192 protein-coding genes, 5 tRNA genes, 4 pseudogenes and 2 CRISPR repeat arrays (1 of these 203 only partly in view) are annotated in these 210,302 nt (G+C 49.2%); of the genes and pseudogenes, 132 read left to right on the forward strand and 69 right to left on the reverse strand.

From position 1 onward, the window contains the following. From actS to BEB42_RS06325, 17 genes and pseudogenes are all read left to right on the forward strand, one after another. A protein-coding gene (gene actS, locus BEB42_RS06250) for an amidase activator ActS (protein ID WP_001352963.1) crosses the window boundary here: on the forward strand, positions 1–590 show its 3' portion. 166 nt of this gene lie to the left of the window's left edge; the window shows 590 of its 756 coding nt (coding positions 167–756); the start codon falls outside the window, past its left edge; its stop codon occupies positions 588–590. A gap of 78 nt (positions 591–668) precedes the next feature. Next, a tRNA-Gly gene (locus BEB42_RS06255) sits at positions 669–742 on the forward strand. Between the two features lie 233 nt (positions 743–975). Further along, positions 976–2,586 carry a glycoside hydrolase family 15 protein gene (locus BEB42_RS06260; RefSeq protein WP_123058297.1) on the forward strand — a complete coding sequence of 537 codons (1,611 nt, stop codon included), beginning with the start codon at positions 976–978 and terminating at the stop codon, positions 2,584–2,586. Between the two features lie 65 nt (positions 2,587–2,651). Beyond that, positions 2,652–2,831 carry a GhoT/OrtT family toxin gene (locus tag BEB42_RS06265; RefSeq protein ID WP_001352966.1) on the forward strand — a complete coding sequence of 60 codons (180 nt, stop codon included), beginning with the start codon at positions 2,652–2,654 and terminating at the stop codon, positions 2,829–2,831. Positions 2,832–3,176: 345 nt separating this feature from the next. After that, on the forward strand, positions 3,177–3,926 hold the full coding sequence (gene eivF, locus BEB42_RS06270; protein WP_000568778.1) for a type III secretion system transcriptional regulator EivF: 750 nt from the start codon (positions 3,177–3,179) through the stop codon (positions 3,924–3,926). Beyond that, entirely contained in the window at positions 3,923–5,626 is a 1,704-nt protein-coding gene (gene sctC, locus BEB42_RS06275) for a type III secretion system outer membrane ring subunit SctC (RefSeq protein ID WP_000694676.1), read from the forward strand. Before eivF ends, sctC begins: the two co-directional genes overlap by 4 nt. 4 nt (positions 5,627–5,630) lie before the next feature. After that, complete coding sequence (locus BEB42_RS06280; RefSeq protein WP_105267231.1) at positions 5,631–6,776, forward strand: YopN/LcrE/InvE/MxiC type III secretion system gatekeeper; 1,146 nt, start codon at positions 5,631–5,633, stop codon at positions 6,774–6,776. Continuing rightward, the gene (locus BEB42_RS06285) at positions 6,769–8,829 is read left to right on the forward strand and encodes an EscV/YscV/HrcV family type III secretion system export apparatus protein (protein WP_000482504.1); all 2,061 of its coding nucleotides are present in this window, start codon (positions 6,769–6,771) and stop codon (positions 8,827–8,829) included. The genes BEB42_RS06280 and BEB42_RS06285 overlap by 8 nt, the downstream gene beginning before the upstream one ends. A gap of 31 nt (positions 8,830–8,860) precedes the next feature. Continuing rightward, the gene (gene sctN / locus BEB42_RS06290; RefSeq protein WP_000734306.1) at positions 8,861–10,153 is read left to right on the forward strand and encodes a type III secretion system ATPase SctN; all 1,293 of its coding nucleotides are present in this window, start codon (positions 8,861–8,863) and stop codon (positions 10,151–10,153) included. Then, positions 10,143–10,601 (forward strand): type III secretion protein, encoded by a 459-nt coding sequence (locus BEB42_RS06295; RefSeq protein WP_001354951.1) that lies wholly within the window; start codon positions 10,143–10,145, stop codon positions 10,599–10,601. The genes sctN and BEB42_RS06295 overlap by 11 nt, the downstream gene beginning before the upstream one ends. Next, a pseudogene (locus BEB42_RS26665) lies at positions 10,579–10,809 on the forward strand (type III secretion system needle length determinant, SpaN/EivJ family); the annotation flags it as partial. The gene BEB42_RS06295 and the pseudogene BEB42_RS26665, both read left to right, overlap by 23 nt. A gap of 297 nt (positions 10,810–11,106) precedes the next feature. After that, a complete protein-coding gene (locus BEB42_RS26670) occupies positions 11,107–11,454 on the forward strand; it encodes a SpaN/EivJ family type III secretion system needle length determinant (protein ID WP_236930386.1) in 348 nt (115 codons plus the stop codon). After that, positions 11,414–12,401, forward strand: a pseudogene (locus tag BEB42_RS06305) (YscQ/HrcQ family type III secretion apparatus protein). Before BEB42_RS26670 ends, BEB42_RS06305 begins: the two are co-directional and overlap by 41 nt. Further along, on the forward strand, positions 12,391–13,056 hold the full coding sequence (locus tag BEB42_RS06310) for an EscR/YscR/HrcR family type III secretion system export apparatus protein (protein ID WP_105267233.1): 666 nt from the start codon (positions 12,391–12,393) through the stop codon (positions 13,054–13,056). Before BEB42_RS06305 ends, BEB42_RS06310 begins: the two are co-directional and overlap by 11 nt. Positions 13,057–13,065: 9 nt before the next feature. Next, the gene (locus BEB42_RS06315; protein WP_000341004.1) at positions 13,066–13,326 is read left to right on the forward strand and encodes an EscS/YscS/HrcS family type III secretion system export apparatus protein; all 261 of its coding nucleotides are present in this window, start codon (positions 13,066–13,068) and stop codon (positions 13,324–13,326) included. Between the two features lies 1 nt (position 13,327). After that, positions 13,328–14,095 carry a type III secretion system export apparatus subunit SctT gene (gene sctT, locus BEB42_RS06320; protein ID WP_000503296.1) on the forward strand — a complete coding sequence of 256 codons (768 nt, stop codon included), beginning with the start codon at positions 13,328–13,330 and terminating at the stop codon, positions 14,093–14,095. Positions 14,096–14,103: 8 nt separating this feature from the next. Beyond that, on the forward strand, positions 14,104–15,216 hold the full coding sequence (locus BEB42_RS06325) for an EscU/YscU/HrcU family type III secretion system export apparatus switch protein (protein WP_105267234.1): 1,113 nt from the start codon (positions 14,104–14,106) through the stop codon (positions 15,214–15,216). A 69-nt stretch (positions 15,217–15,285) separates the two neighbouring features. Here BEB42_RS06325 and BEB42_RS06330 read toward each other — a convergent pair whose 3' ends face one another. Next, on the reverse strand, positions 15,286–15,579 hold the full coding sequence (locus BEB42_RS06330; protein ID WP_097336265.1) for an invasion protein: 294 nt from the start codon (positions 15,577–15,579) through the stop codon (positions 15,286–15,288). A 1-nt stretch (position 15,580) separates the two neighbouring features. After that, complete coding sequence (locus BEB42_RS06335; protein WP_001195865.1) at positions 15,581–16,081, reverse strand: helix-turn-helix transcriptional regulator; 501 nt, start codon at positions 16,079–16,081, stop codon at positions 15,581–15,583. 258 nt (positions 16,082–16,339) lie between these two features. Here BEB42_RS06335 and BEB42_RS06340 point away from each other — a divergent pair, with 258 nt between their 5' ends. The 7 genes from BEB42_RS06340 to BEB42_RS06375 all read left to right on the forward strand — a co-directional run bounded on the left by BEB42_RS06340 (position 16,340) and on the right by BEB42_RS06375 (position 20,958). Continuing rightward, positions 16,340–17,521, forward strand: a complete 1,182-nt coding sequence (locus BEB42_RS06340) for a PrgH/EprH family type III secretion apparatus protein (RefSeq protein ID WP_123058301.1) — start codon at positions 16,340–16,342, stop codon at positions 17,519–17,521. A gap of 13 nt (positions 17,522–17,534) precedes the next feature. Then, the gene (locus tag BEB42_RS06345) at positions 17,535–17,774 is read left to right on the forward strand and encodes a type III secretion system needle complex protein (RefSeq protein ID WP_000796272.1); all 240 of its coding nucleotides are present in this window, start codon (positions 17,535–17,537) and stop codon (positions 17,772–17,774) included. 19 nt (positions 17,775–17,793) lie between these two features. Continuing rightward, positions 17,794–18,126, forward strand: coding sequence for a type III secretion system inner rod subunit SctI (sctI, locus tag BEB42_RS06350; protein WP_000116717.1), 333 nt, complete (start codon positions 17,794–17,796; stop codon positions 18,124–18,126). Beyond that, entirely contained in the window at positions 18,123–18,857 is a 735-nt protein-coding gene (locus BEB42_RS06355) for an EscJ/YscJ/HrcJ family type III secretion inner membrane ring protein (protein ID WP_000875228.1), read from the forward strand. Before sctI ends, BEB42_RS06355 begins: the two co-directional genes overlap by 4 nt. 15 nt (positions 18,858–18,872) lie before the next feature. Further along, positions 18,873–19,454, forward strand: a complete 582-nt coding sequence (locus BEB42_RS06360) for a type III secretion apparatus protein OrgA/MxiK (protein ID WP_001389479.1) — start codon at positions 18,873–18,875, stop codon at positions 19,452–19,454. After that, positions 19,396–20,103, forward strand: coding sequence for a hypothetical protein (locus tag BEB42_RS26195; protein ID WP_123058298.1), 708 nt, complete (start codon positions 19,396–19,398; stop codon positions 20,101–20,103). Before BEB42_RS06360 ends, BEB42_RS26195 begins: the two co-directional genes overlap by 59 nt. Positions 20,104–20,325: 222 nt before the next feature. Continuing rightward, the gene (locus tag BEB42_RS06375; protein WP_000516283.1) at positions 20,326–20,958 is read left to right on the forward strand and encodes a LuxR C-terminal-related transcriptional regulator; all 633 of its coding nucleotides are present in this window, start codon (positions 20,326–20,328) and stop codon (positions 20,956–20,958) included. A gap of 17 nt (positions 20,959–20,975) precedes the next feature. Here BEB42_RS06375 and BEB42_RS06380 read toward each other — a convergent pair whose 3' ends face one another. The 5 genes from BEB42_RS06380 to BEB42_RS06400 form a co-directional block, all read right to left on the reverse strand. Beyond that, entirely contained in the window at positions 20,976–21,479 is a 504-nt protein-coding gene (locus BEB42_RS06380; RefSeq protein WP_001239196.1) for a lytic transglycosylase domain-containing protein, read from the reverse strand. Between the two features lie 83 nt (positions 21,480–21,562). Then, positions 21,563–21,781 (reverse strand): hypothetical protein, encoded by a 219-nt coding sequence (locus BEB42_RS06385; protein ID WP_105267236.1) that lies wholly within the window; start codon positions 21,779–21,781, stop codon positions 21,563–21,565. 166 nt (positions 21,782–21,947) lie between these two features. Further along, positions 21,948–23,324, reverse strand: a complete 1,377-nt coding sequence (gene ygeH / locus BEB42_RS06390) for a HilA family transcriptional regulator YgeH (RefSeq protein ID WP_105267237.1) — start codon at positions 23,322–23,324, stop codon at positions 21,948–21,950. A 334-nt stretch (positions 23,325–23,658) separates the two neighbouring features. Beyond that, positions 23,659–24,150 (reverse strand): tetratricopeptide repeat protein, encoded by a 492-nt coding sequence (locus tag BEB42_RS06395; protein ID WP_000102383.1) that lies wholly within the window; start codon positions 24,148–24,150, stop codon positions 23,659–23,661. A 226-nt stretch (positions 24,151–24,376) separates the two neighbouring features. Continuing rightward, a complete protein-coding gene (locus BEB42_RS06400) occupies positions 24,377–24,868 on the reverse strand; it encodes a hypothetical protein (RefSeq protein WP_039020558.1) in 492 nt (163 codons plus the stop codon). Positions 24,869–25,298: 430 nt separating this feature from the next. On the opposite strand from BEB42_RS06400, the gene yqeK reads away from it, so the two are divergent. After that, on the forward strand, positions 25,299–25,724 hold the full coding sequence (gene yqeK / locus BEB42_RS06410) for a protein YqeK (RefSeq protein ID WP_000350603.1): 426 nt from the start codon (positions 25,299–25,301) through the stop codon (positions 25,722–25,724). Positions 25,725–25,872: 148 nt separating this feature from the next. Here the strand turns inward: yqeK and yqeJ are convergent, their stop codons facing one another. From yqeJ to BEB42_RS06435, 4 genes are all read right to left on the reverse strand, one after another. Then, on the reverse strand, positions 25,873–26,355 hold the full coding sequence (gene yqeJ / locus BEB42_RS06420) for a protein YqeJ (RefSeq protein WP_074497062.1): 483 nt from the start codon (positions 26,353–26,355) through the stop codon (positions 25,873–25,875). Next, a complete protein-coding gene (locus tag BEB42_RS06425; RefSeq protein WP_001352973.1) occupies positions 26,348–27,157 on the reverse strand; it encodes a winged helix-turn-helix domain-containing protein in 810 nt (269 codons plus the stop codon). The genes yqeJ and BEB42_RS06425 overlap by 8 nt, the downstream gene beginning before the upstream one ends. Positions 27,158–27,490: 333 nt before the next feature. Then, complete coding sequence (locus BEB42_RS06430; protein WP_001305805.1) at positions 27,491–28,123, reverse strand: helix-turn-helix transcriptional regulator; 633 nt, start codon at positions 28,121–28,123, stop codon at positions 27,491–27,493. A 459-nt stretch (positions 28,124–28,582) separates the two neighbouring features. Further along, positions 28,583–29,812: an amino acid permease gene (locus tag BEB42_RS06435; RefSeq protein WP_000065947.1), complete on the reverse strand. Its 1,230-nt coding sequence runs from the start codon at positions 29,810–29,812 to the stop codon at positions 28,583–28,585. Positions 29,813–30,066: 254 nt separating this feature from the next. Here BEB42_RS06435 and BEB42_RS06440 point away from each other — a divergent pair, with 254 nt between their 5' ends. The 5 genes from BEB42_RS06440 to ygeA all read left to right on the forward strand — a co-directional run bounded on the left by BEB42_RS06440 (position 30,067) and on the right by ygeA (position 35,716). Then, the gene (locus BEB42_RS06440) at positions 30,067–31,248 is read left to right on the forward strand and encodes an acetyl-CoA C-acetyltransferase (protein WP_000656039.1); all 1,182 of its coding nucleotides are present in this window, start codon (positions 30,067–30,069) and stop codon (positions 31,246–31,248) included. 286 nt (positions 31,249–31,534) lie between these two features. Beyond that, complete coding sequence (gene kduI, locus BEB42_RS06445; protein ID WP_000383251.1) at positions 31,535–32,371, forward strand: 5-dehydro-4-deoxy-D-glucuronate isomerase; 837 nt, start codon at positions 31,535–31,537, stop codon at positions 32,369–32,371. A gap of 29 nt (positions 32,372–32,400) precedes the next feature. Further along, positions 32,401–33,162, forward strand: coding sequence for a 2-dehydro-3-deoxy-D-gluconate 5-dehydrogenase KduD (kduD, locus tag BEB42_RS06450; RefSeq protein ID WP_000603526.1), 762 nt, complete (start codon positions 32,401–32,403; stop codon positions 33,160–33,162). A gap of 314 nt (positions 33,163–33,476) precedes the next feature. Next, positions 33,477–34,895 (forward strand): arabinose-proton symporter AraE, encoded by a 1,419-nt coding sequence (gene araE / locus BEB42_RS06455; protein WP_000256438.1) that lies wholly within the window; start codon positions 33,477–33,479, stop codon positions 34,893–34,895. A 128-nt stretch (positions 34,896–35,023) separates the two neighbouring features. Beyond that, positions 35,024–35,716, forward strand: a complete 693-nt coding sequence (gene ygeA / locus BEB42_RS06460; protein WP_105267239.1) for an amino acid racemase — start codon at positions 35,024–35,026, stop codon at positions 35,714–35,716. On the opposite strand, the gene lysR is transcribed toward ygeA, so the two are convergent. Continuing rightward, complete coding sequence (gene lysR, locus BEB42_RS06465; RefSeq protein WP_039020555.1) at positions 35,703–36,638, reverse strand: DNA-binding transcriptional regulator LysR; 936 nt, start codon at positions 36,636–36,638, stop codon at positions 35,703–35,705. The genes ygeA and lysR overlap by 14 nt on opposite strands. Before the next feature lie 121 nt (positions 36,639–36,759). Between lysR and lysA the strand changes: the two genes are divergently transcribed. Beyond that, positions 36,760–38,022, forward strand: a complete 1,263-nt coding sequence (gene lysA / locus BEB42_RS06470) for a diaminopimelate decarboxylase (protein ID WP_105267240.1) — start codon at positions 36,760–36,762, stop codon at positions 38,020–38,022. Positions 38,023–38,028: 6 nt separating this feature from the next. On the opposite strand, the gene galR is transcribed toward lysA, so the two are convergent. Then, a complete protein-coding gene (gene galR / locus BEB42_RS06475; protein WP_000201042.1) occupies positions 38,029–39,060 on the reverse strand; it encodes an HTH-type transcriptional regulator GalR in 1,032 nt (343 codons plus the stop codon). Between the two features lie 585 nt (positions 39,061–39,645). Between galR and aas the strand changes: the two genes are divergently transcribed. Then, positions 39,646–41,805 carry a bifunctional acyl-ACP--phospholipid O-acyltransferase/long-chain-fatty-acid--ACP ligase gene (gene aas, locus BEB42_RS06480; protein WP_000899019.1) on the forward strand — a complete coding sequence of 720 codons (2,160 nt, stop codon included), beginning with the start codon at positions 39,646–39,648 and terminating at the stop codon, positions 41,803–41,805. Beyond that, a complete protein-coding gene (lplT, locus tag BEB42_RS06485) occupies positions 41,798–42,991 on the forward strand; it encodes a lysophospholipid transporter LplT (RefSeq protein WP_000004605.1) in 1,194 nt (397 codons plus the stop codon). The genes aas and lplT overlap by 8 nt, the downstream gene beginning before the upstream one ends. Positions 42,992–43,029: 38 nt before the next feature. On the opposite strand, the gene BEB42_RS06490 is transcribed toward lplT, so the two are convergent. The 5 genes from BEB42_RS06490 to mutH all read right to left on the reverse strand — a co-directional run bounded on the left by BEB42_RS06490 (position 43,030) and on the right by mutH (position 47,818). Beyond that, entirely contained in the window at positions 43,030–44,685 is a 1,656-nt protein-coding gene (locus BEB42_RS06490; RefSeq protein ID WP_105267241.1) for a DUF4139 domain-containing protein, read from the reverse strand. A gap of 157 nt (positions 44,686–44,842) precedes the next feature. Next, complete coding sequence (locus BEB42_RS06495) at positions 44,843–45,883, reverse strand: NADP(H)-dependent aldo-keto reductase (protein ID WP_001199299.1); 1,041 nt, start codon at positions 45,881–45,883, stop codon at positions 44,843–44,845. A 107-nt stretch (positions 45,884–45,990) separates the two neighbouring features. Continuing rightward, a complete protein-coding gene (ygdR, locus tag BEB42_RS06500) occupies positions 45,991–46,209 on the reverse strand; it encodes a lipoprotein YgdR (RefSeq protein ID WP_000758655.1) in 219 nt (72 codons plus the stop codon). Between the two features lie 137 nt (positions 46,210–46,346). Next, a complete protein-coding gene (locus tag BEB42_RS06505; RefSeq protein WP_000895624.1) occupies positions 46,347–47,060 on the reverse strand; it encodes a TerC family protein in 714 nt (237 codons plus the stop codon). Positions 47,061–47,128: 68 nt separating this feature from the next. Beyond that, the gene (gene mutH, locus BEB42_RS06510; protein WP_000082180.1) at positions 47,129–47,818 is read right to left on the reverse strand and encodes a DNA mismatch repair endonuclease MutH; all 690 of its coding nucleotides are present in this window, start codon (positions 47,816–47,818) and stop codon (positions 47,129–47,131) included. A 185-nt stretch (positions 47,819–48,003) separates the two neighbouring features. Between mutH and ygdT the strand changes: the two genes are divergently transcribed. From ygdT to recD, 13 genes are all read left to right on the forward strand, one after another. Next, a complete protein-coding gene (gene ygdT, locus BEB42_RS26995) occupies positions 48,004–48,150 on the forward strand; it encodes a protein YgdT (RefSeq protein ID WP_269218580.1) in 147 nt (48 codons plus the stop codon). Positions 48,151–48,502: 352 nt separating this feature from the next. Next, on the forward strand, positions 48,503–49,033 hold the full coding sequence (gene rppH, locus BEB42_RS06515) for an RNA pyrophosphohydrolase (RefSeq protein WP_000564484.1): 531 nt from the start codon (positions 48,503–48,505) through the stop codon (positions 49,031–49,033). 12 nt (positions 49,034–49,045) lie between these two features. After that, positions 49,046–51,292, forward strand: a complete 2,247-nt coding sequence (ptsP, locus tag BEB42_RS06520) for a phosphoenolpyruvate--protein phosphotransferase (RefSeq protein WP_000957918.1) — start codon at positions 49,046–49,048, stop codon at positions 51,290–51,292. A gap of 150 nt (positions 51,293–51,442) precedes the next feature. Beyond that, positions 51,443–52,318, forward strand: a complete 876-nt coding sequence (gene lgt / locus BEB42_RS06525) for a prolipoprotein diacylglyceryl transferase (protein WP_000204658.1) — start codon at positions 51,443–51,445, stop codon at positions 52,316–52,318. 6 nt (positions 52,319–52,324) lie between these two features. Continuing rightward, entirely contained in the window at positions 52,325–53,119 is a 795-nt protein-coding gene (gene thyA / locus BEB42_RS06530) for a thymidylate synthase (protein WP_000816235.1), read from the forward strand. Positions 53,120–53,303: 184 nt separating this feature from the next. Beyond that, a complete protein-coding gene (locus BEB42_RS06535) occupies positions 53,304–53,774 on the forward strand; it encodes a prepilin peptidase-dependent protein (protein WP_000857045.1) in 471 nt (156 codons plus the stop codon). After that, a complete protein-coding gene (locus tag BEB42_RS06540) occupies positions 53,765–54,328 on the forward strand; it encodes a prepilin peptidase-dependent protein (RefSeq protein ID WP_001144288.1) in 564 nt (187 codons plus the stop codon). Before BEB42_RS06535 ends, BEB42_RS06540 begins: the two co-directional genes overlap by 10 nt. After that, the gene (locus tag BEB42_RS06545) at positions 54,325–54,732 is read left to right on the forward strand and encodes a DUF2509 family protein (protein ID WP_001078401.1); all 408 of its coding nucleotides are present in this window, start codon (positions 54,325–54,327) and stop codon (positions 54,730–54,732) included. Before BEB42_RS06540 ends, BEB42_RS06545 begins: the two co-directional genes overlap by 4 nt. Beyond that, positions 54,717–55,040: a prepilin-type N-terminal cleavage/methylation domain-containing protein gene (locus tag BEB42_RS06550; RefSeq protein WP_001276462.1), complete on the forward strand. Its 324-nt coding sequence runs from the start codon at positions 54,717–54,719 to the stop codon at positions 55,038–55,040. The genes BEB42_RS06545 and BEB42_RS06550 overlap by 16 nt, the downstream gene beginning before the upstream one ends. Before the next feature lie 12 nt (positions 55,041–55,052). Continuing rightward, positions 55,053–58,421: an exodeoxyribonuclease V subunit gamma gene (gene recC, locus BEB42_RS06555; RefSeq protein WP_000946956.1), complete on the forward strand. Its 3,369-nt coding sequence runs from the start codon at positions 55,053–55,055 to the stop codon at positions 58,419–58,421. Positions 58,422–58,596: 175 nt separating this feature from the next. Next, positions 58,597–61,485 carry a pitrilysin gene (gene ptrA / locus BEB42_RS06560; RefSeq protein WP_001138181.1) on the forward strand — a complete coding sequence of 963 codons (2,889 nt, stop codon included), beginning with the start codon at positions 58,597–58,599 and terminating at the stop codon, positions 61,483–61,485. Continuing rightward, positions 61,478–65,020: an exodeoxyribonuclease V subunit beta gene (gene recB, locus BEB42_RS06565; RefSeq protein ID WP_074500930.1), complete on the forward strand. Its 3,543-nt coding sequence runs from the start codon at positions 61,478–61,480 to the stop codon at positions 65,018–65,020. Before ptrA ends, recB begins: the two co-directional genes overlap by 8 nt. Next, positions 65,020–66,846 carry an exodeoxyribonuclease V subunit alpha gene (recD, locus tag BEB42_RS06570; protein ID WP_000775992.1) on the forward strand — a complete coding sequence of 609 codons (1,827 nt, stop codon included), beginning with the start codon at positions 65,020–65,022 and terminating at the stop codon, positions 66,844–66,846. The genes recB and recD overlap by 1 nt, the downstream gene beginning before the upstream one ends. 237 nt (positions 66,847–67,083) lie before the next feature. Here the strand turns inward: recD and argA are convergent, their stop codons facing one another. Then, positions 67,084–68,415: an amino-acid N-acetyltransferase gene (gene argA / locus BEB42_RS06575; RefSeq protein WP_000237940.1), complete on the reverse strand. Its 1,332-nt coding sequence runs from the start codon at positions 68,413–68,415 to the stop codon at positions 67,084–67,086. A gap of 230 nt (positions 68,416–68,645) precedes the next feature. On the opposite strand from argA, the gene amiC reads away from it, so the two are divergent. The 6 genes from amiC (at position 68,646) to BEB42_RS06605 (ending at position 75,385) form a co-directional block, all read left to right on the forward strand. Beyond that, the gene (amiC, locus tag BEB42_RS06580; protein ID WP_000016907.1) at positions 68,646–69,899 is read left to right on the forward strand and encodes an N-acetylmuramoyl-L-alanine amidase AmiC; all 1,254 of its coding nucleotides are present in this window, start codon (positions 68,646–68,648) and stop codon (positions 69,897–69,899) included. 257 nt (positions 69,900–70,156) lie between these two features. Then, entirely contained in the window at positions 70,157–70,981 is an 825-nt protein-coding gene (locus BEB42_RS06585; RefSeq protein WP_001352978.1) for a PRD domain-containing protein, read from the forward strand. Between the two features lie 31 nt (positions 70,982–71,012). Next, on the forward strand, positions 71,013–72,593 hold the full coding sequence (locus BEB42_RS06590) for a PTS transporter subunit EIIC (protein WP_000810571.1): 1,581 nt from the start codon (positions 71,013–71,015) through the stop codon (positions 72,591–72,593). Further along, the gene (locus BEB42_RS06595; protein WP_105267242.1) at positions 72,593–73,768 is read left to right on the forward strand and encodes a MalY/PatB family protein; all 1,176 of its coding nucleotides are present in this window, start codon (positions 72,593–72,595) and stop codon (positions 73,766–73,768) included. Before BEB42_RS06590 ends, BEB42_RS06595 begins: the two co-directional genes overlap by 1 nt. Positions 73,769–73,770: 2 nt before the next feature. Continuing rightward, complete coding sequence (locus BEB42_RS06600; RefSeq protein WP_001089172.1) at positions 73,771–74,367, forward strand: KpsF/GutQ family sugar-phosphate isomerase; 597 nt, start codon at positions 73,771–73,773, stop codon at positions 74,365–74,367. 70 nt (positions 74,368–74,437) lie between these two features. Continuing rightward, positions 74,438–75,385, forward strand: a complete 948-nt coding sequence (locus tag BEB42_RS06605) for a phosphoglycerate dehydrogenase (RefSeq protein WP_001318019.1) — start codon at positions 74,438–74,440, stop codon at positions 75,383–75,385. Between the two features lie 78 nt (positions 75,386–75,463). On the opposite strand, the gene BEB42_RS06610 is transcribed toward BEB42_RS06605, so the two are convergent. Next, positions 75,464–75,540: transfer RNA gene (locus BEB42_RS06610), tRNA-Met, on the reverse strand. A gap of 208 nt (positions 75,541–75,748) precedes the next feature. Here BEB42_RS06610 and mltA point away from each other — a divergent pair. Both mltA and tcdA read left to right on the forward strand, forming a co-directional pair. Beyond that, the gene (gene mltA, locus BEB42_RS06620) at positions 75,749–76,846 is read left to right on the forward strand and encodes a murein transglycosylase A (protein WP_000678652.1); all 1,098 of its coding nucleotides are present in this window, start codon (positions 75,749–75,751) and stop codon (positions 76,844–76,846) included. Positions 76,847–76,922: 76 nt separating this feature from the next. Beyond that, a complete protein-coding gene (tcdA, locus tag BEB42_RS06625; RefSeq protein ID WP_000117731.1) occupies positions 76,923–77,729 on the forward strand; it encodes a tRNA cyclic N6-threonylcarbamoyladenosine(37) synthase TcdA in 807 nt (268 codons plus the stop codon). Between the two features lie 50 nt (positions 77,730–77,779). Here tcdA and csdE read toward each other — a convergent pair whose 3' ends face one another. Together csdE and csdA are read right to left on the reverse strand one after the other, a co-directional pair. Continuing rightward, complete coding sequence (csdE, locus tag BEB42_RS06630) at positions 77,780–78,223, reverse strand: cysteine desulfurase sulfur acceptor subunit CsdE (protein WP_000184281.1); 444 nt, start codon at positions 78,221–78,223, stop codon at positions 77,780–77,782. Further along, positions 78,223–79,428: a cysteine desulfurase CsdA gene (csdA, locus tag BEB42_RS06635; RefSeq protein ID WP_001352983.1), complete on the reverse strand. Its 1,206-nt coding sequence runs from the start codon at positions 79,426–79,428 to the stop codon at positions 78,223–78,225. The genes csdE and csdA overlap by 1 nt, the downstream gene beginning before the upstream one ends. A 191-nt stretch (positions 79,429–79,619) precedes the next feature. Between csdA and BEB42_RS06640 the strand changes: the two genes are divergently transcribed. The 4 genes from BEB42_RS06640 to rlmM all read left to right on the forward strand — a co-directional run bounded on the left by BEB42_RS06640 (position 79,620) and on the right by rlmM (position 82,622). Continuing rightward, positions 79,620–79,847: a YgdI/YgdR family lipoprotein gene (locus BEB42_RS06640; RefSeq protein ID WP_000750398.1), complete on the forward strand. Its 228-nt coding sequence runs from the start codon at positions 79,620–79,622 to the stop codon at positions 79,845–79,847. A 350-nt stretch (positions 79,848–80,197) separates the two neighbouring features. Then, entirely contained in the window at positions 80,198–81,115 is a 918-nt protein-coding gene (gcvA, locus tag BEB42_RS06645) for a glycine cleavage system transcriptional regulator GcvA (RefSeq protein WP_000044394.1), read from the forward strand. Positions 81,116–81,133: 18 nt separating this feature from the next. Then, positions 81,134–81,529, forward strand: a complete 396-nt coding sequence (locus BEB42_RS06650; protein WP_000203905.1) for a DUF423 domain-containing protein — start codon at positions 81,134–81,136, stop codon at positions 81,527–81,529. Then, entirely contained in the window at positions 81,522–82,622 is a 1,101-nt protein-coding gene (gene rlmM, locus BEB42_RS06655) for a 23S rRNA (cytidine(2498)-2'-O)-methyltransferase RlmM (protein ID WP_001045520.1), read from the forward strand. The genes BEB42_RS06650 and rlmM overlap by 8 nt, the downstream gene beginning before the upstream one ends. Before the next feature lie 43 nt (positions 82,623–82,665). Here the strand turns inward: rlmM and fucR are convergent, their stop codons facing one another. From fucR to fucP, 5 genes are all read right to left on the reverse strand, one after another. Next, positions 82,666–83,397, reverse strand: a complete 732-nt coding sequence (gene fucR / locus BEB42_RS06660; protein WP_010378533.1) for an L-fucose operon activator — start codon at positions 83,395–83,397, stop codon at positions 82,666–82,668. 57 nt (positions 83,398–83,454) lie between these two features. Continuing rightward, positions 83,455–83,877: an L-fucose mutarotase gene (gene fucU, locus BEB42_RS06665; RefSeq protein WP_000920840.1), complete on the reverse strand. Its 423-nt coding sequence runs from the start codon at positions 83,875–83,877 to the stop codon at positions 83,455–83,457. A 1-nt stretch (position 83,878) separates the two neighbouring features. Further along, complete coding sequence (gene fucK, locus BEB42_RS06670) at positions 83,879–85,297, reverse strand: L-fuculokinase (protein ID WP_000808405.1); 1,419 nt, start codon at positions 85,295–85,297, stop codon at positions 83,879–83,881. Positions 85,298–85,405: 108 nt separating this feature from the next. Then, entirely contained in the window at positions 85,406–87,181 is a 1,776-nt protein-coding gene (fucI, locus tag BEB42_RS06675; RefSeq protein ID WP_105267243.1) for an L-fucose isomerase, read from the reverse strand. Between the two features lie 32 nt (positions 87,182–87,213). Continuing rightward, a complete protein-coding gene (gene fucP, locus BEB42_RS06680) occupies positions 87,214–88,530 on the reverse strand; it encodes an L-fucose:H+ symporter permease (RefSeq protein WP_000528603.1) in 1,317 nt (438 codons plus the stop codon). A 546-nt stretch (positions 88,531–89,076) separates the two neighbouring features. On the opposite strand from fucP, the gene fucA reads away from it, so the two are divergent. After that, positions 89,077–89,724 (forward strand): L-fuculose-phosphate aldolase, encoded by a 648-nt coding sequence (gene fucA, locus BEB42_RS06685; protein ID WP_000440775.1) that lies wholly within the window; start codon positions 89,077–89,079, stop codon positions 89,722–89,724. Positions 89,725–89,751: 27 nt separating this feature from the next. After that, complete coding sequence (fucO, locus tag BEB42_RS06690; RefSeq protein WP_105267244.1) at positions 89,752–90,900, forward strand: lactaldehyde reductase; 1,149 nt, start codon at positions 89,752–89,754, stop codon at positions 90,898–90,900. Positions 90,901–90,954: 54 nt separating this feature from the next. On the opposite strand, the gene xni is transcribed toward fucO, so the two are convergent. The 5 genes from xni to queF all read right to left on the reverse strand — a co-directional run bounded on the left by xni (position 90,955) and on the right by queF (position 97,417). Continuing rightward, entirely contained in the window at positions 90,955–91,710 is a 756-nt protein-coding gene (xni, locus tag BEB42_RS06695) for a flap endonuclease Xni (protein ID WP_001352986.1), read from the reverse strand. Positions 91,711–91,821: 111 nt separating this feature from the next. Beyond that, complete coding sequence (sdaB, locus tag BEB42_RS06700; RefSeq protein ID WP_000626397.1) at positions 91,822–93,189, reverse strand: L-serine ammonia-lyase II; 1,368 nt, start codon at positions 93,187–93,189, stop codon at positions 91,822–91,824. Positions 93,190–93,246: 57 nt separating this feature from the next. Further along, entirely contained in the window at positions 93,247–94,536 is a 1,290-nt protein-coding gene (gene sdaC, locus BEB42_RS06705; protein WP_000450486.1) for an HAAAP family serine/threonine permease SdaC, read from the reverse strand. Between the two features lie 556 nt (positions 94,537–95,092). Next, positions 95,093–96,457 carry a nucleotide 5'-monophosphate nucleosidase PpnN gene (ppnN, locus tag BEB42_RS06710; protein ID WP_000627995.1) on the reverse strand — a complete coding sequence of 455 codons (1,365 nt, stop codon included), beginning with the start codon at positions 96,455–96,457 and terminating at the stop codon, positions 95,093–95,095. Between the two features lie 111 nt (positions 96,458–96,568). After that, complete coding sequence (queF, locus tag BEB42_RS06715; RefSeq protein ID WP_000100412.1) at positions 96,569–97,417, reverse strand: NADPH-dependent 7-cyano-7-deazaguanine reductase QueF; 849 nt, start codon at positions 97,415–97,417, stop codon at positions 96,569–96,571. Between the two features lie 67 nt (positions 97,418–97,484). On the opposite strand from queF, the gene syd reads away from it, so the two are divergent. The 7 genes from syd to gudD all read left to right on the forward strand — a co-directional run bounded on the left by syd (position 97,485) and on the right by gudD (position 104,720). Then, complete coding sequence (gene syd, locus BEB42_RS06720) at positions 97,485–98,030, forward strand: SecY-interacting protein (RefSeq protein ID WP_000342437.1); 546 nt, start codon at positions 97,485–97,487, stop codon at positions 98,028–98,030. A gap of 621 nt (positions 98,031–98,651) precedes the next feature. Next, positions 98,652–98,981, forward strand: coding sequence for a YqcC family protein (locus BEB42_RS06725; RefSeq protein ID WP_000206991.1), 330 nt, complete (start codon positions 98,652–98,654; stop codon positions 98,979–98,981). Then, a complete protein-coding gene (truC, locus tag BEB42_RS06730) occupies positions 98,981–99,763 on the forward strand; it encodes a tRNA pseudouridine(65) synthase TruC (RefSeq protein ID WP_000889771.1) in 783 nt (260 codons plus the stop codon). The genes BEB42_RS06725 and truC overlap by 1 nt, the downstream gene beginning before the upstream one ends. Before the next feature lie 17 nt (positions 99,764–99,780). Continuing rightward, positions 99,781–100,230 (forward strand): flavodoxin, encoded by a 450-nt coding sequence (locus BEB42_RS06735; protein WP_000807744.1) that lies wholly within the window; start codon positions 99,781–99,783, stop codon positions 100,228–100,230. A gap of 434 nt (positions 100,231–100,664) precedes the next feature. Further along, the gene (gene gudP / locus BEB42_RS06740) at positions 100,665–102,017 is read left to right on the forward strand and encodes a galactarate/glucarate/glycerate transporter GudP (RefSeq protein WP_000097082.1); all 1,353 of its coding nucleotides are present in this window, start codon (positions 100,665–100,667) and stop codon (positions 102,015–102,017) included. A gap of 1 nt (position 102,018) precedes the next feature. After that, positions 102,019–103,359, forward strand: coding sequence for an enolase C-terminal domain-like protein (locus tag BEB42_RS06745; protein WP_000235392.1), 1,341 nt, complete (start codon positions 102,019–102,021; stop codon positions 103,357–103,359). 20 nt (positions 103,360–103,379) lie between these two features. Then, positions 103,380–104,720 (forward strand): glucarate dehydratase, encoded by a 1,341-nt coding sequence (gene gudD, locus BEB42_RS06750; RefSeq protein ID WP_000009766.1) that lies wholly within the window; start codon positions 103,380–103,382, stop codon positions 104,718–104,720. Between the two features lie 231 nt (positions 104,721–104,951). Here the strand turns inward: gudD and barA are convergent, their stop codons facing one another. Continuing rightward, positions 104,952–107,708: a two-component sensor histidine kinase BarA gene (gene barA / locus BEB42_RS06755; protein ID WP_000186438.1), complete on the reverse strand. Its 2,757-nt coding sequence runs from the start codon at positions 107,706–107,708 to the stop codon at positions 104,952–104,954. Between the two features lie 56 nt (positions 107,709–107,764). Here barA and rlmD point away from each other — a divergent pair, with 56 nt between their 5' ends. The 5 genes from rlmD (at position 107,765) to eno (ending at position 115,485) form a co-directional block, all read left to right on the forward strand. Beyond that, complete coding sequence (gene rlmD, locus BEB42_RS06760; protein ID WP_000046781.1) at positions 107,765–109,066, forward strand: 23S rRNA (uracil(1939)-C(5))-methyltransferase RlmD; 1,302 nt, start codon at positions 107,765–107,767, stop codon at positions 109,064–109,066. 47 nt (positions 109,067–109,113) lie between these two features. After that, on the forward strand, positions 109,114–111,348 hold the full coding sequence (gene relA, locus BEB42_RS06765; RefSeq protein WP_000226809.1) for a GTP diphosphokinase: 2,235 nt from the start codon (positions 109,114–109,116) through the stop codon (positions 111,346–111,348). Between the two features lie 94 nt (positions 111,349–111,442). Continuing rightward, a complete protein-coding gene (gene mazG, locus BEB42_RS06770) occupies positions 111,443–112,234 on the forward strand; it encodes a nucleoside triphosphate pyrophosphohydrolase (RefSeq protein WP_001071669.1) in 792 nt (263 codons plus the stop codon). A 227-nt stretch (positions 112,235–112,461) separates the two neighbouring features. Continuing rightward, a complete protein-coding gene (pyrG, locus tag BEB42_RS06775) occupies positions 112,462–114,099 on the forward strand; it encodes a glutamine hydrolyzing CTP synthase (RefSeq protein ID WP_000210878.1) in 1,638 nt (545 codons plus the stop codon). Positions 114,100–114,186: 87 nt separating this feature from the next. After that, entirely contained in the window at positions 114,187–115,485 is a 1,299-nt protein-coding gene (gene eno / locus BEB42_RS06780; RefSeq protein ID WP_000036723.1) for a phosphopyruvate hydratase, read from the forward strand. Positions 115,486–115,544: 59 nt separating this feature from the next. Here the strand turns inward: eno and BEB42_RS06785 are convergent, their stop codons facing one another. From BEB42_RS06785 to BEB42_RS06800, 4 genes and pseudogenes are all read right to left on the reverse strand, one after another. Then, positions 115,545–116,447 (reverse strand): TPM domain-containing protein, encoded by a 903-nt coding sequence (locus BEB42_RS06785; RefSeq protein WP_123058299.1) that lies wholly within the window; start codon positions 116,445–116,447, stop codon positions 115,545–115,547. Continuing rightward, complete coding sequence (locus tag BEB42_RS06790; RefSeq protein ID WP_001217973.1) at positions 116,444–117,592, reverse strand: TPM domain-containing protein; 1,149 nt, start codon at positions 117,590–117,592, stop codon at positions 116,444–116,446. The genes BEB42_RS06785 and BEB42_RS06790 overlap by 4 nt, the downstream gene beginning before the upstream one ends. A 251-nt stretch (positions 117,593–117,843) precedes the next feature. Then, positions 117,844–118,515, reverse strand: a pseudogene (locus BEB42_RS06795) (TPM domain-containing protein); the annotation flags it as partial. Between the two features lie 13 nt (positions 118,516–118,528). Further along, on the reverse strand, positions 118,529–119,131 hold the full coding sequence (locus BEB42_RS06800) for a LemA family protein (RefSeq protein WP_000944222.1): 603 nt from the start codon (positions 119,129–119,131) through the stop codon (positions 118,529–118,531). Between the two features lie 172 nt (positions 119,132–119,303). On the opposite strand from BEB42_RS06800, the gene queE reads away from it, so the two are divergent. Further along, positions 119,304–119,975, forward strand: coding sequence for a 7-carboxy-7-deazaguanine synthase QueE (gene queE, locus BEB42_RS06805; protein WP_001199973.1), 672 nt, complete (start codon positions 119,304–119,306; stop codon positions 119,973–119,975). Positions 119,976–120,313: 338 nt separating this feature from the next. Further along, positions 120,314–121,135: direct repeats of the CRISPR family, unit length 29 nt; unit sequence GAGTTCCCCGCGCCAGCGGGGATAAACCG. 589 nt (positions 121,136–121,724) lie between these two features. On the opposite strand, the gene BEB42_RS06810 is transcribed toward queE, so the two are convergent. Beyond that, complete coding sequence (locus BEB42_RS06810) at positions 121,725–123,203, reverse strand: FGGY-family carbohydrate kinase (RefSeq protein WP_000039727.1); 1,479 nt, start codon at positions 123,201–123,203, stop codon at positions 121,725–121,727. 26 nt (positions 123,204–123,229) lie between these two features. Continuing rightward, positions 123,230–124,507, reverse strand: a complete 1,278-nt coding sequence (locus BEB42_RS06815) for an MFS transporter (protein WP_105267246.1) — start codon at positions 124,505–124,507, stop codon at positions 123,230–123,232. Positions 124,508–124,825: 318 nt separating this feature from the next. On the opposite strand from BEB42_RS06815, the gene BEB42_RS06820 reads away from it, so the two are divergent. The 5 genes from BEB42_RS06820 (at position 124,826) to BEB42_RS06840 (ending at position 130,180) form a co-directional block, all read left to right on the forward strand. After that, positions 124,826–125,611, forward strand: a complete 786-nt coding sequence (locus tag BEB42_RS06820; protein WP_000021336.1) for an SDR family oxidoreductase — start codon at positions 124,826–124,828, stop codon at positions 125,609–125,611. 69 nt (positions 125,612–125,680) lie between these two features. After that, positions 125,681–127,135: an FAD-binding oxidoreductase gene (locus BEB42_RS06825; protein WP_000059298.1), complete on the forward strand. Its 1,455-nt coding sequence runs from the start codon at positions 125,681–125,683 to the stop codon at positions 127,133–127,135. A 21-nt stretch (positions 127,136–127,156) separates the two neighbouring features. Further along, the gene (locus BEB42_RS06830) at positions 127,157–128,566 is read left to right on the forward strand and encodes an MFS transporter (protein ID WP_000147690.1); all 1,410 of its coding nucleotides are present in this window, start codon (positions 127,157–127,159) and stop codon (positions 128,564–128,566) included. Next, positions 128,544–129,323 carry an electron transfer flavoprotein subunit beta/FixA family protein gene (locus BEB42_RS06835; RefSeq protein WP_001023527.1) on the forward strand — a complete coding sequence of 260 codons (780 nt, stop codon included), beginning with the start codon at positions 128,544–128,546 and terminating at the stop codon, positions 129,321–129,323. The genes BEB42_RS06830 and BEB42_RS06835 overlap by 23 nt, the downstream gene beginning before the upstream one ends. Beyond that, complete coding sequence (locus BEB42_RS06840; protein WP_001352990.1) at positions 129,320–130,180, forward strand: electron transfer flavoprotein subunit alpha/FixB family protein; 861 nt, start codon at positions 129,320–129,322, stop codon at positions 130,178–130,180. The genes BEB42_RS06835 and BEB42_RS06840 overlap by 4 nt, the downstream gene beginning before the upstream one ends. 145 nt (positions 130,181–130,325) lie before the next feature. Here the strand turns inward: BEB42_RS06840 and BEB42_RS06845 are convergent, their stop codons facing one another. The 4 genes from BEB42_RS06845 to queD all read right to left on the reverse strand — a co-directional run bounded on the left by BEB42_RS06845 (position 130,326) and on the right by queD (position 132,880). Next, positions 130,326–130,901, reverse strand: coding sequence for a glycerol-3-phosphate responsive antiterminator (locus BEB42_RS06845; protein WP_001130254.1), 576 nt, complete (start codon positions 130,899–130,901; stop codon positions 130,326–130,328). A 16-nt stretch (positions 130,902–130,917) separates the two neighbouring features. Then, the gene (locus BEB42_RS06850; RefSeq protein ID WP_000109506.1) at positions 130,918–131,178 is read right to left on the reverse strand and encodes a ferredoxin family protein; all 261 of its coding nucleotides are present in this window, start codon (positions 131,176–131,178) and stop codon (positions 130,918–130,920) included. Further along, positions 131,169–132,440, reverse strand: a complete 1,272-nt coding sequence (locus BEB42_RS06855; protein ID WP_001352991.1) for an FAD-dependent oxidoreductase — start codon at positions 132,438–132,440, stop codon at positions 131,169–131,171. The genes BEB42_RS06850 and BEB42_RS06855 overlap by 10 nt, the downstream gene beginning before the upstream one ends. Before the next feature lie 77 nt (positions 132,441–132,517). Beyond that, entirely contained in the window at positions 132,518–132,880 is a 363-nt protein-coding gene (queD, locus tag BEB42_RS06860) for a 6-carboxytetrahydropterin synthase QueD (protein WP_000108294.1), read from the reverse strand. Positions 132,881–133,198: 318 nt separating this feature from the next. Between queD and cysJ the strand changes: the two genes are divergently transcribed. The 12 genes and pseudogenes from cysJ to cas2e all read left to right on the forward strand — a co-directional run bounded on the left by cysJ (position 133,199) and on the right by cas2e (position 146,691). Beyond that, positions 133,199–134,998, forward strand: a complete 1,800-nt coding sequence (gene cysJ, locus BEB42_RS06865) for an NADPH-dependent assimilatory sulfite reductase flavoprotein subunit (RefSeq protein ID WP_000211944.1) — start codon at positions 133,199–133,201, stop codon at positions 134,996–134,998. Then, entirely contained in the window at positions 134,998–136,710 is a 1,713-nt protein-coding gene (gene cysI / locus BEB42_RS06870) for an assimilatory sulfite reductase (NADPH) hemoprotein subunit (RefSeq protein WP_001003079.1), read from the forward strand. Before cysJ ends, cysI begins: the two co-directional genes overlap by 1 nt. 73 nt (positions 136,711–136,783) lie before the next feature. After that, a complete protein-coding gene (cysH, locus tag BEB42_RS06875) occupies positions 136,784–137,518 on the forward strand; it encodes a phosphoadenosine phosphosulfate reductase (protein ID WP_000039856.1) in 735 nt (244 codons plus the stop codon). Positions 137,519–137,781: 263 nt separating this feature from the next. Next, entirely contained in the window at positions 137,782–137,934 is a 153-nt protein-coding gene (locus tag BEB42_RS06885) for a Hok/Gef family protein (RefSeq protein WP_000956458.1), read from the forward strand. Between the two features lie 194 nt (positions 137,935–138,128). After that, positions 138,129–140,829: pseudogene (gene cas3, locus BEB42_RS06890) on the forward strand (CRISPR-associated helicase Cas3'). Between the two features lie 97 nt (positions 140,830–140,926). Next, entirely contained in the window at positions 140,927–142,489 is a 1,563-nt protein-coding gene (gene casA, locus BEB42_RS06895) for a type I-E CRISPR-associated protein Cse1/CasA (RefSeq protein ID WP_001084116.1), read from the forward strand. Next, the gene (casB, locus tag BEB42_RS06900; RefSeq protein WP_000029337.1) at positions 142,486–143,022 is read left to right on the forward strand and encodes a type I-E CRISPR-associated protein Cse2/CasB; all 537 of its coding nucleotides are present in this window, start codon (positions 142,486–142,488) and stop codon (positions 143,020–143,022) included. The genes casA and casB overlap by 4 nt, the downstream gene beginning before the upstream one ends. Positions 143,023–143,036: 14 nt before the next feature. After that, a complete protein-coding gene (cas7e, locus tag BEB42_RS06905; protein WP_000206455.1) occupies positions 143,037–144,092 on the forward strand; it encodes a type I-E CRISPR-associated protein Cas7/Cse4/CasC in 1,056 nt (351 codons plus the stop codon). Between the two features lie 79 nt (positions 144,093–144,171). Next, a complete protein-coding gene (gene cas5e / locus BEB42_RS06910) occupies positions 144,172–144,849 on the forward strand; it encodes a type I-E CRISPR-associated protein Cas5/CasD (RefSeq protein ID WP_105267248.1) in 678 nt (225 codons plus the stop codon). Continuing rightward, positions 144,831–145,481: a type I-E CRISPR-associated protein Cas6/Cse3/CasE gene (gene cas6e / locus BEB42_RS06915; protein ID WP_000281451.1), complete on the forward strand. Its 651-nt coding sequence runs from the start codon at positions 144,831–144,833 to the stop codon at positions 145,479–145,481. The genes cas5e and cas6e overlap by 19 nt, the downstream gene beginning before the upstream one ends. Then, positions 145,478–146,401, forward strand: coding sequence for a type I-E CRISPR-associated endonuclease Cas1e (gene cas1e, locus BEB42_RS06920; RefSeq protein ID WP_000144840.1), 924 nt, complete (start codon positions 145,478–145,480; stop codon positions 146,399–146,401). Before cas6e ends, cas1e begins: the two co-directional genes overlap by 4 nt. After that, complete coding sequence (gene cas2e / locus BEB42_RS06925; RefSeq protein WP_000063169.1) at positions 146,398–146,691, forward strand: type I-E CRISPR-associated endoribonuclease Cas2e; 294 nt, start codon at positions 146,398–146,400, stop codon at positions 146,689–146,691. Before cas1e ends, cas2e begins: the two co-directional genes overlap by 4 nt. Positions 146,692–146,787: 96 nt before the next feature. Next, positions 146,788–147,059: direct repeats of the CRISPR family, unit length 28 nt; unit sequence GTGTTCCCCGCGCCAGCGGGGATAAACC. Between the two features lie 83 nt (positions 147,060–147,142). Here cas2e and iap read toward each other — a convergent pair. Further along, positions 147,143–148,180: an alkaline phosphatase isozyme conversion aminopeptidase gene (gene iap, locus BEB42_RS06930; RefSeq protein ID WP_000490407.1), complete on the reverse strand. Its 1,038-nt coding sequence runs from the start codon at positions 148,178–148,180 to the stop codon at positions 147,143–147,145. Positions 148,181–148,432: 252 nt separating this feature from the next. Here iap and cysD point away from each other — a divergent pair, with 252 nt between their 5' ends. From cysD to rpoS, 12 genes are all read left to right on the forward strand, one after another. Continuing rightward, positions 148,433–149,341, forward strand: a complete 909-nt coding sequence (gene cysD / locus BEB42_RS06935; protein WP_000372392.1) for a sulfate adenylyltransferase subunit CysD — start codon at positions 148,433–148,435, stop codon at positions 149,339–149,341. Position 149,342: 1 nt separating this feature from the next. Beyond that, positions 149,343–150,770, forward strand: coding sequence for a sulfate adenylyltransferase subunit CysN (gene cysN, locus BEB42_RS06940; protein ID WP_001090339.1), 1,428 nt, complete (start codon positions 149,343–149,345; stop codon positions 150,768–150,770). Further along, positions 150,770–151,375: an adenylyl-sulfate kinase gene (gene cysC, locus BEB42_RS06945; protein WP_001173655.1), complete on the forward strand. Its 606-nt coding sequence runs from the start codon at positions 150,770–150,772 to the stop codon at positions 151,373–151,375. The genes cysN and cysC overlap by 1 nt, the downstream gene beginning before the upstream one ends. Positions 151,376–151,424: 49 nt before the next feature. Further along, on the forward strand, positions 151,425–151,748 hold the full coding sequence (locus BEB42_RS06950) for a DUF3561 family protein (protein WP_001246111.1): 324 nt from the start codon (positions 151,425–151,427) through the stop codon (positions 151,746–151,748). A 193-nt stretch (positions 151,749–151,941) separates the two neighbouring features. Then, entirely contained in the window at positions 151,942–152,253 is a 312-nt protein-coding gene (gene ftsB, locus BEB42_RS06955) for a cell division protein FtsB (RefSeq protein WP_000517477.1), read from the forward strand. A gap of 18 nt (positions 152,254–152,271) precedes the next feature. Next, complete coding sequence (ispD, locus tag BEB42_RS06960) at positions 152,272–152,982, forward strand: 2-C-methyl-D-erythritol 4-phosphate cytidylyltransferase (RefSeq protein ID WP_000246131.1); 711 nt, start codon at positions 152,272–152,274, stop codon at positions 152,980–152,982. Next, the gene (gene ispF, locus BEB42_RS06965; RefSeq protein ID WP_001219242.1) at positions 152,982–153,461 is read left to right on the forward strand and encodes a 2-C-methyl-D-erythritol 2,4-cyclodiphosphate synthase; all 480 of its coding nucleotides are present in this window, start codon (positions 152,982–152,984) and stop codon (positions 153,459–153,461) included. The genes ispD and ispF overlap by 1 nt, the downstream gene beginning before the upstream one ends. Continuing rightward, positions 153,458–154,507: a tRNA pseudouridine(13) synthase TruD gene (gene truD, locus BEB42_RS06970; protein ID WP_000568910.1), complete on the forward strand. Its 1,050-nt coding sequence runs from the start codon at positions 153,458–153,460 to the stop codon at positions 154,505–154,507. The genes ispF and truD overlap by 4 nt, the downstream gene beginning before the upstream one ends. After that, positions 154,488–155,249 (forward strand): 5'/3'-nucleotidase SurE, encoded by a 762-nt coding sequence (surE, locus tag BEB42_RS06975; protein ID WP_001295182.1) that lies wholly within the window; start codon positions 154,488–154,490, stop codon positions 155,247–155,249. The genes truD and surE overlap by 20 nt, the downstream gene beginning before the upstream one ends. Continuing rightward, positions 155,243–155,869, forward strand: a complete 627-nt coding sequence (gene pcm, locus BEB42_RS06980; RefSeq protein ID WP_000254708.1) for a protein-L-isoaspartate O-methyltransferase — start codon at positions 155,243–155,245, stop codon at positions 155,867–155,869. Before surE ends, pcm begins: the two co-directional genes overlap by 7 nt. A 184-nt stretch (positions 155,870–156,053) precedes the next feature. Continuing rightward, positions 156,054–157,148, forward strand: a complete 1,095-nt coding sequence (nlpD, locus tag BEB42_RS06985) for a murein hydrolase activator NlpD (RefSeq protein WP_306299019.1) — start codon at positions 156,054–156,056, stop codon at positions 157,146–157,148. A 62-nt stretch (positions 157,149–157,210) separates the two neighbouring features. After that, on the forward strand, positions 157,211–158,203 hold the full coding sequence (gene rpoS / locus BEB42_RS06990) for an RNA polymerase sigma factor RpoS (protein WP_000081550.1): 993 nt from the start codon (positions 157,211–157,213) through the stop codon (positions 158,201–158,203). Between the two features lie 120 nt (positions 158,204–158,323). Here rpoS and BEB42_RS06995 read toward each other — a convergent pair whose 3' ends face one another. After that, positions 158,324–158,731, reverse strand: coding sequence for a MarR family winged helix-turn-helix transcriptional regulator (locus tag BEB42_RS06995; RefSeq protein ID WP_001208080.1), 408 nt, complete (start codon positions 158,729–158,731; stop codon positions 158,324–158,326). Between the two features lie 146 nt (positions 158,732–158,877). Here BEB42_RS06995 and BEB42_RS07000 point away from each other — a divergent pair, with 146 nt between their 5' ends. The 3 genes from BEB42_RS07000 to BEB42_RS07010 are packed head-to-tail and all read left to right on the forward strand — an operon-like array spanning position 158,878 to position 161,145. Then, positions 158,878–159,471 (forward strand): non-oxidative hydroxyarylic acid decarboxylases subunit B, encoded by a 594-nt coding sequence (locus BEB42_RS07000; RefSeq protein ID WP_000767723.1) that lies wholly within the window; start codon positions 158,878–158,880, stop codon positions 159,469–159,471. Next, positions 159,471–160,898, forward strand: coding sequence for a non-oxidative hydroxyarylic acid decarboxylases subunit C (locus tag BEB42_RS07005; RefSeq protein ID WP_039021012.1), 1,428 nt, complete (start codon positions 159,471–159,473; stop codon positions 160,896–160,898). Before BEB42_RS07000 ends, BEB42_RS07005 begins: the two co-directional genes overlap by 1 nt. Positions 160,899–160,908: 10 nt before the next feature. Further along, complete coding sequence (locus tag BEB42_RS07010; protein ID WP_000562989.1) at positions 160,909–161,145, forward strand: non-oxidative hydroxyarylic acid decarboxylases subunit D; 237 nt, start codon at positions 160,909–160,911, stop codon at positions 161,143–161,145. A gap of 38 nt (positions 161,146–161,183) precedes the next feature. Here the strand turns inward: BEB42_RS07010 and BEB42_RS07015 are convergent, their stop codons facing one another. The 5 genes from BEB42_RS07015 to ltnD form a co-directional block, all read right to left on the reverse strand. Further along, a complete protein-coding gene (locus BEB42_RS07015) occupies positions 161,184–162,548 on the reverse strand; it encodes a GntP family transporter (protein WP_000104457.1) in 1,365 nt (454 codons plus the stop codon). Between the two features lie 88 nt (positions 162,549–162,636). Beyond that, positions 162,637–163,413, reverse strand: a complete 777-nt coding sequence (locus BEB42_RS07020) for an HPr family phosphocarrier protein (RefSeq protein WP_105267249.1) — start codon at positions 163,411–163,413, stop codon at positions 162,637–162,639. A 4-nt stretch (positions 163,414–163,417) separates the two neighbouring features. After that, positions 163,418–164,056 (reverse strand): 3-oxo-tetronate 4-phosphate decarboxylase, encoded by a 639-nt coding sequence (gene otnC, locus BEB42_RS07025; RefSeq protein ID WP_088542239.1) that lies wholly within the window; start codon positions 164,054–164,056, stop codon positions 163,418–163,420. Beyond that, entirely contained in the window at positions 164,053–165,315 is a 1,263-nt protein-coding gene (otnK, locus tag BEB42_RS07030) for a 3-oxo-tetronate kinase (RefSeq protein WP_105267250.1), read from the reverse strand. Before otnK ends, otnC begins: the two co-directional genes overlap by 4 nt. After that, entirely contained in the window at positions 165,312–166,220 is a 909-nt protein-coding gene (gene ltnD / locus BEB42_RS07035; protein WP_000847985.1) for an L-threonate dehydrogenase, read from the reverse strand. The genes otnK and ltnD overlap by 4 nt, the downstream gene beginning before the upstream one ends. Positions 166,221–166,415: 195 nt before the next feature. On the opposite strand from ltnD, the gene ygbI reads away from it, so the two are divergent. Then, on the forward strand, positions 166,416–167,183 hold the full coding sequence (gene ygbI, locus BEB42_RS07040; RefSeq protein ID WP_001295181.1) for a DNA-binding transcriptional repressor YgbI: 768 nt from the start codon (positions 166,416–166,418) through the stop codon (positions 167,181–167,183). Positions 167,184–167,233: 50 nt separating this feature from the next. Here the strand turns inward: ygbI and pphB are convergent, their stop codons facing one another. After that, the gene (gene pphB / locus BEB42_RS07045) at positions 167,234–167,890 is read right to left on the reverse strand and encodes a protein-serine/threonine phosphatase (protein WP_046081189.1); all 657 of its coding nucleotides are present in this window, start codon (positions 167,888–167,890) and stop codon (positions 167,234–167,236) included. A 105-nt stretch (positions 167,891–167,995) separates the two neighbouring features. After that, positions 167,996–170,557, reverse strand: coding sequence for a DNA mismatch repair protein MutS (gene mutS, locus BEB42_RS07050; RefSeq protein WP_105267251.1), 2,562 nt, complete (start codon positions 170,555–170,557; stop codon positions 167,996–167,998). 75 nt (positions 170,558–170,632) lie between these two features. Between mutS and BEB42_RS07055 the strand changes: the two genes are divergently transcribed. Continuing rightward, positions 170,633–170,812, forward strand: a complete 180-nt coding sequence (locus BEB42_RS07055) for a hypothetical protein (RefSeq protein WP_000611935.1) — start codon at positions 170,633–170,635, stop codon at positions 170,810–170,812. A 31-nt stretch (positions 170,813–170,843) separates the two neighbouring features. Further along, positions 170,844–171,197 (forward strand): nitrous oxide-stimulated promoter family protein, encoded by a 354-nt coding sequence (locus BEB42_RS07060; RefSeq protein WP_000015510.1) that lies wholly within the window; start codon positions 170,844–170,846, stop codon positions 171,195–171,197. A 38-nt stretch (positions 171,198–171,235) separates the two neighbouring features. Here the strand turns inward: BEB42_RS07060 and flhA are convergent, their stop codons facing one another. The 6 genes from flhA to hypA all read right to left on the reverse strand — a co-directional run bounded on the left by flhA (position 171,236) and on the right by hypA (position 177,005). Continuing rightward, positions 171,236–173,314: a formate hydrogenlyase transcriptional activator FlhA gene (gene flhA, locus BEB42_RS07065; RefSeq protein WP_032184993.1), complete on the reverse strand. Its 2,079-nt coding sequence runs from the start codon at positions 173,312–173,314 to the stop codon at positions 171,236–171,238. 73 nt (positions 173,315–173,387) lie between these two features. After that, on the reverse strand, positions 173,388–174,398 hold the full coding sequence (gene hypE, locus BEB42_RS07070) for a hydrogenase maturation carbamoyl dehydratase HypE (protein ID WP_105267252.1): 1,011 nt from the start codon (positions 174,396–174,398) through the stop codon (positions 173,388–173,390). Next, on the reverse strand, positions 174,395–175,516 hold the full coding sequence (gene hypD, locus BEB42_RS07075; RefSeq protein WP_001212982.1) for a hydrogenase formation protein HypD: 1,122 nt from the start codon (positions 175,514–175,516) through the stop codon (positions 174,395–174,397). The genes hypE and hypD overlap by 4 nt, the downstream gene beginning before the upstream one ends. Next, a complete protein-coding gene (gene hypC / locus BEB42_RS07080; RefSeq protein ID WP_000334881.1) occupies positions 175,516–175,788 on the reverse strand; it encodes a hydrogenase 3 maturation protein HypC in 273 nt (90 codons plus the stop codon). The genes hypD and hypC overlap by 1 nt, the downstream gene beginning before the upstream one ends. Continuing rightward, positions 175,779–176,651, reverse strand: a complete 873-nt coding sequence (hypB, locus tag BEB42_RS07085; protein ID WP_000337678.1) for a hydrogenase nickel incorporation protein HypB — start codon at positions 176,649–176,651, stop codon at positions 175,779–175,781. Before hypB ends, hypC begins: the two co-directional genes overlap by 10 nt. Positions 176,652–176,654: 3 nt before the next feature. After that, complete coding sequence (hypA, locus tag BEB42_RS07090) at positions 176,655–177,005, reverse strand: hydrogenase maturation nickel metallochaperone HypA (RefSeq protein WP_001299100.1); 351 nt, start codon at positions 177,003–177,005, stop codon at positions 176,655–176,657. A gap of 211 nt (positions 177,006–177,216) precedes the next feature. Between hypA and hycA the strand changes: the two genes are divergently transcribed. The 11 genes from hycA to BEB42_RS07145 all read left to right on the forward strand — a co-directional run bounded on the left by hycA (position 177,217) and on the right by BEB42_RS07145 (position 185,974). Then, the gene (hycA, locus tag BEB42_RS07095; RefSeq protein WP_000158081.1) at positions 177,217–177,678 is read left to right on the forward strand and encodes a formate hydrogenlyase regulator HycA; all 462 of its coding nucleotides are present in this window, start codon (positions 177,217–177,219) and stop codon (positions 177,676–177,678) included. 124 nt (positions 177,679–177,802) lie between these two features. Beyond that, entirely contained in the window at positions 177,803–178,414 is a 612-nt protein-coding gene (gene hycB, locus BEB42_RS07100) for a formate hydrogenlyase subunit HycB (protein WP_001079186.1), read from the forward strand. Then, complete coding sequence (hycC, locus tag BEB42_RS07105) at positions 178,411–180,237, forward strand: formate hydrogenlyase subunit 3 (RefSeq protein WP_001274427.1); 1,827 nt, start codon at positions 178,411–178,413, stop codon at positions 180,235–180,237. The genes hycB and hycC overlap by 4 nt, the downstream gene beginning before the upstream one ends. 2 nt (positions 180,238–180,239) lie before the next feature. Then, positions 180,240–181,163: a formate hydrogenlyase subunit HycD gene (gene hycD, locus BEB42_RS07110; protein ID WP_000115224.1), complete on the forward strand. Its 924-nt coding sequence runs from the start codon at positions 180,240–180,242 to the stop codon at positions 181,161–181,163. Between the two features lie 17 nt (positions 181,164–181,180). After that, complete coding sequence (gene hycE, locus BEB42_RS07115; RefSeq protein ID WP_001288122.1) at positions 181,181–182,890, forward strand: formate hydrogenlyase subunit HycE; 1,710 nt, start codon at positions 181,181–181,183, stop codon at positions 182,888–182,890. Between the two features lie 9 nt (positions 182,891–182,899). After that, positions 182,900–183,442 (forward strand): formate hydrogenlyase subunit HycF, encoded by a 543-nt coding sequence (gene hycF / locus BEB42_RS07120; protein ID WP_000493784.1) that lies wholly within the window; start codon positions 182,900–182,902, stop codon positions 183,440–183,442. Further along, the gene (hycG, locus tag BEB42_RS07125) at positions 183,442–184,209 is read left to right on the forward strand and encodes a formate hydrogenlyase subunit HycG (RefSeq protein ID WP_000067390.1); all 768 of its coding nucleotides are present in this window, start codon (positions 183,442–183,444) and stop codon (positions 184,207–184,209) included. Before hycF ends, hycG begins: the two co-directional genes overlap by 1 nt. Beyond that, positions 184,206–184,616: a formate hydrogenlyase assembly protein HycH gene (gene hycH, locus BEB42_RS07130; protein WP_001291923.1), complete on the forward strand. Its 411-nt coding sequence runs from the start codon at positions 184,206–184,208 to the stop codon at positions 184,614–184,616. The genes hycG and hycH overlap by 4 nt, the downstream gene beginning before the upstream one ends. Next, positions 184,609–185,079, forward strand: coding sequence for a hydrogenase maturation peptidase HycI (gene hycI / locus BEB42_RS07135; protein ID WP_000132961.1), 471 nt, complete (start codon positions 184,609–184,611; stop codon positions 185,077–185,079). The genes hycH and hycI overlap by 8 nt, the downstream gene beginning before the upstream one ends. Before the next feature lie 167 nt (positions 185,080–185,246). Continuing rightward, positions 185,247–185,558, forward strand: a complete 312-nt coding sequence (locus BEB42_RS07140) for a type II toxin-antitoxin system HigB family toxin (RefSeq protein WP_000547556.1) — start codon at positions 185,247–185,249, stop codon at positions 185,556–185,558. Next, the gene (locus BEB42_RS07145) at positions 185,555–185,974 is read left to right on the forward strand and encodes a helix-turn-helix domain-containing protein (protein ID WP_000126291.1); all 420 of its coding nucleotides are present in this window, start codon (positions 185,555–185,557) and stop codon (positions 185,972–185,974) included. Before BEB42_RS07140 ends, BEB42_RS07145 begins: the two co-directional genes overlap by 4 nt. A gap of 114 nt (positions 185,975–186,088) precedes the next feature. On the opposite strand, the gene ascB is transcribed toward BEB42_RS07145, so the two are convergent. Together ascB and ascF are read right to left on the reverse strand one after the other, a co-directional pair. Continuing rightward, complete coding sequence (ascB, locus tag BEB42_RS07150) at positions 186,089–187,513, reverse strand: 6-phospho-beta-glucosidase AscB (RefSeq protein ID WP_000110367.1); 1,425 nt, start codon at positions 187,511–187,513, stop codon at positions 186,089–186,091. A gap of 8 nt (positions 187,514–187,521) precedes the next feature. Further along, on the reverse strand, positions 187,522–188,979 hold the full coding sequence (gene ascF, locus BEB42_RS07155; RefSeq protein ID WP_001107901.1) for a PTS cellobiose/arbutin/salicin transporter subunit IIBC: 1,458 nt from the start codon (positions 188,977–188,979) through the stop codon (positions 187,522–187,524). A 259-nt stretch (positions 188,980–189,238) separates the two neighbouring features. On the opposite strand from ascF, the gene ascG reads away from it, so the two are divergent. The 3 genes from ascG (at position 189,239) to hypF (ending at position 193,330) form a co-directional block, all read left to right on the forward strand. Beyond that, complete coding sequence (gene ascG / locus BEB42_RS07160) at positions 189,239–190,249, forward strand: DNA-binding transcriptional regulator AscG (protein ID WP_032269258.1); 1,011 nt, start codon at positions 189,239–189,241, stop codon at positions 190,247–190,249. 148 nt (positions 190,250–190,397) lie between these two features. Further along, entirely contained in the window at positions 190,398–190,925 is a 528-nt protein-coding gene (gene hydN / locus BEB42_RS07165; protein ID WP_105267253.1) for an electron transport protein HydN, read from the forward strand. A gap of 152 nt (positions 190,926–191,077) precedes the next feature. Beyond that, the gene (gene hypF / locus BEB42_RS07170) at positions 191,078–193,330 is read left to right on the forward strand and encodes a carbamoyltransferase HypF (protein WP_001352998.1); all 2,253 of its coding nucleotides are present in this window, start codon (positions 191,078–191,080) and stop codon (positions 193,328–193,330) included. A 127-nt stretch (positions 193,331–193,457) separates the two neighbouring features. Here hypF and norW read toward each other — a convergent pair whose 3' ends face one another. Both norW and norV read right to left on the reverse strand, forming a co-directional pair. Beyond that, on the reverse strand, positions 193,458–194,591 hold the full coding sequence (norW, locus tag BEB42_RS07180; protein ID WP_000064763.1) for an NADH:flavorubredoxin reductase NorW: 1,134 nt from the start codon (positions 194,589–194,591) through the stop codon (positions 193,458–193,460). Continuing rightward, positions 194,588–196,027 carry an anaerobic nitric oxide reductase flavorubredoxin gene (gene norV / locus BEB42_RS07185; RefSeq protein WP_000029632.1) on the reverse strand — a complete coding sequence of 480 codons (1,440 nt, stop codon included), beginning with the start codon at positions 196,025–196,027 and terminating at the stop codon, positions 194,588–194,590. The genes norW and norV overlap by 4 nt, the downstream gene beginning before the upstream one ends. Before the next feature lie 186 nt (positions 196,028–196,213). Here norV and norR point away from each other — a divergent pair, with 186 nt between their 5' ends. Continuing rightward, positions 196,214–197,728: a nitric oxide reductase transcriptional regulator NorR gene (gene norR, locus BEB42_RS07190; RefSeq protein ID WP_000010713.1), complete on the forward strand. Its 1,515-nt coding sequence runs from the start codon at positions 196,214–196,216 to the stop codon at positions 197,726–197,728. Here the strand turns inward: norR and gutQ are convergent. The 7 genes from gutQ to srlA form a co-directional block, all read right to left on the reverse strand. Beyond that, positions 197,725–198,690: an arabinose-5-phosphate isomerase GutQ gene (gene gutQ / locus BEB42_RS07195; protein ID WP_001287422.1), complete on the reverse strand. Its 966-nt coding sequence runs from the start codon at positions 198,688–198,690 to the stop codon at positions 197,725–197,727. The two genes, norR and gutQ, sit on opposite strands and share 4 nt — an antisense overlap. Beyond that, a complete protein-coding gene (gene srlR / locus BEB42_RS07200) occupies positions 198,683–199,456 on the reverse strand; it encodes a glucitol operon DNA-binding transcriptional repressor SrlR (protein ID WP_000804546.1) in 774 nt (257 codons plus the stop codon). The genes gutQ and srlR overlap by 8 nt, the downstream gene beginning before the upstream one ends. 66 nt (positions 199,457–199,522) lie before the next feature. Further along, the gene (gene gutM / locus BEB42_RS07205; protein WP_000252897.1) at positions 199,523–199,882 is read right to left on the reverse strand and encodes a transcriptional regulator GutM; all 360 of its coding nucleotides are present in this window, start codon (positions 199,880–199,882) and stop codon (positions 199,523–199,525) included. 105 nt (positions 199,883–199,987) lie between these two features. Next, positions 199,988–200,767, reverse strand: coding sequence for a sorbitol-6-phosphate dehydrogenase (gene srlD / locus BEB42_RS07210; protein ID WP_001077342.1), 780 nt, complete (start codon positions 200,765–200,767; stop codon positions 199,988–199,990). A gap of 3 nt (positions 200,768–200,770) precedes the next feature. Further along, positions 200,771–201,142 carry a PTS glucitol/sorbitol transporter subunit IIA gene (gene srlB / locus BEB42_RS07215; RefSeq protein WP_000216201.1) on the reverse strand — a complete coding sequence of 124 codons (372 nt, stop codon included), beginning with the start codon at positions 201,140–201,142 and terminating at the stop codon, positions 200,771–200,773. 10 nt (positions 201,143–201,152) lie between these two features. Further along, positions 201,153–202,112, reverse strand: a complete 960-nt coding sequence (gene srlE / locus BEB42_RS07220; protein WP_000196932.1) for a PTS glucitol/sorbitol transporter subunit IIB — start codon at positions 202,110–202,112, stop codon at positions 201,153–201,155. Then, on the reverse strand, positions 202,109–202,672 hold the full coding sequence (gene srlA / locus BEB42_RS07225) for a PTS glucitol/sorbitol transporter subunit IIC (protein WP_000573321.1): 564 nt from the start codon (positions 202,670–202,672) through the stop codon (positions 202,109–202,111). Before srlA ends, srlE begins: the two co-directional genes overlap by 4 nt. A 255-nt stretch (positions 202,673–202,927) precedes the next feature. Here srlA and mltB point away from each other — a divergent pair, with 255 nt between their 5' ends. The 9 genes from mltB to BEB42_RS07270 all read left to right on the forward strand — a co-directional run bounded on the left by mltB (position 202,928) and on the right by BEB42_RS07270 (position 210,300). Then, positions 202,928–204,013, forward strand: coding sequence for a lytic murein transglycosylase B (gene mltB / locus BEB42_RS07230; RefSeq protein WP_001352999.1), 1,086 nt, complete (start codon positions 202,928–202,930; stop codon positions 204,011–204,013). A gap of 144 nt (positions 204,014–204,157) precedes the next feature. Further along, complete coding sequence (gene pncC, locus BEB42_RS07235) at positions 204,158–204,655, forward strand: nicotinamide-nucleotide amidase (protein WP_000132231.1); 498 nt, start codon at positions 204,158–204,160, stop codon at positions 204,653–204,655. Positions 204,656–204,734: 79 nt separating this feature from the next. After that, complete coding sequence (recA, locus tag BEB42_RS07240; protein ID WP_000963143.1) at positions 204,735–205,796, forward strand: recombinase RecA; 1,062 nt, start codon at positions 204,735–204,737, stop codon at positions 205,794–205,796. Positions 205,797–205,863: 67 nt separating this feature from the next. Further along, entirely contained in the window at positions 205,864–206,364 is a 501-nt protein-coding gene (gene recX / locus BEB42_RS07245; protein ID WP_000140506.1) for a recombination regulator RecX, read from the forward strand. A 127-nt stretch (positions 206,365–206,491) separates the two neighbouring features. Continuing rightward, the gene (alaS, locus tag BEB42_RS07250) at positions 206,492–209,122 is read left to right on the forward strand and encodes an alanine--tRNA ligase (protein WP_000047201.1); all 2,631 of its coding nucleotides are present in this window, start codon (positions 206,492–206,494) and stop codon (positions 209,120–209,122) included. A 234-nt stretch (positions 209,123–209,356) separates the two neighbouring features. Then, on the forward strand, positions 209,357–209,542 hold the full coding sequence (csrA, locus tag BEB42_RS07255) for a carbon storage regulator CsrA (RefSeq protein ID WP_000906486.1): 186 nt from the start codon (positions 209,357–209,359) through the stop codon (positions 209,540–209,542). 314 nt (positions 209,543–209,856) lie between these two features. Further along, positions 209,857–209,949 (forward strand) — tRNA-Ser (locus tag BEB42_RS07260). 3 nt (positions 209,950–209,952) lie between these two features. Then, positions 209,953–210,029: transfer RNA gene (locus BEB42_RS07265), tRNA-Arg, on the forward strand. A 197-nt stretch (positions 210,030–210,226) separates the two neighbouring features. Further along, a tRNA-Arg gene (locus BEB42_RS07270) sits at positions 210,227–210,300 on the forward strand. Positions 210,301–210,302: the final 2 nt, after the last annotated feature.

The following is a 210,302-nucleotide window of genomic DNA, read 5'->3' on the forward strand; positions in this document are numbered from 1 at the left end:
CCACGGGAACCAGCGTAAAAGAACTTGCGCGACTGAACGGCATTTCACCCCCTTACACCATTGAAGTTGGTCAGAAACTAAAACTGGGTGGGGCGAAAAATAGCAGTAGTACACGTAAAGCAACCGCCAAATCAACGACCAAAACCGCATCGGTTACACCGTCATCAGCGGTACCGAAATCTTCCTGGCCGCCAGTAGGGCAACGTTGTTGGTTATGGCCAACGACAGGGAAAGTTATCATGCCGTATTCGACAGCTGATGGCGGCAATAAAGGGATTGATATCTCTGCTCCACGGGGTACACCTATTTACGCCGCGGGTGCAGGAAAGGTGGTGTATGTGGGCAACCAGCTGCGTGGCTACGGTAATCTCATCATGATTAAACACAGTGAAGATTACATTACGGCTTACGCCCATAATGACACGATGCTGGTAAATAATGGGCAAAGCGTGAAGGCTGGGCAAAAAATCGCCACTATGGGGAGCACTGATGCGGCATCTGTTCGCTTGCATTTCCAGATTCGTTACCGTGCTACGGCAATTGATCCGCTGCGTTACTTGCCGCCTCAGGGCAGCAAGCCAAAATGCTGATGGCGAATTAATCAGCAGTCAGCAGCGCGGCACTTGCTAAGGAGAGCGTAAGGTTTATAATGCCTTACGCATCTCGAAGCGGGCGTAGTTCAATGGTAGAACGAGAGCTTCCCAAGCTCTATACGAGGGTTCGATTCCCTTCGCCCGCTCCAATTTATCTTCACCTCATCAATCTGCCATTTTTGCTGTATCTGATTTTCTATATTATCTTAATTCAATTGCTTCAGACTTTTCGCAATCGCTGTAACACTTCCCCATTTTTTTGTAAATAAAAAGCGTTTACGCAATGCAATCCTTTTGTAACAACCCAGGTAAAATACCTTATTTTCAAGTTGTTAAATAAGTGGTTATCTACGCTTTTAACAAACGATAGATGGAATATTTTATGAAAGGGAAATCTGCATTAACTCTTCTGCTCGCTGGTATATTTTCGTGCGGCACATGCCAGGCGACAGGGGCAGAAGTGACGAGTGAATCTGTATTTAACATTCTTAATTCCACGGGGGCAGCAACAGATAAAAGTTATTTATCGTTAAATCCAGATAAGTATCCTAAATATCGTCTTCTGATTCACTCAGCCAAATTACAAAATGAAATAAAGAGCCACTATACCAAAGACGAAATTCAAGGATTGCTAACATTAACAGAAAACACACGAAAGTTAACGTTGACGGAGAAACCCTGGGGAACGTTTATTCTTGCTTCTACTTTCGAAGATGACAAAACAGCGGCAGAAACCCACTATGATGCTGTCTGGCTGAGGGATAGTTTATGGGGCTATATGGCATTAGTATCAGATCAGGGAAATAGTGTAGCCGCAAAAAAGGTTCTGCTCACTCTGTGGGATTATATGTCTACGCCCGACCAGATTAAGCGGATGCAGGACGTCATTAGCAACCCAAAACGACTGGATGGTATTCCTGGGCAAATGAATGCTGTGCATATCCGATTTGACAGCAACTCCCCCGTGATGGCAGATGTGCAGGAAGAAGGCAAGCCGCAGCTGTGGAACCATAAACAAAATGATGCGTTAGGTCTTTATCTTGATCTCCTTATACAAGCAATCGACACTGGTACTATTAACGCTGAAGATTGGCAAAAAGGTGACCGATTAAAATCGGTTGCGCTGCTGATTGCTTATCTGGATAAAGCCAATTTCTATGTTATGGAAGATTCCGGAGCGTGGGAGGAAGATGCCCGATTAAACACATCTTCCGTTGCACTGGTGACCTCTGGACTGGAACGTTTGTCAAACCTACTCTCGAAGAAAGACTCTGTTTTTATCTCTGATTTACTACGCGAAGCTAAAGCCAATGAACTGGATGAACCACTTTCAACAACGAGGTTGAACCACCTCATAGATAAAGGTTATGAAAGAATAACGCTACAGCTTGATTTAGGGGGAGAATCTCCTGGTTATCTGGAAAAAGATAAACATTACAGAGAAGCTGATGCGGCCTTACTTAATGTTATTTATCCTGCAAATCTTTCAAAGATAAATACCAGAAGAAAAGAGCAAGTTTTAAAAATAGTTAAAAAACTAGCAGGTCCGTATGGTATAAAAAGATACGAGAAGGATAATTATCAGTCGGCAAATTTTTGGTTCAATGATATTAAAACTGATACTGATGAAAATTCACATGCGAAAAGAGAAAAGAGCTTCATTCCATCAACAGAAGCAGAATGTTTTTTTGACTCATGGTATGCAAAATCAGCAGCAATTGTTTATAAAGAATCAAGAAAAGAAGAATATTTGAATGACTCAGTGCAATTTATGAATAGATCATTGGCCCAAATAACAGGCGAGAATATGATTGGTGCAAATGGCAGGAGCGTACCTGAAATGGCACTTCCCGAAAGCTATAACTATATCCACAAGTCAGGAACTTTGCATGAAGCGCCAAGCCCTATCATTCCTCTAAACTGGTCGAAAGCCTCAATGACTCTTATGTTGAAAGAAATGTCCAACCTTATCAATGATGAGGGAATTAAATAGTTTTCATAATGAGGCGGTCCTGGATTAAAAGGACCGCTCAAAGAGAAATCGTAAGGGAGGTAAAAGTGATCAATAAATTACTGTTAGCTTACCTGATAGGTCTGGTTGTGACATCGACCTTAATATTTATCTTCTCGGAAGAAAAAGTAACATATCGGTTGTTTGCTGCAGTAATTACAGGGTTGACCTGGCCGCTTAGCCTCATTCCATCCATCATAAGTATCATAATTCGTAAATCCGACTAACAAGAAAATTATATGAACGATTAAGAAAAATAGAATCGAAAAAGAGAATAAAATATATGCGGGGAGTAACAAAACACTCGCAGTGCGTTAATGTGTAACTAACAAATATGATTTTTATTGAAAATAGTCACCAAACAAGTGTTATAAGAAATACGGGGTATGTTTAAGTAAAACATATCAACAGTTGCAATTCTGTATATGGACAGGATGACTTACTACTGTAAGTGGCTGATAGCTATTCGCTCATAACAAAATCATTATTTTATAAATAGGAATCATCACTTTTTAATCATGTTTTTATTGCAAGTTTATGGAGAATGAGAATATGGAATAAGGAGATGAAACATGATTGAAGAAGGGCTGTTACTTCCAATGAATGTTTTGCTTCAAGGACAGAAGTTAACCCTACTGGACCCTGAAATGTGGTTCTTACGGGGAAATGAAAACAAGGATGTAACCCTTGTTATTACGATTGGTAATAACCATCAAAAATTAATGGTAGTGGAAGACATATTACTGCTCATTGACCGAAGCCAAATTGAGGTAACTGCAGGGAAAGTAATTTATCATCCACTTCGCATTGATATCCTGAGTAAATTATTAGCTTTTATAGATGAATCAACGGGGAGTGTGGAAAGGGAACACCATGACTTGTTTGCTGATGCCTTGCCCTTTGCATCAGAAGTTGTGCTATTCAGTAAAGTTGCAAGTGAAGCCTGGTTTTTAGCCACTTATCTGAGCAGCGATAATATTAATGAAATTCTGTTTCAGCATCTAAGAAAAACAGAATGCTATAAACTGGTTCGCTATTTATTATCGCAATCGCTCATACAGACTTCACTCTATGATCTTGGTGAGCTTTACGGCGTATCGTATTCACATTTTCGCCGTTTATGTAGTTATGCATTGGGTGGTAAAGTTAAAACGGAATTATGTGGCTGGAGAGTTGCCAGAGCCGTGTTGGAAATCATTGAAGGAAACAGTGATATGACAACTATTGCGCATAAATATGGCTACTCATCCTCATCACACTTTTCAGCCGAAGTAAAAAGCCGATTAGGAAAAACACCGAGAGAACTATGTAAAAAGTTATGAAAATAAAATTACGTATTACTATTATATTAATTTCAGCCTTATGCATTTTTAATGGATTATTGACTCCTGGTGCATATGCCGCAGCAGCGAATGGATACGTAGCAAATAAAGAAAATCTACGTAGTTTTTTTGAAACGGTTTCATCATATGCGGGTAAGCCTACAATAGTAAGTAAGCTTGCCATGAAGAAACAGATCAGCGGAAATTTTGATTTAACCGAACCCTATGCCTTGATTGAACGCCTGTCGGCGCAGATGGGACTTATTTGGTACGATGATGGCAAAGCTATTTATATCTATGACTCATCAGAGATGCGTAATGCGCTGATTAATCTGAGAAAGGTATCGACGAATGAGTTTAATAATTTTTTAAAAAAATCGGGTCTGTATAACTCTCGTTATGAAATTAAAGGGGGCGGCAATGGTACTTTCTATGTATCGGGGCCACCGGTTTATGTTGACCTGGTCGTTAATGCTGCAAAATTAATGGAGCAAAACAGTGATGGCATTGAGATCGGACGCAATAAAGTAGGTATTATTCACCTGGTCAACACATTCGTTAATGACCGGACTTATGAATTACGTGGCGAAAAGATAGTTATTCCTGGCATGGCAAAAGTACTATCGACGTTGTTAAATAATAACATTAAGCAAAGCACTGGGGTTAACGTACTTTCTGAAATTTCAAGTCGTCAACAACTAAAAAACGTATCACGTATGCCTCCTTTTCCTGGTGCTGAAGAAGATGATGACCTACAAGTAGAGAAAATAATATCGACAGCTGGAGCGCCAGAGACTGACGATATACAAATTATTGCATATCCAGATACCAACAGTTTACTTGTTAAAGGAACAGTATCTCAGGTTGATTTTATCGAGAAGTTAGTAGCTACGCTCGATATTCCAAAGCGACATATTGAATTATCTTTATGGATAATAGATATTGATAAGACTGATCTAGAACAGTTAGGAGCTGACTGGTCGGGCACGATAAAAATTGGATCCAGCCTAAGTGCATCATTTAATAATTCAGGTTCAATTAGTACCCTGGATGGGACACAGTTTATTGCAACAATACAGGCACTTGCACAAAAAAGAAGAGCCGCCGTTGTTGCTCGTCCTGTCGTTTTAACACAGGAGAATATTCCTGCTATATTTGATAATAACCGTACTTTCTATACTAAATTAGTCGGCGAGCGTACTGCGGAGTTGGATGAAGTAACCTATGGTACGATGATTAGCGTGCTACCACGATTTGCTTCGCGAAATCAAATTGAATTACTCTTGAATATTGAAGATGGCAATGAAATCAATTCCGACAAGACCAATGTTGATGATCTGCCTCAGGTTGGTAGAACGCTTATAAGTACTATTGCGCGCGTGCCTCAAGGGAAAAGTCTTTTGATTGGTGGATATACACGAGATACGAATACCTATGAAAGTCGCAAGATACCAATATTAGGCAGTATTCCATTTATTGGTAAATTATTTGGATATGAAGGAACAAATGCGAATAACATCGTTCGTGTCTTTCTTATTGAGCCAAGAGAGATCGATGAGCGCATGATGAATAATGCGAATGAGGCTGCGGTTGACGCCAGAGCAATAACACAGCAAATGGCAAAAAATAAAGAAATCAACGATGAATTACTGCAGAAATGGATAAAAACTTACCTGAATCGTGAAGTCGTCGGAGGATAGTGAAATGGCGATTCATGTAGAGCATGTCGGTGTATTAGAAAGAGCCAGAGAAGTTTCTCGCTTAGAGGACATTATCACAGAAGATAATGAAGATATTGAAGCTGAAATGCCTAAAATGGGAGATGATCCCGCCGGTAAAGAAGCTCGATTCTTACAAGCTACTGACGAGATGTCAGCAGCGTTAACGCAGTTTATGAAGAAAAAAATCTACGAAGAACAACTGGCTAACTTTCTGGACGGAGAAGAATATGTCCTGGAAGATCAGCCAATAGAAAAAACCGATAAAGTCATGGAGGCGCTTAAGGCAGCAACTACCCATGACTATGAAGTGTATAGCTTTGCTAAAAAATTATTTCCAGATGAAAGCGATCTGGTGGTTGTATTACGTGCAATTTTACGTAAAAAACAAATATCTGAAAATGTTCGGCTAAACGCTGAAGCATTATTTAGAAAAGTTAATCAAGAGACTACTAAAAAATTCATTAATAGTGGCATTAACTCGGCATTAAAAGCAAAGTTATTTGGCCAGGCGTTGTCATTAAATCCAAAATTACTAAGGGCAAGTTATCGACAATTTTTAATGGCAGAAGACGATGCTGTAGATACTTATGTAGAATGGATTGGTAGTTATGGCTATCAAAATAGAATGCTAGTGACAAAATTTATCAAAGAGACGCTTTTCTCAGATATAAATGCACTTGATGCGAGTTGTTCATCATTGGAATTTGGTATGTTTCTCAATAAGTTGTCACAACTATTGTCTCTTCAGTCGGCAGAGGCTTTATTTCTGAAAACTTTAATGAATAACCCAATAATTAAAAAATTTATTAGCGCAGAAGATTACTGGATATTTTTTCTGATATCGTTAATAAAATTTCCTGAGACTGCAGAGGAACTCCTGAAAAATGCACTGGTAACCCTACCCGCAGATGCTAATTATAAAGACAAAACGTTACTCCTGAAGGCGATTTACAGCGGATGTAAAAATCTTCCATTTTCACTTTTTATTAATAATGAACAATTATTAGAGATTAGGGAGTGTTGTAAACAGGCAATAAAAGTAACATTTGCAGTAGAGCTCTTTGATACACAAAACAGTAATAAAAAACAAAATAAAAAACCATGGAAGAAGGTAATGTTCAATGTTTAACAAAGTTTTGATAGGGTTAAGGAGTCATCCAGAATTAATAATTCTTGGATTAATGGTGATGATTATCGCCATGCTCATAATTCCATTGCCCACTTACTTAATCGATTTTTTGATTGGGCTGAACTTAACATTGGCAATACTTGTGTTTTTAGGATCATTCTATGTTGATAGGATCTTAAGTTTTTCTTCATTCCCATCAATTCTCCTCATCACAACGTTATTTCGTTTGGCGCTGGCGATCAGTACCAGTCGACTTATACTTCTTGAGGCGGACGCCGGAGAAATTATAACGAGTTTTGGTGAATTCGTTATTGGAGATAGCCTGGTAGTTGGTTTCGTTATTTTCTCCATTGTTACTATTGTTCAGTTTATCGTGATTACTAAAGGTTCGGAACGTGTGGCTGAAGTTGCTGCCCGCTTTTCGCTTGACGGTATGCCAGGTAAACAAATGAGTATTGACGCCGATCTACGCGCCGGGATCATTGATGCAGATTTAGCAAAAGAACGTCGTAGCGTATTAGAGCGAGAGAGTCAGCTGTATGGTTCCTTTGATGGTGCGATGAAATTTATCAAAGGTGATGCTATTGCAAACATCATTATTATCTTTGTTAATATTATCGGTGGGCTATCAGTAGGAGTAGGCCAAAATGGAATGGATTTCTCGACAGCGTTGACCGTCTACACAATTCTTACCGTCGGTGATGGTCTTGTTTCTCAAATTCCAGCTTTATTAATTGCTATTAGCGCAGGGTTTATCGTAACGCGCGTGAATGGCGATAGTGATAATATGGGGCAAAATATAATGTCCCAGTTATTAAGTAATTCTTTTGTCATTATTGTGACATGTGTCCTCGCGCTAAGTATTGGGTTGCTTCCAGGTTTTCCCCTTCTTGTGTTTTTATGTTTGGCAGTAATCTTAGGAATTTATTTTTACTTTAAATTCAAAAAGAAAGGGGTTGAAGAAACGGTTGTTGAGGGAGATATCACCGTTGGGTTGGAACCCTATAATCAGGATGATGATATTTCATTAGGTATTATTAATAAACTTGATCAGGTTATTACCGAAACGGTACCCTTGGTTTTGATTATGAATAGTGTACAGGCTAAAAAATACACTGAAATCAATCTTGCTGATAGGATTCGTAGTCAGTTTTTTATTGAGTATGGTATCCGTATTCCCGGTATTGTCATTCGTGAGGGGGAAGGCCTTAATGATGAAGATGTCATATTAATGCTAAATGAAGTCAGAGCCTCGCAATTTAAAATTTATCATGATCTTGTCTTGTTGGTTGAATATTCAGATGAGGTGGTTTCGACTTTGATCAAGAAACCTGTCATCGTAAATAGTAATGGTGAACAATATTATTGGGTTACAAAAAGTGATGCCCAAAAATTAACAAAAATTGGCTGTTATACACGCACGGCCATGGATGAAATGTACAATCATTTATCTGTATGTCTGGCTCATAATATTAATGAGTATTTTGGTATACAAGAAACCAAATATATTCTTGATCAATTAGAGATGAAGTATCCTGATCTATTAAAAGAAATATTAAGATATATAACCGTGCAGCGCATTTCAGAGGTAATTCAGCGTCTGATCCAGGAGCGAATTTCAGTGCGCAATATGCGTTTAGTTATGGAGGCTTTAGCATTATGGAGCCCACGAGAGAAAGATATAATTACACTCGTTGAGCATGTACGAGGTGCATTAGGTCGCTACATTTGCCATAAGTTTTCATATTCTGGAGAAATTAAAGCAATTGTGATTTCGCCTGAAATAGAGGACAGAATCAGAGATGGTGTCAGGCCTACCGCTGGCGGTACTTTTCTTAATCTCGATGCATCCGAAGCTGAGATGATTCTGGATAATTTTAAACTGGCACTTTCTGGAATCAATATTCCTATTAAAGACATTATTTTACTGGGATCTGTGGATATTCGTCGTTTTATCAAAAAACTTATTGAATCTAGTTATCGAGACCTCGAAGTACTTTCGTACGGGGAACTAACGGAAAATGTTCCCGTTAATATTCTGAAAACTATTTAGGATAATGTCTTGCGATATGGAGCATGCTGGTATGAAAAAATTAAAACTATTAAATAAATACAGCTACTTACATAGCATAAACGGCTCGCTGATTGAAGCAGAGCTTGACGACGTTTCAGTGGGCGAAGTATGCGAAATTTATGCGAGCTGGCAAGCAATTGAACGTATAGCCAGGGCTCAGGTCGTTGGCTTTCGCAATGGAAAGACATTATTAAACCTTATAGGCAGCTCTGTGGGGCTTACACGTACTGCAGTATTGAAACCAACGGGAGAGCAGTTAACCATACAGATCAGTGATGCCTTTCTTGGTTCAGTTTTGAATGCTTCTGGTCAAATTATGGAAAGGTTTGTCCCGGTCACTCCAGGGGATAGGGGAAATTTACGCCTGATTGATGAACTGCCACCGTCGTATCAGGAACGTCGAGTTATTAATACACCACTAGAGACACGGATAAGAGTCATTGATGGCGTACTGACATGTGGCATTGGTCAACGTGTTGGGATTTTCGCATCGGCTGGCTGTGGCAAAACGGTTTTAATGCATATGCTTGTAAACAACACTGAAGCTGATGTGTTTGTTATTGGCTTGATTGGCGAACGTGGAAGGGAAGTTACGGAATGCGCGGAATCGCTGAAAAAATCAGTAAATGCAGCAAAATGTGTTTTGGTTTATGCCACCTCTGATTTTTCGTCAGTAGATCGGTGTAATGCCGCCCTGATGGCGACAACCGTGGCAGAATATTTTAGAGATCGAGGAAAGAGAGTTGTACTTTTTATCGACTCAATGACGCGCTATGCACGAGCACTACGCGATATGAAGCTGGCAGCGGGTGAACCACCTGCCAGACGTGGTTATCCTGCTTCTGTTTTTGACAGCTTACCTCGCTTACTGGAGAGACCGGGACCAACACTAAAAGGAAGTATTACTGCCTTTTATACCGTATTACTGGAGGGGGAGGATGAATCAGACCCACTGGGGGATGAAATTCGCTCAATCCTTGATGGCCATATCTATCTAAGTCGCAAACTCGCTGGGCAAGGTCATTATCCGGCAATAGATGTTCTAAAAAGTGTGAGTCGAGTATTTGGTCAGGTCACTGATGAAAAACACAGAGATAATGCTGCACGGGTAAGGAAGATCCTCACAACTTTGGAAGATCTACAGGTGTTTATTGATTTAGGGGAATATCGCGCTGGGCAAAATGCTGAAAATGATTTTGCTATGAATGCCCGGCCTAAACTCACAAATTGGTTAAAACAGTCAGTTAATGAAAAAATGCCAATGAGTGAAACGCTAAAAGAGCTTGAACGAATTGTTAAGTAAAGTTAATCGACTTATCAGAAGAACAGCGCAGAGCCTGGCTGCATGTGAAGCATCATTACAAAAGTTAAATGCAGAAAAAGAAAAGTTAGTCGAAAAGGAACGCCTGTATGATATGCAACTTAAAAACCTACAGTCACTGTTAGATATGAAGGAGTTACTCGGCGAAGTAGTATTTCGCCAGGATATATTTTACTCGTTACGTAAAGTTGCAGTCATTCAGCAGCAGATCGCTGAGATAAATCTTGAAAAGCAAAAAATAGCAGAGCGGCGAAAAATACTTAACAAGGAAATAGTTCAACAGCAAGCACAAAGAAAACACTGGTGGCTAAAAGGAGAAAAGTACGATCTACTAAAGAAGCGCATCAAAAAACAACTTTTAAATCAGATGCTTTATCAAGACGAGCTTGAACAGGAGGAGAAATATAATGGACGAAGTCAAGAAAATTGAACATTATAAAAATTTAAACACAGACACATCCGAGAATTCTGCTGCGTATTTAGACAGTTTCTTAAAGAAAAACAAAAAAAATAAAGAAATGAGTGAGATTGTTGCTGGATCCATTCTCCAGTTATTACGTCAGGCTCAGGATAGCCAATTCCCTACGTTTGGGAAAAAGAATGGGCAAATGAAGTCTATTGATAACAAATCGTCTCTCCAGGTTGACAGGAATTCATCTTTTTCTTTGCAAACCAATGGAATAGAGCAACTTTCTACAAAGAAAGTCCTCAATATGACTTCACGAGATCAGGGTGTTAATTCTGAACTATCTGATAAAACGATACAATTTAAGGGGGGGATCCATAATGGTATCCATACAGAAAACATCACGGTTAAAAACCACAGTAATAATAAAGAGCGTGAAAAAAAATATCGCGATGGAGACAAAAAAAATGGAGAGCAGGCCCATTTATTAGATATTACTAACGAAAGAAGGTTCGCTGATAACAAAACCATGTTTACTCAACATATCGAAAAGCAAAGGAATGTTCATACGCTCAATCAGAATGATATAAATAATTCTGTTAATAGTGCCAATGTACCCGAAAATGAATTGACATATCAGTTTCAGCGTTGGGGACAGAATCATACAGTTCGGATTCTGGAAAGTAGTGAAGGGATACGACTAAAACCATCAGACACGATTGTCTCCGACAGACTCCATGAAGCCCAACACAATAATGTTACAGCACAACGTTGGGTATTGACTGAGCAAGATGAACGACAAGGGCAACGACATCAGCCTCATGATGAGCAAGAAAATGAAGGTAAATTCGAAAACGATCAGAAGGACGAAAGTTAATGTTCGGTCTGAGAAAAGTAAATGGAAACACTCATTCCTTTGAAACCACTTTTCAAAACTGGAAAGAAAATGGTGAAGATGTTGCGTTATTAATGCCCGAATTTAGCGCCAAATGGCTACCGATAGCAGAAGAGAGCGGCAGCTGGTCTGGATGGGTATTACTTCGAGAAATATTTCCCTTAATTTCTGCCGAGCTCGCTGGGATGGCTTTAATGCCAGAAACGGAAAGGTTAATAGTGGAATGGCTCAGTTTATCTAGTACCCCGTTAAATCTAAAGTATCCTGAACTAAAATATAATCGTTTATGTGTAGGTAAAGTATTTGATGGAGTATTGAGTCCAGCTCAACCACTAATAAGAATATGGACAGGGGAATTAAATGTTTGGTTAGATAAAGTCACGGTCTGCCAATACGAAAACGCTCCAACGCTAGACAAAAAAACATTATATTGGCCCATTCATTTTGTAATTGGATTTAGTAAAACATGTTATAGAACCATTGTTGATATTGAAGTTGGTGATGTTTTATTAATTTCAGATAATTTTGCTTATGCGGTTATTTATAATACAAAGATTTGTGATCTGATTTATCCAGAGGAGTTAAAAATGGCTGATCATTTTGAGTACGAGGAAGATTTTGAAACAGATGACTTTGATATCAAAAAAAGCGAAATCGAGATTAATGATGAAAATGACTATCAGCAGATTAATAGTTTTGAAGACTTGCCTGTAAAAATTGAGTTTGTTCTTGGAAAGAAAATAATGAATCTATATGAAATAGACGATCTTTGTGCAAAAAGAATTATATCTTTGCTTCCTGAAGCTGAGAAAAATATAGAGATACGTGTAAATGGCGCGCTAACTGGCTATGGCGAACTTGTTGAAGTGGATGATAAATTGGGCGTAGAAATTCATTCTTGGTTATCAGGGAATAATAATGTCAAATAGCATTTCGCTGATAGCGATATTATCATTATTTACACTATTACCGTTTATAATAGCATCCGGGACATGTTTTATTAAATTCTCGATTGTTTTTGTTATTGTCCGAAACGCACTGGGACTTCAGCAAGTGCCATCAAATATGACACTTAATGGGGTAGCTTTGCTATTGTCAATGTTTGTAATGATGCCGGTTGGGAAGGAAATATATAATAACAGTCAGAATGAGAATCTTTCATTCAATAATATAGCGTCGGTTGTTAATTTTGTTGAGACAGGCATGAGTGGTTATAAATCATATTTGATAAAATATTCTGAGCCGGAGTTGGTTAGCTTTTTTGAAAAGATTCAGAAGGTGAATAGTTCTGAAGACAATGAAGAGATAATCGATGATGAGAATATTTCAATTTTCTCGTTACTCCCGGCATATGCGTTGAGTGAGATAAAAAGTGCATTTATTATAGGTTTCTATATCTATTTACCCTTTGTTGTAGTTGATCTGGTTATATCCAGCGTTCTGTTAACGTTAGGTATGATGATGATGAGTCCGGTAACCATATCTACACCGATAAAATTAATTCTGTTTGTCGCGATGGACGGTTGGACAATGTTATCGAAAGGACTCATTTTACAATATTTTGACCTATCCATTAATCCCTGAGGAAAAAATATGGACGACATTGTTTTTGCGGGGAATAGGGCGCTGTATCTGATTTTAGTTATGTCTGCAGGACCTATTGCAGTTGCGACATTTGTTGGTTTATTGGTAGGGCTTTTTCAAACGGTAACACAGTTGCAAGAACAGACGTTGCCATTTGGCGTCAAATTATTGTGCGTAAGTATTTGCTTTTTTTTAATGAGCGGATGGTATGGTGAAAAATTATATTCGTTTGGTATCGAAATGCTTAATTTAGCATTCGCGAGAGGATAGCATGGGGGAGGCGATACTCTATCAGTTGCATAGTCTGCTGGCTGCTACAGCGCTCGGTTTTTGCCGATTGGCACCAACTTTCTATTTGTTACCATTTTTCGCCAGTGGGAATATACCAACAGTAGTCCGCCATCCAATAATAATAGTGGTATCATGTGCATTAGTTCAGCATTACCACTATGAATTATCTACCCTAAATGAAATAGATATCGCTTTGTTTGCTGCCAGAGAAATTATCATAGGGTTGTTTATTGCTTGCTTATTAGCATCCCCATTTTGGATTTTCCTTGCTATAGGCAGCTTTATCGATAACCAACGTGGTGCAACGTTAAGTAGTACTTTGGATCCGGCTACAGGTGTCGATACATCGGAATTAGCAAGATTATTTAACCTTTTCTCTGCAGCAGTTTATCTTACTAACGGTGGATTGAACTTTATTCTGGAGACTCTATGGCAAAGTTATAACTTATGGCCTTCAGGAAATTTTAATTTTCCTAAATTAGAGCCTTTATTCTCATATATTAATAATATAATGACTCATACTATCGTTTACGCAAGCCCCGTGATTGCGGTTATGCTGGGCGGTGAAGCTGTCCTGGGATTGCTGGCACGCTATGCTTCACAACTAAATGCTTTTGCCATCTCACTGACTGTCAAAAGTGCGCTGGCATTTTTAATATTAATTATTTATTTTGGCCCAATACTGGCTGAACGAGTTATGCCGTTATCCTTTTTTCCAGAACAATTGCAATTATACATTGATAAATAGAGTGTTTCATGGCAAATAAAACTGAAAAGCCAACACAAAAGAAACTCCAGGATGCTTCTAAAAAGGGGCAAATTCTAAAAAGTAGAGACTTAACAGTCTCTGTAATAATGCTTGTGGGCACTTTATATCTCGGATATGTATTTGATGTGCATCATATTATGTCGATTCTTGAATACATCCTTGATCATAACGCTAAACCGGATACTTGGGACTATTTTAAAGCTATGGGGATAGGTTGGTTGAAAACGATCATTCCTTTTTTGCTGGTTTGCATGTTTACAACAATACTTGTCTCATGGTTTCAAAGTAAAATGCAATTAGCAACTGAAGCTATTAAGTTTAAGTTTGATTCATTAAATCCAGTAAATGGCTTAAAACGTATATTTGGCTTAAAAACCGTAAAAGAATTTGTCAAAGCAATACTTTATATTATTTTTTTTGCATTGGCGATCAAAGTATTTTGGAGTAACCATAAATCACTGCTTTTTAAAACTCTTGATGGAGATATCATATCTTTATTATCAGATTGGGGAGAGATGCTATTCCTTCTCATACTATATTGTCTCGGCAGTATGATAATTGTTCTAATATTTGATTTTATCGCTGAGTATTTTTTATTTATGAAAGATATGAAAATGGATAAACAAGAAGTTAAAAGAGAATACAAGGAACAAGAAGGAAATCCAGAAATTAAGTCTAAACGCAGAGAACGCCATCAAGAAATTCTGTCAGAGCAATTGAAATCTGATGTCAGTAATAGCCGTCTGATGATTGCTAACCCTACGCACATTGCCATAGGGATATACTTTAAGCCACATCTGTCACCTATACCATTGATTTCTGTAAGAGAAACTAATGAGGTTGCATTAGCCGTAAGGAAATATGCAAAAGAAATCGGAATACCAATTATTACAGATAAAAAATTAGCACGAAAAATTTATGCTACCCATCGTCGCTACGATTATGTTAGCTTCGAAAATATAGATGAGATCTTGCGTCTTCTGCTGTGGCTTGAAGATGTGGAGAATGCTGGACAACCTATTCCAGATGAACTGCTCCCCTCAGAAGATAAATTCAAAGAAGGTGAAGACACAAAAAGTGAGAATAAAGACAATAATTAAAAAAATTAAACATCTATCATCGTCGGAAATTTATAAGAATCTACACGCAAAAAGCGTGTAGATTCTTATTTAATGTGTTAAACGATCTTGCGAAATGACAAGCAATTGATACATACTCATCTCTTTATAAGCTGGAACAGTCGTAACCTGTGCAAATTCGCGATATAGTTTCTGCTCTAGTTCTGCTGATGATATATATTCCGGGTGTTCGCTAAAGAACTGTCTTGCATCTACTATCGCTTGAGATTCGCCACTTCTTTTATTCTGAGTATCCTTTAATGAATTTTCTATGGTGCATGCAGAGAGCAACGATATCAGTGCGACAGTTATTATGATTTTACTATTATATCTTACTAATGACATATCAACTTTCTCTTATGCAAGATTGGAGTTTAAAATAATGTTTATCCCATTCACAGAGTGCTATAAACAACTCAACAGTACCTTTTATGTTAAGTTTATTTAGGGCTCTTATTTTGTGATATGATACTGTTTTATAATCAATTCCTTTGATAATGGCTATTTGTTTTAACGAATAAGAAACACATAACCGCAGGATATCTATCTCATCATGGGTAAGTGGTTCTTGAGTGGAATACACATTTTGTGTATGAAGATTCGAAACCAGGAAATGCGTTAAATCAGATAATGTAATATTCTTATTGATCCTGATGAAATTGTTGCTCAAAAGGGTGTTTACAGGTTCTGTATTTGGTTTGAGATTTCGATGTTGGTGCTCATCAATAACAACGAACGAATGTCCAAGATCAACCAACGCAACCAAATCGCTGTAATATTCCTTTTGGGATGCTAATAATGCATTAGTGCCTACAGTGAAGTAGACATCACTGGAAAAGACTTGCATATGCCAACCTGCACTCTAAAATCATTTAGGGTAAATATTACGTGTAAAATTTAAAATAATGGTAATTGTTATATTTGCATATCAATGAGGGAATAGGGTGAATACCTTAAATTGCAAATAAAGTTATGTATGTAGGCATTTAAAATGGTTCTCGAAAATTATAATCTTTTTATTGTGTGTCATCATAATTTGGTCATGAAATTTCCGTCTTGTTACACTACTCTAAACTAGAGCTTATGGAATTAGCGGGTGGTATTCATGGGAAATAATGATAAATTCTTATCACAAGACTTATTGGAATCTTATGCCATTCGTTTATTGAGCGGACCATTGAATGGATGCGAGTATGAAATACTTAATGGGCGTGTACTCGTTATCGTTGGTAATGATGTTTCGTTAGGAAGAAGTGATTCTTTTTCTGAGTTACCAGAGAATACGATAGTCATTCCTTATGGAGAGCTTACAGGCAGTTTTGAGGTAATAATCACTACCGACCCTGATCTGGTTGTAACAATCAGAGAATTAACAGCACAAGAACCTGAAGATAGAACGTTAACATTGAATCAGCAAATAGAAGTTTTAGGCCTCAAATTTGCTGTAAAAGGAAAAAATGAAGTTTGGCAGTATTCAATACCAGGTATTGTTGAAAATAACATTACTTCAACAAGACAACATTTCTTAAGTAGTACGCTGTTTAAATATGTAACGCTATTTTTTCTTTTTGCTATCATTTTTATAGCTTTTTATATTGTTAATGCCAGTAATGATCCGCAGCTGAGACATATCGATAAAATTCTTGTAAACAAAAATAGAAATTATGAAATTTTATATGGTAGGGATCATGTCATCTATATCAATACCAATAGTTTGGATGAAGCTGTCTGGGTCAAACAAGCACTGGAAAAAAATCAACCAGGAAAGCCAGTACGGGTGATAAATCCTGATGATGAATCGATACGAATTTTTTCATGGCTTGCTGATAATTTCCCAGATCTACAATATTTTAAACTACAGCTATTAGATGCCAGTAATTCAAGACTGACAGTGAGTAAGCAACGGAATGCTATCACACAGCAACTAATCGATAATCTTATTAAAGGATTACTGCAAACTATGCCATATGCCAGCAATATAAGTATTGCGGTATTAGATGATAATGTATTGGAAAGTCAGGCAATTGAAACATTGTCGGCAATAGGTCTTTCTTATGAAAAATATAAAACAGCTAACAATGTATATTTCAATATCATTGGTACGTTAAGCGACAGTGAATTAAATAAAATTAATAATTATGTTGACGAATATTATAAACAATGGGGTAAACAATATGTAAGATTTAATGTGAATTTGAAAAATCAGGACACAAATAATAGTTCATTTAGCTACGGAGATAACCGATTCGAGAAGTCTCAAGGTAGCAAGTGGACATTTCAGGAATAATTGAGGAGGACTTATGGCAGATTGGAATGGTTATATTATGGATATCAGCAAACAATTTGATCAGGGCGTTGATGATCTTAACCAACAAGTTGAAAAGGCGTTGGAGGATTTAGCAACCAATCCTTCCGACCCGAAATTCCTTGCCGAATATCAGAGTGCATTAGCTGAGTATACATTATATCGAAATGCGCAATCTAACGTTGTAAAAGCGTATAAAGATCTTGATTCGGCAATCATACAAAACTTCCGCTAAACTGGATAAGGATTTTATTATGTCAGTAAGCAATATGCCACCTATTGATAGAGCTGAGCAATCAACTGCTCATGAAATACAGCAAGCGAAAGTTATTGATTTAAATGACCGGGTTCTCAATCTTGATAACCCGGATGATAAAATGATCTCCGCTTTTGCTAACTATGCGGTACAAACTGAAAATTGGCAGCAAAATGCGTTACAAGCATTAAGGTCTGATAAGAAGGGGTTAACTCCTGAAAAATTATTAGTCTTGCAGGATCATGTGCTTAATTATAATGTCGAGGTTTCATTGGTGGGAACATTAGCAAGAAAAATTGTCGCTGCAGTTGAGACGTTGACTCGCTCATGAAATATATATCATTATTCTTGTTTATCCTGCTGTTGTGCGGTTGCAAGCAGCAGGAATTACTGAACCATCTTGATCAACAGCAAGCTAATGATGTCCTTGCTGTTTTACAAAGACATAATATTAATGCTGAGAAGAAGGATCAAGGCAAAACTGGATTTTCAATCTATGTAGAACCAACGGATTTTGCTTCTGCGGTGGATTGGCTAAAAATCTACAATCTCCCGGGTAAGCCTGATATTCAAATATCGCAGATGTTCCCTGCAGATGCACTCGTTTCCTCTCCACGAGCGGAAAAAGCAAGATTGTATTCTGCTATTGAACAGCGTTTAGAGCAATCTCTCAAAATTATGGATGGCATTGTTTCTTCAAGAGTACATGTTAGTTACGATGTTGATACAGGTGATAGTGGCAAAACTGCTTTACCAATTCATATTTCTGTACTTGCTGTATATGAAAAAGATATCAATCCAGAAATAAAAATAAATGACATTAAGAGATTTATTGTTAATAGCTTTGCAAGCGTACAATATGAGAATATTTCAGTCGTATTGTCAAAACGAAGAGATATTATTGAACAAGCACCAACATATGAAATTAACGAACCTGTTTTTGCTTATGATAAGACTATGCCGGTTTCTATCTTACTTGCATTAATGTCCATTGCGACTTGCTGGCTGTTATGGAAGTACAGGGCTATTCTAACTAATTTAATCAGGTTAAAAAATAAGTAGACATATGAGAACGTTATGAATCTTGCCCTAAGAAAGATTATATATGATCCAATTAGTTATATTCATCCTCAACGAGTAAGTTTGAATAATGCACGTATTAGCAATCCGGTACTTAGATCTATTACCAATGAAATGATACTCCTACAGTACAATCTTTCAGTTGAGCATTTCAGTCTGAATAGTTCACTTATTTACTACATAAACAATTGGAAATTATTTCCATTGATCTGTTTACTCAGTGGTTGTCACTTTTATCGAGAAAGGTTTGCAGAACGGGGATTTTTTTACAAGGTTCCTGATGTGCTAAGGAATTATTTATCAGCGATACCGGTGGAAATAAATGAAAAGGCACGATATAAACCTGGCATCGTTAACTATCAGAATATCATCACATGTGGTTTTTCAACGTTGTTGCCCTATGTAAGGCAACAACCGTTGGCAATGCAGCAACGATTTAATTTATTATTTCCTGATTTTGTTGACCACATACAATTGCCGTTACCACTTGCGTCTACTCTTTTGGAGAGAATTACATTTTATGCGAAAAAAAATAGAGATGAGCTTGATAAACTCTCCTGCAAATGGTGTTGTGATTAAAAGAATAATTTCTGATGGATTGAAAGAAATAGTCTCTCTAAAAGAACAGATCCTTCTTGAAACCACCGCAAAAATTCAGAGTATTGAGGAAAAGAGAGAAGAAAAAGTTATTCAAGGTTATTATGATGGCTATGCGAAAGGCATTATTGATGTGATGGATAATTTTATACCCTTGATAAGTTTGCTGAGCTCAGAATTAGAAAAAAACAGAATAAACATGATAAACGATCTGAAGAGCATATTGTTAAAATCTTCAGAGGAAGTTGAAGTTTTTATCAAACTTTTTGAAAGTTGGGTAACAAAATTACCGTCAATATCAGGCCCTTTAAATCTCTATATACCTACCAGTTTCAAAGATAAGTCTATTGAAGTAGAGTCATATTTTGTCGACAAGTCAATATGGAATGTCCATATTTCATATCATGATGACAAACGTTTTATTTTTTTTACAGATCAATTTATTGCTGAATTTAGTCCGCAGGAATTTGTGGATAATTGTGAGCAATATTTAATTAGCAATCACTGTTTTTCCCCTGATAAGGTTAATGAAATCTGTGAACATGCCAGACATTATTTAGTTGAAAGAATGTGTGAAATAGATTCTTTGGCTATGAATAACTCTGATTTGACGAACCCAGAGGACTTATAGATCACTGTCTCCGGTTTAATGACTTGAATATAATCTAATTCTAATATTTTAAACGCCTAATGATTTTTCAACACTGGTCTTATTTTGCTTACACAAAAATTTTATTTTTAATTATATTTCATTATTATTTCATCAATGTATTCTTTGGATTTTGCTTATAATAATAATGGAAGGGATGATTATAAATGAATGCGTTATAGCATTTACACTCAGGATGAATATATGGGAAAGATTAAAATTGTAGTTTCAGATCAGCAGCCGTTTATGATTGATGGGATAATTGGATTTCTCGGACATTATCCCGATTTATATGAGGTTGTTGGGGGCTATAAAGATCTGAAGAAAGCTATAGCGGAGTGTAACAAATCTGCAGCCCAAATATTTATTTTAGGAGAATTTGCAGGTGGAATGATGGGGTCCGAACTCATAAAATGGGTTAAATCGCATAAAATAGATGCTCATATTATTACATTTGTAGCAAAAATGCCGTATATTGATTCAATAAAATTGCTTGAAGCCGGTGCGAAAGGATGCGTATGGAAAACCAGTCACCCGGCGAAACTAAATCGCGCTATTGATTCGATTAGTAATGGTTACACTTATTTTGATAGTGTACATATGGATTGTGAAAAAATATCTTCAAGATATTCCTCTGATAATCAACTTACAAATCGTGAGTCTGAAATACTACAACTCATAGCTGATGGAAAAACAAACAAAGAAATCGCTAATTTCTTGCAGTTAAGCAGGAAAACAGTCGAAACTCATAGACTCAATATCATGAAGAAATTAGATGTTCACAGTGGTATCGAGTTGATCAAAACAGCTTTACGTATGGGTGTTTGCACTATATAAAAAAAGAGGCTTTAGGCTCATTTTGCTAAAGCCTTACGCTTGTCTATTTCATTAAGTCTGGTATATACAACATATATTTTTTTTGCATATTGCAGCCTCTTTTTTTGGTTTTCCATTGCAAAACCCGCGTTATAAGTCCCCAGACATTGCCACGTTACCCCACAACGTGAAAAATGATTATATAAAATCTCGGTCCCTATTTTAATGTTCAGACAGGGGTTATCTAACAAATCTCGTTCATCTTTTATTATTCCACGTTTTTTTAACATGGGAATGTGCATCTGGTTTATCTGCATTAAACCATAATCAAAACTCTTTATATTGTTTTTTTTATCCCTGTTCTTGCCGATGCTATCATTTTTTAGATTACTTTCAACAAGAGCGATAGCTTTGATCAAATTTGGTTCGATTCTGAAAATTGATCCTGCTTCATTAAAGCAAGCGCTACTGGCGAAAGACATTTTTGTAATTAATATAGAAAATATGAAGATGGATAAGATTTTAACTTTGGGTAAGCGCATATATTTTTATGTGTAGGATTGAAGGAAAGGAACGAGATACTAATATAATCAGTATCTCGTTAAACATTTAAGTGGTCAATTGTCTACCATTCCAGTTCATAGTAAGGAGAGATAGGATTATCTTTCGAATACATATCATTTTGAAAAGATGCCATCCATGTTGAAACTATAAATGCTTGTATTTGATCTGTATCAGTAGCACTGGTGGTGATGTGTTTATCTAATGAAACTACGTCATCACCCGTTGCAGTTGCTATATTTAAACTTTGAGAAAAATTATTCATATTGATTGGATTAGTCATAAAGTTCCCTTTTTATTTGTCCAGGCCAATAGCCTATACACAATACTTTTTAATCTAGAGTATTTGATATATATTGCAATAAGGTAAATATCTTAGATATTTTCATCTCTGTTGTTTAAATAACTAGTTGCATACATCTAAACAATAAAATTGCGACAATAAAGATTTATCGCATACAAATTCTCGTCAGTTGCTTTAGTTTCAAAATGTTGTCAATTATAACTCGATGGCTTTCACTCGAAGTTTCTTTATAGTAGAGTTTCATGTTGCTTTTGAGCGGGTTAGGCACATACATATCTACACACTCTTTTATCACAACTGCTTTTCGTCTTCTGGGTTCGAGTTGTAGTGATTTGTCTATACAAATCCTTGCCTCTTCAATTCTTTCATTATGAAAGTTGACAAGTGCTCTATAGTAGTAGAGAGAGGCTATATCAGTTGTGTGTATCTTAGCCTGTTCAAATAAGATATGAGATACTTTTGCTTGTCCAGACAGGCCAGTTATCAGTCCCATAATAGCTAAAATTTTTCCATCGACATTGGTTATTTCTGATACATAATGTAAAAGCTCTAATGCTTTTTGAGCAGCAAGTTCAAGTTCATATTTTCCATGAAGTGCCAAAGACATATGGCATTCCGCTAGCAGACAATAACATTCTGTTTTTAGCGTCTGTATATCACTTTTATTTTGCAATCCATCAAATATAGTCATAGCCCTGTAAATGCTTTCAGGAGTAAACTCGTAAAGTTCTTTCTTACCAGCCAACAGTTCATCTGATAAATAATGATTCTTGTAACCTTGATCCGGTTTAGCTAATCTTTCAGAACGCTCTGGATTATGTACTGTTTGAAGGATATTATCTATAATAAATTGTGATGTGTTATGTAGTTCATCAACAGGAAGATGATTACTGGCGATGAGGAAAAGATTTTTAGCGTCGATCAGTTCAATGTATAAAGTTTTCACCGCGTTATTCTGGTTTATTCTTCCTGTAACGAAATAATCTGGCTTGAATCTTCTCAAAAATGAATTTTGCGATATGTGATCATTACAAAAATTTGTCGCAGCCATCGGATAGGTATAAAGGCCCTCGATTTTTTTATTTGAAATGTTTTGCACTAATTCCTGATTAAGTATTAATGGAACCAGGGTATTCAATGAAGTGGTGAAAGGAAATATAGCTATGGAATAGTCTGAAGTGTTATCTTCATTTATTCTAGTTTTGAAAACCTGTCCACTGAAACGATAACCTTTCCGGTAGATTGTTTCTATGCAACGATCATAGCCAATTTTTTCAAAAATGCAGCGCAAAGAATAGATACATCTTGTCAGGGACTCGTCACTTACAATAATATTTTTCCATACTGATTCGATGATCATATCTTTCAGGACAACATGACCAGCGGATTCAAGTAATACGATCAATACTCCTAACTCTTTCGGTGGAATATAAATTTGCTCATTTCCTTGAGTAAGAATTCCATCTTCCGTGAGCGTTAATCCCTCAAGAAAATGATATGAGAATTTATTTTCTAAGTCCATTAGTTAACCTCTATGAAAAAATTGGTTTCTTGCATCCTGCATAAGCAATAGAAATAGTGGCTATTCATATTTATGTGTCATTAATGCTATAGGAGTTTACATTCGACATATCTATGGTTGTGTTCACTAATTTATCTTAGGAATTCAGTGATGTAATCTGAAATAGCCTTATTCAATTTTGATAAAATAGATTGTTCTCTAACGCGTTGAAAAATAATAATTTATAGTGTGTTCTTAATTGTTTTAAGATGTTGATTTAAGAAAACATAAGAGAAGCTGGTCATAGTGGTTAACTGCACTATAACCAGCAATTTTAACCAAAAGATTGTAATGCTTAGCCATTATCTTCTGAATTATCAGTTAAGAGTTCAATATATGCCTGCGCTTTGCTCTTAACACTTTCATCCTCACAATTGTTAATAATATGATAGAAACATTGCATTGCGTTATCGATATTTTTAGCCCCAATTTGACATTGACCCATACGATAAATAACTGAATAGTCATCATACGGGGAGTAATTGTAACTTAGTTTGTAAAGGTCATATGCTTGTTGATATTTCTTTTTTGACTGGCATACTGATGCAAAACCTTTTAGATATTCATGATTTTCGAACGCATAAATGCACAGAAATTTATAATAAATTTCTGCGTCCGTTATATTACCTTTTTCATGGTAGTCGAATGCATATGCATATATTCTATCAAGGATATCAGGAGTCAATCCATGTAGTAATGCCAGATTTTCTCCTTGTGATAATGCGTGTTTTAGTTGACTTGCCCATTCATCACTGTTATTGAATATTTCAAGTGTATCTGTGCTCATAATATTCCTCTGTGATGTGTTTCGTGATGCTAAATTATTATTGATTGACTCATTAATTTTTATGTATTTATCTTTTTTGAATTATGAGTTTTAAGCTTGCATTGCTTATGGGTATATTGGTTCATTATTAGTAAAAATACTGACCACTATAAACCAATAATGTCATTAGTTGTTGTGCTAATATTCACCTTATTAGTTATCTTATTTACGATATTTCATAAATGCCTTAATATGCATGACCTTGATTCATATTATCAATTTCCATTTTTTCGATGAAAATTAAAAAGGGGATTTTTGCGAAGGGTAGTAAGTCGTCTGGTTTTTTTTCTTTATTATGTCTGATGACGAGGGGGGATAGTACGTCGGTGCATATAGTAGAGAATTTATTCAGGTCTAAATTATTCTCTATTTTGGCCAATTTTATGAGTTCATTTGTAGCCATACTCATTAAATCATCTGTTATCGGAAATTTATATATGCTCATAGCAGATAATATTGCTTGCTGAATTATTTCTTCAGAAATATCCGCTATCTTTATTGACAAATCATGTGTTAGATATTTTCCTCCAAGAGATTCTTGTTCAATATAATTTAAACCAGACCTCATCGTAATTTTAACTGGATTCACGAATTTCTCTTCATTTTTCTTATTTTTGTTCTCCTGATCAGGAACTAATGGTTGCAGTGGTAGGCTATTATTAATATTTCGTGGCTTCATTTTACATTTCTCTCATTTGATTAGAGCAAAATCCGAATTCGCAGCTTCTGATAATGTCAAATATCACCTTTTCTAATGCTTTATTCTATCAAAAATCGCTCATTTTTACTTTTTTTACCATAATGTTACTTAGTAGCATCGGCAATTTACATAACTTACATGTTGTTTTTTATATCCTGAAAAAACAGATAGATAGTGTGCACACTCGAAATGATATTGGTAACATAAATAGCTTTATTCGTGACAAACATCTCAAAAGATTTCCTTTTATTATTTTTGAAATTCATTTGATCAAGGTTATCACCTTATGGAGACGTTACGTAGAATGACTATATTTGTTATCGGCACATTAGGGGTATTAAATTTAGTATTGATGGAAGGTGATTATTGAAAAGTAACATCGAGTCACGGTAAAAATGTGAGGTATATAATGGACATTGAGTTTTCGCAGATTCATGAAATGGTCTATATGCATGATATTGTAAATTCGGACTCGAAAAAGAAACCAAGGATTCCGTTAAAAAAATTCCTTAATGCTGAGAAGGTTCTCACGCAAACAACATCATGGGCACTAAATTCAAGATATGTGAATGTTAATTCTGTCAGTAAAGTCAACGTAAAGAGTAAAGTTAAAAACAGTTATATCTCACGATCTGTCAATGATGAGTTTAGTTTAACAGATGATGAAATCAATTCTTTTAAAGAAACGTTAGTCCTTTCCTCTATTGATTCACTAAGTAAACTGGTTCTTAATAATCCTCTTTCTGTATTGTTTACATCGACTGTACGAAGGAATAATAATAGAGCTAAGATGAATGTTGAGTTCGACTCATGGATTTGCACCAGATGTTGTTGATACATGATATTTTACATTGCAAGGTGATGTCTAAAATGAAAGATATTGATCAAAACTTTGATGCTTTATACTGGCATATACTACAAGCATATTTAATTTTATTGTTTTATGATTAACGAGGTTCCATCTTTTTGTTATCTATTTAAGTTTACCTTGCACAATGCATGATTGCTCTGTTACCAATACTCAAAATAAAAGCATGCTTACCTTGCTTTATTATATTATAGCTTACACTTTTTTCTGGAAAGACATAAAAATCAGGAATAAGTTCTGCAAGTCTATCATCATCGACTTGATCCATGATCTCAAATTTATTAACTTTCTTTGATGTTAAATGGGCTGTGTCATAGTTTTCAATCCATGTGTATTCAATATTTCGCCGTATTGATTTACTTTCTCTGTTACCTTGTTGCCAGGTTCCGCTCAACGCAACAGTTCCTGTTTTATTTTTTTGGTTATACATAAAGTCGATGGTAAGATTTGCTCGCCCCTTGTCATTAAAAATTACCCAATTTGCAGTGCATGTTTCATTATATGTCATTTTTTCTGCAGTATAAGAGTAAACAATGAAGAGAATAAACCCACTGATGAAAACTAAAATAAATAATAAGTTTTTTTTATAATCAATCACGATTAACCTCACGGTAAGACAGGGTTAAACAGCCTGCCACTTCATGTTGGTTATAGTTTTTATTGCATGCCATAACAATCATCCTTGGTGAAGATTTTGCAAGAGGGAAGTATAACCACGGATATTTTTTACAGTTAATCCCCGAATCCAGTATCCGTGTCTTATATTTATCGAACTCTTTCAACCCATCAATTGTATCTTCTGTCACATTAAAATGGCAGCCATTAATTTCCGCAACAGTCTTGTAATCCTTGAAGAATGGCTTCGGTTGATTATTATTCCATAGCCAATGTGCAGAATATACGCCTATAGCAAATATGCTCAACATAATTAGATAACTTTTTATATGTTTGAGGATTTTGTTATTGAAATTGTTTGCGCTACCAATGCTCTCTTTGTACTCCGCATTACCTTTTACGGCAGGTGGGGTATTGTGTGTATGTGCGTCTGTTGAAGAGTTTATTGCATGATTTTGTATGTTAATGTCATTATGAATCTTGAATCCTCTTCTCGGCACGGTTGCAATAAGCGAGTGGGTGGTATCACCAACAGCGCGAAATCCGCGTCTGATAATGGATATGTTCTGATATAACGTGTTAGTTGGCACACGCATACCTTCTTCTTCCCAGACTCTGGTGAAAAAATCTTGTTGTGCAACCACATCAGGAAAAGCTTCAAGTAGAAGTGATAAACAACGACTGGCTGGCGTTGTCAGAACGACGTTAAGATCGGCGTTATGTACCGATATTAATTTTCGGTGCTCAGGCCAGAACTCGATATTATCGTTAATAATCCAGTACATACGTCAATAGACACTAAATCAATCGAAATGGAAATCACATAGTTTGCTAAGTATATTGGTATTTACGGCATAAATATATATTAATTTTATATTTATCATAATGATTGAAATGAGGCTTTAATGTCGCAACGTAAAACTTTACGTAAATTAACATGATTAACATTTACGCCACTATTGTTTGTAAATTCATATTTCGTAATGCTTCTGAATTTTTCGTGTGATGGTTTTAAATACCATGTTGTTTACTATTGGGGTTACTGCTTATTTATAAAATACGGGCATTTCAATAGATGCCCGTATAAGCAGAGTATGATTCTGGCAGATTGTTGAGTATCAATGTTGGACCGAATGTGAACGAATAAATAACTCGTTTATTTTACCACCCATTCTCTTTTCGATTCGTTGCTTGTACGCGTAGATGCTACGGATATCCATATCCAGAACTTCAGCAATCTGATATGGATTATAACCAGAAACCATATACCCCATTATGGTGAATTCCATCTGAGTTAATGTGTTGCCTCTGGTAAATGATAAATAACGACCAATAAATAGTTGTCTGATCTTTTCATTGGCAACATCAAGACCATCATCATTATATATGACAGCAGATATTGCAGAGTTGTGTTTTCGCCAGTAGTTAGCTAACGATTGCATATTGCGGTCGCTGACTAAAACAATCCCCATGTCAGTACTTGCAAGATAGTCAATCCAGTCTTTTTCAAGGAATAGACGTAAAAAACTTACTGAAAAATCGACAAAAATATATCCGCTTAATCTCGCATTGTGGTTTTTTGTTAAGATACCTTCCACCACACCACGATTAAAATATGAACTTTCTTCGGGCCACATACAAAAACACGAGTTTGCGCAATACTGCAAACGCGGTGACTCTTCTGGCATTATTTGGCAATGCATTGAGCAACTATTGCATGTAAGACTTTTATAACGACTACAAAGCCCCATGTTAAGAACCTCCCTATCCGTATATAATTGCATAATTTCATTGGTTATTGATGATGTCAATACACCATGATTTTGTAATTTTGCTGGGAAAAATTGCGATTAATCTGTATTTGCTATAATTCTGAGTAAGGCATTTAAAAATGCATTTCTCGTTATCAAATATGATTATGTTTCACTGATTTAATCTTGCATGGTTGAGAACGGTTCAGATAACTATCTCATGGTATAAGAATATCTATATCGCAAATTGTTTTTGAATGACCAGAAGATATCTTGCGAATCTAAGTTATGCATCTTAAATAGTCTTATTTAAGATGTTCAGATCTCTTTGTGTGTTTAACTAACTGATAATACTAGGATATGACGAGAGAAGTGATAGAGCGGAATAATAACAAATGAACATTATGAAAACTGGAATGGTTCAAAATTGTAGCAATTTTGAACCATTCACAACGGATATTAGCTAAAGAACATTACCGATACGCACAGGATACCCACGATCAGCGTAATCAGATTTCCGATGGAACGCCAGGGTTTAAGCGCCGGGATGAGATATGTTGACAGCGTAGGCATGATGAAAAGTATCATGGCAATGAGCGGGCCGCTGATCGCGTAAATCATCGAAATCGCGTTCGGGTTAATGCAACAAACAAAGAAGGTAATGAGCGATACCAACATAATTGATAGTGCGCGGTTAAATGCACGACTTTTCTTTACACCAACCTGCTGTAGTGTTGTTTTGACGACCTCCGTGGCACCTTCAATAACGCCAAAGTACGTACCCAGGAATGATTTCGACATCGCAACTACTGCGACAATAATCCCGGAAATTGACAACCATGCTGGGGCGTTCGGCAGCATAGAAAGCGCCGATAAAATGGTAACCCCTTCTTCTTTAGCCGCTTCAATATACGAAGGTGGAATAGAAAGCAGGCAGCTAAAGACAAAGAACAGTACACTTATGCAGATGATGAGATAAGCGACTTTCATAATTTTTTTGCATTTATCCATAGCGTGTTCGCCATATTTTTCACGTCTGTCTATGGCAAACGTAGAAATAATGGGCGTATGGCTAAAGGCGAAAACCATCACGGGAATCGATATCCATATCTGGTGAAGGGTATTCTGATTGAACTCTACCTGGGTAGTTAATAGATCAGGTTGCCAACTACCGACCAGGTAAATAGATAGAAATAGGAAATAGGCAATCAATGGGAATACCAAAAATCCCATTACCCGAATAGTGGCATGGCGTCCCATCAGAAAAATGAGATTCAGGATTAATACAACACCCAGACTCACCAACATACGGATGCGAAGATCAATAACCATATGCTTTGCCAGCTGTTCCGTAAGTGAGTTGGTAATTGCCACGGCATATATCAACACGACGACAAAAAAGGCGATGAAGTACAGCGTGGTAATCAGATTACCAATCTTCTTGCCATAGTAGTGTGTTACCGCGCCCGTTATCCCTTCACCTGCTGATGTTTTTGATGAGAGGATGAATTGGCATAAGGCTTTATGTGGCCAATATGTTAAAGGCCAGGCGACCAGAGCAGTAATAAACAGGACCACAGCCCCTGCCGAACCTAACTGAATAGGAAGGAAGAGCGTGCCTGCACCAACGGCTGTGCCGTAGAGCGCGAAACTCCACAGAGTTTCTTCTTTTGACCAAATATTAGACATTATCTGAACGTATCATCTACAAATTAAACAAAATGGAGGGCAATTTACCATAAACCAGGTTAAGTATGGGAGATTAACGCCCTTTCTACCTCTCTATTGGTGGGTTAGTGGTTGCAAACCTTACGTGCCAGTTATGTCTCTGAGTGCTGGTCAGGCGTATTTCCTTTGTGATAAAAATCACTTTTTTTAAACAATTAAGATAACTGTAATTAACAATCATTTACTATTGCACTGTTAATTGGTGCGAGGTTGTGATGAAAGACGTTGTGATTGTCGGGGCGTTACGGACACCTATCGGCTGTTTTCGTGGTGCGTTAGCGGGTCATTCCGCCGTGGAACTTGGCAGCCTGGTCGTGAAAGCGTTAATAGAACGTACCGGTGTTTCTGCATATGCGGTGGATGAAGTGATTCTTGGTCAGGTGTTGACTGCAGGGGCAGGGCAAAATCCGGCAAGGCAATCGGCTATTAAAGGTGGTCTTCCTAACAGCGTTTCTGCAATCACTATTAATGACGTTTGCGGTTCCGGGCTTAAAGCACTGCATCTGGCTACTCAGGCGATCCAGTGTGGCGAGGCGGATATTGTCATCGCCGGTGGCCAGGAAAACATGAGCCGCGCACCACACGTTCTTACAGATAGCCGCACCGGTGCACAGCTTGGCAATAGCCAGTTGGTTGATAGTCTGGTGCATGACGGCTTGTGGGATGCCTTCAATGATTATCATATTGGTGTCACCGCCGAAAATCTGGCTCGCGAATATGGCATCAGCCGTCAGTTGCAGGATGCTTACGCACTTAGCTCGCAACAAAAAGCGCGAGCGGCGATTGACGCCGGACGATTTAAAGATGAAATCGTCCCGGTAATGACCCAAAGTAACGGTCAGGCGTTGGTTGTTGATACCGATGAACAGCCACGCACTGACGCCAGTGCAGAAGGCTTGGCCCGTTTAAATCCTTCATTTGATAGTCTCGGTTCTGTGACAGCGGGTAATGCATCATCCATAAACGATGGCGCAGCTGCGGTAATGATGATGAGCGAAGCCAAAGCGCGAGCGTTGAATTTACCCGTGCTTGCCCGCATTCGCGCATTTGCCAGCGTTGGTGTAGATCCGGCATTAATGGGAATTGCGCCGGTGTATGCGACACGCCGTTGCCTGGAACGTGTCGGCTGGCAGTTGGCTGATGTCGATCTTATTGAGGCTAATGAAGCGTTTGCTGCTCAGGCGCTTTCGGTTGGCAAGATGCTTGAATGGGATGAGCGTCGGGTCAATGTTAATGGTGGCGCGATCGCGCTCGGTCACCCAATAGGCGCGTCCGGTTGCCGAATCCTGGTTTCTCTGGTTCATGAAATGGTGAAACGTAATGCCCGCAAAGGACTGGCTACGCTTTGTATCGGCGGGGGCCAGGGCGTGGCATTGACCATTGAACGTGACGAATAGCTCTGCATTTCCTCCTTACCGATAAATATCAGCCGTCATTAATCTGTTGAATAATGGTGGCTGGCGAGTCGACATACATTTTCAGGGCTCCCTGATTTTTCCATTCTCATGACATATTCGTGATCGACACTGCACTTTTTTCAGTCCTTACCTTAAAAATGAAACATTGTTTTATTTTTAATTGAAAACCCTATCCTGTGGGCATATCATCTCCTTATAGAGAAAACGAAACAGCGTTTCACTATCGTTTTCTATTTTCACGCTTCACTGATTATCGGAGGTTGATGTGGACGTAAGACAGAGCATCCACAGTGCGCATGCAAAAACGCTGGATACCCAGGGGTTGCGCAATGAATTTTTGGTTGAAAAGGTATTTGTCGCCGATGAGTACACCATGGTTTACAGCCACATTGACCGTATTATTGTTGGCGGCATTATGCCGGTAACTAAAACGGTTTCCGTTGGCGGGGAAGTTGGTAAACAACTCGGGGTAAGCTATTTCCTGGAACGTCGCGAGCTAGGTGTTATCAATATTGGCGGTGCCGGTACGATTACCGTCGATGGTCAATGCTATGAAATCGGTCACCGCGAAGCCCTGTATGTTGGTAAAGGCGCAAAAGAAGTTGTCTTTGCCAGTATTGATACCGCTACTCCGGCGAAGTTTTATTACAATTGCGCACCTGCGCATACGACGTATCCCACCAAAAAAGTCACACCGGACGAAGTATCTCCAGTCACGTTAGGCGATAACCTCACCAGCAACCGTCGCACGATTAACAAATATTTTGTCCCGGATGTGCTGGAAACCTGCCAATTGAGTATGGGGCTGACGGAGCTGGCTCCGGGTAACTTGTGGAACACCATGCCGTGTCACACCCACGAGCGCCGGATGGAAGTTTATTTCTATTTCAATATGGATGATGACGCCTGCGTTTTCCACATGATGGGGCAGCCGCAAGAAACGCGTCATATTGTGATGCATAACGAGCAGGCGGTGATCTCCCCGAGCTGGTCGATCCATTCCGGTGTCGGAACCAAAGCTTATACCTTTATCTGGGGCATGGTCGGTGAAAACCAGGTCTTTGATGATATGGACCATGTGGCCGTTAAAGATTTGCGCTAGTTGTGGGCATAAACGAATAAGGTATTGTTATGATTTTAAGTGCATTTTCTCTCGAAGGTAAAGTTGCGGTCGTCACTGGTTGTGATACTGGACTGGGTCAGGGGATGGCGTTGGGGCTGGCGCAAGCGGGCTGTGACATTGTTGGCATTAACATCGTTGAACCGACTGAAACCATCAAGCAGGTCACGGCGCTGGGGCGTCGTTTTTTAAGCCTGACCGCCGATCTGCGAAAGATTGATGGTATTCCTGGACTGCTGGATCGCGCGGTAGCTGAGTTTGGTCATATTGATATCCTGGTGAATAACGCCGGATTGATTCGGCGCGAAGATGCTCTCGAGTTCAGCGAAAAAGACTGGGACGATGTCATGAACCTGAATATCAAGAGCGTATTCTTCATGTCTCAGGCAGCGGCGAAACACTTTATCGCACAAGGCAATGGCGGCAAGATTATCAATATCGCGTCAATGCTCTCCTTCCAGGGAGGGATCCGTGTGCCTTCTTATACCGCATCAAAAAGCGGTGTGATGGGCGTGACGCGATTGATGGCGAATGAATGGGCTAAACACAACATTAATGTTAATGCGATAGCTCCGGGTTACATGGCGACCAACAATACTCAACAACTACGGGCAGATGAACAACGTAGCGCGGAAATTCTCGACCGCATTCCAGCTGGCCGTTGGGGACTGCCGAGTGACCTGATGGGGCCGGTAGTGTTTCTTGCCTCCAGTGCTTCAGATTATGTGAATGGTTATACCATTGCCGTGGATGGCGGTTGGCTGGCTCGTTAATCCATTCTTCTTACTTTTATGACCCTGCCGCATGGCAGGTTTTTTTATACCTGTAGATCATCATAATCCATATCATGGTTATGAAATAATCCATATCAATTATCAATTAGTGAACTTTATGAATTTTATCTGCTTTAAAATTAGTTGGTTAATAATAATCTCAATAATTCAACTTAATTTGAAAATTGGAATATCCATCACATAACGACATGTCGCAGCAATTTAATCCATATTTATGCTATTTCCGACCTGACACCTGTGTGAATTGTTCACGTATTTTTTCACTATGTCTTACTCTCTGCTGGCAGGAAAAAATGGTTACTATCAATACGGAATCTGCTTTAACGCCACGTTCTTTGCGGGATACGCGGCGTATGAATATGTTTGTTTCGGTAGCTGCTGCGGTCGCAGGATTGTTATTTGGTCTTGATATCGGCGTAATCGCCGGAGCCTTGCCGTTCATTACCGATCACTTTGTGCTGACCAGCCGTTTGCAGGAATGGGTGGTCAGTAGCATGATGCTCGGCGCAGCAATTGGTGCGCTGTTTAATGGGTGGCTGTCGTTCCGCCTGGGGCGTAAATACAGCCTGATGGCGGGGGCTATCCTTTTTGTGCTCGGTTCGATAGGGTCCGCTTTTGCGACCAGCGTAGAGATGTTAATCGCCGCTCGTGTGGTGCTGGGCATTGCTGTCGGGATCGCGTCTTACACCGCTCCTCTGTATCTTTCTGAAATGGCAAGTGAAAACGTTCGCGGTAAGATGATCAGTATGTACCAGTTGATGGTCACACTCGGCATCGTGCTGGCGTTTTTATCCGATACAGCGTTCAGTTATAGCGGTAACTGGCGCGCAATGTTGGGGGTTCTTGCTTTACCAGCAGTCCTGCTGATTATTCTGGTGGTCTTCCTGCCAAATAGCCCGCGCTGGCTGGCGGAAAAGGGGCGTCATATTGAGGCGGAAGAAGTGTTGCGTATGCTGCGCGATACGTCGGAAAAAGCGCGAGAAGAACTCAACGAAATTCGTGAAAGCCTGAAGTTAAAACAGGGCGGTTGGGCACTGTTTAAGATCAACCGTAACGTCCGTCGTGCTGTGTTTCTCGGTATGTTGTTGCAGGCGATGCAGCAGTTTACCGGTATGAACATCATCATGTACTACGCGCCGCGTATCTTCAAAATGGCGGGCTTTACGACCACAGAACAACAGATGATTGCGACTCTGGTCGTAGGGCTGACCTTTATGTTCGCCACCTTCATTGCGGTCTTTACGGTAGATAAAGCAGGGCGTAAACCGGCTCTGAAAATTGGTTTCAGCGTGATGGCGTTAGGCACTCTGGTGCTGGGCTATTGCCTGATGCAGTTTGATAACGGTACGGCTTCCAGTGGCTTGTCCTGGCTCTCTGTTGGCATGACGATGATGTGTATTGCCGGTTATGCGATGAGCGCCGCGCCAGTGGTGTGGATCTTGTGCTCTGAAATTCAGCCGCTGAAATGCCGCGATTTTGGCATCACCTGCTCAACGACGACAAACTGGGTGTCGAATATGATTATCGGCGCGACCTTCCTGACACTGCTTGATAGCATTGGCGCTGCCGGTACGTTCTGGCTCTACACTGCGCTGAACATTGCGTTTGTGGGCATCACTTTCTGGCTCATTCCGGAAACCAAAAATGTCACGCTGGAACATATCGAACGCAAACTGATGGCAGGCGAAAAGTTGAGAAATATCGGCGTCTGATTTCACGGGCCGGATGTGCTGTACATCCGGCCCTTTTTTCGTTAATAGAGATTGGGCACCTGGCCGTTGAGGCGTTTGTCTCGTTCCTTATTCAGCCTTGTTGCGGTAACACACATCAGGAGAGAGGAATGAAAACAATTGGCTTGCTGGGAGGAATGAGTTGGGAATCCACTATTCCTTATTATCGTCTGATTAATGAAGGTATTAAACAGCGGCTTGGTGGGCTTCACTCTGCGCAAGTGCTGCTACATAGCGTCGATTTTCATGAAATAGAAGAGTGCCAGCGTCGCGGCGAGTGGGACAAAACCGGGGATATTCTGGCTGAGGCGGCGCTTGGCTTACAGCGGGCGGGCGCAGAAGGCATTGTGTTATGTACCAATACGATGCACAAAGTGGCGGATGCCATTGAGTCTCGTTGCTCTCTGCCTTTCTTACATATAGCGGATGCCACTGGACGTGCAATTATCCGGGCTGGGATGACTCGTGTGGCGCTGCTGGGTACGCGTTACACCATGGAACAGGATTTTTATCGCGGGCGGCTGACGGAACAATTTTCCATCAACTGTCTCATTCCTGAAGCGGATGAACGGACGAAAATTAATCAGATTATTTTTGAAGAACTGTGTCTGGGGCAATTTACCGAAGCGTCACGCACTTATTATGCGCAAGTGATTGCTCGCCTTGCAGAACAGGGCGCACAGGGTGTCATTTTTGGCTGTACGGAAATTGGTTTACTGGTGCCAGACGAGCGCAGTGTTCTGCCTGTGTTTGATACCGCGGCGATCCATGCCGAGGATGCTGTCGCTTTTATGCTGTCGTAGCTGACGACAAAATAGCGTCAAGAGAAGTGACCAGTTTCGGTAATCCCGCTTGTAAATGCTCACTAAACGCCTGAACCAGCGCTGATGACGGGCGGTGCAGGGGGCGGATCAGGCTGACGGTGAACGGAACCGCAATACTGAACCGCCGCACTACTAAACCGCTTGCCGCATAATCCAGTGCGGTGAGCGGGTTAACCACCGAAACACCTACCCCCGCCCGTACCATTGCGCAGACTGACGCGGCGCTGTGGGTTTCTACGATCATGCGTCGTTTAACCTGATTCTCAGTAAACAATTGATCCAGCAACTGGCGATAGCTGTCAGTACGGGAAAGGCTGATGTAGTTCTCACCCTGAAAATCATCCGGCGTTAATACCTTTTTTACCGCCAGCGGATGGCCCGGAGGTAACACACACACTTCATCTAAAGAGAGTAATTCGGTACGTTCTGTTCCCGCAGGCGTATGGAGCGTTTCAGTGAGTCCTAAATCATGACGCTGGGCCGAGAGCCACTCTTCAAGTAGCGGTGATTCCTGGGGCACGATGTTTAAGCTGACATCGGGATAACGTGCCAGAAAGGGTTGCAGGAGCTGCGGTAAAAAAGATTGCGAAAAGACCGGCAGGCAGGCAATAGACAGTTCTCCCTGGCGAAACTCGCGCAGACTTTCTGCGGCACTGACAATGCGATCCAGTCCGTACCAGGATCGTTGCACTTCTTCAAACAGACGCAGTCCTTGCACGGTAGGATGTAATCGTCCACGTATGCGCTCAAACAATTTCAGCCCGATCACCTTCTCAAAGCGCGCCAGTTCGCGGCTGACGGTTGGCTGTGAGGTGTGTAGCAGGTGTGCCGCCTCAGTCAGGCTTCCGGCGGTCATTACCGCATGAAAAATTTCAATATGACGTAAGTTAACGGCGGCCATGAGCGCTCTCTCGCAATCCGGTAATCCATATCATTTTTGCATAGACTCGACATAAATCGATATTTTTTATTCTTTTTATGATGTGGCGTAATCATAAAAAAGCACTTATCTGGAGTTTGTTATGCCACATTCACTGTTCAGCACCGATACCGACCTCACCGCCGAAAATCTGCTGCGTTTGCCCGCAGAATTTGGCTGCCCGGTGTGGGTCTACGATGCGCAAATTATTCGTCGGCAGATTGCAGCGCTGAAACAGTTTGATGTGGTGCGCTTTGCACAGAAAGCCTGTTCCAATATTCATATTTTGCGCTTAATGCGTGAGCAGGGCGTAAAAGTGGATTCCGTCTCGTTAGGCGAAATAGAGCGTGCACTGGCGGCGGGATACAATCCGCAAACGCATCCCGATGACATTGTTTTTACGGCAGATGTTATCGATCAGGCGACGATTGAATGCGTCAGTGAATTGCAAATTCCGGTGAATGCGGGTTCTGTTGATATGCTCGACCAACTGGGTCAGGTTTCGCCAGGGCATCGGGTATGGCTGCGCGTTAATCCGGGGTTTGGTCACGGACATAGCCAAAAAACCAATACCGGTGGCGAAAACAGCAAGCACGGTATCTGGTACACCGATCTGCCCGCCGCACTGGACGTGATACAACGTCATCATCTACAGCTGGTCGGCATTCACATGCACATTGGTTCTGGCGTTGATTATGCCCATCTGGAACAGGTATGTGGTGCTATGGTGCGTCAGGTCCTCGAATTCGGTCAGGATTTACAGGCTATTTCTGCGGGCGGTGGGCTTTCTATTCCTTATCAACAGGGTGAAGAGGCGGTTGATACCGAACATTATTATGGTCTGTGGAATGCCGCGCGTGAGCAAATCGCCCGCCATTTGGGCCATCCTGTGAAACTGGAAATTGAACCGGGTCGCTTTCTGGTAGCGCAGGCAGGCGTATTAATTACTCAAGTGCGGAGCGTCAAACAAATGGGTAGCCGCCACTTTGTGCTGGTTGATGCCGGGTTCAACGATCTGATGCGCCCGGCAATGTACGGTAGTTACCACCATATCAGTGCCCTGGCATCTGATGGTCGTTCTCTGGAACACGCACCAACGGTGGAAACCGTCGTCGCCGGACCGTTATGTGAATCGGGCGATGTCTTTACCCAGCAGGAAGGGGGAAATGTCGAAACCCGCGCCTTGCCGGAAGTGAAGGCAGGTGATTATCTGGTACTGCATGATACAGGGGCATATGGCGCATCAATGTCATCCAACTACAATAGCCGTCCGCTGTTACCAGAAGTTCTGTTTGATAATGGTCAGGCGCGGTTGATTCGCCGTCGCCAGACCATTGAAGAATTACTGGCGCTGGAATTGCTTTAACTGCGGTTAGTCGCTGGTTGCATGATGACTTGCCTCCAGCGACGGAGTTGACACTGAATGGCGACGTACCAGCGTCGGACTAAAGACATTAGTGATTTCCGGGAGAGGGCGATTATCAGCCAGCGCCAAAGCCAGTTCGGCAGCCTGGGTCGCCATCGTCACGATTGGGTAACGCACGGTGGTCAGACGCGGGCGCACATAGCGTGACACCAGCACATCATCAAAGCCAATTAACGAAATCTCACCCGGTACTTCAATACCATTATCATTGAGAACGCCCATCGCACCCGCTGCCATTGAATCGTTATAACAGGCTACCGCAGTGAAATTCCTTCCGCGTCCCAAAAGCTCGGTCATTGCCTGTTCGCCGCCGCTTTCGTCCGGTTCGCCAAATGTCACCAGCCGATCATTGGCCGGAATACCACTTTCAGCGAGGGCATCGTAATAACCCTGCAGACGATCTTCGGCGTCAGAAATAGAGTGGTTAGAGCACAAATAACCAATGCGGGTATGACCTTGCTGAATTAAATGACGCGTTGCCAGCCAGGCACCGTAACGATCGTCCAGAGCAATACAACGGTTTTCAAAGCCAGGCAGGATACGGTTGATCAGCACCATACCGGGCATTTGTTTCATTAATGAGGCTAAATCGGCATCCGGGATCATTTTGGCATGGACAACCAGCGCAGCACAGCGGTGGCGGATCAGTTGCTCAATGGCCTGACGCTCTTTTTGCTCGTTGTGGTAACCGTTGCCAATCAATAAAAAATTACCAGTGTGATAAGCCACCTGTTCGACCGCTTTCACCATTGCACCGAAAAACGGATCGGAAACATCACCAACGACCAGACCGATCGTTTCAGTGGTCTGCTGCGCCAGCGCACGGGCGTTGGCGTTCGGGTGATAGCTAAGAGACTCCATTGCACTATGCACAGCCAGTCGGGAAGCTTCGCTGGCTTTGGGTGAATTATTAATGACGCGGGAAACGGTGGCGACTGAAACGCCTGCCAGTCGGGCTACATCCTTTATGGTCGCCATGAAAATACCTTAGTGGGTAAACGCTTACATTCTGTCAGTGTTACGGAAAATACCTGTTGGTTCAAGTGGCGACGTGTTTTCATCGTGGGAATGTGAGCCAAACGCAAATAAATAAGACAAAAAAAGAGATTGCAAACCTTTGGTTACACTTTGCGAAACGCTGTTGCGATTGACCGCTGGTTGCGTTTGGCTTCAGGTTGCTAAAGTAGTGGTCCCAGAGGTATTGATAGGTGAAGTCAACTTCGGGTTGAGCACATGAATTACACCAGCCTGCGCAGATGCGCAGGTTTTTTTTTGCCGGTCATCAATCTGTAACAGTAACCGACAATTTACACACCTCGTTGCATTTCCCTTCATTCCTTTGCGTTTTCTCGCTGGCGAAGAGTCGTTGTGCAGACCACAATCAAGATCCCAGAGGTATTGATTGGTGAGATTATTCGGTACGCTCTTCGTACCCTGTCTCTTGCACCAACCTGCGCGGATGCGCAGGTTTTTTTTCGCACCTAATTTACTGTCGCTCGCGTTCTTTATCTCGTGTAATCTCCCTCCATTCGCTTTTACTGAATTTGAGCAAAGGGAGTTGGAATGCTTTTTAGCTTTTTTCGAAATTTGTGCCGTGTTTTGTATCGCGTTCGCGTTACGGGTGACACCAAGGCACTGAAGGGCGAGCGCGTTCTAATTACGCCTAATCACGTTTCTTTTATTGATGGCATACTGCTGGCATTGTTTTTACCCGTACGTCCGGTATTTGCCGTTTACACCTCAATAAGCCAACAGTGGTATATGCGTTGGCTGAAATCATTTATCGACTTTGTTCCTCTCGACCCGACGCAACCTATGGCGATTAAACATCTGGTACGTCTGGTGGAACAGGGCCGACCAGTGGTGATTTTCCCTGAAGGACGCATCACCACCACTGGCTCGCTGATGAAAATCTACGATGGCGCGGGATTTGTCGCGGCGAAGTCTGGTGCAACGGTTATTCCTGTGCGTATTGAAGGGGCGGAACTTACGCACTTCAGCCGCCTGAAAGGTCTGGTTAAACGTCGCTTGTTTCCGCAAATTACTCTGCATATTTTGCCACCAACGCAGGTGGAGATGCCGGATGCGCCGCGTGCCCGTGACCGTCGCAAAATCGCTGGCGAAATGCTGCATCAAATAATGATGGAAGCGCGTATGGCGGTGCGCCCGCGTGAAACGCTGTACGAATCTTTACTGAGCGCAATGTACCGCTTCGGAGCCGGGAAGAAATGTGTCGAAGACGTTAACTTTACCCCGGACTCCTATCGCAAATTGCTTACGAAAACGCTGTTTGTTGGACGCATCCTTGAAAAATACAGTGTTGAAGGCGAACGCATCGGCTTAATGCTGCCCAATGCAGGCATCAGTGCGGCAGTGATTTTTGGGGCCATCGCCCGTCGCCGCATTCCCGCAATGATGAACTACACCGCCGGGGTAAAAGGGTTGACCAGTGCTATTACGGCGGCTGAAATCAAAACCATCTTCACTTCCCGTCAGTTTCTCGATAAAGGCAAACTCTGGCATCTGCCAGAGCAACTTACTCAGGTGCGCTGGGTCTATCTGGAAGATTTAAAAGCGGACGTCACCACTGCTGACAAAATATGGATCTTTGCCCATCTGTTGATGCCGCGTCTGGCCCAGGTAAAACAACAGCCGGAAGAAGAGGCGCTTATCCTCTTTACCTCCGGTTCTGAAGGCCATCCGAAAGGCGTCGTCCATAGCCATAAAAGCATTCTGGCGAACGTCGAGCAAATTAAAACGATTGCCGACTTCACCACCAACGATCGCTTTATGTCGGCGTTACCGCTGTTTCACTCCTTTGGGCTGACGGTAGGCCTGTTTACGCCACTGCTCACAGGTGCAGAAGTGTTCCTTTATCCAAGCCCGCTGCATTACCGCATTGTGCCGGAGTTGGTGTATGACCGCAGTTGCACCGTGTTGTTCGGTACCTCGACTTTCCTCGGTCACTACGCGCGCTTTGCCAACCCGTATGACTTCTATCGTCTACGCTATGTGGTGGCAGGCGCAGAAAAACTACAAGAAAGTACTAAACAGCTTTGGCAGGATAAATTTGGCCTGCGCATCCTTGAAGGCTACGGTGTGACCGAATGCGCGCCTGTCGTTTCTATCAACGTACCGATGGCGGCGAAACCCGGTACGGTAGGGCGTATTCTACCAGGAATGGATGCGCGCCTGTTGTCGGTTCCTGGTATCGAAGAGGGCGGACGCCTGCAACTGAAAGGGCCGAACATAATGAACGGCTATCTGCGGGTGGAGAAGCCTGGTGTACTGGAAGTGCCCACCGCCGAGAATGTTCGCGGCGAAATGGAGCGCGGCTGGTATGACACTGGCGATATCGTGCGTTTTGACGAGCAGGGCTTTGTGCAGATTCAGGGCCGCGCAAAACGCTTTGCCAAAATTGCAGGCGAAATGGTGTCGCTGGAAATGGTGGAACAACTGGCACTTGGTGTTTCGCCAGATAAAGTCCATGCCACTGCGATTAAGAGCGATGCCAGCAAAGGCGAGGCACTGGTGCTTTTCACCACAGATAACGAACTGACGCGCGATAAGTTACAACAGTATGCCCGCGAGCACGGCGTGCCGGAGCTTGCTGTACCGCGCGATATTCGCTATCTGAAACAGATGCCATTACTTGGCAGCGGCAAACCTGACTTTGTCACGTTGAAAAGCTGGGTAGACGAAGCGGAACAACACGATGAGTGAGTCAGTGCACACTAACACTTCGTTGTGGTCGAAGGGGATGAAAGCGGTTATCGTGGCGCAGTTTCTCTCTGCGTTTGGCGATAACGCGCTGCTGTTTGCCACTCTGGCGTTACTGAAAGCGCAGTTCTATCCGGAGTGGAGCCAGCCCATTCTGCAAATGGTGTTTGTAGGTGCTTACATTCTTTTTGCGCCGTTTGTCGGGCAGGTGGCAGATAGCTTCGCCAAAGGTCGGGTGATGATGTTTGCCAACGGCCTGAAGCTGCTGGGCGCAGCCAGTATCTGCTTTGGCATCAATCCGTTTCTCGGCTATACGCTGGTGGGTGTTGGTGCGGCAGCCTATTCCCCGGCGAAATACGGTATTCTCGGCGAATTAACCACGGGTAGTAAGTTAGTAAAAGCTAACGGTTTAATGGAAGCCTCTACCATTGCGGCGATTTTGCTCGGTTCCGTAGCTGGTGGTGTTCTGGCTGACTGGCATGTCCTGATCGCCCTGGCCGCATGCGCACTGGCCTACGGTGGCGCGGTCGTTGCCAATATCTACATTCCCAAACTGGCGGCGGCGCGTCCGGGGCAGTCCTGGAATCTCATCAGCATGACCCGCAGTTTCCTGAATGCCTGCACCTCGCTATGGCGCAATGGTGAAACGCGTTTTTCGCTGGTGGGCACCAGTTTATTCTGGGGAGCGGGTGTCACGCTGCGTTTCCTGTTGGTGCTGTGGGTACCGGTGGCGCTGGGTATTACCGATAACGCTACGCCGACCTATCTCAACGCGATGGTAGCGATTGGTATCGTGGTTGGTGCAGGTACGGCAGCGAAGTTAGTTACGCTGGAAACCGTGTCACGCTGTATGCCAGCCGGGATTTTGATTGGCGTGGTGGTACTGATTTTCTCCCTGCAACACGAGCTGCTGCCAGCCTATGCTTTGTTGATGCTGATTGGCGTGCTGGGAGGCTTTTTTGTCGTTCCGCTCAATGCGTTGCTACAGGAGCGGGGTAAAAAAAGCGTCGGGGCGGGGAATGCAATTGCAGTACAAAACCTTGGCGAAAACAGCGCCATGTTGTTGATGCTGGGCATTTACTCGCTGGCGGTAATGGTAGGCATCCCGGTCGTGCCCATTGGCATTGGCTTCGGTGCGCTATTTGCGCTGGCAATAACGGCGCTGTGGATCTGGCAGCGCCGTCATTAAGCTTTCACCAGATGGCATATTCAGCCATCTGGTGAAGATCACATTCCCGAAGGGTGCATACCTTTCGGATACTTCACGCTGTATGAGAATGGCAGACTCACGTTCTCTTTGCCTGACAGTTTCAGCGTCCAGGACAGTTCACCCGTTTTCGCATCAAACTGTGCCTGGCCATATTGCATTTTTTCCACCGTAATATCACTGTTAGCACTGACTGGGATCTGGTCGAGTAGAGTGATATCCACCGCTTCGCCGTAGCTGTTCTTTACATTGAGGGTGTAACTGAAGTTGCGTACCGCGCTGTCGTTAAAGATAGATAACGCATTCTCTTTTTTGAGTACGGCTTTACGCTGAATAATCAGCTTAGGATCGCGGTTAAGCTGAATATCCAGCGACTTACCATCTTCTGGCGGCTGCAAATAGCCCACGCCGGTACGGTTGTTACCAAAGAAGATCTGACTTTCGCCGGGGATTAAATTTAACTGTTCCCACTCTTTAATTTGCACCTGGAGATACGCGTCATTACTGATCTTCGGAATAGCAAAGAAGCGATATTTACCGCTGACCGACTCTTCCTTAATGACCACCGTGCGCGCGGTATTATCGCTGTCGATTTGCCACGGCAGCGAAAGCGCATAGCGGACATTTTGCGCAGTGAAACTTTCTGGTCGCGCCGAAGCTGGCACTGCCTGTTCGGCATACTTGCGCCCGGCTTGTCGCTCCCTTGTTTTTTGCATCTCTGCCTTCAGGGTTTTCTGCAATTCTGAGGCATCCTGGTTAGACGAATATTCCGAACGCTGTTCCATCACGGGTGATGCTGAAAGCGAGCCGCTTACACCACCATACTCCGGAACATCCACATACAGGGTTTCCAGGTGTGGCAACGTAAGATGAGTATCAGGTTCACTGGTCGAGAGCACGAGATTAACGCCTTTCCAGGGCAACCCCGTATACTGGCGAATATTAGCCTTGTAAACCAGACGCAGCGGCTGGTTTATGGCAGTGGCGTGAATATCATAGATCGGCGTCCAGGTAGCATCAGGGGTCATATAACGTACCACCGCTTTCGCTGTGACGGCTTTTGGGGCATAGACCTTAGCGATAATAACCTGCGGATCATTGGCTGCCACCGAATCGCCGTTACTCATGCTCTCGCGTTGCTCCAGCTTTTCAATTTCAAGCTGGTTATCAGCAAGTTTCTGCGTCAACTCATTGTCGACTTGTAATAACTCACCATTTTTCTCTTTCACCATTTGCAGATACTTGCCAACTTCGGCGGCACTTTTATTTGTTAATGTGCTATTTGCCTCTAATACCTTAATTTGAGCCGCGATATTGTTTTTCTCGGCGGTCAGTTTTGCCTGTTCCACCTTTGCTGCTTTTAACTGTTGCTGAATATCTGACGGCAGCGCATTCGGCTGTATTTCCGTTAGCGCGATACGTGAGGAAAGCACCGTCACTCCGTTATCGATAGAAATGGCGATGCTGTCGTCGGTTACTGAATTGGCGATATTAGTAAAGATAATTTCGCTTTCACCTGCCGGTAAGTTGAGTATCTCTTCACCTTGCAGGCTGGCACCATGCAGATAAACAGTGACGTCTTTGAGTGTTAGCGGTTGAGTTAACTGCGCCCCCCAGGCGGAGGACAGGCACCCGGTAAGCAATATGGCGAGGGGAATAGGTTTGAAAATCAACATGGTTATCCTTAACAATGGGCACAGACATTGAAACGCGCGCTGGCGTTGACCAAAAGAGACTATTGCGCTTTGTCAGGAAAGATGTGGCGAAAAGTAGTGAATATATTCTGAAAAGTGGGGAAAAGAGACGCCTGGTGCAAAACACCAGGCGAAAGGATCACGGTGCCGGATAAGTATAAACCTGATGCACCGCTTCAATTTCAGCTAATACGTCTTCGCTTAACTCCAGATGCAAACTTTCGACGTTAGTTTTCAGCTGCTCCATCGTGGTTGCACCCAGCAGAGTGCTGGCAACAAACGGTTGACGGCGTACAAAAGCGAGCGCCATCTGAGCAGGATCCAGGCCATGACGTCTGGCGATATCGACATACGCCGCGACGGCTTTTTGCGTTTGCTCACCGCTATAGCGAGTGAAGCGGCTAAAGAGCGTATTACGTGCGCCAGCAGGTTTTGCACCGTTGAGGTATTTCCCGGTCAGCGTGCCGAAACCCAGACACGAATAGGCCAGCAGCTCGACCCCTTCATACTGGCTGACTTCTGCCAGACCCACTTCAAAACTGCGGTTTAACAGACTGTAGGGGTTCTGAATGGTGACAATACGCGGCAGATCGTGTTTGTCCGCCAGATGCAGGTAACGCATTACGCCAAATGCAGTTTCATTCGATACGCCGATATAACGAATTTTCCCCGCGCGTTGGTACTCTGCCAGTGCGTCCAGCGTATCCAGCAGCGAAACCGCAGGGGCAGAATCTGTCCAGCTATAACCGAGTTTGCCGAAGCAGTTGGTTGGGCGCTGCGGCCAGTGCACCTGATAAAGATCGAGGTAATCAGTCTGCAGGCGCTTGAGGCTGTCATGCAGAGCTTCGCGGATATTCTTCCGATCCAGCGCCTGATCCGGGCGGATGCCCTTGTCATTATTGCGCGACGGTCCGCTCACTTTGGAAGCGATAATTAACTTTTCGCGGCTGCCATGTTTTGCCAGCCAGTTACCGACGTAGGTTTCGGTTAACCCTTGCGTTTCAGGGCGCGGCGGCACTGGGTACATTTCGGCAACGTCGATAAGGTTAATGCCCTGAGCGACGGCATAGTCGAGTTGTGCGTGGGCGTCGGCTTCGCTGTTCTGTTCACCAAACGTCATCGTGCCAAGCCCCAGCGTGCTGACTTCCAGCGAACTGTGGGGTATACGGTGATATTGCATAGCCGTTTCCTTTTTATAATCACGACATAAGGAATATAAAAATGGCAGAGGGAAGGGAAAAGGGAAAGCGAAAAATCTTAAGGCCAGCCGGATGCTGACCTTATTTTTTAACGTTCAATAATTTGCGAAACATCATCACGGTTAATTTGCATCGCGTTACCTTGCTGATCGTGATAACTCACCAGCCCGGTATCATCATCAATTTCAGGTTTTCCATCGGTCAAAATCATACGGCCATCTTTGGTCGCCATGACGTAATCACTGGAACACCCGGAAACAGCAAACGCCAGTCCGACTGCAGAAATTATTACTGCCCATTTTTTCATCCGGTTATCCTCATTTGGCCCACCTATGATAATAGTCTTTTTATAAACCGACGTTATATATCTTGAAAGCAGGAAAATCTTAAACTGTGAGGGTAACAGGAGTGAGTACGCTCTCCTGCAGGAGAGCGTACGGAGTATCAGAGCGGATTCTTTTTGTTGCGAATCAGGTTGAGGCTTTCAACCGCAATAGAGAAGAACATCGCGAAGTAGATGTAACCTTTCGGTACGTGGATGTCGAAACTTTCCAGAATCAGGGTAAAGCCCACCAGAATCAGGAAAGAGAGCGCCAGCATTTTTACCGAAGGATGGCGTTCGACAAAATCACCAATCGAGCGCGCGGCAAACATCATCACGCCTACGGCAATCACCACGGCTGCCATCATAATAAACAGGTGATCTGACAGACCCACAGCGGTAATCACCGAGTCGAGGCTGAAGATAATATCCAGCAGCATAATTTGCACGATAGCGCCGAGGAATGATGAAACGCGTGTTTTCAGCCCTTCTTCTTCACCTTCGATGGATTCGTGGATTTCCTTGCTGGCTTTCCAGATAAGGAACAAGCCACCCAGAAGCAGAATCAAATCACGGGCGGAAATTTCCTGGCTGAATATTGTAAAAAGCGGATTTGTCAGGCGCGTAACCCAGGCGATTGATGCCAGCAGCGCCAGACGCATAACCATGGCTCCCGCCAACCCCAGACGCCGCGCATGAGCACGTTGTGCTGTGGGGAGCTTTGCCACCACCAGAGAAAGAAAAATAATATTGTCGATCCCAAGAACGATCTCCAGCAGCGTCAGCGTACCGAGCGCAAGCCAGGCGTTAGGATCGGTTATCCATGCAAATAACATCTAAAAAGCCCTGCCAAAAAAATGAAGCGGTAATTATATGCCCGGAAAGCGGCAGGTCAAAGCGATGGCTACTGGATCAGAAAATGACGGGCCAGCAGCGCACTGGTGAAATTCTTCTTCAAATAAAAGCCACGCGGCAGCGTCAAAATCCGTTCGCCCCGGGCACCAATGGCTTCGGTAAGCGCTTTCGCATTCGCTGCTTTCGGGCGTATCTGTAAATACTCCCCGTGACGAGCGGTGATCCGCTCAACCTGACCGAGAACAATCATATCCATTAATTCTTCCCAGTCTTCGCGCAGTTGCCGGTCTTCCTCTTCATTCGGGCTCCATAGCAATGGTGATCCTACGCGACGCTGCGCCAGCGGGATGCTACGTTCGCCTTCAACCGGTATCCACAGCACGCGTTTGAGCTTGTGGCGCACGTGGCTGGTTTCCCAGGTCACTCCACTATTGCCCGTTAATGGGGCAACACAAACGAATGTTGTTTCCAGCGGACGCCCAAGACTATCCACAGGAATAGTTTTAAGTTCCACACCCAGAGCAGCAAAATCTTGTTCTGGTTTACTCCCTGCACTGGCACCTAGCCAGATCTCCAGCAACACGCCGATCCAGCCCTTATCGCGTTTTAAATTCTCCGGCGTCACCAGCCCAGCAAGTGCCGCCAGTTCACCCAGTGTATAACCGGAAAGTTGCTGTGCTTGCGCTAACAACTGTGCTTCTGTTTCGGGAGGAGAAAGCAGTGGGCGAGGTTGGGACATGTCATGATACCTTGGTTAAAAAACAAACAGCTGTTCTTTGCCGAATATTCGCAGTGTAACTTTTTCCACATGCGTTATTCAATTCTATGATTTATATTGCTTTTTAGATTGTCGGTAATCGAGTTGCGCAACACTGCAACGGGTTTTCCAAATCTGGTCACTGAAAATAAACAGGATCTTACACCATGTTATCCACAGAAAGCTGGGATAACTGTGAAAAACCTCCACTACTGTTTCCATTTACAGCCTTGACGTGCGACGAAACTCCAGTTTTTAGTGGTTCAGTGCTTAACTTAGTGGCACATTCTGTGGATAAATACGGCGTTGGTTGATCTTTCGCCAACCTGTAAATGAGAGGTGTGACCTGGGTCACGAATTACTCCTTTTTATTACTTAAATTACATGTAATGCATTGACTAATAATGATTATTTTAAAATGTCGATATCAGGCTTATTCAGAATGCTCCGGGTTTTCCCGTAGTAATTCCGTAGTTCTTCACAACTCTATCCACAGAAAAGGTGAATAAAAACGGCTATCCACCCCTTCCTCTGTTTATAACTCTGCACATAACTGTGAGTTATTCAATTGTTATTAGTGTGTAATGCCCTGCAGAGAGTGGTTTACCGTCTTCATGGAGTATGAAACAATCATTCGTATATAAAGCTTTATTTTGAGGTAGTCCGGTGATTGATGACGATGGCTACCGCCCAAACGTAGGTATCGTGATTTGTAATCGCCAGGGGCAGGTAATGTGGGCCCGGCGATTTGGTCAGCACTCCTGGCAATTTCCGCAAGGCGGAATTAACCCAGGAGAATCCGCAGAACAGGCGATGTACCGTGAATTGTTTGAAGAAGTAGGATTAAGCCGCAAAGACGTTCGAATCCTTGCTTCAACGCGTAACTGGTTGCGCTACAAATTACCGAAACGTTTGGTGCGTTGGGACACGAAGCCGGTTTGTATCGGCCAAAAACAAAAATGGTTTCTCTTGCAGCTGGTGAGCGGCGATGCAGAAATCAATATGCTAACCAGCAGTACACCAGAGTTTGATGGCTGGAGATGGGTAAGTTACTGGTATCCGGTCAGACAGGTGGTGTCATTTAAACGTGATGTCTACCGTAGGGTAATGAAAGAGTTCGCGAGTGTTGTGATGGCGCTGCAGGATAATACGCCAAAACCACAAAACGCATCTGCTTATCGACGTAAAAGAGGTTAAGTCACGCCAATTATGCTCACTCGCCTGCGCGAAATAGTCGAAAAGGTAGCCAGCGCACCACGCCTGAATGAGGCGTTAAATATTCTGGTTACCGACATCTGTCTTGCGATGGATACCGAGGTCTGTTCGGTCTACCTGGCCGATCATGACCGACGTTGTTACTACCTGATGGCGACCCGGGGGCTGAAAAAACCACGCGGTCGCACTGTAACGCTTGCGTTTGATGAAGGGATCGTCGGCCTGGTTGGCAGGCTGGCGGAACCGATAAACCTTGCAGATGCGCAAAAGCACCCCAGCTTCAAATACATCCCCTCCGTAAAAGAAGAACGTTTCCGCGCGTTTTTAGGCGTACCAATTATTCAACGTCGCCAGTTGCTTGGTGTACTGGTGGTACAGCAACGAGAGTTGCGCCAGTATGACGAAAGTGAAGAATCCTTCCTGGTGACGCTTGCCACCCAGATGGCAGCGATTCTTTCTCAGTCGCAGTTGACTGCCTTGTTTGGGCAATATCGCCAGACGCGAATCCGTGCATTACCGGCAGCGCCTGGTGTGGCGATTGCCGAAGGCTGGCAGGATGCCACGTTACCTTTAATGGAACAGGTGTATCAGGCATCAACGCTGGATCCGGCTCTGGAACGCGAACGACTGACCGGGGCGCTGGAAGAAGCGGCAAACGAGTTTCGCCGCTACAGCAAACGCTTTGCCGCCGGTGCACAAAAAGAAACGGCGGCTATTTTCGATCTTTACTCGCACCTGCTTTCGGACACCCGGCTGCGTCGCGAATTGTTTGCCGAGGTTGATAAAGGCTCGGTGGCAGAGTGGGCGGTAAAAACGGTCATTGAAAAATTTGCCGAACAGTTTGCCGCGCTAAGCGATAACTATCTCAAAGAGCGGGCTGGCGATTTACGTGCGCTGGGTCAGCGATTGCTGTTTCATCTTGATGACGCTAATCAAGGGCCGAACGCCTGGCCGGAACGTTTCATTCTGGTGGCAGATGAACTGTCAGCGACAACGCTTGCTGAGCTGCCCCAGGATCGCTTAGTCGGTGTTGTCGTGCGAGATGGCGCAGCCAACTCCCATGCTGCGATCATGGTACGTGCGCTGGGGATCCCTACCGTAATGGGCGCGGATATTCAGCCTTCGGTGCTGCATCGTCGGACGTTGATCGTCGATGGTTATCGCGGTGAATTGCTGGTCGATCCGGAGCCGGTACTGCTGCAAGAATATCAGCGGCTAATTAGTGAAGAGATTGAGCTTAGCCGTCTGGCGGAAGATGACGTCAATTTACCCGCCCAGTTAAAAAGCGGCGAGCGCATTAAAGTCATGCTCAATGCCGGTTTAAGCCCGGAACATGAACAAAAACTGGGCAGCCGTATTGATGGCATAGGACTTTATCGCACTGAAATCCCATTCATGTTGCAAAGTGGTTTTCCGTCGGAAGAAGAACAGGTGGCGCAGTATCAGGGGATGCTGCAAATGTTCAATGATAAACCCGTCACCTTGCGTACGCTGGATGTCGGAGCAGATAAGCAGCTGCCTTACATGCCGATCAGCGAAGAGAATCCATGCCTGGGTTGGCGTGGGATTCGCATTACGCTCGATCAGCCGGAGATCTTCTTGATTCAGGTGCGGGCGATGCTGCGTGCTAATGCCGCTACGGGCAACCTGAATATTCTGTTGCCGATGGTCACCAGCCTCGATGAAGTTGACGAAGCACGCCGCCTGATTGAACGTGCCGGACGTGAAGTCGAGGAGATGATCGGTTACGAAATTCCCAAACCACGTATCGGCATCATGCTTGAAGTGCCGTCAATGGTATTTATGCTGCCGCATCTGGCAAAGCGGGTCGATTTTATCTCTGTTGGCACCAACGATCTGACTCAATACATCCTGGCCGTTGATCGCAACAATACCCGGGTGGCGAACATTTATGACAGTCTTCATCCTGCAATGTTACGAGCTCTGGCGATGATCGCTCGGGAAGCGGAAATACATGGTATCGATCTCCGTTTGTGCGGTGAAATGGCGGGCGATCCCATGTGCGTGGCAATCCTTATTGGGCTTGGGTATCGCCATCTGTCTATGAACGGACGTTCTGTAGCGCGCGTAAAATACCTGCTGCGGCGCATTGATTATGCCGAAGCAGAAAACCTTGCGCAGCGCAGTCTGGAAGCGCAACTGGCGACCGAAGTTCGCCATCAGGTTGCGGCCTTTATGGAGCGTCGCGGGATGGGCGGGTTGATTCGCGGAGGGTTGTAGCGCGGATCATATACATATCTTTTAACGGTATCCGGCAACTAGCCAGGTCCCCTTGTGCTATTATTCGCACCTTTGGAGCGCCTGAAACCTGCGGCGCGCATTTCAATCGCTGTTCTCTTTCAGCGAAATAACAAGAACTTGTGGTGACAGATGACCAGTAGCTATCTGCATTTTCCGGAGTTTGATCCGGTCATTTTCTCAATAGGACCCGTAGCGCTTCACTGGTACGGCCTGATGTATCTGGTGGGTTTCATTTTTGCAATGTGGCTGGCAACACGTCGGGCGAATCGTCCGGGCAGCGGCTGGACCAAAAATGAAGTTGAAAACTTACTCTATGCGGGCTTCCTCGGCGTCTTCCTCGGTGGACGTATTGGTTATGTTCTGTTCTACAACTTCCCGCAGTTTATGGCCGATCCGCTGTATCTTTTCCGTGTCTGGGACGGCGGCATGTCCTTCCACGGCGGCCTGATTGGCGTTATCGTGGTGATGATTATCTTCGCCCGCCGTACTAAACGTTCCTTCTTCCAGGTTTCTGATTTTATCGCACCACTCATTCCGTTTGGTCTTGGTGCCGGGCGTCTGGGCAACTTTATTAACGGTGAATTGTGGGGCCGCGTTGACCCGAACTTCCCGTTTGCCATGCTGTTCCCCGGCTCCCGTACAGAAGATATTTTGCTGCTGCAAACCAACCCGCAGTGGCAATCCATTTTCGACACTTACGGTGTGCTGCCGCGCCACCCATCACAGCTTTACGAGCTGCTGCTGGAAGGTGTGGTGCTGTTTATTATCCTCAACCTGTATATTCGTAAACCGCGCCCAATGGGAGCTGTCTCAGGTTTGTTCCTGATTGGTTACGGCGCGTTTCGCATCATTGTTGAGTTTTTCCGCCAGCCCGACGCGCAGTTTACTGGTGCCTGGGTGCAGTACATCAGCATGGGGCAAATTCTTTCCATCCCGATGATTGTCGCGGGTGTGATCATGATGGTCTGGGCATATCGTCGCAGCCCACAGCAACACGTTTCCTGAGGAACCATGAAACAGTATTTAGAACTGATGCAAAAAGTGCTCGACGAAGGCACACAGAAAAACGACCGTACCGGAACCGGAACGCTTTCCATTTTTGGTCATCAGATGCGTTTTAACCTGCAGGATGGATTCCCGCTGGTGACAACCAAACGTTGCCACCTGCGTTCCATCATCCACGAACTGCTGTGGTTCTTGCAGGGCGACACTAACATTGCTTATCTACACGAAAACAATGTCACCATCTGGGACGAATGGGCCGATGAAAATGGCGACCTCGGTCCGGTGTATGGTAAACAGTGGCGTGCCTGGCCAACGCCAGATGGTCGTCATATTGACCAGATCACTACGGTACTGAACCAGCTGAAAAACGACCCGGATTCCCGCCGCATTATTGTTTCAGCGTGGAACGTTGGTGAACTGGATAAAATGGCGCTGGCACCGTGCCATGCATTCTTCCAGTTCTATGTGGCAGACGGCAAACTCTCTTGCCAGCTTTATCAGCGCTCCTGTGACGTCTTCCTCGGCCTGCCATTTAACATTGCCAGCTATGCGTTACTGGTACATATGATGGCGCAGCAGTGCGATCTGGAAGTGGGTGATTTTGTCTGGACCGGTGGCGACACGCACCTGTACAGCAATCATATGGATCAAACCAATTTGCAATTAAGCCGTGAACCGCGCCCGCTGCCGAAGCTGATTATCAAACGTAAACCTGAATCCATCTTCGACTACCGTTTCGAAGACTTTGAGATTGAAGGCTACGATCCGCATCCGGGCATTAAAGCGCCGGTGGCTATCTAATTACGAAACATCCTGCCAGAGCCGACGCCAGTGTGCGTCGGTTTTTTTTACCCTCCGTTAAATTCTTCGCGACGCCTTCCCGAAATTTTGCAACCTCCTGCAACGGCGTAAATAGTCCGGAAGATGCGCCGAAGAAATAGAAACTGGCCCTCGTCTTTTTTTCTCCTCGCTCCATACTGCCGGCATGAAAACACAACGTGGTTATACGCTGATTGAAACGCTGGTCGCGATGCTGATTCTGGTCATGCTAAGCGCAAGTGGACTCTATGGCTGGCAATACTGGCAGCAGTCGCAACGGCTATGGCAAACCGCCAGCCAGGCGCGGGACTATTTGCTCTATTTACGTGAAGATGCCAACTGGCATAACCGCGACCACAGTATCAGCGTTATCAGGGAGGGGGCGTTATGGTGCCTTGTGAGTTCCGCGGCTGGGGCCAATACCTGTCATGGCAGTTCACCATTGGTCTTTGTGCCACGCTGGCCCGAAGTCGAAATGAGCGACCTGACACCTTCGCTTGCTTTCTTTGGCCTGCGCAATACCGCATGGGCCGGGCATATTCGCTTTAAAAACTCAACGGGCGAGTGGTGGCTGGTGGTTTCGCCGTGGGGAAGACTCCGGCTTTGTCAGCAAGGAGAAACAGAAGGATGCCTGTAAAAGAGCTAGGTTTTTCTCTGCTGGAAGTGTTGATTGCTATGGCGATCAGTAGCGTATTGTTGCTGGGGGCAGCACGCTTTCTGCCTGCGTTACAGCGTGAAAGTTTAACGAGCACCCGTAAGCTGGCGCTGGAAGATGAAATCTGGCTGCGGGTATTTACCGTCGCGAAGCATCTCCAGAGGGCGGGTTATTGTCATGGCAGCTGTACCGGCGAAGGGCTGGAAATTGTCGGACAGGGGGACTGTATCATTGTGCAGTGGGATGCGAACAGTAACGGTATCTGGGATCGCGAACCGGTAAAAGAGTCCGACCAGATTGGATTTCGTCTGAAGGAGCATGTGCTGGAAACGCTTCGCGGTGCGACATCCTGTGAAGGTAAGGGCTGGGATAAAGTCACTAATCCGGATGTCATCATTATCGACACTTTTCAGGTCACCCGACAGGATGTCAGCGGTTTCTCGCCGGTGTTGACGGTTAATATGCATGCTGCCAGCAAGGCTGATCCACAAACTGTGGTGGATGCCAGCTATAGCGTGACAGGATTCAACCTGTGAACCGCGAAAAGGGTGTTTCGTCACTGGCTCTGGTCCTTATGCTGCTGGTTTTGGGTAGCTTGCTATTGCAAGGAATGAGTCAGCAGGATCGCAGTTTTGCCTCTCGCGTGAGCATGGAAAGTCAGTCATTGCGCCGCCAGGCCATCGTTCAGTCGACGCTGGAGTGGGGAAAAATGCACGCCTGGCAGACGCAGCCCGCAGTTCAGTGCTTACTGTACGCTGCCACCGGTGCCCGGGTTTGTCTGCGTTTATTGGCAGATAATGAAGCCTTATTGATTGCCGGTTATGAAGGCGTTTCGTTGTGGCGAACAGGCGAAGTCATCGATGGAAACATTGTTTTTTCGCCACGCGGCTGGAGCGATTTTTGTCCGCTGAAAGAGAGGGCGTTATGTCAGCTTCCCTGAAGAATCAACAAGGCTTTAGCCTGCCGGAGGTGATGTTGGCGATGGTGCTGATGGTGATGATTGTCACTGCGTTATCGGGTTTCCAGCGAACATTAATGAACAGTCTTGCCAGTAGAAACCAGTACCAACAGCTCTGGCGGCATGGCTGGCAGCAAACGCAACTGCGCGCGAATTCGCCACCTGCCCACTGGCAGGTCAACCGAATGCAGACATCGCAGGCGGGATGTGTCAGCATCAGCGTTACGCTAGTTTCACCCGGGGGCAGAGAAGGCGAGATGACCCGCCTGCATTGCCCGAATCGTCAGTAGTCAGGAGCCGCTATGTTAAGGGTCTACCATTCCAATCGTCTGGACGTGCTGGAAGAGTTGATGGAGTTTATCGTCGAACGCGAACGGCTGGACGATCCTTTCGAACCAGAAATGATTCTGGTGCAAAGTACCGGTATGGCGCAGTGGCTGCAAATGACCCTGTCACAAAAGTTTGGTATTGCGGCAAACATTGATTTTCCGCTGCCAGCGAGCTTTATCTGGGATATGTTCGTCCGGGTGTTACCGGAGATCCCCAAAGAGAGCGCCTTTAACAAACAGAGCATGAGCTGGAAACTGATGACTCTGCTGCCGCAACTGTTGGAGCGCGAAGACTTTACCCTGTTGCGGCATTATCTGACTGACGATAGCGACAAGCGAAAACTGTTCCAGCTTTCCTCTAAAGCGGCGGACCTGTTTGACCAGTATCTGGTCTATCGCCCGGACTGGCTGGCACAGTGGGAAGCCGGGAATCTGGTAGAAGGACTTGGAGAGGCGCAGGCCTGGCAAGCGCCGTTGTGGAAGGCGCTGGTGGAATATACCCATGAACTCGGGCAACCGCGCTGGCACCGCGCCAATCTCTATCAGCGCTTTATCGAAACGCTGGAGTCCGCGACGACCTGCCCGCCGGGGTTACCTTCGCGCGTCTTTATATGCGGTATTTCCGCGTTACCGCCTGTTTATCTCCAGGCGCTACAGGCGCTGGGTAAACATATTGAAATCCATCTCCTGTTTACCAACCCTTGCCGTTATTACTGGGGCGACATTAAAGATCCTGCTTATCTGGCGAAACTACTGACTCGTCAGCGCCGACACAGTTTTGAAGATCGCGAATTACCGCTATTTCGCGATAGCGAAAATGCCGGACAGCTCTTTAACAGCGATGGTGAACAGGATGTCGGCAACCCGCTGTTGGCCTCATGGGGCAAGTTGGGGCGCGACTACATTTATCTCCTTTCTGACCTGGAGGGCAGCCAGGAGCTGGACGCCTTTGTCGATGTCACGCCAGATAACCTGCTGCATAACATTCAGTCTGACATTCTGGAACTGGAGAACCGCGCCGTTGCGGGTGTGAATATCGAAGAGTTTTCCCGTAGCGATAACAAACGCCCTCTTGATCCACTGGATAACAGTATCACCTTCCACGTTTGCCATAGCCCGCAGCGCGAAGTTGAAGTTTTACACGATCGCCTGCTGGCGATGCTGGAGGAAGACCCGACACTGACTCCGCGCGACATCATCGTGATGGTGGCTGATATCGACAGCTACAGTCCGTTTATTCAGGCAGTGTTTGGTAGCGCACCTGCGGATCGTTACCTGCCATACGCCATTTCCGATCGTCGGGCGCGGCAGTCACATCCGGTACTGGAAGCGTTTATCAGCCTGTTATCACTGCCTGACAGCCGATTTGTGTCGGAAGACGTGCTGGCATTACTGGATGTGCCGGTGCTGGCGGCGCGGTTTGACATCACCGAAGAAGGGCTGCGTTATTTACGTCAGTGGGTCAACGAGTCCGGCATTCGTTGGGGGATAGATGACGATAACGTTCGCGAGCTGGAACTTCCCGCCACCGGTCAACACACCTGGCGGTTTGGCCTGACGCGCATGTTGCTGGGCTACGCGATGGAAAGCGCGCAGGGCGAGTGGCAATCGGTTCTGCCTTATGATGAATCGAGCGGCTTAATTGCAGAACTGGTGGGGCATCTGGCTTCACTGCTAATGCAGCTAAACATCTGGCGTCGCGGGCTGGCGCAGGAGCGTCCGCTGGAAGAGTGGTTGCCGGTTTGTCGCGATATGCTCAACGCCTTCTTCCTGCCGGATGCGGAAACCGAAGCGGCGATGACGCTGATCGAACAACAATGGCAGGCGATTATCGCCGAAGGTTTAGGTGCGCAGTATGGCGACGCGGTGCCGTTGTCACTATTGCGTGATGAACTGGCACAACGTCTGGATCAGGAACGTATCAGCCAGCGTTTTCTCGCCGGACCGGTTAACATTTGTACTCTGATGCCAATGCGTTCCATCCCATTCAAAGTGGTTTGCCTGCTGGGAATGAACGACGGCGTTTACCCACGCCAGCTTGCGCCATTGGGCTTTGACCTGATGAGTCAGAAACCGAAGCGTGGCGACCGTAGCCGTCGCGATGATGACCGCTATCTGTTCCTGGAAGCGTTAATTTCCGCGCAGCAAAAACTCTATATCAGCTATATCGGGCGTTCCATTCAGGATAACAGTGAACGTTTCCCGTCGGTGCTGGTGCAGGAACTGATCGACTACATCGGGCAAAGCCATTATCTACCGGGCGATGAAGCGCTCAATTGTGATGAAAGCGAGGCGAGGGTAAAAGCGCATCTTACTTGCCTCCATACCCGGATGCCGTTTGATCCACAAAACTATCAGCCAGGTGAACGACAAAGCTATGCACGTGAGTGGTTACCTGCGGCAAGCCAGGCTGGTAAGGCACATTCTGAATTTGTTCAGCCGCTGCCGTTTACCTTACCGGAAACCGTGCCGCTGGAAACGCTACAACGATTCTGGGCACATCCGGTGCGGGCATTTTTCCAGATGCGTTTGCAGGTGAACTTCCGTACCGAAGACAGCGAAATCCCCGACACCGAGCCATTTATTCTGGAAGGGCTTAGCCGTTATCAAATCAATCAGCAGTTATTGAATGCACTGGTTGAGCAGGATGATGCCGAACGCTTGTTCCGTCGCTTCCGGGCGGCAGGGGATTTACCGTATGGCGCTTTTGGTGAAATTTTCTGGGAAACACAGTGCCAGGAGATGCAGCAGCTTGCCGACAGAGTCATTGCCTGTCGCCAACCGGGGCAAAGTATGGAAATTGATCTCGCCTGCAACGGTGTGCAAATAACGGGTTGGTTGCCGCAGGTGCAGCCGGATGGCCTGTTACGCTGGCGTCCCTCTTTATTAAGTGTGGCGCAGGGAATGCAACTTTGGCTGGAACACCTTGTCTACTGTGCCAGCGGTGGTAATGGTGAAAGTCGCCTTTTTCTACGCAAAGACGGCGAGTGGCGTTTTCCGCCGCTTGCAGCCGAACAGGCTTTACATTACCTCTCAGAACTGATTGAGGGGTATCGTGAAGGGATGTCCACGCCGCTGCTGGTGTTACCTGAAAGTGGCGGCGCGTGGCTAAAAACCTGTTATGACGCGCAAAACGATGCCATGCTGGATGACGATTCCACGTTGCAGAAAGCCCGTACGAAATTCCTTCAGGCTTACGAAGGCAACATGATGGTGCGTGGAGAAGGTGATGATATCTGGTATCAACGGCTCTGGCGGCAATTAACACCAGAGACAATGGAAGCCATCGTTGAACAGTCGCAACGTTTCCTGTTACCGCTGTTTCGCTTTAATCAGTCATGAGTGCTGTATAAAAATTGCGCAATTCATCTGCTTACTTTATGATGCGCACCAGTCACGGACTGATGGTTATATAGACATAGGCTGACTCGTGCAGCACAAGATTAAATTCTGCCGGATAATTTTCGTTAACGTATTGAATCTGGTTAGAAAATAAAGTTGATAATGAGGTCCGTGAATGCCCCGCAGCACCTGGTTCAAAGCATTATTGTTGTTTGTTGCCCTTTGGGCACCCTTAAGTCAGGCAGAAACGGGATGGCAGCCGATTCAGGAAACCATCCGTAAAAGTGATAAAGATAACCGCCAGTATCAGGCTATACGTCTGGATAACGGTATGGTGGTTTTGCTGGTTTCTGACCCGCAGGCGGTTAAATCGCTCTCGGCGCTGGTGGTGCCCGTTGGGTCGCTGGAAGATCCCGAGGCGTACCAGGGGCTGGCACATTACCTTGAACATATGAGTCTGATGGGTTCGAAAAAGTACCCGCAGGCTGACAGTCTGGCTGAATACCTCAAAATGCACGGCGGCAGCCACAATGCCAGCACGGCACCGTATCGCACGGCTTTCTATCTGGAAGTTGAGAACGACGCCTTACCCGGTGCGGTAGACCGCCTGGCCGATGCTATTGCTGAACCCTTGCTCGAGAAGAAATACGCCGAACGTGAGCGTAATGCGGTGAACGCTGAATTAACCATGGCGCGTACGCGTGATGGGATGCGCATGGCACAGGTCAGCGCAGAAACCATTAACCCGGCACACCCAGGTTCAAAGTTTTCTGGTGGTAACCTCGAAACTTTAAGCGATAAACCCGGCAATCCGGTACAGCAGGCGCTGAAAGATTTCCACGAGAAATATTACTCTGCCAATCTGATGAAGGCGGTTATATACAGCAATAAACCGTTGTCGGAGTTGGCAAAAATGGCGGCGGACACTTTTGGTCGCGTGCCGAACAAAGAGAGCAAAAAACCGGAAATCACCGTGCCGGTAGTCACCGACGCGCAAAAGGGCATTATCATTCATTACGTCCCGGCGCTGCCGCGTAAAGTTCTGCGCGTTGAGTTTCGCATCGATAACAATTCAGCGAAGTTCCGTAGTAAAACGGATGAATTGATTACCTATCTGATTGGTAATCGCAGCCCAGGTACACTTTCTGACTGGCTGCAAAAGCAGGGATTAGTTGAGGGCATTAGCGCCAATTCCGATCCTATCGTCAACGGCAACAGCGGCGTATTAGCGATCTCTGCGTCTTTAACCGATAAAGGTCTGGCGAATCGCGATCAGGTTGTGGCGGCCATTTTTAGCTACCTCAATCTGTTACGCGAAAAAGGGATTGATAAACAATACTTCGATGAACTGGCGAATGTGCTGGATATCGACTTTCGTTATCCGTCAATCACCCGTGATATGGATTACGTCGAATGGCTGGCAGATACCATGATTCGCGTTCCTGTTGAGCATACGCTGGATGCAGTCAATATTGCCGATCGGTACGATGCTAAAGCAGTAAAAGAACGCCTGGCGATGATGACGCCGCAGAATGCGCGTATCTGGTATATCAGCCCGAAAGAGCCGCACAACAAAACGGCTTACTTTGTCGATGCGCCGTATCAGGTAGATAAAATTAGCGCACAAACTTTCGCCGACTGGCAGAAAAAAGCCGCCGACATTGTGCTCTCTTTACCAGAGCTTAACCCTTATATTCCTGACGATTTCTCGCTGATTAAGTCAGAGAAGAAATACGACCATCCAGAGCTGATTGTTGATGAGTCGAATCTGCGCGTGGTGTATGCGCCAAGCCGTTATTTTGCCAGCGAACCCAAAGCTGATGTTAGCCTGATTTTGCGTAACCCGAAAGCCATGGACAGCGCCCGCAATCAGGTGATGTTTGCGCTCAATGATTATCTTGCCGGACTGGCGCTTGATCAGTTAAGCAACCAGGCGTCGGTTGGTGGCATAAGTTTTTCCACCAATGCTAACAACGGCCTTATGGTTAATGCCAATGGTTACACCCAGCGCCTGCCGCAGCTGTTCCAGGCTCTGCTGGAGGGCTACTTTAGCTATACCGCTACGGAAGATCAGCTTGAGCAGGCGAAGTCCTGGTATAACCAGATGATGGATTCCGCAGAAAAGGGCAAAGCGTTCGAGCAGGCGATTATGCCCGCGCAGATGCTCTCGCAAGTGCCGTACTTCTCGCGAGATGAACGGCGCAAAATTTTGTCTTCAATCACTTTGAAAGAGGTGCTGGCCTATCGCGACGCCTTAAAATCAGGGGCTCGACCAGAGTTTATGGTTATTGGCAACATGACCGAAGCCCAGGCAACAACGCTGGCACGCGATGTGCAAAAACAGTTGGGCGCTGATGGTTCGGAGTGGTGTCGTAACAAAGATGTCGTGGTCGATAAAAAACAATCCGTCATCTTTGAAAAAGCCGGTAACAGCACCGACTCCGCACTGGCAGCGGTATTTGTACCGACTGGCTACGATGAATACACCAGCTCAGCCTATAGCTCTCTGCTGGGGCAGATCGTACAGCCGTGGTTCTACAATCAGTTGCGTACCGAAGAACAGTTGGGCTATGCCGTGTTTGCGTTTCCAATGAGCGTGGGACGTCAGTGGGGCATGGGCTTCCTGTTGCAAAGCAATGATAAACAGCCTTCATTCTTGTGGGAGCGTTACAAGGCGTTTTTCCCAACCGCAGAGGCAAAATTGCGGACGATGAAGCCAGAAGAGTTTGCGCAAATCCAGCAGGCGGTAATAACCCAGATGCTGCAGGCACCGCAAACGCTCGGCGAAGAAGCATCGAAGTTAAGTAAAGATTTCGATCGCGGCAATATGCGCTTCGATTCGCGTGATAAAATCGTGGCCCAGATAAAACTGCTGACGCCGCAAAAACTTGCTGATTTCTTCCATCAGGCGGTGGTCGAGCCGCAAGGCATGGCTATTCTGTCGCAGATTTCCGGCAGCCAGAACGGGAAAGCCGAATATGTGCATCCTGAAGGCTGGAAAGTGTGGGAGAACGTCAGCGCGTTGCAGCAAACAATGCCCCTGATGAGTGAAAAGAATGAGTGATGTCGCCGAGACACTAGATCCTTTGCGCTTGCCCTTACAGGGCGAGCGCCTGATTGAAGCCTCTGCCGGCACAGGCAAAACCTTTACGATTGCGGCGCTCTATTTGCGCCTGTTACTTGGACTAGGCGGTTCTGCCGCCTTTCCCCGCCCGCTGACCGTTGAAGAACTGCTGGTGGTGACCTTTACCGAGGCTGCCACGGCAGAATTGCGCGGTCGTATCCGTAGCAATATCCACGAGTTGCGCATCGCCTGTCTGCGTGAAACCACCGACAATCCACTGTACGAACGCCTGCTGGAAGAGATCGACGATAAAGCGCAAGCCGCGCAGTGGTTGTTGTTAGCCGAACGGCAGATGGATGAAGCGGCAGTCTTTACTATTCACGGTTTTTGCCAGCGCATGCTCAACTTGAATGCCTTTGAATCCGGCATGCTGTTTGAGCAGCAGCTGATTGAAGATGAGTCTCTGCTACGCTACCAGGCCTGCGCCGATTTCTGGCGTCGCCACTGCTACCCGCTGCCGCGTGAAATTGCCCAGGTGGTCTTTGAAACCTGGAAAGGACCGCAGGCGTTGCTGCGCGATATTAATCATTATCTGCAAGGCGAAGCACCGGTTATCAAAGCACCGCCGCCCGATGATGAAACGCTGGCTTCCCGCCACGCGCAAATTGTGGCGCGTATTGATACGGTAAAACAGCAGTGGCGCGACGCAGTGGGTGAACTGGATGCGCTGATCGAATCTTCTGGTATTGATCGACGCAAGTTTAACCGTAGCAATCAGGCTAAATGGATCGAGAAGATCAGTGCCTGGGCAGAAGAAGAGACCAACAGTTATCAGTTACCGGAGTCGCTGGAAAAATTCTCTCAGCGTTTCTTAGAAGATCGCACGAAAGCCGGGGGGGAAACCCCGCGACATCCACTGTTTGAGGCGATCGATCAACTGCTTGCAGAACCATTGTCGATCCGTGATCTGGTGATCACCCGCGCATTGGCAGAGATCCGCGAAACAGTAGCGCGTGAAAAACGCCGCCGTGGCGAATTGGGTTTTGATGACATGTTAAGTCGGCTTGATTCCGCGCTGCGTAGCGAAAGCGGCGAGGTGTTGGCAGCGGCGATCCGTACGCGATTCCCGGTGGCAATGATTGATGAATTTCAGGATACCGACCCCCAGCAGTACCGAATTTTTCGCCGTATCTGGCACCATCAGCCGGAAACCGCTTTGTTGCTGATTGGCGACCCGAAACAGGCCATATATGCATTCCGGGGTGCGGATATCTTCACTTATATGAAGGCGCGTAGCGAAGTTCACGCCCACTACACCTTAGATACCAACTGGCGCTCCGCACCAGGAATGGTGAACAGCGTGAATAAGCTTTTCAGTCAGACTGATGACGCGTTCATGTTTCGCGAAATACCGTTTATTCCAGTGAAATCAGCCGGGAAAAATCAGGCGTTACGTTTTGTGTTTAAAGGTGAAACGCAGCCTGCGATGAAAATGTGGCTGATGGAAGGCGAAAGCTGCGGCGTTGGCGATTATCAAAGTACCATGGCGCAGGTATGTGCTGCGCAAATCCGCGACTGGTTACAAGCCGGGCAGCGCGGGGAAGCGTTGCTGATGAACGGCGATGATGCGCGACCGGTACGTGCCTCGGACATCAGTGTGCTGGTGCGCAGCCGCCAGGAAGCCGCCCAAGTGCGCGATGCCTTAACGCTGCTGGAAATCCCTTCCGTTTACCTTTCGAACCGCGACAGTGTTTTTGAAACACTGGAAGCACAGGAGATGCTTTGGCTGTTGCAGGCGGTGATGACACCAGAACGTGAGAACACCCTGCGCAGTGCGCTGGCAACGTCAATGATGGGGCTGAATGCGCTGGATATTGAAACGCTGAATAATGACGAACATGCGTGGGATGCGGTAGTCGAAGAGTTCGATGGTTATCGGCAAATCTGGCGCAAACGTGGCGTTATGCCGATGCTGCGGGCGCTGATGTCGGCGCGTAACATTGCAGAAAACTTGCTGGCAACAGCAGGCGGTGAGCGGCGTCTTACCGATATCTTGCATATCAGCGAATTGCTACAAGAAGCCGGAACGCAGCTGGAAAGTGAACATGCGCTGGTACGCTGGTTATCGCAACATATCCTCGAGCCAGACAGTAATGCCTCCAGCCAACAAATGCGTCTCGAAAGTGATAAACATCTGGTGCAGATTGTCACGATCCACAAATCGAAAGGGCTGGAATATCCATTGGTCTGGCTGCCGTTTATCACCAATTTCCGCGTCCAGGATCAGGCGTTTTATCACGATCGCCACTCGTTTGAGGCCGTTCTGGATCTTAACGCTGCACCAGAAAGTGTCGACCTCGCGGAGGCCGAACGTCTGGCGGAAGATCTGCGTTTGCTTTACGTGGCGCTGACGCGTTCGGTTTGGCATTGCAGTCTCGGCGTTGCACCGCTGGTGCGCCGTCGTGGCGATAAAAAAGGTGACACCGACGTCCACCAAAGTGCGCTCGGGCGTTTGCTGCAAAAAGGGGAACCGCAAGATGCGGCAGGGCTTCGCACCTGTATTGAAGCGTTATGCGATGATGATATTGCCTGGCAAACGGCACAAACGGGTGATAACCAGCCCTGGCAGGTTAATGATGCTTTAACTGCAGAACTGAATGCGAGGACGCTACAACGATTGCCCGGCGATAACTGGCGTGTCACCAGCTACTCCGGTTTGCAGCAGCGTGGTCACGGTATCGCTCAGGATCTGATGCCACGGCTGGATGTTGATGCCGCAGGCGTGGTCAGCACTGTAGAAGAACCGACGTTAACACCGCATCAGTTCCCGCGTGGTGCGTCACTAGGGACATTCTTGCACAGTTTGTTTGAAGACCTCGATTTTACCCAGCCGGTTGACCCGAACTGGGTACAGGAAAAACTGGAACTGGGCGGCTTTGAAGTGCAGTGGGAACCAGTGTTGACCGAGTGGATCACGGCTGTCCTCCAGGCACCTCTCAATGAAACGGGTGTTAGCCTGAATCAGCTTCCCGACCGCGATAAACAGGTGGAGATGGAGTTTTACCTGCCGATTAGTGAACCGCTCATCGCCAGCCAGCTTGATGCTCTAATTCGCCAGTTTGATCCGCTATCCGCTGGCTGCCCGCCGCTGGAGTTCATGCAGGTACGCGGCATGTTAAAAGGCTTTATCGACCTGGTATTCCGCCACGAAGGGCGTTATTACCTGCTCGACTATAAATCCAACTGGCTGGGTGAAGACAGTTCGGCTTATACCCAACAGGCTATGGCAGCGGCGATGCAGGCACACCGCTATGATCTGCAATATCAGCTTTATACCCTGGCGCTGCATCGTTATCTGCGCCATCGCATTGCTGATTACGACTATGATCGTCACTTTGGCGGCGTTATCTATCTTTTCCTGCGTGGCGTTGATAAAGAACATCCGCAACAAGGGATTTACACAACCCGACCCAACGCCGGGTTGATTGACCTGATGGATGAGATGTTTGCCGGTATGACCCTGGAGGAGGCGTAATGAAATTGCAAAAGCAATTACTGGAAGCTGTGGAGCACAAACAGCTACGCCCGCTGGATGTGCAATTTGCCCTGACCGTGGCGGGAGATGAACATCCTGCCGTCACCCTCGCGGCAGCCCTGTTAAGCCACGACGCCGGGGAAGGGCATGTCTGTTTACCGCTCTCACGACTGGAAAATAACGAGGAGTCACATCCGCTGTTAGCAACCTGCGTCAGCGAAATCGGTGAGTTACAAAATTGGGAAGAATGCTTGCTGGCTTCACAAGCGGTCAGCCGGGGAGATGAACCAACGCCGATGATCCTCTGTGGTGATCGTCTTTATTTGAATCGCATGTGGTGTAACGAGCGCACAGTGGCACGCTTTTTCAACGAAGTGAATCATGCTATTGAGGTTGATGAAGCTCTACTGGCGCAAACCCTGGACAAACTTTTTCCAGTAAGCGATGAAATTAACTGGCAAAAAGTGGCGGCGGCAGTGGCGCTGACGCGGCGGATCTCGGTGATTTCCGGCGGCCCTGGCACCGGTAAAACGACCACCGTAGCGAAGTTGCTGGCAGCGTTAATTCAAATGGCAGACGGCGAACGCTGCCGTATCCGTCTGGCTGCACCAACGGGTAAAGCTGCCGCGCGCTTAACCGAATCTCTCGGCAAGGCTTTGCGCCAGTTACCGCTGACCGATGAACAAAAGAAACGCATTCCGGAAGATGCCAGCACTTTGCACCGATTGCTGGGTGCGCAGCCGGGTAGCCAGCGTTTACGTCATCATGCCGGTAACCCGCTGCATCTTGATGTGCTGGTGGTAGATGAAGCGTCAATGATCGATCTGCCTATGATGTCGAGACTGATCGACGCCTTGCCCGATCATGCGCGAGTGATCTTTCTCGGCGATCGTGATCAACTGGCCTCGGTTGAGGCTGGGGCTGTGCTGGGCGATATCTGCGCTTATGCCAATGCCGGCTTTACCGCCGAGCGTGCCGGGCAGCTAAGCCGCCTGACGGGAACTCACGTTCCGTCAGGAACTGGCACAGAAGCGGCATCTTTGCGCGACAGTCTCTGCCTGCTGCAAAAAAGCTATCGTTTCGGCAGCGATTCTGGCATTGGTCAGTTAGCTGCGGCGATCAACCGTGGTGATAAAACGGCAGTGAAAACCGTTTTTCAGCAGGATTTTACTGATATCGAAAAACGGCTCTTACAGAGCGGCGAAGACTATATTGCGATGCTTGAGGAGGCTCTTGCGGGTTACGGGCGTTATCTGGATCTGCTGCAAGCGCGTGCCGAGCCGGATTTAATCATTCAGGCGTTCAATGAATACCAGCTTTTGTGCGCCCTGCGGGAAGGGCCGTTTGGTGTGGCTGGATTGAATGAGCGAATTGAGCAGTTTATGCAACAGAAGCGCAAAATTCATCGTCATCCGCACTCACGCTGGTACGAAGGCCGACCGGTAATGATTGCCCGTAATGACAGCGCGCTTGGGTTGTTTAATGGCGATATCGGTATTGCGCTGGATCGCGGGCAGGGGACGCGCGTCTGGTTTGCGATGCCGGATGGCAATATTAAGTCTGTGCAACCGAGCCGCCTGCCAGAACACGAAACCACGTGGGCGATGACGGTACATAAATCGCAGGGATCGGAGTTTGACCATGCGGCGTTGATTTTACCGAGCCAACGCACGCCAGTTGTAACGCGAGAGCTGGTTTACACTGCGGTGACCCGCGCGCGTCGCCGTCTGTCGTTGTATGCCGATGAGCGCATATTAAGTGCGGCAATCGCCACTCGTACTGAGCGGCGCAGTGGTCTGGCGGCGTTGTTTAGTTCGCGGGAATAAACGTGATTGCCTGATGCGACGCATGCGCGTCCTGTCATGCCTCCGGGCATTGCGCATATGCGCATCTGGCGATTTCCGTCGCTTACCCTAAATCCGCCATCAACACCTTTGATTTGATGTAGGTCGGATAAGGCGTTCACGCCGCATCCGACGATGAGCGTCAATACCTGATGCGATGCTAGCGTGTTTATCATGCCTCCAGGCATTGCGCATGTCGCATCTGGCGATTTCCACCACTTACCCCAAATCCGCCATCAACACTTTGGATTTACGCTGGTAGTTGTACAACTGCTTTTTGCTCTCGGGCAGTAAATCAATATCCACCGGGGTAAATCCACGTTCCTGGAACCAGTGAATACTGCGCGTGGTCAGTACAAACAATTTGCTTAATCCGCTTTGCTTCGCCTGAGCGGCAATGCGCTCCAGCAAAACCTCGCCCCTTGATGAGCTGCGGTAATCCGGGTGAACGGCCACACAGGCCATTTCCCCAATCTTCTCTTCCGGGAACGGATAGAGTGCTGCGCAGGCAATAGTCGTGTTATCGCGCTGAATAATGGTGAATTTGTCGATTTCCATCTCCAGTTGCTCGCGAGAACGGCGTACCAGAATACCTTGCTGCTCCAGTGGGCGAATCAACTCCAGAATGCCGCCAATATCGTTGATTGTTGCGCGACGAATTTGCTCGGCGCTTTCCATCACAATCTGCGTACCGATACCGTCACGTGAGAACAACTCTTGCAACAGCGCGCCATCTTCCTGGTAACTAATTAAATGACAGCGACGTACGCCGCTGCGGCAGGCTTTCACCGCACCACGCAAAAAGCGCACCGTACCGGAGTTGTAATCGCCTTTCTCTTCCTGAGCTTCTACCCGTGCTTGTGCTTCGTTAGGGAAAAGCTCGGAGACAATATCGCCGTCGTCATTAGTGACGCCCTGTGAAGAGCAAAAACCAATCATCTTTTCAGCTTTCAGTTTGATGGCCAGTTGAGTGGCGATCTCTTCCGAGGTCAGATTAAAGCTCTCGCCAGTGACTGAAACCGCGACCGGCCCCAGCAGCACTATCGCACCGCTGTCCAGTTGACGATGAATCGCATCTTCGTCAATCCGCCGGATACGCCCGCTATGGCAGTAATCCACACCGTCATCCACGCCCAGCGGCTGGGCAATAATAAAATTGCCACTGACGACGTTGATATGCGCGCCCTGCAGCGGCGTGTTATTGAGACTCATCGACAGGCGAGCAGTAATGTCCAGTTGCAATGTTCCCGCAGCCTGCTTCACCAGTTCTAGTGTTTTGGCGTCGGTCACGCGTATATTTTTGTGATATAGCGGTTCGTGGTGATGCGCTGCCAGATTCGCATCGATCTGCGGGCGCGCTCCATAGACCACGACCAGACGGATGCCGAGGCTGTGCAGCAACCCGATATCATTAACGATACTGGAGAAATTCTCATGCTCAATGGCTTCACCGCCGAGCATGATGACAAACGTTTTTCCCCGGTGGGTATTGATATAAGGAACCGAATGGCGGAATCCCTCGACCAACTCGGTTTTACGTTCCTTCACCACGGCACACCTCTTTGCATGATTATTCGTAATTATTGTATTTTTATTCTGTTTTTTCACTGGGTGCAAGTGCAAATTTTACGCATGAGCAACTTTTTTATCAGTAATGCCGTGAATATAAAAAGAATGTTTACCGTTTATTAGATGACAGATTATGCGTCTTTCGCTAAAGTTTCCGGTCAAATTAGTCGTTTATTTGTTACACAGCTTAGATTTTTTTGCTCGGGAGATGCATGTCGGGATCCAACACAGCAATCAGCCGTCGTCGTTTACTGCAAGGCGCGGGTGCCATGTGGCTATTGAGCGTAAGTCAGGTCAGTCTGGCTGCGGTCAGCCAGGTCGTGGCGGTGCGCGTCTGGCCTGCGTCCAGCTACACCCGTGTGACGGTAGAATCTAATCGTCAGCTGAAATATAAGCAGTTCGCGTTGAGTAACCCTGAACGCGTGGTGGTGGATATCGAAGATGTAAACCTGAACTCAGTGCTCAAGGGGATGGCGGCACAAATTCGTGCTGATGACCCGTTCATCAAGTCGGCGCGCGTCGGGCAGTTTGACCCGCAAACCGTGCGGATGGTTTTTGAGTTAAAGCAAAACGTAAAACCGCAGCTGTTTGCCCTTGCTCCGGTCGCCGGGTTTAAAGAGCGTCTGGTGATGGATCTCTATCCTGCCAATGCTCAGGACATGCAGGACCCGCTGCTGGCGCTGCTGGAGGATTACAATAAAGGCGATCTCGAAAAGCAGGTGCCGCCTGCGCAGAGTGGCCCGCAGCCAGGCAAAGCAGGGCGCGATCGTCCGATTGTCATTATGCTTGACCCTGGCCATGGCGGCGAAGACTCCGGTGCGGTGGGGAAATACAAAACGCGTGAAAAAGACGTGGTATTGCAAATTGCCCGCCGTTTGCGCTCTCTGATTGAGAAAGAGGGCAATATGAAAGTTTACATGACCCGTAATGAAGACATCTTCATTCCGTTGCAAGTGCGCGTAGCAAAAGCACAGAAACAGCGTGCTGACTTGTTTGTCTCTATTCATGCCGATGCCTTTACCAGTCGCCAGCCGAGCGGTTCCTCTGTGTTTGCGCTCTCTACCAAAGGTGCAACCAGTACCGCGGCAAAATATCTGGCGCAAACTCAGAACGCCTCGGACTTGATTGGTGGCGTGAGTAAGAGCGGCGACCGTTATGTCGACCATACTATGTTCGATATGGTGCAGTCGCTGACCATTGCCGACAGTCTGAAGTTTGGTAAAGCTGTGTTGAATAAGCTCGGTAAAATCAACAAGCTGCATAAAAATCAGGTTGAACAAGCCGGGTTTGCCGTGCTGAAAGCGCCTGATATACCCTCCATTTTGGTCGAAACGGCGTTTATCAGTAACGTTGAGGAAGAACGTAAACTGAAAACGGCAACCTTCCAGCAGGAGGTTGCGGAATCAATCCTCGCAGGGATAAAAGCGTATTTTGCCGATGGGGCGACGCTGGCGAGAAGGGGATAATGTTTTTATTTATTCAATGAATTTATATTTCGTTGAATAGATAATATTTACCTGAATATTAGACGTTGGTTTTGTGACTGATGTCGAATATTTGAATGTCGGCTTGAAAAATAAGCCGACCATCTCTTTAATTAAGCACAATTCCGTGTAATGTATATGCATTAGTTAATCATCTTGTAACTGTTAAATCAGGCAAGGCAATGTTTGAAGTAATTATTACTTCTGACGTGCCTTGCCTTTTTTTTTGGAGCTATGGAATGATCATCGAAAAAGTCATGAACAATAATTGTGTACAGGCATCGATGAATGGACAGGAGGTTATCATTTCTGGGCCTGGCGTCGGTTACAACAAAAAATATGGAATGTCGGTCCCTGAGCATCCGGCTAACCGGATTTTTTATGTCAGAAATGAACAAAAAAATAAACTCTACAAATTGATTGAGCATGTGGATATTGAGTATGTTTTTGTTGCCGAAAAAATAGTGCAATATGCGGAGAACAATCTCGAAAAAAATCTCAATCCATCGCTACTATTGATTCTTGCTGATCACATTTCGAATGCAATATCCCGAGTCGCTTCAGGCATACAAATTAATAATGTTTTCCTTGATGAAATCAAAGCGTTGTACAAAGCAGAGTATGCGATAAGTCGCGATGCATTAACTATCATTAATGAGCAATTCAGCGTTCAACTTCCTGATGATGAGATTGGTTTTATAGCATTGCATATCTTAAATAATTATGAAAATTCAGTTGATTATGAATCAGTACGGATTATTGAGTTGTCGCAAATAATCACGGGGCTTATTGAAGTTGTTTATAACAGAAAGGTGGACAGAAGTTCATTTAATTATTCCAGGTTCATGATACACCTTAAATATTTTTCAAATCGCGTATTATGCAATGAAAAAATAAAACAGAAAGATATTGGTGATCTCTATGAACAGTTTCTTGAGAAAGACATTCTGTTACAGCGCGCAATTCATGAAATTGAAAGGTATTTGTACGCCACTTTTAAATATGAATTGATTTTGGAAGAAAAACTATATCTCTCTATTCGCACCAAAGTATTAATGGACTAATTATATATAACATTTATATGAGATAACCCGCATGAAACAAAAGAAAGCCTGGAGTTTTTTTCAGAGCCTGGGAAAGGCATTTATGTATCCCATCGCTCTGCTAAGTGTATGTGGCATGATGTTAGGGCTAGGAAGTGGTTTAGCCAGCGATGATATGGCAAAATTAATTCCACTACTGGCTATTCCCGTAATTAAAACCATTCTTGATTTTATTGTTAGCCTTGGTTTGTTTGCCTTTGTCAATTTACCTGTATTGTTTGCGATAGCTATACCTCTGGGGTTATTAAAAGAGAAAGAGGATAAAGCCTATGGCGCTTTTTCTGGCTTAATTGGTTTCATGGCGATGCATCTGGGAACGAACTTTTATCTTAAACAACATGACTTATTGGTCGCTGCTGATCAAATGTCGACACATGGGCAAACCATTATTCTGGGAATCCAGTCCTACAATACCAGTGTGTTGGGTGGGATTATAGCAGGATTATTAGTCGCCAGTATGTATAAAAAGATCGTTAACTTACGTATTCCTGAATCATTAGGATTTTATAGTGGCCCACGCCTGGTGCCTATTATTACACTGATTGTGATGAGCGGATTTGGTCTGATCATCCCTTTTATCTGGCCGCCATTTTTCAATCTTTTCATGCTCATTGGCCACTGGATTTCAACTTCCGGTCCTGTTGGCTATTTTTTCTATGCAGTCGCCGAACGCGTGACGATACCTTTTGGTTTAAATCACCTGGTGACGTCAGTTTTCCGCTTTACCCCCATCGGCGGATCGGCAGTGATCGGCGGCGAAGAGTATTATGGCACCCTGAACATGTTTATGGCGTACGTCAAAGAGAATGCGGTCATTCCGCTGGATTTGGCGGGGAAAATGGAACAGGGCAAACTGATGATTCAGTATGGTCTGGCTGGTGCCGCGCTGGCGATGTATCGCACTGCTCATGCTCAAAACAGAAAAGCTATCAAAGCATTGCTTATTTCCGGGGTGCTTACAGTCATTATTGGTGGCGTCAGCGAACCGATTGAATTTCTGTTCTTATTTGTCAGTCCACTGCTGTTTGTCTTCCATGCCTTTATGAATGGATTCGCCAACATGGTCTTGCCATATATGGGCGTGAAGATGGGATTTACTGGCGATCTGATTCAATTTATTAGCTTTGGCGTATTGCGTGGCACAAGAACAGGTTGGCCAATAGCGGTGTGTGTCGAAGTGGCCTATTTCTTTATTTATTACTTTGTGTTCCGTTGGACTATTCTCAAATTTAACCTGATGACGGTAGGCCGTGAAGAGTCTAGTCCTGTCACGCTGAACGCTCATGAGGATACGGCTATAGCGGATATCCCAACGCTTGATAAATCAGAGCTGCAAGCAGCGGAGCAGATGGTTAAGGCACTTGGTGGTAAAGAGAATATTAAATCCCTGGATAATTGCGTAACTCGTTTACGTTTAACAATCGCAGATATGGGATTGATTGACGAGGCAGCAATAAAAAGAGCTGGCGGAATTGCGGTTGTTAAACTTGATCAAAATACCCTACAAGTCATTATCGGTACTAAAGTCATCGCCTTGCGTCGGGATATGGATAACTACATGGGGATATGCTGATGGATGTTTTTAATACTCCTATTTCCCGCAAAGGAACATATTGTACCCAATGGGACTTTTGCGAGGACAGATTTGGTGTAAAAGATGTATTACCATTCTCTATTTCAGATATGGATCTTCCGATACCGGAAGCTATCATCAGGGCATTAAAAAAACGTCTGGAACACCCGATTTTAGGGTACAGCCGTTGGCAGCATGATGACTATCTGAATGCGATAGCCAATTGGTATCATCAACAATATAAAACTGAAATCAAACCAGAATGGATCACCTATAGCCCAAGCGTGATGTACTCCATTGCTAAAGCAATAGAGTTATTGACATCGCATGGTGATAATATTCTCGTTTTTACACCTATCTATAATGCATTTTTTGATATAATTAAACATAGCGAGAGAAATATTCTGACAGCCTCTTTGATTATAAAAAATGAGGGGGGCTACGCTATCAATTGGCAAGATTTTGATCTTAAGATTCAAAGCGCAAAGATAGTGTTATTATGTAATCCTCATAACCCGACAGGAACCGTCTGGTCGGAAGAAGATCTGCATAAAATCGCTGCAAGCTGTGCAAGACATAATGTCTGGTTATGTTCAGATGAAATTCACAGTGATTTTGTTTTTAATCGTAGCTTTACATCTGCGCTTAAAATAAAAAAAGAAAAAGTAGTGGTGTTTAATTCGATATCGAAGACATTTAATGTTCCTGCGCTAACAGGATCGTATATGATTTCAACTGACGATAATTTTAATCATAAGTTCAGGACGATATCAAGATATCGCGATTTTGTAAACTCCCCATCCGTACTGAATATAATTGCAACTATTATTGCCTATAACGAATGTGAGGGATGGTTAAAGTCATTAAAGGCACATATTGCCTCTAACATTCAATTCACCCAGCAGTATCTGAACGAAAATACTCCAGAATTGATCGTAAGGCCTGCTGATGGTTGCTATTTTTCGTGGATAGATTGCTCTGCTATTGGTTATCCCTTTGATGAATTCTACAGTCGATTAATTCATGAAGGCAAAGTGGGCATTATGGCGGGGAATGTCTATGGAACGGAGGGGGAGGGCTACCTTCGTCTGAACCTGGCCTGCGGTCGAGAAAAATTATATATGGGGCTTACGCGTCTTGCGAGTGTAATTAAAAATATTAATCAAGGAAAATAAAAATGAACAGCACGGATCTTATCCATCTCATTAAACATTTTATGCGTAACGAACATAAAGCAGTTGAAGAAGTTATTGATTCCCCCCTTTCGGAGGTCGCAAATTTAATTAAAGTATTACAGTCTTGTCAGGGGAAAGTTGTTTTTATTGGTGTCGGTAAGTCCGGTATTATTGCCCGAAAACTCGCCGCAACATTTGCCAGCACTGGAACTCCCTCGTTTTTTGTTCACGGTACTGAAGCCGTACACGGCGATCTTGGGATGGTGGCGAAAGATGATGTTGTTATTCTTATTTCAAACAGTGGTGAGACGACAGAAATCCTGGCAACACTACCTAGTCTGAAAAAAATGGGTAATTATTTGATCTCCTTTACCCGCAGTCATCGCTCATCGCTTGCGATAAGTTGTGATTTATCCGTTGAAATTCCCGTAAAAAGTGAGGCGGATAATTTAGGTTTAGCGCCGTCATGCTCATCAACAGTCGTTCTGGTTGTTGGTGATGCGGTGGCGCTTGCGCTCTCCGAATTGAAAAAGTTTACTCGTGCTGATTTCGGCTTATATCATCCAGGAGGTGCGCTCGGTATTAAAGCAAACTCATAATTTTAGAATATAAAACAGTAACCGGTCACGCCATCTTTTGGGGTGGCGTTCATTGATGTGAGTGTCAGCTATGAAAAACGTTCTGGTCACCGTTCCCAGCTTTTCAGCGCGTTGTGTTTCTGCCAGCAAGCTGCTAAGAGAAAATCATTTTAACCTTATTATCAAGAATAATGTGGAGCATCTGGTTAAATCAGAATCCACAGTATTACGAGAATCTATTTGCGCAGTCATTGCCGGAAAAGATTGTTATCAAGCGGATACGTTATCGCGACTACCAGGAGTGAAAATAATATCGAGATTCGGGACAGGGATTGATAATATTGATCTTCATACGGCTCGACAATCAGGTATTGTGGTCAATAATGCTGTTGGGATTAATTCAAATGCAGTCGCGGAATTTATCATTGGTCTTATTTTTGCGAGCATGAGAAATATCCCCGGTAGCTATCATGCGATGCAAAATGGTTATTGGGGCGAGTCGCATGGCTGCGAGTTACAAGGTAAACGTATTGGCCTGCTTGGCTACGGCAATATTGGCAAAACACTGGCGAAAAGGTTATCTGGTTTTGATGTTGAGCTTTTAGCTTTTGATAAACAACCCGATTTCCAGGCCGCAGGCAAAGATGGAGTTCAGTTCGTATCAATTGAAGATATCTTTATGCAGTCTCATGTCATCATCGTTCTTTTGCCATTTTCTCCGGAGCTGGAGAACTTCATTAGTCATAAATATTTGTCGATGATGCGCAATGGTGCTCTTATCATCAACGCCGCAAGGGGAAAGTTGCTGGATGAGGGTGCTTTACTTCAGGTAATTGAAGAACGAAATGTTTTTGCAGCACTGGATGTGTTTAGCTCTGAACCGCTAGCGCAATTTAGCCCATTGCTACATGCCAGGAATATCATTACAACGCCGCATATTGCGGCCGCCACCGTTGAGTCATACCAGCAAACCGGGATATACGTTGCCAGGTCGATAATAGATTTCTTTGCAGGAAGGGAGATAAAAAACGTGCTGTGAGTTCAGCTAAGGAAGATTTCAGGTACAAAAAAACCGCAATTTGTGAAACACATTGCGGTTTATCAGCATCATAAGTGTTGGTTGCGGGGGCCGGATTTGAACCGACGACCTTCGGGTTATGAGCCCGACGAGCTACCAGGCTGCTCCACCCCGCGTCCGTGGATGCGCACTATACTCCGCTCGCGTTTTCATGCAACCTTTTTTTTACCCAGATCACGGATTTGGTATGATTTTGAGCAAAAACAAATCACTAAAGCCTGTTTTTTGTGCAAAATTTGCGTCAGGGAGAGGCTGCTCATTTCATTAAACGCGGCGGTTTGTTATCTTCATTGCGCCTTATTTTTTAAACTGAAGAAGAGAACAATGAAAGGACGTTGGGTAAAGTACCTTCTTATGGGCACGGTTGTGGCAATGCTTGCCGCCTGCTCTTCCAAACCAACCGATCGCGGACAGCAATATAAAGACGGGAAATTTACCCAGCCTTTCTCTCTGGTAAACCAGCCAGATGCCGTTGGCGCGCCAATTAACGCCGGTGATTTTGCCGAGCAAATTAACCATATCCGTACTTCGTCACCGCGTCTGTATGGCAACCAGAGTAATGTTTATAATGCGGTGCAGGAGTGGCTACGCGCAGGCGGTGATACCCGCAATATGCGTCAGTTCGGCATTGATGCCTGGCAGATGGAAGGTGCCGACAACTATGGTAACGTGCAGTTTACAGGCTATTACACGCCGGTAATTCAGGCACGCCATACCCGCCAGGGCGAGTTCCAGTATCCGATTTACCGTATGCCACCAAAACGTGGTCGTCTGCCGTCTCGTGCGGAGATCTACGCGGGAGCATTGAGCGATAAATACATCCTCGCTTACAGCAACTCTCTGATGGATAACTTCATTATGGATGTGCAGGGTAGCGGGTATATCGATTTTGGTGATGGCAGTCCGCTTAACTTCTTCAGCTATGCCGGAAAGAATGGTCATGCCTATCGCAGTATTGGTAAGGTGCTGATTGACCGTGGCGAAGTGAAAAAAGAAGATATGTCGATGCAGGCGATTCGTCACTGGGGTGAAACACACAGTGAAGCCGAGGTTCGCGAGCTGCTGGAACAGAACCCGTCTTTCGTCTTCTTTAAACCGCAATCTTTTGCTCCGGTGAAAGGGGCAAGTGCGGTGCCGCTGGTTGGTCGCGCTTCAGTTGCGTCCGATCGTTCCATTATCCCGCCTGGTACAACCTTACTGGCAGAAGTGCCGCTGCTGGATAATAACGGCAAATTTAACGGTCAGTACGAACTGCGGCTGATGGTGGCGCTGGATGTCGGTGGTGCAATCAAAGGCCAACACTTCGATATTTATCAAGGTATCGGGCCGGAAGCCGGACACCGCGCAGGTTGGTACAACCACTATGGACGTGTTTGGGTGCTGAAAACCGCCCCGGGCGCAGGTAACGTCTTTAGCGGCTGATGTGTTATTCTGTATACCGTTTTGACGGATACGACAGGGTGAGGGATAACCTCGCCCTTTTTAATTCTGAGGTGCTATGTCTGTGGTAATTAGTGATGCATGGCGTCAGCGTTTTGGTGGCACTGCGCGTCTGTATGGTGAAAAAGCGTTGCAACTGTTTGCTGATGCGCATATTTGTGTGGTCGGTATCGGTGGCGTCGGTTCCTGGGCGGCGGAAGCGCTGGCGCGTACGGGGATTGGCGCAATCACACTTATCGATATGGATGATGTGTGCGTCACTAATACCAATCGGCAAATTCACGCGCTGCGAGATAACGTCGGGCTGGCCAAAGCGGAAGTCATGGCCGAACGTATTCGCCAGATTAACCCGGAGTGCCGTGTAACGGTGGTGGATGACTTCGTGACGGTGGATAACGTAGCGCAATATATGAGTGCCGGTTATTCGTACGTGATTGATGCCATTGATAGTGTGCGACCCAAAGCGGCGCTGATTGCTTATTGTCGGCGCAATAAAATCCCTCTGGTCACGACTGGTGGTGCTGGTGGGCAGATTGATCCGACGCAGATTCAGGTTACCGATCTGGCGAAAACAATTCAGGACCCTTTGGCGGCGAAGTTGCGCGAGCGCCTGAAAAGCGATTTTGGCGTAGTGAAAAACAGCAAAGGTAAGCTCGGCGTGGATTGCGTGTTCTCTACCGAAGCGCTGGTGTACCCGCAGTCAGACGGTACGGTGTGCGCGATGAAAGCCACGGCAGAAGGGCCGAAGCGGATGGATTGTGCATCTGGATTTGGTGCGGCGACGATGGTGACTGCCACCTTTGGTTTTGTTGCGGTTTCTCATGCGTTGAAGAAGATGATGGCGAAAGCGGCGCGTCAGGGTTAAACAATCAGGTCGGATGCGACGCAAACGTCCTTTCCGACCTGGTTCTGTGCTTAAACCTGCTTCGCCGCAGCGATAATCGCCTCGCTTAACGCATTCAACCCCTGACTGCGAGAGGCGCTAAGTTGCGCACGCAATCCCAGCTCATCAAACAATGCCAGCGGCGACTGTGCTTGCAATTCGGCGGCGGTTTTGCCCTCAACGGCGGTCAGCAGCACGGCCAGCAGGCCGCGCACAATACGCCCTTCGCTATCACCAAAGAAATGCATCCTGCCGTTTTCTGCGACGGTATATCCAAGCCAGACGCGGTTTTCACACCCGGCAATCTCTTTGGCCTGTGCTTTTAATTCGTCTGGCAAAGCAGGAAGCTGTTTCCCCAACATAATCAGCTGGCGATATTTGTCTTCCCATTGCGTCAGTGGCGCGAAAGTATCGCGTAACGTCTCTATGGTAACGGTTGTGCCGAACGGATGTCCGGCGAATTGCGGGTTTGTCATTAATCCACCAATAATTCCAGCGCACGGTCAACGGCATTCACCAGCGCATCCACATCACTCTTTGTATTATATGGCGCAAACGAGGCGCGCAGTGTGCCGGTTACGCCTAATTCTGCCAGTAGCGGCTGAGCGCAATGCTGCCCGGCCCGCAGGGCAATGCCGTACTCCGCCAGCAGCGTCACCATATCGCTGTGATGAACGCCAGCAAAATCAAAGGCTAGCAGGCTGGAATCCTGGCTGCGGAATGAACGAAAGCCTGGACGTTTTGCCAGCGCCTCTTCTGCAATCGTCGCCAGGCTGCGACTCCAGCTTTCTGCCTGGTTGATATCGTAATCTGCCAGCCATTCCAGCGCCGCGCTTAACCCAATTACGCCAGCCACATTTGGCGTTCCGGCTTCCAGTTTCCACGGCGCAGATTGAGTGATGAAGCCGTCAAAACTCACTTCGTGAACCATTTTGCCGCCGCCCAGCCAGGGCGACATTGCTTCCAGCAGTTCTGGTTTGCCGTAAAGTACGCCTATCCCTGTCGGGCCATACAGTTTGTGACCAGAGAAAGCGTAAAAATCAATATCCAGTTGCTGAACATCCGCGGGGAAATGCACCGCCCCCTGAGCACCATCAACCATCACCACCATCCCGGCTGAATGAGCAAAGGTAATCGCTCGTGCCAGATCCGGGCAACCGCCAGTGACGTTAGACATCTGGCCCAACGCCAGAATCCGACTATGGGGAGTAATCAGTTCAGGCAACAAATCGACATCCGGCAACCGCTGCGCATTAAGCGGCAATTTCACCACTTTGGCTCCGGTTTGTTGGGCGACCATCAGCCAGGGGACGAGGTTGGCGTGATGCTCTGCCACACTGACAATAATTTCATCGCCCGGTTGCAGACGCGGACGGGCATAGCATTGCGCCACCATGTTGATGGATTCAGTGGTGCCGCGCGTCCAGACGATAGTTTTGTCATCTGGTGCATTCAGTAATAGCGCCACTTTTTCCCGTGCAGCTTCGTAACGCGCGGTCAGGCGTTGGGCCTCGGCAAACTGGCTACGATGGACGTTTCCGGCGCTCAGGCTGTAAAACTGTCGGGTTGCTTCAACCACGGCTTCAGGTTTAAGCGCGGTCGCGGCACTGTCGAGATAGACGCCCGCATCCTGTAGCGCGGGAAACTGGGCGCGAAACTGCGCGGGATTAAAAACGTTCATGGTACTCCTCGGCTTGATGCACCGATCGTGACGCAAAATTCACTTTGATACAAGGAGAGTGCTAACCATCAGAATTATCTGGATATCCTGGCGAAGCCGCGTAAGTAACATATGCTAAATAGTGTTAGGCGTTAATTTTAGCCTGTTAATCAATACTATTAAGATTTATTAATCGCTTTAAGGAGAAGATGATGAAAAAGACTGCCGCAATTATTTCTGCCTGTATGCTGACTTTTGCCCTGAGCGCCTGTTCCGGTTCGAACTATGTGATGCACACCAATGACGGACGTACCATCGTCTCTGACGGCAAACCACAGACTGATAACGATACCGGTATGATTTCGTATAAAGACGCTAATGGCAACAAACAGCAGATCAACCGTACCGACGTGAAAGAGATGGTCGAACTGGATCAATAATTCGCGTTCGAAAGGTAAAAAAAAGCACCGCAATAAGGCGGTGCTACATTAATCACTATGGACAGACAGGGTAAATGTACAGGAAGTGAAAAAAGGTAGCTTTGCTACCATGGTCTGAATCGCAGACCAATTGCAAACACAACAACACAACATCACAACCGTAAGCCAAAAGTTCACCAGAACACGCATTCCGATAAAACTTTTCGTTCCGGCTCAGGAAGTGCCGCCACTATAGGTATTTGCTGGTAGAAGCTCAACGGACAATTTATAATGGCTCAGATTAAAAAAACTAATAGGTTACACAGTGTGATCTAATTGTTAAATTCATTTAACATCAAAGTTTAAAAGCCATGTCTAAACGATTACCACCGCTAAATGCCTTACGAGTTTTTGATGCCGCAGCACGCCATTTAAGTTTCACTCGCGCAGCAGAAGAGCTTTTTGTGACCCAGGCCGCAGTAAGTCATCAAATCAAGTCTCTTGAGGATTTTCTGGGGCTAAAACTGTTCCGCCGCCGTAATCGTTCACTCCTGCTGACCGAGGAAGGGCAAAGCTATTTCCTCGATATCAAAGAGATATTTTCGCAATTAACCGAAGCGACACGTAAACTCCAGGCCCGTAGCGCCAAGGGGGCGTTGACGGTCAGTTTACTCCCCAGTTTCGCCATTCATTGGTTGGTTCCACGACTTTCCAGCTTTAATTCAGCTTATCCGGGAATTGACGTTCGCATCCAGGCGGTTGATCGTCAGGAAGATAAGTTGGCGGATGATGTTGACGTGGCGATATTCTATGGTCGGGGCAACTGGCCGGGGCTACGGGTGGAAAAACTTTACGCCGAATATTTATTGCCGGTGTGTTCGCCGCTACTGCTGACAGGCGATAAACCCTTGAAGACCCCTGAAGACTTGGCTAAACATACGTTATTACATGATGCGTCTCGCCGTGACTGGCAGACATATACCCGACAGTTGGGGTTAAATCATATCAACGTTCAGCAAGGACCAATATTTAGTCATAGCGCCATGGTGCTGCAAGCGGCTATCCACGGGCAGGGAGTGGCGCTGGCAAATAACGTGATGGCGCAATCTGAAATCGAGGCCGGACGTCTTGTTTGCCCGTTTAATGATGTTCTGGTCAGTAAAAATGCTTTTTATCTGGTTTGTCATGACAGTCAGGCAGAACTGGGTAAAATAGCCGCCTTTCGTCAATGGATCCTGGCGAAAGCCGCTGCTGAACAAGAAAAATTCCGCTTTCGTTATGAACAATAATTTACGTAGGGTACGACCATGACCAGCCGTTTTATGCTGATTTTCGCCGCCATTAGCGGCTTCATTTTTGTGGCGCTGGGCGCTTTTGGCGCGCATGTGTTAAGTAAAACCATGGGGGCCGTTGAGATGGGCTGGATCCAGACCGGCCTCGAATACCAGGCGTTCCATACGCTGGCGATCTTAGGTCTGGCGGTGGCAATGCAGCGTCGCATCAGTATCTGGTTTTACTGGAGTAGCGTTTTCCTTGCGTTAGGCACGGTGCTGTTCAGCGGCAGCCTTTATTGCCTGGCGCTGTCCCATCTGCGTTTGTGGGCATTTGTCACACCGGTTGGCGGCGTGAGCTTCCTCGCGGGCTGGGCGTTAATGTTAGTTGGTGCTATCCGTTTAAAGCGCAAGGGCGTAAGTCATGAATAAGGTTGTATTGCTGTGCCGTCCGGGCTTTGAAAAAGAGTGCGCCGCAGAAATTACCGATAAAGCCGGCCAGCGGGAAATTTTCGGTTTTGCCCGCGTGAAAGAGAATGCGGGTTATGTCATTTATGAATGTTATCAACCTGATGATGGCGATAAGTTAATCCGTGAGCTGCCGTTCAGTTCATTAATTTTTGCCCGCCAGTGGTTTGTGGTCGGGGAACTCCTGCAGCATTTGCCGCCAGAAGATCGTATTACCCCCATTGTCGGCATGTTACAGGGCGTAGTAGAGAAGGGCGGTGAACTGCGTGTTGAAGTTGCCGATACCAACGAAAGCAAAGAGTTGCTGAAATTCTGCCGTAAATTCACCGTGCCGCTACGCGCTGCCTTGCGCGATGCCGGGGTGCTGGCGAACTATGAAACGCCGAAGCGTCCGGTTGTGCATGTATTCTTTATTGCACCAGGTTGCTGCTATACCGGTTACTCATACAGCAACAATAATTCGCCGTTCTATATGGGCATTCCGCGCCTGAAATTTCCGGCAGATGCGCCGAGTCGTTCCACGCTCAAACTGGAAGAGGCATTTCATGTGTTTATTCCGGCGGATGAGTGGGATGAACGTCTGGCGAACGGGATGTGGGCGGTGGATTTAGGTGCTTGCCCAGGCGGCTGGACCTACCAACTGGTGAAGCGCAACATGTGGGTATATTCCGTTGATAACGGCCCGATGGCACAAAGCCTGATGGATACCGGGCAGGTGACGTGGCTGCGGGAAGACGGTTTCAAATTCCGTCCGACACGCAGCAATATCTCCTGGATGGTATGCGATATGGTTGAAAAACCGGCGAAAGTTGCGGCATTGATGGCGCAGTGGCTGGTTAATGGCTGGTGCCGTGAAACCATTTTCAACCTCAAACTGCCGATGAAAAAACGCTACGAAGAAGTGTCACATAATCTGGCGTATATTCAGGCACAGCTTGATGAACATGGCATAAATGCTCAGATTCAGGCGCGACAGTTGTATCACGATCGTGAAGAAGTGACGGTGCATGTCCGCCGCATCTGGGCTGCGGTGGGAGGCCGTCGCGACGAGCGATAACTAACAAGGCCGGGGCGTCGTCTCCGGCCTGCTACCCTTTCCGTCAGGCTGTTACCAAAGAAGCCGCAACCTGGCGCTCATCAGAAATAATGTGCGTGACCTCATCCAGATGCCCGATGCGGGCTTCCCCTGAACGATTAAATTTACTTTTATCAATCAATAACAACGATTGCGCGGCACGTTTTAATAGCATCGATTTGTAATCAGCGTTGATGGCATTGGAGTCCCACAGTGCACCGCTGCTATCGATCCCTTCACAAGAAAAAATAAACAGATCGATTTCCAGCGATTTAAGTTGGGAAATCAGCGAGGGATTGACGTAACAGCCATATTTGCGCTCAAGTGTGCCGCCGGAACTGATCAGTTGAATGCGTTCACGTTTACCGAGTTCATGGCAAATCGGATGGCTATTGGTGAAGACCTGAATGTCGATGTCAGGCAACTGGCGTGCCAGATACCAGCAGGTTGAACTGGCGTCTAAGGCTATCACCATCCCTTCTTCAATCCACGCGAGCGCCTCGCGCGCGATATCTGCTTTATGCGCATAATGGCTTTTCAGCCGGATGTGAAAGGGATCGCCACTGTCTTGATTTTGACGGTGGATATATTTAGCGCGCCCATGATTGCGCAGAATTTTACCCTGCGTCTGTAATTCATTGAGATCGCGACGAATGGTTTCTTTACTGACCTTTAGCTGTTCAGAGAGAGCTTCCGTGGTCAGGCTGGTATGGTTCAGCAGCAGGTCGACTATCGCTTGCTGGCGTGCCGCTTTCATATTTTTCACCCCATCATTCGATAACCGCCCGCGTCATGCGGGCGTACCGGTATGAGATTACGGTGTTACCCCTTTTTTTAAAAGAATATTCCCGTACTTCGCTCGTTCGCCTGTGATAACGATCGCAAAGGCTTTTTGCGCCCGCTCATAAAACGCAAAACGATTGATGCGGATGATGTCAGGACAGGGGGCTTGTAGTGAAAGCGCATTACGATAACGTCGTTCTACTTCAGGATCGAGAGTGTCACCTTCTACCGCCGCCATCATCACCAGCGGCGGTGCATAACTGTCCAGTTCAAATAACGGGATTATCGCCTGGAGCAAGTCGCTCACCAACAGGCCATCAGCGCGGATCACCTGCGGTCCCATCGAATGGGCGGGAAAGTGAGCATCGGAAAAAATAATTTCATCTCCATGTCCCATCTCTGCCAGCACTTTCAATAGTTCGGGAGAAATTAACGGCGAAATTGTTTTCAGCATTTCACACTTCCTCTATAAATTCAGGTTCAGTTTGTGGGTAGAAATAACGGTACTGATAATGAATCTGCGCGCGAGCTTCTTCCGGGCTGTTAAATTCCCCTACGCCATACCAACCGAACAGCGCAGCTCCTGCGACGGTCGTTTCGGCGTCGTCGAGAACTTTTACCGGAATATCAAGCATATTGGCTTTAATCTGATTCCACAATGTGTTGCGACTTCCTCCACCGACTAACAATAATTCAGAGGCTTTAAAGTGCCCGATTTTTTCCAGCATCTGTAGATTGCGCTGTAATTGCGCGGTTAACCCTTCCAGCGCCGCGCGATAGAAATGCCCCCGCGTGGTATTGAGCGTCACTCCTTGCCAGCCAGCGTTCTGACACGACAATAAATCACACTGCATTTTCACGCCATCCGCGCCAGGCGCGATCAGACGAGCCTCTTCAATCAACATTTGCCAGGGAGTTTCAGCCGTCCAGAACAGCTTTCTCACCCATTCCAGCACGCCGGATGCCAGCCATTGCATACCTGGGTTATACAACCCTGCCTGACTATCCAGTTCGCAGGTCGAACCGGCGTACTGACTTAACAGCGAAGTATCAACCTGGGCGCTACGGACCATTAAAATTTCCCAGGTACCGGAAGAGAGCACGGGTTCATTTTGTTCGGCACCAGCACCAAAAAGGGCGAACTGGGTATCGTGACCTGCAGAAATTACCGGTATGCCAACGGGTAAGCCGAGCATTGCTGCGGCGCTGTTCTGTAGCGTACCAATCTGTTCACCCGCTTCCACCAGACGAGGGAAGAGTCGGCGTGGAATACCGGTGGCTTGTAAAATTTGCGGACTGAAATCGCGTTGCTGGATATCCAGCATCTGGCTGGTTCCGGCCATCGTGATATCAGTAGTGAATTCGCCGGTTAAACGGTGGTTAATCAGCGACGAAATAAAGAGCCAGGCGTGCGCGCGTTCCAGCAGTTGTGGATGATTTTCTTTCAACCACACCAATTTATATAACGTATTGAAACTAAAGGCTCCGACGCCAGAAATAGCCTGCAACTGCTGTGCGGAGATCAACCGTTCAATATTGTCCATTACCGCTGCTGTTCGCGGACATTTCCAGCTAATGATCGGATAGAGCAGATTGCCTTGCTTATCTACCAGAGCGCCATCCACACCAAAGGTGGTGGCGGTGATACCGCGGATGTGGCATTCAGTCAGTTCACTATTGATTTGCCGACAGCAATCAGCAAAGCGTTGCAAAATGGCGTCTAAAGACCACTGGTGCCAGGTGTTGTTTTCCACCGCGATATCGCTGGCATTAGGCGTTGAGGCGCGGGCAACAATTTTTCCCTGCCGATTAACTGCGATGGCCCTGACATTGGTCGCGCCACAGTCGAGTACCAGGATAACTTCTTGTTTCATAATCGCTCCTGCAATATAGCCGGATAACATTGCTTATCCGGCTAACCACTCTTGCTTGTTCAGGCCCGGAAGCCGGAGCGACCGGGCATCACATCAGGGAGTAATGTATTAACGCTTGTACAACGGGCCGTAGTTCTGGCAAGCGCGGTAATCCTGGCCTTCAATATCCATGCCGTGCGCGGCCCAGGCAGAAGGACGATACACTTTGGTCTCTTCAACGTTATGCATACATACCGGGATACGCAGCATGGAGGCGAGAGTGATAAAGTCAGCGCCAACGTGGCCGATGGTCAGAACCCCGTGGTTAGCGCCCCAGTTCGCCATTACCGAGTACACATCCGTAAACGGCCCTTTACCGGTGAGGCGCGGTGCAAACCAGGTGGTTGGCCAGGTTGAGTTGGTGCGTTTGTTGAGGATGTCATGCACATCCTTCGGTAACTCAACGCTCCAGCCTTCCGCGATTTGCAGTACCGGGCCCAGGCCTTTGATGATGTTGACACGGGTCATGGTGAACGGGACACCGCCTTCAGTAAGGAAGCGGGAAGAGTAACCACCGCCACGGAAATATTCGTGGATAGCCGGGCACCATTCGGTCGCGGCGAGGCAAGCGTCAGCCTCTTGCTGAGAGATTTCCCAGTGCGGCTTCATCGTCGGTTTACCTTCGCTGTCGCGTTGTTTACAGGATCCGTCCAGCGCAGCAGAACCGGAGTTGATCAAGTGGATGATGCCGTGTTCTGCCAGTCCGTCCAGTTTATGCCCCGTTACACGCTCAATTGCTTCTGGTGACCAGTAGGTACGGACATCGGCAAATACCTGAGCGGTACCGGTGAGCTGGTGGCCCATTAGCATTGCCACGCCGTTAAGACTGTCGTTTTCGGTCGCCACGACTAAGGGTTCACGCACGCCATTCCAGTCAAATGAACTGTTAAGGATCGCTTCAGCGGTATCGCCGTTGGGATATTGATCGGTCCAGTGACGTTGCCCCTGGAAGCCCGCAGCGATGGCGTTGTAGCCAAGTGATTCTTCCACGCGACCAATATCGGCCAGTTTGCTGTTGCCTTGCATCATGTCGCGGATACACATCGCCATCAGTAAACTTTCGCGCAGAACTGCGCGGCTTTGCTCGGCATTGCGTTGATACTGTTTGTTATTTTCATCTTCGCCATAGCGGAAGTTTTTATCAGCCCAGGCCAGCGCCATTTCCAGTTCTGCTTCGTCGTAAATCTTCTGATCAATACGGCGACGCAGTTCGGTCATATCCACCGCCTGGACTTTCATTCCCAGCCAGGATTCAAAGAAGTTGTGGTCAACGATGGAACCGGCGATCCCCATCGAAACGCCGCCCAGCGACAGATAGCTTTTACCTTTCATACTGGCGACTGCCAAACCGGCGCGGGCAAAGCGCAGCAGTTTTTCTTCAACGTCGGCAGGAATCGATGTGTCATCGGCATCCTGAACGTCATGACCGTAAATGGAGAACGCCGGGATGCCTTTCTGGCTGTGAGCTGCCAGAGCCGCTGCCAGGTAAACAGCGCCGGGACGTTCAGTGCCGTTAAAGCCCCAAATGGCTTTCGGGCGGGTTGGATCCATGTCGATGGTTTCACTGCCATAGCACCAGCAAGGGGTTACCGTAATGGTGAGGCCTACATTCTGACTGCTGAATTTTTCTTCGCAAGCAGCGGCTTCAGCCATACCCGCGATACAGGTATCGGAAATGACACACTCGACGGCAGCTCCGCAAGCATGGCGCAGTTTCTCGGTCAGCAGAGCGGCCGTGGCTTTCGCCATATTCATTGTTTGTTCTTCAAGCGACTCACGAACACCCATGCGACGACCGTCAATAACCGGGCGGATACCAATTTTCGGTAAGCTGATTTTTTTCATTACAGATTCCTCACTTTATTCGGAAAATATGTTCAGTTAGTTGCCGTTTGAGAACGGAAACGGGCAAAGATAAAGATGACCGCGAAGCAGAGTGCGGGGATCAGTTCGGCTGTAGGGATGTTGCCCGCCGCGTCACTGACAAACCCCATGACCGGAGTGACAATACCGCCGCCAATAATGGTCATAACGATGAAGGACGAGCCGTATTTGGTGTCCTGGCCGAGATTCTTTATGCCCAGCGAGAAGATTGTTGGGTACTGAATCGACATAAAGGCGCTGCATAAAGTCAGGGCTATTAAACCCACATGACCGCCAGCGAAGGCTGAGATCAGGCACAGTGCCATAGCGATTAATGCGTAGGCTGCCAGGACTTTGTGTGGTGCGAAGCGACTGATGAGCCAGGTGCCGGTGAAACGACCAATAAAGAAGCACACCATGGTTCCGGTTAAATAGTTAGCGGCAAAGCCTGCGGTCATACCTGGAATTTCTTCTACAGCGTAGCGAATCAAATAGCTCCAGCAGGCCGTTTGTGCGCCGACATAGCAGAATTGCGCTAATACCGCCCAGCGCCAGTGACGAATACGCGCCAGACGAGAAAGCGATGCGGAGAACGATCCTTGTTTGGCGTCACTGTGATTATCACTCTGCAATGCCGGGAATTTCGTCAGCATGATCAGCAGGGCGACCAGTAACACGATAGCCACGATGATCATATAAGGTGTCTGTACCGATAATACCAGGCTGTGTTTATACGCACTCAATTGCTCTGGAGACATTTTATCGAGAACGTCTTGCGATTGATGTGGCACGTTAGACAAAATAAGACTTTGCCCAAAGACAACCGCGATAATTGCGCCAAACGAGTTAAATGTTTGCGCAAGATTTAAGCGGAAGTGACCACTGCTTTCCGGCCCTAATACCGTAACAAAAGGGTTTGCGGCAGTTTCCAGACAACCTAATCCGGCTGCAATAATAAATAGGCCAACTAAAAATAAGGTGTAGTTCATTATTTCTGCAGCGGGCCAGAATAATGCAGCGCCCAAGGCATATAAAAATAATCCGGTAATAATCCCTGCTTTATAACTGAGTTTTTTCATCAATATCCCGGCAGGGATTGGGATAATGAAATAACCAAAGTAAAAGGCCGATTGGATCAGACCTGCCTGAAAGTTTGTCAGCGTAAAAGCCTGCTGAAATTGAGGCAATAAAATGTCGTTAAGGTTATTGGCTACCGCCCAAAGAAAAAACAGTGAGCACAGCAGCGCGAATGGAATAATGTAACTTCTGCTTTGCCCTGCATCTTTATCTACCGCACGGTAACTCTGCGTTTGTATTGATGTGTTTCCCATAGCATCCTCTTAGGTTCAGAAGCTTAAGCACGTAATCGGTTATGTTTTCAAAAGTGCAAAACCAGCGAGTTCGGGCTTCATATCAGTGAATATTTGCCTGTCTGAAATGAACTCATGGATTCATTTTCAAATAAAAAACGCTCTGTAATATGACGGCGGTCACACTTATTAGCTGGAAGGTGACTTTATGTGACTACCATCACTTTAATAATCGAAATTTCATGCCCGTTTCAGAAAATAAATCATAAAAAACACAAACCCGATGACCGTATTAATTGTTTGTGCCGAAAACGGGCATTTCTGGCGAGGGGGAATGGAAAAATGACCGTTTTAATAAATATTTTTAAGAGCGGTCATTTTTAACGGGGTTATGAAAAGAGAACTTGCAGTTATTTACTGTGATTAGTTGAACCAGGTCACAAAATATAAGCTTGTGAATTTCTTTCTGGTTAATCAGGAAGAAGATGGTGGGTAATTAAACGGCTAATTCAATAGTGTGAAAGGAACAACATTATTGCCCTGTTTTGAATCAGAGAGAGGTAGCTAATGGAACGAAATAAACTTGCTCGTCAGATTATTGACACTTGCCTGGAAATGACCCGCCTGGGACTGAACCAGGGGACAGCGGGTAACGTCAGTGTACGTTATCAGGATGGGATGCTGATTACGCCTACAGGCATTCCGTATGAAAAACTGACGGAGTCGCATATTGTCTTTATTGATGGCAACGGTAAACATGAGGAAGGAAAGCTTCCCTCAAGCGAATGGCGTTTCCATATGGCGGCCTATCAAAGCAGACCGGATGCCAACGCGGTTGTTCACAATCATGCCGTTCATTGCACGGCAGTTTCCATTCTTAACCGACCGATCCCCGCTATTCACTACATGATTGCGGCGGCTGGCGGTAATTCTATTCCTTGCGCGCCTTATGCGACCTTTGGAACACGCGAACTTTCTGAACATGTTGCGCTGGCTCTCAAAAATCGTAAGGCAACTTTGTTACAACATCATGGGCTTATCGCTTGTGAGGTGAATCTGGAGAAAGCGTTATGGCTGGCGCATGAGGTTGAAGTGCTGGCGCAACTTTACCTGACGACCCTGGCGATTACGGACCCGGTGCCAGTGCTGAGCGATGAAGAGATTGCCGTAGTGCTGGAGAAATTCAAAACCTACGGGTTACGGATTGAAGAGTAATTTCGTAAAGCAAAAAGGAGCAGGATGATGGCTAACAGAATGATTCTGAACGAAACGGCATGGTTTGGTCGGGGAGCTGTTGGGGCCTTAACTGATGAGGTGAAACGCCGTGGTTATCAGAAGGCACTGATCGTCACCGATAAAACGCTGGTGCAATGCGGCGTGGTGGCGAAAGTGACCGATAAGATGGATGCTGCAGGGCTGGCATGGGCGATTTACGATGGTGTAGTGCCCAACCCGACAATTACTGTCGTCAAAGAAGGGCTTGGTGTATTCCAGAATAGCGGCGCGGATTACCTGATCGCTATTGGTGGTGGTTCTCCACAGGACACGTGTAAAGCGATTGGCATCATCAGCAACAACCCGGAATTCGCCGATGTGCGCAGTCTGGAAGGGCTTTCCCCGACCAATAAACCCAGTGTACCGATTCTGGCAATCCCCACCACAGCAGGCACTGCGGCAGAAGTGACCATTAACTATGTGATCACTGACGAAGAAAAACGACGCAAGTTCGTTTGTGTTGATCCGCATGATATCCCGCAGGTGGCATTTATTGACGCTGACATGATGGATGGTATGCCGCCTGCGCTGAAAGCCGCGACGGGTGTCGATGCGCTCACTCATGCTATTGAGGGGTATATTACTCGTGGTGCGTGGGCGCTAACCGATGCGCTGCACATTAAAGCGATTGAAATTATTGCTGGGGCGCTACGAGGATCGGTTGCTGGTGATAAGGATGCCGGAGAAGAAATGGCGCTCGGGCAGTATGTTGCGGGTATGGGCTTCTCGAATGTTGGGTTAGGGCTGGTGCATGGTATGGCGCATCCGCTGGGCGCGTTTTACAACACGCCACACGGTGTTGCGAACGCCATCCTGTTACCGCATGTCATGCGCTATAACGCTGACTTTACCGGTGAGAAGTACCGCGATATCGCGCGCGTTATGGGCGTGAAAGTGGAAGGTATTAGCCTGGAAGAGGCACGTAATGCCGCTGTTGAAGCGGTATTTGCTCTCAACCGTGATGTCGGTATTCCGCCACATTTGCGTGATGTTGGTGTACGCAAGGAAGACATTCCGGCACTGGCGCAGGCGGCTCTGGACGATGTTTGTACCGGTGGCAACCCGCGTGAAGCAACGCTTGAGGATATTGTAGCGCTTTACCATACCGCCTGGTAATTGCGCTGATGTGACGATGCCGGATGCGACGTTTGCGCCGTATCCGGCACGCCGTTACCGTACCAACCGCAATTGCTGTAAATTGCCGTCGATATGCAAATCAGTCTGTAAGCGAGCAATATCGCGGCACAGAAATGCCATCTCTTTATGCATTTCTAATTTTTTGCGCCACTTTTCGGCAACCGCATCCAGATTCTCATAGATCCCTTCCAGACTCTGAAACTCGACCAGCAGCTGCGTGGCGCTTTTTGGTCCGATCCCCGCAACGCCTGGTACCTTTGAACTGCTGATCCCCGCAAGCCCCCAGTAATCGGGCAACTGCTGCGGTTGAACGCCAAATTCTTTATCGATAAATGGCGCATCCAGCCAACGTTTCTGGAAGTAATCACGAATACGTAATGTCGGTGAAAGTAACTGGCAGTAGCCTTTATCTGTCGAAACAATCGTTGCCTGATGCCCGGCCTGAGTTACTTTGACCGCCAGCGTGGCGGCTAAGTCATCGGCTTCGTTGCCGCTGGCTGACCAGCACGGGACGCCTCGTTGCTCAAAGGCGGCGCGTAATGCAGGCATTTCGTTGTGCAACTCTTCCGGCATTGGTGGTCGACCCGCTTTGTAATCTGGTAAACGCTGATGACGCCAGCCGCTACTGCGGTTTTCATCATCAAAAACGGCGACCGCGTGGGTTGGCTGGCTGTGCATAATGAGCTGATCGAGCGCGTGCTGGCAGGTTTCGACACAGGGCGAACCCTGAACGGCATGAATGCGACGGATAAGATTCAGTGCATCGACAATAAGCAAATGAACAGCCACGATAACCCCCTTAAAGATCAGGTGATAAGGGTAACATTCACTACTGGAAGAGGCTACGGCTGGATGAGAAAACGGGAAGAGGCCTCGCAAATCGAGGCCTCTGGAGAGCGATTAATCGCAGGCAACAATCTTCATCGCCAGGCCACCACGAGAGGTTTCGCGGTACTTGGCATTCATATCTTTACCTGTTTCGTACATGGTTTCGATAACTTTATCGAGGCAGACACGTGGTTCGCTGGTACGGCGTAGCGCCATACGTGCAGCGTTCACCGCTTTTACTGCCGCAATGGCGTTACGCTCAATGCACGGTACCTGAACTTGTCCAGCAACCGGGTCACAAGTCAGACCGAGGTTGTGTTCCATGGCGATTTCCGCCGCGATGCACACCTGCGCCGGGCTTGCGCCTAACAGTTCTGCCAGACCAGCTGCCGCCATAGAGCACGCCACGCCAACTTCACCCTGGCAACCCACTTCGGCACCAGAAATCGAGGCGTTCATCTTATAAAGAGAACCAATCGCGCTTGCTACCAGCAGGTAACGAGCCAGTGAGTTAGCGTTCACTTCGCGGATAAACTTGTCGTAGTACGCCAGCACTGCCGGGATAATCCCGCACGCACCGTTAGTCGGCGCAGTCACCACGCGACCGCCCGCAGCGTTCTCTTCGTTCACTGCCAGCGCAAACATGTTGATCCAGTCAACAACGGCCATCGGATCAGTGGTGGTTTTATCCTGGCTAACCAGCATCCGGCGCAGTGCCGCAGCGCGGCGTGGAACGCGCAGTTTGCCTGGCAAAACGCCTTCGGTGGCAATACCGCGCTCAATACCGCCACGCATTACTTCCCAGACGTTCGCCAGGTGCTGTTCCAGTTCTTCTTTGCTGTGCAGCGCCAGTTCGTTTTTCATCATCAGACCAGAGAGTGACAGCCCGGTCTCCTGACAATGTTTTTGAAGATCGGCAGCGGAACTGTACGGATAAGGAACTTCAACCGGTGCGCTAACCTGCTGACCAAAATGTTCTTCATCAACGATAAAGCCACCGCCGATAGAGTAGTAAGTCTGATTGTAAACGACTTTATCGCCCGCCAGTGCGGTAATGCGCATACCGTTTTCATGCAGAGAAAGGTTGTCGGCATGGAAGTTCATGCACTGATCAACCGGGAACTCCACTTCATGCTGACCATTTGCCAGCATCAGGCGACCATGAGTATTCACATCCTGAATAAAACCAGGGATGGAATCGATATCCACGGTATCCGGCAGGTTACCCGCCAGGCCCATAATAATGGCGATATCAGTGTGGTGGCCTTTACCAGTCAGAGAGAGCGAGCCGTACACGTCAACCACCACGCGGGTCACGTCTTTAAGCAGGTTACGGGCAATCAGATCGTCGGTAAATTGTTTACCCGCTTTCATTGGTCCAACGGTATGAGAACTGGAAGGGCCAATGCCGATTTTGAAAATATCGAATACGCTAATCATAGGAAATACATCGCGTTAAAACGGAGGAAGCGCCGCCCGAAAGCGGCGCGAAAGAACTTAGCTGAACAGGGAGTAGAAGATTGCGGAGATTGCAATCAGACCCATCACGACAACGAATACGTTGCTGATGTGACCGCTGTACTTACGCATTGCCGGTACTTTCTGGATTGCGTACATCGGCATCAGGAACAGGATCATTGCGATGATTGGGCCGCCCAGGGTTTCAATCATACCCAGGATGCTCGGGTTCAGGGTGGCAACAATCCAGGTCGTTACCAGCATGAACAGCGCAGTGATACGGTTCAGCTTGTTGATTTCGATAGACTTACCTTTACCACGCAGAGATTTAATCACCATACCGTTGAAGCCTTCACGTGCACCCAGGTAGTGGCCGAGGAAGGATTTGGTGATAGCGATAATCGCGATAATCGGAGCCATCCACGCGATAACCGGTGCGTTAAAGTGGTTAGCCAGGTAAGACAGAATCGAGATGTTCTGCTCTTTAGCCGCAGCCAGGTCTGCCGGAGTCAGGCTCAGTACGCAGCTGAATACGAAGAACATTACGGTCAGCACCATCATGATGTGTGCGAATGCCAGGATCTTCGAGCATTTCTGTTCTGCCATATCGCCGTACTCTTCACGCTTCGCAACGGCGAAAGAAGAGATGATCGGAGAGTGGTTGAACGAGAACACCATGACCGGAATCGCCAGCCACAGGGTCATCCACAGACCGTTGCCGGTTGCCGATGCAGTGTCCAGAGACAGCGTTTCCAGTGCTGCGCCGTTCCACTGCGGGATCAGGTACAGAGCCAGCAGCATCAGTACACCAACAAACGGGAATACCAGAATACTCATCGCCTTCACGATCATCTGCTCACCGAAGCGAACAATGGTCATCATACCCACAATCAGGATCAGAGACAGAATCGCACGCGGCGGCGGCGTCATACCCAGCTGGTGAGACATGAAGCTTTCAACCGTGTTGGTGATTGCCACACTGTAAACCAGCAGGATCGGGTAGATAGCAAAGAAGTAGAGCAGGGTAATCAGTTTACCTGCACCAATACCAAAGTGTTCTTCTACAACCTCGGTGATGTCTTCGCCTGGGTTTTTACCAGACAGTACGAAGCGAGTCAGGCCGCGGTGAGCAAAAAACGTCATCGGGAACGCAAGGATAGCCATGATGATCAGCGGGATCATACCGCCAACACCGGCGTTGATTGGCAGGAACAGCACGCCCGCGCCGATTGCCGTGCCGTAAAGGCCCAGCATCCACATGGTGTCTGTCTTGCGCCATGCACTACGTGAGTCTTTCGACACAATCGTGCTGGTTTGAGTCGTTTCCATCAATTTCTCCTGGAGGAATGCAAATAATTCAGCTTTTAGCCAGTTCAGCCCGGGAAGGTGCCTGACCGTAAAAATGAAATCTGTCTATCGGCGATGGCTTAATCATTTTCCGCCGTAATAATTTGAGGGCGGAAAGATACACACAAGTTATGTATCTATCAGTGATCTTGATCTCAAATACAATAATCTACTTGGAAGATAGATAATCTCAACGCTTTACTCTGTAAATCAAAAGTAAAAGAGAATTTAAGGGCAATATTTGCCCATTAAACGACATCTGACCTCTTCCGGGGCGCGCAATATATGTAGGTTGAGCTGAAAAAATCAATACTTTTAGTGAATAATGGGGATAATTTATTTTTCATAGCGATAAAATGTGGTTTGTGAAAATAGGGAAACGTTTGCGTTGCAATATAAATTGTATGACATATTAACTGTGATGATATTTATCGCGTGAGGACGGTAAGAAACATTTATATAACAAATGAAATGAATTGATGAGTAAGTAACCAAAAACGAGAAAACCCGGCAACAAATGTCACCGGGGAAGGGGAGATTACGTGCAGATTTCGTAGCAAGGGATGTACGCTGAGCCTGGCAACTTCATACGATGCTGGGCAACAAAACCCTGTAGCAGGTCGTCCATACGACGCATAATCTCTTTATCGCCGTTGATTTTATAAGGACCAAACTCTTCAATGGCGCGAATACCGACTTCTTTTACGTTACCCGCCACAATACCGGAGAACGCACGACGTAGATCAGCGGCCAAAACTTCTACTGGCTGATCCGGGTACAGTTTCAGATTAGCCATGTTCTCGTGAGACGGCTCAAACGGCATTTGCAGATCGGGCGCAATGCGCATTGACCAGTTAAAGCTGTAGGCATCGCCCGTATCGCGACGGTTTTCTTTCACCAGCGGCATCGATTTTTTCATCTGACGAGCGACTTCAGCGGCGTCATCAATGATGATGCGATAATGGCGTCGCGCGTTTTCTCCCAGCGTATGCACGACAAACTCGTCCAGTACGCGGAAGTAGTCTGCGCTCTCTTTCGGGCCGGTGAGGATCAATGGTAAAACCTGATCTTTGTTGGCCGGGTTCATTAAAATTCCCAGCAAATACAGCAACTCTTCTGCCGTACCCACACCGCCAGGGAAGATAATGATACCGTGAGCGATACGGACAAACGCTTCCAGACGTTTTTCGATATCTGGCATGATGATCAATTCGTTGACCAGCGGGTTAGGCGGTTCAGCGGCGATAATCGACGGCTCTGTCATACCAATAAAACGACTGTCTTTGTAACGCTGCTGTGCGTGTCCGACCGCAGCACCTTTCATCGGCGCTTCCATCGCTCCCGGACCACAGCCGGTGCAGATATTCAGCTCACGCAGGCCCAGCTGATTCCCGACGCGACGGGCATACAAATACTCGTTTTCGTTAATTGAGTGCCCGCCCCAGCAGACCACCATATTTGGCGCTTCACCGACATGCAGTGCGCGAGCGTTACGCAAGATGGAAAAGACCAGGTTAGTGATGTGGACGGAGTTGTCGAGATTCAGGTTGGGAAAACGAACGGTGTTATGGATTTGCCCGTAAACGAAGAGAATGTCACGCAGAACCGCGAACAAGTTGGCCTGCAAAGCGCGGATAATACGCCCATCGACAAAAGCTTCTTCCGGGGGATTAATCAGTTCCAGCTTTACGCCGCGTTCACGGCGCAGGACGTTAATATCGAAATTTTCAAAACGAGACAGCAATTCTTTGCTGTTATCAGTCAAACTACCGGAGTTCAGTACGGCAAGTGAACAGTTGCGAAACAGTTGATAGAGGTCGCTGCTGGCGGTGCGTTTAAGCATATCCACTTCCAGCTGCGACAGCATATCCATGGAGCCAAGCGGGCTAATATGTGTAATCAAGAAAAACTCCTTATGGGACGAATATCGTCATTCCCTTTGATTACAATAGCCCTGCCTGATGACCTTTCACAACCTTCTGCGTGAATCCAGCACGCAAAATTGAGAAAAAATTTATTGCCGAACCAGTCTTGTGGTCGATGGGACAAAATCGCTGTTACTGCGCCACGGGTTAATGTCCAGACCGCCACGACGGGTATAACGTGCGTAAACGCTCAATTTCTCTGGCTGGCAGAAGCGTAACAGGTCATTAAAGATGCGTTCCACGCACTGTTCATGGAACTCGTTGTGATGACGGAAAGAGACCAGGTAACGCAGCAGTTTTTCCCTGTCAATTTGGCGTCCGCGATACTGAATTTGGATCGAACCCCAATCTGGTTGATGGGTGATCAGGCAGTTTGATTTCAGCAGGTGGCTGACAAGCGTCTCTTCTACTACTTTTTCGCCACTGGTGGCATTCTCCAGATAGTCAGTAGTGAATTCATAGTTATCGATAGTGATATCCTGGTTATCAATGCAAGTGCCATTGAAATGACCTATCGGTTGGCCTTCCAGTTCATCAAGACGATATAACGCCACGCTAACATTACCCTGGGCGCAAGTGCTTAAGTCGCGCTCCAGCGTCTGACGCACCTCATCCCAGTTATTAAAACGCGTCTGGTTAAAACTGTTGAGATAGAGCTTAAAACTCTTCGACTCAATCAGATTTGCGCTGGTGTAATCAAGTTCAACATGACCGACGGCGACCTGCGGCAAACCTTTCGCATTCAGCCAGGAAAGTTCATATAGCGTCCAGATATCCGTACCATGAAAAGGCAGGTTATCCGCTTTCAGACCCAGCGGATCGCGATTCAGACTACGCGGAACGCCTTGTAGCAGGCTGGCGTCATAGGTATCCCGGTAATCGGTTGATTTTCCAAGAGTCAGGCCCGCAAGTGCCTGATGGTTTGCATAAGAAGACATGTTTCACCGTCATAAACCAGATAAACTAAACGACAAGTGTATCTGGTTTAAGTGAAGAGAGAAATTAGTGGACGATTTGACCGCACAAGCCTTGAAAGATTTTACTGCACGCTACTGCGATGCGTGGCATGAAGAGCATAAAAGCTGGCCGTTAAGTGAGGAACTGTACGGCGTTCCTTCACCGTGCATTATTTCAACCACCGAAGACGCTGTATACTGGCAACCCCAGCCGTTTACCGGTGAACAAAATGTAAACGCGGTTGAACGTGCTTTTGATATTGTGATACAACCCACGGTTCATACTTTTTACACGACCCAGTTTGCCGGGGATATGCACGCGCAGTTTGGCGATATCAAACTGACATTGCTGCAAACCTGGAGTGAAGACGACTTCCGTCGGGTGCAGGAAAATCTGATTGGTCATCTGGTGACTCAGAAAAGGCTAAAACTGCCGCCCACGCTATTTATCGCGACGCTGGAAGAAGAGTTAGAGGTCATCTCGGTGTGTAATCTCTCCGGTGAAGTGTGCAAAGAGACGCTGGGAACACGCAAACGGACGCATTTAGCCTCAAATCTTGCGGAATTCCTTAATCAACTTAAGCCTCTTCTGTAATCCAAATACCCCATCTTGTTGTGAGAGATCTCTTACAGACTCTGTAGGAGATCGCCAGGAAATAAGCGAATACTTAAAAAGATAAGAATCGTTATTTTCATTTAAAATCAATATATTGCTTGTTAATTCTTAACTTTCATATGAAATTTTCCTTAAGGCATTGTCTGTAAGCGCCTTGTAAGACTTCGCGAAAAAGACGATTCTATCTTCGTCGACAGGGAGTCAGACAACGAAGTGAACATCAGGATGATGACACTTCTGAAGGACACACCAGGAGGGTGTTTCAGGGAAAGGCTTCTGGATGAAGCGAAGAGGATGACGCAGGACGCGTTAAAGGACACCTCCAGGATGGAGAATGAGAACCGGTCAGGATGATTCGGTGGGTCAGGAAGGCCAGGGACACTTCAGGATGAAGTATCACATCGGGGTGGTGTGAGCAGGAAGCAATAGTTCAGGATGAACGATTGGCCGCAAGGCCAGAGGAAAAGTTGTCAAGGATGAGCAGGGAGCAACAAAAGTAGCTGGAATGCTGCGAAACGAACCGGGAGCACTGTGAATACAGTGCTCCCTTTTTTTATTCCTGCTATCCTTCGCGGCAGTTTTTCTTATTGAGGTTGCTTTATGACCACTCATGACCGCGTTCGTCTCCAGTTGCAGGCGCTTGAAGCGTTACTGCGTGAACATCAGCACTGGCGAAACGATGAACCCCAGCCGCATCAATTTAACAGTACCCAACCGTTCTTTATGGACACCATGGAACCACTGGAGTGGTTGCAGTGGGTGCTGATCCCGCGAATGCACGATTTGTTAGATAATAACCAGCCATTACCGGGCGCTTTTGCTGTTGCACCCTATTATGAAATGGCGCTGGCGACGGACCATCCGCAACGCGCGCTTATTCTGGCTGAGCTGGAAAAACTGGATGCTCTTTTTGCGGATGATGCGAGCTGATGCTGGAAATAATCTACCAGGATGAATGGCTGGTTGCGGTAAATAAACCCTCCGGCTGGCTGGTTCACCGCAGCTGGCTGGATCGCGACGAGAAAGTGGTGGTTATGCAAACCGTGCGTGACCAGATTGGTCAGCATGTATTTACCGCGCATCGGCTGGATCGACCGACGTCCGGCGTATTGCTGATGGGACTATCCAGCGAGGCCGGACGGCTGCTGGCACAACAGTTTGAACAGCACCAAATCCAGAAACGTTACCATGCGATTGTGCGCGGCTGGCTGATGGAAGAGGCTGTGCTGGATTATCCGCTGGTGGAAGAACTGGACAAAATCGCTGATAAATTCGCCCGCGAAGATAAAGGTCCACAGCCAGCGGTGACACATTATCGCGGTCTGGCGACCGTAGAAATGCCGGTAGCGACCGGACGTTACCCGACTACGCGCTACGGTCTGGTGGAACTGGAGCCGAAAACAGGACGCAAGCATCAGCTCCGTCGCCATCTTGCCCACTTGCGCCATCCGATTATTGGCGACAGCAAACATGGTGATTTACGTCAGAATCGTAGCGGTGCTGAACATTTTGGCCTTCAGCGGTTAATGCTGCATGCCAGTCAGTTGTCATTGACACATCCATTTACTGGCGAGCCGCTGACTATTCACGCGGGCCTGGACGACACCTGGATGCAGGCGTTATCACAATTTGGCTGGCGTGGTCTGCTTCCTGAAAATGAAAGGGTTGAGTTCAGCGCGCCATCGGGTCAGGATGGAGAGATAAGTTCCTAATCCAGGGAGAAAACGGTATGGCGGAAATTGGTATTTTTGTGGGCACCATGTACGGAAATTCACTGTTAGTGGCGGAAGAAGCGGAAGCAATTCTGACCGCGCAGGGCCACAAAGCAACGGTATTTGAAGATCCTGAATTAAGTGACTGGCTGCCCTATCAGGATAAGTTCGTTCTGGTGGTTACGTCCACGACCGGGCAGGGCGACCTTCCTGATAGCATTGTGCCACTTTTTCAGGGAATCAAAGATAGCCTGGGCTTCCAGCCTAATCTGCGTTATGGCGTAATTGCGCTCGGCGACAGTAGCTATGTGAATTTCTGCAACGGCGGCAAACAGTTCGATGCCTTGTTGCAGGAACAGAGTGCGCAGCGGATAGGGGAAATGCTGCTGATTGACGCCAGTGATAACCCGGAACCGGAAACGGAATCAAATCCGTGGGTCGAACAGTGGGGCACGCTGTTGTCCTGATACGTTCAGCGAGCGGTAAATGCCGTTTTAGCGGTGCTGAATCGAATCTTTTCAGGCAAATGCCAGTAAAAACTGCTTCATAGCGCGGATTTTTACTGGCGTTTGCCTGGAGTCAAGCGATCCATTTCATACTCTTCTTTATTTCTTCGTTTTAACCCTTCCTTTCTTGTTCTTGTTTTCATTTCCGTGAAGTGGATTCCACCGTCCAGGGCTAATGCCAAAATCGGGCCTCATTGAACGCATTAATGTTGTGTTGTTGCACGGTGAGCCGCTATGGCGCGCTTTTTATACTGTTATTGCCAGATATAAACACGCGCCGTATTCGGCGAACGACCTATAAAAACGGCAAAAAACACCCTACGTCACCTCTGATTTCCTGGCGATGTCGCAGTCCAGAGTGAGCGTGGCTAACGCGAATTTTCAGGAGTGCAACAATGAGTTCTTTAAGTCAGGCTGCGAGCAGTGTGGAAAAACGCACGAATGCTCGTTACTGGATAGTGGTGATGTTGTTTATCGTCACATCCTTCAACTACGGCGACCGCGCTACGCTCTCTATCGCCGGTTCGGAAATGGCCAAAGATATCGGCCTTGATCCAGTGGGAATGGGTTATGTGTTCTCAGCTTTCTCATGGGCTTATGTTATCGGGCAGATCCCTGGTGGCTGGTTGCTGGACCGTTTTGGTTCAAAACGCGTCTACTTCTGGTCGATCTTTATCTGGTCGATGTTTACCTTGCTGCAAGGCTTCGTCGATATTTTTAGTGGATTCGGCATTATCGTTGCCCTGTTTACGCTGCGCTTCCTAGTCGGGCTTGCTGAAGCGCCATCTTTCCCCGGTAACAGTCGCATTGTAGCGGCCTGGTTTCCGGCGCAGGAAAGGGGAACGGCGGTGTCTATTTTTAACTCCGCCCAATACTTCGCAACGGTGATCTTCGCGCCGATTATGGGCTGGCTGACTCATGAAGTGGGTTGGTCACATGTCTTCTTCTTCATGGGCGGTCTGGGCATTGTCATCAGCTTTATCTGGTTGAAAGTCATCCATGAGCCAAATCAACATCCGGGCGTAAATCAGAAAGAGCTGGAGTACATCGCCGCGGGTGGTGCGCTGATCAATATGGATCAGCAAAACACCAAAGTTAAAGTACCGTTCAGCGTGAAGTGGGGGCAGATCAAACAGCTGCTCGGGTCACGGATGATGATCGGCGTTTATATCGGTCAGTACTGTATCAACGCCCTGACTTACTTCTTTATTACCTGGTTCCCGGTTTATCTGGTGCAGGCACGCGGGATGTCGATTCTGAAAGCGGGCTTTGTGGCTTCCGTTCCGGCGGTTTGCGGTTTTATCGGCGGTGTGCTGGGTGGGATTATTTCTGACTGGCTGATGCGCCGCACGGGATCGCTGAACATTGCGCGTAAAACACCGATCGTAATGGGCATGTTGCTGTCGATGGTGATGGTGTTCTGCAACTACGTCAACGTTGAGTGGATGATCATCGGCTTTATGGCGCTGGCCTTCTTCGGTAAGGGCATCGGGGCGCTGGGTTGGGCAGTAATGGCAGATACCGCCCCAAAAGAGATCAGCGGTCTTTCCGGTGGCCTGTTCAACATGTTCGGTAACATTTCTGGCATCGTCACGCCAATCGCAATTGGTTATATCGTTGGCACGACTGGCTCGTTTAATGGGGCGCTGATTTATGTTGGTGTTCATGCCTTAATCGCGGTACTGAGCTACCTGGTGCTGGTGGGCGATATCAAGCGTATCGAGTTGAAACCTGTTGCGGGGCAATAAGATGGCGACACAATCCAGTCCTGTTATTACTGATATGAAAGTCATTCCGGTGGCCGGGCATGACAGCATGTTGCTTAATATTGGTGGTGCACATAACGCATATTTCACCCGCAATATTGTGGTACTCACCGATAACGCCGGGCATACCGGTATTGGTGAAGCGCCCGGCGGAGAGGTGATTTATCAGACACTGGTCGATGCTATTCCGATGGTGCTGGGCCAGGAGATCGCACGACTGAATAAAGTGGTTCAGCAGGTGCATAAAGGTAATCAGGCAGCCGATTTTGATACCTTCGGCAAAGGTGCCTGGACTTTTGAATTGCGCGTTAATGCCGTGGCGGCGCTGGAAGCCGCCTTGCTTGACCTGCTAGGTAAGGCGCTGAATGTTCCGGTCTGCGAACTGTTAGGGCCAGGCAAGCAACGCGATGCTATTACTGTCCTCGGTTATCTGTTTTATATCGGTGATCGGACCAAAACCGATCTTCCTTATCTGGAAAATACGCCGGGCAACCATGAGTGGTATCAATTGCGGCATCAGAAAGCGATGAACAGCGAAGCCGTTGTGCGTCTGGCGGAAGCCTCACAGGATCGCTACGGCTTTAAAGATTTCAAACTTAAGGGCGGAGTGTTACCTGGCGAGCAAGAAATCGACACTGTTCGTGCATTGAAGAAACGCTTCCCGGATGCGCGGATTACCGTTGATCCCAACGGTGCATGGCTGCTTGATGAAGCCATTTCTCTGTGCAAAGGGCTGAATGATGTTCTCACCTATGCGGAAGACCCGTGCGGCGCTGAGCAGGGTTTCTCCGGACGTGAAGTGATGGCTGAGTTTCGGCGGGCGACCGGCTTGCCCGTCGCGACTAATATGATCGCCACCAACTGGCGCGAAATGGGCCATGCGGTGATGCTCAATGCGGTAGATATTCCACTTGCCGATCCGCACTTCTGGACGCTTTCCGGTGCAGTCCGCGTGGCGCAGCTTTGCGACGACTGGGGGCTGACCTGGGGCTGCCATTCCAATAACCACTTTGATATCTCTCTGGCGATGTTTACCCATGTGGGTGCGGCGGCACCGGGTAATCCTACCGCTATCGATACCCACTGGATTTGGCAGGAGGGAGATTGTCGCCTGACCAAAAATCCGCTGGAGATTAAAAACGGAAAAATTGCCGTTCCTGATGCGCCCGGTCTGGGCGTGGAACTGGACTGGGAACAGGTACAAAAGGCACATGAGGCCTATAAACGTCTGCCTGGCGGTGCGCGTAACGACGCAGGCCCGATGCAGTACCTGATCCCCGGCTGGACTTTTGACCGTAAACGTCCCGTTTTCGGCCGTCATTGATTTTGAAAAAGGACATAGATATGAGTTTTCAATTTACGACGCCTGTTGTTACTGAAATGCAGGTCATCCCGGTGGCGGGCCATGACAGTATGCTGATGAATCTGAGTGGTGCACACGCACCGTTCTTCACGCGTAATATTGTGATTATCAAAGATAATTCTGGTCACACTGGCGTAGGGGAAATTCCCGGCGGCGAGAAAATCCGTAAAACGCTGGAAGATGCAATTCCGCTGGTGGTGGGTAAAACGCTGGGTGAATACAAAAACGTTCTGACGCTGGTGCGTAATACATTTGCCGATCGTGATGCCGGCGGGCGCGGTTTGCAGACATTTGATTTGCGGACCACTATTCATGTGGTTACTGGGATAGAAGCGGCAATGCTGGATCTGCTGGGGCAGCATCTGGGGGTTAACGTGGCATCGCTGCTGGGCGATGGTCAACAGCGTAGCGAAGTCGAAATGCTCGGTTATCTGTTCTTCGTCGGTAATCGCAAAGCCACACCGCTGCCGTATCAAAGCCAGCCGGATGACTCATGCGACTGGTATCGCCTGCGTCACGAAGAAGCGATGACGCCGGATGCGGTGGTGCGCCTGGCGGAAGCGGCATATGAAAAATATGGCTTCAACGATTTCAAACTGAAGGGCGGTGTACTGGCCGGAGAAGAAGAAGCCGAATCTATTGTGGCACTGGCGCAACGCTTCCCGCAGGCGCGTATTACCCTCGATCCTAACGGTGCCTGGTCGCTGAACGAAGCGATTAAAATCGGTAAATACCTGAAAGGTTCGCTGGCTTATGCAGAAGATCCGTGTGGTGCGGAGCAAGGTTTCTCCGGGCGTGAAGTGATGGCAGAGTTCCGTCGCGCGACTGGCCTGCCGACCGCAACCAATATGATCGCCACTGACTGGCGGCAGATGGGCCATACGCTCTCGTTACAATCCGTTGATATCCCGCTGGCGGATCCGCATTTCTGGACGATGCAAGGTTCGGTACGTGTGGCGCAAATGTGCCATGAATTTGGCCTGACCTGGGGTTCACACTCTAACAACCACTTCGATATTTCCCTTGCGATGTTTACCCATGTAGCCGCTGCTGCACCGGGTAAAATTACTGCTATTGATACGCACTGGATCTGGCAGGAAGGCAATCAGCGTCTGACCAAAGAACCGTTTGAGATCAAAGGCGGGCTGGTACAGGTGCCGCAAAAACCAGGATTGGGCGTAGAAATCGATATGGATCAGGTGATGAAAGCCCACGAGCTGTATCAGAAACACGGGCTTGGCGCGCGTGACGATGCAATGGGAATGCAGTATCTGATTCCTGGCTGGACGTTCGATAACAAGCGTCCGTGCATGGTGCGTTAAGACAGAAAACCAAAACCGGCTCTGTCTGGAGCCGGGTTGAGTCTAATGCCAAACGCAAAATTGCCTGTTGCGCTACGTATCAGGCCTACATTATTTTTTTAATTCATTGAATTTAATTGGTGTTTATGCCGGATAAGGCGTTAACGCCGCATCCGGCATAAACACAGGCACCTTGTCACCAGTCTAAAACCAGCGTTATAAAAAGCCGATTGCTACTCGACAAGACGTCCATTACCCGAGAATTTTGCTGGCTTCGCGCGCTACATTATCCATCTCGTCCAACAGTTCCAGCAGCTCCGGCTCCAAATCTTCTTCTTTAGTACCGCTACGTAGCTGTTGTTCGATCAGTTGGCAGAGATTCTTCATACGCGGCACACCGCTATAGCCGCAACTGCCATGCAGTTTATGAATCAAATCAACCAGGCCTTCCGGGTTTTCTCCAACCAGTTGTTCCTCAACTTTGTTGCGAACTTCAGGCAGGAAATCGAGTAACATTTGCAGCATATCGCGCGCTAAATCGGTTTTTCCTGCTGCCTGGCGTAGTGCCAGTTGCCAGTCGAGGGTCGCATTCGGGTTCACCACAATTTCATTGACTTCGGGGGTCACGACGCGAGAGGAAATACCGCTGCCAGGCTTGTAGCGCAACAGCAAATTATGCAATCGTTCTTCTTCAATCGGTTTCGCCAGATAATCGCTCATCCCTGCGCCAAGCAGCTTCTCTTTTTGCCCGGCCATTGCATGCGCCGTTACCGCGATAACCGGCGTTTGTTGCTGATGGGGGAGCTGGTGGATGAGTTCGCAGGCCCGAATACCGTCCATGTCCGGCATTTGAATATCCATTAAGATCAAATCGAACGGCATCTGTTTCGCCCGTTCAACCGCCTGATGCCCGCTATCGCAAAGTTCCACATGTTGCACCATATCTTCCAGTAACGCGCCGATAAGTTTCAGGTTAGCGGGGTTGTCATCAACCGCCATGACTGTCATTGCCAGCTTACTTTCATCGGTAACAGGCAAAAGCGTGTTTTGTTTGTGATGACAAAATTCCGTCAGGGCAGGGAACAGGCGCGTAGGTGTTAATGGTTTCAGCAGACACGCGCCGATACCATCTTGCTTGAGTTTTTCAGCGTTGACCTGTGCATGGCAAGGAAGTGCCAGCATCAGAAAATCGGTCATCGATACCGCTTTCGCTAATCGCTCATGTTGCATTGTTAGCGGCTCGCGGAAGGTCACCGCAATGCCTAATAACATCATGTCGTAATGCGCGGGAGGCAGCGCGGAGAACGTTGGGCTATAAACCACTTCCAGAGGCGTTTCACTTAAAATATCCAGCGTGCATTGCGCTGCTGCGGAGTTTGGTTCGACATAGGCCAGGCGCTTGCCGGCGAGGCACTGGGTGGATGGCCCTTCGATAATAATGTTCGGATTCAGATCGAGATTAATGTGGAACCAGAAAGTTGAACCGCGATTCGGCTGGCTATGGAACGAAATATCGCCGCCCATTTCATTAACCAGTTTCTGTGTGATCACCAGCCCCAGCCCGGTGCCACCATGACGGCGGGATATACTGGCATCAGCCTGTCGGAAGGCCTGGAATAAGCGCGATTGATCGCGTTCAGGAATACCAATGCCGGTATCCCGAATCTGCACTTCAATCTGCACTTTGGTATTACTCAGCGCACGTTTTTCTACCAGAATATCAATGTTGCCATTCTCGGTGAATTTAATTGCATTCCCCACCAGGTTAGTGATGATTTGCTGTAATCGCAGTGGGTCGCCAATTACGTTATCGGGCACGTCGCTCTTAATATTGAGCGTCAGTTCCAGCCCTTTATCGTGAGAAGAATGTGCCAGCAGGGTAACGACTTCATCCAGCGTGCTGCGTAGTGGGAATGGAATACTTTCCAGAATCAGCTTACCTGCTTCCAGTTTCGAGAAGTCGAGAACATCATTAATAATTGCCAGCAAATTATTTGCCGAACGTTCAATCGTATTCAGGTGATCGCGCTGCGTTGGTGTTAATTCTGTTTTCAGCGTCAGGCGGGTAAAGCCAATAACGCCATTGAGCGGAGTTCGCAGCTCGTGGGACATATTTGCCAGAAACTCAGACTTAATCCGCGCCGCTTCCTGGGCACGTTTTTTCGCCAGATCCAACTCAACGTTCTGAATTTCCATCTGCTCCAGCGTTTCACGTAGATCGGACGTCGCCTGGTCGATATTGTGCTGCATCTCTTCGTGATAAGCAGCCAGCGACATTGCCATCGAGTTGATACCGTTTTTCAGCATATCCAGCTCGCCGAGCATAAATCCTTCCACACGGCTGTCGAGTTGCCCGCGACGGATGCGGTCGACGGTATTCACCATATTGCGAATCGGACCGGTTACATCGCGCATTAAGCGCCAGCCAAAAATAAGCGCAATACCGATACAAAACAGCATCATCACGCTGGAAATAAAGATCTCTTTATACTGCTGCAAGCGAACCGATTTAAGATCCAGCTCAAGCGCAATATATCCCAACATATTTTGACTATTTTTGGCATCGCTACTGGGCGATTCGTCGGGGGAATAACTCTCTGAAATAATTGGTGTGCGTAAGATCATAATATCACCGTCACGTGTGACAGTGAGCTGGCGAGGAAACGGCACGTTGCTGCCGAGCTGCATTGATGAGGGATCAAGATGAAAATTGGAGGTGACAAAGAGTCGGTTATTTTCATCATAAACCGAAATCGCGCGAACAATATCGGAATGGCGACGATGCAGTACGCTTATTAACTGACCGATAGATTCGCGATTTTGCAGGCTCATGCCATATTCAGTAGAAACTGCAAGCGGCTCAATAATGCTGGCACCGGCATCTTCCAGTTGACGCTGCAAGTCGTTATAGCGATGCACGACGAAAAAGATACTTAGCAATAAACCAATCAGGACGGTCGGTGCCAGGATCAGAATCATCATGCGTGCGCGCAGGCTGTAGTTGGTCATGGAGTTCCGTTATGGGACAATTAAGGTCACACTGTTAAATTGAGAAAGTCTCGCCAATGGCGCAATTCTACTCTGCAAAACGACGCACGACGACGCGTCAGATCATAACTGTTTCAGTCAACGACCTCGACTCTTTTGGTCAGGGCGTGGCACGACATAACGGCAAAGCGTTATTTATTCCTGGATTATTGCCACAGGAAAACGCGGAAGTTACTGTTACTGAAGATAAAAAACAGTACGCCCGCGCTAAAGTCGTGCGCCGGTTAAGCGATAGCCCGGAACGCGAAACGCCACGCTGCCCTCATTTTGGCGTATGCGGTGGCTGTCAGCAACAACACGCCAGCGAGGATTTACAGCAGCGAAGCAAAAGTGCGGCACTCGCCCGATTAATGAAACACGAAGTCTCTGAAGTGATCGCCGATGTTCCCTGGGGCTATCGCCGTCGCGCACGTTTAAGTTTGAACTACTTACCGAAAACACAGCAACTTCAGATGGGGTTTCGCAAAGCGGGCTCCAGTGACATTGTCGACGTTAAACAATGCCCCATTTTAGTGCCCCAACTTGAAGCATTGCTGCCCAAAGTCAGGGCATGCCTGGGCAGCTTACAAGCTATGCGCCATCTTGGTCATGTTGAACTGGTACAGGCAACCAGCGGCACGCTGATGATTTTGCGCCATACCGCACCGCTAAGTTCGGCAGATCGCGAAAAACTGGAACGCTTTTCGCATTCTGAAGGCCTGGATCTGTATCTCGCCCCCGATAGTGAGATACTCGAAACCGTCTCTGGTGAGATGCCCTGGTATGACTCAAACGGGTTGCGCTTAACTTTTAGCCCGCGCGATTTTATTCAGGTCAATGCGGGTGTGAACCAAAAAATGGTAGCGCGTGCGTTGGAATGGCTGGATGTACAACCTGAAGATCGCGTACTGGATCTGTTCTGCGGTATGGGCAACTTTACACTGCCATTGGCGACACAAGCTGCCAGTGTGGTGGGTGTAGAAGGCGTTCCGGCGCTGGTTGAAAAAGGCCAGCAGAATGCGCGTCTTAATAGCTTACACAATGTGACGTTTTATCACGAAAATCTTGAAGAAGATGTCACAAAGCAGCCGTGGGCGAAAAACGGCTTCGATAAAGTGTTGCTGGACCCGGCGCGAGCAGGTGCCGCAGGTGTTATGCAGCAAATTATAAAACTGGAACCTATTCGTATAGTTTATGTATCCTGTAATCCTGCAACGCTGGCTCGGGATAGCGAAGCGTTATTAAAAGCAGGATATACCATTGCGCGACTGGCGATGCTGGATATGTTCCCACACACGGGACATCTGGAATCGATGGTACTTTTCTCGCGCGTTAAATAGTTACGATTTGCCGATTTCGGCAGGTCTGGTCCCTAAAGGAGAGGACGATGGTTGCGGTAAGAAGTGCACATATAAATAAGGCTGGTGAATTTGATCCGGAAAAATGGATCGCAAGTCTGGGAATTACCAGCCAGAAGTCGTGTGAGTGCTTAGCCGAAACCTGGGCGTATTGTCTGCAGCAGACGCAGGGGCATCCGGATGCCAGTCTGTTATTGTGGCGTGGTGTTGAGATGGTGGAGATCCTCTCGACATTAAGTATGGACATTGACACGCTGCGGGCGGCGCTGCTGTTCCCTCTGGCGGATGCCAACGTAGTTAGCGAAGATGTGCTGCGTGAGAGCGTCGGTAAGTCGGTCGTTAACCTTATTCACGGCGTGCGTGATATGGCGGCGATCCGCCAGCTGAAAGCGACGCATACCGATTCTGTTTCCTCCGAACAGGTCGATAACGTTCGCCGGATGTTATTGGCGATGGTCGATGATTTCCGCTGCGTGGTCATCAAACTGGCAGAGCGTATTGCTCATCTGCGCGAAGTAAAAGACGCGCCGGAAGATGAACGCGTACTGGCGGCAAAAGAGTGCACCAATATCTACGCGCCGTTGGCGAACCGTCTTGGGATTGGGCAACTGAAATGGGAGCTGGAAGATTACTGCTTCCGTTATCTCCACCCGACCGAATACAAACGCATCGCAAAACTGCTGCATGAACGCCGTCTCGACCGCGAACACTATATCGAAGAGTTTGTCGGTCATCTGCGCGCTGAGATGAAAGCTGAAGGCGTTAAAGCTGAAGTGTATGGTCGTCCGAAACACATCTACAGTATCTGGCGCAAAATGCAGAAAAAGAACCTCGCCTTCGATGAGCTGTTTGATGTGCGTGCGGTACGTATTGTCGCCGAGCGTTTACAGGATTGTTATGCCGCACTGGGGATAGTGCACACTCACTATCGCCACCTGCCGGATGAGTTTGACGATTACGTTGCTAACCCGAAACCAAACGGTTATCAGTCTATTCATACCGTGGTTCTGGGGCCGGGTGGCAAAACCGTTGAGATCCAAATCCGCACCAAACAGATGCATGAAGATGCAGAGTTGGGTGTTGCTGCGCACTGGAAATATAAAGAAGGCGCGGCAGCTGGCGGCGCACGTTCGGGACATGAAGACCGAATTGCCTGGCTGCGTAAACTGATTGCGTGGCAGGAAGAGATGGCTGATTCCGGCGAAATGCTCGACGAAGTACGCAGCCAGGTCTTTGACGACCGGGTGTATGTCTTTACGCCGAAAGGTGATGTCGTTGATTTGCCTGCGGGATCAACGCCGCTGGACTTCGCTTACCACATCCACAGTGATGTCGGACACCGCTGCATCGGGGCAAAAATAGGCGGGCGCATTGTGCCGTTCACCTACCAGTTGCAGATGGGCGACCAGATTGAAATTATCACCCAGAAACAGCCGAACCCCAGCCGTGACTGGTTAAACCCAAACCTCGGTTACGTCACAACCAGCCGTGGGCGTTCGAAAATTCACGCCTGGTTCCGTAAACAGGATCGTGACAAAAATATTCTGGCAGGGCGGCAAATCCTTGACGACGAGCTGGAACATCTGGGGATCAGCCTGAAAGAAGCAGAAAAACATCTGCTGCCGCGTTACAACTTCAATGATGTCGACGAGTTGTTAGCAGCGATTGGTGGCGGGGATATCCGTCTCAATCAGATGGTGAACTTCCTGCAATCGCAATTTAATAAGCCGAGTGCCGAAGAGCAGGATGCCGCCGCGCTGAAGCAACTTCAGCAAAAAAGCTATACGCCGCAAAACCGCAGTAAAGATAACGGTCGTGTGGTGGTAGAAGGTGTCGGCAACCTGATGCACCACATCGCGCGTTGCTGCCAGCCGATTCCTGGAGATGAGATTGTCGGCTTCATTACCCAGGGGCGCGGTATTTCAGTACACCGCGCCGATTGCGAACAACTGGCGGAACTGCGCTCCCATGCGCCGGAACGCATTGTTGACGCTGTATGGGGCGAGAGTTACTCCGCCGGATATTCGCTGGTGGTTCGTGTTCTGGCTAATGATCGTAGTGGGTTGTTACGTGATATCACGACCATTCTCGCCAACGAGAAGGTGAACGTGCTTGGCGTTGCCAGCCGTAGCGACACCAAACAGCAACTGGCAACCATCGACATGACTATTGAGATTTACAACCTGCAAGTGCTGGGCCGCGTGCTGGGTAAACTCAACCAGGTGCCGGATGTTATCGACGCACGTCGGTTGCATGGGAATTAATCTGCATAGCTGGATATGGCATCAGCTGTATCCAGCGGTATCTTTTACTCGAAGGTATTACACCTGACAGACCCGCAATTTTCAGGACATTCTAATGAATCAAATCGATCGTTTGCTCACTATTATGCAGCGTCTTCGCGACCCGGAAAATGGCTGCCCGTGGGATAAAGAGCAGACATTCGCCACCATTGCACCTTACACTCTTGAAGAAACCTACGAAGTGCTGGACGCCATCGCCCGTGAAGACTTTGACGATCTGCGCGGTGAACTCGGCGATCTGTTGTTCCAGGTGGTGTTTTACGCGCAAATGGCTCAGGAAGAGGGGCGCTTTGATTTTAATGATATCTGCGCCGCGATTAGCGATAAGCTAGAACGTCGCCATCCACATGTTTTTGCAGGCAGTTCTGCCGAAAACAGTAATGAAGTGCTTGCCCGTTGGGAGCAAATCAAAACCGAAGAGCGCGCGCAGAAAGCGCAGCATTCGGCGCTGGACGATATTCCTCGTAGTTTACCGGCTTTAATGCGTGCGCAAAAAATCCAGAAACGTTGCGCCAACGTTGGCTTTGACTGGACGACACTCGGCCCGGTAGTCGATAAGGTCTACGAAGAGATCGACGAGGTGATGTACGAGGCGCGGCAGGCTGTTGTCGACCAGGCTAAACTGGAGGAGGAAATGGGTGACCTGCTGTTTGCCACGGTCAATCTGGCTCGCCATTTAGGGACAAAAGCGGAAATCGCATTGCAAAAAGCGAACGAAAAATTCGAGCGTCGTTTTCGCGAAGTGGAGCGTATTGTTGCCGCGCGTGGACTGGAAATGACAGGTGTTGACCTCGAAACAATGGAAGAAGTCTGGCAACAGGTAAAACGGCAGGAAATTGATCTCTAAGGGAATTACGCGGTCAAGCGCGATTTGTGTCATTTTTTAAATGACAAGCGCTTGATTTGCGTCAAAAACATTTACCCCAAAGGGGCTATTTTCTCACTCCTGATTTCAATGGTGCGCTGGCGAAGAGGAGGGATAATGAAAGTTTGTGGCACAGGTCATGTTCGGGTATACTGCTTTCCCGTCCTGGTTATTCCATCGTCTTTTCAACCTAACTTCTCAGGTTCAGCATGACAACGAACTATATTTTTGTGACCGGCGGGGTCGTATCCTCTCTGGGTAAAGGCATTGCCGCAGCCTCCCTCGCAGCCATTCTTGAAGCCCGTGGCCTCAATGTGACCATCATGAAACTGGATCCGTACATCAACGTCGATCCAGGTACTATGAGCCCAATCCAACACGGGGAAGTGTTCGTTACTGAAGACGGCGCTGAAACCGACCTGGACCTGGGGCACTACGAGCGTTTCATTCGTACCAAAATGAGCCGCCGCAACAACTTCACCACGGGTCGTATCTACTCTGACGTTCTGCGCAAAGAACGCCGCGGCGACTACCTCGGCGCAACCGTACAGGTTATTCCGCACATCACTAACGCTATCAAAGAGCGCGTGCTGGAAGGCGGCGAAGGTCATGACGTGGTACTGGTTGAAATCGGCGGTACTGTAGGTGATATCGAATCCCTGCCGTTCCTTGAAGCGATTCGCCAGATGGCTGTTGAAATTGGCCGTGAGCACACCCTGTTTATGCACCTGACGCTGGTGCCGTACATGGCAGCGTCTGGTGAAGTCAAAACCAAACCGACTCAGCACTCTGTAAAAGAACTGCTCTCCATCGGTATCCAGCCTGACATCCTGATTTGTCGTTCAGATCGCGCTGTTCCGGCGAACGAACGTGCGAAGATTGCATTGTTCTGTAATGTTCCGGAAAAAGCGGTTATTTCTCTGAAAGACGTCGATTCCATCTATAAAATTCCGGGCCTGTTGAAATCTCAGGGGCTGGACGATTATATTTGTAAACGATTCAGCTTAAACTGCCCGGAAGCAAATCTGTCCGAATGGGAACAGGTTATCTTCGAAGAAGCGAATCCGGTAAGTGAAGTTACCATCGGTATGGTCGGTAAGTACATTGAACTGCCGGATGCATACAAATCCGTGATCGAAGCACTGAAACACGGTGGGCTGAAGAATCGTGTCAGCGTCAACATCAAACTGATCGATTCACAAGATGTTGAAACGCGCGGTGTTGAAATCCTTAAAGGTCTTGACGCAATCCTCGTACCTGGCGGTTTCGGCTATCGTGGCGTAGAAGGCATGATTACGACCGCGCGTTTTGCGCGTGAGAACAATATTCCTTATCTGGGCATTTGCCTGGGTATGCAGGTGGCGTTAATTGATTACGCTCGCCATGTTGCCAACATGGAGAACGCCAACTCTACGGAATTTGTGCCAGACTGTAAGTACCCGGTTGTGGCGCTGATTACCGAGTGGCGCGATGAAAACGGCAACGTTGAAGTTCGTAGCGAGAAGAGCGATCTCGGCGGTACCATGCGTCTCGGCGCACAGCAGTGCCAGTTGGTTGACGATAGCCTGGTTCGCCAGCTGTACAATGCGCCGACAATTGTTGAGCGTCATCGTCACCGTTACGAAGTCAACAACATGCTGTTGAAACAGATTGAAGATGCAGGTCTGCGCGTTGCGGGCCGTTCCGGGGATGATCAGTTGGTCGAGATCATCGAAGTTCCGAATCACCCGTGGTTCGTGGCTTGTCAGTTCCATCCGGAGTTTACTTCTACTCCACGTGATGGCCACCCGCTGTTTGCAGGCTTTGTGAAAGCCGCCAGTGAGTTCCAGAAACGTCAGGCGAAGTAAGTAAAAAAGTTAGAACGGCAACGCGTACCCAGGGTACGCGTTGTTTGTCTGGAGTTTCAGTTTAACTAGTGACTTGAGGAAAACCTAATGTCCAAAATCGTAAAAATCATCGGTCGTGAAATCATCGACTCCCGTGGTAACCCGACTGTTGAAGCCGAAGTACATCTGGAGGGTGGTTTCGTCGGTATGGCAGCTGCTCCGTCAGGTGCTTCTACTGGTTCCCGTGAAGCTCTGGAACTGCGCGATGGTGACAAATCCCGTTTCCTGGGCAAAGGCGTAACTAAAGCTGTTGCTGCAGTTAACGGCCCGATCGCTCAGGCGCTGATTGGCAAAGATGCCAAAGATCAGGCTGGCATTGACAAGATCATGATCGACCTGGACGGCACCGAAAACAAATCCAAATTCGGCGCGAACGCAATCCTGGCTGTATCTCTGGCTAACGCCAAAGCTGCTGCTGCCGCTAAAGGCATGCCGCTGTACGAGCACATCGCTGAACTGAACGGTACTCCGGGCAAATACTCCATGCCGGTTCCGATGATGAACATCATCAACGGTGGTGAGCACGCTGACAACAACGTTGATATCCAGGAATTCATGATTCAGCCGGTTGGCGCGAAAACTGTGAAAGAAGCCATCCGCATGGGTTCTGAAGTTTTCCATCACCTGGCAAAAGTTCTGAAAGCGAAAGGCATGAACACTGCTGTTGGTGACGAAGGTGGCTATGCGCCGAACCTGGGTTCCAACGCTGAAGCTCTGGCTGTTATCGCTGAAGCTGTTAAAGCTGCTGGTTATGAACTGGGCAAAGACATCACTCTGGCGATGGACTGCGCAGCTTCTGAATTCTACAAAGACGGTAAATACGTTCTGGCTGGCGAAGGCAACAAAGCGTTCACCTCTGAAGAATTCACTCACTTCCTGGAAGAACTGACCAAACAGTACCCGATCGTTTCTATCGAAGACGGTCTGGACGAATCTGACTGGGACGGTTTCGCATACCAGACCAAAGTTCTGGGCGACAAAATCCAGCTGGTTGGTGACGACCTGTTCGTAACCAACACCAAGATCCTGAAAGAAGGTATCGAAAAAGGCATCGCTAACTCCATCCTGATCAAATTCAACCAGATCGGTTCTCTGACCGAAACTCTGGCTGCAATCAAGATGGCGAAAGACGCTGGCTACACTGCAGTAATCTCTCACCGTTCCGGTGAAACTGAAGATGCTACCATCGCTGACCTGGCTGTTGGTACTGCTGCAGGCCAGATCAAAACGGGTTCTATGAGCCGTTCTGACCGTGTTGCTAAATACAACCAGCTGATTCGTATCGAAGAAGCTCTGGGCGAAAAAGCACCGTACAACGGTCGTAAAGAGATCAAAGGCCAGGCATAAGTCTGACTTTATCTTATTTAAAAATGCCAGCCTTCGGGCTGGCATTTTTTATGGTTGAGTTACCAGCGACCAGAAGCACCGCCACCGCCAGAAGAACCGCCACCTCCGCTAAATCCGCCGCCACTTGAGCCGCCACCGGAAGAGGATGAAGAAGAACCTTTTCTTGAAGCTCTTTCTTTACCGAGCGTCTTGTATTTGGCCCGTAGCTTTTTATTAACGATAAGCCAAAAGATAACCAGTGGTACGATCGCAAAAGGCGTTAACATACCGCAGGCAACGATTAAATTCGTCCATGGTCCTGGCTCGGCAACATAGAGGAATACCATCCCGTAAATTGCGGCAGTGAGAGTTATCCAGGGTAAATTCGACGGATCGGTAAAAACAATAAAATATGAAAGCACTGCCAGCAATATAATTACAGCAAGCGAAAATGGGATAGGGGGATTGATACTGTAATAATTCCCCCTGCCTTCCGGTAATTCACCATTCATCAGAAGTGCGCCGATATTTTCGCTTGCCAGTGTTAACCCCCCCATCAGGTCATCACTTTTGAAAGCAGGGATTAATATATCACGGATAATCTTTGCCGCTTGCAGGTCGGTAACCACCCCTTCCAGCCCATAGCCGACTTCTATACGAACAGCATGATCTTCCCAGGCAACCAGAAGTAAAATGCCATCGTTTCGCTGCTTATCTCCCAGTTTCCAGCTATCAAAAACGCGTGTTGCATATTGTTCAATGGTATCGTCTCCGGTGGATGGCACTATTAATACGGCAACCTGTGCCCGTGTTTTTTGTGTAATATCCTGCAGCTGTTGTGTCAGTGATTGTTGTTCAGACATGCTTAAGGTACCAGTAATATCGGTCACCTGTTGGCGCAGCTCCGGCACAGCAATTTGCTGGGCAAGCACAGGAAGGCACCATAAAGTGAGTAGAAAAAGGATTATACGCATAACGATCACCAACGGTCGGATGAACCGCCACCGCCAGAAGAACCGCCGCCACCGCGGAAAGAGTTTTTCGACGAAGAACGAGAATGAGCATTACGATTCCCCGTTTTCTTGTTGCTTTTATGCCCTGATCCCAGTTTAAGATTGCCAGTAAATTTGGCCACAATGATCAGCAGAACGATGCCAGCAATGGTTATTGGGCCGATAAAATGATCAATTAGCCCAATAATTGTTGAGATGAACGCAATATCTTTATTACTGGCGAATACCAGGCACCATCCCACAACAATTATCAGCAGCACGACAAACAATGAATTTCGTCCTGATTCACGAACCTGCGGAGCCTTCTTTTGTTTTTTCACTTTAGCGTTTTTATTTTGGGGGGCCAGCATCATAGGAAATGCGCGGCATATATTAAAAACTACCGCGAGACGCTGCCAGCAGATTGCTGCGAAAAATAAACTAAAACAAACGACCGATACCCGTCGAATGATGACATCGTTCTGAAAGCAGAAAAACCAGACCATAGGGGTAATCATCGATATCATCCATATGCCAGGCCCTGGATGGGTGGTAAATCGCCAGAGGACAACGATGGCAACGATCATCAGCAGTGTCCAGGCAAGACATGGCAGAGAGCGTTGCGGATTAGCAAACAGATGATTGGCTAAAGCATCCAAAGGGCTAAGATTCGCTTTTATATAGGTAAACTGTGCGATGCCTTCAATTCCCTGCGTTAACCCGGAGAAGAGATTATTTTTTTTGAATTCCGGTTGCATATGGTAATGAACAATTTGCGCAGCTTGTTCCGGTGGCAGCATCTCTTCCAGTCCATGCCCAATCTTCATTGACGCCAGCCCTTCCGGCCAAACGACGAGAATTAAGATACCTTCGCCGTACCGCTTCTCTCCAACAGGTTTCCAGTGATATAACCCGTAGCTTTGCGAGGCTGCAAGTTTAATGTCTTTACCCCCAGTGGTCGGCGTTACCAACACGGCAACCTGAAAGTGGTTTTGCTGCTCGAGAGTCTGTAATTGTTGAGTTAAAGCAGTTTGTTCTTCTGTCGTTAATGTCCCGGTTAAGTCAGTTACTGAAGGCAATTGTTCAGCGAATGCCTGGAAACCACATAGCATCAGAAGTAAGAGAAAAATACGCATTTCAATTCCTTTTGTTACCAGCGCCCGGAGGCGCCACCGCCGCCAGATGAACCGCCGCCGCCGCTGAAATTATCATTGTCAAAAGAGGATGAAGAGGAAGATGACGACGATGATGAAGAACGCCTGGAGGCCGAGTTACTTCTTTCGTAATGTGACGGTCGGTTGGCACTGCGCATCGAATCCCGAACCTTTTTGCCGAAGGGGGTAAAAGCGATGGCGACAGCCAGGAACGGTGTGGCGAAGCAGAGTAATGTTGCGAGTACTCCCCAGCTTCCGCCGAAACCTGCTATAGGTAAAACAAAGGCCAGTACAATAGCTGTGAAGCAAATTAGTCCCAGCGTTTTGAAATATCCTCTGGCGGAAATAAAGGTCAGTACTATTGCCCAGACTAACAAAGCCCACCAACCGTTAAAGGGCAAAGGGTGATCGGTCGGTGTTATCGTTGCTAAATTATTCCCCGTCAGACGATTATCAATATCGCTTATTCCCTTTTGCAAGCCGCCAGCCAGGTCGCCATTTTTAAATGCCGGAATAATACTGTTGCGAATAATTTTCCCGGACTGCGCATCCGTAATAACGCCTTCCAGTCCGTAACCGATTTCAATACGCACGGCCTGATCCTGCCAGGCGACTAACAGTAGAATGCCATCATCGCGGTCTTTATCACCTGGTTTCCAGCTATCGAATACCCGCGTAGCGTACTGCTCGATGGTTTCATCGCCCGTTGTTTCAACCACTAACACGACCAGTTGTGCGTGGCTTTTTTGCGTCAGCTCTTTAATCTGATTGGTCAACGTATTTACTTCATCGTTCGTCAATTTGCCGGTTAAGTCATTCACATACCTGGGTGATTCAGGCACTGGAATTTGTATGGCAAACACAGATGAACAAAAGAAAGCCATAAGGAAGATAAAATTTCGCACAGGACTTCCTCGCTTAATGAGCATTAGCATTCTGGCTAAAATCTATTGTTGGGGCTTTACTCACAGCGGCGACATCATCCGGCAAATAATTTTTCTTCGGTGTGTAATCCATGACTTTTGCGGTTAACACTGCGGGGAATTTGCGGATAGTGACATTATATTGTTCGATGGCTTTAATATATCTTCCTCGCGCAACGGCAATTCGATTTTCACTTCCTTCGAGCTGTACCATCAAATTTTGATAGAGTTCCTGGGCCTTTAACTCAGGGTAACGTTCACTAATTATCGTTAACTGACCGAGAGTGCGAGACACCTGCGCCTGAGCTTGTTGCCAGGTTTGTAATTTTTGTTCATCTCCCGGAGTTTGCTGAAGAGCGCTACTGGCGCGATTAGCCTGACTACGTGCCAATGTTACGGCTTCCAGTACCTCTTGTTCATGGCTGGAATAACCTTTAATACTGGCGACAAGATTAGGAATAAGATCGGCGCGACGTTGATATTGATTTAATACCTCAGACCAGGAAGCGTTAACCTGCTCATCATAGGTTTGAATATCGTTATATCCACAGCCTGATAAATTGAAAATAAATATAATTACGATGAATATTCTGAGCATGGTTAAATCCCTTTTAATTAATTCCTTAAAACATAATACGCCACTTCATTTTATTCTTTATGATCTAATCCACTTTTTGCCTTAAACCTGCCTGTAACAGAATGTTAATAAGACATGATTGTTGTGGCAGGATCTGCAATAATTAACAATTATCCACTTCACAGAGAATGCTATGCAGTACCCGATTAACGAGATGTTCCAGACCCTGCAAGGTGAGGGTTACTTTACCGGCGTCCCCGCCATTTTTATTCGTTTACAGGGATGCCCGGTCGGCTGTGCCTGGTGCGACACCAAACACACCTGGGAAAAGCTTGAGGATCGGGAAGTCTCCCTTTTCAGCATTCTGGCGAAGACCAAAGAGAGTGATAAGTGGGGGGCGGCGAGCAGTGAAGATTTGCTGGCTGTCATTGGTCGTCAGGGATACACCGCGCGGCATGTGGTGATTACGGGTGGTGAGCCTTGCATTCATGATTTGCTGCCACTGACTGACCTGCTCGAAAAGAACGGTTTTAGCTGCCAGATCGAAACCAGCGGTACTCATGAAGTACGCTGCACGCCGAATACCTGGGTTACCGTATCGCCAAAGCTGAACATGCGCGGCGGCTATGAAGTGTTGTCACAGGCACTGGAACGAGCCAACGAAATCAAGCATCCAGTGGGACGCGTACGTGATATTGAAGCACTGGATGAACTACTGGCAACGCTGACCGATGATAAACCACGAGTCATTGCACTGCAGCCAATTAGCCAGAAGGACGATGCCACACGTTTGTGCATTGAAACCTGTATTGCGCGTAACTGGCGTTTATCGATGCAAACACATAAATATTTAAATATTGCCTGATTAAACATTTATAAGCGTTATAAATGGGTGGAACCTGTAAAGACTTCCACTCATTTATATTCTTTGTCGCCTCTGAAAAACCTCCATTTTGCTCATCCTGGACTAATCATTATCATTCTCTACAAATTCTATGGCGTTAATTTTTCGTTGGAGTGAAAATTATTGCGGTAAAGTTTGGTAGATTTTAGTGGGTATAGAGTTATCTAAAATATTTACTTTTTTAATCAATGGATTAAGTGTTCTTTAACATAATGGATGTGTTGTTTGTGTGATCCTGTAAAGTTGGTAGATTGTGACTGGCTTAAAAAATCATTAATTAATAATAGGTTATGTTTAGAGAGTTCCCCGCGCCAGCGGGGATAAACCGCAAAAACATGCCTCTAATCGCCTCATATCGCCGAGTTCCCCGCGCCAGCGGGGATAAACCGTGAATTCGCGGTCGTCGGTAGTTATTGTCACAGAGTTCCCCGCGCCAGCGGGGATAAACCGTTTATATCCCCGATACGCACGACGCGGACCGGGAGTTCCCCGCGCCAGCGGGGATAAACCGCCTTACGCCTGCAACCTCGTGCCACAGTTCATGAGTTCCCCGCGCCAGCGGGGATAAACCGGTTTTCAGTCCAGCGGCAGCTACGAGGAATCGGAGTTCCCCGCGCCAGCGGGGATAAACCGGATGGTTGAGGGTTATATGATGCCAGTTTACGGAGTTCCCCGCGCCAGCGGGGATAAACCGCGGCCTGGTCGATATCTCGCTGCTAGCGTCAAGAGTTCCCCGCGCCAGCGGGGATAAACCGTATATTCAGGCTCGTCGGTGGTGCCACGTAATGAGTTCCCCGCGCCAGCGGGGATAAACCGGCGTCAGGTCAGCCAGCCCGCTCCCGCTACTGGAGTTCCCCGCGCCAGCGGGGATAAACCGCTATGCAGCACCCGCTCGAAACCGGAGCGAGTGAGTTCCCCGCGCCAGCGGGGATAAACCACAACTCCTCCGGATCCCATTTCCCGCGCTCCAGAGTTCCCCGCGCCAGCGGGGATAAACCGTAAGATGATCTCACGGAATTGAACGAACTACGGAGTTCCCCGCGCCAGCGGGGATAAACCGGACACAGAGCGCTGCTATAGCGCCTATGCCAAGAGTTCCCCGCACCAGCGGGAATAAACCACCATATAACCCGTTATCTCTTTCTCAAGTTTTTATATTAGCAGTACTCGTATTAAGCAACATATCCACGTAACACCTCATGTTCAAAATAGCTCTCCATATATGAGAAGTTCACAATTATCGATACAAAAAATCAAATTTAATTAAAGTGTTAGTTGTATGATACTTAAATCATTAAGAAATTATCATATATTATTTTTTTAATATTGAATTGATGTTTGTTAATTTTTTCTTTAGGATAATGGTTTGTTTTTTAAGCTTATTATTCATTGATTAAGTAATAAATCTGGAAGTTTGTCTTTGTTTTGAGGCTAATGAGTGATTTTACATAATCGCCTCTATACGCTGTTGATGAATAGTTCTTATGAATAAAGATATCCAGTTCATACTTTAAGTGAAAATTGATAAAGTACGATTCGCATAGTCTTTTATTCTAAGGACATCGATTGTAGTTAATATTCCTTGTAAAAACAGGGATAAACCGGACTTGTTATAATTCTTGATGTTGTCGAACTTATGTTCCCCGCGCCAGCGGGGATAACCATTCAGGTATGTTCAGGCCGGGCATTTTCCCGCCCGGCCTTCCTCACTTACGCATTCGACCAGCTCTGGATCGAATCTGCATTCCCCAACTCACCATGCATCACTTCATACGATTTTTTCAGGATCACATCAGTGTGTTTGGTTAGGTCTTTGAAAATGCCTTTATTCATCGCGTCGTAGCGTTTGGCATTGCTCTCAATCGGCATAAAGATATCTTTCACGCGAACCATTTTGTCGACAGCCGTTGCGTAATCCGGGTATAGCCCCAGACCTACCGCCGTATTAATCGCTGCCCCCAGGCTTGCACAACCGTTAATGGCGTTACGTCGTGCCGGAAGGTTGAACACGTCGGCAAAAATTTGCATAAACAGATCGCTGTTCGAACCGCCGCCAGTAATGATCACATGTTTCGCAAAGTGATTCATTTCATGACACATATTGTCGTAATTGTTCTTCAGCGTCAGCGCCACGCTTTCCAGTATCGAACGATATATCCATGCGTAATCCATGCTGGAATCAAAGCCGATCATAATCCCGCGTTTGTACGGTTCCCACGGATTGGTCAGCCAGTCCAGCACCGTCATCAGACCATTACAGCCAGGCGGCACACAAGAAGCTTTTTTGTTGAGCAAATCTTCCGGTGAAAGATCCTGTGCCCTGGCATCCTGAATTAACGACTCGCCTAACATGTCGCGAAGCCAGCTCACCGTCCACATGCCTTTGCGAATACCGTAACCTTCATACAGCAAGGTTTGCGGAATAGAAGACATAATCGGCCAGTACGCTACCGGATCTTTCGGCAGTACTTTGCCGTTCATCATCAACGCGATGTAAGTGCCAAGAGAAATTACCGCCGTTTCATCATCCAGTAACCCGGCTCCCAGTGCTTCTACCGGTTTATCACTGGTGGTACAAACAACTGGCAGCCCAGCCGGGAAATGTGTCGCCAGCGCGGCTTGTGGTGTGATATGCCCAAGAACAGTGCCCGGCATTTGCACATCAAAAAGCATCTGTCGGGGAATATTAAACTTCTCCATTACCGCGGTATCTTCGCTCCATGCCCAGGTCTTATAATCCACCGGCCACTGACCAAAATAGTTGGCGATATTGTCTTTAAACTCGCCGGTTAAACGGTGTGTCAGATAACCTGAAAAAGAGGTGACATATGCCACATCAGGATTGGTGTGCTCGTAGGGACGTGTTACGCGTGCATCCTGCCAGCTAATCAACGGCGCAGCTGGCGTGCCATCGGCTTTCAATAACGCACGGCAGCAACGGATAGATCCCAGACCAATGCCGACAATATCTTCTTTATTCCCGGCAAACTGGCTCATCAAATCGTGACCAGCAAAACATAATGATGCCCATAAATCATCGTCAGGATGTTCTGCGGTATCGGCATCTGGAGTGTGCATCGGTTGTAATAAGCCTTTGCCTTCGCAAACCACGTTACCTTCCAGATCGTACATCACCACTTTTGTGCTCTGACTTCCGCCATCAATCCCTATGATGTATTTTTTCGACATGATTTTTCTCCTGTAATTTTCCTGGCTTACTTGCTGCTAGCCATTGCGGGGGTGCTATCAGCAGTACGAATTTTTTGGAACAGCAAAAAGGTAAAGACGATCACCATGCCAAGCGCCGCCATGCCCATCAGCCACATATTGCGGTAGGCTTCTGCAGCGGGCAGGGTGTCTTGCCAGTAGCCGATAATTGGGTAAACGAAGACATCCGGCAGAAATCCAATCACCGAACAAATACCTACCGTGGTGCCCATAATGTAAGACGGTGTTCTCGCTTCGCCAGGGCAGGCCCAGTACAGCCCGCGTGAGGCGTAACAGGTGAATCCCAGAAGTAAAATCAGACCAATCCCCATCGCGACCGATTGCGGGTTAGAGTTCGTGATGAGCAGGGCAGTTAACGCCAGCAGGCCGAGTACGGAAAGTATTTGAATCACGCGGGTAGGGGATTTCACTTTGCTGTAGGTGGTGATAATGCCACCAAGTGGGCCGCACAGTGCGCGGAAGATTTTGTTGATCACAATCCCCATGTAGCTCGCCGCCACCAGCGACATGCCGTACATTTCGGTCAGATAGTTGGTGGAGTAACTCAGAATGGCGTAGATGGTGAAGACGCCAAAAATCACCATGCTGCAGTACCATGTGGTGCTGATGCGCAAAACGGCCAGGATGTCGCTAAGCTGGAATGACTGTTTTTCTTCGTTATTGGCATTGCGCAGGTTGTTGTTATCGCTAACAAAAAACCAGCACAGAATCCCCAATAAAATGTAGACCACACTATAGATGATAATGACCGTTTTCAGGCTGGCGCTGTCATCCGGTGCAAAGCGAGAAAAGACCCACATGGTAAACACCGCCAGCGACATTACACCGACGCCGCGCAGCCCTTCCATCCAGCCCATAATTTTCCCCTGCTCGCTATGATCGCCAAGCAACGATGCGGCTTTAATCGACACCGACCACAGCATTAAAATCGTCGTTATCGCAAAGGCGACCTGAATACAGAGCATTACCCACAGCGGTGGATACGTTGCCATTAACAGACCCAGCAATCCGGTAATGATCATCGCGGAAGTAATCATTTTGCGATGCGAAAATTTATCGGCAATAACGCCGCTGGGGGCATAAAGAATAATAGCCGCAATACCAAAGGTACTCATTATTAAACCTATCTCGGTATTGCTGAATCCCATAAATTTAGCCATGGGAATTTGATAAATATAACGTAAATAAGCCAGATCAAAACTAACGCCGCCACTAAAACTAATTATCGCGAGGGTTATCCAACGGCGATATGAGTTGTGTTGCATATCGTATTCCCATTTGTAATAGACAAAAAAAAGAGAAAAGTAAGCCGCCCTTTCAGGTGGATTACTTTTCTCAGGTCTCTAGTAATTGCAATAAGAAATAACATGGAAAGCAGGGGTGTTGTGTGAGAGTAGTCACGCTTCTGCTTTTTAAAATTATTTGACAATTCGAATATCACACTGTGATTACGATCACATTAGCGCTTATGCCCTTATGCTAAAAATTATCTCCAGTTACCAGAGATAATGAGAAAGGTAACTTCCCTCTCGCGGGGGAAGTTACCTTTCTTTTTTTTTGCCTTACGGAAATTGGAGCTAACTATGTCAATCGAATCTCTCAATGCGTTCTCAATGGATTTTTTCTCCCTGAAAGGTAAAACCGCAATTGTTACTGGTGGGAATAGCGGTTTAGGCCAGGCATTTGCCATGGCACTGGCAAAAGCAGGCGCAAATATCTTTATTCCTAGTTTCGTTAAAGATAATGGCGAAACAAAGGAAATGATTGAAAAACAGGGGGTTGAGGTGGGCTTCATGCAGGTGGATATCACCGCAGAAGGCGCGCCGCAGAAGATAATTGCCGCCTGTTGTGAACGTTTCGGCACCGTCGATATTCTGGTTAACAATGCCGGTATATGTAAGCTGAATAAGGTGCTGGATTTCGGTCGTGCCGACTGGGACCCGATGATTGACGTGAACCTGACCGCCGCATTCGAGTTAAGCTACGAAGCGGCAAAAATTATGATCCCGCAGAAAAGCGGTAAAATCATTAATATCTGTTCACTGTTTTCTTACTTAGGTGGTCAATGGTCTCCTGCTTATTCTGCCACTAAACACGCCCTTGCCGGATTTACCAAAGCCTATTGCGATGAATTAGGTCAATATAATATTCAGGTAAATGGTATTGCCCCAGGATATTACGCTACCGATATCACCCTGGCGACACGCAGTAATCCAGAAACCAATCAGCGCGTTCTTGATCATATTCCAGCAAACCGTTGGGGCGATACTCAGGATTTAATGGGCGCAGCCATATTTCTCGCAAGTCCGGCATCGAATTATGTCAACGGGCATTTATTAGTGGTTGATGGCGGTTATTTAGTGCGCTAATCCATAACGGTGGTTTCTGATTTCTTTTATTAATGACTATTCCATTTTTATTATCAGGAAGGAATTACTATGTCTTTATCTCGCGCAGCGATTGTCGACCAGCTAAAGGAAATTGTTGGTGCAGATCGCGTAATTACCGATGAAACGGTATTGAAGAAAAACAGTATTGATCGTTTTCGTAAATTTCCGGATATTCATGGTATTTATACTTTGCCTATTCCGGCAGCGGTCGTAAAACTCGGTTCCACTGAGCAAGTGTCCCGTGTGCTGAATTTTATGAATGCACACAAAATTAACGGCGTACCACGTACCGGTGCTTCCGCTACCGAAGGCGGGCTGGAAACCGTTGTGGAAAACTCGGTGGTGCTTGATGGCTCTGCAATGAATCAAATCATTAATATTGATATAGAGAATATGCAGGCGACGGCGCAATGTGGCGTTCCGCTGGAAGTGCTGGAAAACGCGTTGCGTGAAAAAGGTTACACCACGGGGCACTCTCCGCAGTCAAAACCGTTGGCGCAGATGGGTGGACTGGTGGCGACCCGTAGTATTGGGCAGTTCTCCACACTCTACGGCGCAATCGAGGATATGGTCGTTGGCCTGGAAGCAGTACTGGCTGATGGCACCGTGACACGCATTAAAAACGTGCCACGACGCGCGGCGGGTCCGGACATTCGTCACATCATCATCGGCAACGAAGGCGCATTGTGCTATATCACTGAAGTCACTGTGAAAATCTTTAAATTCACCCCGGAAAACAACCTCTTCTACGGCTATATCCTGGAAGACATGAAAACCGGCTTCAACATCCTGCGTGAAATCATGGTGGAAGGATATCGTCCGTCGATCGCTCGTTTGTATGACGCTGAAGATGGCACCCAACACTTCACCCATTTTGCCGACGGAAAATGCGTGCTGATCTTTATGGCTGAAGGTAACCCTCGCATTGCGAAGGCGACGGGCGAAGGGATTGCTGAAATCGTGGCACGTTACCCGCAATGCCAGCGCGTGGACAGCAAGCTGATCGAAACCTGGTTTAACAACCTGAACTGGGGACCGGATAAAGTGGCTGCCGAACGTGTGCAGATCCTCAAAACCGGCAACATGGGCTTTACCACCGAAGTGTCCGGCTGCTGGAGTTGCATACACGAAATCTACGAAAGCGTTATTAACCGTATTCGTACCGAGTTCGCGCACGCCGACGACATCACCATGCTGGGCGGTCACTCCTCTCATAGCTATCAGAACGGCACCAACATGTACTTCGTCTACGACTACAACGTCGTTGACTGTAAGCCGGAAGAGGAAATCGACAAATACCACAATCCGCTCAACAAAATCATCTGCGAAGAAACCATTCGCCTCGGCGGTTCGATGGTACACCATCACGGTATCGGTAAACATCGTGTTCACTGGAGCAAACTGGAACACGGCAGCGCGTGGACATTGCTGGAAGGGCTGAAAAAACAGTTCGATCCTAACGGTATTATGAATACGGGTACTATCTATCCGATTGAAAAATAATGTGTCAGGCAGCGTTTCGCGATGACGGGGCGTTGTCTTTTCGGCTTCTCAACCGGGAAGCCGTTCTTATTACCGGACAATGAAGGGGTAAAGATGAACACTTCACCGGTGCGAATGGATGATTTACCGCTTAACCGTTTTCACTGTCGAATTGCTGCGCTGACTTTCGGCGCACACCTGACCGACGGTTATGTTCTCGGCGTCATTGGTTACGCCATAATTCAGCTTACTCCAGCCATGCAACTGACGCCGTTTATGGCGGGAATGATCGGCGGCTCGGCGCTACTTGGCCTGTTTATCGGCAGCCTGGTTTTGGGCTGGATCTCCGACCATATCGGGCGGCAAAAAATCTTCACCTTCAGCTTTATGCTGATTACGCTCGCCTCGTTCCTGCAATTTTTTGCCACCACGCCAGAGCATCTTATTGGACTACGCATTTTGATCGGCATTGGTCTGGGAGGCGACTATTCAGTAGGTCACACCTTGCTGGCTGAATTTTCCCCGCGCCGCCATCGCGGTATTTTGCTAGGCGCTTTCAGCGTGGTGTGGACCGTAGGTTATGTGTTGGCAAGTCTTGCCGGACATCACTTTATTAGCGAAAGCCCCGAAGCCTGGCGATGGTTACTTGCATCGGCGGCATTTCCTGCCCTGTTGATTACGTTGTTACGTTGGGGAACGCCAGAATCGCCACGCTGGCTACTGCGCCAGGGGCGTTTTGCAGAAGCTCACGCTATCGTGCATCGCTATTTTGGTCCCCATGTTTTACTGGGCGATGAAGTGGCAACGGCGACCCATAAACACATCAAAACCTTGTTCTCTTCGCGCTACTGGCGGCGCACGGCGTTTAACAGCGTCTTCTTTGTCTGCCTCGTAATCCCATGGTTTGTGATTTATACCTGGCTGCCAACTATCGCCCAAACTATTGGACTGGAAGATGCGCTGACTGCCAGCCTGATGCTTAATGCGTTGTTAATTGTGGGCGCGCTGCTGGGATTATTTCTGACGCACCTGCTGGCACATCGCAAATTTTTGCTGGGAAGTTTTTTGCTGCTGGCGGCAACGCTGGTAGTGATGGCCTGTTTGCCTTCTGGCAGTTCATTAACGCTGCTGCTTTTTGTTCTCTTCAGCACCACCATTTCGGCAGTCAGTAATCTGGTGGGCATTTTGCCTGCGGAAAGTTTTCCTACTGACATTCGCTCGCTGGGTGTCGGTTTTGCCACTGCCATGAGTCGGTTGGGGGCGGCGGTAAGTACTGGCCTGCTGCCGTGGGTGCTGGCGCAGTGGGGAATGCAAGTCACCTTATTGCTCCTGGCGGCAGTGTTGTTGGTTGGTTTTGTTGTGACCTGGCTATGGGCACCAGAAACCAAAGCACTCCCGCTGGTGGCGGCGGGAAATGTAGGAGGTACTAATGAACATTCTGTTAGCATTTAAAGCCGAACCGGATGCCGGAATGCTGGCGGAAAAAGAGTGGCAGGCAGCGGCTCAGGGTAATAGCGGACCGGATGTTTCGCTTCTGCGAAGTTTACTCGGTGCTGATGAACAGGCTGCCGCCGCGCTGCTGTTGGCGCAGAGAAAAAACGGTACGTCGATGTCTTTAACCGCGTTGAGCATGGGGGATGAACGGGCGTTGCACTGGCTGCGCTATCTCATGGCTCTTGGGTTTGAGGAAGCTGTATTGCTGGAGACGGCGGCAGATCTGCGCTTTGCGCCGGAATTTGTCGCTCGCCATATTGCCGAATGGCAGCGCCAGAATCCGCTGGATCTGATCATTACTGGCTGCCAGAGCAGCGAAGGGCAGAACGGGCAAACGCCATTTTTGCTGGCGGAAATGCTGACCTGGCCCTGTTTTACCCAGGTGGAGCGTTTTACTCTCGACGCACCGTTTATCTCGCTCGAACAGCGTACTGAACATGGATTACGCTGTTGTCGGGTTCGCTTGCCTGCGGTGATTGCCGTGCGCCAGTGTGGCGAGGTGGCCTTGCCAGTACCGGGAATGCGCCAGCGAATGGCTGCGGGGAAAGCTGAAATTATCCGCAAAACTGTTACTGCTGAATCGTCAGCGATGCAGTGCCGGCAACTGGAAAGGCCAGAGCAACGACGCGGTGCAACGCTTCTTGATGGGCAAACGGTAGCAGAAAAAGCGCAAAAGCTATGGCAGGACTATTTACGCCAAAGGATGCAGCCATGAATATCGCCATTGTGACAATAAATCAGGAACATGCCGCAATAGCGGGCTGGCTGGCGGAGCAGGATTTCAGCGGCAGCACATTAACGCACTGGCAAATCGAGCCGCAGCCGATGGTCGCGGAACAGGTGCTGGATGCGCTGGTAGAACAGTGGCAGCGAACGCCTGCGGACGTTGTTCTCTTTCCGCCGGGAACGTTTGGCGATGAACTGGCTACCCGCCTGTCCTGGCGTTTACATGGTGCCAGTATATGCCAGGTGACTTCATTAAATATTCCAACCGGAAGCGTACGCAAATCCCACTGGGGAAATGCGCTAACGGCGACGCTGCAAACAGAAAAACGCCCGCTATGCCTTTCCCTTGCCCGCCAGGCGGGAGCAGTGAAAAATGCCACGTTGCCCTCTGGTATGCAGCAACTGAACATTGTCCCCGGCGCGCTTCCCGACTGGCTGGTTAGCACAGAGGATCTGAAAAATGTTACCCACGACCCATTAGCTGAGGCCAGACGGGTGCTGGTGGTGGGGCAGGGCGGAGAGGCAGATAACCAGGAAATCGCTATGCTGGCAGAAAAGCTGGGAGCCGAAGCGGGCTACAGTCGGGCGCGAGTAATGAACGGTGGCGTTGATGCCGAAAAAGTGATTGGTATTTCCGGACATCTGCTGGCACCTGAGGTGTGTATTGTTGTTGGCGCTTCCGGCGCAGCAGCGTTAATGGCGGGCGTCCGCAATAGCAAGTTTGTGGTGGCGATTAATCATGACGCCAGCGCGGCGGTATTTTCACAGGCAGATGTTGGCGTGGTTGATGACTGGAAAGCGGTGCTGGAGGCACTGGTGACAACCATTCACGCAGATTGCCAATAACGTGCTGCCGGATGATCCTGTCTACGGTTCTGGGCTGGGGACTGTAGGCCTGATAAGACGCGTCAAGCGTCGTATCAGGCGCTGAATGCCGGATTAGGCATGTGGCCTACAAATCACACAAATTCAATTCGTTACGATTATCTCGTCAAAGCAATTTTTTCGCTAACGTCCAGACCCCGGTATTCGTGGTAGAAAGCGCCACTACACCGGCGTTAATCGCATTACGCGCATCTTCTTCATCGCACACCAGCCCGCCAGCAATCAGCGGCTGGTGGATTTTCTCCGTTACCCAGCCCAGCACTTTAGGCATACAGCCTGGCAGAATTTCAATACAATCAGGATTCGATTGCGCAACCTGCTTATCAATGTTGTGAAAAGAAATCGAGTCGACAATAAACAAGCGATGAATACAGAAAAAGCCTTCCGCTCTCGCCGCTTTTAGCATTGACGCTTTGGTACTGATAATGCCGTCCGCCTCGGTCACCAGTTTCAGAAACTGAATTACTACTTCTTTATTTGACGCGCCTTCCAGCAAATCGACATGAATAAAAGCATATTTTCCGGCGTTCTTAATCTTTTTGACGATATGACTGATGGTGCAAATATTGCCGTATAACACGGAAATAAACTGGCATTCAGAATCGATTGCCAACTGCAGGCTGGCATTATCTTTAACGGCAGCAATCACCGGATTCTGGCGGAGCAGGTGTAAGAGGGGCATAAATTATCCTTATTATTTATCCAAAGCGGTAGGTGATGCCGAATCCGGAAGGCGGATAGCGCCACTGTTGTAGGTTTTTTTCATCACACAGTAAACGGCAGGTGCCACACTCCAGGCAGCCGCGATAATCAACGCGTAAGTCGCCTTCCGGCGTGAGCGAAAAAAGACCAGCCGGACAAGCGTTAATCAACCGTTCTGCCGTCTGGCGCTCAACGGAGTCTGCCGGAACAATATGTGGCGCATCAGCAGCGCGCCAGAGATTACGGGCTACAGACATCGAATACTCCTGACAACATCGCCCGCCAGATGCCACAGGCCATGACGACGTAAATGACGCCAGAGCAACTGGCGCAGCGGCGGAACAGGTTTATCACCTTGATCCCATAAATCACGGGAAATATCCTGCATTAACGCAGGCCACTTACGGTACCAGCCCGGGCGTTGCAAAAGCGCCGGAACATGCTGATAACGCTGTAGAACATCCCACAACATGCTGTGCTCTACATTGTGATGATAAAGCGGAAACAGATTTTGCGGCTCGCGGTGCTGACAGGCGCTTATCAGCGTGTGTGCCGCCGCCTGCGCGCCAGTCAGCGCCATATCCATGCCGCGCACGGAAATTCCGGTATTGACGCAACTGCGCAACGTATCGCCCACCAGCAGCCAGCCGTTACCGCCATATTGCACCGGCATACTGTGCAGCCCACCTTCCGGCACCAGATGCGCGCCATACTCCAGTGATTCCGTGTTTTTGATAAGCGGGCGCACTGCCGGATGCGTTTTAAAGCGAGCCAGCAGCTCGCTTGCCGGAACACGACTTTGCGTAAGTGAAGAGAGCGGGCAAACAATCCCTAACGAGAGCGTTTGTTGATTAGTATAAAGAAATGCGCCGCCGGGTAAGTCATCACAGATTTCGCCGCTGAATAACAACGCTGCGCCTTCGTTATTCTCCAGATGAAAACGTTCTTCAATAGCGGATGTTTCCAGTGACAGAACTTCTTTAATCCCCAACGCCATCACTTCGCCAGCAGGACGAGTCACTAACCCGTGACGCTCAGACAGGACGCTGTTGGCACCTTCTGCCAGCACCACATAACGGGCGCGGAGAATATCGTCACCACAAATAACGCCGCAAACTCTGCCTTTTTCTTCATACAGTGCATCCACCGTCGTACCGGGGATGCATTCGACACCTTCTTTTTCGGCTTCGGCAACCAGCCACGGATCGAATCGCGCACGTAATACACTCCAGGATTCACCGTCGGGCTGTAAGCTGGAAAACGTCGTTGCGCCATCGGGCGTTAACAGAGAAAGGCTTTCGTGAGTGATGCGTCGTTCAAGGGGCGCGGTCAGGTGAAATTGAGGGAGGAGTTCCGCAAGTGCATGGGTATATAACCGCCCGCCGGAAAGATTTTTGCTGCCGGGAATTTCAGCGCGTTCCAGTAACAAAACGGATAAACCCGCTCGCGCGCAGCGTAACGCGCAAGCAGTGCCTGCAATACCGGCACCAATAATAATAATGTCGCAGTCGTCTTCCATGTCATGCCCCAGATATCCAGAACACAACACCCTAACATAGCGTTACTTAAGGGAAATTGACCGCCGACACACTCTTATCATTCGCCGCGATAGATACAACCTGCGGTGCAGGTTTCTTTTACCATCACCGCACTTAACAGCGGCACAACGGGTTTAACCTGATCCCAAATCCATTTTGCTAAAACTTCGCTGGTTGGGTTTTCCAGACCTGGAATATCATTGAGATAATGGTGATCGAGGCGCTCATAAGTTGGCTTAAACGCTGCTTTCAGTTCAGCGAAATCGATAATCCAGCCCGTATGCGGATCGACTTCCCCGGTAATTTCCAGTCGCACCATAAAGGAATGCCCGTGCAGGCGACCACATTTATGCCCTTCCGGGACGTGTGGTAAGCGGTGAGCGGCTTCGAAGGTGAAATCTTTAAATAACGTGGTGGACATCATAATTTCTCTACAGGACGATAAAACCGCCGTAGAGTACCGGAAAGGCTGTTTTTTCGCATTATCTAAAACGACTTTGTTGCGCAAAATCGCTGATTTATCTTAATGATTGGATAAATTCATTTGTTTTTCATTGGGTTGAGTAATCTATTTTGTTGTTAAAGACTATTGCTAAAACAGGTTAGTCGATTTGGTTATTAGTTATCGCTATCCCGTCTTTAATCCACACCGTTCATCCCGTTAACCTTACCTTCTCTTCTGTTTTATGGGCGCTGACAGGGCGCAGAAACAGCTTTGCTTACTGGAACATAACGACGCATGACGACACAGGTCCCACCTTCCGCGTTGCTTCCGTTGAACCCGGAGCAACTGGCACGCCTTCAGGCGGCCACGACCGATTTAACTCCCACCCAGCTTGCCTGGGTTTCTGGCTATTTCTGGGGCGTGCTCAACCAGCAGCCTGCTGCGCTTACAGCGACGCCAGCGCCCGCCGCAGAAATGCCGGGTATAACTATTATCTCCGCTTCGCAAACCGGCAATGCGCGCCGGGTTGCTGAAACATTACGCGATGATTTATTAGCGGCAAAACTGAACGTTAAGCTGGTGAACGCGGGCGACTATAAATTCAAACAAATCGCCAGCGAAAAACTGCTCATCGTGGTGACGTCAACGCAAGGTGAAGGGGAACCGCCGGAAGAGGCCGTCGCGCTGCATAAGTTCCTGTTCTCCAAAAAAGCGCCGAAGCTGGAAAACACCGCGTTTGCCGTGTTTAGTCTCGGCGATAGCTCTTATGAATTTTTCTGCCAGTCCGGGAAAGATTTCGATAGCAAGCTGGCGGAACTGGGCGGTGAACGCCTGCTCGACCGTGTCGATGCCGACGTTGAATACCAGGCTGCTGCCAGCGAGTGGCGCGCCCGCGTGGTCGATGTTCTTAAATCGCGCGCGCCTGTCGCAGCACCTTCACAATCCGTCGCTACTGGCGCGGTAAATGAAATCCACACCAGCCCGTACAGCAAAGACGCGCCGCTGGTGGCGAGCCTTTCGGTTAACCAGAAAATTACCGGGCGTAACTCTGAAAAAGACGTTCGCCATATCGAAATTGACTTAGGTGACTCTGGCCTGCGTTATCAGCCGGGTGACGCGCTGGGCGTCTGGTATCAGAACGATCCGGCACTGGTGAAAGAACTTGTCGAACTGCTGTGGCTGAAAGGTGATGAACCTGTCACCGTTGAGGGCAAAACCCTGCCGCTGAATGAGGCGCTACAGTGGCATTTTGAACTCACCGTCAACACCGCCAACATCGTTGAGAACTACGCCACGCTAACCCGCAGTGAAACGCTGCTGCCGCTGGTGGGCGATAAATCGAAGTTACAGCATTACGCCGCGACGACGCCGATTGTCGACATGGTGCGTTTTTCTCCGGCACAGCTTGACGCTGAAGCCCTGATTAACTTGCTGCGCCCGCTGACGCCGCGCCTGTACTCCATCGCCTCCTCGCAGGCGGAAGTCGAGAACGAAGTACACGTCACCGTTGGCGTGGTGCGTTATGACGTGGAAGGCCGCGCCCGTGCTGGCGGTGCCTCCAGCTTCCTTGCGGACCGTGTGGAAGAAGAGGGCGAAGTCCGCGTATTTATCGAACATAACGACAACTTCCGCCTACCAGCCAACCCGGAAACGCCGGTGATTATGATTGGCCCGGGCACCGGCATCGCACCGTTCCGCGCCTTTATGCAGCAACGTGCTGCTGACGAAGCGCCGGGTAAAAACTGGCTGTTCTTCGGCAACCCACACTTTACGGAAGATTTCCTCTACCAGGTGGAGTGGCAGCGCTACGTCAAAGAGGGAGTGCTGACACGTATCGATCTCGCCTGGTCGCGCGATCAAAAAGAAAAAATTTACGTACAAGACAAACTGCGCGAACAGGGCGCAGAGCTGTGGCGCTGGATCAATGACGGTGCCCACATTTATGTCTGCGGCGACGCTAATCGCATGGCGAAAGACGTTGAACAGGCACTTCTGGAAGTGATTGCCGAATTTGGTGGCATGGACACCGAAGCGGCGGATGAATTTTTAAGTGAGCTGCGCGTAGAGCGCCGTTATCAGCGAGATGTCTACTAATGAACGAAAAACATCCAGGGCCTTTAGTGGTCGAAGGAAAACTGACAGACGCCGAGCGCATGAAGCTTGAGAGCAACTACCTGCGCGGGACCATTGCGGAAGATTTAAACGACGGTCTGACCGGCGGCTTTAAGGGCGACAACTTCCTGCTGATCCGTTTCCACGGTATGTATCAGCAGGATGACCGCGATATCCGCGCCGAACGTGCTGAACAGAAGCTGGAACCGCGTCATGCGATGCTGCTGCGCTGCCGTCTGCCGGGTGGGGTGATCACCACTAAACAGTGGCAGGCAATTGATAAATTCGCCGGTGAAAACACCATTTATGGCAGCATTCGCCTGACCAACCGCCAGACGTTCCAGTTCCACGGCATTCTGAAAAAGAACGTCAAACCGGTGCACCAGATGCTGCATTCGGTCGGTCTTGATGCGCTGGCGACCGCCAACGACATGAACCGTAATGTACTCTGCACCTCGAACCCATTTGAATCTCAGTTGCACGCGGAAGCGTATGAGTGGGCGAAGAAAATCTCTGAACATCTGCTGCCGCGTACCCGCGCCTACGCGGAGATCTGGCTCGATCAGGAGAAAGTCGCCACCACCGATGAAGAACCAATCCTCGGTCAGACCTACCTGCCGCGTAAATTCAAAACCACGGTAGTGATCCCGCCGCAGAACGATATCGATCTGCATGCCAACGACATGAACTTCGTGGCAATCGCCGAAAACGGCAAGCTGGTGGGCTTTAACCTGTTGGTGGGCGGTGGGCTTTCTATCGAACACGGCAACAAGAAAACCTACGCCCGCACGGCGAGCGAGTTTGGCTATCTGCCACTGGAGCATACGCTGGCGGTGGCGGAAGCGGTCGTTACCACTCAGCGTGACTGGGGTAATCGTACTGACCGTAAAAACGCCAAAACCAAATACACGCTGGAGCGCGTGGGGGTCGAGACGTTTAAAGCAGAAGTGGAACGTCGCGCGGGGATCAAGTTCGAACCGATCCGTCCTTATGAATTTACCGGACGCGGCGATCGTATCGGCTGGGTAAAAGGGATCGATGACAAATGGCACCTGACGCTGTTTATCGAAAATGGCCGAATTCTTGATTATCCGGGGCGTCCGCTGAAAACCGGCCTGCTGGAGATCGCGAAGATCCACAAAGGTGATTTCCGCATTACGGCGAACCAGAATCTGATCATCGCCGGTGTACCGGAAAGCGAGAAAGCGAAGATTGAGAAGATCGCCAAAGAGAGCGGATTGATGAATGCCGTCACGCCGCAGCGCGAAAACTCAATGGCCTGCGTGTCATTCCCGACTTGCCCGTTGGCGATGGCGGAAGCGGAGCGTTTCCTGCCGTCGTTTATCGATAACATCGATAATTTAATGGCGAAACATGGTGTCAGCGATGAGCACATCGTGATGCGTGTAACAGGCTGCCCGAACGGTTGTGGTCGCGCGATGCTGGCGGAAGTGGGCCTGGTGGGTAAAGCGCCGGGTCGCTACAACCTGCATCTTGGCGGCAACCGCATGGGAACGCGTATCCCACGGATGTATAAAGAAAACATCACCGAGCCGGAAATCCTGGCGACGCTTGATGAACTGATAGGGCGCTGGGCGAAAGAGCGTGAAGCGGGTGAAGGCTTCGGTGACTTTACGGTGCGTGCGGGCATCATTCGCCCGGTGCTCGATCCGGCGCGTGATTTGTGGGATTAACCATCAGTCCAGTCTTGTAGGCCTGATAAGACGCGTAAGCGTCGCATCAGGCAAGGCAAACAGTGAGGAATCTATGTCCAAACTCGATCTAAATGCCCTGAACGAACTGCCGAAGGTAGATCGCATTCTGGCGCTGGCGGAAACTAACGCCGAGCTTGAAAAACTGGATGCTGAAGGCCGCGTTGCCTGGGCGCTGGAAAATCTGCCCGGTGAATATGTGCTTTCTTCCAGTTTCGGCATTCAGGCGGCGGTGAGCCTGCATCTGGTTAATCAGATTCGCCCGGATATCCCGGTGATCCTGACCGATACGGGTTATCTGTTCCCGGAAACCTACCGCTTTATTGACGAGTTAACGGACAAACTCAAGCTCAACCTGAAAGTGTACCGCGCTACCGAAAGCGCCGCCTGGCAGGAAGCACGCTACGGCAAACTGTGGGAGCAGGGCGTTGAAGGCATTGAAAAGTACAACGATATCAACAAAGTCGAACCGATGAACCGGGCGCTGAAAGAACTGAACGCACAAACGTGGTTTGCTGGCCTGCGCCGTGAACAATCCGGCAGCCGCGCTAATTTACCGGTGTTGGCAATTCAACGTGGTGTATTTAAAGTGCTGCCGATTATCGACTGGGATAACCGAACTATTTATCAGTATCTGCAAAAACATGGCCTGAAATATCACCCATTATGGGACGAAGGATATTTATCGGTTGGTGATACACATACAACCCGTAAATGGGAACCCGGTATGGCGGAAGAAGAAACGCGTTTCTTTGGCTTAAAAAGGGAATGTGGGCTGCACGAAGGGTAAATATTGTCGGATAAAATAAACGCCTCTGTCAGAAATGATGGGGGTGTTTTTATTTTGCGAGCAGCATTCCGGCATTTAAACGTGAATATAGCAGGGGAAATCAACAGTTATAGAATGGCGTCGGGTGCTTGAGGCTGTCTGGCGTTAAGCATTCGCGAGGTTCCAGATGGACAAAAGCCCCAGGCGATATATCTATCAACCTGAGGCTCGCGTTCGAACGTAGCAATTCGGATGTTAGTCTCTTCTTTGCAGGGAGGCAAGACATGCTGACAAAATATGCCCTTGTGGCAATCATCGTACTGTGTTGTACAGTACTGGGATTCACGCTGATGGTAGGCGACTCGTTGTGTGAGTTGAGTATCAGAGAACGTGGTATGGAGTTTAAGGCAGTTCTCGCTTACGAATCGAAGAAGTAGCCACCACGCGGGGGTAAAACCCCGCGTATTGAATTGTGATGGTTTGGTCTCCTGCACCCTTTTTTCATTTATATTGTTTTTGTGAATATTATGCCTGTGTTTATTATTTATATATATCACAGATGAAAATCATTGAATTATTCATAATGTAAATATTTTATTGAACGATATATATCACAGATAATTTTTAATATATGCGTAAATATCCTTTAAGTTTTACTGAAGGATAAAAACATTGTGACTTTCTTTGATTTCTGGGGAAAAAACCGACGTGGCGAGAAAGAGGGTGGCGACGATTATCACCTTCTTTGCTGGCATTCGCTGGATGTAGCCGCGATAGGCTATTTAATGGTCAAAAACAACTGTTTCGGGCTGGCTGACTATTTTCGTCAATTAGGTTTCGCTGACACGGATCAGGCAGCACAATTTTTCGCCTGGTTGTTGTGCTGGCACGATACTGGAAAATTTGCCCGCTCATTTCAGCAACTTTACCTGCACCCACAACTCAAGGTTCCGGAAGGCGCAAGAAAGAATTACGAAAAGATCTCTCATTCAACGCTGGGTTACTGGTTGTGGCATCATTATTTAATTGAATGTGAAGAGTTGCTTCCTTCATCTTCACTCTCTTTGCGCAAACTTAAACGGGTAATAGATATGTGGATGCCCGTGACGACCGGGCATCATGGTCGGCCTCCTGACCGTATCGATGAACTGGACAACTTTCTGCCTGAAGACAAAGCTGCCGCACGGGATTTTCTCCTTGAAATCAAGGTACTGTTTCCGCTCATCGAGATCCCTACATTCTGGGATGATGACGAGGGCGTTGAACTTATAAAACATTTTTCCTGGTATATCTCTGCAACCGTCGTACTCGCAGACTGGACGGGATCGTCAACGCGGTTTTTTCCACGCGTTGCACAGGCAATGGATATTAAAGATTACTGGCAGAAGGCTTTAGTTCAGGCTCAAAACGCATTAACCGTCTTTCCCCCAAAAGCAGAAAGCGCGCCTTTCACTGGAATTAATACGCTGTTTCCTTTTATTGAGAACCCAACACCGTTACAGCAAAAGGTGTTGGATCTGGATATCAGCCAGCCAGGACCACAGTTGTTTATTCTGGAAGATGTGACTGGCGCAGGTAAAACAGAAGCGGCGCTTATCCTGGCGCACAGGTTGATGTCTGCGGGGAAAGCACAGGGTTTGTTTTTTGGTTTGCCAACAATGGCAACGGCCAATGCCATGTACGATAGGCTGGTAAAAACCTGGCTTGCTTTCTATTCGCCACAATCCCGCCCCAGCCTGGTGCTGGCACACAGCGCTCGTTCGCTAATGGATCGCTTTAACGCATCGCTGTGGTCTGGTGATTTTGTGGGGTCAGAAGAACCGGATGAACAAGCGTTCAGTCAGGGATGTGCGGCCTGGTTTGCTGACAGTAACAAGAAGGCGTTGCTGGCTGAAATTGGCGTCGGCACGCTGGATCAGGCGATGATGGCGGTGATGCCGTTCAAACATAATAATCTGCGGCTTCTGGGGCTGAGTAACAAAATCCTGCTAGCCGATGAGATCCACGCCTGTGACGCTTATATGTCGTGCATTCTTGAAGGGCTGATCGAGCGGCAGGCGCGTGGCGGAAACAGCGTTATTTTGCTTTCTGCTACGTTGTCTCAACAGCAGCGTGACAAACTCGTCGCCGCCTTTGCGCGTGGTGCAGAGGGCCAGCAAGAAGCTCCGTTGCTGGAAAAAGATGATTATCCCTGGCTGACGCATGTCACGAAATCCGATGTGCATTCGCACCGGGTAGCGACGCGCAAAGACGTTGAGCGCAGCGTGAGTGTGGGTTGGCTTCATAGCGAACAAGAGTGTATTGCGCGTATCGAATCGGCGGTAAGTCAGGGGAAATGCATCGCCTGGATTCGGAATTCTGTCGATGACGCCATCCAGGTTCATCGTCAGCTGCTTGCCCGCGGCGTCATTCCTGCTTCCAGCCTTTCACTTTTTCATAGCCGCTTTGCTTTCAGCGATCGCCAGCGAATTGAAACGGAGACGCTGGCACGCTTTGGTAAAGAAGACTGTTCACAGCGTGCCGGAAAAGTCCTCATTTGTACTCAGGTCCTGGAGCAGAGCGTCGACTGCGACCTGGACGAAATGATTTCCGACCTTGCCCATGTTGATTTGCTGATCCAGCGAGCAGGGCGATTACAGCGACATATCCGCGATATTAATGGTCAGTTAAAGCGTGACGGTAAAGACGAGCGTCACCCTCCTGTATTGCTGATTCTGGCCCCCGTCTGGGACGACTCTCCGGGTGAAGAATGGTTTGCCAGTGCCATGCGTAACAGTGCATTTGTCTATCCCGATCATGGGCGAATCTGGTTGACGCAGCGTGTGCTGCGTGAACAAGGCGCGATTCAGATGCCACACTCAGCCCGGCTTCTGATTGAATCAGTCTACGGTGAGGACGTGGTAATGCCGGAAGGGTTTGCCCGCAGCGAGCAGGAGCAAGTGGGCAAATACTACTGCGATCGTTCAATGGCTAATAAGTTTGTGCTGAACTTCAGGCCCGGCTATGCCGCCAATATCAACGATTACCTTCCGGAAAAACTGTCGACACGTCTGGCTGAGGAGTCTGTTTCCTTGTGGTTGGCTACCTGTATTGACGGTGTGGTGAAGCCTTATGCCACTGGCGCTCACGCATGGGAAATGAGCGTTGTCAAAGTGCGCCAAAGCTGGTGGAAAAAACATCGGGATGAGTTTTCTTTACTGGAAGGGGATGCGTTCAGGCAGTGGCGCGTTGAACAGCGGCAAGATCCGGAGATGGCAAACGTGATTTTAGTCACCGATGACGAAAGTTGTGGATATTCGGCTACGGAGGGATTGATTGGCAAGGTTGGTTGAGATGCCTGCGACAGGATTCTCTGAATAGTTGATACACAAAAAAGGATGGAAGGATGGATAACCGACCTGGGATGGTCTTTTTTACGAGAGGATGCGTATGAACTCGTTTTCACTTCTGACAACCCCGTGGTTGCCCGTTCGTTATAAAGACGGAACGACAGGCAAACTGGCGCCAGTCGATCTGGCGGATGAAAATGTTGTCGATATCGCTGCGCCGCGGGCAGATCTCCAGGGGGCGGCATGGCAGTTTTTGCTGGGACTACTACAAACCAGCTTCGCGCCCAAAAATCACGGTCGTTGGGATGATATCTGGGAAGACGGGCTGGAGGTTGAAAAGCTACGGGAAGCATTGCTGTCTTTAGAACACGCTTTCCAGTTTGGCCCAGATTCCCCTTCATTTATGCAGGATTTCGAGGCGCTTACGGGAGATAAAGTTCCGGTAGCTTCATTACTGCCTGAAATTCCCGGCTCTCAAACGACGAAGTTTAATAAAGACCACTTTATCAAGCGTGGTGTAACGGAACACCTGTGCCCCCATTGCTTAGCATTGGCCTTGTTCTCTTTACAGTTGAATGCACCAGCGGGCGGCAAAGGCTATCGCACCGGTTTGCGCGGCGGTGGGCCGATGACGACGCTGATTGAATTACAGGAATATCAGGGCAATCAACAAACACCCTTGTGGCGCAAACTGTGGCTCAACGTGATGCCGCAGGATGAATCTGACTTACCGCTACCCAAAAAATTTGACGATCTGGTTTTCCCCTGGCTTGGCCCGACGCGTACCAGTGAACTGGCCGGTGCGGTGGTAACTGATGATCAGGTCAACAAACTCCAGGCGTACTGGGGAATGCCTCGGCGCATACGTGTTGATTTTAATACCACGACAGTCGGCAACTGCGATATTTGCGGTGAGCAGAGCGATGCGCTCCTGAGCCTGATGACGACCAAAAAGTACGGTGCGAATTATGCCATGTGGCAGCATCCCTTAACGCCCTACCGTGTACCACTTAAAGAGGGCGGCGAGCTTTACTCGGTCAAGCCACAACCGGGCGGTTTAATCTGGCGCGACTGGTTAGGTCTTATCGAAACGGGTAAGTCAGAAAACAATACGGAACTTCCCGCGCTGGTGGTGAAACTCTTTAATGCCAGCAGTCTGAAACAGGCAAAAGTGGGCCTGTGGGGATTTGGCTATGATTTCGACAACATGAAAGCGCGCTGTTGGTACGAACACCATTTCCCGCTACTGCTCAATAAAAAAGAAGGCCAGATACCAAAGCTGCGGCTGGCTGCGCAAACGGCTTCACGGATTCTAAGTCTATTACGGAGTGCATTGAAAGAAGCATGGTTCTCCGATCCAAAAGGTGCACGGGGTGATTTCAGTTTTGTGGATATCGACTTCTGGAACAAAACTCAGCATCGCTTCCTGAGGTTAGTGCGTCAAATTGAAGAAGGTCAGGAGCCGGATGAATTACTCAGCAAATGGCAAAAGGAAATGTGGTTATTCGCGCGTCAGGATTTTGACGAGCGGGTATTCACTAATCCTTATGAGCCCGTTGATTTGAAACGCGTCATGACCGCGCGCAAGAAATATTTTACAACATCGGCGGAGAAGCAAAGTGCTAAAGCCGCCAGGGAGAAAAAGCAGGAGGCTGCTGAATGAGTATTGTAAAAGAGGAGCACAAAGCCACGCTGCGCAAATGGCACGAGGAATTGCAGGAAAAACGCGGCAATCGTGCCAGTCTGCGGCGTAGTACGACGGTTAATGATGTTTGTTTGTCAGAAGGGTTTCGTTCTCTGCTAATGCAGACCCACACGTTGTGGAAAGTTGAAGCGCAAGAGTGGCGTTTTACCGCACTGGCACTGGTCGCTGCAGTTAGCGCCAATGTAAAAGCCATTGATGAACGGCAGCCTTTTGCCGCGCAGCTGGCGGCAGTAATGTCAGAAGGGCGGTTTTCGCGCCTGTCGGCAGTAAAAACGCCGGATGATTTACTGCGCCAGTTACGTCGCGCGGTCAAATTATTAAACGGTTCCGTCAATCTTATCTCTTTGGCAGACGATATTTTCCGCTGGTGCCAGGAGAGTGACGACCTGCTCAACCATCACCGCCGTCAGCAGCGGCCAACAGAATTTATCCGTATCCGCTGGGCGCTGGAATATTACCAGGCTGGCGACGCCGATAACGAACAAAATTAATAAAGGACTATCTCATGACGACATTTATTCAGCTCCATTTGTTAACCGCTTACCCTGCAGCCAATCTTAACCGTGATGACACCGGTGCGCCGAAAACCGTGGTGCTGGGTGGAGCAACGCGTCTGCGCGTTTCCTCGCAAAGTCTGAAACGTGCGTGGCGCACTTCTGCACTTTTTGAACAGGCGCTGGCGGGCCATATTGGTATTCGTAGTGGGCGTATCGCGCGCGAGGCAGCAACTATCATGATTGAGAAAGGAATCGAAGAAAAAAAAGCCATCGAATGGGCGGCAGATATTGCCGATTATCTTGGTAAAGCCAAAAAAGACAAAAAACCAAAAGATCCGCTCACTAACGCTGAAACTGAACAGCTCGTCCATATCAGCCCGGCAGAATTTGACGCCGTAAAAGCGCTGGCCCATCAACTGGCAGAAGAAAAGCGCGCGCCAAAAGAGGACGATCTCGCTTTGTTACGTAAAGACCGCATGGCGGTAGATATCGCCATGTTTGGTCGTATGCTGGCGAATAAACCCGAGTTTAATGTTGAAGCCGCCTGTCAGGTCGCGCACGCGTTTGGTGTCAGTGAAACGATTGTCGAAGATGATTTTTTCACCGCCGTTGATGATTTGCGCCAGGTCTCTGAAGATGCTGGTGCAGGGCATCTTGGTGAAACTGGATTTGGTTCTGCGCTGTTCTACACCTATATCTGCATTGATAAAGATCTGCTGGTCGAAAACCTCGGCGGTGACGAAGCATTAGCTAATCAGACCCTGCGCGCCTTTACGGAAGCAGCGTTTAAAGTTTCCCCAACCGGTAAACAAAACAGCTTTGCCAGCCGTGCCTACGCCTCCTGGGCGCTGGCAGAAAAAGGCACCGAACAACCGCGTTCTCTGGCGGCGGCTTTCTATGAACCCATTAATGGCACACGTCAGTTAGATGTGGCAGTGCAGCGTATTACAACGCTTCGCGAAAACATGAATACGGTTTACGAACAGAAGACCGAATGCGCAAGTTTTGACGTGATGAACAAACAGGGAAGCATGAAGGACGTGCTGGACTTTATCTGCGCGTAAGGGGCGGCTTATGAGCCAATATCTGATTTTTCAGCTTCATGGGCCAATGGCATCCTAGGGCGTTGATGCACCCGGTGAGGTGCGTCATACCCATGAACTGCCTTCGCGTTCAGCATTGCTGGGGCTGCTGGCTGCCGGGGTAGGGATACGGCGTGATGACACCGAATGCTTAAACGCGTTTAATCGCCACTATTCACTGGTGGTTTGCGCCAGCCGTAACCCGCGCTGGGCACGGGATTATCACACGGTCCAGATGCCAAAAGAGGTGCGTAAAGCGCGTTATTTCAGCCGTCGCGAAGAGTTGAGCGCCCCTGATCTTCTAAGCGCGATTATCTCCCGGCGCGACTACTACACCGATGCCTGGTGGATGGTGGCCGTGGCAACAACAGCTGATGCGCCTTACAGCCTCGAACAGTTGCAGGAAGGTTTACGCCATCCGGTTTTTCCGCTTTATCTGGGGCGAAAAAGCCATCCGCTGGCATTACCCCTTGCGCCGTTACTGCTTGAAGGTAACGCGTCTGATGCCTTACGTAACGCATACCAACAGTATCAGGATCGTTTCCACGAACTGAAAGTCTCACTCCCGAAACTTCAGGATGAATGCTGGTGGGAAGGGGAGCACGATGGCCTGGTCTCGAGCAAAATATTACGCCGCCGGGATGTTCCTTTAAATCGTCAGCAGTGGCTGTTTGGGGAACGCACCGTCAATCAGGGGCCGTGGCTCAGCAAGGAGGAACCATGTACCTCTCAAGAATAACCTTACATACCGGCCAGCTTTCGCCTGCGCAGTTACTGCATCTGGTGGATCGCGGTGAATATGTGATGCATCAGTGGCTGTGGGATCTTTTTCCTGGCGGCAAAGAAAGGCAATTTCTTTATCGTCGGGAAGAACTCCAGGGCGCGTTTCGCTTTTTTGTCCTGTCGCAGGAACGCCCGGCGGAAAGTGAAATGTTCACCATCGAATGCCGGTCATTTGCGCCGGAGCTGCGTACCGGACAATCCCTTTGTTTCAACCTGCGGGCGAATCCAACAGTCTGTAAAGCGGGTAAGCGCCACGATCTGCTGATGGAGGCGAAACGGCAGGTGAGGGGGCAGGCGGAAGGAAGTGATGTCTGGTTGCATCAACAACAGGCGGCGCTGGGCTGGCTGGCTGCGCAGGGAGAGAGAAGTGGTTTTACACTGCTGGATACCTCGGTCGATGCCTACCGACAACAGCAACTGCGGCGGGAAAATGCCCGGCAACTGATCCAGTTCAGTAGCGTGGATTATACGGGGATGCTGACGGTCACCGAGCCAGGGTTATTTCTGCAACGTCTCTGCCTGGGGTATGGCAAAAGCCGGGCGTTCGGCTGTGGTCTGATGTTAATCAAACCCGGAGCAGAGGCGTGACGTTTGTACCACTGAGTCCGATCCCATTAAAAGATCGCACCTCCATGATCTTCCTCCAGTACGGTCAGATCGACGTACTGGATGGCGCTTTCGTGCTGATCGACAAAACAGGGATCCGCACGCATATTCCGGTGGGATCGGTCGCTTGCATAATGCTCGAACCAGGAACGAGAGTTTCCCACGCGGCGGTGCATCTGGCCGCCACGGTGGGGACACTGCTGGTCTGGGTCGGTGAAGCGGGCGTTCGCGTTTACTCCCCCGGACAACCTGGAGGGGCGCGGGCAGATAAATTACTCTACCAGGCAAAGCTGGCTTTAACGGAAGATCTACGGTTGAAGGTGGTGCGCAAAATGTATGAATTACGTTTTCGTGAACCACCGCCAGCTCGCCGTTCAGTGGAGCAGCTACGGGGAATTGAGGGAGCCCGAGTACGCCAGACCTATGCATTACTGGCGAAGCAATATGGTGTGAAATGGAATGGTCGCAACTACGATCCTAAAGACTGGGAAAAAGGCGATGTTGTGAATCGCTGCATCAGTGCTGCCACATCATGCCTGTACGGTATATCTGAAGCGGCTGTATTAGCCGCGGGATATGCGCCCGCTATTGGTTTTATCCATAGTGGCAAACCGCTTTCATTTGTTTATGACATAGCCGATATCATTAAATTTGATTTGGTTGTGCCAAAGGCATTTGAAATAGCGGCGAGGCAACCCGCAGAACCAGATAAAGAAGTCAGGTTGGCCTGTCGCGATATTTTCCGTAGCACTAAGTTAACGGGCAAATTAATCCCGTTAATTGAGGAAGTCCTTGCCGCCGGTGAAATTGAACCACCACAACCCGCGCCGGATATGTTACCGCCAGCTATCCCGGAACCTGAAACGCTGGGTGATAGTGGTCACCGGGGGCGCAGCGGATGAGCATGGTCGTGGTTGTTACAGAAAATGTCCCGCCGCGCTTACGTGGACGGCTCGCGATCTGGCTACTGGAAGTGCGTGCTGGTGTTTATGTTGGTGATACATCCAAACGTATTCGGGAGATGATCTGGCAGCAAATCCCCCAACTGGCAGGTTGCGGAAATGTGGTCATGGCCTGGGCGACCAATACCGAGTCGGGTTTTGAATTTCAGACCTGGGGTGAAAACAGACGTATTCCGGTGGATTTGGATGGGTTACGGTTGGTTTCGTTTCTTCCTGTTGAGAATCAATAAGTTACCCGTTCTTTAAAAATAAGGAAATGTTTGAATTTAGTTGGTAGATTGTTGATGTGGAATAAAATTGTTTAAAAACAGATACGTATGCTTAGTGTGTTCCCCGCGCCAGCGGGGATAAACCGAATACCCAGCGCTATTTCGAGCGCGAGAGAGTGTGTTCCCCGCGCCAGCGGGGATAAACCGGAAATTTCGGAAATTAAATCCGCTCGCGATCGGTGTTCCCCGCGCCAGCGGGGATAAACCCCATGGCAGGAAGAGCGGATGATTTAGGGGTAAGTGTTCCCCGCGCCAGCGGGGATAAACCGAAGCCGGATCACATTTTCTTAGCGGAGCTGACGTGTTCCCCGCGCCAGCGGGGATAAACCGCTCTCGGTTCTGGGGTACTGTTACCCATAACTGAGCTCCCCCGCGTCAGCGGGGGAACTCCCAACTCCCATTTTCAAACGCCTCATGACGCCTTCGCCAGTTCCTTCACCAGCGGTAGCATTATCCGCATAACGTCACGGCAGCGACGTTCTATTCTTCCAGGAAGCGCCTTATCAATATGCTGTTGATTATCAAGCCTTACATCATGCCAGCTATTTCCCGCCGGGAAGGCCGGTGTTTTTGCGCGTTGCTGATAACCATCCTTATTTCCAAGATTCCAGTTGGTCGCCTCCACCGAAAGTACCGCAATACCGGCTTTGTCGAAAACTTCTGCATCGTTACAACACCCAGTGCCTTTCGGATAGTTTTTATTCAAACCTGGATTTGTTGTCGCTGCAATCCCATGATTACGCGCAATTGCCAGCGCTCGATCACGGGTTAATTTCCTGACAGCCTCTGGTGTATTTACACCACTATTAAAATACAATTTATCGCCAACAATTAAGTTATCGAGATTAATCACCAGCAGCGTATTTTTCTTTTCAGTATCGCTCATGCGCTTGAGTAAATTCTCAGCGCCTAATTTCCCTTCTTCTTCTCCACTGGTTGCCACAAAACGAATACCATACTCGGTAGGCGTATTTTTCAGACGTTCAGCCAGTTCCAGCATGACACCTAAACCTGCGGCGTTATCATCCATTCCTTGTAACGTCAGCCCGCCGAGATTGGCATCGGCGTCGGCATCGCTCAGTGGAGCGTACGTATCAAGATGCGCCATAATGATGATCTGCTGCGGCGCTTTGCCTTCATGAGCGGCAATCACCGTACTTCCCGTCACGTTGTGCCAGTTTTTGCGGTTATCGCGGGCGGTGTAAATATATCGGCTATTAAATGTCCGAATATCACTGCGATAACCCATCTGTTGAAACTGTTGGCGAATATAATCGGCAGATAACATTTCTGCAGGAGTTCCGGTCATGCGTCCCGGAAAGAAAGTAGCAATATGTCGTGCCTGTGTATTAGCAAAATCACCAGGTTTAGGTGACGAGGCGTGTACGGGGAGAATAAAGCATACGCCGAGCGCCAGGGCAGCGGTACGGTGGCGCAATGCGGAAAACATAGTGAGTCCTTAAATACCATGCAAATTTTTTTACCGCCATAGTATGAAACTGCCGCTGCGCTAAAACAATTTCAAATCTTCCTAAACGCCCGAAATCCGGTGCCTTAAGCACTTTTTGATATTAGCTTTGCCAAATCGTTATTCCGTTAAGGAACTACTCATTCTAATTGGTAATTTCATTCGTTCTCTTACGCTCCCTATAGTCGAAACATCTGATGGCAAGAAAAATAGCGGTATTGCAAAGGAACGGTTATGGATCAAAAACGACTTACTCACCTGCGGCAACTGGAGGCGGAAAGCATCCACATTATTCGCGAGGTGGCGGCAGAATTCTCAAATCCGGTGATGCTCTACTCTATCGGTAAAGATTCCAGCGTCATGCTGCATCTGGCGCGCAAGGCGTTTTATCCGGGTACGCTGCCTTTCCCTCTGCTGCATGTTGATACTGGCTGGAAATTCCGCGAGATGTATGAGTTTCGTGATCGTACGGCTAAAGCCTATGGCTGCGAGTTGCTGGTGCATAAAAACCCGGAAGGCGTGGCGATGGGGATTAATCCATTCGTACACGGCAGCGCAAAACATACCGATATTATGAAAACCGAAGGTTTGAAGCAGGCGTTGAACAAGTACGGTTTTGATGCCGCCTTCGGTGGCGCACGTCGTGACGAAGAGAAATCCCGCGCTAAGGAGCGAATCTACTCTTTCCGTGACCGCTTCCATCGCTGGGACCCGAAAAATCAGCGCCCGGAGCTGTGGCACAACTACAACGGGCAAATTAACAAAGGCGAAAGTATCCGCGTTTTCCCGCTCTCTAACTGGACCGAGCAGGATATCTGGCAATACATCTGGCTGGAAAATATCGACATTGTCCCGCTGTATCTCGCTGCTGAACGTCCGGTTCTGGAACGCGACGGTATGTTGATGATGATTGATGACAACCGTATCGACCTGCAACCGGGCGAAGTGATTAAAAAACGGATGGTGCGTTTCCGTACGCTGGGCTGCTGGCCGCTGACCGGCGCGGTGGAGTCAAATGCGCAAACACTGCCGGAAATCATCGAAGAGATGCTGGTTTCCACCACCAGTGAACGTCAGGGGCGCGTGATTGACCGCGACCAGGCAGGTTCTATGGAGCTGAAAAAACGTCAGGGGTATTTTTAAGATGAACACTGCACTTGCACAACAAATTGCCAATGAAGGCGGCGTTGAAGCCTGGATGATTGCGCAACAACATAAAAGTCTGCTGCGTTTTCTGACCTGTGGTAGCGTCGATGACGGCAAAAGTACCCTGATTGGTCGCCTGCTGCACGATACCCGCCAAATCTACGAAGATCAGCTCTCATCGCTGCATAACGACAGTAAGCGTCACGGCACCCAGGGCGAAAAGCTGGATCTGGCACTGCTGGTGGACGGCCTGCAAGCTGAGCGTGAACAGGGCATCACCATTGATGTGGCTTACCGCTATTTCTCCACTGAGAAGCGTAAATTTATAATCGCCGATACCCCTGGGCACGAGCAGTACACCCGCAATATGGCGACTGGCGCATCGACATGCGAACTGGCGATCTTACTGATCGATGCCCGTAAAGGCGTGCTCGATCAAACGCGTCGTCACAGTTTTATCTCCACACTGTTGGGGATCAAACATCTGATCGTGGCGATCAACAAAATGGATCTGGTGGATTACAGCGAAGAGACGTTCACCCGCATTCGTGAAGATTATCTGACCTTTGCCGAGCAGCTGCCGGGTAATCTGGATATTCGCTTTGTGCCGCTCTCCGCGCTGGAAGGCGACAACGTGGCTTCGCAAAGTGAAAGCATGTCGTGGTACAGCGGTCCGACACTGCTCGAAGTGCTGGAAACCGTGGAAATCCAGCGAGTGGTGGATGCTCAGCCAATGCGCTTTCCGGTGCAGTACGTTAACCGCCCGAATCTCGATTTTCGTGGCTACGCCGGAACGCTGGCATCCGGTCGCGTGGAAGTCGGGCAACGTGTCAAAGTGCTGCCCTCTGGTGTGGAATCAAACGTCGCGCGGATCGTGACCTTTGATGGCGATCGCGAAGAAGCCTTTGCCGGAGAAGCGATCACCCTGGTGCTGACGGATGAGATCGACATCAGCCGTGGCGATCTGCTGCTGGCGGCAGACGAAGCGTTACCGGCTGTGCAGAGCGCGTCGGTGGATGTGGTATGGATGGCGGAACAGCCGCTTTCCCCAGGCCAGAGTTACGACATCAAAATTGCCGGTAAGAAGACGCGTGCTCGTGTTGATGGCATTCGTTATCAGGTTGATATTAATAACCTTACTCAACGCGAAGTTGAAAATCTGCCGCTGAACGGCATCGGCCTGGTGGATCTCACTTTTGACGAGCCACTGGTGTTAGATCGTTATCAGCAAAACCCGGTTACTGGTGGTCTGATTTTTATCGATCGCCTGAGCAATGTGACCGTGGGTGCCGGTATGGTGCACGAGCCAGTTAGCCAGGCTACTGCTGCGCCATCTGAATTCAGTGCATTCGAACTGGAATTGAATGCCCTGGTTCGCCGCCATTTCCCGCACTGGGGTGCGCGCGATTTACTGGGAGATAAATAATGGCGCTGCATGACGAAAACGTCGTCTGGCATAGCCACCCAGTAACTCCGCAACAACGCGAACAGCACCACGGTCATCGTGGTGTTGTGCTGTGGTTTACCGGCCTCTCTGGTTCCGGTAAATCAACCGTCGCGGGGGCGCTGGAGGAGGCGTTACATAACCTTGGTGTCAGTACGTATTTGCTGGATGGCGACAACGTCCGCCACGGCTTATGCAGCGATCTCGGTTTTAGCGATGCCGATCGTAAAGAGAATATCCGTCGCGTCGGTGAAGTGGCGAATTTAATGGTTGAAGCTGGACTGGTGGTGCTGACCGCTTTTATCTCGCCACACCGCGCCGAACGCCAGATGGTTCGCGAACGCGTAGGAGAAGGGCGTTTTATCGAAGTGTTTGTCGATACGCCGCTGGCGATTTGCGAGGCCCGCGATCCAAAAGGCTTATATAAGAAAGCACGTGCCGGTGAACTGCGTAACTTTACGGGAATAGATTCCGTTTACGAAGCACCTGAATCGGCAGAAATTCATCTCAATGGTGAACAATTAGTAACAAATTTGGTACAGCAATTATTAGATCTGTTGAGACAGAACGATATTATCAGATCCTGAGACACCACCGGGTTTCCATGCCCGGTCCGTCAAAGTTACAGGATCAAATATGCGTAATAGCCATAACATTACACTAACAAATAACGACAGCCTTACTGAGGATGAAGAAACCACATGGTCACTGCCAGGTGCTGTGGTTGGTTTTGTCTCCTGGTTATTTGCGCTGGCGATGCCGATGTTGATTTATGGCTCTAACACGCTGTTCTTCTTTATCTACACCTGGCCTTTCTTTCTGGCACTGATGCCTGTCGCGGTGGTGGTGGGGATTGCGCTGCATTCATTGATGGACGGAAAGCTACGCTACAGTATTGTTTTCACCCTGGTGACAGTCGGCATTATGTTTGGCGCACTGTTTATGTGGCTACTGGGCTAATTTGTACTTTCCCGTCTCCTCTGTTCATAATTCAAACCGTAACGAATAATGAGATTATGTTCTGCACGCCCTGGGTATACGTAACAATGGACAAATGTGGTACATTTGCCCGCGTTGTCGCGGTATCCCCAACAGAGGATGTAGAGTCGTCTTCGGATGCATGGGATGAAGATGCCGTTTTTCAGGGGGCAGGATGGGTAAACTAACGCTGCTGTTGCTGGCTATTCTGGTCTGGCTACAGTATTCGCTGTGGTTCGGTAAGAACGGTATACATGACTATACCCGCGTCAATGATGATGTGGCGGCACAGCAAGCTACAAACGCGAAACTTAAAGCGCGAAACGATCAACTTTTTGCCGAAATTGACGATCTCAATGGCGGCCAGGAGGCGCTCGAAGAGCGTGCGCGTAATGAACTTAGCATGACCAGGCCGGGCGAAACTTTTTATCGTCTGGTGCCTGACGCGTCGAAGCGCGCACAGTCTGCGGGGCAAAACACTCGATAAATCAGCCCGGGAATTAACATGGCAACCACTCATTTGGATGTTTGCGCCGTGGTTCCGGCGGCCGGATTTGGCCGTCGAATGCAAACGGAATGTCCTAAGCAATATCTTTCAATCGGTAATCAAACCATTCTTGAACACTCGGTGCATGCGCTGCTGGCGCATCCCCGGGTGAAGCATGTCGTCATTGCCATAAGTCCTGGCGATAGCCGTTTTGCACAACTTCCTCTGGCGAATCATCCGCAAATCACCGTTGTAGATGGCGGTGATGAGCGTGCCGATTCGGTACTGGCAGGTCTGAAAGCAGCTGGCGATGCGCAGTGGGTATTGGTGCATGACGCCGCTCGTCCTTGTCTGCATCAGGATGACCTCGCGCGATTGTTGGCGTTGAGCGAAACCAGCCGCACGGGGGGGATCCTCGCCGCACCAGTGCGCGATACGATGAAACGTGCCGAACCGGGCAAAAATGCCATTGCTCATACCGTTGATCGCAACGGCTTATGGCACGCGCTGACGCCGCAATTTTTCCCTCGTGAGCTGTTACATGACTGCCTGACGCGCGCTTTAAATGAAGGTGCGACTATTACCGACGAAGCCTCGGCGCTGGAATATTGCGGATTTCATCCGCAGTTGGTCGAAGGCCGCGCGGATAACATTAAAGTCACGCGCCCGGAAGATTTGGCACTGGCCGAGTTTTACCTCACCCGAACCATCCATCAGGAGAATACATAATGCGAATTGGACACGGTTTTGACGTACACGCCTTTGGCGGTGAAGGCCCAATTATCATTGGTGGCGTACGCATTCCTTACGAAAAAGGATTGCTGGCGCATTCTGATGGCGACGTGGCGCTCCATGCGTTGACCGATGCATTGCTTGGCGCGGCGGCGCTGGGGGATATCGGCAAACTGTTCCCGGATACCGATCCGGCATTTAAAGGTGCCGATAGCCGCGAGCTGCTACGCGAAGCCTGGCGTCGTATTCAGGCGAAGGGTTATACCCTTGGCAACGTCGATGTCACTATCATCGCTCAGGCACCGAAGATGTTGCCGCACATTCCACAAATGCGCGTGTTTATTGCCGAAGATCTCGGCTGCCATATGGATGATGTTAACGTGAAAGCCACTACTACGGAAAAACTGGGATTTACCGGACGTGGGGAAGGGATTGCCTGTGAAGCGGTGGCGCTACTCATTAAGGCAACAAAATGATTGAGTTTGATAATCTCACTTACCTCCACGGTAAACCGCAAGGTACCGGGCTGCTGAAAGCCAATCCGGAAGACTTTGTGGTGGTGGAAGATTTGGGCTTTGAGCCTGATGGTGAAGGTGAGCATATTCTGGTTAGAATCCTCAAAAACGGCTGTAATACCCGTTTTGTGGCGGATGCACTGGCGAAATTCCTGAAAATTCATGCCCGTGAAGTCAGCTTCGCTGGGCAAAAAGATAAACATGCTGTTACGGAACAGTGGTTTTGTGCACGAGTGCCAGGTAAAGAGATGCCGGATCTCAGTGCTTTTCAACTGGAAGGTTGTCAGGTGCTGGAGTATGCGCGACACAAGCGTAAGTTACGTTTAGGCGCGCTGAAAGGTAACGCCTTTACCCTGGTTCTGCGCGAAGTGAGCAATCGCGATGACGTTGAACAACGTCTGATCGATATTTGCGTAAAAGGTGTACCGAACTACTTCGGTGCCCAACGTTTTGGGATTGGCGGTAGCAACTTGCAGGGCGCGCTGCGCTGGGCGCAAACCAATACTTCGGTGCGCGATCGCAATAAACGGAGTTTTTGGTTGTCGGCAGCCCGCAGTGCGTTGTTTAATCAGATTGTTGCTGAGCGCCTCAAAAAAGCAGACGTTAATCAAGTTGTTGACGGCGATGCGCTACAATTAGCCGGACGTGGTAGCTGGTTTGTTGCAACCACCGAAGAACTGGCGGAATTACAGCGTCGCGTCAACGATAAAGAGCTAATGATAACCGCCGCATTGCCGGGCAGTGGCGAATGGGGAACTCAGCGTGAAGCGCTGGCATTCGAACAAGCAGCTGTCGCCGCAGAAACTGAATTACAAGCCTTACTGGTGCGCGAAAAAGTTGAAGCCGCGCGCAGAGCGATGCTGCTGTATCCGCAACAATTAAGCTGGAACTGGTGGGATGACGTCACCGTAGAAATCCGTTTCTGGCTTCCGGCGGGAAGTTTTGCAACCAGCGTTGTCAGGGAACTTATCAACACAACAGGTGATTATGCGCATATTGCTGAGTAATGATGACGGGGTACATGCACCCGGTATACAAACGCTGGCGAAAGCCTTGCGTGAGTTTGCTGACGTTCAGGTGGTCGCCCCCGATCGTAACCGCAGCGGCGCTTCAAATTCTCTGACACTGGAATCCTCCCTGCGCACGTTTACCTTTGAAAATGGTGATATTGCTGTGCAAATGGGAACCCCGACCGATTGCGTCTATCTTGGCGTGAATGCTCTGATGCGTCCGCGCCCGGACATTGTTGTGTCCGGAATTAACGCCGGGCCGAATCTGGGGGATGATGTTATCTATTCCGGTACGGTAGCCGCCGCGATGGAGGGCCGTCATTTAGGCTTTCCGGCGCTGGCAGTCTCGCTTGACGGGCATAAACATTACGACACTGCCGCGGCGGTAACCTGTTCAATTTTGCGCGCACTGTGTAAAGAGCCGTTGCGCACCGGGCGTATTCTCAATATTAACGTACCGGATTTACCATTGGATCAAATCAAAGGTATTCGCGTGACGCGCTGCGGTACACGACATCCGGCAGATCAGGTGATCCCGCAGCAAGATCCGCGCGGCAATACGCTGTACTGGATTGGCCCGCCGGGCGGTAAATGTGATGCCGGTCCGGGGACCGATTTTGCTGCGGTAGATGAGGGCTATGTCTCCATCACGCCGCTGCATGTGGATTTAACTGCGCATAGCGCGCAAGATGTGGTTTCAGACTGGTTAAACAGCGTGGGAGTTGGCACGCAATGGTAAGCAGACGCGTACAAGCACTTCTGGATCAATTACGTGCGCAAGGTATTCAGGATGAGCAGGTGCTGAATGCACTTGCCGCCGTGCCGCGTGAAAAATTCGTTGATGAAGCGTTTGAACAAAAAGCCTGGGACAATATCGCCTTGCCGATAGGTCAGGGGCAGACAATTTCGCAGCCGTATATGGTGGCGCGAATGACCGAATTACTCGAGCTGACGCCGCAGTCGCGGGTGCTGGAAATTGGCACCGGTTCGGGATATCAAACGGCAATTCTGGCGCATCTTGTCCAGCATGTTTGCTCGGTTGAACGTATTAAAGGCTTGCAGTGGCAGGCGCGTCGCCGCCTGAAAAACCTTGATTTACATAATGTTTCAACCCGTCATGGCGATGGATGGCAAGGTTGGCAGGCACGTGCGCCGTTTGACGCTATCATTGTTACGGCGGCACCGCCGGAAATTCCAACTGCGCTAATGACGCAGCTGGACGAAGGCGGGATTCTCGTCTTACCCGTAGGGGAGGAGCACCAGTATTTGAAACGGGTGCGTCGTCGGGGAGGCGAATTTATTATCGATACCGTGGAGGCCGTGCGCTTTGTCCCTTTAGTGAAGGGTGAGCTGGCTTAAAACGTGAGGAAATACCTGGATTTTTCCTGGTTATTTTGCCGCAGGTCAGCGTATCGTGAACATCTTTTCCAGTGTTCAGTATGGTGCCTTGCACGGTAATTATGTCACTGGTTATTAACCAATTTTTCCTGGGGGATAAATGAGCGCGGGAAGCCCAAAATTCACCGTTCGCCGCATTGCGGCTTTGTCACTGGTTTCGCTATGGCTGGCAGGCTGTTCTGACACTTCAAATCCACCGGCACCGGTCAGCTCCGTTAATGGCAATGCGTCTGCAAACACCAATTCTGGTATGTTGATTACGCCGCCGCCGAAAATGGGTACGACGTCTACAACGCAGCAACCGCAAATTCAGCCGGTACAGCAGCCACAAATTCAATCTGCACAACAACCGCAAATCCAGCCGGTGCAGCCAGTTGCTCAGCCGCCGGTACAGATGGAAAACGGACGCATCGTCTACAACCGTCAGTATGGGAACATTCCGAAAGGCAGTTATAGCGGCAGTACATACACCGTGAAAAAAGGCGACACACTTTTCTATATCGCCTGGATTACTGGCAATGATTTCCGTGACCTTGCTCAGCGCAACAATATTCAGGCGCCATACGCGCTGAATGTAGGTCAGACCTTACAGGTGGGTAATGCTTCCGGTACGCCAATCACTGGCGGAAATGCCATTACCCAGGCCGATGCAGCAGAGCAAGGAGTTGTGATCAAGCCTGCACAAAATTCCACCGTTGCTGTTGCGTCGCAACCGACAATTACGTATTCTGAGTCTTCGGGTGAACAGAGTGCTAACAAAATGTTGCCGAACAACAAGCCAACTGGGACCACGGTCACAGCGCCTGTAACGGTACCAACAGCAAGCACAACCGAGCCGACTGTCAGCAGTACATCAACCAGTGCGCCTATCTCCACCTGGCGCTGGCCGACTGAGGGCAAAGTGATCGAAACCTTTGGTGCTTCTGAGGGGGGCAACAAGGGGATTGATATCGCAGGCAGCAAAGGACAGGCAATTATCGCGACCGCAGATGGCCGCGTTGTTTATGCCGGTAACGCGCTGCGCGGCTACGGTAATCTGATTATCATCAAACATAATGATGATTACCTGAGTGCCTACGCCCATAACGACACAATGCTGGTCCGGGAACAACAAGAAGTGAAGGCGGGGCAAAAAATAGCAACCATGGGTAGCACCGGAACCAGTTCAACACGCTTGCATTTTGAAATTCGTTACAAGGGGAAATCCGTAAACCCGCTGCGTTATTTGCCGCAGCGATAAATCGGCGGAACCAGGCTTTTGCTTGAATGTTCCGTCAAGGGATCACGGGTAGGAGCCACCTTATGAGTCAGAATACGCTGAAAGTTCATGATTTAAATGAAGATGCGGAATTTGATGAGAACGGAGTTGAGGTTTTTGACGAAAAGGCCTTAGTAGAAGAGGAACCCAGTGATAACGATTTGGCCGAAGAGGAACTGTTATCGCAAGGGGCCACACAGCGTGTGTTGGACGCGACTCAGCTTTACCTTGGTGAGATTGGTTATTCACCACTGTTAACGGCCGAAGAAGAAGTTTATTTTGCGCGTCGCGCACTGCGAGGAGATGTTGCCTCCCGCCGCCGGATGATCGAGAGTAACTTGCGTCTGGTGGTAAAAATTGCCCGCCGTTATGGCAATCGTGGTCTGGCTTTGCTGGATCTTATCGAAGAGGGCAACCTGGGGCTGATCCGCGCGGTAGAGAAGTTTGACCCGGAACGTGGTTTCCGCTTCTCAACATACGCAACCTGGTGGATTCGCCAGACGATCGAACGGGCGATTATGAACCAAACCCGTACTATTCGTTTGCCGATTCACATCGTAAAGGAGCTGAACGTTTACCTGCGAACCGCACGTGAGTTGTCCCATAAGCTGGACCACGAACCAAGTGCGGAAGAGATCGCAGAGCAGCTGGATAAGCCAGTTGATGACGTCAGCCGTATGCTTCGTCTTAACGAGCGCATTACCTCGGTAGACACCCCGCTGGGTGGAGATTCCGAAAAAGCGTTGCTGGACATCCTGGCCGATGAAAAAGAAAACGGCCCGGAAGACACCACGCAAGATGACGATATGAAACAAAGCATCGTCAAATGGCTGTTCGAACTGAACGCCAAGCAGCGTGAAGTGCTGGCACGTCGATTCGGTTTGCTGGGGTACGAAGCGGCAACACTGGAAGATGTAGGTCGTGAAATTGGCCTCACCCGTGAACGTGTTCGCCAGATTCAGGTTGAAGGCCTGCGCCGTTTGCGCGAAATCCTGCAAACGCAGGGGCTGAATATCGAAGCGCTGTTCCGCGAATAAGTAAGCATCTGTCAGAAAGGCCAGTCTCTTATGAGGCTGGCCTTTTTCTTTTGTATGGGGAGTTGGTGTGTTTCGTCGCCTAGATAAGACACGTCAGCGTCCCATCCGGCAATCAACATCCTATTTGCTCATCATCTTGCGCACCAGCTGCATAAACAGCTCCTGCTCTTCTCCACTCAAACGCCCCAAAAATTCCTCATCCACACTGTCGCCAATCGGTATCGCCGCAGCAAGTACCTTTTCTCCTTCGGCAGTCAGCCAGACAAAGCGTCGCCGCTTATCAGCGGTGTCATGTTCACGTCTGACTAAGCCACGATTTTCCATTCTTGCCAACATTTCTGCCAGCGTTGCTTTGGTGCTGACGGCTGCTTCCATCAGTGCCACCTGTTCGATACCAGGTTTATCAGCAATGGCGCGCATCACCGCGTACTGTGGTTTGGTCAGGTCAGGTAACTCGTGCTGCCAGCGGGCCGTATGCTGCTGAAAAAGCTGTCGTAACTGATGGAACGCTTTATTTCGTAACGCCATGTAAACTCCGGGCTAATTCTCTGTCGCTATCATAGCGGTTTTTCAGTGACGAAGAAGATGTTGTTACTTTTCAATCCTTGCCGCTGTGGAAATGAAGGAGTATGTTAATAATAACGTTCGTATACGAACAATTAAGAGAGTAAGCAATGAAACTGATCGTCGGGATGACAGGGGCTACCGGTGCGCCTCTTGGTGTGGCATTACTGCAAGCGCTGCGGGAGATGCCGAATGTCGAGACTCATCTGGTGATGTCGAAGTGGGCGAAAACCACTATTGAACTGGAAACGCCTTACAGCGCTCGCGATGTTGCCGCCCTCGCTGACTTCAGCCATAACCCGGCAGATCAGGCTGCGACCATCTCTTCCGGCTCCTTTCGTACCGACGGCATGATCGTTATTCCATGCAGTATGAAAACGCTCGCCGGTATCCGCGCTGGTTACGCCGATGGTCTCGTAGGGCGCGCGGCGGACGTCGTGCTCAAAGAAGGCCGCAAACTGGTGCTGGTGCCGCGTGAAATGCCGCTTAGCACCATCCATCTCGAAAATATGCTCGCACTTTCGCGCATGGGCGTGGCGATGGTGCCGCCGATGCCTGCCTTTTATAACCATCCCGAAACGGTAGATGACATTGTCCACCACGTGGTAGCCCGCGTGCTGGATCAATTTGGCCTCGAACATCCTCACGCCAGGCGCTGGCAAGGGTTGCCGCAGGCCCGGAATTTTTCTCAGGAGAATGAATAATGGCATTTGATGATTTACGCAGCTTCTTACAGGCGCTTGATGACCACGGCCAGTTACTGAAAATCAGCGAAGAGGTGAACGCGGAACCGGATCTGGCAGCCGCTGCCAACGCCACCGGGCGTATCGGCGACGGCGCGCCCGCGCTGTGGTTTGATAATATTCGCGGCTTTATCGATGCCCGCGTTGCAATGAACACCATCGGTTCCTGGCAGAACCACGCAATTTCTCTCGGTCTGCCGCCAAACACCCCGGTTAAAAAACAGATTGATGAGTTTATCCGCCGCTGGGATAACTTCCCGATAGCCCCGGAGCGCCGTGCGAATCCTGCCTGGGCGCAGAACACCGTCGATGGCGACGAGATCAATTTGTTCAATATCCTGCCGCTGTTTCGTTTAAACGATGGCGATGGCGGTTTCTATCTCGACAAAGCGTGCGTGGTTTCCCGCGATCCGCTCGATCCGGATAACTTCGGCAAGCAGAACGTCGGCATCTATCGCATGGAAGTGAAGGGTAAGCGTAAGCTCGGCCTGCAACCGGTGCCGATGCACGATATCGCCCTGCATCTGCATAAAGCGGAAGAACGTGGTGAAGATTTGCCAATTGCCATCACGCTGGGTAACGATCCGATCATCACCCTGATGGGCGCCACCCCGCTGAAATATGATCAATCGGAGTACGAAATGGCGGGCGCGCTACGCGAAAGCCCGTACCCGATCGCCACCGCCCCGCTGACCGGTTTTGATGTGCCGTGGGGTTCAGAAGTGATCCTCGAAGGGGTTATCGAAAGCCGCAAACGTGAAATCGAAGGGCCGTTCGGTGAGTTTACCGGGCACTACTCCGGTGGGCGCAACATGACCGTAGTGCGCATCGATAAAGTCTCTTACCGCACCAAACCGATTTTTGAATCGCTCTATCTCGGCATGCCGTGGACCGAAATCGACTACCTGATGGGGCCTGCCACCTGCGTGCCGCTTTACCAGCAGTTGAAAGCCGAGTTCCCGGAAGTGCAGGCGGTGAACGCTATGTACACCCACGGCCTGCTGGCGATTATCTCCACCAAAAAACGCTATGGCGGCTTTGCCCGCGCAGTGGGCCTGCGTGCGATGACCACGCCGCACGGTCTGGGTTATGTGAAGATGGTGATTATGGTCGATGAAGACGTTGACCCGTTCAACCTGCCGCAGGTGATGTGGGCGCTCTCGTCGAAAGTGAACCCGGCAGGCGATCTGGTGCAACTGCCAAATATGTCCGTGCTGGAACTCGACCCAGGCTCAAGCCCGGCGGGGATCACCGATAAGCTGATTATCGACGCCACCACGCCTGTCGCCCCGGACAACCGTGGTCACTACAGCCAGCCGGTGGTGGACTTACCGGAAACCAAAGCCTGGGCTGAAAAACTGACCGCTATGCTGGCCGCACGTAAATAAGGAGAACAAGATGATTTGTCCACGTTGTGCCGATGAACAGATTGAAGTGATGGCGAAATCGCCGGTGAAAAATGTCTGGACGGTCTACCAGTGCCAGCATTGCCTTTATACATGGCGCGATACTGAACCGCTACGTCGCACCAGCCGCGAACATTATCCCGAAGCCTTCCGTATGACGCAGAAAGATATTGATGACGCACCGATGGTGCCGAGCATTCCGCCGCTGCTGGCGGAAGGTAAGCGCTAAATAAAAGGTCCGATGCCCATCGGACCTTTTTATTAAGGTCAAATTACCGCCCATACGCACCAGGTAATTAAGAATCCGGTAAAACCGAGAATGGTCGTTAACACTGTCCAGGTTTTCAGACCGTCTGCTACCGACAACCCCAGATATTTGGTCACAATCCAGAACCCTGAGTCATTAATATGTGACGCGCCAAGCCCACCAAAGCAGGCTGCCAGCGTCACCAATACGCACTGAATCGGATTCAATCCCATCACAGCTTCTGAGAGTAACCCGCCGGTTGTCAGGATTGCTACGGTTGCTGACCCCTGCGATGCACGCAGCGCCAGTGAAATAATAAATGCGGCTGGTAACAGAGGCAGGTCAATCATTTGTAGCATGTTGGCAAGGGCTTTGCCGACGCCCGATTCCACCAGCACTTTGCCAAATACCCCTCCAGCACCAGTAACCAAAATCACTACCGCCGCAGTGGGAAGGGCTGAGCCCATAATGTCGCTGGTGTGTTGTAAGCTCCAGCCGCGACGTAAAGCCAATAACCAGAATGCCAGCACCAGCGCAATCATTAGAGCTACCATTGGTGAGCCGATCAGCTGTAGCGTACCAAGCAGGGGATGCGAAGGCGGCATCAGTGTTGCGGAAACCGTACCCGCCATGATAATCGCGATAGGAATAACAATTAGCGAGGTGACCAGCGCGACGCCCGGTGGATTTATTTTATCGCTTAATTTTGTCGCGCCTTCCTCACTGGCCGGAGCCAGTTGCATCTGTTCCAGTACTTCCACCGACATCGCATATTGGCGCTTATTGATTATTTTCGCTGCAAAGTAGCCAACAATCCCTACGGGAATAGAAATCGCAATACCGATGATGGTTAGCCAGCCGATGTCTGCGTGGAGTAACCCCGCTGCGGCGACAGGGCCAGGATGCGGCGGTACCGCCACATGAACAGTTAGCATGATTCCAGCGACAGGCAGGCCAAATTTGAGTGGCGATATTTTGGCAACCTTGGCAAAACCGTAAATGATTGGCGCAAGAATAATAAAGCCGACATCAAAGAAGACGGGAATACCGAGGAAGAACGCTGCCAGAGTCAGCGCAGCGATAGTTCGTTTGTCACCTAACTTGCGACTGAAATAATTAGCCAGTGACTCTGCACCACCAGAGTGTTCGATCATACGCCCCAGCATAGCGCCCAGACCAATAATAATAGTGACGGAACCAAGCACACCGCCCATCCCGGCGATCATCACTTTACCCACTTCGCCCGCCGGTATACCCGCCGCAAGTGCGACTAACAGGCTGACGAGGAGCAGAGCAACGAATGGTTGTACCTTTGCCTTGATGACCAGCAGCAACAGCATGATTACGCCAGTTAACGCAATGCATAACAATGTAATTGTGGACATGGGAAACCCTGTCTGAAAGTTATAGTTAACCTACCCCATCCGTAGATGGGGGGATGTATGGGTACGTTGTAATTAGGGATTTAACGAATTAGCGCCAGGCGTCAAACCAGCCAAGCCCTTCTTCGGTGAGGCCACGAGGTTTATATTCACAACCGATCCAGCCCTGATATCCCACCTCATCGAACAGGCGGAACAGCCACGGATAGTTGATTTCTCCATCGTCCGGTTCATGTCGATCAGGTAGTCCGGCAATTTGTACGTGCGCATATTTCCCGGCGTAATCGCGGATTAAATGTGTCAGGTTGCCATCTACTTTTTGCGCATGGAAAGTATCTAGTTGAATAAACACGTTATCTCGCGCAACCTCTTCAACAATAGCCAGTGCCTGATACTGGCTGGAGAAGAGATAATGAGGCTTAACGCCGGGGCTGAGTGCTTCAACCAATATTCGCTTGCCGTGTGGCGCAAAGCGGTCGGCAGCGTAGCGGAGATTATCAATAAATACTGCCCGGTACCGTTCAGCATCTTCGCCAGCGGGCACGACGCCTGCCATCACATGGACTTGTTCACAATTGAGCGCCAATGCATATTCCAGTGCCAGGTCGATGTCTGCGCGTGCTTCGTGCTCACGTCCAGGAAGGGCGGATAATCCCCATTCTCCCGCATTAATATCTCCGGGAGCGGTATTGAACAGCGCCAGTGTCAGATGGTTTTGCACCAGTTGCTTTTGGATTTGCAGGGGGGAGTAGTCATAGGGAAACAGAAATTCCACAGCATCGAACCCGGCTTTTCGCGCTGCGGCGAAGCGTTCAATAAAAGGCACTTCGGTGAACATCATGGATAAATTAGCTGCAAAACGAGGCATTGCATTAACTCCTTAATTCCGCAATTTCACCTGCGGTCAGATAACGGATCGGGCGGTCACCGAGAATAAAAATCAGCTTTGCCGTTTCCTCCAGCTCTTCCATATTGTTGGCGGCTTCTTGCAGGCTTTCACCGCAAACCACTGGGCCATGATTTGCCAGTAAAAAAGCCTGATTGTCTGCTGCCAGTTCCGCCAGATCCTGTGCGATGCGTTTATCGCCCGGTCGGTAATAGGGCACCAGCGGGACATTACCCATCCGCATCACCACGTATGGTGTGAACGGCCGAATAACGTTATTGCTGTCCAGCCCTTCCAGGCAGGAAAGCGCCGTCGACCACGTACTGTGCAAATGCACTACCGCTTTACAGCGCGGATTGTTGCGATACAGCGCCAGATGAAAGAGCACCTCTTTCGAGGGTTTGTCACCACTTAACCATTCGCCATCCACGGCGACTTTGGAAAGCCGCTGCGGATCGAGATTGCCCAGGCATGAACCTGTCGGTGTCGCCAGTAAATTCCCATCAGGTAAAAGCAGCGACAGATTGCCAGCCGAACCGGTTGCATAGCCGCGCTGAAAGAATGAACTGGCAATCCGCGTCATCTCCTCTCGCAAAGACTGCTCTACTTTTGCGAAATCGCTCATGATAAAAACTCTCTTTGGGCTCGTGAAAAAAAGGCTTCATCACCGAAGTTGCCAGATTTAAGGGCGAGTGAGACAGGCTTATCCAGTGCGTTTACCCACGGCACGCCGGGGGAAATGGTTGGGCCAATATGAAACCCTTTTATTCCCAGGCTCTGTGTGACTACGCCGGAGGTCTCACCGCCTGCGACAATAAAGCGTGTCACGCCTTCCGCTGCTAACTGCGCCGCTAGTTGAGAAAACAGTGTTTCTACTGCCTGACTGGCTTTTTGTGCACCGTATTGCTGTTGAATTGCTGCCAATGCGTCAGTGCTGGCGGTGGCAAAAACCAGTGGAGCAAGTACACTTTCCTGGCCCAGAACCCACTCTGCCAGCTCGTGTGCATAAGCGGCCAGAGTTTCAATTGAGAGGCAGCGTGCAACATCAACTTCACGGGCTGGTGCAATTTGACGGTAATGTGCCACCTGGCGGTTGGTCATTTGAGAGCATGAACCGGAGAGCACTACGCCGCGCCCTGCGAGCGGACGCCCTGCTTCGCGAGCCTGGTTACCATTTTCTTGCGCCCACTGCCGGGCCAGGCCAATTGCCAGACCAGAACCGCCCGTTACCAGTGGGGCATCGCGCAAGGCTTCCCCCTGAATTTCCAGATGGTGTTCGGTCAGCGCATCAAGCACCGCGTAGCGATAGCCCTCTTGCTGTAAGCGAGCCAGCTCCTGACGAACGGCTTTCACACCTTGTTCGAAAACATGTGCTGAAACGACGCCGCAGCGCCCTGTGGATTGCGCTTCAACCAGACGGGGAAGATAGCTGTCGGTCATGGGATTTACCGGGTGATGGCGCATCCCGGATTCGGCCAACAGTTGATTCATTACGAACAAATACCCCTGATAAACCGTACGTCCGTTGACCGGCAGGGCCGGAGAGAAGACCGTAAACGGCGTGTCGAGAGCATCCATTAATGCATCGGTAACCGGGCCGATATTACCTTTCGCCGTACTGTCGAAAGTAGAGCAGTATTTGAAATAGATCTGTTTGCAACCTTGCTGTTGCAACCAGCTCAGAGCCGCCAGCGATTGCTGTGTGGCTTCAACCACCGGACAGGAGCGCGTTTTCAGGCTGATCACCAGTGCGTCGATTGCTTCCGGCATTTTACCTGTTGGAACACCGTTAATTTGTACCGTTGGTAGACCGTTTTCCACCAGAAAACTGGCGATATCCGTCGCGCCGGTAAAATCATCGGCGATAACGCCAATCTTGATCATGATTTCGCTCCCGGTAGAGTGATGCCAGAGAAAATCTTGATAACTGCGCTATCGTCTTCTTTCCCGTAACCCGCGTTACTGGCGCTGGTGAACATATTCAATGCTGTTGAGGCCAATGGCAGCGGGAAGTGCAGGGCTTTGGCTGTATCGGCAACCAGACCAAGATCCTTAACAAAAATATCGACGGCTGAATGCGGGGTGTAATCGCCATCCACCACATGACGCATCCGGTTTTCGAACATCCAGGAATTTCCGGCGGCATTGGTCACGACGTCATACATCACATCCAGCGGGATCCCCGCACGGGCTGCAAGTGCCATCGCTTCGGCTCCGGCAGCAATATGTACGCCCGCTAACAACTGGTGAATAATTTTTACGGTCGAACCTAGTCCCGGTTCTGCACCTATGCGATAAACTTTTCCGGCAACGGCTTCCAGCACGGGTGCCAGTCGTTCAAAGGCAATATCGCTACCGGAGGCCATGACAGTCATTTCACCGTTAGCGGCTTTTACTGCACCACCAGAAACTGGCGCATCCAGCATTTCCAGATCGAATCCAGCCAGAGCGGTAGCAATTTCTTGCGCATCAGCACTGGCGATAGTGGAAGAAACCATTACTGCCGTACCGGGTTTCAGATGTTGTGCAACGCCTGTTTCACCAAACAGCACCTGTTTAACCTGGGCCGCATTGACCACCAGCACCAGCAGAGCGTCCAGTTTTTCGGCAAACGTCGCGGCGTTATCAGAAACCCCGCAAGCACCTGCCTCTTTCAACGTAGCGCAGGCATTGCTGTTTAGGTCTGCGCCCCAGGTAGAAAGACCTGCGCGGACACATGACAGTGCTGCTCCCATTCCCATTGACCCTAAGCCAACGATACCGACATGAAACTCAGATCCCGTTTTCATCTGCTCTCCTTGTTAATTTAAGTGATATTTTGTTTGATAATGTGAATATAAGCGCTGGAAGATAACGATATGGTGAGCTGATTCACAAAAATTAACATTGTGTGTTATTTTATGTGAACTAAGCGTTAGTTGCGCCGCGCACGTTTCGCAGGCAAATAGCGTAGAATGTCAGCAGGACAAAGGAAGGAGCAAAAGTTGATACCCGTAGAGCGTCGCCAAATCATCCTTGAGATGGTAGCTGAAAAAGGCATTGTCAGTATTGCTGAACTAACGGACAGAATGAATGTGTCACATATGACCATTCGTCGGGATTTACAAAAACTGGAGCAGCAGGGAGCCGTTGTGCTGGTGTCCGGAGGCGTCCAGTCTCCGGGACGCGTGGCGCATGAACCTTCTCATCAGGTAAAAACTGCGCTGGCAATGACGCAAAAAGCGGCTATTGGCAAGCTGGCGGCAAGTCTTGTTCAGCCGGGAAGTTGTATCTATCTGGATGCGGGAACGACCACGCTAGCGATAGCACAGCATCTGATTCACATGGAGTCACTGACTGTGGTCACAAACGATTTCGTTATTGCGGACTACTTGCTCGACAACAGTAATTGCACAATTATTCACACTGGCGGTGCAGTATGTCGGGAAAACCGTTCCTGTGTCGGGGAAGCCGCTGCGACCATGCTGCGCAGCCTGATGATTGATCAGGCTTTTATTTCTGCATCGTCATGGAGTGTGCGGGGGATTTCTACGCCAGCGGAAGATAAAGTCACGGTGAAACGGGCGATTGCCAGTGCCAGCCGCCAGCGAGTTTTGGTCTGTGATGCGACGAAATATGGTCAGGTGGCGACATGGCTGGCGTTACCATTAAGCGAGTTTGATCAGATTATTACAGACGACGGTTTGCCGGAGAGTGCCAGTCGCGCGCTGGCGAAGCAGGATCTCTCTTTGCTGGTAGCGAAAAATGAATAATGGCCTGCAATAACACCGGGTTACTCATGCTTCACAGAAGAAGCATGAGACTACTTTATTTTATAAAATGACAGGCGCCCACTTTCCGGCGAACCGGTATCAATATAAACCTGGTTGGCGAATGTCTGGATGTTATCAAACATCATATGTCCGAAGATAAAGCAGTCGGCGCCGTTTATTTCCTGTAACTCGCCTTTGAGCGATTTCAGTACGCGATCAACAGGCCAGAGCAATTCTCTCTCCGCTATTTCTTTGCCAAAGAGATATTCATTCCCCGGATAATCTGCATGCGCGATGACATATTTTATTATGTCGTTAGTGATTTCAACAATATGCGGAAGATTATGAAAACGTAGCAACAGGTCTATTGCTTCTTTTTGTTCCGTATCACTTAACTCAAAGAACCAGTCGCCACCACTGGCAAGCCACATATTGCCATCGCCGGTCGCGAACGCATCCAATGCCATCGCTTCATGGTTGCCTTTGACCGATGTAAACCAGGGCTGGTTTAGCAGGCGCAGCACGTTAAGACTCTCCGGCCCACGATCAATATTATCGCCGACAGAAATAAGTAAGTCGGTTTCAGGGCAAAAAGAGAGTTGATGTAAGCGGGATTGTAATAATTGATAGTCACCATGAATATCACCAACGGCCCATATATGGCGATAGTGATGGGCATTAATTTTTTGATAGCGTGTAGATGGCATGGTTTTACCCTGTAAAATAAGATTTCCTATTATACAGGGTATTTTTATTTGATTCGTCAGTTGTCGTTAATATTCCCGATAGCAAAAAACTATCGGGAATTGTTATTACACCAGACTCTTCAAGCGATAAATCCATTCCAGCGCCTGACGCGGGGTAAGTGAATCCGGGTCAAGATTTTCCAGCGCTTCGACCGCTGGCGACGTTTCTTCTGGCACTGAAAGCAAAGACATTTGCGTACCATCCACTTGCGTAGCGGCGGCGTTCGGCGAAATGCTTTCCAGCTCACGCAGTTTTTGCCGTGCGCGCTTAATAACCTCTTTTGGTACGCCCGCCAGAGCTGCAACCGCCAGACCGTAGCTTTTGCTCGCCGCGCCATCCTGCACGCTGTGCATAAAGGCAATGGTGTCGCCGTGCTCCAGCGCATCAAGATGCACGTTGGCGACGCCTTCCATTTTCTCCGGCAGTTGAGTCAGTTCAAAGTAGTGGGTAGCAAACAACGTCAACGCTTTAATCTTATTCGCCAGATTTTCAGCGCACGCCCATGCCAGCGACAGACCATCGTAAGTGGACGTTCCGCGCCCAATCTCATCCATCAACACCAGGCTGTACTCCGTGGCGTTATGCAGAATATTGGCGGTTTCGGTCATCTCCACCATAAAGGTTGAACGCCCGGATGCCAGATCGTCAGCCGCGCCCACACGGGTAAAGATACGGTCAATCGGGCCAATCTCGACTTTTTGCGCCGGTACGTAGCTGCCGATATAGGCCATCAGCGCAATCAGTGCGGTCTGGCGCATATAGGTACTTTTACCGCCCATGTTCGGACCGGTGATGATCAACATGCGACGCTGCGGCGACAGGTTCAGCGGGTTAGCGATAAACGGCTCATTCAGTACCTGTTCAACCACCGGATGGCGACCTTCGGTAATGCGAATGCCCGGTTTATCAATGAAGGTCGGGCAGGTGTAGTTCAGGGTATAGGCCCGTTCCGCCAGGTTTACCAGTACGTCGAGTTCTGCCAGTGCGCTCGCGCTCTGTTGCAACGCTTCCAGATGCGGCAACAGCAGGTCGAACAACTCTTCATAAAGCTGTTTTTCCAGTGCCAGCGCTTTACCTTTCGAGGTGAGTACTTTGTCTTCATACTCTTTTAGCTCTGGAATAATGTAGCGTTCGGCGTTTTTCAGCGTCTGGCGACGCATATAGTTGATGGGTGCGAGATGGCTTTGTCCACGGCTAATCTGAATGTAATAACCATGCACCGCGTTAAAGCCAACTTTCAGCGTGTCCAGGCCGGTACGTTCACGCTCGCGAACTTCCAGACGCTCCAGATAATCTGTCGCGCCGTCAGCCAGCGCTCGCCACTCATCCAGCTCTTCGTTATAGCCTGATGCGATAACACCACCGTCGCGTACCAGCACCGGCGGTGTGTCGATGATTGCTCGCTCCAGCAGATCGCGCAGCTCTGCAAACTCGCCCATTTTCTCACGCAGCGCCTGTACCGGTGCACTAGCGACATTTTCTAACTGCGCACGCAGCTCCGGCAGTTGCTGGAAAGCGTGACGCATACGGGCCAGATCGCGTGGGCGGGCAGTCCGTAAAGCCAGACGTGCCAGAATACGTTCCAGGTCGCCGACCTGACGCAGTACCGGCTGCAGCTCAGCGGTGAAATCCTGCAATGCGCCAATAGTTTGCTGGCGCTCAAGCAACACGCGGGTATCGCGCACTGGCATATGCAGCCAGCGTTTCAGCATTCGACTCCCCATCGGCGTTACAGTGCAATCGAGCACGGAAGCCAGCGTGTTTTCCGCACCGCCCGCCAGGTTCTGGGTAATTTCCAGGTTACGACGCGTCGCGGCATCCATAATGATGCTGTCCTGCTCACGTTCCATAGTGATAGAACGAATATGCGGCAGAGTCGTACGTTGAGTATCTTTCGCATACTGCAACAGACAACCGGCGGCACAAAGTCCGCGCGGCGCGTTCTCGACGCCAAAACCGACCAGATCGCGAGTGCCAAATTGTAGATTCAACTGCTGGCGCGCGGTGTCGATTTCAAACTCCCACAGCGGGCGACGGCGCAAGCCGCGACGACCTTCAATCAGCGACATTTCAGCAAAATCTTCTGCATACAGCAGTTCCGCCGGATTAGTGCGTTGCAGTTCTGCCGCCATCGTTTCGCGGTCAGCCGGTTCACTCAGGCGAAAACGACCGGAACTGATATCCAGCGTCGCGTAGCCGAAACCTTTACTGTCCTGCCAGATAGCCGCCAGCAGGTTGTCCTGACGCTCCTGCAACAGCGCTTCATCGCTGATGGTGCCCGGCGTAACGATACGCACAACTTTGCGCTCAACCGGACCTTTGCTGGTCGCCGGATCGCCAATTTGTTCGCAGATGGCAACGGACTCGCCCTGATTCACCAGTTTGGCGAGGTAGTTTTCCACCGCATGGTATGGAATCCCCGCCATCGGGATCGGCTCTCCCGCTGAAGCGCCGCGTTTGGTCAGTGAAATATCCAGCAGTTGTGACGCACGTTTTGCGTCGTCATAAAACAGTTCGTAAAAGTCACCCATCCGGTAGAACAGCAGGATCTCGGGATGCTGGGCTTTCAGCTTGAGATACTGCTGCATCATTGGCGTGTGGGCGTCGAAATTTTCTATTGCACTCATGGAGTTATGTCCGGTTCCCTGATTTTAAATGGGGTGTGATGATTTTTATTTTCGTTGTAATCACATAAGGCGCACATGATACCGGAGTTAATCATTTCAGGGGAAGAAGCGAACGGCGAGTTCTTGATGTCGGTTCCGCGAAAAATGCTGCTTTGCAGCTTTTGCGTGATGCTTATGAAGCAAGTACGCAAAATTGTATCAGTTGGCGAACCCTTCTTCTTCAGAGACATAGTCCCCTTTAAAATTAAGTTGTAATATAAATGCACCTTAAGAGTATGGAGGCAGCATGTCCGGCAAGCGTACCTCTCGTGAAAAACTGACGATTAAAAAAATGATCGATCTTTATCAAGCGAAATGCCCGCAGGCGTCAGCAGAGCCGGAGCATTACGAAGCGCTGTTTGCCTACGCGCAAAAACGGCTGGATAAATGTGTGTTCGGCGAAGACAAACCCGCCTGTAAGCAGTGCCCGGTGCACTGTTACCAGTCTGCAAAGCGTGAAGAGATGAAACAGATTATGCGTTGGGCCGGGCCGCGCATGCTGTGGCGTCATCCGATCCTAACCGTACGCCATCTCATTGATGACAAGCGTCCGGTGCCGGAGTTGCCAGAAAAATATCGCCCGAAAAAACCTCGTGAATAGTATACCGGACAGGCAGATCTGTCCGGCACCTCATGCAGTTAAACCAATGCCGATTTATCAATCCCCAGTCGTTTCATCCGTGATAGCAGTGTGGTGCGTTTTAGTCCCAGACGTTGCGCCGCGCCTTTCGGCCCGGCAACCACGCCGTTAGTCTCTTTTAATACACGCACAATTAGCTGATATTCATCTTCGCCCTCCTGAGCGACGACCGTTGCAGTCGGCGGCGTTTTAGGTTCCGGTAAAGCAATATCAGGCAATGACAGCTGCAGCACGTTGCCACGTGTCAGCAATACCGCGCGCTCAATGACGTTTTCCAGCTCGCGTACGTTACCTGGCCACTCCATATTGCTCAACGCGCGCAACGTTTCGGCAGGAATGCTGTCGATATTACGCCCCAGACGGCGGGCAATTTTAAAAGTAAAGGCTTTCGCCAGCAGCGGAATATCTTCCGGACGCTCGCGTAGTGGCGGCAGGTGGATCGGGAATACGTTCAGACGGTAATAGAGATCGCTACGGAACTCGCGGTCGGCAACCATTTTTTTCAGATCGCGGTTAGTCGCGGCAATTAAACGCACGTCCGTCTGTATAATTTTATTACTGCCGAGACGTTCAAACTCCTGTTCCTGTAATACACGCAGCAACTTCGGTTGTAACTCCAGCGGCATATCACCCACTTCATCGAGGAACAGGGAGCTTTTATCCGCCAGTTCAAAACGACCGATACGCTGGGCGCTGGCTCCGGTAAACGCACCACGCTCATGACCAAACAGATCGCTTTCTAACAATCCGGCAGGCATCGCCGCGCAGTTCATTTTTACCATGCGGCGATTATTACGCCCACTGAGATTATGGATCGCGCGGGCAATCAGCTCTTTACCGGTGCCAGTTTCACCGAGGATCAGAACTGTACTGTCACTTTGTGCCACCATTTCAACTTGTTTAAGCACGCTGTACATGGCTTCACTGCGACCAATAATCTCTCCAAATTCACTATCAACATTGTTGAGCTGCTCGGTCAGGGCGAGATTTTCATCAACCAGTCGTTCTTTCAGACGATGAATTTCCTGATAGGCAAGGGCGTTATCGACAGCGATTGCCACACGTTCGGCAATCTGGCGCAGTAAATTCAGATTGGTCGTGGTAAACACTTTCTCTTCGCATTGCGCCAGTTTCAGCACGCCCAGCATGGTGTCGCCAGACATCAGCGGTAACAGGCACAAGGTTTGAATCTGGTTGCCCCAGGTGTCGAACAACATGCGTTCGTAGGGGGCTAAATTATCTCGCTCGTGGAGATTAATCAGCAGCATCTCTTTGCTTTTAAACACGCGTTCGGTGAGGGTTCCAGCTTCATCGACTTCGCTCTGTTCGTGAGCGGGATGCTGTTTATCAAGATAGTGAGTGGAGTAGATGTTGAGTTTGTTTTTACGGTGGCTGCGTAAGACGATGCTTATATCGTCAATGTCGAAATAGTAATGGATTTCTTTGGCGACTTCGCTGACCAGTTCGTCCATATCCAGGCGAGAAAGCACCGCGTTGGTGATGGCAACCAGGATGCGGAAGTTATCGCGTTCCCGGCATAACAACTCATAGTCGACATTATTGACGACGCGGCTCTGGATTTGTTCGGTGACGACAGAAATGATCTGCGTAAAAGTTTGCAGGCGATTGAACTCTTTTTCACTCCACGGGCGATCGTCATAACGAATAAATTCACAGCCACCAAAAATATGCCCTTCCGCCGCCAGTGGCATCAGGCAATAGTGACCAAATTTGGGGTATAGCCCACCAGCGGCCAGCTGCGGCCAGGTTTCACAAAATTCTTCGTAACTGCAATGCAGTGTATCAGGGCGCGACAAAATGCTGCGCACCGGACCGTGTGCCAGAACAGTTTCGTCTTCATAATTTATGGGGGTGTCTTTTTCACGCGACGCGTAATAAGACGCACGTTGAGTCTGCGCTTGCCACAACACAATAGCTGCATTGTCGGCGAGCGCAGAACGCTTTACCAATTGCGAAAGAGCCTCACACAGCGAGGCCAGATCGGGCTGCTGCAATAGTGTCCGAGTGATGTCGAACAACCCTTGTTGTCCGAGATCACTCATCGGTGTATATGACATTTTGTTCTTCCAGGAAAGCACCGCAAAGCGGTGCAAAAGGTCATTGACTAACTATAGGAGATTTAGAATTTTATTAGCATATACGCGGAAGCGGTTCGGCGTGTGGTAAATCGAGGGTTCGTTTCACGCCATACAGACCGGCAAGACGAACACCTTTACGTTCCACCACTTCACCAATCAGCGCCGCGTCTTTCCCCAGTGGATGGGAATGTAACGCCGCCAGCACTTGCTCTGCTGCGTTGCGTTCAACGGCGATCACCAGTTTGCCTTCGTTGGCAAAGTTAAGGGCGTCCAGCCCCAGCAGTTCGCAAACGCCGCGCACGGCAGGTTTAACCGGCAGTGCCGCTTCTGAAATTTCAATACCACAACCGCAGGCTGCCGCGAACTCATGAACTACCGCGTTCACTCCACCACGGGTGGCGTCACGCAGTGCCTTCACACCGGGAATATCACGCAGCGTCTGGATGAGCGGCGTCAGCACTGCGCAGTCGCTGACCAGTTCGCCATCCAGCCCCAGTTGCTCGCGCAGATTAAGAATAGTTGCTCCGTGGTCGCCGAGAGTTCCACTCACCAGCAGAACATCGCCTGCGGTTAGCGTCTGTGCGCCCCAGTGAATATTCGCCGGGATCGCGCCCATGCCAGCGGTGTTGATAAACAGTTTATCTGCCGCGCCGCGTTGCACCACTTTAGTGTCGCCAGTAACGATGGCAATGCCTGCCGCGCGGGCGGTTTCTGCCATGCTGATCACCACGGCTTTTAGCGTCTCCATCGGCAATCCCTCTTCGAGGATAAAGCCACAAGAGAGATAGCGCGGAATAGCGCCACTGACCGCAACGTCATTCGCGGTGCCACAAATCGCCAGCTTGCCAATATTGCCACCAGGAAAGAACAGCGGGTCGATGACGTAGCTGTCGGTGGAGAACGCCAGCCGGTCGCCTTCTGCCACCAGCTGCGCCAGCTCAAGGCGCGCCTGGTCTTCCTGTTCTGCCAGCCACGGATTGGCAAAGGCTTCCATAAACAGGCTGTTGATTAATTGCTGCATCGCCTGGCCGCCGCTACCGTGGGCGAGTTGGATATTATTCACGCTTCACTCTCCTGCTGACGATACTGATACCACGCGGCGCACGCTCCTTCGGAGGAAACCATCAGCGCACCAAACGCGGTTTGAGGATTACAGGTGTTACCAAACAGCGGGCATTGATGCGGCTTACATTTGCCCGTCAAGACTTCGCCACAACGCGCGCGCGGGTCATCGCAGACCTGCTGCGGTGCCGGGCGGAAATGCGCTTCGGCGTCAAATCGTTGATAATCCGGCGTCAGGTGTACACCAGAAGATTCAATCACGCCTAAGCCGCGCCATTCGCTGTCGCCGTTGACGCAGAAGACATCCGCAATCGCCTGTTGCGCCAGCAGGTTACCGGCATCCGGCACCACCCGACGATACTGATTCTCCACCTTGCTGTGGGCCGCTATTTTCTGCTCCACCAGCATGACCACGCCTTGTAGTAGATCAAGCGGTTCGAATCCAGCAACCACCAGAGGACGATGAAAATCACTGGCGATAAAATTATAGGCGTCGGTGCCGATAACCATACTGACGTGGCCCGGCGCGAGGAACGCATCGATACCGTTATCCGGCTGTTCCAGCAAACTGCGTAGCGTTGGGATCAGCGTAATATGCTGGCAGAAAAAGTAAAAATTTTGCACATCGCGGGCTTTCGCCTGTTGCAGAGTGATGGCCGTCGTCGGCATGGTGGTTTCAAACCCTAAGCCGAAGAACACCACTTTACGAGTTGGATTCTCCTGCGCCAGTTTTAACGCATCCATTGGCGAGTAAACGATGCGAACATCGGCACCGCGCGCTTTTGCCTGTAACAGCGACCCCTGTTTCCCCGGCACGCGCATGGCGTCGCCAAAGGTACAGAAGATGACTTCCGGATGGCTGGCAATCTCCACGCAGGTGTCGATTCTTCCCATCGGCAGTACACATACCGGGCAACCCGGACCGTGGATAAACTCAACGTTTTCCGGCAGTAACTGGTCGAGGCCGAATTTAAAAATGGCGTGGGTATGACCGCCGCACACTTCCATAATCCGCAGAGGGCGTTCAGCGGTGTAAGAGAGATGTGAAGCACGTTCGCGTAGATGCTCAATTAACTGCATCACCTGTTCCGGCGCGCGATATTCATCAACAAAACGCATTATTTTTCCTCGCCATACAACAGCGCGCCGACATCCGGCTCAACGTCAAACATGTTTTGTAAGGCGTCGAGGGTGTCGCGCGCTTCGGCTTCATTAATTACGCTCATGGCAAAGCCAACGTGAACCAGTACCCACTGGCCCACGCGTGGCTGACCGTTTTCATCGCAGCTGCCGACTAACGTTAGATCGACGTCGCGCTGAATACCGCAGACGTCGACTTTCGCCTGGTTGCCGTCAATGGTGCGGATCTGGCCGGGAACGCCTATGCACATCGCTGTGTCTCCAGCCAGTTCAGCCACTGGTCCATCCCTTCGCCGCTGGTGGCGGAAATAAGGATGATTTCAATTTCTGGATTGACTTCGCGGGCGCAGGCGATGCACTTCTCAACGTCGAAATTGAGATACGGTAGCAGGTCAACTTTGTTGAGCAGCATCAGTGAGGCGGCGGCAAACATATGTGGATATTTCAGCGGTTTGTCTTCACCTTCGGTAACGGAAAGCACCGCCACTTTGTGTTTTTCACCAAGATCGAAGCTCGCCGGACATACGAGGTTGCCAACGTTTTCGATAAACAGAATACCGTTATCGTCCAGTGGCAGGCGCGGCGCGGCGTCGGCAATCATCTGTGCGTCAAGATGGCAACCTTTACCGGTATTCACCTGAATCGCTGGCGTGCCGGTAGCGCGAATGCGCGCGGCATCGTTCACGGTTTGCTGGTCACCTTCAATAACTGCGCACGGAACGCTGTCTTTCAGGCGCATCAAGGTTTCCGTCAGCAGGGTGGTTTTACCGGAACCAGGGCTGGAAACCAGGTTGAGTACCAACTGATTGCGGGCAGCAAAGCGCGCTCGGTTGCGTTCAGCCAGACGGTTGTTTTTGTCTAGCACGTCAATTTCGACTTCCAGCATCCGACGCTGGCTCATGCCCGGCGCGTGAGTGCCCGCTTCGCCATGACCGTAATGCAGGTCGCCTTCTTCAGTCTGGCTGGGGGTAAATTCAGGCGCTTTAATGCCGGTGATTTTCATCTTCGGGCGTGCCGCCGGGGCAAATGGCGCGCTACGAAACGCGGAATGAGGGTTATGTTCATCACCCTCGATATACAGGTTGCCTTCACCGCAACCGCATGTTGTACACATCGCTCACTCCTGGTCTATTTCTATCCGCCGAATCTGTAAACCGTCGTCTGCCACAATTTGTAGCATGTCGCCATGACACTGTGGACAGCGCCGGACGCGCTGGGTTAATAGCGTCACATATTGTTGGCATGTTTCGCACCAGCATTCGGCCTCTTGTTCTTCGAGGTGCAGTTTACAACCTTCCGCTACGCTGCCGCGGCAAACCAGATCAAAACAAAAGGCAAGAGAGCTGGTTTCGACACAAGAAAATGCGCCAATTTTGAGCCAGACCCCAGTTACGCGTTTTGCACCGTGTTTTGCGGCCTGCTGTTCGATCAATTCCAGTGCCCGTTGGCAGAGGGTTATTTCGTGCATATCGCCTCCCATTAACTATTGCCAGCTATAAGCAATAATTGTGCCAGTGTTGATTATCCCTAAAGTGAATAATGTCGATGATGTCGAAATGACACGTCGACACGGCGACGAAATTCACCAGAATCATAAAAATCTCTTTTATAACAATAAATTAAAAGTTGGCACAAAAAATGCTTAAAGCTGGCATCTCTGTTAAACGGGTAACCTGACAATGACTATTTGGGAAATAAGCGAGAAAGCCGATTACATCGCACAGCGGCATCGTCGCCTACAGGACCAGTGGCATCTCTACTGCAATTCGCTGGTTCAGGGGATCACGTTATCGAAAGCGCGCCTGCATCACGCCATGAGCTGTGCGCCAGACAAAGAACTCTGTTTCGTCCTTTTTGAACATTTTCGCATTTACGTCACCCTGGCGGATGGCTTTAACAGCCACACCATCGAGTATTACGTCGAAACGAAAGAGGGTGAAGAAAAACAGCGGATTGCGCAGGCACAATTGAGCATTGACGGAATGATAGATGGCAAGGTCAACATCCGCGATCGCGAACAGGTACTGGAACACTATCTCGAAAAAATCGCTGGCGTTTACGACAGCTTATACACCGCCATTGAAAACAATGTACCGGTGAATTTAAGCCAACTGGTAAAGGGACAAAGCCCGGCGGCATGAGCTGAGGCTTTGCCCGTTTTGCAGGCGTTACGCCTGTTTGGGGATGGGCGTGTCGATGAGTGTCGAAAATAACATTTCATCGGCATGTTTTCGTCAAAAATGACAATCACCTGAGGAATGCCTGGTGAATCGTTTTGTAATTGCTGACTCCACGCTCTGTATCGGCTGCCACACCTGTGAGGCCGCCTGTTCAGAGACGCATCGCCAGCACGGCCTGCAATCAATGCCGCGCCTGCGAGTGATGCTAAATGAAAAAGAATCTGCGCCGCAGCTCTGTCACCACTGTGAAGATGCACCCTGTGCGGTGGTCTGCCCGGTTAACGCTATCACCCGCGTTGATGGGGCAGTGCAGCTGAATGAAAGCCTGTGCGTAAGCTGCAAACTGTGCGGCATCGCCTGCCCGTTTGGCGCAATCGAATTTTCCGGCAGCCGTCCGCTGGATATTCCGGCAAACGCCAATACCCCGAAAGCACCACCGGCACCGCCTGCTCCGGCGCGTGTCAGCACGTTGCTTGACTGGGTGCCGGGTATTCGCGCGATCGCCGTCAAATGTGACCTCTGTAGCTTTGATGAACAAGGTCCAGCCTGCGTGCGGATGTGCCCAACCAAAGCCCTGCATCTGGTGGATAACACCGATATCGCCCGCGTCAGCAAGCGTAAGCGTGAGCTGACCTTTAACACGGACTTTGGCGATCTCACCTTGTTTCAGCAGGCTCAAAGTGGAGAGGCTAAATGAGCGCAATTTCCCTGATCAATAGCGGCGTGGCGTGGTTTGTTGCCGCCGCTGTTCTGGCATTTCTCTTTTCTTTTCAAAAGGCGTTAAGCGGCTGGATTGCCGGAATTGGCGGCGCGGTGGGTAGCCTGTATACGGCAGCCGCAGGCTTCACTGTGCTGACTGGCGCGGTTGGCGTGAGCGGCGCGTTGTCGCTGGTAAGCTACAATGTGCAAATCTCTCCGCTTAATGCGATTTGGCTGATTACCCTCGGCCTGTGCGGTCTGTTTGTCAGCCTTTACAACATTGACTGGCATCGCCATGCGCAGGTGAAATGCAACGGTTTGCAAATCAATATGTTGATGGCTGCTGCCGTCTGTGCCGTCATTGCCAGCAATCTGGGCATGTTCGTAGTAATGGCAGAAATCATGGCCCTGTGTGCGGTGTTCCTCACCAGCAACAGCAAAGAGGGCAAACTGTGGTTTGCGCTGGGGCGTCTTGGCACTTTGCTGCTGGCGATTGCTTGCTGGCTGCTGTGGCAACGTTACGGCACGCTGGATCTGCGCCTGCTGGATATGCGCATGCAACAGCTGCCGCTTGGTTCCGATATCTGGCTGCTCGGTGTGATTGGTTTTGGCCTGCTGGCCGGGATTATCCCGCTGCACGGCTGGGTGCCACAGGCTCATGCTAACGCCTCTGCGCCAGCTGCCGCGCTGTTTTCCACGGTGGTGATGAAAATTGGCCTGCTGGGTATTTTAACCCTGTCTCTGCTGGGCGGTAATGCGCCGCTGTGGTGGGGAATTGCACTTCTGGTACTCGGCATGATCACCGCGTTCGTCGGCGGTCTGTATGCGCTGATGGAGCACAACATTCAGCGTTTGCTGGCTTACCACACTCTGGAAAATATCGGCATCATCCTGCTGGGGCTGGGCGCTGGCGTAACGGGTATCGCGCTTGAACAACCGGCGCTGATTGCCCTTGGCCTGGTCGGTGGTCTGTACCATCTGCTTAACCATAGCCTGTTCAAGAGCGTACTGTTCCTCGGGGCTGGGAGCGTCTGGTTCCGTACCGGTCATCGCGATATCGAAAAACTCGGCGGTATTGGCAAAAAAATGCCGGTTATCTCCATCGCCATGTTGGTCGGTCTGATGGCAATGGCTGCGCTGCCACCGCTGAACGGTTTTGCCGGGGAATGGGTTATCTATCAATCCTTCTTCAAACTGAGCAATAGTGGCGCGTTTGTTGCTCGTCTTCTCGGGCCGCTGCTCGCCGTGGGGCTGGCAATTACCGGTGCGCTGGCAGTGATGTGTATGGCGAAAGTTTATGGCGTTACTTTCCTTGGCGCGCCGCGTACCAAAGAAGCCGAAAACGCCACCTGTGCGCCGCTCCTGATGAGCGTAAGCGTAGTGGCACTGGCGATTTGCTGCGTGATTGGCGGTGTTGCTGCGCCGTGGCTGCTGCCGATGTTGTCTGCTGCCGTACCTCTGCCGCTGGAGCCTGCTAATACAACCGTTTCTCAACCAATGATCACGTTGCTGCTGATTGCCTGCCCGCTTCTGCCATTCATCATTATGGCGATTTGCAAAGGCGACCGTCTGCCGTCGCGTTCCCGCGGCGCTGCCTGGGTATGTGGCTACGACCATGAAAAATCAATGGTGATTACCGCTCACGGTTTTGCCATGCCGGTGAAACAGGCATTTGCGCCAGTGCTGAAACTGCGCAAATGGCTGAATCCGGTGTCGCTGGTACCAGGCTGGCAGTGCGAGGGGAGTGCGTTGCTGTTCCGCCGGATGGCGCTGGTTGAACTGGCGGTACTGGTGGTGATTATTGTTTCACGAGGAGCCTGAGAATGAGTGTTTTATATCCGTTAATTCAGGCGCTGGTGTTATTTGCCGTTGCGCCGCTGCTCTCCGGTATTACCCGCGTGGCGCGCGCCCGCTTGCATAACCGTCGCGGTCCGGGCGTGTTGCAGGAGTATCGCGACATTATCAAACTGCTGGGTCGTCAGAGCGTTGGTCCCGATGCCTCCGGCTGGGTGTTCCGCCTGACACCGTACGTAATGGTTGGCGTCATGTTGACTATCGCTACCGCGCTGCCGGTAGTGACTGTCGGTTCTCCGCTGCCGCAACTGGGGGATTTGATCACTTTACTGTATCTCTTCGCCATTGCGCGTTTCTTCTTTGCCATTTCTGGTCTGGATACCGGTAGTCCGTTTACTGCTATTGGCGCGAGCCGTGAAGCGATGCTGGGCGTGCTGGTTGAACCGATGCTGCTGCTTGGTCTGTGGGTCGCCGCGCAGGTGGCCGGTTCCACCAACATCAGCAACATCACCGACACCGTTTATCACTGGCCGCTGAGCCAGAGCATTCCGCTGGTGCTGGCGCTCTGTGCCTGCGCATTCGCCACCTTTATCGAAATGGGCAAACTGCCGTTCGACCTGGCGGAAGCCGAGCAGGAGCTGCAGGAAGGTCCGCTCTCTGAGTACAGCGGCAGCGGCTTTGGCGTCATGAAATGGGGTATCAGCCTGAAACAGCTGGTGGTGTTACAGATGTTCGTCGGGGTGTTTATTCCGTGGGGACAAATGGAAACCTTCACTGCCGGTGGGCTGCTGCTGGCGCTGGTGATTGCCATCGTCAAACTGGTGGTCGGCGTACTGGTTATCGCGCTGTTCGAAAACAGCATGGCCCGTCTGCGTCTTGATATTACACCACGCATTACCTGGGCTGGTTTTGGCTTTGCATTTTTAGCGTTCGTCTCCTTGCTGGCGGCGTGATTAAAGAGAGTTTGAGCATGTCTGAAGAAAAATTAGGTCAACATTATCTCGCCGCGCTGAATGAGGCATTTCCGGGCGTCGTGCTGGACCACGCCTGGCAGACCAAAGATCAGCTGACTGTCACCGTGAAGGTGAACTATCTGCCGGAAGTGGTGGAGTTCCTCTACTACAAGCAGGGGGGCTGGCTGTCGGTGCTGTTTGGTAACGACGAACGCAAACTGAATGGTCATTACGCCGTTTATTACGTGCTGTCGATGGAGAAGGGCACCAAGTGTTGGATTACGGTTCGCGTCGAAGTTGACGCCAACAAACCAGAATATCCGTCCGTGACGCCGCGCGTTCCGGCGGCGGTGTGGGGCGAGCGTGAAGTGCGCGATATGTACGGTTTGATTCCGGTAGGGCTTCCGGATGAACGCCGTCTGGTGCTGCCGGATGACTGGCCGGATGAACTCTACCCGCTGCGTAAAGACAGCATGGATTATCGTCAACGTCCGGCACCAACTACTGATGCTGAAACCTACGAGTTCATCAACGAACTGGGCGACAAGAAAAACAACGTCGTGCCGATTGGTCCACTGCACGTCACTTCTGATGAACCGGGCCACTTCCGTCTGTTCGTTGATGGCGAAAACATTATCGACGCCGACTACCGCCTGTTCTATGTCCATCGCGGCATGGAAAAACTGGCGGAAACCCGCATGGGTTACAACGAAGTGACCTTCCTCTCTGACCGAGTTTGTGGGATCTGCGGCTTTGCCCACAGCACCGCTTACACCACGTCGGTGGAAAACGCGATGGGTATTCAGGTGCCAGAACGTGCGCAGATGATTCGCGCCATTTTGCTGGAAGTGGAACGCCTGCACTCGCATCTGCTCAACCTTGGCCTTGCCTGCCACTTCACTGGCTTTGACTCCGGTTTTATGCAGTTCTTCCGCGTGCGTGAAACCTCCATGAAAATGGCGGAGATCCTTACCGGTGCGCGTAAAACCTACGGCCTGAACCTGATCGGCGGGATTCGTCGCGATCTGCTGAAAGATGACATGATCCAGACCCGTCAACTGGCGCAGCAGATGCGTCGTGAAGTGCAGGAGCTGGTGGATGTGCTGCTGAGCACACCGAACATGGAACAGCGCACTGTCGGCATTGGTCGTCTGGACCCGGAAATTGCCCGCGACTTCAGTAACGTCGGCCCGATGGTCCGCGCCAGCGGTCACGCCCGCGATACCCGTGCCGATCACCCGTTTGTTGGTTATGGCCTGCTGCCAATGGAAGTCCACAGCGAGCAGGGCTGCGACGTGATTTCCCGTCTGAAAGTGCGTATCAACGAAGTCTATACCGCGCTGAACATGATCGACTACGGTCTGGATAACCTGCCGGGTGGCCCGCTGATGGTGGAAGGCTTTACCTACATTCCGCACCGTTTTGCGCTGGGCTTTGCCGAAGCGCCGCGCGGTGATGATATTCACTGGAGCATGACCGGCGACAACCAGAAGCTGTACCGCTGGCGCTGCCGTGCCGCGACCTACGCGAACTGGCCGACCTTGCGCTACATGCTGCGCGGCAACACCGTTTCTGATGCGCCGCTGATTATTGGTAGCCTGGACCCTTGCTACTCCTGTACCGACCGCATGACCGTGGTCGATGTGCGTAAGAAGAAGAGCAAAGTGGTGCCGTACAAAGAACTTGAGCGCTACAGCATTGAGCGTAAAAACTCGCCGCTGAAATAAGGAATCGCCATGTTTACCTTTATCAAAAAAGTCATCAAAACCGGCACGGCGACCTCGTCTTACCCGCTGGAGCCGATTGCGGTTGATAAAAACTTCCGTGGTAAGCCAGAGCAGAACCCGCAGCAGTGCATCGGCTGTGCAGCCTGCGTCAATGCCTGCCCGTCAAACGCCTTAACGGTTGAAACTGACCTCGCCACCGGTGAGCTGGCGTGGGAGTTCAATCTTGGACGCTGCATCTTCTGTGGACGCTGCGAAGAAGTCTGCCCGACGGCGGCAATCAAACTGTCGCAAGAGTACGAACTGGCGGTGTGGAAGAAAGAAGATTTCCTGCAACAGTCCCGCTTCGCGCTGTGCAACTGCCGCGTCTGCAATCGTCCTTTCGCCGTCCAGAAAGAGATCGACTACGCCATTGCGCTGCTTAAGCACAATGGTGACAACCGTGCGGAAAACCACCGCGAAAGCTTTGAGACTTGCCCGGAATGTAAGCGCCAGAAATGCCTGGTGCCGTCTGACCGTATTGAACTGACTCGCCATATGAAAGAGGCCATCTGATGAGCAATTTATTAGGCCCCCGTGACGCCAACGGCATTCCGGTCCCGATGACGGTGGATGAATCCATCGCCAGTATGAAGGCGTCGTTACTGAAAAAAATCAAACGTTCTGCCTACGTTTACCGCGTGGACTGCGGCGGCTGCAACGGCTGCGAAATTGAAATTTTCGCTACCTTATCGCCGCTGTTCGATGCAGAACGCTTCGGCATTAAAGTTGTGCCGTCTCCGCGTCATGCGGATATTTTACTGTTTACCGGCGCGGTCACCCGTGCAATGCGATCCCCTGCGCTGCGTGCGTGGCAGTCTGCGCCGGACCCGAAAATCTGTATCTCCTACGGCGCCTGCGGTAACAGCGGCGGGATCTTCCACGATCTCTACTGCGTGTGGGGTGGTACGGATAAAATCGTCCCGGTGGATGTCTACATTCCGGGGTGCCCGCCAACGCCTGCCGCCACGCTGTACGGCTTTGCAATGGCGCTTGGCCTGCTGGAGCAGAAAATTCACGCCCGTGGGCCGGGTGAACTGGATGAACAACCAGCAGAGATCCTGCATGGCGATATGGTGCAGCCGCTGCGTGTAAAAGTAGATCGCGAAGCACGCCGCCTGGCGGGTTATCGTTACGGTCGCCAGATTGCCGATGATTTCCTGACGCAGTTAGGGCAGGGTGAAGAGCAGGTTGCACGCTGGCTGGAAGCGGAAAACGATCCGCGTCTGAACGAGATTGTCAGCCATCTGAATCATGTTGTTGAAGAGGCGCGTATTCGATGAGTGAAAAGGTGGTGTTCAGTCAACTGAGCCGTAAATTTATTGATGAGAACGATGCCACGCCCGCCGAGGCGCAGCAGGTGGTCTATTACAGCCTGGCGATTGGTCACCACCTTGGGGTTATCGATTGCCTGGAAGCCGCGCTCACCTGCCCGTGGGATGAATATCTGGCATGGATTGCCACTCTGGAGGCGGGCAGTGAAGCCCGCCGTAAAATGGAAGGCGTGCCGAAATATGGTGAGATCGTTATCGACATTAACCATGTGCCGATGCTGGCCAACGCATTCGATAAAGCCCGGGCAACGCAAACTTCGCAGCAGAAAGAATGGAGTACCATGCTGTTAAGTATGCTGCATGATATTTATCAGGAAAATGCCATCTATTTGATGGTGAGGAGACTGCGTGACTGACGTTTTACTCTGTGTTGGCAATAGCATGATGGGCGATGATGGCGCAGGTCCGCTGCTGGCGGAAAAGTGCGCCGCCGCGCCGAAAGGTAACTGGGTGGTGATTGACGGCGGTAGCGCACCGGAAAACGACATTGTCGCCATCCGCGAACTGCGCCCGACGCGACTGCTGATTGTCGACGCCACGGATATGGGGCTAAACCCCGGCGAGATCCGCATCATCGACCCGGATGACATCGCTGAGATGTTTATGATGACTACCCATAACATGCCGCTGAACTACCTTATCGACCAGTTGAAAGAAGATATTGGTGAAGTGATTTTCCTCGGTATCCAGCCGGATATCGTCGGTTTTTACTACCCGATGACCCAGCCGATTAAAGATGCGGTAGAAACCGTTTATCAACGACTTGAAGGCTGGGAAGGGAATGGTGGATTTGCGCAGTTAGCGGTGGAAGAAGAGTAGTTCGTAGACAAACATATTCACGTTTTTGAATCTGGACGTGCTATTGTGACGTTTAGACGGGTGTTTACATATTGTGAACACTCGTGTGATCAACTACTATAGAAAAATAAAACCGAAGGAACGGGTAGTCCAGGCTTAGTCATTCAGGCGCTGATAAGGAAGTTAAAATGCACATCATTTCGAAAGCGCCATTTGAAGAGTGCGCGCGCAAATATCCTAACGACGCTCTGGCTTTACACTCATTGTATCGGGTTATTAAGGAAACGGATTTTTCTACGCCAGAAGAAATGCGAACGGCGTTTCCCAACCTCGACAATTTTAAATATCGTAACAAATGGTACGTTCTGGATGTAGGCGGGAACAATCTTAGGGTTATTGCCTACATAAACTTTGTTAATAAGCGGTTCTTTGTGAAGCACATAACGAATCATGCCGAGTATGACAAACTGACACGTTACTACAGAGAGAACAGAGAATGACTGCTAATGCTGCACGCGCTGTTAAAGCAACAAGAGAACTGGTCAATGCAGTCCCCTTTCTGGGAGGCAGTGACTCAGAAGATGATTATCGTGAAGCACTGGAACTGGTCGAATATTTGATTGAAGAAGATGACACCAATCCACTTATCGACTTTCTGGCGAGCCGCATTGCAGAGTATGAAAACAACCACGAAAAGTTTGCAGAGTTCGACAAAGCCGTTGCTGCAATGCCGGTTGGCGTGGCGTTACTTCGCACGTTGATTGATCAACATAATCTGACCTATGCGGATTTGAAGAACGAAATCGGCTCTAAATCCCTGGTCAGTCAGATTTTGTCTGGACAAAGATCCCTGACGATATCCCACATTAAGGCACTTTCAGCCCGATTTGGCGTTAAGCCGGAATGGTTTCTTTGATTTTTGACAGATGCCAAACGCCAGATTGCCCGATGTGCTGCGCTTATCGGGCCTACATGTCGCACGAACTATGTAGGCCGGATAAGGCGTTCACGCCGCATCCGGCACGTTTGCTTACTCTAAATCTTCACCGTTACTGGCAATCACTTTTTTATACCACCAGAATGATTTCTTACGCGTGCGCGCCAGCGTGCCGTTGCCTGCATCGTCACGGTCTACATAGACAAAACCGTAGCGTTTGCTCATTTCACCCGTTGACGCGGAAACTAAATCAATACAGCCCCAGGTGGTGTAGCCCATCAGCGGAATACCGTCTGCAATCGCTTCGCCCATTGCGCGGATATGTTCGCGTAAATAGCTGATGCGATAGTCATCGTTAATCTCACCGTTGGCAGCAAATTCATCTTTTGCGCCGAGGCCGTTTTCCACCAGAAACAGCGGCTTCTGATAACGGTCGTACATCATGTTCATGGTGATGCGCAGACCGAGCGGATCAATACCCCAGCCCCAGTCGCTCACCTGTAGATACGGGTTACGCAGCGATTTCACTACGTTCGCCGCACTGCTGTTGTTGGCGTTCATCTCCGCCGAGGCGCAGCGCGAGGCGTAATAGCTGAAAGAGACAAAATCGACGGTGTTTTTCAGGATTTCATCATCGCCCGGTGCTTTGTCGATGGTTACCCCTTTTTCGCGGAATACGCGGGCAGAGTAAGCCGGATACGCGCCCCGCGCCTGCACATCGATAAAAAACAGGTTTTCCCTGTCTTTCTCCAGCGCTGCCCAGACATCTTCCGGCTTGCAGCTGTAAGGGTAGAAGTTGCCGCCCGCCAGCATACAGCCCACCTGATTTTGCGGGTTAACCTCATGGGCGATTTTGGTAGCTAACGCACTGGCAACCAGCTGGTGGTGCGCAGCCTGATATTTCACCTGATCCTGATTTTCCCCTTCTTCAAACACCAGACCCGCGCCGGAGAACGGGCTATGCAACATAATGTTGATTTCATTGAAGGTGAGCCAGTATTTCACCAGGCCATCAAATGCTTCAAAGCAGGTCCGGGCGTAGCGGCTGAAAAACTCCACCAGCTTGCGGTTACGCCAGGAGCCATATTCAGTGACCAGATGCATCGGCACGTCGAAGTGACACAACGTGACCAGCGGTTCGATACCGTACTTTTTACACTCTTCAAAAACCGTGCGGTAAAAAGCAATGCCCTGCTGGTTGGGCGTCAGTTCATTGCCCTGCGGAAAGAGGCGGCTCCAGGCAATCGAGGTGCGAAAAACCTTGAATCCCATCTCTGCCATCAGGGCGATATCTTCTTTATAACGATGATAAAAATCCGTCGCCTCATGGCTGGGATAAAACTCGTCATCTCGCAAGTGAAAACGTTTTTCCAGCCCCAGTTTCACCGCCATTCGATGCTCGCCGTGTGGGATCATATCGACCGTGGTCAGCCCTTTGCCACCTTCACGGTACGCACCTTCAGATTGGTTGGCGGCAAGCGCGCCGCCCCATAAAAAATCTTGCGGAAATACTGACATTTTCATCCTCAATTAAGACTTACTTCTTTGGCGACGGTCGGTTGTACGCTCTGATGCTTTCGCGCCTGGGCAGCCGCTTCCTCAACAGGAATATCCTCAAAGCCGAGCAACAGTGTGAGGATAAATGACAGCACGACCGCCAGCGCCATGACGGCGAACACCCAGACGATGCTCATTGGATTCGCCGGATCGAAGAACTGCACGCTGGTAAATAATCCCGGCGCTGCCATTGAGTGGCTGGCAAGCCCCGCCATACCGGCAACCGCGCCGCAAATAAAACCGCTGATAAGACTGGCGATAAGCGGACGTTTCAGGCGGATCGCCACGCCGTATAACGCGGGTTCGGAAATCCCCGCCATAATGGCTGATGCCGCCGCAGCCAGCGCCGTCTGGCGCAGTTCCGGGTTTTTCGTTTTCCACGCCACCGCCAGCGATGAACCGCCCAGCGACAGGTTAGCGCCGATTTCTGACGGCATGACCATCCCTTCTTTGCCGGTTTCGGCAATAGTTTGAATGATGGTTGGCGTAAAGACGCGGTGCATCCCGGTCATTACCAGCAGAGGCCACAGCGCGCCCATAATGGCGACTGAAAGCCAGCCCAGATAACCATGAATGGTGTAAACCAGTGCCGAAATGGCGCTACCGATCCAGATACCAATCGGGCCAATCAGCAGGATTGCCAGCGGTGCGGCAATCAACACAATCAGCATTGGCTTGAGGAAGTTTTTCGTCACCGCTGGCGTAATGCTGTCCACCCAGCGTTCGATATATGACAGGCACCAGGTCATCACCAGCGCCGGGATCACCGTGTAGGTGTATTTCACCGCGGTGACCGGAATCAGGGCAAATTCAACATGTTCACCCTGGGCCGCTTTCGCCATCAGCTCAATAAAACTCGGATGTACCAGCACACCCGCAATGGCAATCGCCAGCGACATATTGGTTTTAAATTTGATGGCGGCAGAAGCAGCGACCATCAGCGGCAGGAAGAAGAAAGCACCATCACCAATCACATTGAGAATAGTTAAGGTCGGCGATCCTTTTGTCAGCACGCCGCTCATCTCGAGGATCATCGCCAGCAGTTTGACCATCGATCCGCCGATGATCGCCGGGATCAGCGGTGACATGGTGCCGATCAGCGCATCCAGGATCCCCGCACCAATGCGACGTAGCGTGAGTTTGGGTTTCCCCACGGGCTGCGAGGGCTGCATATCTCCAGGTAACAAGCTGACAACTTCCTGAAAGGCCTGCGAAACCGTATTACCGATAATCACCTGACACTGGTTGTCACTACGTACCACACCGAGCACGCCGGAGATAGTTTTTAACGTTGGGCTGTCGATCAGTGCATCATCTTTGATAACAAAGCGTAAACGCGTCATACAGTGCGTGACTGCCGAGATGTTATCAACGCCGCCCAGTGCCGCTATCACCGAGCGTGCCAGCGTCGCATAATTTTTGGCCATCGGATTTTATCCTGTTATCAGTAGGGTAGAGGTAGTTGTTATCAGTCGACGTGACGGGAAATTGCCGATGCTGAAACGGAATTAAGAAACCGGTTTCACAAAATCATGAATAGTTGATACTGATTAAGCAAGAGAGTTAATTGCTCATTTTTTATATTTGTGAAACCGGTCACCTGAATATTTTTCCCGCTGCTTGCGCAAGGACAATCAGCCAACGGTGCAGTACACTGCGTTCATTGCGTGTAAAGGGATGAAAATGATGACGACGATGCTGGAAGTGGCGAAGCGCGCCGGGGTTTCAAAAGCGACCGTTTCCCGCGTGCTTTCAGGTAATGGCTACGTCAGCCAGGAGACTAAAGATCGCGTGTTTCAGGCGGTAGAAGAGAGCGGTTACCGCCCAAATTTGCTGGCGCGCAATCTGTCAGCGAAGAGTACCCAGACGCTAGGGCTGGTAGTGACCAACACGCTTTACCACGGCATTTATTTTAGTGAATTACTGTTTCATACCGCGAGAATGGCGGAAGAGAAAGGGCGTCAGCTGCTATTGGCAGATGGCAAACATAGCGCCGAAGAAGAGCGCCAGGCGATTCAGTATCTACTGGATCTGCGCTGCGACGCCATTATGATTTACCCGCGCTTTTTAAGCGTGGATGAAATTGATGACATCATTGACGCACACAGTCAGCCGATAATGGTGCTCAATCGCCGCCTGCGCAAAAACAGCAGCCATAGCGTCTGGTGCGATCATAAACAGACCAGCTTTAACGCCGTGGCAGAGTTGATAAACGCCGGACATCAGGAGATTGCTTTCCTTACCGGTTCGATGGATTCCCCCACCAGCATTGAACGCCTTGCCGGATATAAAGACGCGCTGGCGCAGCATAGTATTGCACTCAATGAAAAACTTATCGTCAACGGTAAATGGACGCCTGCCAGCGGGGCCGAAGGGGTAGAAACGTTGCTCGAACGTGGGGCTAAATTTAGCGCGTTAGTTGCCAGTAACGACGATATGGCGATAGGTGCGATGAAAGCGTTGCATGACCGTGGTGTAGCGGTGCCGGGGCAAGTATCGGTTATTGGATTTGATGATATCGCAATTGCCCCCTACACCGTTCCGGCGCTCTCCAGCGTAAAAATTCCGGTGACTGAGATGATTCAGGAAATAATTGGGCGGCTGATATTTATGCTCGATGGTGGTGCTTATACACCGCCGAAAACCTTCAGCGGAAAACTGATCCGCCGCGACTCCCTCATTGCTCTTTCGCGATAAGCATTGTCATCACATGTCATCGTCACTAGTGTCGATGACATCGTTTATTCTGCATTGCAGAATTTAATTTCTTTAAATAACAATCAATTAAAAGTTGGCATGATTTGTGAATGTATCGGCGCATTAACTGTCATTGCTGGAGAATTTGATGAACCGTTTCATCATTGCTGACGCGAGTAAATGTATTGGTTGTCGTACCTGTGAAGTGGCGTGCGTGGTTTCTCATCAGGAGAATCAGGACTGTGCATCGCTGACCCCGGAAACTTTTTTACCGCGAATCCATGTCATTAAAGGTGTGAACATTTCCACGGCGACAGTCTGCCGTCAGTGTGAAGATGCACCGTGCGCTAACGTCTGCCCGAATGGTGCTATCAGCCGTGATAAAGGGTTTGTTCATGTCATGCAGGAACGTTGCATTGGTTGCAAAACCTGCGTTGTGGCTTGCCCGTATGGTGCGATGGAAGTGGTAGTGCGTCCGGTGATTCGCAACAGCGGCGCAGGGCTTAACGTACGCGCTGACAAAGCCGAAGCTAATAAATGCGACCTCTGTAACCATCGTGAAGACGGCCCGGCCTGTATGGCTGCTTGCCCGACCCATGCGCTGATTTGTGTCGATCGTAATAAACTTGAACAAATGAGCGCAGAAAAACGCCGCCGCACGGCGCTGATGTTCTAAAAATCTTACAGAACTGTTCTGGCATCAAAGGAATTCCCGGAAATATTCGTAGAATACGGAGCGGGCGGTATCGCCAACCTGTGACTACCGGATGCGACGCGGTCGTGTCCGGCTGGGCGGGTTACGCAATTCATGATGGCGGGAATAACTCAATGGCAAAAAACACATCTTGCGGTGTCCAACTGCGTATTCGTGGCAAAGTGCAGGGCGTCGGTTTTCGTCCCTTTGTCTGGCAACTGGCACAGCAATTAAATCTTCACGGCGATGTCTGTAATGACGGCGATGGCGTAGAAGTCCGGCTGCTGGAAGACCCGGAAACGTTTCTTGTTCAATTGCATCAGGATTGTCCGCCGCTGGCGCGTATTGATAGCGTCGAATGTGAGCCGTTTATCTGGATGCAGCCGCCCACTGAGTTCATCATCCGCCAGAGTGCGGGCGGCGTCATGAATACGCAAATTGTTCCCGATGCCGCGACTTGTCCTGCCTGTCTTGCCGAAATGAATACCCCAGGCGAACGGCGTTATCGTTATCCGTTTATCAACTGTACCCATTGCGGCCCGCGTTTCACCATTATTCGCGCGATGCCTTACGACCGTCCATTTACCGTGATGGCGGCGTTTCCGCTATGTCCGGCCTGCGATAAAGAATATCGCGACCCGCTCGATCGTCGCTTCCACGCCCAGCCGGTGGCCTGCCCGGAGTGTGGCCCACATCTTGAATGGCTAAGTCATGGTGAACATGCGAAACAAGAGGCGGCATTACAGGCGGCTATCGCTCAGTTAAAAATGGGCAACATTGTCGCTATCAAAGGGATTGGCGGATTTCATCTCGCCTGCGATGCGCGTAACAGTAACGCGGTGGCGACACTACGGGCGCGCAAACATCGCCCGGCGAAACCGCTGGCGGTTATGTTGCCAACGGCAGAAGGTTTGCCCAACGCTGCCCGTCAGTTGCTCACCACGCCCGCCGCGCCGATTGTACTGGTGGATAAAATATATGTTCCGGAACTTTGTGACGATATCGCCCCTGGCCTTAACGAAGTCGGGGTGATGTTGCCTGCGAATCCGCTCCAGCATTTGCTGTTACAGGAACTGCAATGCCCGCTGGTTATGACCTCCGGCAACCTGAGCGGTAAACCACCGGCTATCAGCAACGAACAGGCGCTGGAGGATTTGCAGGACATTGCCGACGGATTCTTGATTCATAACCGCGACATCGTGCAGCGGATGGATGATTCAGTGGTGCGCGAAAGTGGCGAAATGTTGCGCCGCTCGCGGGGGTATGTACCGGATGCGCTGGCTTTGCCTCTGGGCTTTAAAAATATTCCTCCTGTGCTGTGTCTCGGTGCGGATCTGAAAAATACCTTCTGTCTGGTGCGTGGTGAACAGGCGGTGTTGAGTCAACATTTGGGCGATTTAAGTGACGATGGCATTCAGATGCAGTGGCGCGAAGCGTTGCGCCTGATGCAAAACATCTACGATTTTACTCCACAGTTTGTGGTGCATGATGCGCATCCGGGCTATGTCTCCAGCCAGTGGGCGCGTGAGATGAATCTGCCGACGCAAACGGTGCTGCATCACCATGCCCACGCGGCGGCGTGTCTGGCAGAACATCACTGGCCGCTGGATGGCGGTGATGTCATTGCTTTGACGCTCGACGGTATTGGTATGGGCGAGAACGGCGCTTTATGGGGCGGCGAGTGCCTGCGGGTGAACTATCGCGAATGCCAGCACCTGGGCGGCTTGCCAGCGGTGGCGCTTGCTGGGGGCGATTTGGCGGCGAAGCAGCCGTGGCGTAACCTGCTGGCGCAGTGCCTGCGCTTTGTGCCGGAGTGGCAGAATTACCCTGAAACGGTAAGTGTGCAACAGCAAAACTGGAGCGTGCTGGCGCGGGCCATTGAGCGTGGAATTAACGCGCCGCTGGCGTCATCGTGTGGGCGTTTGTTCGATGCTGTGGCGGCGGCACTGGGCTGTGCGCCAGCCACGTTAAGTTATGAAGGTGAAGCGGCTTGCGCCCTTGAGGCGCTGGCGGCTTCGTGCCAGGGAGTGACGCATCCGGTGACGATGCCGCTGGTGGACAATCAACTGGATCTCGCCACTTTCTGGCAGCAGTGGCTGAACTGGCAGGCACCGGTTAATCAACGCGCGTGGGCATTTCATGATGCGCTGGCGCAGGGTTTTGCCGCGTTGATGCGTGAGCAGGCCACGATGCGTGGTATCACTACGCTGGTATTTAGCGGCGGGGTTATTCATAACCGTTTGCTGCGTGCACGTCTGGCGCATTATCTTGCTGATTTTACGTTGCTCTTCCCGCAGAGTTTACCTGCGGGGGATGGCGGGTTGTCTCTGGGGCAGGGGGTTATTGTTGCGGCCCGTTGGGTGGCGGGTGAAGTCCAGAACGGATAAACGTGTTGCATTTGGACACCATTGCCGGATGCGGCGTGAACGCCTTATCCGGCCTACACATGCGCTTCCCGTAGGTCGGATAAGACGCGCCAGCGTCGCATCCGGCATTTTGGGTACAGTAGCCCGCCTACATCGGCAAGGTTTTCAACATTCCAAACGCCTCTTTCATCCGATCCTCACTGACTACAAAGGCGCGAAGCTGGTCGGCATCGTCAACGCCGCGCGCCACCATTCCCTGGCTTTCGGTACAAATCTGCCAGCGCAAATCCCGACGCTGGGTTTCCCCTGCCAGATGCAGCGGTAATTCCGGCGTTTTGATTTTCACCAGCATCGCCGGTAGTTTCAGCGGCGTGTTATTGCCGAGAAGATTTTTTGCCAGCACCATCGCGCTAAGTTGAATCGGCTGGAGGAACGGCAATACCTGACCGTTAATTTCCGCGCAATCGCCCAGCGCATAAATATCGGCATTACTGGTTTGCAGATAACTATCGACGCAAACGCCGCGATTAATCGTCAGCCCGGCGCGTCGTGCCAGGGCGGTTTCCGGGCGCAGTCCGGTGGCGGCAATTACCGCATCCACTTCGGTGCTGCGCTGGCGGTCCAGCGTTGCCAGAATGCCAGAATTCGTTTTTTCCAGCCCCTGCAACTGAGATTTCAACAGCAGATGAACGCCCATCTCCGTCAACCGATGCTGTAAGCGACTGCTTACTTCCGGTGGCATTAACGACGCCAGAATACTGGCAGCGTTGTCGATTAGCGTGACCGCTTTGCCTGCCCGACAAAAATCCATCGCCAGTTCGCTACCAATCAAACCACCGCCTACAATCAACACCCGTCGGGCATCCCGCAGTTGTGTTTCACAGGCGCGATACTCTTGCTGACTATTTAACGTCAGCATTAACTCACGCCCAGGCACCGGCGGGACAAAGGCGTTGGCACCGGTTGCCAGCACTAGCTTGTCGTATTGCCACTGATTATTCTGGCTTTTCACCACATGGGCTTCGGCATCGATATCCGTCACCCAGGTGTGCGGAAACAGGCGCAGATTAAACTGCTCGGCAAATTCACCCGCCGTCTGGCGGGTAAGGTCGTCGGCACGTTGCCCCTGACTGATCACATGGCTAAGATCAGGTTTGTTGTACTCATCCATGCTGTCGGCGGCAATCAGGGTCAATGGAATACCGGTATCCTGTTTACGAATATTTTTCACCAGTTGGCGGGCGGCGAAGCCTGAACCAATGATCACAATGCCGTTGCTCATTTTGCCTCCGATGCCAGTTCGTCAAAGACGTCTTTGCCGAGGGAGCATTCCGGGCACAGGAAGTTATCCGGGACTTCACTCCACGGCGTGCCTGGCGCAACGTCCTGCATTGGCTCGCCTTTTGCCGGATCGTAAATCCACTGGCAGACACTGCACTGCATCCGCGGACCGAGATCAGCCGTCGTGGCGGCACAGGTTTCTTCTTTAACCACCGTATTCACCGTGCTTTGCGGCAGCGGCGAAAGCGCCCACTGACGGGCAATTTCACGACCGTGTTCACGGCATAACTCCAGCGCGTCCTGGTCCGGTCGCCATTTGGCTTTCAGGCTAAGCGACATTTCGAAACCTGCATCCTGCAGGCGTGTGGAAAGACGATCCACCGCACCGCCGCTCCAGCCGTGAGAGCCGAAAGCACTGGCGCGTTTGTTACGGAAGCGTAATCCGGTCATCTCCTCCACCAGCCCGGCGATTTTCGGCATCATCACGTTATTCATCGTCGAAGTGCCAACCAGCACGCCTTTTGAGCGGAAGACATTGGTCAGGATTTCGTTTTTATCGCTTCGGGCAACGTTGAAAATTTTCACCGCCACGCGTGGGTCGGTTTCCGCAATCCCCTGGGCGATAGCATCGGCCATCATGCGAGTATTATTCGACATGGTGTCGTAGAAAATGGTGATTCTGTCTTCCTGATAATCCGCCGCCCATTTCAGGTACAGCTCGACAATTTGCGTTGGGTTATCGCGCCACACCACACCGTGAGAGGTGGCAATCATATCGACCGGCAAGTTAAAGCCCAGGATCTCAGTGATTTTCGGCGTTACCAGGCGGCTGAACGGTGTCAGGATATTGGCGTAGTAACGCTGACACTGCTCGAAAAGCTCGGTCTGATCCACTTCATCGTTGAAGAGATGCTCGTCGCAGTAGTGCTGACCGAAAGCATCGTTACTGAACAGCACCGCGTCGCCCGTCAGGTAAGTCATCATGCTGTCCGGCCAGTGCAGCATTGGCGTTTCGACAAAAATGAGTTGTTTGCCGTTGCCGATATCCAGCGTATCGCCAGTTTTCACCACATTAAAATTCCACTCCGGATGATGGTGATGACCATTTATCGAGTCGATAGCGTTGGCAGTACAGTAGATCGGCGTATCGGGAATTTGCGCCATCAGTTCGGTCAGCGCCCCGGCGTGGTCCTCTTCAGCATGGTTAATCACGATGTAATCGATATCCGCCAGATCGATTTCATTACGCAGGTTCTGCACAAATTCGCGGCTGAATTTATGGTCGACGGTGTCGATCAGCACGTTTTTTTCTTCGCGAATGAGGTAGCTGTTGTAGCTGCTGCCGCGCAGCGTTTTATATTCCGTGCCGTGAAAATCACGCACTTCCCAGTCACGTTGACCAACCCAATGAATGTTATTTTTCACCACAATAGACATAGCAACCTCAATTTATTCAGCGTGTTCTAAAAAGATGTCTTGTTAATTGCAGATTGCGTGCCAGTTTTTTATCTAATTGTTTTTACTATATAAATAAAATTATGCTCATTAATGAGTAGTCAAAATGACTATCAATAAAATGGTCGATATGACAATATCTATAGTCAAATTGACAGTGAGGCAAAGATGAGTTTTTCCGTTGATGTGCTGGCGAATATCGCCATCGAATTGCAGCGTGGGATTGGTCATCAGGATCGTTTTCAGCGCCTGATCACCACGTTGCGTCAGGTGCTGGAGTGCGATGCGTCTGCGTTGCTACGTTACGACTCGCGGCAGTTTATTCCGCTTGCCATCGACGGACTGGCGAAGGATGTACTCGGTAGACGCTTTGCCCTGGAAGGGCATCCGCGGCTGGAAGCGATAGCCCGCGCCGGGGACGTGGTGCGTTTTCCCGCAGACAGCGAATTACCCGATCCCTATGACGGTTTGATTCCCGGGCAGGAGAGTCTGAAGGTTCACGCCTGCGTTGGTCTGCCGTTATTTGCCGGACAAAACCTGATCGGTGCATTGACACTCGACGGGATGCAGCCCGATCAGTTCGATGTTTTCAGCGACGAAGAGTTACGGCTGATTGCCGCGCTGGCGGCGGGAGCGTTAAGCAATGCGTTGCTGATTGAACAACTGGAAAGTCAGAATATGCTGCCGGGCGATGCCGCGCCGTTTGAAGCGCTGAAAGAGACGCAGATGATCGGCCTGTCGCCAGGCATGACGCAATTGAAAAAAGAGATTGAGATTGTGGCGGCGTCCGATCTCAACGTCCTAATCAGTGGTGAGACGGGAACGGGTAAGGAGCTGGTGGCGAAAGCGATTCATGAAGCCTCGCCACGGGCGGTGAATCCGTTGGTCTATCTCAACTGTGCCGCACTGCCGGAAAGTGTGGCGGAAAGTGAGTTGTTCGGGCACGTGAAAGGGGCGTTTACTGGCGCTATCAGTAACCGCAGCGGGAAGTTTGAAATGGCGGATAACGGCACGCTGTTTCTGGATGAGATCGGCGAGTTGTCGTTGGCATTGCAGGCCAAGCTGCTGCGCGTGTTGCAGTATGGCGATATTCAGCGCGTTGGTGATGACCGTAGCTTGCGGGTCGATGTGCGCGTGCTGGCGGCGACTAACCGCGACTTACGCGAAGAGGTGCTGGCAGGGCGATTTCGTGCCGATTTGTTTCATCGCCTGAGCGTGTTTCCACTTTCGGTGCCACCGCTGCGTGAGCGGGGCGATGATGTCATTCTGCTGGCGGGGTATTTCTGCGAGCAGTGTCGTTTGCGGCTGGGGCTCTCCCGCGTGGTATTAAGTGCCGGGGCGCGAAATTTACTGCAACACTACAGTTTTCCAGGGAACGTGCGCGAACTGGAACATGCTATTCATCGGGCGGTGGTGCTGGCGAGAGCGACCCGCAGCGGCGATGAAGTGATTCTTGAAGCGCAACATTTTGCTTTTCCTGAGGTGACGTTGCCGCCGCCAGAAGCGGCGGCGGTGCCTATTGTTAAGCAAAACCTGCGTGAAGCGACAGAAGCGTTCCAGCGTGAAACTATTCGCCAGGCGCTGGCACAAAATCATCACAACTGGGCTGCCAGCGCACGGATGCTGGAAACCGACGTCGCCAACTTGCATCGGTTGGCGAAACGTCTGGGGCTGAAGGATTAAATAATCCCGGCCTGATAGAAATCCTGCAGGTTAATTGCGCCGGTAAGTTTGCCATTTTCATCCACCACTGGTGCGGCGGTGATTTTGCGCTTCATCAGGATCTCTTTGGCGTCGATGGCGCGACTTTGCGATAGCAACGTCGTGCCACCTGCCGTCATCGCTTCATTAACTGGCGTGGTGAGTGCACCGCCGCCAACCAGCCAGCGACGTAAATCCCCATCGGTAAAGACGCCTTTCACCAGCCGTTGATCGTCGCACACGGCTACCAGTCCCAGACCGGTGCGACTAAGTTCCAGCATCGCATCCATCACGCTGGCGGTTAACGCCACCTGCGGGATGGCGTCATCACGGCGCATCAGATGATGCACTTTGTTCAGCAAGCGAGCGCCCAGAGCCCCAGCTGGGTGGGAGCGGGCAAAATCTTCTTCATTAAATCCGCGCGCCTGCATGACCGCCATCGCCAGCGCGTCGCCCATCATCAGGGTATTGACGGTGCTGGAGGTCGGCGCAAGATGCATCGGGCAGGCTTCGCGTTCTACAGAGATATCCAGCACCGCTTTCGCCGCCAGGCCCAGCGGTGATGTCGGTTTACCGGTCATCGCCAGCAGCGCGATAGATTTGTCTTCCAGACGCGGAATAATCAGATCCAGTTCCTTTGCGCCACCGGAGTAAGAGATAAACAGCATCACATCGCGGCTTTCAATCATCCCCAGATCGCCGTGCAGTGCTTCTGCCGGATGGACAAAAAAAGCAGGCGTGCCGGTACTGGCAAGCGTTGCGGCGATTTTCTTACCAATGTGGCCCGATTTGCCAATTCCCGAAACCACCACTTTGCCTTCGCAGTGCAGGATGATATTGGCGGCGCGAACAAAATCATCGCCCAGACGTTCTGGTAAACGGCTTGCTTCCTGCAACTCCAGCATTAACGTCTGACGTCCCGCGTTCAGTAGTGCTTCACTCATTGCTCTCTCCGGTTATGATCACATCGATCCCTTTCTCTTCCAGCGCCTGACGAAACGCCGGATCGATACCTGCGTCGGTAATTAGCTTATCGACGCTTTCAAGACTGCAAACTACGTTGGGGCTTTTACGGCCAAACTTTGATGAGTCAGCCATCAAAATAACTTCGCGCGCGGCATTGCACATTGCCTTACTGACGGTATAAACCTCGTTGAACGTGGTTACGCCCGCATTGAGATCGATGCCGTCGGTGCCCATAAACAATTTATCGAAGCTGAAATGCTCGAAGGCATTCTCTGCCAGTTGCCCGTGAAATGAGGCCGATTTTTTACGAAATGTTCCGCCTGGCATCAGGATAGTTTGTTCGTTATCCAGTTCGGATAGCGCATTGACGATATGCAGGCTGTTGGTCATTACTGTGATGTTATTAAAGCGCGAGAGCAGGGGGACCATCTGCAAAACGGTACTGCCAGCATCAAGAATGATCGAATCGCCATCATGGATAAAACTAACGGCAGCTTCTGCAATCAGCTCTTTCTTGTGGGTGTTGATGAGTGTTTTATGATCGATAGGCGGATCGGATTCCTCTTTATTCAACACCACTCCGCCATAAGTACGAATGACGGTTCCTGCATGTTCCAGAATGACCAGATCTTTGCGAATGGTTGTGCCTGTGGTGTCAAAGTATTGCGCCAATTCTTCAACCGAGCATTTACCCTGCTTTTGCAGATACTCCAGAATGGCGGCCTGACGCTGACGAGGTTTCATGGGCGTGATTACCTGATTTAGGTTTCAAAATGATAACTTCGCAAGCTAGTAACATTCACAACGAAATTATCCACGTTTCAGTTTAAGCGCCAATGATAGAGCATTCTGTGATAGTGGATCATGGGGAAAGATCACATCGGGCTGTAAATCAGCAGAATGCATGCCTGTAATTGCGGGAATTTTTTGCGGTCGGGCGAAGACGGTCAGTCCTTTCATAAACAAGGTATCGACGATGCGCTGCTGATCGTCCAGGGCGATGGCGACTACGACTCGCGGTTTAAATCGCCCGCTGGAGCGGCCCACGCCAACGCGCCCTTGCTGGCAAAGTGCGTCGAAGGCGCGGTTAAAACGAGAAATTTGCCAACCGCCTAAGGCCAGTTGCGCACACCAGGCGATAACGGCGACGGTGATGAGTGCGGATACCATAACTTTTCCTTAATGTAGTGGCGGAAGTCCTGTAGGCCTGATGCGCTACGCTTATCAGGCATTTTATGAGTCTCGCGGAGATCCTTAAACGATCTCCGCTGTTGATCAGAACATCACCTGACCACCGGTGACATTGATCGACTGTCCGGTGCAGTACGACGCCTTAGGACTGGCATAGAACAGCAGCATATTCAGTACGTCCTGATAATCGCAGCCGCGTTTGAGCGGTACTTTATCGATGTAATACTGCTCGACTTGATCCGGTTTGATACCCAGCTTGGTCGCGTATTGTGGCAACAGTGACTGGAACATCGGCGATTTCAGCAGATTACCGAGCATTAGTGAATGCACCGTAATGCCGTACTCCGCCAGATCCAGAGCCAGTGATTGAGTCAGTCCGACGCCACCAAATTTCGCTGCGCTGTAGCCAGAGTTGTGTTTGCTGCCCACTTTGCCGGATTTCGAGTTGATCTGAATAATGCGCCCCTGAATCCCGTCGCGGATCATCAAACGCGAAAATTCACGCGCACACAGGAAATAACCCACCAGATTCACTTGTAGCGAACGATCAAAATCGCCGAGCTGGAAGTCGCTGATAAAGGCTGCTTTTGCTATTCCGGCGCTGTAGACCAGTAAATCCACGCGACCAAAGATTTCATCTACCCCACGAGAGAGCGCCAGCACGCTCTGCTCGCTGGTGGCGTCAGCACCAAAACCATACGCCATACCTTCACCATATTCGGCGTTAATTTCTTGTGCCACATTTGCGGCTTTGTCGCTCTGAATATCGACAACCGCTACGCGATACCCCTCGGCAGCCAGACCGTGGCACAGGAACGCGCCTAAGGTTTGCCCACCACCGATGACAACGGCAACCTGATTCATTTTTTACTCCTTAACAGATTCAAACTTCAAAACCGATCCCGGCGCGATATCGTCGGGTACAGGGCCTGCCACATGGACAGTGCCCGGAAATTCCGCTTCGTTTAAACCATCGAAGCGCAGGGTGACATGACCCAGTTCGCGAAGGTTGTCTTCCGCCACGCTGCCAACGGCGGTCACCGGATAGCGATGCTGCCCGAGCGAAAATTGCAAACCGGGATGGAGTGCACCTTTCAACTCGCCGTGGCAATGAATGAAGCAATACTCTTCGAGATCCGCAGGAGCGCCTTCACGAAAGGTGATGAGCATCTGGTCGCTGAGGGCGTCAGTGGCACTCGCGCCGATACGGGTGATGGTGGTCTGATAAATAACGGTCATGTTTCAGCCTCTATTGATAAATAAAACCGGAGACAAACCAGGCGATCAGTACAGTCGGCGCGCCGGTTAAAAAGCGGCTCACCAGTACAGAAGGGACACCGACGCGAACCGTGTCCTGACGGGCTTCCGCCAGCGACAAACCGACCGGGATGAAGTCGCAGGCCGCCTGCGCGTTGATGGCAAACAGTGCAGGTAAAGCCAGATGCGGCGGAATATTGCCGAGACCAATCTGCACGCCAATCAATACGCCGATAACCTGTGCGATAACTGCGCCTGGGCCGAGGAAAGGTGAAAGCAGCGGGAAGGAGCAGATGAGCGCCAGCATGACCAGACCCAGTGGATGGCTCGCCAGCGGAGCAAGACCGTGGGCAATCCAGTCACCAAGGCCAGAAGCCATAATGATGCCAATGAGCGCCGAGACGAACGCCATAAACGGCAGAATGGTTTTTAATACAGTGTCGATAGTGTCACGGCCAGATTGAAACAACACAGCAACGGCAGAACCCATGCCCATTCCTACCTTCGCCAGTAAACCATCGCTTTGTTCGGTGATTTTCTTGCTGGTGTCATAGTCACGGCCCACGGAAGAGAGGGGTGGTGTCGCATCACCCACTACAGTGATGTTTTCTTCTTTCACGCCAGAGACATAAATATCTTCCACAATGTACTGCGCCAGCGGGCCGGACTTGCCCGTCGAGTGGATATTAATGGTGGGAATACGCCGTTTTGGATAGATGCCGCAGCGTAATGTGCCGCCACAGTCGATTACCGCGACACCAATTTCCGCCTCCGCGGGTTCACCTTCTTTAAATCCGTCAATAGCCTGCCAGCCAGTAAGCTGTGCCAGTTTGTCGACAATTGCAGGACGTGTACCGGCGGTGATATAGACGATTTTTTTGCCCGGCGTGGCTTCCAGCTCAAGCGGGCCGCCCCAGCCACCCGTTCCTTTTTCGATCCGAATACGCGTCATGATGTTGCTCCTGCCAGGTGAACTTTTTGTTCAAGTTGAATGCCCATCTTTTTCTCAAAAATAGCGGTGGTTAGATCGGTCACCCAGCCGCGGAAGAAGTTAGTGACCAGACCAACCAACAGATAGCTCACCGCCAGTGGGCCAAGTGGCAGGTTCAGCGTTGTCAGACCGCTGGCAATGCCAAGATAAACAAATAGTTCGCCAGGGTTGATATGGGGGAAGAGGCCATTCATTGAGTGACAGCTATAAGAGGCCGCCGCGTAATAGCTGGGTTTGTACTTTTCCGGCATAAAGCGACCCAGGCTTAAGGTCATCGGATTGCAAAAGACAAACGTGCCAATGCACGGTAACAGCAGGTAACGGGAAACAGGGTTACCGGCGCAACGTTGAGCAAAGCGTTCAATACGATGCTGACCGATAAAATTAATCAGTGCGTTCATGATAACCAGCAGGCTAATCAACAGCGGAAGAATGCCGGTCACCATCCCGGTAAACACCTCTCCGCCCTTTTGGAACAGCCCGATAAACCACTCTGCACCATGAGTAATGGTTTCTATCATTGTTCTCTCCTTCAGGATTTATTGTTTTATTACCAAACGGCAACCTAATCTAATCAGATTGAAAGATTTAAAAGTGTTATTTTGATCGCAAAATGAAAGATATATATTTTAACTTGAAAGTTTAAATGAAAGGATAGCGAGGAGAATGAGTTGAGTTATGTAAAGTCCGTATCGGGCGGTGACTACCGCTTCCTTGTGCGGGGCGTGATGCTTTACCATACTTGCCCCTGGTTGAATCTGTTAAATGGACCCCTCATGTTCAAGCGTCGTTATGTAACATTGCTTCCCCTTTTTGTGTTGCTTGCCGCCTGTAGCAGCAAGCCAAAACCTACTGAGACTGAAACGACCACCGGAACGCCGTCTGGCGGCTTCCTGCTTGAGCCGCAGCACAATGTGATGCAGATGGGCGGTGACTTCGCTAACAACCCGAATGCCCAGCAGTTCATCGACAAAATGGTGAGCAAACACGGTTTCAATCGTCAGCAGTTGCAGGAAATTCTCTCCCAGGCGAAACGTCTGGATTCGGTATTGCGGCTGATGGATAACCAGGCACCAACCACATCGGTGAAGCCGCCATCAGGTCCGAACGGCGCATGGCTGCGTTATCGCAAAAAATTTATTACGCCGGACAACGTGCAAAACGGCGTGGTTTTCTGGAATCAGTATGAAGATGCGCTGAATCGTGCGTGGCAAGTGTATGGCGTACCGCCAGAAATTATCGTCGGGATTATCGGCGTTGAAACCCGTTGGGGGCGCGTGATGGGGAAAACCCGTATCCTCGATGCGCTGGCAACGTTGTCATTTAACTACCCACGCCGCGCGGAGTATTTCTCTGGTGAGCTGGAAACCTTCTTGCTGATGGCGCGCGACGAGCAGGACGATCCGCTCAATCTGAAAGGCTCGTTTGCCGGTGCGATGGGCTACGGTCAGTTTATGCCATCGTCTTATAAACAATATGCAGTGGATTTTAGCGGCGACGGGCATATCAACCTGTGGGATCCGGTTGATGCCATCGGTAGTGTGGCGAACTATTTTAAAGCGCACGGCTGGGTGAAAGGTGATCAGGTTGCGGTGATGGCAAACGGTCAGGCTCCAGGCTTACCGAATGGCTTCAAAACCAAGTACAGCATTTCACAACTTGCTGCAGCTGGACTAACGCCACAGCAGCCGCTGGGCAATCATCAGCAGGCCAGCTTACTGCGCCTGGATGTTGGCACCGGTTACCAGTACTGGTACGGTTTGCCGAACTTCTACACTATCACCCGTTACAATCACAGCACCCATTACGCAATGGCCGTCTGGCAGTTAGGACAAGCCGTGGCACTGGCGCGCGTTCAGTAACTCTTTGCAAGAGGGGGGCGTGAGCTTCCCTCTGGCTAATCAGCTTTTTTCTGAATCCTCCTCGTAAAATTGCAACGCCAACACCATCTTCCTGACGAAAGTGCTATCTTGTCCGGCATAAATTTTTGACTGACAGAGGTTGTGATGACTGACAGTGAACTGATGCAGTTAAGCGAACAGGTTGGGCAGGCGCTGAAAGCCCGTGGCGCAACCGTAACAACTGCTGAGTCTTGTACCGGCGGTTGGGTAGCGAAAGTGATTACCGATATTGCCGGTAGCTCCGCCTGGTTTGAACGCGGATTTGTCACCTACAGTAACGAAGCGAAAGCGCAAATGATCGGTGTACGCGAAGAGACGCTGGCGCAGCATGGCGCGGTGAGCGAGCCTGTCGTGGTGGAAATGGCGATAGGCGCACTGAAAGCGGCTCGTGCTGATTATGCCGTGTCTATTAGTGGTATCGCCGGGCCGGATGGCGGCAGTGAAGAGAAGCCTGTCGGCACCGTCTGGTTTGCTTTTGCCACTGCCCGTGGTGAAGGCATTACCCGGCGGGAATGCTTCAGCGGTGACCGTGATGCGGTGCGTCGTCAGGCTACTGCGTATGCATTGCAAACCTTGTGGCAACAATTTCTACAAAACACTTGATACTGTATGAGCATACAGTATAATTGCTTCAACAGAACATATTGACTATCCGGTATTACCCGGCATGACAGGAGTAAAAATGGCTATCGACGAAAACAAACAGAAAGCGTTGGCGGCAGCACTGGGCCAGATTGAGAAACAATTTGGTAAAGGCTCCATCATGCGCCTGGGTGAAGACCGTTCCATGGATGTGGAAACCATCTCTACCGGTTCGCTTTCACTGGATATCGCGCTTGGGGCAGGTGGTCTGCCGATGGGCCGTATCGTCGAAATCTACGGACCGGAATCTTCCGGTAAAACCACGCTGACGTTACAGGTGATCGCCGCAGCCCAGCGTGAAGGTAAAACCTGTGCGTTTATCGATGCTGAACACGCGCTGGACCCAATCTATGCACGTAAACTGGGCGTCGATATCGACAACCTGCTGTGCTCCCAGCCGGACACCGGCGAGCAGGCACTGGAAATCTGTGACGCTCTGGCGCGTTCTGGCGCAGTAGACGTTATCGTCGTTGACTCCGTGGCGGCACTGACACCGAAAGCGGAAATCGAAGGCGAAATCGGCGACTCTCACATGGGCCTTGCGGCACGTATGATGAGCCAGGCGATGCGTAAGCTGGCGGGTAACCTGAAGCAGTCCAACACGCTGCTGATCTTCATCAACCAGATCCGTATGAAAATTGGTGTGATGTTCGGTAACCCGGAAACGACTACCGGTGGTAACGCGCTGAAATTCTACGCTTCTGTTCGTCTCGACATCCGTCGCATCGGCGCGGTGAAAGAGGGCGAAAACGTGGTGGGTAGCGAAACCCGCGTGAAAGTGGTGAAGAACAAAATCGCTGCGCCGTTTAAACAGGCTGAATTCCAGATCCTCTACGGCGAAGGTATCAACTTCTACGGCGAACTGGTTGACCTGGGCGTGAAAGAGAAGCTGATCGAGAAAGCGGGCGCGTGGTACAGCTACAAAGGTGAGAAGATCGGTCAGGGTAAAGCGAATGCGACTGCCTGGCTGAAAGACAACCCGGAAACTGCGAAAGAGATCGAGAAGAAAGTACGTGAGTTGCTGCTGAGCAACCCGAACTCAACGCCGGATTTCTCTGTAGATGACAGCGAAGGCGTAGCAGAAACTAACGAAGATTTTTAATCGTCTTGTTTGATACACAAGGGTCGCATCTGCGGCCCTTTTGCTTTTTAAGTTGTAAGGATATGCCATGACAGAATCAACGTCCCGTCGCCCGGCATATGCTCGCCTGTTGGATCGTGCGGTACGCATTCTGGCGGTGCGCGATCACAGTGAGCAAGAACTGCGACGTAAACTCGCGGCACCGATTATGGGCAAAAATGGCCCGGAAGAGATTGATGCCACGGCAGAAGATTACGAGCGCGTTATCGCCTGGTGCCATGAACATGGCTATCTCGATGACAGCCGATTTGTTGCGCGCTTTATCGCCAGCCGTAGCCGCAAAGGTTATGGTCCTGCGCGTATTCGTCAGGAACTGAATCAGAAAGGTATTTCCCGCGAAGCGACAGAAAAAGCGATGCGTGAATGTGACATCGACTGGTGCGCACTGGCGCGCGATCAGGCGACGCGAAAATATGGCGAACCTTTGCCAACTGTCTTTTCAGAAAAAGTTAAGATCCAGCGTTTTCTGCTCTATCGCGGCTATCTGATGGAGGATATCCAGGATATTTGGCGAAATTTTGCCGACTGAACGCATACGGTATTTTACTTCCCAGTCAAGAAAACTTATCTTATTCCCACTTTTCAGTTACCAGCCCAGCGGTTAAGACACGCTGTCGCTGGTGGCGATATTTCGTTAGCTTGATTTCAGGATAATTATGAGCAAGAGCACCGCTGAGATCCGTCAGGCGTTTCTCGACTTTTTCCATAGTAAGGGACATCAGGTAGTTGCCAGCAGCTCCCTGGTACCCCATAACGACCCAACTTTGTTGTTTACCAACGCCGGGATGAACCAGTTCAAGGATGTGTTCCTTGGGCTCGACAAGCGTAATTATTCCCGCGCTACCACTTCCCAACGCTGCGTGCGTGCGGGTGGTAAACACAACGACCTGGAAAACGTCGGTTACACCGCGCGTCACCATACCTTCTTCGAAATGCTGGGCAACTTCAGCTTCGGCGACTATTTCAAACACGATGCTATTCAGTTTGCATGGGAACTGCTGACCAGCGAAAAATGGTTTGCCCTGCCGAAAGAGCGTCTGTGGGTTACCGTCTATGAAAGCGACGACGAAGCCTACGAAATCTGGGAAAAAGAAGTAGGGATCCCGCGCGAACGTATTATTCGCATCGGCGATAACAAAGGTGCACCATACGCATCTGACAACTTCTGGCAGATGGGTGACACTGGTCCGTGTGGCCCGTGCACCGAAATCTTTTACGATCACGGCGACCACATTTGGGGTGGCCCTCCGGGAAGTCCGGAAGAAGACGGCGACCGTTACATTGAGATTTGGAACATCGTCTTCATGCAGTTCAACCGCCAGGCAGATGGCACGATGGAACCGCTGCCGAAGCCGTCTGTAGATACCGGTATGGGTCTGGAGCGTATTGCTGCGGTGCTGCAACACGTTAACTCTAACTATGACATCGACCTGTTCCGCACGCTGATCCAGGCGGTAGCGAAAGTCACTGGCGCGACCGATCTGAGCAATAAATCGCTGCGCGTAATCGCTGACCACATTCGTTCTTGTGCGTTCCTGATCGCGGATGGCGTAATGCCGTCCAATGAAAACCGTGGTTATGTACTGCGTCGTATCATTCGTCGCGCAGTGCGTCACGGTAATATGCTGGGCGCGAAAGAAACCTTCTTCTACAAACTGGTTGGTCCGCTGATCGACGTTATGGGCTCTGCGGGTGAAGACCTGAAACGCCAGCAGGCACAGGTTGAGCAGGTGCTGAAGACTGAAGAAGAACAGTTTGCCCGCACTCTGGAGCGCGGTCTGGCGCTGCTGGACGAAGAGCTGGCGAAACTTTCTGGCGATACGCTGGATGGCGAAACTGCTTTCCGTCTGTACGACACCTACGGTTTCCCGGTTGACCTGACGGCTGATGTTTGTCGTGAACGCAACATCAAAGTTGACGAAGCTGGTTTTGAAGCAGCAATGGAAGAGCAGCGTCGTCGTGCGCGCGAAGCCAGCGGCTTTGGTGCCGATTACAACGCAATGATCCGTGTTGACAGTGCATCTGAATTTAAAGGCTATGACCATCTGGAACTGAACGGCAAAGTGACCGCGCTGTTTGTTGATGGTAAAGCGGTTGATGCCATTAATGCAGGCCAGGAAGCGGTAGTCGTGCTGGATCAAACGCCATTCTATGCGGAATCTGGCGGTCAGGTTGGCGATAAAGGCGAACTGAAAGGCGTTAACTTCTCCTTTGCGGTGGAAGATACGCAGAAATACGGCCAGGCGATTGGTCACATCGGTAAACTTGCTGCGGGTTCTCTGAAAGTGGGCGACGCGGTGCAGGCTGATGTTGATGAGGCTCGTCGCGCTCGTATTCGTCTGAATCACTCCGCAACGCACCTGATGCACGCTGCGCTGCGCCAGGTTCTGGGTACTCATGTATCGCAGAAAGGTTCATTGGTTAACGACAAAGTGCTGCGCTTCGACTTTTCACACAACGAAGCGATGAAACCAGAAGAGATTCGTGCAGTCGAAGACCTGGTGAACGCGCAGATTCGCCGTAACTTGCCGATCGAAACCAACATCATGGATCTCGAAGCGGCGAAAGCGAAAGGTGCGATGGCGCTGTTTGGCGAGAAGTATGATGAGCGCGTACGCGTGCTGAGCATGGGCGATTTCTCCACCGAGCTGTGTGGCGGTACTCACGCAAGCCGCACCGGTGATATTGGTCTGTTCCGCATCATCTCTGAATCGGGTACTGCTGCAGGTGTTCGTCGTATCGAAGCGGTAACCGGAGAAGGCGCTATCGCCACCGTTCATGCAGACAGCGATCGCTTAAGCGAAGTCGCACATCTGTTGAAAGGCGATAGCAATAATCTGGCTGATAAAGTGCGCTCAGTACTGGAGCGTACGCGTCAGCTGGAAAAAGAGTTACAACAGCTTAAAGAACAAGCTGCCGCACAGGAGAGCGCAAATCTTTCCAGTAAGGCAATTGATGTTAATGGTGTTAAGCTGTTGGTTAGCAAGCTTAGCGGTGTTGAGCCGAAAATGTTGCGTACCATGGTTGACGATTTAAAAAATCAGCTGGGGTCGACAATTATCGTGCTGGCAACGGTAGCCGAAGGTAAGGTTTCTCTGATTGCAGGCGTATCTAAGGACGTCACAGATCGTGTGAAAGCAGGGGAACTGATTGGTATGGTCGCTCAGCAGGTGGGCGGCAAGGGTGGTGGACGTCCTGACATGGCGCAAGCCGGTGGTACGGATGCTGCGGCCTTACCTGCAGCGTTAGCCAGTGTGAAAGGCTGGGTCAGCGCGAAATTGCAATAATATAAGCGTCAGGCAATGCCGTGGACTCGCTTCACGGCATTCGCATTAACGCTATCGACAACGATAAAGTCAGGTTGAAGTTGTGTATATCGGCTAAACTTAGGTTTAACAGAATGTAATGCCATGACTGCTTACATGTAATGTGTTTGTCATTGCTTACTTTTTGGCGTTATATGATGGATAATGCCGGGATACAGAGAGACCCGACTCTTTTAATCTTTCAAGGAGCAAAGAATGCTGATTCTGACTCGTCGAGTTGGTGAGACCCTCATGATTGGGGATGAGGTCACCGTGACAGTTTTAGGGGTAAAGGGCAACCAGGTACGTATTGGCGTAAATGCCCCGAAGGAAGTTTCTGTTCACCGTGAAGAGATCTACCAGCGTATCCAGGCTGAAAAATCCCAGCAGTCCAGTTACTAATCTTTCCGCGTCTCATCTTTATCGGTGAGACGCACCCTCAAAATTCCTCCTTCACTCCATTGTTTTTTCGCTTTACTCCCGTTCATTCAACTTTAGTCTCCATTTTTTGCATTACTGCTATCTGTCAGACCTCCGTTTTTCTGTTGATAAAACACTCTTTTTGACGTTTTTACAGACTAATTGAGCGTGAAGTGTGCAAACGATAAAAGTGTGGGAAAAATTGTTTGACTTATAAGTCTCAGAAAGTAATATGTGCGCCACGCAGCGACGATGAGCGATAAACAAGTTCTTCGAAGCACTCGTAAGAGGCGTGTGGTGAGGTGGCCGAGAGGCTGAAGGCGCTCCCCTGCTAAGGGAGTATGCGGTCAAAAGCTGCATCCGGGGTTCGAATCCCCGCCTCACCGCCATTTGCATCCGTAGCTCAGCTGGATAGAGTACTCGGCTACGAACCGAGCGGTCGGAGGTTCGAATCCTCCCGGATGCACCATATTCTCCGAAATCTTCAGCGATGAAGGTGTCGAAGAGGTGGCGGTACTAACCGCAAGCACTAGGGAGGATAACGTTGCTTTAGCAACGGCCAGAAGGGCGAGCCGCAAGGCGAGTAATCCTCCCGGATGCACCATCTCTTACTTGATATGGCTTTAGTAGCGATATCAATATCAGCAGTAAAATAAATTTCCCGATGCATCCGTAGCTCAGCTGGATAGAGTACTCGGCTACGAACCGAGCGGTCGGAGGTTCGAATCCTCCCGGATGCACC

The organism is Escherichia sp. MOD1-EC5990 (assembly GCF_002965285.1).
GTDB lineage: Bacteria > Pseudomonadota > Gammaproteobacteria > Enterobacterales > Enterobacteriaceae > Escherichia > Escherichia coli_F.

Excerpts from the sequence above, each read along its gene's own strand:
- BEB42_RS06260 (WP_123058297.1), top strand. The coding sequence starts at position 976 with ATGAAAGGGAAATCTGCATTAACTCTTCTGCTCGCTGGTATATTTTCG.
- eivF (WP_000568778.1), top strand. The coding sequence starts at position 3,177 with ATGATTGAAGAAGGGCTGTTACTTCCAATGAATGTTTTGCTTCAAGGA.
- sctC (WP_000694676.1), top strand. The coding sequence starts at position 3,923 with ATGAAAATAAAATTACGTATTACTATTATATTAATTTCAGCCTTATGC.
- BEB42_RS06280 (WP_105267231.1), top strand. The coding sequence starts at position 5,631 with ATGGCGATTCATGTAGAGCATGTCGGTGTATTAGAAAGAGCCAGAGAA.
- BEB42_RS06285 (WP_000482504.1), top strand. The coding sequence starts at position 6,769 with ATGTTTAACAAAGTTTTGATAGGGTTAAGGAGTCATCCAGAATTAATA.
- sctN (WP_000734306.1), top strand. The coding sequence starts at position 8,861 with ATGAAAAAATTAAAACTATTAAATAAATACAGCTACTTACATAGCATA.
- BEB42_RS26670 (WP_236930386.1), top strand. The coding sequence starts at position 11,107 with ATGTTTACTCAACATATCGAAAAGCAAAGGAATGTTCATACGCTCAAT.
- BEB42_RS06310 (WP_105267233.1), top strand. The coding sequence starts at position 12,391 with ATGTCAAATAGCATTTCGCTGATAGCGATATTATCATTATTTACACTA.
- BEB42_RS06315 (WP_000341004.1), top strand. The coding sequence starts at position 13,066 with ATGGACGACATTGTTTTTGCGGGGAATAGGGCGCTGTATCTGATTTTA.
- sctT (WP_000503296.1), top strand. The coding sequence starts at position 13,328 with ATGGGGGAGGCGATACTCTATCAGTTGCATAGTCTGCTGGCTGCTACA.
- BEB42_RS06325 (WP_105267234.1), top strand. The coding sequence starts at position 14,104 with ATGGCAAATAAAACTGAAAAGCCAACACAAAAGAAACTCCAGGATGCT.
- BEB42_RS06330 (WP_097336265.1), bottom strand. The coding sequence starts at position 15,579 with ATGTCATTAGTAAGATATAATAGTAAAATCATAATAACTGTCGCACTG.
- BEB42_RS06335 (WP_001195865.1), bottom strand. The coding sequence starts at position 16,081 with ATGCAAGTCTTTTCCAGTGATGTCTACTTCACTGTAGGCACTAATGCA.
- BEB42_RS06340 (WP_123058301.1), top strand. The coding sequence starts at position 16,340 with ATGGGAAATAATGATAAATTCTTATCACAAGACTTATTGGAATCTTAT.
- BEB42_RS06345 (WP_000796272.1), top strand. The coding sequence starts at position 17,535 with ATGGCAGATTGGAATGGTTATATTATGGATATCAGCAAACAATTTGAT.
- sctI (WP_000116717.1), top strand. The coding sequence starts at position 17,794 with ATGTCAGTAAGCAATATGCCACCTATTGATAGAGCTGAGCAATCAACT.
- BEB42_RS06355 (WP_000875228.1), top strand. The coding sequence starts at position 18,123 with ATGAAATATATATCATTATTCTTGTTTATCCTGCTGTTGTGCGGTTGC.
- BEB42_RS06360 (WP_001389479.1), top strand. The coding sequence starts at position 18,873 with ATGAATCTTGCCCTAAGAAAGATTATATATGATCCAATTAGTTATATT.
- BEB42_RS26195 (WP_123058298.1), top strand. The coding sequence starts at position 19,396 with ATGCGAAAAAAAATAGAGATGAGCTTGATAAACTCTCCTGCAAATGGT.
- BEB42_RS06375 (WP_000516283.1), top strand. The coding sequence starts at position 20,326 with ATGGGAAAGATTAAAATTGTAGTTTCAGATCAGCAGCCGTTTATGATT.
- BEB42_RS06380 (WP_001239196.1), bottom strand. The coding sequence starts at position 21,479 with ATGCGCTTACCCAAAGTTAAAATCTTATCCATCTTCATATTTTCTATA.
- BEB42_RS06385 (WP_105267236.1), bottom strand. The coding sequence starts at position 21,781 with ATGACTAATCCAATCAATATGAATAATTTTTCTCAAAGTTTAAATATA.
- ygeH (WP_105267237.1), bottom strand. The coding sequence starts at position 23,324 with ATGGACTTAGAAAATAAATTCTCATATCATTTTCTTGAGGGATTAACG.
- BEB42_RS06395 (WP_000102383.1), bottom strand. The coding sequence starts at position 24,150 with ATGAGCACAGATACACTTGAAATATTCAATAACAGTGATGAATGGGCA.
- BEB42_RS06400 (WP_039020558.1), bottom strand. The coding sequence starts at position 24,868 with ATGAAGCCACGAAATATTAATAATAGCCTACCACTGCAACCATTAGTT.
- yqeK (WP_000350603.1), top strand. The coding sequence starts at position 25,299 with ATGGACATTGAGTTTTCGCAGATTCATGAAATGGTCTATATGCATGAT.
- BEB42_RS06425 (WP_001352973.1), bottom strand. The coding sequence starts at position 27,157 with ATGTACTGGATTATTAACGATAATATCGAGTTCTGGCCTGAGCACCGA.
- BEB42_RS06430 (WP_001305805.1), bottom strand. The coding sequence starts at position 28,123 with ATGGGGCTTTGTAGTCGTTATAAAAGTCTTACATGCAATAGTTGCTCA.
- BEB42_RS06435 (WP_000065947.1), bottom strand. The coding sequence starts at position 29,812 with ATGTCTAATATTTGGTCAAAAGAAGAAACTCTGTGGAGTTTCGCGCTC.
- BEB42_RS06440 (WP_000656039.1), top strand. The coding sequence starts at position 30,067 with ATGAAAGACGTTGTGATTGTCGGGGCGTTACGGACACCTATCGGCTGT.
- kduD (WP_000603526.1), top strand. The coding sequence starts at position 32,401 with ATGATTTTAAGTGCATTTTCTCTCGAAGGTAAAGTTGCGGTCGTCACT.
- araE (WP_000256438.1), top strand. The coding sequence starts at position 33,477 with ATGGTTACTATCAATACGGAATCTGCTTTAACGCCACGTTCTTTGCGG.
- ygeA (WP_105267239.1), top strand. The coding sequence starts at position 35,024 with ATGAAAACAATTGGCTTGCTGGGAGGAATGAGTTGGGAATCCACTATT.
- lysR (WP_039020555.1), bottom strand. The coding sequence starts at position 36,638 with ATGGCCGCCGTTAACTTACGTCATATTGAAATTTTTCATGCGGTAATG.
- lysA (WP_105267240.1), top strand. The coding sequence starts at position 36,760 with ATGCCACATTCACTGTTCAGCACCGATACCGACCTCACCGCCGAAAAT.
- galR (WP_000201042.1), bottom strand. The coding sequence starts at position 39,060 with ATGGCGACCATAAAGGATGTAGCCCGACTGGCAGGCGTTTCAGTCGCC.
- aas (WP_000899019.1), top strand. The coding sequence starts at position 39,646 with ATGCTTTTTAGCTTTTTTCGAAATTTGTGCCGTGTTTTGTATCGCGTT.
- lplT (WP_000004605.1), top strand. The coding sequence starts at position 41,798 with ATGAGTGAGTCAGTGCACACTAACACTTCGTTGTGGTCGAAGGGGATG.
- BEB42_RS06490 (WP_105267241.1), bottom strand. The coding sequence starts at position 44,685 with ATGTTGATTTTCAAACCTATTCCCCTCGCCATATTGCTTACCGGGTGC.
- BEB42_RS06495 (WP_001199299.1), bottom strand. The coding sequence starts at position 45,883 with ATGCAATATCACCGTATACCCCACAGTTCGCTGGAAGTCAGCACGCTG.
- ygdR (WP_000758655.1), bottom strand. The coding sequence starts at position 46,209 with ATGAAAAAATGGGCAGTAATAATTTCTGCAGTCGGACTGGCGTTTGCT.
- BEB42_RS06505 (WP_000895624.1), bottom strand. The coding sequence starts at position 47,060 with ATGTTATTTGCATGGATAACCGATCCTAACGCCTGGCTTGCGCTCGGT.
- mutH (WP_000082180.1), bottom strand. The coding sequence starts at position 47,818 with ATGTCCCAACCTCGCCCACTGCTTTCTCCTCCCGAAACAGAAGCACAG.
- ygdT (WP_269218580.1), top strand. The coding sequence starts at position 48,004 with ATGTTATCCACAGAAAGCTGGGATAACTGTGAAAAACCTCCACTACTG.
- ptsP (WP_000957918.1), top strand. The coding sequence starts at position 49,046 with ATGCTCACTCGCCTGCGCGAAATAGTCGAAAAGGTAGCCAGCGCACCA.
- lgt (WP_000204658.1), top strand. The coding sequence starts at position 51,443 with ATGACCAGTAGCTATCTGCATTTTCCGGAGTTTGATCCGGTCATTTTC.
- thyA (WP_000816235.1), top strand. The coding sequence starts at position 52,325 with ATGAAACAGTATTTAGAACTGATGCAAAAAGTGCTCGACGAAGGCACA.
- BEB42_RS06535 (WP_000857045.1), top strand. The coding sequence starts at position 53,304 with ATGAAAACACAACGTGGTTATACGCTGATTGAAACGCTGGTCGCGATG.
- BEB42_RS06540 (WP_001144288.1), top strand. The coding sequence starts at position 53,765 with ATGCCTGTAAAAGAGCTAGGTTTTTCTCTGCTGGAAGTGTTGATTGCT.
- BEB42_RS06550 (WP_001276462.1), top strand. The coding sequence starts at position 54,717 with ATGTCAGCTTCCCTGAAGAATCAACAAGGCTTTAGCCTGCCGGAGGTG.
- recC (WP_000946956.1), top strand. The coding sequence starts at position 55,053 with ATGTTAAGGGTCTACCATTCCAATCGTCTGGACGTGCTGGAAGAGTTG.
- ptrA (WP_001138181.1), top strand. The coding sequence starts at position 58,597 with ATGCCCCGCAGCACCTGGTTCAAAGCATTATTGTTGTTTGTTGCCCTT.
- recB (WP_074500930.1), top strand. The coding sequence starts at position 61,478 with ATGAGTGATGTCGCCGAGACACTAGATCCTTTGCGCTTGCCCTTACAG.
- recD (WP_000775992.1), top strand. The coding sequence starts at position 65,020 with ATGAAATTGCAAAAGCAATTACTGGAAGCTGTGGAGCACAAACAGCTA.
- amiC (WP_000016907.1), top strand. The coding sequence starts at position 68,646 with ATGTCGGGATCCAACACAGCAATCAGCCGTCGTCGTTTACTGCAAGGC.
- BEB42_RS06585 (WP_001352978.1), top strand. The coding sequence starts at position 70,157 with ATGATCATCGAAAAAGTCATGAACAATAATTGTGTACAGGCATCGATG.
- BEB42_RS06590 (WP_000810571.1), top strand. The coding sequence starts at position 71,013 with ATGAAACAAAAGAAAGCCTGGAGTTTTTTTCAGAGCCTGGGAAAGGCA.
- BEB42_RS06595 (WP_105267242.1), top strand. The coding sequence starts at position 72,593 with ATGGATGTTTTTAATACTCCTATTTCCCGCAAAGGAACATATTGTACC.
- BEB42_RS06600 (WP_001089172.1), top strand. The coding sequence starts at position 73,771 with ATGAACAGCACGGATCTTATCCATCTCATTAAACATTTTATGCGTAAC.
- BEB42_RS06605 (WP_001318019.1), top strand. The coding sequence starts at position 74,438 with ATGAAAAACGTTCTGGTCACCGTTCCCAGCTTTTCAGCGCGTTGTGTT.
- mltA (WP_000678652.1), top strand. The coding sequence starts at position 75,749 with ATGAAAGGACGTTGGGTAAAGTACCTTCTTATGGGCACGGTTGTGGCA.
- tcdA (WP_000117731.1), top strand. The coding sequence starts at position 76,923 with ATGTCTGTGGTAATTAGTGATGCATGGCGTCAGCGTTTTGGTGGCACT.
- csdE (WP_000184281.1), bottom strand. The coding sequence starts at position 78,223 with ATGACAAACCCGCAATTCGCCGGACATCCGTTCGGCACAACCGTTACC.
- csdA (WP_001352983.1), bottom strand. The coding sequence starts at position 79,428 with ATGAACGTTTTTAATCCCGCGCAGTTTCGCGCCCAGTTTCCCGCGCTA.
- BEB42_RS06640 (WP_000750398.1), top strand. The coding sequence starts at position 79,620 with ATGAAAAAGACTGCCGCAATTATTTCTGCCTGTATGCTGACTTTTGCC.
- gcvA (WP_000044394.1), top strand. The coding sequence starts at position 80,198 with ATGTCTAAACGATTACCACCGCTAAATGCCTTACGAGTTTTTGATGCC.
- BEB42_RS06650 (WP_000203905.1), top strand. The coding sequence starts at position 81,134 with ATGACCAGCCGTTTTATGCTGATTTTCGCCGCCATTAGCGGCTTCATT.
- rlmM (WP_001045520.1), top strand. The coding sequence starts at position 81,522 with ATGAATAAGGTTGTATTGCTGTGCCGTCCGGGCTTTGAAAAAGAGTGC.
- fucR (WP_010378533.1), bottom strand. The coding sequence starts at position 83,397 with ATGAAAGCGGCACGCCAGCAAGCGATAGTCGACCTGCTGCTGAACCAT.
- fucU (WP_000920840.1), bottom strand. The coding sequence starts at position 83,877 with ATGCTGAAAACAATTTCGCCGTTAATTTCTCCCGAACTATTGAAAGTG.
- fucK (WP_000808405.1), bottom strand. The coding sequence starts at position 85,297 with ATGAAACAAGAAGTTATCCTGGTACTCGACTGTGGCGCGACCAATGTC.
- fucI (WP_105267243.1), bottom strand. The coding sequence starts at position 87,181 with ATGAAAAAAATCAGCTTACCGAAAATTGGTATCCGCCCGGTTATTGAC.
- fucP (WP_000528603.1), bottom strand. The coding sequence starts at position 88,530 with ATGGGAAACACATCAATACAAACGCAGAGTTACCGTGCGGTAGATAAA.
- fucA (WP_000440775.1), top strand. The coding sequence starts at position 89,077 with ATGGAACGAAATAAACTTGCTCGTCAGATTATTGACACTTGCCTGGAA.
- fucO (WP_105267244.1), top strand. The coding sequence starts at position 89,752 with ATGGCTAACAGAATGATTCTGAACGAAACGGCATGGTTTGGTCGGGGA.
- sdaB (WP_000626397.1), bottom strand. The coding sequence starts at position 93,189 with ATGATTAGCGTATTCGATATTTTCAAAATCGGCATTGGCCCTTCCAGT.
- sdaC (WP_000450486.1), bottom strand. The coding sequence starts at position 94,536 with ATGGAAACGACTCAAACCAGCACGATTGTGTCGAAAGACTCACGTAGT.
- queF (WP_000100412.1), bottom strand. The coding sequence starts at position 97,417 with ATGTCTTCTTATGCAAACCATCAGGCACTTGCGGGCCTGACTCTTGGA.
- BEB42_RS06725 (WP_000206991.1), top strand. The coding sequence starts at position 98,652 with ATGACCACTCATGACCGCGTTCGTCTCCAGTTGCAGGCGCTTGAAGCG.
- truC (WP_000889771.1), top strand. The coding sequence starts at position 98,981 with ATGCTGGAAATAATCTACCAGGATGAATGGCTGGTTGCGGTAAATAAA.
- BEB42_RS06735 (WP_000807744.1), top strand. The coding sequence starts at position 99,781 with ATGGCGGAAATTGGTATTTTTGTGGGCACCATGTACGGAAATTCACTG.
- gudP (WP_000097082.1), top strand. The coding sequence starts at position 100,665 with ATGAGTTCTTTAAGTCAGGCTGCGAGCAGTGTGGAAAAACGCACGAAT.
- BEB42_RS06745 (WP_000235392.1), top strand. The coding sequence starts at position 102,019 with ATGGCGACACAATCCAGTCCTGTTATTACTGATATGAAAGTCATTCCG.
- gudD (WP_000009766.1), top strand. The coding sequence starts at position 103,380 with ATGAGTTTTCAATTTACGACGCCTGTTGTTACTGAAATGCAGGTCATC.
- barA (WP_000186438.1), bottom strand. The coding sequence starts at position 107,708 with ATGACCAACTACAGCCTGCGCGCACGCATGATGATTCTGATCCTGGCA.
- rlmD (WP_000046781.1), top strand. The coding sequence starts at position 107,765 with ATGGCGCAATTCTACTCTGCAAAACGACGCACGACGACGCGTCAGATC.
- relA (WP_000226809.1), top strand. The coding sequence starts at position 109,114 with ATGGTTGCGGTAAGAAGTGCACATATAAATAAGGCTGGTGAATTTGAT.
- mazG (WP_001071669.1), top strand. The coding sequence starts at position 111,443 with ATGAATCAAATCGATCGTTTGCTCACTATTATGCAGCGTCTTCGCGAC.
- pyrG (WP_000210878.1), top strand. The coding sequence starts at position 112,462 with ATGACAACGAACTATATTTTTGTGACCGGCGGGGTCGTATCCTCTCTG.
- eno (WP_000036723.1), top strand. The coding sequence starts at position 114,187 with ATGTCCAAAATCGTAAAAATCATCGGTCGTGAAATCATCGACTCCCGT.
- BEB42_RS06790 (WP_001217973.1), bottom strand. The coding sequence starts at position 117,592 with ATGCGTATTTTTCTCTTACTTCTGATGCTATGTGGTTTCCAGGCATTC.
- BEB42_RS06800 (WP_000944222.1), bottom strand. The coding sequence starts at position 119,131 with ATGCTCAGAATATTCATCGTAATTATATTTATTTTCAATTTATCAGGC.
- queE (WP_001199973.1), top strand. The coding sequence starts at position 119,304 with ATGCAGTACCCGATTAACGAGATGTTCCAGACCCTGCAAGGTGAGGGT.
- BEB42_RS06810 (WP_000039727.1), bottom strand. The coding sequence starts at position 123,203 with ATGTCGAAAAAATACATCATAGGGATTGATGGCGGAAGTCAGAGCACA.
- BEB42_RS06815 (WP_105267246.1), bottom strand. The coding sequence starts at position 124,507 with ATGCAACACAACTCATATCGCCGTTGGATAACCCTCGCGATAATTAGT.
- BEB42_RS06820 (WP_000021336.1), top strand. The coding sequence starts at position 124,826 with ATGTCAATCGAATCTCTCAATGCGTTCTCAATGGATTTTTTCTCCCTG.
- BEB42_RS06825 (WP_000059298.1), top strand. The coding sequence starts at position 125,681 with ATGTCTTTATCTCGCGCAGCGATTGTCGACCAGCTAAAGGAAATTGTT.
- BEB42_RS06830 (WP_000147690.1), top strand. The coding sequence starts at position 127,157 with ATGACGGGGCGTTGTCTTTTCGGCTTCTCAACCGGGAAGCCGTTCTTA.
- BEB42_RS06835 (WP_001023527.1), top strand. The coding sequence starts at position 128,544 with ATGAACATTCTGTTAGCATTTAAAGCCGAACCGGATGCCGGAATGCTG.
- BEB42_RS06840 (WP_001352990.1), top strand. The coding sequence starts at position 129,320 with ATGAATATCGCCATTGTGACAATAAATCAGGAACATGCCGCAATAGCG.
- BEB42_RS06845 (WP_001130254.1), bottom strand. The coding sequence starts at position 130,901 with ATGCCCCTCTTACACCTGCTCCGCCAGAATCCGGTGATTGCTGCCGTT.
- BEB42_RS06850 (WP_000109506.1), bottom strand. The coding sequence starts at position 131,178 with ATGTCTGTAGCCCGTAATCTCTGGCGCGCTGCTGATGCGCCACATATT.
- BEB42_RS06855 (WP_001352991.1), bottom strand. The coding sequence starts at position 132,440 with ATGGAAGACGACTGCGACATTATTATTATTGGTGCCGGTATTGCAGGC.
- queD (WP_000108294.1), bottom strand. The coding sequence starts at position 132,880 with ATGTCCACCACGTTATTTAAAGATTTCACCTTCGAAGCCGCTCACCGC.
- cysJ (WP_000211944.1), top strand. The coding sequence starts at position 133,199 with ATGACGACACAGGTCCCACCTTCCGCGTTGCTTCCGTTGAACCCGGAG.
- cysI (WP_001003079.1), top strand. The coding sequence starts at position 134,998 with ATGAACGAAAAACATCCAGGGCCTTTAGTGGTCGAAGGAAAACTGACA.
- cysH (WP_000039856.1), top strand. The coding sequence starts at position 136,784 with ATGTCCAAACTCGATCTAAATGCCCTGAACGAACTGCCGAAGGTAGAT.
- BEB42_RS06885 (WP_000956458.1), top strand. The coding sequence starts at position 137,782 with ATGCTGACAAAATATGCCCTTGTGGCAATCATCGTACTGTGTTGTACA.
- casA (WP_001084116.1), top strand. The coding sequence starts at position 140,927 with ATGAACTCGTTTTCACTTCTGACAACCCCGTGGTTGCCCGTTCGTTAT.
- casB (WP_000029337.1), top strand. The coding sequence starts at position 142,486 with ATGAGTATTGTAAAAGAGGAGCACAAAGCCACGCTGCGCAAATGGCAC.
- cas7e (WP_000206455.1), top strand. The coding sequence starts at position 143,037 with ATGACGACATTTATTCAGCTCCATTTGTTAACCGCTTACCCTGCAGCC.
- cas6e (WP_000281451.1), top strand. The coding sequence starts at position 144,831 with ATGTACCTCTCAAGAATAACCTTACATACCGGCCAGCTTTCGCCTGCG.
- cas2e (WP_000063169.1), top strand. The coding sequence starts at position 146,398 with ATGAGCATGGTCGTGGTTGTTACAGAAAATGTCCCGCCGCGCTTACGT.
- iap (WP_000490407.1), bottom strand. The coding sequence starts at position 148,180 with ATGTTTTCCGCATTGCGCCACCGTACCGCTGCCCTGGCGCTCGGCGTA.
- cysD (WP_000372392.1), top strand. The coding sequence starts at position 148,433 with ATGGATCAAAAACGACTTACTCACCTGCGGCAACTGGAGGCGGAAAGC.
- cysN (WP_001090339.1), top strand. The coding sequence starts at position 149,343 with ATGAACACTGCACTTGCACAACAAATTGCCAATGAAGGCGGCGTTGAA.
- cysC (WP_001173655.1), top strand. The coding sequence starts at position 150,770 with ATGGCGCTGCATGACGAAAACGTCGTCTGGCATAGCCACCCAGTAACT.
- BEB42_RS06950 (WP_001246111.1), top strand. The coding sequence starts at position 151,425 with ATGCGTAATAGCCATAACATTACACTAACAAATAACGACAGCCTTACT.
- ftsB (WP_000517477.1), top strand. The coding sequence starts at position 151,942 with ATGGGTAAACTAACGCTGCTGTTGCTGGCTATTCTGGTCTGGCTACAG.
- ispD (WP_000246131.1), top strand. The coding sequence starts at position 152,272 with ATGGCAACCACTCATTTGGATGTTTGCGCCGTGGTTCCGGCGGCCGGA.
- ispF (WP_001219242.1), top strand. The coding sequence starts at position 152,982 with ATGCGAATTGGACACGGTTTTGACGTACACGCCTTTGGCGGTGAAGGC.
- truD (WP_000568910.1), top strand. The coding sequence starts at position 153,458 with ATGATTGAGTTTGATAATCTCACTTACCTCCACGGTAAACCGCAAGGT.
- surE (WP_001295182.1), top strand. The coding sequence starts at position 154,488 with ATGCGCATATTGCTGAGTAATGATGACGGGGTACATGCACCCGGTATA.
- pcm (WP_000254708.1), top strand. The coding sequence starts at position 155,243 with ATGGTAAGCAGACGCGTACAAGCACTTCTGGATCAATTACGTGCGCAA.
- rpoS (WP_000081550.1), top strand. The coding sequence starts at position 157,211 with ATGAGTCAGAATACGCTGAAAGTTCATGATTTAAATGAAGATGCGGAA.
- BEB42_RS06995 (WP_001208080.1), bottom strand. The coding sequence starts at position 158,731 with ATGGCGTTACGAAATAAAGCGTTCCATCAGTTACGACAGCTTTTTCAG.
- BEB42_RS07000 (WP_000767723.1), top strand. The coding sequence starts at position 158,878 with ATGAAACTGATCGTCGGGATGACAGGGGCTACCGGTGCGCCTCTTGGT.
- BEB42_RS07005 (WP_039021012.1), top strand. The coding sequence starts at position 159,471 with ATGGCATTTGATGATTTACGCAGCTTCTTACAGGCGCTTGATGACCAC.
- BEB42_RS07010 (WP_000562989.1), top strand. The coding sequence starts at position 160,909 with ATGATTTGTCCACGTTGTGCCGATGAACAGATTGAAGTGATGGCGAAA.
- BEB42_RS07015 (WP_000104457.1), bottom strand. The coding sequence starts at position 162,548 with ATGTCCACAATTACATTGTTATGCATTGCGTTAACTGGCGTAATCATG.
- BEB42_RS07020 (WP_105267249.1), bottom strand. The coding sequence starts at position 163,413 with ATGCCTCGTTTTGCAGCTAATTTATCCATGATGTTCACCGAAGTGCCT.
- otnC (WP_088542239.1), bottom strand. The coding sequence starts at position 164,056 with ATGAGCGATTTCGCAAAAGTAGAGCAGTCTTTGCGAGAGGAGATGACG.
- otnK (WP_105267250.1), bottom strand. The coding sequence starts at position 165,315 with ATGATCAAGATTGGCGTTATCGCCGATGATTTTACCGGCGCGACGGAT.
- ltnD (WP_000847985.1), bottom strand. The coding sequence starts at position 166,220 with ATGAAAACGGGATCTGAGTTTCATGTCGGTATCGTTGGCTTAGGGTCA.
- pphB (WP_046081189.1), bottom strand. The coding sequence starts at position 167,890 with ATGCCATCTACACGCTATCAAAAAATTAATGCCCATCACTATCGCCAT.
- mutS (WP_105267251.1), bottom strand. The coding sequence starts at position 170,557 with ATGAGTGCAATAGAAAATTTCGACGCCCACACGCCAATGATGCAGCAG.
- BEB42_RS07055 (WP_000611935.1), top strand. The coding sequence starts at position 170,633 with ATGATACCGGAGTTAATCATTTCAGGGGAAGAAGCGAACGGCGAGTTC.
- BEB42_RS07060 (WP_000015510.1), top strand. The coding sequence starts at position 170,844 with ATGTCCGGCAAGCGTACCTCTCGTGAAAAACTGACGATTAAAAAAATG.
- flhA (WP_032184993.1), bottom strand. The coding sequence starts at position 173,314 with ATGTCATATACACCGATGAGTGATCTCGGACAACAAGGGTTGTTCGAC.
- hypD (WP_001212982.1), bottom strand. The coding sequence starts at position 175,516 with ATGCGTTTTGTTGATGAATATCGCGCGCCGGAACAGGTGATGCAGTTA.
- hypC (WP_000334881.1), bottom strand. The coding sequence starts at position 175,788 with ATGTGCATAGGCGTTCCCGGCCAGATCCGCACCATTGACGGCAACCAG.
- hypB (WP_000337678.1), bottom strand. The coding sequence starts at position 176,651 with ATGTGTACAACATGCGGTTGCGGTGAAGGCAACCTGTATATCGAGGGT.
- hypA (WP_001299100.1), bottom strand. The coding sequence starts at position 177,005 with ATGCACGAAATAACCCTCTGCCAACGGGCACTGGAATTGATCGAACAG.
- hycA (WP_000158081.1), top strand. The coding sequence starts at position 177,217 with ATGACTATTTGGGAAATAAGCGAGAAAGCCGATTACATCGCACAGCGG.
- hycC (WP_001274427.1), top strand. The coding sequence starts at position 178,411 with ATGAGCGCAATTTCCCTGATCAATAGCGGCGTGGCGTGGTTTGTTGCC.
- hycD (WP_000115224.1), top strand. The coding sequence starts at position 180,240 with ATGAGTGTTTTATATCCGTTAATTCAGGCGCTGGTGTTATTTGCCGTT.
- hycE (WP_001288122.1), top strand. The coding sequence starts at position 181,181 with ATGTCTGAAGAAAAATTAGGTCAACATTATCTCGCCGCGCTGAATGAG.
- hycF (WP_000493784.1), top strand. The coding sequence starts at position 182,900 with ATGTTTACCTTTATCAAAAAAGTCATCAAAACCGGCACGGCGACCTCG.
- hycG (WP_000067390.1), top strand. The coding sequence starts at position 183,442 with ATGAGCAATTTATTAGGCCCCCGTGACGCCAACGGCATTCCGGTCCCG.
- hycH (WP_001291923.1), top strand. The coding sequence starts at position 184,206 with ATGAGTGAAAAGGTGGTGTTCAGTCAACTGAGCCGTAAATTTATTGAT.
- BEB42_RS07140 (WP_000547556.1), top strand. The coding sequence starts at position 185,247 with ATGCACATCATTTCGAAAGCGCCATTTGAAGAGTGCGCGCGCAAATAT.
- BEB42_RS07145 (WP_000126291.1), top strand. The coding sequence starts at position 185,555 with ATGACTGCTAATGCTGCACGCGCTGTTAAAGCAACAAGAGAACTGGTC.
- ascB (WP_000110367.1), bottom strand. The coding sequence starts at position 187,513 with ATGTCAGTATTTCCGCAAGATTTTTTATGGGGCGGCGCGCTTGCCGCC.
- ascF (WP_001107901.1), bottom strand. The coding sequence starts at position 188,979 with ATGGCCAAAAATTATGCGACGCTGGCACGCTCGGTGATAGCGGCACTG.
- ascG (WP_032269258.1), top strand. The coding sequence starts at position 189,239 with ATGACGACGATGCTGGAAGTGGCGAAGCGCGCCGGGGTTTCAAAAGCG.
- hydN (WP_105267253.1), top strand. The coding sequence starts at position 190,398 with ATGAACCGTTTCATCATTGCTGACGCGAGTAAATGTATTGGTTGTCGT.
- hypF (WP_001352998.1), top strand. The coding sequence starts at position 191,078 with ATGGCAAAAAACACATCTTGCGGTGTCCAACTGCGTATTCGTGGCAAA.
- norW (WP_000064763.1), bottom strand. The coding sequence starts at position 194,591 with ATGAGCAACGGCATTGTGATCATTGGTTCAGGCTTCGCCGCCCGCCAA.
- norV (WP_000029632.1), bottom strand. The coding sequence starts at position 196,027 with ATGTCTATTGTGGTGAAAAATAACATTCATTGGGTTGGTCAACGTGAC.
- norR (WP_000010713.1), top strand. The coding sequence starts at position 196,214 with ATGAGTTTTTCCGTTGATGTGCTGGCGAATATCGCCATCGAATTGCAG.
- gutQ (WP_001287422.1), bottom strand. The coding sequence starts at position 198,690 with ATGAGTGAAGCACTACTGAACGCGGGACGTCAGACGTTAATGCTGGAG.
- srlR (WP_000804546.1), bottom strand. The coding sequence starts at position 199,456 with ATGAAACCTCGTCAGCGTCAGGCCGCCATTCTGGAGTATCTGCAAAAG.
- gutM (WP_000252897.1), bottom strand. The coding sequence starts at position 199,882 with ATGGTATCCGCACTCATCACCGTCGCCGTTATCGCCTGGTGTGCGCAA.
- srlD (WP_001077342.1), bottom strand. The coding sequence starts at position 200,767 with ATGAATCAGGTTGCCGTTGTCATCGGTGGTGGGCAAACCTTAGGCGCG.
- srlB (WP_000216201.1), bottom strand. The coding sequence starts at position 201,142 with ATGACCGTTATTTATCAGACCACCATCACCCGTATCGGCGCGAGTGCC.
- srlE (WP_000196932.1), bottom strand. The coding sequence starts at position 202,112 with ATGACGCGTATTCGGATCGAAAAAGGAACGGGTGGCTGGGGCGGCCCG.
- srlA (WP_000573321.1), bottom strand. The coding sequence starts at position 202,672 with ATGATAGAAACCATTACTCATGGTGCAGAGTGGTTTATCGGGCTGTTC.
- mltB (WP_001352999.1), top strand. The coding sequence starts at position 202,928 with ATGTTCAAGCGTCGTTATGTAACATTGCTTCCCCTTTTTGTGTTGCTT.
- pncC (WP_000132231.1), top strand. The coding sequence starts at position 204,158 with ATGACTGACAGTGAACTGATGCAGTTAAGCGAACAGGTTGGGCAGGCG.
- recA (WP_000963143.1), top strand. The coding sequence starts at position 204,735 with ATGGCTATCGACGAAAACAAACAGAAAGCGTTGGCGGCAGCACTGGGC.
- recX (WP_000140506.1), top strand. The coding sequence starts at position 205,864 with ATGACAGAATCAACGTCCCGTCGCCCGGCATATGCTCGCCTGTTGGAT.
- alaS (WP_000047201.1), top strand. The coding sequence starts at position 206,492 with ATGAGCAAGAGCACCGCTGAGATCCGTCAGGCGTTTCTCGACTTTTTC.
- csrA (WP_000906486.1), top strand. The coding sequence starts at position 209,357 with ATGCTGATTCTGACTCGTCGAGTTGGTGAGACCCTCATGATTGGGGAT.